General features: G+C 49.7%; 193 protein-coding genes, 1 tRNA gene, 2 pseudogenes and 1 riboswitch (2 of these 197 only partly in view). Of the genes and pseudogenes, 91 read left to right on the top strand and 105 right to left on the bottom strand.

What is annotated here, in order from left to right; genetic code table 11:
• Nucleotides 1-607: the 3' portion of a pyridoxamine 5'-phosphate oxidase family protein gene (locus P6574_RS03840; protein ID WP_310619067.1), read on the top strand. 146 nt of this gene lie to the left of the window's left edge; 607 of the gene's 753 nt are visible here — the last part of the coding sequence; the start codon falls outside the window, past its left edge; its stop codon occupies nt 605-607.
• Between the two features lie 252 nt (nt 608-859).
• Here P6574_RS03840 and P6574_RS03835 read toward each other — a convergent pair whose 3' ends face one another.
• From P6574_RS03835 to P6574_RS03825, 3 genes are all read right to left on the bottom strand, one after another.
• Nucleotides 860-1,345: a lytic transglycosylase domain-containing protein gene (locus P6574_RS03835; RefSeq protein ID WP_310619066.1), complete on the bottom strand. Its 486-nt coding sequence runs from the start codon at nt 1,343-1,345 to the stop codon at nt 860-862.
• A gap of 251 nt (nt 1,346-1,596) precedes the next feature.
• Nucleotides 1,597-2,361 carry a peptidoglycan recognition protein family protein gene (locus P6574_RS03830; RefSeq protein ID WP_310619065.1) on the bottom strand — a complete coding sequence of 255 codons (765 nt, stop codon included), beginning with the start codon at nt 2,359-2,361 and terminating at the stop codon, nt 1,597-1,599.
• Nucleotides 2,358-3,053 carry a DnaJ family molecular chaperone gene (locus P6574_RS03825; protein ID WP_310619064.1) on the bottom strand — a complete coding sequence of 232 codons (696 nt, stop codon included), beginning with the start codon at nt 3,051-3,053 and terminating at the stop codon, nt 2,358-2,360. The genes P6574_RS03830 and P6574_RS03825 overlap by 4 nt, the downstream gene beginning before the upstream one ends.
• A gap of 211 nt (nt 3,054-3,264) precedes the next feature.
• On the opposite strand from P6574_RS03825, the gene P6574_RS03820 reads away from it, so the two are divergent.
• Nucleotides 3,265-5,352 carry a putative bifunctional diguanylate cyclase/phosphodiesterase gene (locus tag P6574_RS03820; protein ID WP_310619063.1) on the top strand — a complete coding sequence of 696 codons (2,088 nt, stop codon included), beginning with the start codon at nt 3,265-3,267 and terminating at the stop codon, nt 5,350-5,352.
• Nucleotides 5,353-5,367: 15 nt separating this feature from the next.
• Here the strand turns inward: P6574_RS03820 and P6574_RS03815 are convergent, their stop codons facing one another.
• Nucleotides 5,368-5,826: a winged helix DNA-binding protein gene (locus P6574_RS03815; protein WP_310622100.1), complete on the bottom strand. Its 459-nt coding sequence runs from the start codon at nt 5,824-5,826 to the stop codon at nt 5,368-5,370.
• Between the two features lie 120 nt (nt 5,827-5,946).
• Nucleotides 5,947-6,696: an aspartate/glutamate racemase family protein gene (locus P6574_RS03810; protein WP_310619062.1), complete on the bottom strand. Its 750-nt coding sequence runs from the start codon at nt 6,694-6,696 to the stop codon at nt 5,947-5,949.
• 499 nt (nt 6,697-7,195) lie between these two features.
• Here P6574_RS03810 and P6574_RS03805 point away from each other — a divergent pair, with 499 nt between their 5' ends.
• The gene (locus P6574_RS03805) at nt 7,196-10,789 is read left to right on the top strand and encodes a hydantoinase B/oxoprolinase family protein (RefSeq protein WP_310619061.1); all 3,594 of its coding nucleotides are present in this window, start codon (nt 7,196-7,198) and stop codon (nt 10,787-10,789) included.
• Nucleotides 10,790-10,859: 70 nt separating this feature from the next.
• Here P6574_RS03805 and P6574_RS03800 read toward each other — a convergent pair whose 3' ends face one another.
• Both P6574_RS03800 and P6574_RS03795 read right to left on the bottom strand, forming a co-directional pair.
• Nucleotides 10,860-11,441 (bottom strand): MOSC domain-containing protein, encoded by a 582-nt coding sequence (locus P6574_RS03800; RefSeq protein ID WP_310619060.1) that lies wholly within the window; start codon nt 11,439-11,441, stop codon nt 10,860-10,862.
• A gap of 80 nt (nt 11,442-11,521) precedes the next feature.
• The gene (locus tag P6574_RS03795; protein ID WP_310619059.1) at nt 11,522-12,811 is read right to left on the bottom strand and encodes an MFS transporter; all 1,290 of its coding nucleotides are present in this window, start codon (nt 12,809-12,811) and stop codon (nt 11,522-11,524) included.
• Between the two features lie 143 nt (nt 12,812-12,954).
• Between P6574_RS03795 and P6574_RS03790 the strand changes: the two genes are divergently transcribed.
• On the top strand, nt 12,955-13,797 hold the full coding sequence (locus P6574_RS03790) for an alpha/beta fold hydrolase (RefSeq protein ID WP_310619058.1): 843 nt from the start codon (nt 12,955-12,957) through the stop codon (nt 13,795-13,797).
• A gap of 285 nt (nt 13,798-14,082) precedes the next feature.
• Here P6574_RS03790 and P6574_RS03785 read toward each other — a convergent pair whose 3' ends face one another.
• The 4 genes from P6574_RS03785 to P6574_RS03770 all read right to left on the bottom strand — a co-directional run bounded on the left by P6574_RS03785 (nt 14,083) and on the right by P6574_RS03770 (nt 17,765).
• A complete protein-coding gene (locus P6574_RS03785) occupies nt 14,083-15,027 on the bottom strand; it encodes a hypothetical protein (RefSeq protein ID WP_310619057.1) in 945 nt (314 codons plus the stop codon).
• A 92-nt stretch (nt 15,028-15,119) separates the two neighbouring features.
• The gene (locus tag P6574_RS03780) at nt 15,120-16,439 is read right to left on the bottom strand and encodes a class I SAM-dependent methyltransferase (protein WP_310619056.1); all 1,320 of its coding nucleotides are present in this window, start codon (nt 16,437-16,439) and stop codon (nt 15,120-15,122) included.
• Between the two features lie 179 nt (nt 16,440-16,618).
• Complete coding sequence (locus P6574_RS03775) at nt 16,619-16,957, bottom strand: hypothetical protein (protein WP_310619055.1); 339 nt, start codon at nt 16,955-16,957, stop codon at nt 16,619-16,621.
• 34 nt (nt 16,958-16,991) lie between these two features.
• On the bottom strand, nt 16,992-17,765 hold the full coding sequence (locus tag P6574_RS03770) for a sulfite exporter TauE/SafE family protein (protein WP_310622099.1): 774 nt from the start codon (nt 17,763-17,765) through the stop codon (nt 16,992-16,994).
• Between the two features lie 131 nt (nt 17,766-17,896).
• Between P6574_RS03770 and P6574_RS03765 the strand changes: the two genes are divergently transcribed.
• Nucleotides 17,897-18,505, top strand: a complete 609-nt coding sequence (locus P6574_RS03765; RefSeq protein WP_310619054.1) for a thioesterase family protein — start codon at nt 17,897-17,899, stop codon at nt 18,503-18,505.
• The gene (locus P6574_RS03760; protein WP_310619053.1) at nt 18,498-19,157 is read left to right on the top strand and encodes a glutathione S-transferase; all 660 of its coding nucleotides are present in this window, start codon (nt 18,498-18,500) and stop codon (nt 19,155-19,157) included. Before P6574_RS03765 ends, P6574_RS03760 begins: the two co-directional genes overlap by 8 nt.
• A 215-nt stretch (nt 19,158-19,372) precedes the next feature.
• Here the strand turns inward: P6574_RS03760 and P6574_RS03755 are convergent, their stop codons facing one another.
• Nucleotides 19,373-19,942 (bottom strand): DJ-1/PfpI family protein, encoded by a 570-nt coding sequence (locus tag P6574_RS03755; protein WP_310619052.1) that lies wholly within the window; start codon nt 19,940-19,942, stop codon nt 19,373-19,375.
• A 217-nt stretch (nt 19,943-20,159) separates the two neighbouring features.
• Between P6574_RS03755 and P6574_RS03750 the strand changes: the two genes are divergently transcribed.
• Nucleotides 20,160-21,050, top strand: coding sequence for a DMT family transporter (locus tag P6574_RS03750; RefSeq protein ID WP_310619051.1), 891 nt, complete (start codon nt 20,160-20,162; stop codon nt 21,048-21,050).
• Between the two features lie 124 nt (nt 21,051-21,174).
• Here P6574_RS03750 and P6574_RS03745 read toward each other — a convergent pair whose 3' ends face one another.
• Nucleotides 21,175-21,930 (bottom strand): HugZ family pyridoxamine 5'-phosphate oxidase, encoded by a 756-nt coding sequence (locus P6574_RS03745; RefSeq protein ID WP_310619050.1) that lies wholly within the window; start codon nt 21,928-21,930, stop codon nt 21,175-21,177.
• 270 nt (nt 21,931-22,200) lie between these two features.
• Between P6574_RS03745 and P6574_RS03740 the strand changes: the two genes are divergently transcribed.
• On the top strand, nt 22,201-22,461 hold the full coding sequence (locus tag P6574_RS03740) for a hypothetical protein (RefSeq protein ID WP_310619049.1): 261 nt from the start codon (nt 22,201-22,203) through the stop codon (nt 22,459-22,461).
• Nucleotides 22,462-22,781: 320 nt separating this feature from the next.
• Nucleotides 22,782-23,240, top strand: coding sequence for a BA14K family protein (locus P6574_RS03735; RefSeq protein ID WP_310619048.1), 459 nt, complete (start codon nt 22,782-22,784; stop codon nt 23,238-23,240).
• Nucleotides 23,241-24,042: 802 nt separating this feature from the next.
• On the opposite strand, the pseudogene P6574_RS03730 reads toward P6574_RS03735, so the two are convergent.
• The 5 genes and pseudogenes from P6574_RS03730 to P6574_RS03710 all read right to left on the bottom strand — a co-directional run.
• Nucleotides 24,043-24,297 (bottom strand): annotated as a pseudogene (locus tag P6574_RS03730) (transposase); the annotation flags it as partial.
• 13 nt (nt 24,298-24,310) lie between these two features.
• Nucleotides 24,311-25,374, bottom strand: a protein-coding gene (locus P6574_RS03725; protein ID WP_310619047.1) for an IS630 family transposase whose coding sequence is annotated in 2 segments (ribosomal slippage) — nt 24,311-24,891 and nt 24,891-25,374 — 1,065 coding nt in all. Because the reading frame shifts where the segments join, the coding sequence is not laid out codon by codon here.
• Nucleotides 25,375-25,436: 62 nt separating this feature from the next.
• Nucleotides 25,437-25,736, bottom strand: a complete 300-nt coding sequence (locus P6574_RS03720; RefSeq protein WP_310619046.1) for a transposase — start codon at nt 25,734-25,736, stop codon at nt 25,437-25,439.
• The gene (locus tag P6574_RS03715) at nt 25,736-26,164 is read right to left on the bottom strand and encodes a helix-turn-helix domain-containing protein (RefSeq protein WP_310619045.1); all 429 of its coding nucleotides are present in this window, start codon (nt 26,162-26,164) and stop codon (nt 25,736-25,738) included. Before P6574_RS03715 ends, P6574_RS03720 begins: the two co-directional genes overlap by 1 nt.
• 74 nt (nt 26,165-26,238) lie before the next feature.
• Nucleotides 26,239-27,174 (bottom strand): tetratricopeptide repeat protein, encoded by a 936-nt coding sequence (locus tag P6574_RS03710; RefSeq protein WP_310619044.1) that lies wholly within the window; start codon nt 27,172-27,174, stop codon nt 26,239-26,241.
• Between the two features lie 93 nt (nt 27,175-27,267).
• Between P6574_RS03710 and P6574_RS03705 the strand changes: the two genes are divergently transcribed.
• Nucleotides 27,268-28,004 (top strand): IS5 family transposase gene (locus P6574_RS03705; protein ID WP_310619043.1). Its coding sequence is split into 2 segments (ribosomal slippage): nt 27,268-27,577 and nt 27,577-28,004, totalling 738 coding nucleotides; the frame shifts between segments, so codons are not numbered across the junction.
• Here P6574_RS03705 and P6574_RS03700 read toward each other — a convergent pair.
• The 6 genes from P6574_RS03700 to P6574_RS03675 form a co-directional block, all read right to left on the bottom strand.
• A complete protein-coding gene (locus P6574_RS03700) occupies nt 27,968-28,411 on the bottom strand; it encodes a tetratricopeptide repeat protein (RefSeq protein ID WP_310619042.1) in 444 nt (147 codons plus the stop codon). The two genes, P6574_RS03705 and P6574_RS03700, sit on opposite strands and share 37 nt — an antisense overlap.
• 337 nt (nt 28,412-28,748) lie before the next feature.
• Nucleotides 28,749-32,504, bottom strand: a complete 3,756-nt coding sequence (metH, locus tag P6574_RS03695) for a methionine synthase (protein ID WP_310619041.1) — start codon at nt 32,502-32,504, stop codon at nt 28,749-28,751.
• A gap of 42 nt (nt 32,505-32,546) precedes the next feature.
• On the bottom strand, nt 32,547-33,473 hold the full coding sequence (gene metF / locus P6574_RS03690) for a methylenetetrahydrofolate reductase [NAD(P)H] (protein WP_310619040.1): 927 nt from the start codon (nt 33,471-33,473) through the stop codon (nt 32,547-32,549).
• Between the two features lie 3 nt (nt 33,474-33,476).
• Entirely contained in the window at nt 33,477-34,472 is a 996-nt protein-coding gene (locus P6574_RS03685) for an ArsR/SmtB family transcription factor (RefSeq protein WP_310619039.1), read from the bottom strand.
• 167 nt (nt 34,473-34,639) lie between these two features.
• Complete coding sequence (locus P6574_RS03680) at nt 34,640-35,656, bottom strand: DMT family transporter (RefSeq protein WP_310619038.1); 1,017 nt, start codon at nt 35,654-35,656, stop codon at nt 34,640-34,642.
• Nucleotides 35,657-35,946: 290 nt separating this feature from the next.
• A complete protein-coding gene (locus tag P6574_RS03675; RefSeq protein ID WP_310619037.1) occupies nt 35,947-38,208 on the bottom strand; it encodes a mechanosensitive ion channel family protein in 2,262 nt (753 codons plus the stop codon).
• Nucleotides 38,209-38,722: 514 nt separating this feature from the next.
• On the opposite strand from P6574_RS03675, the gene P6574_RS03670 reads away from it, so the two are divergent.
• The 4 genes from P6574_RS03670 to msrP all read left to right on the top strand — a co-directional run bounded on the left by P6574_RS03670 (nt 38,723) and on the right by msrP (nt 43,609).
• The gene (locus tag P6574_RS03670) at nt 38,723-39,226 is read left to right on the top strand and encodes a DUF992 domain-containing protein (protein ID WP_310619036.1); all 504 of its coding nucleotides are present in this window, start codon (nt 38,723-38,725) and stop codon (nt 39,224-39,226) included.
• Nucleotides 39,227-39,429: 203 nt separating this feature from the next.
• Nucleotides 39,430-41,493: an elongation factor G gene (locus P6574_RS03665; protein WP_310619035.1), complete on the top strand. Its 2,064-nt coding sequence runs from the start codon at nt 39,430-39,432 to the stop codon at nt 41,491-41,493.
• A 254-nt stretch (nt 41,494-41,747) separates the two neighbouring features.
• The gene (locus tag P6574_RS03660) at nt 41,748-42,398 is read left to right on the top strand and encodes an OmpW/AlkL family protein (RefSeq protein ID WP_310622098.1); all 651 of its coding nucleotides are present in this window, start codon (nt 41,748-41,750) and stop codon (nt 42,396-42,398) included.
• Between the two features lie 239 nt (nt 42,399-42,637).
• Nucleotides 42,638-43,609 (top strand): protein-methionine-sulfoxide reductase catalytic subunit MsrP, encoded by a 972-nt coding sequence (gene msrP, locus P6574_RS03655; RefSeq protein WP_310619034.1) that lies wholly within the window; start codon nt 42,638-42,640, stop codon nt 43,607-43,609.
• 707 nt (nt 43,610-44,316) lie between these two features.
• Here the strand turns inward: msrP and rpoD are convergent.
• The 3 genes from rpoD to P6574_RS03640 form a co-directional block, all read right to left on the bottom strand.
• The gene (rpoD, locus tag P6574_RS03650; protein WP_310619033.1) at nt 44,317-46,425 is read right to left on the bottom strand and encodes an RNA polymerase sigma factor RpoD; all 2,109 of its coding nucleotides are present in this window, start codon (nt 46,423-46,425) and stop codon (nt 44,317-44,319) included.
• A 491-nt stretch (nt 46,426-46,916) separates the two neighbouring features.
• Nucleotides 46,917-48,878, bottom strand: coding sequence for a DNA primase (gene dnaG / locus P6574_RS03645; RefSeq protein ID WP_310619032.1), 1,962 nt, complete (start codon nt 48,876-48,878; stop codon nt 46,917-46,919).
• A 113-nt stretch (nt 48,879-48,991) separates the two neighbouring features.
• A complete protein-coding gene (locus P6574_RS03640) occupies nt 48,992-49,444 on the bottom strand; it encodes a GatB/YqeY domain-containing protein (protein ID WP_310619031.1) in 453 nt (150 codons plus the stop codon).
• A 246-nt stretch (nt 49,445-49,690) separates the two neighbouring features.
• Between P6574_RS03640 and carA the strand changes: the two genes are divergently transcribed.
• The gene (gene carA / locus P6574_RS03635; RefSeq protein WP_310619030.1) at nt 49,691-50,884 is read left to right on the top strand and encodes a glutamine-hydrolyzing carbamoyl-phosphate synthase small subunit; all 1,194 of its coding nucleotides are present in this window, start codon (nt 49,691-49,693) and stop codon (nt 50,882-50,884) included.
• A gap of 70 nt (nt 50,885-50,954) precedes the next feature.
• On the opposite strand, the gene P6574_RS03630 is transcribed toward carA, so the two are convergent.
• Nucleotides 50,955-51,398, bottom strand: coding sequence for a MerR family transcriptional regulator (locus tag P6574_RS03630; protein WP_310619029.1), 444 nt, complete (start codon nt 51,396-51,398; stop codon nt 50,955-50,957).
• A 690-nt stretch (nt 51,399-52,088) separates the two neighbouring features.
• Here P6574_RS03630 and P6574_RS03625 point away from each other — a divergent pair.
• The 4 genes from P6574_RS03625 (at nt 52,089) to P6574_RS03610 (ending at nt 57,904) form a co-directional block, all read left to right on the top strand.
• Complete coding sequence (locus P6574_RS03625) at nt 52,089-52,337, top strand: helix-turn-helix domain-containing protein (RefSeq protein ID WP_310619028.1); 249 nt, start codon at nt 52,089-52,091, stop codon at nt 52,335-52,337.
• A 163-nt stretch (nt 52,338-52,500) separates the two neighbouring features.
• Nucleotides 52,501-55,860, top strand: a complete 3,360-nt coding sequence (gene carB, locus P6574_RS03620) for a carbamoyl-phosphate synthase large subunit (protein ID WP_310619027.1) — start codon at nt 52,501-52,503, stop codon at nt 55,858-55,860.
• Between the two features lie 99 nt (nt 55,861-55,959).
• A complete protein-coding gene (gene greA / locus P6574_RS03615) occupies nt 55,960-56,433 on the top strand; it encodes a transcription elongation factor GreA (protein ID WP_310619026.1) in 474 nt (157 codons plus the stop codon).
• 130 nt (nt 56,434-56,563) lie between these two features.
• Nucleotides 56,564-57,904, top strand: a complete 1,341-nt coding sequence (locus P6574_RS03610) for a globin-coupled sensor protein (RefSeq protein WP_310619025.1) — start codon at nt 56,564-56,566, stop codon at nt 57,902-57,904.
• A 46-nt stretch (nt 57,905-57,950) separates the two neighbouring features.
• On the opposite strand, the gene P6574_RS03605 is transcribed toward P6574_RS03610, so the two are convergent.
• The gene (locus tag P6574_RS03605; protein ID WP_310619024.1) at nt 57,951-58,433 is read right to left on the bottom strand and encodes an Lrp/AsnC family transcriptional regulator; all 483 of its coding nucleotides are present in this window, start codon (nt 58,431-58,433) and stop codon (nt 57,951-57,953) included.
• Nucleotides 58,434-58,592: 159 nt separating this feature from the next.
• On the opposite strand from P6574_RS03605, the gene P6574_RS03600 reads away from it, so the two are divergent.
• The 4 genes from P6574_RS03600 to P6574_RS03585 all read left to right on the top strand — a co-directional run bounded on the left by P6574_RS03600 (nt 58,593) and on the right by P6574_RS03585 (nt 62,621).
• On the top strand, nt 58,593-59,546 hold the full coding sequence (locus tag P6574_RS03600) for a mitochondrial fission ELM1 family protein (RefSeq protein ID WP_310619023.1): 954 nt from the start codon (nt 58,593-58,595) through the stop codon (nt 59,544-59,546).
• 50 nt (nt 59,547-59,596) lie between these two features.
• Nucleotides 59,597-60,559, top strand: a complete 963-nt coding sequence (gene trxB / locus P6574_RS03595) for a thioredoxin-disulfide reductase (protein WP_310619022.1) — start codon at nt 59,597-59,599, stop codon at nt 60,557-60,559.
• Nucleotides 60,560-60,585: 26 nt separating this feature from the next.
• Nucleotides 60,586-61,497 (top strand): LysR family transcriptional regulator, encoded by a 912-nt coding sequence (locus tag P6574_RS03590; RefSeq protein ID WP_310619021.1) that lies wholly within the window; start codon nt 60,586-60,588, stop codon nt 61,495-61,497.
• Between the two features lie 165 nt (nt 61,498-61,662).
• Nucleotides 61,663-62,621 (top strand): IS630 family transposase gene (locus tag P6574_RS03585; RefSeq protein ID WP_310619020.1). Its coding sequence is split into 2 segments (ribosomal slippage): nt 61,663-62,004 and nt 62,007-62,621, totalling 957 coding nucleotides; the frame shifts between segments, so codons are not numbered across the junction.
• A 728-nt stretch (nt 62,622-63,349) separates the two neighbouring features.
• Here P6574_RS03585 and P6574_RS03580 read toward each other — a convergent pair.
• Nucleotides 63,350-64,549 (bottom strand): pyridoxal phosphate-dependent aminotransferase, encoded by a 1,200-nt coding sequence (locus tag P6574_RS03580; protein WP_310619019.1) that lies wholly within the window; start codon nt 64,547-64,549, stop codon nt 63,350-63,352.
• A gap of 606 nt (nt 64,550-65,155) precedes the next feature.
• On the opposite strand from P6574_RS03580, the gene P6574_RS03575 reads away from it, so the two are divergent.
• Nucleotides 65,156-65,566, top strand: a complete 411-nt coding sequence (locus P6574_RS03575; RefSeq protein WP_310619018.1) for a DUF3775 domain-containing protein — start codon at nt 65,156-65,158, stop codon at nt 65,564-65,566.
• 263 nt (nt 65,567-65,829) lie between these two features.
• On the top strand, nt 65,830-66,738 hold the full coding sequence (locus P6574_RS03570) for a DMT family transporter (protein ID WP_310619017.1): 909 nt from the start codon (nt 65,830-65,832) through the stop codon (nt 66,736-66,738).
• A gap of 50 nt (nt 66,739-66,788) precedes the next feature.
• Here P6574_RS03570 and uvrB read toward each other — a convergent pair whose 3' ends face one another.
• The 3 genes from uvrB to P6574_RS03555 all read right to left on the bottom strand — a co-directional run bounded on the left by uvrB (nt 66,789) and on the right by P6574_RS03555 (nt 72,886).
• Nucleotides 66,789-69,545: an excinuclease ABC subunit UvrB gene (gene uvrB, locus P6574_RS03565; RefSeq protein WP_310619016.1), complete on the bottom strand. Its 2,757-nt coding sequence runs from the start codon at nt 69,543-69,545 to the stop codon at nt 66,789-66,791.
• Between the two features lie 254 nt (nt 69,546-69,799).
• Nucleotides 69,800-71,017: an OmpP1/FadL family transporter gene (locus tag P6574_RS03560; protein ID WP_310619015.1), complete on the bottom strand. Its 1,218-nt coding sequence runs from the start codon at nt 71,015-71,017 to the stop codon at nt 69,800-69,802.
• 576 nt (nt 71,018-71,593) lie between these two features.
• Entirely contained in the window at nt 71,594-72,886 is a 1,293-nt protein-coding gene (locus tag P6574_RS03555; RefSeq protein WP_310619014.1) for an OmpP1/FadL family transporter, read from the bottom strand.
• A gap of 646 nt (nt 72,887-73,532) precedes the next feature.
• On the opposite strand from P6574_RS03555, the gene P6574_RS03550 reads away from it, so the two are divergent.
• Nucleotides 73,533-74,663, top strand: a complete 1,131-nt coding sequence (locus tag P6574_RS03550) for a DUF1217 domain-containing protein (RefSeq protein ID WP_310619013.1) — start codon at nt 73,533-73,535, stop codon at nt 74,661-74,663.
• Nucleotides 74,664-75,316: 653 nt separating this feature from the next.
• On the opposite strand, the gene P6574_RS03545 is transcribed toward P6574_RS03550, so the two are convergent.
• Nucleotides 75,317-76,603 (bottom strand): OmpP1/FadL family transporter, encoded by a 1,287-nt coding sequence (locus P6574_RS03545; protein ID WP_310619012.1) that lies wholly within the window; start codon nt 76,601-76,603, stop codon nt 75,317-75,319.
• 528 nt (nt 76,604-77,131) lie between these two features.
• Nucleotides 77,132-78,133, bottom strand: a complete 1,002-nt coding sequence (locus tag P6574_RS03540; protein ID WP_310619011.1) for a DUF1624 domain-containing protein — start codon at nt 78,131-78,133, stop codon at nt 77,132-77,134.
• Between the two features lie 175 nt (nt 78,134-78,308).
• On the opposite strand from P6574_RS03540, the gene P6574_RS03535 reads away from it, so the two are divergent.
• Together P6574_RS03535 and P6574_RS03530 are read left to right on the top strand one after the other, a co-directional pair.
• A complete protein-coding gene (locus P6574_RS03535) occupies nt 78,309-78,674 on the top strand; it encodes a septal ring lytic transglycosylase RlpA family protein (protein ID WP_310622097.1) in 366 nt (121 codons plus the stop codon).
• A 306-nt stretch (nt 78,675-78,980) separates the two neighbouring features.
• Nucleotides 78,981-79,949 carry a DUF1402 family protein gene (locus P6574_RS03530; protein WP_310622096.1) on the top strand — a complete coding sequence of 323 codons (969 nt, stop codon included), beginning with the start codon at nt 78,981-78,983 and terminating at the stop codon, nt 79,947-79,949.
• 112 nt (nt 79,950-80,061) lie between these two features.
• Here the strand turns inward: P6574_RS03530 and P6574_RS03525 are convergent, their stop codons facing one another.
• Nucleotides 80,062-80,721: an MBL fold metallo-hydrolase gene (locus P6574_RS03525; RefSeq protein WP_310619010.1), complete on the bottom strand. Its 660-nt coding sequence runs from the start codon at nt 80,719-80,721 to the stop codon at nt 80,062-80,064.
• A gap of 610 nt (nt 80,722-81,331) precedes the next feature.
• Between P6574_RS03525 and P6574_RS03520 the strand changes: the two genes are divergently transcribed.
• The 5 genes from P6574_RS03520 (at nt 81,332) to P6574_RS03500 (ending at nt 84,961) form a co-directional block, all read left to right on the top strand.
• Complete coding sequence (locus P6574_RS03520; protein ID WP_310619009.1) at nt 81,332-81,796, top strand: cold-shock protein; 465 nt, start codon at nt 81,332-81,334, stop codon at nt 81,794-81,796.
• Nucleotides 81,797-82,074: 278 nt separating this feature from the next.
• Entirely contained in the window at nt 82,075-82,923 is an 849-nt protein-coding gene (locus P6574_RS03515) for a 23S rRNA (adenine(2030)-N(6))-methyltransferase RlmJ (protein WP_310619008.1), read from the top strand.
• Between the two features lie 85 nt (nt 82,924-83,008).
• Nucleotides 83,009-83,584, top strand: a complete 576-nt coding sequence (locus P6574_RS03510) for a hypothetical protein (protein WP_310619007.1) — start codon at nt 83,009-83,011, stop codon at nt 83,582-83,584.
• Between the two features lie 95 nt (nt 83,585-83,679).
• A complete protein-coding gene (gene hemG, locus P6574_RS03505) occupies nt 83,680-84,213 on the top strand; it encodes a menaquinone-dependent protoporphyrinogen IX dehydrogenase (protein WP_310619006.1) in 534 nt (177 codons plus the stop codon).
• 136 nt (nt 84,214-84,349) lie between these two features.
• Entirely contained in the window at nt 84,350-84,961 is a 612-nt protein-coding gene (locus tag P6574_RS03500) for a glutathione S-transferase family protein (RefSeq protein ID WP_310619005.1), read from the top strand.
• 174 nt (nt 84,962-85,135) lie between these two features.
• Here P6574_RS03500 and P6574_RS03495 read toward each other — a convergent pair whose 3' ends face one another.
• Nucleotides 85,136-85,783: an outer membrane protein gene (locus tag P6574_RS03495; protein ID WP_310619004.1), complete on the bottom strand. Its 648-nt coding sequence runs from the start codon at nt 85,781-85,783 to the stop codon at nt 85,136-85,138.
• A 404-nt stretch (nt 85,784-86,187) separates the two neighbouring features.
• Between P6574_RS03495 and P6574_RS03490 the strand changes: the two genes are divergently transcribed.
• The 3 genes from P6574_RS03490 (at nt 86,188) to P6574_RS03480 (ending at nt 91,375) form a co-directional block, all read left to right on the top strand.
• Nucleotides 86,188-87,174, top strand: coding sequence for a calcium/sodium antiporter (locus tag P6574_RS03490; protein ID WP_310619003.1), 987 nt, complete (start codon nt 86,188-86,190; stop codon nt 87,172-87,174).
• 75 nt (nt 87,175-87,249) lie between these two features.
• Nucleotides 87,250-89,286: an excinuclease ABC subunit UvrC gene (gene uvrC, locus P6574_RS03485; RefSeq protein ID WP_405048071.1), complete on the top strand. Its 2,037-nt coding sequence runs from the start codon at nt 87,250-87,252 to the stop codon at nt 89,284-89,286.
• A 322-nt stretch (nt 89,287-89,608) separates the two neighbouring features.
• Nucleotides 89,609-91,375 (top strand): hypothetical protein, encoded by a 1,767-nt coding sequence (locus P6574_RS03480; protein WP_310619002.1) that lies wholly within the window; start codon nt 89,609-89,611, stop codon nt 91,373-91,375.
• A gap of 346 nt (nt 91,376-91,721) precedes the next feature.
• On the opposite strand, the gene P6574_RS03475 is transcribed toward P6574_RS03480, so the two are convergent.
• Nucleotides 91,722-92,723: an IS30 family transposase gene (locus tag P6574_RS03475; RefSeq protein WP_310619001.1), complete on the bottom strand. Its 1,002-nt coding sequence runs from the start codon at nt 92,721-92,723 to the stop codon at nt 91,722-91,724.
• A 216-nt stretch (nt 92,724-92,939) separates the two neighbouring features.
• On the opposite strand from P6574_RS03475, the gene P6574_RS03470 reads away from it, so the two are divergent.
• Nucleotides 92,940-93,608: a DUF6058 family natural product biosynthesis protein gene (locus tag P6574_RS03470; protein WP_310619000.1), complete on the top strand. Its 669-nt coding sequence runs from the start codon at nt 92,940-92,942 to the stop codon at nt 93,606-93,608.
• Nucleotides 93,609-93,813: 205 nt separating this feature from the next.
• Nucleotides 93,814-94,233, top strand: a complete 420-nt coding sequence (locus P6574_RS03465; protein ID WP_310618999.1) for a PaaI family thioesterase — start codon at nt 93,814-93,816, stop codon at nt 94,231-94,233.
• A 118-nt stretch (nt 94,234-94,351) separates the two neighbouring features.
• Here P6574_RS03465 and P6574_RS03460 read toward each other — a convergent pair whose 3' ends face one another.
• Entirely contained in the window at nt 94,352-95,284 is a 933-nt protein-coding gene (locus P6574_RS03460) for a DMT family transporter (protein WP_310618998.1), read from the bottom strand.
• A gap of 115 nt (nt 95,285-95,399) precedes the next feature.
• Between P6574_RS03460 and P6574_RS03455 the strand changes: the two genes are divergently transcribed.
• On the top strand, nt 95,400-95,612 hold the full coding sequence (locus tag P6574_RS03455; RefSeq protein ID WP_310618997.1) for a hypothetical protein: 213 nt from the start codon (nt 95,400-95,402) through the stop codon (nt 95,610-95,612).
• A gap of 9 nt (nt 95,613-95,621) precedes the next feature.
• Here the strand turns inward: P6574_RS03455 and P6574_RS03450 are convergent, their stop codons facing one another.
• Nucleotides 95,622-95,996 (bottom strand): winged helix-turn-helix transcriptional regulator, encoded by a 375-nt coding sequence (locus P6574_RS03450; RefSeq protein ID WP_310618996.1) that lies wholly within the window; start codon nt 95,994-95,996, stop codon nt 95,622-95,624.
• A 206-nt stretch (nt 95,997-96,202) separates the two neighbouring features.
• Here P6574_RS03450 and P6574_RS03445 point away from each other — a divergent pair, with 206 nt between their 5' ends.
• The 7 genes from P6574_RS03445 (at nt 96,203) to P6574_RS03415 (ending at nt 101,096) form a co-directional block, all read left to right on the top strand.
• Nucleotides 96,203-96,931 (top strand): glutathione S-transferase family protein, encoded by a 729-nt coding sequence (locus P6574_RS03445; RefSeq protein WP_310618995.1) that lies wholly within the window; start codon nt 96,203-96,205, stop codon nt 96,929-96,931.
• A 240-nt stretch (nt 96,932-97,171) separates the two neighbouring features.
• The gene (locus P6574_RS03440) at nt 97,172-97,801 is read left to right on the top strand and encodes a thymidine kinase (RefSeq protein ID WP_310618994.1); all 630 of its coding nucleotides are present in this window, start codon (nt 97,172-97,174) and stop codon (nt 97,799-97,801) included.
• A 71-nt stretch (nt 97,802-97,872) separates the two neighbouring features.
• Nucleotides 97,873-98,172 carry an HlyU family transcriptional regulator gene (locus P6574_RS03435; protein ID WP_310618993.1) on the top strand — a complete coding sequence of 100 codons (300 nt, stop codon included), beginning with the start codon at nt 97,873-97,875 and terminating at the stop codon, nt 98,170-98,172.
• Between the two features lie 148 nt (nt 98,173-98,320).
• On the top strand, nt 98,321-98,893 hold the full coding sequence (gene pgsA, locus P6574_RS03430) for a CDP-diacylglycerol--glycerol-3-phosphate 3-phosphatidyltransferase (protein WP_310618992.1): 573 nt from the start codon (nt 98,321-98,323) through the stop codon (nt 98,891-98,893).
• Between the two features lie 35 nt (nt 98,894-98,928).
• The gene (gene moaD, locus P6574_RS03425) at nt 98,929-99,189 is read left to right on the top strand and encodes a molybdopterin converting factor subunit 1 (protein WP_310618991.1); all 261 of its coding nucleotides are present in this window, start codon (nt 98,929-98,931) and stop codon (nt 99,187-99,189) included.
• Nucleotides 99,190-99,195: 6 nt separating this feature from the next.
• Nucleotides 99,196-99,663, top strand: a complete 468-nt coding sequence (locus P6574_RS03420; protein ID WP_310618990.1) for a molybdenum cofactor biosynthesis protein MoaE — start codon at nt 99,196-99,198, stop codon at nt 99,661-99,663.
• Between the two features lie 182 nt (nt 99,664-99,845).
• Entirely contained in the window at nt 99,846-101,096 is a 1,251-nt protein-coding gene (locus P6574_RS03415) for a multidrug effflux MFS transporter (protein WP_310618989.1), read from the top strand.
• Nucleotides 101,097-101,261: 165 nt separating this feature from the next.
• Here the strand turns inward: P6574_RS03415 and P6574_RS03410 are convergent, their stop codons facing one another.
• Entirely contained in the window at nt 101,262-101,996 is a 735-nt protein-coding gene (locus tag P6574_RS03410; RefSeq protein ID WP_310618988.1) for an SDR family oxidoreductase, read from the bottom strand.
• A gap of 115 nt (nt 101,997-102,111) precedes the next feature.
• On the opposite strand from P6574_RS03410, the gene P6574_RS03405 reads away from it, so the two are divergent.
• Together P6574_RS03405 and P6574_RS03400 are read left to right on the top strand one after the other, a co-directional pair.
• Complete coding sequence (locus P6574_RS03405) at nt 102,112-102,735, top strand: TetR/AcrR family transcriptional regulator (protein ID WP_310618987.1); 624 nt, start codon at nt 102,112-102,114, stop codon at nt 102,733-102,735.
• Nucleotides 102,736-102,847: 112 nt separating this feature from the next.
• On the top strand, nt 102,848-103,639 hold the full coding sequence (locus tag P6574_RS03400) for a nucleotidyltransferase domain-containing protein (RefSeq protein WP_310618986.1): 792 nt from the start codon (nt 102,848-102,850) through the stop codon (nt 103,637-103,639).
• Nucleotides 103,640-103,677: 38 nt separating this feature from the next.
• Here P6574_RS03400 and P6574_RS03395 read toward each other — a convergent pair whose 3' ends face one another.
• Nucleotides 103,678-104,580, bottom strand: coding sequence for a branched-chain amino acid aminotransferase (locus P6574_RS03395; RefSeq protein ID WP_310618985.1), 903 nt, complete (start codon nt 104,578-104,580; stop codon nt 103,678-103,680).
• A gap of 320 nt (nt 104,581-104,900) precedes the next feature.
• Here P6574_RS03395 and P6574_RS03390 point away from each other — a divergent pair, with 320 nt between their 5' ends.
• The 4 genes from P6574_RS03390 (at nt 104,901) to P6574_RS03375 (ending at nt 108,888) form a co-directional block, all read left to right on the top strand.
• Complete coding sequence (locus tag P6574_RS03390) at nt 104,901-105,371, top strand: MarR family winged helix-turn-helix transcriptional regulator (RefSeq protein WP_310618984.1); 471 nt, start codon at nt 104,901-104,903, stop codon at nt 105,369-105,371.
• Nucleotides 105,372-105,374: 3 nt separating this feature from the next.
• Nucleotides 105,375-106,079, top strand: coding sequence for a response regulator transcription factor (locus tag P6574_RS03385; protein ID WP_310618983.1), 705 nt, complete (start codon nt 105,375-105,377; stop codon nt 106,077-106,079).
• Nucleotides 106,080-106,122: 43 nt separating this feature from the next.
• A complete protein-coding gene (locus P6574_RS03380; protein ID WP_310618982.1) occupies nt 106,123-107,505 on the top strand; it encodes an ATP-binding protein in 1,383 nt (460 codons plus the stop codon).
• A 129-nt stretch (nt 107,506-107,634) separates the two neighbouring features.
• The gene (locus P6574_RS03375) at nt 107,635-108,888 is read left to right on the top strand and encodes an MFS transporter (protein WP_310618981.1); all 1,254 of its coding nucleotides are present in this window, start codon (nt 107,635-107,637) and stop codon (nt 108,886-108,888) included.
• 224 nt (nt 108,889-109,112) lie between these two features.
• Here the strand turns inward: P6574_RS03375 and P6574_RS03370 are convergent, their stop codons facing one another.
• Together P6574_RS03370 and P6574_RS03365 are read right to left on the bottom strand one after the other, a co-directional pair.
• A complete protein-coding gene (locus P6574_RS03370; RefSeq protein WP_310618980.1) occupies nt 109,113-110,102 on the bottom strand; it encodes an IS481 family transposase in 990 nt (329 codons plus the stop codon).
• 166 nt (nt 110,103-110,268) lie between these two features.
• A complete protein-coding gene (locus P6574_RS03365; protein ID WP_310618979.1) occupies nt 110,269-110,625 on the bottom strand; it encodes a tRNA-binding protein in 357 nt (118 codons plus the stop codon).
• 550 nt (nt 110,626-111,175) lie between these two features.
• Here P6574_RS03365 and P6574_RS03360 point away from each other — a divergent pair.
• Nucleotides 111,176-112,111, top strand: coding sequence for an IS110 family RNA-guided transposase (locus P6574_RS03360; protein ID WP_310618894.1), 936 nt, complete (start codon nt 111,176-111,178; stop codon nt 112,109-112,111).
• A gap of 14 nt (nt 112,112-112,125) precedes the next feature.
• On the opposite strand, the gene P6574_RS03355 is transcribed toward P6574_RS03360, so the two are convergent.
• The 4 genes from P6574_RS03355 to P6574_RS03340 all read right to left on the bottom strand — a co-directional run bounded on the left by P6574_RS03355 (nt 112,126) and on the right by P6574_RS03340 (nt 114,761).
• Nucleotides 112,126-112,803 (bottom strand): TetR/AcrR family transcriptional regulator, encoded by a 678-nt coding sequence (locus tag P6574_RS03355; protein ID WP_310618978.1) that lies wholly within the window; start codon nt 112,801-112,803, stop codon nt 112,126-112,128.
• Between the two features lie 91 nt (nt 112,804-112,894).
• Nucleotides 112,895-113,713: a pyrroline-5-carboxylate reductase gene (proC, locus tag P6574_RS03350; RefSeq protein ID WP_310618977.1), complete on the bottom strand. Its 819-nt coding sequence runs from the start codon at nt 113,711-113,713 to the stop codon at nt 112,895-112,897.
• Nucleotides 113,710-114,210, bottom strand: a complete 501-nt coding sequence (locus P6574_RS03345; protein WP_310618976.1) for a type III secretion system chaperone family protein — start codon at nt 114,208-114,210, stop codon at nt 113,710-113,712. Before P6574_RS03345 ends, proC begins: the two co-directional genes overlap by 4 nt.
• A gap of 275 nt (nt 114,211-114,485) precedes the next feature.
• Nucleotides 114,486-114,761, bottom strand: a complete 276-nt coding sequence (locus tag P6574_RS03340) for an accessory factor UbiK family protein (RefSeq protein ID WP_310618975.1) — start codon at nt 114,759-114,761, stop codon at nt 114,486-114,488.
• A gap of 204 nt (nt 114,762-114,965) precedes the next feature.
• On the opposite strand from P6574_RS03340, the gene lgt reads away from it, so the two are divergent.
• The 6 genes from lgt to P6574_RS03310 all read left to right on the top strand — a co-directional run bounded on the left by lgt (nt 114,966) and on the right by P6574_RS03310 (nt 120,596).
• Nucleotides 114,966-115,799, top strand: a complete 834-nt coding sequence (gene lgt / locus P6574_RS03335; protein WP_310622094.1) for a prolipoprotein diacylglyceryl transferase — start codon at nt 114,966-114,968, stop codon at nt 115,797-115,799.
• Nucleotides 115,796-116,878, top strand: a complete 1,083-nt coding sequence (locus P6574_RS03330) for a class I SAM-dependent methyltransferase (protein WP_310618974.1) — start codon at nt 115,796-115,798, stop codon at nt 116,876-116,878. The genes lgt and P6574_RS03330 overlap by 4 nt, the downstream gene beginning before the upstream one ends.
• Nucleotides 116,879-116,895: 17 nt before the next feature.
• Nucleotides 116,896-117,663: a peptidoglycan editing factor PgeF gene (gene pgeF, locus P6574_RS03325; RefSeq protein WP_310618973.1), complete on the top strand. Its 768-nt coding sequence runs from the start codon at nt 116,896-116,898 to the stop codon at nt 117,661-117,663.
• Between the two features lie 19 nt (nt 117,664-117,682).
• A complete protein-coding gene (locus tag P6574_RS03320; RefSeq protein WP_310618972.1) occupies nt 117,683-118,843 on the top strand; it encodes a M24 family metallopeptidase in 1,161 nt (386 codons plus the stop codon).
• Nucleotides 118,844-118,929: 86 nt separating this feature from the next.
• Nucleotides 118,930-119,436, top strand: a complete 507-nt coding sequence (locus P6574_RS03315; protein WP_310618971.1) for a hypothetical protein — start codon at nt 118,930-118,932, stop codon at nt 119,434-119,436.
• A 227-nt stretch (nt 119,437-119,663) separates the two neighbouring features.
• Nucleotides 119,664-120,596: a ribose-phosphate pyrophosphokinase gene (locus tag P6574_RS03310; RefSeq protein ID WP_310618970.1), complete on the top strand. Its 933-nt coding sequence runs from the start codon at nt 119,664-119,666 to the stop codon at nt 120,594-120,596.
• 55 nt (nt 120,597-120,651) lie between these two features.
• On the opposite strand, the gene P6574_RS03305 is transcribed toward P6574_RS03310, so the two are convergent.
• Nucleotides 120,652-121,476 carry a sulfite exporter TauE/SafE family protein gene (locus P6574_RS03305; RefSeq protein WP_310618969.1) on the bottom strand — a complete coding sequence of 275 codons (825 nt, stop codon included), beginning with the start codon at nt 121,474-121,476 and terminating at the stop codon, nt 120,652-120,654.
• 280 nt (nt 121,477-121,756) lie between these two features.
• Here P6574_RS03305 and P6574_RS03300 point away from each other — a divergent pair, with 280 nt between their 5' ends.
• The 4 genes from P6574_RS03300 to P6574_RS03285 all read left to right on the top strand — a co-directional run bounded on the left by P6574_RS03300 (nt 121,757) and on the right by P6574_RS03285 (nt 125,418).
• Nucleotides 121,757-122,377, top strand: coding sequence for a 50S ribosomal protein L25/general stress protein Ctc (locus P6574_RS03300; protein ID WP_310618968.1), 621 nt, complete (start codon nt 121,757-121,759; stop codon nt 122,375-122,377).
• Nucleotides 122,378-122,407: 30 nt separating this feature from the next.
• Nucleotides 122,408-123,169 carry an aminoacyl-tRNA hydrolase gene (pth, locus tag P6574_RS03295; protein WP_310618967.1) on the top strand — a complete coding sequence of 254 codons (762 nt, stop codon included), beginning with the start codon at nt 122,408-122,410 and terminating at the stop codon, nt 123,167-123,169.
• A complete protein-coding gene (gene ychF / locus P6574_RS03290; protein ID WP_310618966.1) occupies nt 123,170-124,270 on the top strand; it encodes a redox-regulated ATPase YchF in 1,101 nt (366 codons plus the stop codon).
• Nucleotides 124,271-124,704: 434 nt separating this feature from the next.
• Nucleotides 124,705-125,418, top strand: coding sequence for an alpha/beta fold hydrolase (locus P6574_RS03285; RefSeq protein WP_310618965.1), 714 nt, complete (start codon nt 124,705-124,707; stop codon nt 125,416-125,418).
• Between the two features lie 59 nt (nt 125,419-125,477).
• On the opposite strand, the gene P6574_RS03280 is transcribed toward P6574_RS03285, so the two are convergent.
• The 8 genes from P6574_RS03280 to P6574_RS03245 form a co-directional block, all read right to left on the bottom strand.
• Nucleotides 125,478-126,209, bottom strand: coding sequence for a gamma-glutamylcyclotransferase (locus P6574_RS03280; protein ID WP_310618964.1), 732 nt, complete (start codon nt 126,207-126,209; stop codon nt 125,478-125,480).
• Between the two features lie 406 nt (nt 126,210-126,615).
• Complete coding sequence (locus P6574_RS03275) at nt 126,616-127,605, bottom strand: IS481 family transposase (RefSeq protein WP_310618963.1); 990 nt, start codon at nt 127,603-127,605, stop codon at nt 126,616-126,618.
• A gap of 108 nt (nt 127,606-127,713) precedes the next feature.
• Complete coding sequence (locus P6574_RS03270; RefSeq protein WP_310618962.1) at nt 127,714-128,646, bottom strand: hypothetical protein; 933 nt, start codon at nt 128,644-128,646, stop codon at nt 127,714-127,716.
• Nucleotides 128,643-129,374, bottom strand: a complete 732-nt coding sequence (locus P6574_RS03265) for an SDR family oxidoreductase (RefSeq protein ID WP_310618961.1) — start codon at nt 129,372-129,374, stop codon at nt 128,643-128,645. The genes P6574_RS03270 and P6574_RS03265 overlap by 4 nt, the downstream gene beginning before the upstream one ends.
• Nucleotides 129,371-129,796, bottom strand: coding sequence for a MaoC/PaaZ C-terminal domain-containing protein (locus tag P6574_RS03260; RefSeq protein ID WP_310618960.1), 426 nt, complete (start codon nt 129,794-129,796; stop codon nt 129,371-129,373). Before P6574_RS03260 ends, P6574_RS03265 begins: the two co-directional genes overlap by 4 nt.
• 22 nt (nt 129,797-129,818) lie before the next feature.
• Nucleotides 129,819-130,067, bottom strand: coding sequence for an acyl carrier protein (locus P6574_RS03255; protein WP_310618959.1), 249 nt, complete (start codon nt 130,065-130,067; stop codon nt 129,819-129,821).
• Nucleotides 130,068-130,088: 21 nt separating this feature from the next.
• Nucleotides 130,089-131,897, bottom strand: a complete 1,809-nt coding sequence (locus P6574_RS03250; protein WP_310618958.1) for an HAD-IIIC family phosphatase — start codon at nt 131,895-131,897, stop codon at nt 130,089-130,091.
• 34 nt (nt 131,898-131,931) lie between these two features.
• Nucleotides 131,932-132,954 carry a polysaccharide deacetylase family protein gene (locus P6574_RS03245; protein ID WP_310618957.1) on the bottom strand — a complete coding sequence of 341 codons (1,023 nt, stop codon included), beginning with the start codon at nt 132,952-132,954 and terminating at the stop codon, nt 131,932-131,934.
• Between the two features lie 617 nt (nt 132,955-133,571).
• Between P6574_RS03245 and P6574_RS03240 the strand changes: the two genes are divergently transcribed.
• The 3 genes from P6574_RS03240 to P6574_RS03230 all read left to right on the top strand — a co-directional run bounded on the left by P6574_RS03240 (nt 133,572) and on the right by P6574_RS03230 (nt 136,220).
• Nucleotides 133,572-134,396 carry a hypothetical protein gene (locus P6574_RS03240; protein WP_310618956.1) on the top strand — a complete coding sequence of 275 codons (825 nt, stop codon included), beginning with the start codon at nt 133,572-133,574 and terminating at the stop codon, nt 134,394-134,396.
• A gap of 17 nt (nt 134,397-134,413) precedes the next feature.
• The gene (locus P6574_RS03235) at nt 134,414-134,896 is read left to right on the top strand and encodes a hypothetical protein (protein ID WP_310618955.1); all 483 of its coding nucleotides are present in this window, start codon (nt 134,414-134,416) and stop codon (nt 134,894-134,896) included.
• Nucleotides 134,897-135,062: 166 nt separating this feature from the next.
• Nucleotides 135,063-136,220 (top strand): OpgC family protein, encoded by a 1,158-nt coding sequence (locus tag P6574_RS03230; RefSeq protein ID WP_310618954.1) that lies wholly within the window; start codon nt 135,063-135,065, stop codon nt 136,218-136,220.
• On the opposite strand, the gene P6574_RS03225 is transcribed toward P6574_RS03230, so the two are convergent.
• Entirely contained in the window at nt 136,217-136,495 is a 279-nt protein-coding gene (locus tag P6574_RS03225) for a hypothetical protein (protein WP_310618953.1), read from the bottom strand. The genes P6574_RS03230 and P6574_RS03225 overlap by 4 nt on opposite strands.
• A 313-nt stretch (nt 136,496-136,808) precedes the next feature.
• Complete coding sequence (locus P6574_RS03220; RefSeq protein WP_310618952.1) at nt 136,809-136,994, bottom strand: hypothetical protein; 186 nt, start codon at nt 136,992-136,994, stop codon at nt 136,809-136,811.
• Between the two features lie 501 nt (nt 136,995-137,495).
• Between P6574_RS03220 and P6574_RS03215 the strand changes: the two genes are divergently transcribed.
• The 3 genes from P6574_RS03215 (at nt 137,496) to P6574_RS03205 (ending at nt 139,488) form a co-directional block, all read left to right on the top strand.
• On the top strand, nt 137,496-137,960 hold the full coding sequence (locus P6574_RS03215; protein WP_310618951.1) for an AraC family transcriptional regulator: 465 nt from the start codon (nt 137,496-137,498) through the stop codon (nt 137,958-137,960).
• 51 nt (nt 137,961-138,011) lie between these two features.
• Nucleotides 138,012-138,455, top strand: a complete 444-nt coding sequence (locus tag P6574_RS03210; protein WP_310618950.1) for a VOC family protein — start codon at nt 138,012-138,014, stop codon at nt 138,453-138,455.
• Between the two features lie 205 nt (nt 138,456-138,660).
• On the top strand, nt 138,661-139,488 hold the full coding sequence (locus P6574_RS03205) for a formate/nitrite transporter family protein (RefSeq protein ID WP_310618949.1): 828 nt from the start codon (nt 138,661-138,663) through the stop codon (nt 139,486-139,488).
• A 40-nt stretch (nt 139,489-139,528) separates the two neighbouring features.
• Here the strand turns inward: P6574_RS03205 and P6574_RS03200 are convergent, their stop codons facing one another.
• From P6574_RS03200 to P6574_RS03170, 7 genes are read right to left on the bottom strand one after another with little or no spacing between them, the layout of a single operon-like run.
• On the bottom strand, nt 139,529-140,272 hold the full coding sequence (locus tag P6574_RS03200; RefSeq protein WP_310618948.1) for a formyltransferase family protein: 744 nt from the start codon (nt 140,270-140,272) through the stop codon (nt 139,529-139,531).
• Between the two features lie 25 nt (nt 140,273-140,297).
• Nucleotides 140,298-141,578, bottom strand: a complete 1,281-nt coding sequence (locus tag P6574_RS03195) for a capsular biosynthesis protein (RefSeq protein ID WP_310618947.1) — start codon at nt 141,576-141,578, stop codon at nt 140,298-140,300.
• Complete coding sequence (locus P6574_RS03190; RefSeq protein ID WP_310618946.1) at nt 141,578-142,888, bottom strand: capsule biosynthesis protein; 1,311 nt, start codon at nt 142,886-142,888, stop codon at nt 141,578-141,580. The genes P6574_RS03195 and P6574_RS03190 overlap by 1 nt, the downstream gene beginning before the upstream one ends.
• An 11-nt stretch (nt 142,889-142,899) precedes the next feature.
• Nucleotides 142,900-143,556: an ABC transporter ATP-binding protein gene (locus P6574_RS03185; protein WP_310618945.1), complete on the bottom strand. Its 657-nt coding sequence runs from the start codon at nt 143,554-143,556 to the stop codon at nt 142,900-142,902.
• A gap of 3 nt (nt 143,557-143,559) precedes the next feature.
• Complete coding sequence (locus tag P6574_RS03180) at nt 143,560-144,330, bottom strand: ABC transporter permease (RefSeq protein WP_310618944.1); 771 nt, start codon at nt 144,328-144,330, stop codon at nt 143,560-143,562.
• 9 nt (nt 144,331-144,339) lie between these two features.
• On the bottom strand, nt 144,340-145,821 hold the full coding sequence (locus tag P6574_RS03175) for a lipopolysaccharide biosynthesis protein (RefSeq protein WP_310618943.1): 1,482 nt from the start codon (nt 145,819-145,821) through the stop codon (nt 144,340-144,342).
• 38 nt (nt 145,822-145,859) lie between these two features.
• A complete protein-coding gene (locus P6574_RS03170) occupies nt 145,860-147,032 on the bottom strand; it encodes a polysaccharide biosynthesis/export family protein (RefSeq protein ID WP_310618942.1) in 1,173 nt (390 codons plus the stop codon).
• Between the two features lie 119 nt (nt 147,033-147,151).
• Between P6574_RS03170 and P6574_RS03165 the strand changes: the two genes are divergently transcribed.
• Complete coding sequence (locus tag P6574_RS03165) at nt 147,152-148,033, top strand: SDR family NAD(P)-dependent oxidoreductase (protein ID WP_310618941.1); 882 nt, start codon at nt 147,152-147,154, stop codon at nt 148,031-148,033.
• A 240-nt stretch (nt 148,034-148,273) separates the two neighbouring features.
• Here P6574_RS03165 and P6574_RS03160 read toward each other — a convergent pair whose 3' ends face one another.
• Both P6574_RS03160 and P6574_RS03155 read right to left on the bottom strand, forming a co-directional pair.
• The gene (locus tag P6574_RS03160) at nt 148,274-149,617 is read right to left on the bottom strand and encodes an aminotransferase class I/II-fold pyridoxal phosphate-dependent enzyme (protein WP_310618940.1); all 1,344 of its coding nucleotides are present in this window, start codon (nt 149,615-149,617) and stop codon (nt 148,274-148,276) included.
• A gap of 20 nt (nt 149,618-149,637) precedes the next feature.
• Nucleotides 149,638-157,173, bottom strand: coding sequence for an SDR family NAD(P)-dependent oxidoreductase (locus P6574_RS03155; protein WP_310618939.1), 7,536 nt, complete (start codon nt 157,171-157,173; stop codon nt 149,638-149,640).
• Nucleotides 157,174-157,632: 459 nt separating this feature from the next.
• On the opposite strand from P6574_RS03155, the gene P6574_RS03150 reads away from it, so the two are divergent.
• Together P6574_RS03150 and P6574_RS03145 are read left to right on the top strand one after the other, a co-directional pair.
• A protein-coding gene (locus P6574_RS03150; RefSeq protein WP_310618938.1) for an IS630 family transposase occupies nt 157,633-158,591 on the top strand; the annotation gives its coding sequence in 2 pieces (ribosomal slippage) (nt 157,633-157,977 and nt 157,980-158,591; 957 coding nt in all).
• A 157-nt stretch (nt 158,592-158,748) separates the two neighbouring features.
• Nucleotides 158,749-158,877 (top strand): annotated as a pseudogene (locus P6574_RS03145) (integrase core domain-containing protein); the annotation flags it as partial.
• A 219-nt stretch (nt 158,878-159,096) separates the two neighbouring features.
• On the opposite strand, the gene P6574_RS03140 reads toward P6574_RS03145, so the two are convergent.
• Genes P6574_RS03140 through P6574_RS03125 form a run of 4 tightly spaced genes read right to left on the bottom strand, consistent with a single transcriptional unit; the run spans nt 159,097 to nt 164,611 of the window.
• Entirely contained in the window at nt 159,097-161,208 is a 2,112-nt protein-coding gene (locus P6574_RS03140; protein WP_310618937.1) for a DUF6395 domain-containing protein, read from the bottom strand.
• 54 nt (nt 161,209-161,262) lie between these two features.
• Nucleotides 161,263-162,498, bottom strand: a complete 1,236-nt coding sequence (locus P6574_RS03135) for a glycosyltransferase family 2 protein (protein WP_310618936.1) — start codon at nt 162,496-162,498, stop codon at nt 161,263-161,265.
• A gap of 5 nt (nt 162,499-162,503) precedes the next feature.
• Nucleotides 162,504-163,481, bottom strand: a complete 978-nt coding sequence (locus P6574_RS03130; protein WP_310618935.1) for a glycosyltransferase family 2 protein — start codon at nt 163,479-163,481, stop codon at nt 162,504-162,506.
• A gap of 14 nt (nt 163,482-163,495) precedes the next feature.
• On the bottom strand, nt 163,496-164,611 hold the full coding sequence (locus tag P6574_RS03125) for a UDP-galactopyranose/dTDP-fucopyranose mutase family protein (protein ID WP_310618934.1): 1,116 nt from the start codon (nt 164,609-164,611) through the stop codon (nt 163,496-163,498).
• A 378-nt stretch (nt 164,612-164,989) separates the two neighbouring features.
• Here P6574_RS03125 and P6574_RS03120 point away from each other — a divergent pair, with 378 nt between their 5' ends.
• The gene (locus P6574_RS03120; RefSeq protein ID WP_310618933.1) at nt 164,990-165,313 is read left to right on the top strand and encodes a hypothetical protein; all 324 of its coding nucleotides are present in this window, start codon (nt 164,990-164,992) and stop codon (nt 165,311-165,313) included.
• 33 nt (nt 165,314-165,346) lie between these two features.
• Here P6574_RS03120 and P6574_RS03115 read toward each other — a convergent pair whose 3' ends face one another.
• Nucleotides 165,347-165,649, bottom strand: coding sequence for a DUF2293 domain-containing protein (locus tag P6574_RS03115; RefSeq protein WP_310618932.1), 303 nt, complete (start codon nt 165,647-165,649; stop codon nt 165,347-165,349).
• A 160-nt stretch (nt 165,650-165,809) separates the two neighbouring features.
• Between P6574_RS03115 and P6574_RS03110 the strand changes: the two genes are divergently transcribed.
• Nucleotides 165,810-166,457 (top strand): helix-turn-helix transcriptional regulator, encoded by a 648-nt coding sequence (locus tag P6574_RS03110; RefSeq protein WP_310618931.1) that lies wholly within the window; start codon nt 165,810-165,812, stop codon nt 166,455-166,457.
• Here P6574_RS03110 and P6574_RS03105 read toward each other — a convergent pair.
• Nucleotides 166,441-166,986: a helix-turn-helix transcriptional regulator gene (locus P6574_RS03105; protein ID WP_310618930.1), complete on the bottom strand. Its 546-nt coding sequence runs from the start codon at nt 166,984-166,986 to the stop codon at nt 166,441-166,443. The genes P6574_RS03110 and P6574_RS03105 overlap by 17 nt on opposite strands.
• 396 nt (nt 166,987-167,382) lie before the next feature.
• On the opposite strand from P6574_RS03105, the gene P6574_RS03100 reads away from it, so the two are divergent.
• Nucleotides 167,383-168,333, top strand: a complete 951-nt coding sequence (locus P6574_RS03100) for a glycosyl hydrolase family 18 protein (protein WP_310618929.1) — start codon at nt 167,383-167,385, stop codon at nt 168,331-168,333.
• Between the two features lie 62 nt (nt 168,334-168,395).
• Here the strand turns inward: P6574_RS03100 and ettA are convergent, their stop codons facing one another.
• The 6 genes from ettA to P6574_RS03070 form a co-directional block, all read right to left on the bottom strand.
• On the bottom strand, nt 168,396-170,045 hold the full coding sequence (gene ettA, locus P6574_RS03095; protein WP_310618928.1) for an energy-dependent translational throttle protein EttA: 1,650 nt from the start codon (nt 170,043-170,045) through the stop codon (nt 168,396-168,398).
• A gap of 346 nt (nt 170,046-170,391) precedes the next feature.
• Nucleotides 170,392-171,057 carry an energy-coupling factor ABC transporter permease gene (locus P6574_RS03090; RefSeq protein ID WP_310618927.1) on the bottom strand — a complete coding sequence of 222 codons (666 nt, stop codon included), beginning with the start codon at nt 171,055-171,057 and terminating at the stop codon, nt 170,392-170,394.
• A gap of 47 nt (nt 171,058-171,104) precedes the next feature.
• Nucleotides 171,105-171,316, bottom strand: a riboswitch (cobalamin riboswitch).
• Nucleotides 171,317-171,627: 311 nt separating this feature from the next.
• Complete coding sequence (locus P6574_RS03085) at nt 171,628-172,476, bottom strand: HAD family hydrolase (protein ID WP_310618926.1); 849 nt, start codon at nt 172,474-172,476, stop codon at nt 171,628-171,630.
• A gap of 198 nt (nt 172,477-172,674) precedes the next feature.
• Nucleotides 172,675-176,436, bottom strand: a complete 3,762-nt coding sequence (locus P6574_RS03080) for an SbcC/MukB-like Walker B domain-containing protein (RefSeq protein ID WP_310618925.1) — start codon at nt 176,434-176,436, stop codon at nt 172,675-172,677.
• Entirely contained in the window at nt 176,436-177,677 is a 1,242-nt protein-coding gene (locus P6574_RS03075) for an exonuclease SbcCD subunit D (RefSeq protein ID WP_310618924.1), read from the bottom strand. The genes P6574_RS03080 and P6574_RS03075 overlap by 1 nt, the downstream gene beginning before the upstream one ends.
• A gap of 231 nt (nt 177,678-177,908) precedes the next feature.
• The gene (locus P6574_RS03070) at nt 177,909-178,265 is read right to left on the bottom strand and encodes a cupin domain-containing protein (protein ID WP_310618923.1); all 357 of its coding nucleotides are present in this window, start codon (nt 178,263-178,265) and stop codon (nt 177,909-177,911) included.
• A gap of 20 nt (nt 178,266-178,285) precedes the next feature.
• On the opposite strand from P6574_RS03070, the gene P6574_RS03065 reads away from it, so the two are divergent.
• Nucleotides 178,286-179,197, top strand: a complete 912-nt coding sequence (locus tag P6574_RS03065) for an AraC family transcriptional regulator (RefSeq protein ID WP_310618922.1) — start codon at nt 178,286-178,288, stop codon at nt 179,195-179,197.
• 132 nt (nt 179,198-179,329) lie between these two features.
• Here P6574_RS03065 and P6574_RS03060 read toward each other — a convergent pair whose 3' ends face one another.
• The 3 genes from P6574_RS03060 to P6574_RS03050 all read right to left on the bottom strand — a co-directional run bounded on the left by P6574_RS03060 (nt 179,330) and on the right by P6574_RS03050 (nt 182,587).
• On the bottom strand, nt 179,330-179,800 hold the full coding sequence (locus P6574_RS03060; RefSeq protein ID WP_310618921.1) for a DUF1203 domain-containing protein: 471 nt from the start codon (nt 179,798-179,800) through the stop codon (nt 179,330-179,332).
• A gap of 106 nt (nt 179,801-179,906) precedes the next feature.
• Nucleotides 179,907-181,214 carry an NAD-dependent dihydropyrimidine dehydrogenase subunit PreA gene (gene preA, locus P6574_RS03055; protein WP_310618920.1) on the bottom strand — a complete coding sequence of 436 codons (1,308 nt, stop codon included), beginning with the start codon at nt 181,212-181,214 and terminating at the stop codon, nt 179,907-179,909.
• Nucleotides 181,215-181,237: 23 nt separating this feature from the next.
• Nucleotides 181,238-182,587 carry an NAD(P)-dependent oxidoreductase gene (locus P6574_RS03050; RefSeq protein ID WP_310618919.1) on the bottom strand — a complete coding sequence of 450 codons (1,350 nt, stop codon included), beginning with the start codon at nt 182,585-182,587 and terminating at the stop codon, nt 181,238-181,240.
• Between the two features lie 370 nt (nt 182,588-182,957).
• Between P6574_RS03050 and P6574_RS03045 the strand changes: the two genes are divergently transcribed.
• From P6574_RS03045 to P6574_RS03025, 5 genes are all read left to right on the top strand, one after another.
• Entirely contained in the window at nt 182,958-184,127 is a 1,170-nt protein-coding gene (locus P6574_RS03045) for an MGDG synthase family glycosyltransferase (protein WP_310618918.1), read from the top strand.
• Nucleotides 184,128-184,273: 146 nt separating this feature from the next.
• A complete protein-coding gene (gene arsC / locus P6574_RS03040) occupies nt 184,274-184,675 on the top strand; it encodes an arsenate reductase (glutaredoxin) (RefSeq protein ID WP_310618917.1) in 402 nt (133 codons plus the stop codon).
• A gap of 15 nt (nt 184,676-184,690) precedes the next feature.
• A complete protein-coding gene (locus P6574_RS03035; RefSeq protein WP_310618916.1) occupies nt 184,691-185,560 on the top strand; it encodes a BadF/BadG/BcrA/BcrD ATPase family protein in 870 nt (289 codons plus the stop codon).
• Nucleotides 185,561-185,627: 67 nt separating this feature from the next.
• Complete coding sequence (locus tag P6574_RS03030; RefSeq protein ID WP_310618915.1) at nt 185,628-186,461, top strand: helix-turn-helix domain-containing protein; 834 nt, start codon at nt 185,628-185,630, stop codon at nt 186,459-186,461.
• 115 nt (nt 186,462-186,576) lie between these two features.
• Nucleotides 186,577-187,014, top strand: a complete 438-nt coding sequence (locus P6574_RS03025; RefSeq protein ID WP_310618914.1) for a GNAT family N-acetyltransferase — start codon at nt 186,577-186,579, stop codon at nt 187,012-187,014.
• A 68-nt stretch (nt 187,015-187,082) separates the two neighbouring features.
• On the opposite strand, the gene P6574_RS03020 is transcribed toward P6574_RS03025, so the two are convergent.
• On the bottom strand, nt 187,083-188,969 hold the full coding sequence (locus P6574_RS03020) for a PhoX family protein (RefSeq protein WP_310618913.1): 1,887 nt from the start codon (nt 188,967-188,969) through the stop codon (nt 187,083-187,085).
• A gap of 359 nt (nt 188,970-189,328) precedes the next feature.
• On the opposite strand from P6574_RS03020, the gene P6574_RS03015 reads away from it, so the two are divergent.
• On the top strand, nt 189,329-190,816 hold the full coding sequence (locus tag P6574_RS03015) for an MFS transporter (RefSeq protein WP_310618912.1): 1,488 nt from the start codon (nt 189,329-189,331) through the stop codon (nt 190,814-190,816).
• Between the two features lie 97 nt (nt 190,817-190,913).
• Here P6574_RS03015 and P6574_RS03010 read toward each other — a convergent pair whose 3' ends face one another.
• The 4 genes from P6574_RS03010 to xdhA all read right to left on the bottom strand — a co-directional run bounded on the left by P6574_RS03010 (nt 190,914) and on the right by xdhA (nt 197,238).
• Nucleotides 190,914-192,494, bottom strand: a complete 1,581-nt coding sequence (locus P6574_RS03010) for a xanthine/uracil/vitamin C permease (protein WP_310618911.1) — start codon at nt 192,492-192,494, stop codon at nt 190,914-190,916.
• A 114-nt stretch (nt 192,495-192,608) separates the two neighbouring features.
• Entirely contained in the window at nt 192,609-193,415 is an 807-nt protein-coding gene (gene xdhC / locus P6574_RS03005; RefSeq protein ID WP_310618910.1) for a xanthine dehydrogenase accessory protein XdhC, read from the bottom strand.
• A complete protein-coding gene (gene xdhB / locus P6574_RS03000; RefSeq protein WP_310618909.1) occupies nt 193,415-195,760 on the bottom strand; it encodes a xanthine dehydrogenase molybdopterin binding subunit in 2,346 nt (781 codons plus the stop codon). The genes xdhC and xdhB overlap by 1 nt, the downstream gene beginning before the upstream one ends.
• Before the next feature lie 14 nt (nt 195,761-195,774).
• Entirely contained in the window at nt 195,775-197,238 is a 1,464-nt protein-coding gene (xdhA, locus tag P6574_RS02995) for a xanthine dehydrogenase small subunit (protein WP_310618908.1), read from the bottom strand.
• A gap of 199 nt (nt 197,239-197,437) precedes the next feature.
• On the opposite strand from xdhA, the gene P6574_RS02990 reads away from it, so the two are divergent.
• Nucleotides 197,438-198,343 carry a LysR family transcriptional regulator gene (locus P6574_RS02990; RefSeq protein WP_310618907.1) on the top strand — a complete coding sequence of 302 codons (906 nt, stop codon included), beginning with the start codon at nt 197,438-197,440 and terminating at the stop codon, nt 198,341-198,343.
• A gap of 106 nt (nt 198,344-198,449) precedes the next feature.
• Here P6574_RS02990 and P6574_RS02985 read toward each other — a convergent pair whose 3' ends face one another.
• The gene (locus P6574_RS02985) at nt 198,450-199,709 is read right to left on the bottom strand and encodes a urate hydroxylase PuuD (protein WP_310618906.1); all 1,260 of its coding nucleotides are present in this window, start codon (nt 199,707-199,709) and stop codon (nt 198,450-198,452) included.
• A gap of 106 nt (nt 199,710-199,815) precedes the next feature.
• On the opposite strand from P6574_RS02985, the gene P6574_RS02980 reads away from it, so the two are divergent.
• Nucleotides 199,816-200,733, top strand: coding sequence for a LysR family transcriptional regulator (locus P6574_RS02980; RefSeq protein ID WP_310618905.1), 918 nt, complete (start codon nt 199,816-199,818; stop codon nt 200,731-200,733).
• A gap of 52 nt (nt 200,734-200,785) precedes the next feature.
• Here the strand turns inward: P6574_RS02980 and uraH are convergent, their stop codons facing one another.
• Nucleotides 200,786-201,139 (bottom strand): hydroxyisourate hydrolase, encoded by a 354-nt coding sequence (uraH, locus tag P6574_RS02975; RefSeq protein WP_310618904.1) that lies wholly within the window; start codon nt 201,137-201,139, stop codon nt 200,786-200,788.
• A 172-nt stretch (nt 201,140-201,311) separates the two neighbouring features.
• Between uraH and puuE the strand changes: the two genes are divergently transcribed.
• Entirely contained in the window at nt 201,312-202,706 is a 1,395-nt protein-coding gene (gene puuE, locus P6574_RS02970; protein WP_310622093.1) for an allantoinase PuuE, read from the top strand.
• Nucleotides 202,707-202,916: 210 nt separating this feature from the next.
• Here puuE and bhcA read toward each other — a convergent pair whose 3' ends face one another.
• From bhcA to P6574_RS02950, 4 genes are all read right to left on the bottom strand, one after another.
• Nucleotides 202,917-204,080 (bottom strand): L-aspartate--glyoxylate aminotransferase BhcA, encoded by a 1,164-nt coding sequence (gene bhcA / locus P6574_RS02965; protein ID WP_310618903.1) that lies wholly within the window; start codon nt 204,078-204,080, stop codon nt 202,917-202,919.
• Nucleotides 204,081-204,149: 69 nt separating this feature from the next.
• Nucleotides 204,150-204,656 carry an ureidoglycolate lyase gene (locus tag P6574_RS02960; protein WP_310618902.1) on the bottom strand — a complete coding sequence of 169 codons (507 nt, stop codon included), beginning with the start codon at nt 204,654-204,656 and terminating at the stop codon, nt 204,150-204,152.
• Between the two features lie 6 nt (nt 204,657-204,662).
• A complete protein-coding gene (locus P6574_RS02955) occupies nt 204,663-205,511 on the bottom strand; it encodes a bifunctional allantoicase/(S)-ureidoglycine aminohydrolase (protein WP_310618901.1) in 849 nt (282 codons plus the stop codon).
• A 415-nt stretch (nt 205,512-205,926) separates the two neighbouring features.
• Nucleotides 205,927-206,003 (bottom strand) — tRNA-Ile (locus tag P6574_RS02950).
• 219 nt (nt 206,004-206,222) lie between these two features.
• Here P6574_RS02950 and P6574_RS02945 point away from each other — a divergent pair.
• From P6574_RS02945 to P6574_RS02935, 3 genes are all read left to right on the top strand, one after another.
• Nucleotides 206,223-207,293: an AI-2E family transporter gene (locus P6574_RS02945; RefSeq protein WP_310618900.1), complete on the top strand. Its 1,071-nt coding sequence runs from the start codon at nt 206,223-206,225 to the stop codon at nt 207,291-207,293.
• 98 nt (nt 207,294-207,391) lie between these two features.
• Nucleotides 207,392-208,117 carry an SIMPL domain-containing protein gene (locus tag P6574_RS02940; RefSeq protein WP_310618899.1) on the top strand — a complete coding sequence of 242 codons (726 nt, stop codon included), beginning with the start codon at nt 207,392-207,394 and terminating at the stop codon, nt 208,115-208,117.
• 321 nt (nt 208,118-208,438) lie between these two features.
• Nucleotides 208,439-209,776, top strand: coding sequence for a globin-coupled sensor protein (locus tag P6574_RS02935; protein ID WP_310618898.1), 1,338 nt, complete (start codon nt 208,439-208,441; stop codon nt 209,774-209,776).
• Between the two features lie 51 nt (nt 209,777-209,827).
• Here the strand turns inward: P6574_RS02935 and P6574_RS02930 are convergent, their stop codons facing one another.
• On the bottom strand, nt 209,828-210,232 hold the full coding sequence (locus P6574_RS02930; RefSeq protein ID WP_310618897.1) for a hypothetical protein: 405 nt from the start codon (nt 210,230-210,232) through the stop codon (nt 209,828-209,830).
• A 747-nt stretch (nt 210,233-210,979) separates the two neighbouring features.
• On the opposite strand from P6574_RS02930, the gene P6574_RS02925 reads away from it, so the two are divergent.
• From P6574_RS02925 to P6574_RS02915, 3 genes are all read left to right on the top strand, one after another.
• Nucleotides 210,980-216,463, top strand: a complete 5,484-nt coding sequence (locus P6574_RS02925) for a glutamate synthase-related protein (protein WP_310618896.1) — start codon at nt 210,980-210,982, stop codon at nt 216,461-216,463.
• Nucleotides 216,464-216,517: 54 nt separating this feature from the next.
• Nucleotides 216,518-218,269 carry a diflavin oxidoreductase gene (locus P6574_RS02920; protein WP_310618895.1) on the top strand — a complete coding sequence of 584 codons (1,752 nt, stop codon included), beginning with the start codon at nt 216,518-216,520 and terminating at the stop codon, nt 218,267-218,269.
• Between the two features lie 385 nt (nt 218,270-218,654).
• Nucleotides 218,655-219,590: an IS110 family RNA-guided transposase gene (locus P6574_RS02915; RefSeq protein ID WP_310618894.1), complete on the top strand. Its 936-nt coding sequence runs from the start codon at nt 218,655-218,657 to the stop codon at nt 219,588-219,590.
• 169 nt (nt 219,591-219,759) lie between these two features.
• Here P6574_RS02915 and P6574_RS02910 read toward each other — a convergent pair whose 3' ends face one another.
• From P6574_RS02910 to tolQ, 10 genes are all read right to left on the bottom strand, one after another.
• Nucleotides 219,760-220,545 (bottom strand): outer membrane protein, encoded by a 786-nt coding sequence (locus P6574_RS02910; protein WP_310618893.1) that lies wholly within the window; start codon nt 220,543-220,545, stop codon nt 219,760-219,762.
• Nucleotides 220,546-220,719: 174 nt separating this feature from the next.
• Complete coding sequence (glmM, locus tag P6574_RS02905) at nt 220,720-222,069, bottom strand: phosphoglucosamine mutase (RefSeq protein ID WP_310618892.1); 1,350 nt, start codon at nt 222,067-222,069, stop codon at nt 220,720-220,722.
• Nucleotides 222,070-222,328: 259 nt separating this feature from the next.
• On the bottom strand, nt 222,329-224,245 hold the full coding sequence (gene ftsH / locus P6574_RS02900; protein WP_310618891.1) for an ATP-dependent zinc metalloprotease FtsH: 1,917 nt from the start codon (nt 224,243-224,245) through the stop codon (nt 222,329-222,331).
• A 264-nt stretch (nt 224,246-224,509) separates the two neighbouring features.
• Nucleotides 224,510-225,832 carry a tRNA lysidine(34) synthetase TilS gene (tilS, locus tag P6574_RS02895; protein WP_310618890.1) on the bottom strand — a complete coding sequence of 441 codons (1,323 nt, stop codon included), beginning with the start codon at nt 225,830-225,832 and terminating at the stop codon, nt 224,510-224,512.
• On the bottom strand, nt 225,804-226,634 hold the full coding sequence (gene ybgF, locus P6574_RS02890) for a tol-pal system protein YbgF (protein ID WP_310618889.1): 831 nt from the start codon (nt 226,632-226,634) through the stop codon (nt 225,804-225,806). The genes tilS and ybgF overlap by 29 nt, the downstream gene beginning before the upstream one ends.
• Before the next feature lie 218 nt (nt 226,635-226,852).
• Nucleotides 226,853-227,338 (bottom strand): peptidoglycan-associated lipoprotein Pal, encoded by a 486-nt coding sequence (gene pal, locus P6574_RS02885; protein WP_310618888.1) that lies wholly within the window; start codon nt 227,336-227,338, stop codon nt 226,853-226,855.
• 139 nt (nt 227,339-227,477) lie between these two features.
• Nucleotides 227,478-228,755, bottom strand: a complete 1,278-nt coding sequence (gene tolB / locus P6574_RS02880) for a Tol-Pal system beta propeller repeat protein TolB (RefSeq protein ID WP_310622092.1) — start codon at nt 228,753-228,755, stop codon at nt 227,478-227,480.
• A gap of 113 nt (nt 228,756-228,868) precedes the next feature.
• Nucleotides 228,869-229,801, bottom strand: a complete 933-nt coding sequence (locus tag P6574_RS02875) for a cell envelope integrity protein TolA (protein WP_310618887.1) — start codon at nt 229,799-229,801, stop codon at nt 228,869-228,871.
• A gap of 6 nt (nt 229,802-229,807) precedes the next feature.
• On the bottom strand, nt 229,808-230,269 hold the full coding sequence (tolR, locus tag P6574_RS02870) for a protein TolR (protein WP_310618886.1): 462 nt from the start codon (nt 230,267-230,269) through the stop codon (nt 229,808-229,810).
• 3 nt (nt 230,270-230,272) lie between these two features.
• Nucleotides 230,273-230,686: the 3' portion of a protein TolQ gene (gene tolQ / locus P6574_RS02865; protein WP_310618885.1), read on the bottom strand. 300 nt of this gene lie beyond the right edge of the window; 414 of the gene's 714 nt are visible here — the last part of the coding sequence; its start codon lies beyond the right edge, outside the window; the stop codon is at nt 230,273-230,275.

Below are 230,686 nucleotides of genomic sequence, written 5' to 3'. Positions count from 1 at the left end.
CGCAGATTATGACTGGGATACGATCCAGCCAATTCTGGCAAGTTCACTGGTGGCTCACATCGGCTTTGTGAACGAAGACAGGCCCATGGTTATTCCAATGGCCTTCGCAATTCACGAGCGCACGCTTTACCTGCACGGGGCAAAAGCCACGCGCATTATCAAAGGCGTTGCAAACGACACATGGCTATGCGCCACATTCACCCATGTGGATGGCATTGTTATCGCCCGCTCGGCATTCCATCACAGCTGTAACTATAGAAGCGCCGTTCTACAGGGCAGAGCAAGGCTGGTGAACGACTTTGACGAGCACACATTCGCCTTGAAGGCAATCACCGAGCACCTTTTACCGGGCCGCTGGGACGAAGCGCGTCCCATGAACGAGAAGGAGCAAAAAGCCACCGGAGTTCTGGCTCTGGATATCGAATATGCCAGCGCGAAAATCCGTCAAGGCGGTCCAATTGATGACGCAGAAGATTATGGCGGCGACGTCTGGGCCGGTGTCCTACCGACAACGCTTGCTATGGGCCAGCCACTGGATGATGGAAAGCTACCCAAAGGCACTGCCATTCCTCAATCCACTTTTGCCGCTAGGCGAAAGTTTCTCTAGTCAAACTTCAGGAAAACACCCAAAAGTGATTTGGTTTTAGCCCATTTCCCGCACGTACCTTAATCGGAAAGCCAGCATCAATTTTTCGGAGATACGCTGTAAAAGAGTGGCGGATGGTTGGTATATTTTGCCCAAACCAACCATCCGGCGTCCTTGCAGACACTCTGACCCTGAGGGTCAGACATTTGCTAAACTCGTTTTAGTGGGATGCCCGTATCCTCGTGTGCGCCTGCCAAGGCGCTTGCAGCCAAATTAGCTGTTCAGTATGCCTTTCACGCGCTGACAGTAACGTGCGCTGATTTTGTTCATGCGTTTGGCACCATGGCCAGCGTTGTAGCGAAGAATTGTGCCGCACAAGTTGCCGCCCGCTTTCTTGTGTGCACCAGCAAGGTACTTCATGCCCCATTCAAGGTTTGTCTCTGGTGCGTACAGCGCTTTTGTGGAGCCCTTGTAGCCCATGCCCCGCGCGGTAGCCGGTTTAATCTGCATCAAGCCAACTTCACCAGCCAAGCCCCGTGCTTTGGCGTTGAAGTTGCTTTCCACCTGCACAACAGCCCGGGCAAGGTCATGGGGAACGCCATGCTTCTTTGCTTTTTGCTTGATCAGCTTGTCATAGGAACTTGTTTTCGGTGCCGCCTCGGCATCTGTAACAACCGGAAGTACACCACCCACACCAGCAAGCAAAAGACCCGTAGCAACAAAAGAATGAATAGTAAATTTTTTAATGGAAGTGATCATATAGTTAATTCCTGACACGTTTTGTTTTGAGCGGGGCGGTTTATCGCCGCCAGATGTGACAGGATTCTGATTTGTCTGATCACGAAGTATTTCAGAATCTATGGAATTACTAAGGCAAACCTATATGAATATGGCTCAATTACGGCCTAATATGGTCAACTTGGACTCATATCAGACCGTACTCGCACCTCTTTAAGACCTTCCGTTACGTAATGATCCTCACGAGGATGTTACCGTATTTTACTGATGCCCTAACGTTCACCCAGCTTTGGAAGGGCCGCCAATAGGGCATGAAGGGTGGCAATTGTCTGAGCATCGGCAATCCCGTCCACCACTTTTGGTCTATAATGGCGCTGAAACGCGGTAACCGCATCAAAAGTCGCCGTGTCATAAACGCCTGTGGGCATGACATCGTATCCATACAGGCCAAGAAGAGACTGGATGGCCTCCACAGGCTGCCCCTCATCACCCAGCTGAAAGAAAGAGGAACTGTTAATTTCCACTGGCTTTATATAGTGGCCGATGTTGGCAGCTGCCAGCTGGTCCCACGGAAAGTGCTCGCCCGGATCCTCTTTGCGTGAAGGTGCCACATCGGAGTGCCCCAGCACCCGCTCCGGTGCAATGGCATGACGCGCTCCAATGTCTTTCACCAGTGCGATCACCGCATCAACTTGCACCTGCGGATAGTCAGGAACGCCCCGCGCATGCCCCGCATTTACCACCTCGATACCAATACTGCGCTCATTAATATTGGTCTGACCCTTCCAGCTCGCTTTTCCAGCATGCCAGGCCCGCCTGCTTTCCGGTACCATTTGCAAAATACCGCCATCTTCATGGATCAGATAATGACAGGAGACTTCTGCCCGCGGATCACACAATCTGGATATAGCCAGTTCTGCCGTATCCATACCGGTATAATGAAGAATGATCATATCAATGGCAGCCTCCCCCCGCTCGTTATGGTTCGGGGATGGGTGCAAGCGTGCTGGCACAGTACATTCTACTTTTTTATTCATAGTCCACGTTCCGCGCAGATCTGCTCATAGGCAGTGTTGAGGGAAGCAAGGCGATCACTTGCAATTTTAACAAACTCTTCCGGCACGCCGCGCCCTATAAGTTGATCAGGGTGGGTTTGCCGGACTTCCTGCCGGTAGTGCCTACGGATTTCATCATCGCTGGCATCGGCAGATATACCCAATATTAAATAGGGGTCACTTCCAGAAGACCGGATATGGCGGGCCTTGATTCTGGAATAGGCCACTGGGTCGATCTGAAAAATCTCGGCAATACGTGCCAGATAGGCATCCTCGCACCTGTGCAAAATACCATCGGCCTTGGCGATGTGGAACAACCCATCAAGGATATCAATCCGCGTTGCCTCATCTTCAGAAAACAGCTCAAACAGCTTGGTCGCATAGGCTTCAAAGCCCGCTACATCCTGCTGGGCAAGGTTGAACAAGCGCGCCACATTGCGCTCTTCTTTTTCCGGAATATCGAACAAATCGCGAAACGCCAGCACTTCGTCAGTCGTCACCACCCCGTCCGCCTTGGCCATTTTAGCGGAAAGGGCAATCATGGCCACGGTAAACGCCAAGGAGCGACGCTCCTCCTCAGCCGCTCGAATCATAGATTGCAAGAGCTCGAGAACGTGGCTGCTGCCCTGCTGCAGCAAACCGACAATATTAGAAAGACGGGTCCATATACTCATAGATTGACCATATCCCAAACACAGAGAATCCGCGAGATATCATAGGCGTCACCCCCAGTTATTGAGCCAAGCTATTGACCTGAGATAAAAATGACACCTACAATCATAGGTAGATTCACAAACAAAACACTATTTGAAAAACCAACCCTATTAGAAGCTCTTTTTCGTATTGGCCTTTGGCACAATGCATTTCATCGGAGACGGACATACGATGGAACCCATGCCACCGTTCAGAACCGCCGTTTATGCCTCGGTAGCCCTCACCGCGTTAATGCTACTTGCCGCCTCCTTCTATGCTATTGATCAAGTCGCCATATATACTTTGTATAAAAGTGAAACAGAGCGCCAACTGGAAACGGCCAGCGTCGTTATTTTCCATCACCGTGCACGCAAAGGGTTCACCGGCCCAAACCCGGCTGCTGCTCTAGAGGACCTCCAAAGGCCCCCTTTGGTGGCCAGTACTCCTTTAAAACTGCGCGGCCTCAGCAAGGTTCCCTCACAGCCGGACAACCAGATCACACAGGATGACCTGAAAGAGATCACTCAGCAGCTGGCCCAAACCTTTCCTCATTTTCACATCACTGCATATGATCGGAATAAAAATGAAATCGGCCAATCAACCTTTCCTCCAGATTCAGGTATCCATCACCATGAACTGACAGATTCTCCCAAATCCCCCTATTATTGGCAGCAAGCCTTGGAGACGGGCGTACCCCAGTTTTTCTCAGATTTCAGCCCCTTCAAAGTTCGGGCACCCGTTTTCACTTCCATTATTCCCTATGGCAACATGAGGGGGGAAAACCTGCAAGTTCTTGGCGGGTTCCTTTTTTGTGCCAAGCCCGTTATTTCAAACAGTTCCTTTATTCGCTCTCTTTCCCTCACATCCAGCGCAGGCTTCGGTGTTGTTCTTCTTCTGGCTCTGGTATCCATAGGCTTCATATGGAAGCACATGCGCGACCGGTGGAAGACGTCGAAAACCATCCGGTTTCTGGCACACCACGACCCCCTCACCCGCCTGCCCAACCGCGCAGTCTTTTCCGATCAATTGAAAGCTTCCCTGCGCAAAGCCCACAGCACCGCTTCCGATCTATTTCTGGTATCCATTGATGTGGACAAATTCAAAGCGGTGAATGACACCTACGGCCATGCGGCGGGAGACATTTTCCTGCAAGTGATCGCGGATCGCCTGCGCATGGTTTTCGGCAACTACCTTGTGGCACGCCTTGCGGGAGATGAATTTGCGGTTCTCATTGAAGGCGTTTCCAAACGGGAAGACGTGAGCGCATTGATAAAGCGTATGCAAGCCGTCGCAGGTCCCCCTTGCATCATCAATGGAAAGCGGTTGAACATCTCCCTTTCAATGGGCGTGGCCATGGCAACAGATGCCACATGGAAACCTTCACGCCTGCTCCATTGCGCTGATCTGGCTTTATATAAGTCCAAGGCCCAAGGGCGTTCCACCGCCACATGGTATAACACGACCATGGATGAGGATCTGGAACGGCGGCGGGAGATTGAAGAAGACCTTCGCAAAGCCCTGAAAACCAGCGAGCTCACTGTTGAGTATCAGCCACAGGTGAATTTACGCAGCAAACGGCTGGAAGGTTTTGAAGCGCTTATACGGTGGGAACACCCCACAAGAGGCTGGATCGAGCCAGATGAGTTCATTCCCATTGCCGAAGAATCTGTCCTTATTGAAGAGCTTGGCGAATATGTCCTCCAGCAGGCCTGTTATGATGCGGCCCTTTGGCAGGACCCGACTTTAAAAGTCTCCGTTAACTTTTCACCTGCGCAATTCAAATTTGGCAAGACAGAAAAGAATGTAACCCGCTCGCTCGCCCTTAGCGGCCTGCCACCAGAACGGCTGGAAATTGAAATAACCGAAAACCTACTGATTTCAGATACGGAAAGCGTCATCGAATCTTTAAATATCATTCGTGAAATTGGTGTTTCCGTTGCCATGGATGACTTTGGAACCGGATACTCCAGCTTGAGTTACCTCTCCCGCTTTCCATTCGACAAAATCAAGATTGACCGAAGCTTTATCACCAATATCGGGCAGGAAAATCATGCAGATGCAATCATCCTTGCCATTGTGGGCCTTGGCCAGTCTCTAGATGTGATCATTACCGCCGAGGGCGTGGAAAATGAACGGCAAGCAGCCATATTAAAAGACAGTGGGTGCCATCAGGTGCAGGGCTTTTACTTCGGACGGCCTGGTCCGGTTGATCCGCTGGACCCCGCCGCCAATGTACGGTGTGTAAAACCCCACACCCATGTGACAGCCTTAAGTGCCTGATCCGGCCCCACCGGTTTACATGGCAGCCGCTGCACGCGCCGCTTGGTCATAGTGGCCCGAGACACTGCGCAAGGTTGCAGCCAAGCGGGAAAGCTCCCCCTCATCCAGCCCCAGCTCTTTCAAGGGAGAGATAAGTAAAGCTTCTCGCAGCTCTTTATAATGCATACAGAGCGCTTCCCCGTCAGGGGTTATCTGAACCGTTTTCTCTTTTCCGCGCTTGCCAGCAGAAACCAGTCCTGCTTTTTGTAGCTTCTTAAGGGCATAGGAAACCGTGTGTGTGTCTTCTATATTCAAAATCAGGCAAAGGTCCGCCTGTGTTTTTGGCTTACCCCGATGGTTGATGGAATGAAGGACAAGGGTTTCCAGTGGCGAAAGTCCCTCTTGCCCCACCGCCGCCATGCAGCGCACCATCCAGCGGTGATAGGCGTTCACCATCATGGTTACGGCAAATTCAATTTCAGAAAGGGCGGGCATTTTTCCATCGGCCAGATGGGCGGCAGAGACAACCGGACCAAAACCGGTTCGCTCGTTTTCTGGTCTGTTTGCACCAGCATCAGACTTGGCACTCAAAGCAGCGTCCTTGTGCTGTGGGATCTAGTTTTCTGTATAAACTTTAGCTTGTAAGCTACAATAGAACCAGCGCACCAGTGTGTCGAAGGAATAAACAGGAATATCAACGGCCGCTTGTATGGCAGGGGCAAACGGCACCATGGAGGAGCACTCCAGAACAATGGCCCCCATATTGGGGTAGCCCGCTTGAAGGGCCAAAGCGGCATCAATCAGGTCCATCTCCGCCTGATCCCAATTCACGCGGCGGGTATTACCCAAAAATACACTGGCAAACTCACCCAGAGGATCCACACCGCCCACCGGCAAGCTTCCATGACATCCAGCGGACTGAAAGTGGCGGGGCGTCAAATCGTCGGCGCTCACTGTAAGCACACCAACACACTGATCATCGGGCAAGATTGCCTGAATGGATGGGATTTGTAAAAGCGAAGATGTGGCGACAGGAACAGGAAGGGCTTTGGAGATTTCGCGCTGGAACAGGCTCAAAAAGCCGCAGGAAGTCACAAGGCCCGCCGCACCGCGTTCAACCAAACGCCGCCCGGCTTCAACAAACGATTCCACCAAAGACGGATCTGCTTCCACAATCACACGGGAAGCACTGGCACCTCTCACCACCTCGTGCAGAACCGGAAACTCGAAATATTCAGGATTCGCGATGTCACCGGGGATCATCGGAATTCTCGTCTCCAATGTAAGAACGCCAAGCTTGGCAGGCTGTCTTAGAACAAAGTTACGCACGGAGCCAGCGCCATACCCTGTCATCGTTCTCATCATCTTAATTTCCTTAGAGCCGTTCCAAAGAGCCTTTCAAGTGCCGCCCCTTGCGCCCATTCCAATAATTACCATCACATTATCGATAATGACAATTTAGATACATTTTTTTGCATTCTTCAAGAACAATAGGTAAAAACCTGTAAATCAATGTGATTAAAAGAGCTTTCTCAAAAGTTACCAATGAAATTTCACTAATAGATAACGTTATTTAGCCACATTTTTCTTTGTTTGACCTAAAAACAAGCAGTTTCATTTTTCGCAGTGAGAAAGCAAATGAAATATAATTTTATTTCGAATCGCTTTCTTCTTGCAACAACTCCAGACCAGAAACTCTTTTAGAAATACCCACTCAATTACTCTTTGGTCCTAAACCAGACTTTAAAAGACACGGTGGTATAGAAGCTTGAAGCCAGTCCACTCAACGGAAATTACATTGACAAATTATCGATATTTTATAGGTATTATTCAACTAATCTAATAATTCAGGTGGGGCGAAACAATGACAGCACAAAAGTGGGATTTCTGGATTGATCGGGGCGGCACATTTACAGACATCGTCGCCCGCACCCCAAGCGGAGAAATCCACGCCCACAAAGTGCTCTCAGAAAACCCCGAAGCCTACAAAGATGCCGCCCTTCAGGGCATTCGGGACTTGCTTGGCATCTCTCGAAAAGATCGTATTCCTTCTGAAAAAATAGCCAATATCAAAATGGGCACCACCGTTGCCACCAATGCCCTTCTGGAGCGTAAGGGCGAGCGGACGGCACTTCTCATAACAAAGGGATTCCACGACGCCTTGGCAATCGGCTATCAGGCCCGCCCCGACATTTTTGCCAAGGAAATCATCAAGCCAGATTTGCTCTATGATCATGTGATAGAGGTGGACGAGCGGGTCCGTGCCGATGGGGCGGTGGAAGAAACACCGGATCTGGAAACAGTCCAGCGCCATTTGCAGTTCGCCCATAGCAAGGGCTACCGCTCGCTTGCCATTGTTCTCATGCATGCCTACGCCTATCCAGAGCACGAAAAGCGCATCAAAGCGGTGGCAAAAAAAATCGGTTTCCCGCAAATTTCCGTTTCCCATGAAGTTTCTTCGCTCATCAAGCTGGTGGGACGCGGTGACACCACGGTGGTGGATGCATACCTCTCGCCTATCCTGCGCCGCTACGTGGAGCAGGTCTCCAAAGAGCTGGACCTTGAAAACTCCGGCTGCCGCCTGTCATTCATGCAATCCTCGGGCGGTCTCACCGACGCGCGGCTGTTTCAGGGAAAAGACGCGATCCTTTCCGGCCCCGCTGGCGGCGTTGTGGGTGCTGTCGAAACCTCCAAAATGGCCGGATTTGACAGGATCATCGGTTTCGATATGGGCGGCACCTCCACCGATGTTTCCCACTTCGAAGGGGAATTCGAGCGCGCCTTTGAAACAGAGGTTGCAGGTGTGCGCATGCGCGCGCCCATGATGATGATCCACACGGTTGCCGCAGGCGGCGGGTCAATCCTTCATTACAAGGAAGGGCGTTTTCAGGTGGGCCCTGATTCAGCTGGTGCCAACCCCGGCCCCATGTGCTACCGGCGCGGCGGCCCCCTCACGGTGACAGATGCCAACTTGATGACTGGCAAGCTGAACACAGATCACTTCCCGAAAATCTTTGGTCCCAATCAAGACCAGTCACTGGACACTCAAAGCGTTCGCGGTGCCTTTGAAGAACTTGCAATCCAAGTAGGTTCCACATCTGAAGAAGTTGCCGAGGGTTTCCAGAAAATCGCCGTTGAAAATATGGCCAACGCCATAAAAAAAATCTCTGTCCAACGCGGCTATGACGTAACCCAGTACGCACTCACCTGTTTTGGCGGTGCGGGCGGGCAAAGCGCGTGCATGGTGGCCGATAGCCTTGGCATGACCAACGTAATTGTCCACCCCCTCTCCGGCATTCTGTCCGCCTATGGCATGGGCCTTGCCAACATTCGTGCAACCCGCCAGAAGGCAATCATCAAGCCGCTGATCCGCTCCGTTCTGGGTGAGCTGCTGGCACTCAAAACCGAACTGCGCAAAGATGCGGTCAAGGAAGTGAGATCTCAAGGCGTACCGGATGAGGGCATTCAAATCATCGCCAAAGCGCACCTGCGCTATGATGGCACCGATACCCCCATCCCCGTGGATCTGGACGCGTTCAATACTGTCCCCATGATCGACGCCTTTACCAAAGCCCATAAAAAACAATTCGGCTTTGCCTATGAGGACAAAACCATTGTAGTGGAGGCGGTCGAGATCGAAGCCGTGGGTGGTGGAGCATCCTTGAGCGAGCCCCGCTCTCCCATTGTCGAACAGCAAGCGGCATCTCAGGAAACCACGCGCATTTTCGAAGGTGGCCAGTGGCGTATGGCAAACATATACGCCCGCGAGAACCTCACACCGGGCATGTACCTCTCCGGCCCGGCCCTCATCATGGAACCCCATGCAACTATCGTTGTGGAAGCAGGCTGGAGCGCCAGAGTAAACAGCCGCAACCATGTGATTTTGAAGCGTACCGAACTTTTGGAGCGCACCAAAGCTGTTGGCACCGAGGCTGACCCGATCATGCTGGAGGTGTTTAATAACCTGTTCATGTCCATTGCCGAGCAAATGGGCGTGACCTTGCAAAACACCGCCTATTCGGTGAACATCAAGGAACGGCTGGATTTCTCCTGCGCCATTTTTGACAGGCAAGGTGCCCTTGTTGCCAACGCCCCGCACATGCCCGTGCACCTTGGTTCCATGGACCGCTCGGTAGAGACAATCATCAATCTCAACAAAGGCAAGATCAAACCGGGGGACGTGTTCGCCCTCAACGCCCCCTATAACGGCGGCACTCACCTGCCTGATATAACGGTGGTCTCGCCGGTTTTTGATGATGAGGACAAGGAAATCCTGTTCTGGGCTGCCTCTCGCGGCCACCATGCGGATGTGGGCGGCTCGGCCCCCGGCTCCATGACGCCCCTTGCCACCACGGTGGAAGAGGAAGGCGTACTCATCGACAATTTCAAACTGGTCAGCCGTGGGAGATTTCAGGAAAAGAAGCTGGTGGACCTTCTCACCAAGCACCCCTACCCCGTGCGCAATGTGACGCAAAACATTGCCGACCTGAAAGCTCAAATCGCCGCCAACGAGAAAGGTGTGCGAGAGCTGCGCAAGATGATCGACCAGTTCGGGCTGGAAACAGTAGAGGCCTATATGGGTCATGTGCAGGACAATGCCGAGGAAAGCGTACGCCGGGTAATCGAGGCCCTCACAGACAGCCACTACGAATACCCCACGGATCAAGGGGCGCTTATCAAAGTTAAAATCCGCGTGGACAAGGCAAAGCGTGAGGCAACCGTAGACTTCACCGGCACCAGCCCCATGCAGCCCAACAACTTCAACGCTCCCGAACCGGTGACCCGTGCCGCTGTTCTTTATTGTTTCCGCGTAATGGTGGAAGACAACATCCCCATGAATGCCGGATGCCTGCGCCCCATCAACATTGTGGTGCCCGAAGGGTGCATGCTGCGCCCTCACTACCCTGCCGCAGTTGTTGCAGGAAATGTAGAGACCTCCCAGCATGTAACCAACGCCCTGTTTGCCGCCCTAGGAGCCATGGCAAATTCGCAAGGCTCCATGAACAATCTCACCTTCGGCAACGAACGCTACCAGTACTATGAGACCTTATGTTCCGGTGCCCCCGCCGGCCCCGGTTTTAACGGGGCAGATGCAGTCCACGTACACATGACCAACTCAAGGCTCACGGATCCCGAAATTCTGGAGTACCGCTACCCTGTGGTGCTGGAAGACTTCCACATAAGGGAGAAGTCCGGCGGCAGGGGTGAATGGCACGCTGGCAACGGCACCCAAAGAACGATCCGCTTTCTGGAGGAAATGGACTGCGCCATCCTCTCTTCCCATCGAACCTTGCACCCCAAGGGTTTAGCGGGCGGTGGCGATGGTCAGCTCGGCAAAACCACCGTGCGCAGAAAAAACGGCAAGGTGCAAACCCTTCTCGGGTGTGACCACACGGTTCTGGAAGCTGGAGAAGCTGTTACCGTCACCACCCCCACAAGCGGTGGCTGGGGGGAGTAGCGTGAGGACCTTAAGCACTTAATAAAATGCCCCCTGAGTTTTTCTTAGGGGGCATTTTATATCTATTGAGTCACGTTTTAGGCCATACCGGTTGTTTAGGTGTCCAGACCTCCACGCTATCTCCAAGTTTAACATCACCTGCCCGCTCTACCCAGCCGCAAACACCTCTTTTGTGTTTCGCCGCTTTTACAAATGGCACTTGGAAGCTGTCGGTATACTGGGACATAACCCACTCCGGTTGCGGGCACGGGGTGTTTTCCAAGTCTATGACCATTGTCATTCCACTTTCAAAAACCAGCCGCGTGGATGGAGGCAGCAAAGACAGAGAGGGTATGCTCGAAATACAGATATTCGCGCCCAGCCAAACAGGGTCTATGGCAGCAATTTTCATCTCGTTCGCTATTGCCTGCAACTCTTCTGTACTTACCGCTGATAGCTGCCGGGCATTTTTCAAAGGCGTTCCAACTGGATAAAGCGGCATCATGCGTACACAAGACGCGCGCTCAATTCCATTGTGGCTGTCTCCCACCATCCCGCCCAGATCAAAGCTGGCCAAATCCACTTCAGTCGTTTCCAAAGTGTCTTTGCGGTTTACTTGGCTGCCAATATACTGAACCTGACCTAGGCAGGTCTCTTTCTTTAAAGTTGCCATAATCACCTCCATAACCCTGAGGTAGAAGCTCCGACCTGATTTGCAAGGCTCTATTCAAGTTAAATTTACGCCTTTCCTGATCAAGTCTGCTCCACCCGCACTCTTTCCGCTTGAATTGAGCGATTGATATGCATAGGGACGCGCCAGATGACCAAAAGGGCGATCACGGATGTGGTGAGTACATAATAGGTCGGTATGTAAATATCTCCGCTCTGCCGGATCAGGTAGGTGATCACCATAGGGGTCGTCCCGCCAAACACCGCCATGCAAATATTGTAGGCAATAGCGACTGTACTACAACGAAGATGCGCTGGTGCCATTAGCGTCAACACGGACACAGAAAGTGCATAAAGCGGGGCATTTATGATGGCCAGAGCAAATTGGCCAATGAAGACCAAGCCCAAATCCGGCCTGTGCATCAGCCACCAGCTTGGAACAATGATAATTATCATTACAACACTAGAGAAAATAAGAACGGGCCGAATGCCTACCTTGTCCGTAATATGCCCAATGACAGGAATGGATATGGCAAGGACAATCAGGTTAAGCGTGGAGATATCCAGCGCTTGCGAGGTGGTAAAATATTGCTCACTCCCCATTGAGGAGATCGCAAAAACAAAGGTTACAAAATAAAGGACAGCGGATGGCGAGAGAAGCACAATCATCTCAACAAGAAGCATAGGGTGCTTCATCAATGTCTGCAGCGCGGGGCTTTGACCGTCTTCCTCCAGTTCCGGGCGGCTCTCGGTGAGCGAGCGGCGTAAAAGCATACTGAGGAAGGCAACACCGCCCCCAAGAAAAAAGGGAATGCGCCACCCCCAGCTCACCAGCTGGCTTTCACTTAAGAACCAACTGACAACTGTGGGAACAGCCGCCCCAAGTACGCACCCAATTATCATTGCGCAGGCCACCCAGGACCCTGCCAGAACCTTTTGTCCCTCTGCCGCCTGCTCTACCAGCAAAACACCCGAGGCCGTGTACTCTCCGGCAACCGAAATACCTTGCACAACTCGGATGATTACAAGCAAAACAGCTGCGGCGACGCCAATCTGCTCATGGGTCGGCAGCAATGCAATGCTGACCGAGCTTCCCCCCATAATAACAACCGAGAGGATCAGGACCGGCTTTCGCCCCCACCGGTCCCCAAGGTGTCCAAATATTACACTGCCAACTGGCCTTGCCGCATACCCTACTGCAAGAACCGCAAAGGCCGACAGGAGCGAGGCTGTATGATCGTTTGAAGGAAAGAACTGTGAGGCCAGCGTTGGGGCCAAGAAGCTGTAGACTGTAAAATCATACCATTCAAGAATGTTACCACAGGCTGCAGCAAAGACAGAACGGAATCTTAACTTCCTAGGAGATTTTGCCATTTTTCCGGCCTTCGGTAAGCTTGTTTTTTCTCATGAAACACTTCACAAACTAAAAGTCTCATGGGAAGCGCCTACACTCTTCTCTTATACCCTTCCAACCCTTATCTATTAGACACTCGTGTTCTCTTGAATTGGACATGCATATGTCGAAGAAAACGATTACCGAACAGATAAAAGCAGTAGCCCCTGCAACGCCCATTGAAGAGCGTTGGCTGAGTATTCCAAGGGCCTCCAATATGCCACAGGCGGCAGCCAGCGGAACACTTACAATTAATGGCATCAAAATGTACCATGCGATCTATGGGGACGCGGAGGGGCCTCCCATTCTCCTCATTCATGGCGGATTGGCGCACGCAGACATTTGGTCGGAACAAGTCAAAAACCTGATGGAAAACTACCGAGTTATTGTAGCCGATTCACGGGGGCATGGGCGCACTAATAACGATGGGAGTGTGTACACCTATCCCTTGTTGGCCAAGGATTACATCGCTCTTCTCGATCATCTTTCCATCGACAAGGTTCACCTTGTGGGCTGGTCGGATGGCGCATGTATTGGCTATATCATTTCGCAGAGCAATCCAGAACGTCTGGCGAGCCATTTTGCCCATGCAGGTCATATTGCACACGAAGGCGTGGACCCTTCTACTTTAGAGAACCCCGTTTTTGCCAGTTATATAGATATGATGGCAGCTGACTACGCTGCAATGTCCCCCACCCCCAACGGGTTTGAGAATTTCTCAGCGTCTCTTACCGCCATGTGGGATACCCCGAAGCCGGTGAATGCCGAAGGGTTAAAAACTGTGACAGTGCCCACGCTCGTCGTGCAAAGTAAGTATGAAGAAGCAATATTGCTGGACCATGCCAAAATGATTGCAAACCTCATTCCCAATTCAAGCTTTCTCACCCTGCCCCGTGTCAGCCACTTCGCTCTTTTTCAAGCGCCGGGGGAATACGCTGCCGCCATACGCCAGTTTATCGAACAGTAGTTCGGCCCCATACACACCTTCCCAAGACTGAGAAAACACCCCTTTGTACAAACTTTAATATTCTATTCCTGAACCCGTGAGTGGAGGCCTGCACAGGCTCAACATTAACCTACCCATGTTCGTTCCGTGTATGATGGCGGGGATTTTTCTCTCCAACACTCTGCCACGCATTTTCAAGAATATTTCATGACCTGCCAAACCCCCTTCCATGGCCCTTGTTTCAAAGTTCAGCCTCTTGGTTTTTCTGGCGGTATGCTCATGAGCATACAGTTCTGGACTTTCTCCTCAAACGTTGGAATTCTGGCTGTCACAGTCACTTATGTTGATCTGAAACTTTTCCCACTCTACCGCTTTTGAAGAAATAAACTGGCTTTCAATCACAGCGCCATATTTCAGGAATTTCCTATAAATAGGCATCTCGCAGTAATACTCGGCATAAGCCCCCTGCTCCAAGGCATCCATTTTTTCTCTTGCCTCAGCAGTATTGTAGGTCAGCTTCAGCTTCTTTCCGTAGGCAACAGCCGCAACCAGCAAAACGCCTTCTTCCTTGCGAACAGGAAGCTCAACCTCTTTGGTAAACTTGTAAAGGGCAGATCCCAGACCAGTTTCGTCGAACATTGGAGACGCATAGTTTTTGATTGGGTCCCGTTTGGGAGTGCTGACCGGCTGCTCTTGCTTGGAAGCAGGTTCATCCAGCTTTTTAATAAAGCTCTCCATTCTGCCACTGGCATCCTCTACCATTCCATTGGCGGTGAACAGCATAAACAAGCTTACGATAACACCTGCCCAGTTGACGATCCAAGGGCGACGGATAGAATCTCGAAGTTCCTTGCGTGGACGCTGAAGCCATAGAACGAAAGTTAAAATGGGGACCAAACCGAAGAGGGCCATCCTCCGCCGTCCTGTGGCATTGATTGCACGCGCTCTGGAGAGCAGCCCAAATATGAACGTATCAACAACCACAATCAGCGCAAAGACGAAAAAGAAACCATCAAAATTTCTCAGTCCTAGCAAACTGGCTGCGTACTGGGGATAATTGTAGATGGGGATGGCAAGACCCAGCGCACATGTCGACGAAAGAAAAATATAAGGAACTCTGAATAAGCCCACTTTGATACGAAGTGGAATTAGCAGTGCTGCAACAAAGGAAAAAACAAGGACCACGACGAGAAGCAGCCAGAAATATACAAGGCCAAACCCTTGATGAATTTGAACGAAATTTTCAATCATGCCCAAGATTATCCATTAAATTAAAAGTTTAAGGATACACAACTACCGGTAGTTATCACAGGTAGACGAAGGTTCAAGGCATGAGCCAGTCTTCAAGCCTTCTCTGGCAAGGTCTTCATTTCATGCCTGTAAAGCTCGTCCCGTGTCAAAGGCAAGGCGCTTGTTCCTTTGGTTTTGCGTGTTGCAACTGTTTGGAAGATCTGGGCTGCCCCCCGCTCAAAAGCAAGGGAAACACCGCATAGATAGAGCTCCCACATGCGGTAGGTTTGCGGGCCAACCAACACGCTCGCCTCGTTTTTACGCTCCATAAGCCGCTCGGCCCAGTGGCGGGTCGTCAAGGCATAGTGGCGGCGCCAGCCTTCCACGTCATGCACTTCAAAGCCGGTTGCTTCCAGATTACGCAAGGACATGCCGATATGGTCCAGCTCGCCGCCGGGGAAAATGTAGCGGATCAGGGCTTTATACTCTGCAGGCTTTTTGTTGAAGGCCTTGTCTGTCAGTTTGCCCGGTCTGGTGATGGCGTGATGAAGGTAGATACCTCCCGGTTCCAGCAGGTTCTTGACGGCCTTGAAATAAGTCCTGTGGTTTCTCAGTCCCACATGCTCGAACATGCCAATACTGGAAATTTTGGTGTAACTCCCTTTCAGCTTGGAAAAATCTTGCAGGGTAATCCGCACCCGTTCATCCAGACCATGTGCCGCAATGCGTTCGCGCCCCAGCTTGACCTGTTCTTCGGAAAGGGTAACCCCGTGGGCGACCACCCCGTAATTTTGAGCGGCAAAGCAAATCAGCGCACCCCAGCCGCAGCCGATATCCAGAAGCCGGTCTCCCTTTTGCAAGCGCAGTTTACAGCAGATCATATCCAGCTTGTCCAGCTGCGCCTGATTTAAAGCCTTCTGCTCATCCGTGAAATATCCGCAGGTGTAGACCATCCGCTCATCAAGAAATAACCGATAGAACTCGTTGGAAACATCATAGTGATGCGAGATGTTGCGCTTGTTGGAAGCTTCGCTCCCGTCCCGGCGGCCTTCACCGTCAACTCTGGCGGAAGGGCGCAGTGAAGAACTCGAGAAAAGAAATGGTAAAGCCGCTTTTAACAGCAAGCGCTTTTTCAGATTTCTTCTCAAACCTCTTGTTTTCCCCGAAGGGCGCAGGCTTGCCAAATCAAACAGGGAGCCGCCTATAAGATCAATACGCCCTTGGACCCAAGCATCAATCAAGGTTTCCAGTTTGGGGCGTCGCAGCAAGGTGGAAATCACACCCTCATCATTAATGGTCACCAGAACGGGCAAGCCAGCCGCGGGAATTGTAGAGCCGTCCCACAGACGAAACCCGAACCCCGGCTGAATGACAGTGTGAATATGTTCCAGTGCCGCCCGGGCAGCTTTTAGTTTGCTCTCCGATGAAGCCATAGAACTCCCCCATATTCTAGCAAGGAGCGTACCCCTTCCACCTCCAGACAACCACTATGATAATTGAGGGGTAGCTAGAGTTCGCGCAGCACCAGCCCCAACCCCTAAAAATCAGAAGAACAAGAATACTCAGGCGTAACACTTCCTCAGACATACGCCCGCGCACCATGCCGCACAGTTCACCCCCTGCACAGTCTCAGCGGCCCCGCATCAATCGAAAGTAGGTAGGGCATGATCGGCACGATTTGCGAACCGCTCAGTCCATTGATCGTGCCTGTCGTAAAACCGTTCAAAAGCCTCAAAGGTCGCTCCCATGCTGTCCTTATTCGGTAGGACGTGCTGGAAAAGGCAAAGGCTGTATAAGCAATGAGAACGATTCCAAGCGTCATATTTGCGTAGATAACCGGAACTGTCGCCAGCAGCCAAAGCCCCAAGACCACCCCGGCAACCTTACTGTAAACATGGGCCAGTATGGCGCCCCGCTCCGCAGGAGTAAAAGAGAAATAGGTTTGGCTCACACTCTCTCATTTTAAATAGAGCAGCTAGAACCTCTTAAAAAATCAAGCTGGCTCCGAGCACAAACAGAAAAACATGGACGAAGCTGGTGAAAACACTGTCGGGCAGCATATTGCGCACCCTGCCCCCGAGCTTTGTTCCAATGTAAACAAGAGGCAGTGACAAAATAGTAATGCTGGCAGCTCCCACTTCCAGAAGGCCAATCTTGTAAAGCCCTATGGCCATGACAATCGTTGACAGTGAAAACGAGCAGTTTATGGCCTGTAGGTATTCATTTCGGTTGAGGTTCAAGGATAGAAGATAGGGCAGTACCGGCATCACTTGTGACCCTGTAAGCCCGTTCAAGACGCCGGTCATCAAGCCGCTCACAGGAGCCAGAATTGATTCCACTTTTGCGGGCAAGCGAAAGTTTGGAGTGAAGAACCCGAAAATGGCATAGGCACTCAACACGCCCCCAAGGCATGTGGTCGCAACAATAACCGGCACAAGATTAAGAAGCCATAGCCCAATAATCACCCCCCCAACCGTTGCAAGGAGCATGGGCCAGAAGCGGACAAGAACCTCGCGAAAGTGTCCTGCATCTTTCATGATAAAGAAGTTGCTGGCCAGCGATGGCAATAAAATCAGCGGCATCCCCCTTTTCAGCCCCACAGCATAAACCAAGAACGGCAGACAGGTTGTCGAAAATCCCATTCCTGTAACGCCCTTTACGAAGGCTGCAAACAAGAAAATCAGGGCGATCAGAACCAGCTCTGAAGGGGAGTAACTTATAAATGAGAGGATATTTCTGCCCTTCCAGCGCTTGAGCAAAGTTAAGACCAAAGATAACGCTAGCAGAACTCACATAAGAGTCCAGTTCACCTGTTGAACGACTGGACAAATAATTTATAGCCCCTAAAAGGATAGGGAAAAATCCCCCGAAGAGCTTTTAGGAATACCCCATGCGTTTATGGTTTCGACTGCTGCTGTACATATTCAAGCTTCCCTTCTACAAGGCCTTCACCCACGCCGACGAAGTCTCACGGCTGAATTTTCGGGTTCTGCCGTCCGATCTGGATACCAACTTCCATCTCAACAACGGCCAGTATCTGGTGATGATGGATTACGGGCGTCTGGATCTGACTGTTCGCTCCGGCCTTTGGAAAGTTATCTGGAAGAACAAGTGGACCCCTGTTGTGTCCGGCGCGTCCATCCGTTTCCGGCGGGAGCTGCGTTTGTGGGAGCCGTTTGTTATGGAAACCAAACTGGCCTATTGGGATGGACCAACCGCAGTCATGGAGCAGCGTCTGCGTTTTCGCAAAGGCCAGAAAAAAGGGGCAATTGCCTCCACCGCTTTGTTTAAGGTGGGCATTTATGACCGCGCCAACCGCACGTTTGTTCCGTTTCAAGACATTGTGAAAATGAGCGGCCATACTCTGCCACAACCCGAGCTTAAAGATCACATCCGTGATTTTCTGGCGACAAACGAGAGCTTTCAACAGTATGACCGGCAGGACTCGACCGCACTAAAGCCAGCAGACCAAAAAGAGCCCTCCAACTCCCATGAATAAGAAACACCAGCTTCCGGTTCTATATTCTTTTCGGCGCTGCCCCTATGCCATGCGCGCCCGCCTTGGTCTGGTGTCCAGCCAGACCATGGTAGAACTGCGCGAGATAGTTCTGCGGGCCAAGCCTGCCCACATGCTGGCAATATCCCCTAAAGGCACTGTGCCCGTTTTGCTGCTGCCAGATGGCACTGTGGTGGATGAGAGCCTTGATATCATGCTGTGGGCCTTGGGGAATAACGACCCGCAGCAGCTCCTCACCCCGCAACAGGGCTCGCGTGAAGACATGCTGGACCTTATTGGCGCAATGGATGGCGACTTCAAGCACCACCTTGACCGCTTCAAATACGCCACCCGCTATGAAGACGCCGCCCCACAAGTGCACTACACCAAGGCCATTGCGGAACTGGGGAAACTGGACGAACGTCTCAAAAAAACGCCCTACCTGTTTGGACAGCGCCTCTCCCTTGCAGATCAAGCCCTGTTTCCCTTTGTCAGGCAGTTTGCCAACGCAGACAAGCAAGCCTTCGCCACCCATGCTCCCCAGCGGGTACAAGACTGGCTGAGCCAGCGTCTGGAAAGCACCGCCTTCAAAACCGTCTTCGGACAGAAGTGGGCACTATGGGAACCTGAAAGCGAACCGGTTCACTTTCCTTGAGCAGGGTTCGGTAAGAAATCACCATGTAATACTAATCAGTATTAAGAGGAGCCTACTGGATCATTTGTGGTGGCCGGTATGACCTCGTAAAGGATCAAGGATGTCGCCCCGGTTTTGATCCGGGGTCCAGTGTCATCAGAATTGGAAAGAGATTTCCTATAGGTTTCAAATAATACAGCTTGGTATTAGGACCTCTTTATTAAACAACAAACACGCTACCCGTGTTCGGCAGCAAGCCTTTGCTTGAGTTCATTCACATTTTCAACGCTGACCCCAGCACTTGTAAGAGCGGCGCAGGCAAAGGTGACAGGGGCAGTTCCAGCTGCTGTGATAATACGGTCCTGTGAAACGACCGCTGGCGTTTCATTATAATACTTGGAGCCTACATACCCTTTTGCGTTCTGGGCAAGAAAATCAACGCTGTTGGAGGTGTGGGCAACACTGTCCAGCAGTCCGGCGCGGGCCAGCGCAAGAGTACCCCCGCAAATACCGCCAATGGTGGCACCATTTTCATAGCAGGCCACCAGAACCTTGCTAATATCCGGTGCCCGTTCCGTATCCCAAATGCTACCCCCCACAACCACAACGGTCTCCGGCAGCCATTCAAGCAATGCCTCAAGATCATTCGGAACAACGGTTTTCAGCCCGCCAAAGGAAGTCACCTCCCCAGCCTGCGGGGTAAAAAAGCGGATCTCAATCCCATAGTAAGGTCCACCTGTTCCTGCAATCAGGGCATATTCCCAATCGGCAAACCCTTCTGTCACGATCAAAGCAAGTTTCGACATTTTCACGACCCCCAATAACTTAAAGAACAAGCAACACCGTAGCTTCTGATGTAGCTCCAGCCTTAACATCCAACCTATCAACTTAATGCCACGACTTCCCAAGCCCAAAGCAATTCCCCAGCCTTTCCCACAGGGTAATTCCAACGCTTGTTTTTACCTCTATTGTCAAAATTACGGGGCCCTTATATCCCTGTAACCTTTGGGATCAGTGAGTACCATGTCTATCTATGAGATAGCCGCCCTGACGACAGCGGTATGCTGGGCTTTGAGCAGTACAATCTCTGCCCGCCCTGCCCGCCATCTTGGAGCAATTGGCTTTAACCGCGCCAGAATGTGGATTGTGGCCCTTGTTCTGGGAGCCTATATTTTCATTGGCGGTCAATGGCAGTCCGTTGGGTCCTCGCATCTCCTGCCCATATTCCTCTCCGGTTTCATTGGAATTTTGTCGGGTGATACGCTTCTTTATCTGGCACTTAACAGAGTAGGCCCACGGCGCACCGCTGTGCTTTACTCCGCCAATGCCCCCTTTACCACCATCATGGGCTGGACTATTTTGGGAGAAGAGCTTTCCCTGGAGGTACTCACGGGAATTGCACTCGTTTTCCTCGGTGTCGTACTGGCAATCGTTTTTGGCAAGCGGCGCTCACAGCTGCATGAGTGGGAACAGGTGAAGGGGCCGCTATGGGTCGGTGTGTCGCTGGCTTTGCTTGCTGCCCTGTGTCAGGCAACGGGGTCAATTATCATTCGCCCCGTTATGGAAGCGGAAGTGCCCCCTGTAGCCGTCGCAGCTGGCCGCTGCTTCGTCGCTGCCATTGGTCTTTCCGTATTGATGCTGCTGCCCAACCCACGCTTCAAGCTTCAAAACCCCATGACACTCCCAATTTTTGGAAGAGCCGCCGCTTCGGCTCTGCTGGCAATGGGCCTTGGCATGACCTTGCTGCTGTTTGCGCTGGAAGGCGAAGATGTGGGCATCGTGTCATCACTCACCGCCACAACTCCGGTTCTCCTTCTGCCAATATTGTGGATCACAACGCGGGAGCGACCTGCCATCGGTGCTTGGATCGGCGCGCTTCTGGTTGTCGTTGGCTGTGTCCTGATGTTCTCATAGACGCATAGCTGGCAAACCTGTCAAAGGTGAGAGCACTGGGCAGCTTTCAAGAAGCAATTCAGTGCTCTCACCTATTGTTTAGGCGTGTATCATTACCCGAAAACCGGCATCCACTTTTCAAAAGCTAGTCTTGACCCCGCGCTTCGCGCAGCAGGCCAATCAAAGTTGACTTGATCTCGTCCGCCTCAATAGGCTTATCAAAACGGCAACGCACAATCGTTTCCTTGGCGATAAAATCAATGCCATTGCGGTCAATTCCGGCAATGCTCCAGTCCGCCGCTTCCGCCTTACAAAAATACTGCGCGATCAAGGCGTTGGCATCCCTATGGTCGTCATTCATATGATCAGTGGCATTGCGCTGTGCGAGAGCGAAATCCTCAACGTGCTCAAATGTGTCCAGAAGCTCATCCGCCTTCAGCACAAATGCCTTGCCAAACCCGCCATTCAAATGTCCACGTTCCACCTTCATCCGGTAAAAACAGAAATCACCAAAGTCCACATAAAGCTTGGCTTTGGGGTGGCGCGAGAGATAATTGGCCTTGAGGCATTTGTGTTTGGGGCTATCCCGTTCCACTTTTTCAAAGTTGCCCATAATTGTCAGCCGTGGATGAGCCAATGGATCGCCTTTTCCGGTAGAGCCCACCAGAATCGAAGCATTCGGGTTGGCCTTCAGGCAAGCTGTATGAACAGAAAGCTCGGAGATTAGCAGGAACGGCGCTCCGTCCACATCCACGCTCAAGCCGACCATAGTTACAAACGGAGCACCCGTTTCATTATGCTGAACAGCCAGCGAGCACGTGCGGGCCGTATGCACCAGATCTACAGCCAACCGCCGTGCCTCGTCATCCGTTGGACGAATAATGTCCTGCTTCTTATTCATAGTGCTCAATTACTCCACAAAAATCAGATGGCTTACCGCGATAAATTATTTTATCCCGAAAGTACATAAGCGCCCCAACTCTACAATTTATATGAGTGAAATGCAGCCTACAAGAGCACCCTGCGCGGTTTGATATAAACCCTTAAAGCGCGTTCCCGTTAAAGTTTATCTCCTACAAAAGCAGCCGGATTACCCTATGGGTTATGCGCATTGACAGCTTGTAACCGTCCTGCAAGTAGGTGTCTTTAAACGAGAATAAGTAGAGAGAATATGAAACATGCCAATTTGCTGGTCATCGCTATTGCGCTGACCTTGTCTGCCTGTGCAACCGTAAAAAACAACCCGAACATCTTCAAGGCAGAAAAGAAAGAGGGCGTTATTTACGGGACATATAACCCCAAGGGATATACCTCTGCCGAAGCTAAACAGTACGCTCGACTTACTCTTTGCTCTGGTCGGCAATTAACGAATGTTAAAGAAACAGAAGAAGATGGCGTCGTACACTTGCAAGCAGAGTGTAAACCGCGCTGATCTAAGATAGGGTTATAATGCCCTTAGGAAAAACATAGCGATAAATTCTGGGCAAGTAATGTTCAGTTTATATCAAAGAGAGCGCCACTCCGAATACATCGCGCTCTCTATTCTCAAATCTAACGATTAGAAATGACAGATATTATCAAATTTTAAAACAACTCCATAGTGGCTCAGAAAAATATATTTCTATATTTCAGCGCCTTATGAGCACAGTTCCCAACATGAACGGAATATGAATAGGCCTCTCACACTTGGTTAAGCCCCGCTTTGGTTAATTAGCTGCAACAGACGAATTCTACACAAACGGAGTTGCAAAAATGGCTATTAAACAGAAAGTACTTTCCGTTGCTCTTGCAGGCATAATTCTGGTTCCATCCGTTGCAACAGCAAATGCGGGACCAAAAAGAAACACCTACATCACCAACAACTACACCACAGTGACACAAGTGACCAAGGTGAACAAAAAACACCACCATAAGCACCGCAAGCACCGTAGAAATGGCATCAGTCCTGCAGGTGCCGCAGCAATTGGAATTTTAGGTGTTGCCACAGGGGCACTGCTCGCCTCCAATGCGCAGGCCCGCTACTACCAGCCAGCCCCGCCCCCTGCCTACACACCGCAGCCTGTGGCCGTAGTTGCTCCCCCACCCGTTTACCAGCAGCTTCAGCCCTGGTCTTCCCAGTGGTACAGCTACTGCGCCTCCAAATACCGCAGCTTCAACGCAAGCACCGGCACATATACCACCTACTCCGGCGTTCAAAAGTTCTGCCAGTAAAATACTTATGGAGTGAACGGACAGGTTTCAAAAACACAAACGGTGCGCTTCCATGCATTCGTGTACCGTTTGTTAATATAAGGGCTCAACGCTGCCAAGAAAACTGGCGAGGCAAACCCACTCAAGCACCTAAATTTCTTTGAAAAATACTTTTAAAAATATATTAATTTTAATAGAATCAAACTATATCCAAATATATTACAAACCAGCATCAATATATAGGAAGTAAAACAAATTATATAGAAATTGATCGAAATCAAGGTGAACCATAACACCCAATAGATTCAACCCAATACAACAAGTAAATCTGAAAATAATATAATTCTAAAAAAATAGTTCCCAGTAGATTATTATCACATTTTAGGGGGAGCTACTTTTATACTTTCCTTGGTTGAAATTTTCCCCTAAACTCCCACCTATAAGAGAGCTAAGGGAGTAGAGAACAATGATCGTATCTCGCAGCATTAACGCATTTGCCATTATGCTCGCTTTTTCCTTTCTGGGAGCAGTTGTACTGGGTCTTCTCTAGGCAAGCACAAGGGCAATCAAGACTTAATAGAACATAAAATTTCCCCATACCCCAAGCCAGCGCAAACCGCTGGCTTTCTGGTATCAAAGGCCAGAACCAGCCTCTCCACCCAATTGACTAGTTTGCCTGAGTTTCTCCCATCCTCCCAAAAAGAACTTTAACTTCGTCTTGAGCCCCCGCTAACTCTTCAGGTGTTAAGACCGAAGCCGTGAACAATTCTTTCGCCGCCATAGCATCTTCATCTCCACTAAGGGCAGCTATAGTCTTGAGCCTTTATACTGAAACATATCCAGCTGCCTTGAAGTAATTCCAACACTCTTGGGGTGTGAACAGATCGCATATGTCACCCAGAGCCTTTATCAAGGTCTCAAAGGTTCTGGCTTTCATTCTGCGTAGGTGTGCTTTGAGCTTGGAAAACGCCATTTCGATAGGATTGAGATCAGGAGAATAGGGCGGCAGAAAAAGGAACCAACACCCGCTTTGTCTGAGGGCCCTTGCGGCTTCTGGAACTTTGTGTGTGGACAGGTTATACCAACGGCACTTATAATTGACCTGTATGCGCCCAATTTCGTCTACCGATTGATGTGATTGTGTGGGGTTGTTGAATAAGCTTATTCCAAGCGGAACAGGCGGCATCGACAATTTCCTGGTAGTCTTGAAAGGTTCGGTTAGAGAGCCAGTTTTGCCGTAAGTACTGCCAAACATTTTCAACCGGGTTGAGCTCCGGAGAACGGGGTGGGAGCAGCAAGATGGTTATATTATCAGGCAACTTCAGTTTTGCCGTTGTATGCCAACCCGCTTGATCCATCAGGACCACTGCGTGCGCCCCTTTGGCGACGGTTCGGCTGATTTCTTTAAGGTGAAGCTGCATGGAATTGGTATTGGCTTTGGGCAAAACAAGTGCTGCCCCTTTGCCGTGGGCGGGGCAGATGGCCCCGAATACATAAGTTGATTGATAGCGCCCGTCGCTGGGAGCCCGTGGTCTCGTTCCTTTTTTTGCCCACCTTCTGGTGAGCCCATTTTTTTGACCAATGCGGGCTTCGTCCTGCCACCAGATTTCCATGGATGTTTGTGAGGGCAAGCGCGCTTTTATTTCTTTAAGCCGGGCATGGAAGTTTTTTTATATGTCTCCATAACTTGCTCGTCCTGTGCCGGGTGCTGTGGCCGAACGCTGACCCGAGAAAATCCCAGAACTCTGAGGAGGCTTGAAATAGCCCTTTCGCTATAGCTGACCCCAAACTTCTGCTCGATCACACCTTGCAGATCCCGCCGACGCCAGCGAATTACGCCGTGTTGTTGTAAATCAGGCCCGGCCTCAACCAGATCTGCAAATTCAGCCATTTGCTCTTTATTTAACCACCGGACACGGCCCGGGCTCTTACGATTGTACAGGCCGTGCGGCCCTTCTGCGTTAAACCGATGCACCCAGTCTCGCAGTGTTTGGCGGTCCATGCCGCCCATGCGTGCCGCCTCCAAGCGCGACAACCCATCATAAACAGCAGCAAGAGCAAGAAGGCGGCGGCTCTGCCTGACATCCTTACTTTGACAAGCAAGAGTTCGTAACGAAGAAGCATCATAGTCTCGGCGCAATGGGATCGCTGACATTGGGAATCTCCTTTCCCAATGTTGAATCACAATTCAAGTGATTTGGGAATCCTCATCCCGAGTCAAAAACAGGTGCCGTTGGTATTATCCAGAATGACCACCGTTTTAGGGTGCAAGCATGGAGCCAGTTGTGTCGTGATATAAGTGGTGAATGCCTTGCCATTCATGGCCCCGTCCAGAACCCAGGGCGCAATGAGTCCCTCGTGGGTCAAACCGGCGATAAAGGTCTGGTTCTGCCAGCGTCCAAACGGCGCTGTGTCAAGGGCTCGTTCCCCTTTAAAGGCTCGGCCTCGCAGCCGGGTTAAATTCGTTTTAACACTGGTTTCATCGAGAAACACCAGTCTCTCAGGCAGATCACGCATTATAGGCTGACGGGTGTGGCGCCATTCATCTCTGGCATTTTGTACATGGAGTTTGCCACGCTCGGTTGCCACCAACGATTTTTTTTATAGGTGTAGCCAAGACGGCGCAAAGCCTTGGAGACGGAAGTATGGTGAACCCTCACTCCCTCAGCCATGAAAAGTGCATCACATAACTCCATCAACGTGATATCTCCGTCTTGATTGACCAGCTCGCGCAAGAAGGAGAGGTAGGGCTCCAATTTTCCGCCTCCCTTTGGGCGCCCTGTCCTGACCGGGATTAAACTCTGCCCCTCCCGAACTTTACGGGCCAAGCGAGATCCTGATGCTGGAGAGATCAGCAGGCGGCGTGCTGCTTCACGCCCGCTCATCCCGGATAAAATGAGCCTTTTAAAGCGAAGGCGTAAATCAAGTGAAAGTGGCCGGCCCATGTGATCTCCTCCCTAAAAGGAGTGAATCACAAATCAACCTGATTGGGAATCCCCAATCGATTCAGCGTTGCGCCTCATTGCTTTAAACTAAACCAGATATAGGCTTGTCGATCACTTTTTAGCACCCCTTTACCCTCATGGTATCTCCACCCAAGTTTCAGCTGAGCCATAGCAATGCCCTGCTTTGCAGATCTTTCATACCAATATGCGATAGTCTCTTGGCTCCATGTTTGCTCCCTATCAATTTCATAAAGGAAACCCAACACATACTGAGACAGCGCATCCCCGGCTCTTGCAGACTTCTCTATCCAAATAATGGCTTCTGCGTTATTCTTAGGAGTGCCTTCCCCATTGAAATGCATCCAACCAAGCCGAAACTGAGCATCTGCGTCTCCCTGCTCTGCCGCCTTCTGGAACCAGTATAAAGCAAGTTTGTAATCTGCAGTCGTTCCCTCGCCATCTTGATACATTGCACCGAGAAATCTCTGGGCAAAAGCTTCTCCTTGCTCAGCTGCTAGGCTAATCCAGTAGAAGGCTTTCTTGAAATTCTGTTCAACTCCCTCTCCTTTATGGAACATTAGTCCCAAATTATGCTGTGCCATTGCAAATCCCAGAGTGGCCGATTTATGATACCAGTCCAGCGCCTGCTCATAGCTTTGTGGAACGCCTTCCCCTTCATAATACATCCACCCAATACTATATTGAGATTCAGCATCTCCTTGATGGGCGGCTTTTTTGTACCATTCCAGTGCCCTATCATAGTCCCGAGCAACACCGCGACCTTTACTATACATAAGAGCGACAGTGTATTGAGAACCGGCGCCTCCCTGCTCAGCCGCTTTTAAGTACCAATAAAAAGCTTGCTCATAGTTTTGTGACACTCCATTTCCATTGTAGTAATGCCCACCAAGATTATGTTGAGATTTTACATTCCCTTGTTCCGCTGCTGCGTGATGCCAATACACGGCTTTTTTATAGTCCTGCGGAACACCCTCGCCATCCTCGTACATCCAACCTAGGACCTGTTTACAAATAGGATTCACAAATCCATCAGTTTGTGATTCAAGGTATCTTTTTGAGAGGTTACCTAGGCACGGCACTTGATGAGTGATGATGAATGGGCGTTTTTTGAGCAGTTTGTCGCTGCCATACGGGGACGAGGTGGTCGTAAACCAAAGGATCACCGCCGTGTTCTTGATGGGATCTTTTGGATTGCCAGAACTGGTGCACAGTGGCGCGATTTGCCCGAAGAGTTTGGGAAATGGATCAGTGTGTACCAACAATTCCGCCGATGGAGCCAAGCAGGGCTGTGGGAATTGATCCTGTCCGTGTTGAATGACAGTACTTCACTCCCTTCCAGTGTTCATATGATTGATAGCGCTGTCATCCGTGCCCACCAGCAGGCGGCGGGCGCAAAAGGGGGACTCAAAAACAGGGTTTTGGCCGCTCAAAAGGTGGCTTTACGACGAAAGTCCACCTGATCGCCAATATTATGGGACTCCCGATACGTCTTGAAATTTCTGGTGGCGAAGTCTCCGATTATAAAGGATATGACATCCTTTATGACGCAGGTGGACCTACCGCCAAGGTTTTGATCGCGGATCGAGGTTATGACGGGGATCGTATTCGTGAGCATTGCCAAGCCAATGGCGGCACAGCCGTAATACCCGGACGACGAAGTCGTAAGGAGCCCATAGAAATAGACCATTTCATCTACGTTTTGCGAAATCAAGTTGAACGCTGCTTCAACAAACTTAAAACAGCCCGAAGGGTTGCCACCCGCTATGACAAAACAGCTTGCAGTTACTTAGGCTTCCTACACATAGCTGCTGTTAGGTAATGGTTTCGCAGTATGTAAACAGGTCCTAGATAAAACTGTGCAGGTGCATGGCCCTGTTTTGCTGATTTCGTTACCCAGTGAACGGCCTTTTCATGATTTACAGCGGTCCCTTCACCAATATGATACATTTTACCAAGGGAGAGCTGAGCGCGTGCATGCTCTTGTTCAGCAGCTTTGCTGTACCAGTAGAACGCCTGTATGGGCTTCTTGGGGGTGCCTTGGCCTAAAGCATACTTTTTTGCAAGTTCTAACTGTGCTTCTGTATCTCCACTCTCAGCCTTCACATAAAGCGCATCAATCTCATCATAGGACACTCGCGCTTCATCGCCTGCCTGCGCTGGTATGGATGCCCCCACTCCCCCGACCAACAATAGCGCCAAGAGTACTAACCGTGTTTTATATCGCATCTTTTCCCCATTACCCAAGCGCCATGACTGCACATTTTTTCAGCTTTATATGAGAACATTCTTGAAGCTTTTTACCAAATTAAAAACAACACCACCATAGGTAGTTGATGTTCCTTTCACCAAGCGAGCAGCAACGCAAAATACATATCATTCAAGTTTACTGGCTTCCGGCTCGGTGGCCGGAATGACTGTGGGTGCCTTTGGGGCTTACGGTCCAAAAGACGTCTTCCCGGACAAGCGAAGCGCTGATCCGGGACCCAGATTACTCGCTCACAACAAAAAAGGCCCCGAAAATCATCCGGAGCCTTCGTTATTGGTACTGTATGCCACTGCGCCCCTACTCAGCAGCTTCCCTCTGGTTTGGGTCGTAGTTGAGGATCGGGGCGAGCCAGCGTTCAGCCGTGGCTTGGTCCCAGCCTTTGCGGCGGGCGTAGTCGGCCACTTGGTCCTGCCCGATTTTTCCGATGCCGAAGTAGTGGCTATCAGGGTGGGAAAGGTAGAGGCCGGAGACTGCCGAGCCCGGCCACATGGCAAAGCTCTCGGTCAGTTTGATACCGGCTCTGTTTTCCGCATCCAGCAGCTTCCACAGGGTGTCTTTTTCCGTGTGGTCCGGCTGGGCGGGGTAACCGGGGGCCGGACGAATGCCCTTATAGACTTCCGCAATCAGGTCTTCGTTTGAAAGGCGTTCTTCATGGGCATAGCCCCAGTAGTCCACGCGCACCAGCTCATGCATTTTTTCCGCAAAGGCTTCGGCCAGCCGGTCAGCAACAGCTTGAGAGAGGATCTTGTTATAATCATCCTCTTGGTCCGCATAGTGCTGGGCCAGCGCTTCCTCACCAATACCGGAGGTGACCGCAAAGCCACCCACATAGTCGGGAATACCCGTCTCAATTGGCGCGATGAAGTCTGAAAGGGCCATGTTGGCGCGAACTGTGGAGGCGCGTGAGCGGTCCATTTGCTGGCGCAATGTGTGCAGGCGTGTCAGTTCCTCTTTGCGGGTGTCATCGGTGTAAAGGACGATATCATCCCCATCCGCACCACACGGCCAGAAACCGATCACCCCGTTGGCCTGAAGCAACTTCTTCTCGACGATTTCCTTGAGCATCGCCTGCGCATCTTCATAGAGCGCCGTTGCGGCAACGCCGTAGCGGTCATCACTCAGCACCGAGGGGTATGTGCCCTTGATCTCCCAAGCCAGAAAGAACGGCGTCCAGTCGATGTAAGGAACAATCTCTTCCAAAGGAAAATCAGTGATAGACTTCACACCAAGGAAGGAGGGTTTAACCGGCGTATTGGCCCCGTCATATGAGTAGGAAGGGCCGCTGGCGCGGGCATCTTCAATAGCCACCCGAACTTTCTTGCCACGAGAGCGGGCATGGCCTTCCGCCACCTTCACGTATTCCTCTTTAACCTCCGAGTAAAACCCTTCCCGCTGCCCTTCGGACATCAGGCGGGAAACCACACCCACAGCACGGCCCGCATCAGTCACATAAATGGCCTGCCCCTTGGCGTAGTTGGGATGGATTTTCACAGCCGTATGCACTTTGGAAGTCGTCGCCCCGCCAATAAGCAGCGGAATATCCAGCCCCTCGCGTTCCATTTCCGCAGCCACATGGCACATTTCATCGAGTGATGGGGTAATCAGGCCCGAAAGGCCGATAATGTCCACGTTATGCTCTTTGGCCTGACGGATGATTTCGGCAGCAGGCACCATTACCCCAAGGTCGATCACCTCGAAGTTGTTACACTGAAGCACAACACCAACGATATTCTTGCCGATGTCGTGCACATCGCCCTTCACCGTCGCCATGAGAATTTTACCGTTGGAAGAGTACCCTTCAAGGCCCTGCTCTTCCTTCTCCTTCTCCATAAACGGCATCAGGTAGGCCACAGCCGCCTTCATCACACGGGCGGATTTCACCACCTGCGGCAAGAACATTTTACCCGCGCCAAACAAGTCCCCCACCACGTTCATGCCATCCATGAGCGGGCCTTCAATCACATGCAGCGGGCGGTCAAAGCTCTGGCGGGCTTCTTCGGTATCTTCTACGATAAAGTCGGTAATGCCGTGAACCAGTGCAAACTCAAGACGCTTGCCAACAGTGTTTTCACGCCATGACAGGTCCACCTCACGCTTTTTGCCGCCCGCGCCTTTAAATTTGTCGGCAGCATCCAGAAGGCGATCAGTAGCATCATCCCTACGGTTTAAAACAACGTCTTCGCACAGCTCGCGCAGCTCCGCAGGCAGATCATCGTAGAGCGCCAACTGCCCCGCATTCACGATACCCATATCCATACCAACCTTGATGGCATGATAAAGGAATACGGAGTGCATGGCTTCACGCACAGGCTCGTTGCCACGGAAGGAGAACGACAGGTTGGAAATACCGCCGGAAATATGGGCGTGCGGCAGGTTTTCCGCAATCCACTTTGTAGCCTCAATAAAGTCTACGCCGTAGTTGTTGTGCTCTTCAATACCTGTGGCAACCGCAAATACGTTGGGGTCGAAGATGATATCTTCAGGCGGGAAGCCCACTTCATTCACCAGAATGTCGTAGGAACGTTTACAGATTTCCGTTTTGCGCTCGAAGCTGTCCGCCTGTCCGGTTTCATCAAAGGCCATCACTACAACGGCTGCCCCATAACGGCGCACCAGCTTGGCCTGCTCTTTAAACGGCTCCACCCCTTCCTTCATGGAGATGGAGTTCACCACGGCCTTACCTTGAACGCATTTCAAACCCGCTTCGATGACAGACCACTTGGAACTGTCGATCATGATCGGCACACGGGCGATATCCGGCTCCGCAGCAATCAGGTTCAAGAAGGTGACCATGACTTCTTCACTGTCCAGAAGCCCTTCATCCATGTTGATGTCGATGATCTGGGCGCCGTTCTCCACTTGGGAGCGGGCCACTTCCAGCGCCGTGTCGAACTCGTCGTTTTTAATGAGCTTGCGGAAACGGGCTGAACCCGTCACATTGGTGCGCTCGCCCACGTTGACAAAGTTCACTTCCTTGGTCAGCGTAAACGGCTCCAAGCCGGAAAGACGCATAAGCCGTGGAATCTCAGGGATATTGCGGGGCGTAACACCCTCCACCACATCGGCAATGGCTTTAATGTGGTCCGGCGTGGTGCCGCAGCACCCGCCCACAATGTTCACAAGGCCGGACTTGGCAAACTCTTCCAAAAGCCCCGCCATAAATTCAGGGCTCTCGTCGTACTCACCAAACTCGTTGGGCAGGCCAGCGTTTGGATAAGCACACACCAGCGTATCGGCAATGCGCGACAGCTCGTCCACGTGCGCCCGCATTTCCTTGGCGCCCAGCGCACAGTTGAGGCCAACTGACAGCGGGTTTGTGTGGCGAACGGAGTTCCAGAAAGCTTCGGGTGTCTGGCCAGAAAGCGTGCGGCCGGAAAGGTCGGTAATCGTGCCGGAAATCATCACCGGCAGCTCGATCCCGTGCTCGTCAAACACCTCTTCAATGGCAAACAGCGCAGCCTTGGCGTTCAAGGTATCAAAGATGGTTTCCACCAGAAGCAGGTCCGCCCCGCCATCCAGCAGGCCCCGCACAGCTTCTGCATAGGCGTCTTTCAGCTCGTCAAAGCTGGTGGCGCGAAAACCCGGGTTGTTCACATCCGGAGAAATGGAGGCTGTGCGGTTGGTGGGGCCAAGGCCACCTGCCACAAAACGGCGGCGGCTCGGGTCTTCGGCCTCAATTCTCTGGCAAGCCTCTTTTGCAAGGCGTGCGCCTTCCTTGTTCAGCTCATAAGCCAGACTTTCCATTGCATAGTCGGCCTGCGCAATGGTGGTGGAGGAGAAAGTGTTGGTCTCAACAATATCGGCACCGGCCTGCAGATACTCATAGTGTATCTGGCGGATGGCATCCGGCTGGGTCAGGATCAACAGGTCGTTGTTGCCCTGAACCGGCTGGTTCCAACTCTTAAAGCGCTCTCCACGATAACCGGCTTCGTCCAGTTTCAGTTTCTGGATCATGGTACCCATGGCACCATCAAGAATGAGGATACGTTCCTTGGCAGCCGCTTGCAGGGCAGCAAAAATTTCTAAACCGGATGTCTTGGTATGGGCGCTCATATTGGCAATCTTTAGTTCAAGAGATATGGGGTTGGTTGCCGCTTAAGCTGCGGCAACAATCGGCTCAAGCTCTGGCTGGGCGGGGCGCAGGCCCAGCATGTGGCAAGTTGCGTAAACAAGGTCGGCCTTGTTCATGGTGTAAAAGTGAAAGTCATCAATGCCTTCATCAACAAGGCCCATCACCTGCTCGGCAGCAACAGCAGCAGCCACCAACTCGCGGGTTTTGGGATCGTCATCGAGCCCTTCAAAGCGGTGTGCCAACCACTGAGGAACAGAGGCACCGGTTTTCTTGGCAAAACCCGAAATGCCCTTGAAGCTGGTAACCGGCACTATGCCCGGAATAATCGGAATATTGATACCAGCAGCGCGCACCCGCTCCACATAACGCAGATAGTGCACGTTATCGAAAAAGAACTGGGTTATGGCACGGGTTGCCCCTGCATCCACCTTGGCTTTCAAGACATCCAGTTCCACTTCCCAGCTGGGGCTTTGCGGGTGTCGCTCAGGGTAAGCTGAAACGGAAACTTCAAAATCGCCAATCTCACGAATGCTGGCCACTAGGTCGCACGTATTCTGGTACCCTTCGGGATGTGGATGATAAGGGGCACCAAGGCCAGCGGCCGGATCTCCACGCAGAGCCACAATGTGGCGCACGCCTGCATCCCAATAAGAGCGGATCACCTCGTTTACAGAGTCTTTTGTCGCGTCCACACACGTCAGGTGAGCAGCTGGCTTCAAATCTGTTTCCTGCACAATCCGCTGAACTGTGGCGTGGGTACGCTCACGGGTAGACCCGCCTGCGCCGTAAGTCACGGAGACAAAGCTGGGGTGCAGCGGGGCCAGACGGGTGATGGATTGCCACAGAATCTGGTCCATTTTCTCCGTTTTAGGCGGAAAAAACTCGAATGATACGGAAATATCGGAGGCACCATTGAGTTGGAAGCGGCGGTCAATAGCATGTTCAGACATGTTTTAGGCAAGCTCCTGTGTCTGGTTCAAAATGGGAGCGTCAGTCGCAATTCTGCGATCCTGAGCCAACCACACTGTGACAGTTAATTGGTTCTTAATAGTGTCATCAGGAACAAGGTCCTGAATTTTTATGGTTTCAAGTCCGGCAGTCTCCAGCCAGCGGCCAATCTGCTCATGAGAGAAGCCAAGGCGGCGGTGCGCGTGTTTTTCCCGAAGGAATTCAAGATCGTGCGGTGCAAAGTCCACAACCAGCAAACGCCCGCCTGGGCGCAGCGCCCGTGCAGCCTCTGCAATAGCGCGGGCAGGCTCTTCCAAAAAGTGAAGCACTTGATGGATCGCCGCCACATTGGCGGAGCGAGCTGCGATAGGCAGCGCGTAAATATCCCCCTGCCGCACCTGCGCATGGGAAATCTGTGCTTTTTCAAGGTTGGCTCGCGCAACCGAGAGCATGTTCTGGCTGGCATCAATGCCAATGCCTTGGGCGTATTGCCCCTTGAACAGCTCCAGCAAGCGACCTGTGCCTGTGCCAAGGTCCAAAAAGCTGTCAAACTGCTGGGTGCCCAAAGCCTCCAGCATTGCCTTTTCGACTGCCTCTTCAGGCACATGCAGCGTGCGCTCCTTGTCCCAGTTGTCGGCGCGCGAGGCAAAAAAAGCGGCTGCTTCCTCGGCCTTCTGGCGGCGAATGGTATCAAGGCGCTCCCTGTCAGCAGCCAGAATGGGGTCTTGCTGGTCTACAGAATGCAGCACGGCACGGGCAACGGCCGCAGGCCCCACTTCGCCCAAACGGTAATAAACCCAAGCCCCTTCGGGGAACCGCTGAATGATGCCCGCTTCACACAAAAGCTTGAGATGACGGGAAATGCGCGGCTGGCTCTGGCCTAAAATTGTGGTTACGTCCTTAACCGTCAATTCCCCCTCAGCCAGCAGCGCAAGCAGACGCACTCTGGTCTCCTCTCCACTGGCTCGCAAACAATTTACAAGCTCATCAACTGACAGCATTTCAATCTCAGGGGTTTTAACGACTTGGATCAAAGGTTCACACTCACGAAAATATATTGGCAGCATGATATAAAGATATCTTTATGTCTACAAGGAAATATTTTCTATTCATTGAACTTTCTAGGCAAAACTGCTGTGGTTAAGACAACTGACTGACAAGGAGGGAACTAGAAAGGCGGGCGCCGCGATCCCTGCTCTGCTTTAACAGCCTTGGAAAAAGCTCTTGAATCTGTAGGGCTGGAATAGGGAAATTTCGCACCTGCGCCGGTCGACCCACGTCCTGACCCATTGAATTTCTCGGACACAAAAATACCGAGCAAAATCAAACTCAATCCAATCACATCATAAACCTGCAATACTTCTCCAAGCAAAACTATGGCAAAGATACAGCTGAAGACAGGAGTTAGGTTAAAGAATGGGCCAACACGTTCAGGGCCCATCAAACTGATCCCGCGCATGAATAGAAGCTGCCCCATAACGCCCGGAATAAGGGCCATGTAAACAACCACTCCCAAGCCTTGCAGGTTGGGAATAACAACCCCTCTGGCGGCAATTTCCATAACAATGAGGGGAATTGCGCCAATTGCCGCAAAAGCACTCGCAATAGTCAGATAAACAGGCAGTGGAACGCGTGGGCGTACTTTGAGCATCAACGTATAAAGGGCCGTGCAAAACGCCATCAGCAGAACGAGGACATCCCCCAAGCTGTAATCTGTAGAAAACACCCCTGTAAGGTCTCCCTCACTCCCAACGTATATCACGCCGACAACGGTCAGAATTACTCCTCCCACCTGTAAAAGTGTGAGTGAGGATCGAAACATCAGCCAACCGCCAAGCAGAACAAACAAAGGGGTCACACCCTGCAATATACCCAAATTGATCGCATTGATATCATGGCCAGACTTGTAAAAGAGGCCATAGGAAAGCGTGAGCCCAAAGAAGGGAATAATGATAAAGAACCCCAGATTCTTTTTCACACAGCCAAAGTGTTCTCGCAACTGTTCCCTATAGACAAAAGCAAGCGCTGCACTTGCTAAAACCATTTGCAGGAAAACCGCCGTAAACGCTCCGATATCTCCCACAGCCATCACAACAACAGAAGAGTTAATCCCCCATAGCATCATTGTTATTACAAGCAATAGGACAGGCTGGTTGTAGATCTGGTTCAGTATCGTGCGAAGCATTTGAAACAGCTCTTTATTATTATTGCTGATAAATTTAGTGAAAAATATCACAAATACTTACGCACCGTCATCACGGTTGAGACATGATGGTTAACCTATTGTTTATAATATAGTAAGTGAAATTAATTTCGTCCAAAAAACCAACCGGATCCGGTCATGTACGTTTCCAGTTCACGGTTCTGTGAACATATCAGCCAAAGAACATCCCCAGCCGGTACATGGCAAAAGTGCCCCTCAAACAATGCTGAGTATCCCTTTAACAGGCACGCGCTCAGGACAGAGTTTATAAGTCACATTGCATCTTTTTTAACTGGCTGCCCCTCCTGCTGCTCGGCCTCGATAACCGGCAGAACCGCCCCTGCAACCGCCTGTTTTTCCTCCTCACTGAGTTTGCGTGTCTCGTCATTTTCCGAAAGCCTCACCTTTACTTCCTTATGGGCAAATTGAATGCCCTCGCGGGTAAAGATATCGCGAATGCCCGTGTAGACTACTTTACGCAGCTCGAACTGATCCCCCGGCTTGGTCATAAACTTTACGCGCACAATCATGGCGGAATCTTCCATGGAGGTCACACCCTGCGACTTAACCGGCTGCAAGAACTTTGATCCATAATCAGGGTGGGTTAGAAGCTCCTGCCCGAATTTCTTGATCAGTTTGCGCACCCGTTCCACATCCGTGTCATAGGTCACCCGAAAGGTCAGCTTCATCATGGCCCAGTCGCGAGAGAAGTTCTTTACAAATTTGACTTCCCCGAATGGCACCGTGTTCAAGGGGCCATTGTGGTGGCGTAGCTGCATGGAGCGGATGGAGATCCGTTCCACCGTCCCCTTCACATCCCCGATATCAATGTATTCCCCTTTGCGAAACGCGTCATCAATCAAGAAGAAAGCGCCGGAAAAGATATCGCGGATCAAGGTCTGAGCGCCAAAACCCACAGCAAGCCCCACAACGCCTGCTCCTGCAAACAAAGGCGCAATGTTGACGCCCAACTGGGACAGCACCACCATGGAGCAGATCACCGCGATGGAGATCAGTAGAAAGTTACGTAAAATAGGCAAAAGCGTCGCAATGCGGCTTTCTCCCTGTCCGCCCATGTCATGGTGCTCGGCTTCCTCCTCTTCCACCTCCGGTTTTTCCTGCTCCATTTTCCTGTCAATCGCCAGCGCAACAGCCTGATAGGCCATATACCCAAAGAAGGAAATCATGGAGACTTCAAAGAGGTTCCCAAGGACACTCTCCGAGCTGATGATAGGAAACCCCCAATCCACAATCAGATAGCCCAGCGCCATCAAGAAAGTCAGGATTTGTGCGCCGTGATCCAGAAGCCCGCGAAACGGTTCACGCGCCTCCTCCCGCTCCATTGCTTCAGCGCCCGCCTGCGAGAGAGACAGTTCCTCATCCGTGTGATGCCCGCTATATCCCTCCCGTTTCATAATCTGCTTTGCCAGCAAGCGCAGGTTGGCAGGCGTATCAAGGCGGGGTAGCAAAAACCGGTCCACCACCAACAACAAGAGGCCATAGAACACAAAGGCCAGTAAGAGTATTTTAATTGGAGCAATCACAAGGCCTGTTGAGGAGGGCAGTTCCAGAACAGTGCGGTGAACAGTGACTAAAAACGCCAGCCAGAAATAGGCAATTGCCAGAACATGCCAAAACGATGCCAGAAGACCACGCCCTGAAGTGTCTCCTTTTTCCAGCTCACCGCCCTTGATGGCCTTGGCTACAGTTTCCCGGTGAAGCAGTACAACGCCGGAAAATAAAGAACTGGCAATAAACGACAAAAGAACCTGAAGCAGGACAAGTGTATTGCGGGCAACACCAAGATCCCCCATCCATAAGAAAAAGCCCAGCACAACAGCGCATAAGCTGGCTACAACCATCAAGGTTTTAAAAAGGGATTTAGCTTCACTTTCCCCAATGTAGAGCAGACGGCATTCGGGGGTGTAGGGCACAAGCAGGTTCTGAATAAGAATACGCAGGGATTTATAAATAAGGAACATCATCAGGATAAGCATGGCAGTCATTCGTGCGGGCGGCTGCCCCACCAGCATAATCAAAATAGAACAGCCAGCCACAAAGCCGGTTATGGCAAGCGCAATAAACATCACAATGGCCCGCGCCATCACAAAGGAAATCTTGCCTGAGCGATGCTGCAAGCTGCCTTGGAACAGGGAGAAAAAGCGGCGGTTGGACCACCCTTGCATTTGCACACTGGCAAACTGCCCCAGTAAAATGGAAAGTCCGGAGGCTACAACGGCCCAGATCACCCAGTTGGGATCACCAATTGCACTGGCACCGGTAATGGCTTGCTGCATTGCCTGAAGTGCATTGGGTACATCCGCGACAACAGCCTGCCCGGCCTCGGCAAAACGATAGGCTTCTTGAAGAGATGGAACATTGGTCCCGCTACTTTGGTCTGGCATAGTTGGCTGAGGTTGCAGCGGTGATTGCCCTCCCTCCTCATTCTGGCTCACACTCTTCATCAACATTACAGGGTTTTGAGCCTGAACCTCCTGCGGCAAGCACAAGGCTAGAACCAACAGTAAACCCATAAAGCATTGTAGAACAAAAGAACCAAAACAACTGTGCTCTGTTTTACCACTAGGCATTGAACTTCTCTGCATCAAGTTAAGGAGTGTGACCCCTCCATCACGGAGCTTGAATGAGCCTAGCTGCAAAACCTCCAAGGTTGGGTTTATGCCTTGCCGTTTCAGCTCCCTCGTTTTCGAGCTTGGTAAAAGCCGGATGAATATTTGTGAAAGATCCGCCCCTTGCCCACCTGCCAAATACTATCTTTGGTAAACACGCACTTTACGGCGGCGCCGCTATTCATAACAGCTTGATAATATTTATGAAAATTTACACTAGGGATTTCGCAAGCCTACTACATCGTCAATTTTCCCTAGTTGCTTATTGGATTTTAGTACCCTCATATTAAGTGAAACAAACAATCACCCGTATAAGCATTTTCTTTTGATTGACTCTAGTTGTCTCCACGTTTTGACAAGCGCTCAGGTTTTTGTTGGTTTTCCTTAGGCACTGTGAAAACTGACAGGGAGATCAACCATGAAGCGTACCGCAGCCCTCGCAACTTGTCTCACATTACTTCTCATAGGAGGGGCAGCACACGCCCAGACAGACAAGGCCTCTACCGAGAGCACAAAGAAAGCAGGCGTCAAGGCAGGCAGCCTGTCCTGCAAGATTGAAGGGGGCTCGAACTTCATAGTTGGGTCCAGTCATACCCTTGCTTGCCACTTCAAAGGCGGAGACGGAAAAACCGAACGCTATTCTGGGTCCATAAACAGCTATGGTCTGGATGTGGGTACTATAAAATCAGGAACACTGGTCTGGGGAGTTCTGGCACCATCCAGAAATGTTCAACCCGGAGCACTGGCCGGTTCCTACTCTGGAGTTTCAGCGGGAGCAACTGCCGGTGTTGGTGGTCAAGCCAATATCTTGGTCGGCGGCTTAGGCAAAGCCATTTCACTTCAACCCCTTAGTATTCAGGGGCAAAAAGGGGTCAACCTCACACTTGGCGTCACCAACCTGACCCTGAAAGCCGCTCCGTAAATAACTCGGTATGGTTGTACAATTGCGGCGGAGTGTCACGTAAATCTCTGCCGTGGTTTTTCTTCTTGCCATCTACACGTTTTTCTTGCGACCATGCACCTGTTCCGAAAAGGATAGAGGAAGGTGCGTTGTCAAATCACGCCCTTTAACCATACAGCGTGATGCCACGTATCGACCTCCGAAAACAAATTGGAGATTCGATTATGGGAGAGAAAAACGTTGGAGACGCCGGAGGCAGGGTAAGCCCCCGTTGTATTGCCATTGTGGGCCCTTTTGCCAGTGGCAAGACAACAGTGCTGGAAGCGTTACTGGCTCGAGCGGGGGCATTGCTCAGACAAGGAAATGTCACCGCAGGTTCCACTGTGGGCGATAGCTCAAGAGAGGCGAGAGATCACGCCATGAGCGTGGAAGCCAATATCGCACACTGCCAGTACAAGGGGGACACTTTTCATTTCATAGACACACCGGGCTCCATCGAATTTCTCAATGAACAAAATAACGTCCTCGACGGGGTCGACATGGCCATTGTCGTTGCCGAACCGGACGAAAAAAAAATTCCGGCCCTTCAGGTTATTCTCAAAACAATTGAAGACAAAGGTATTCCAAGAGCGCTGTTCCTGAATAAGATTGACCGAACCAACAAAAGAATCCGCGAAACCCTTCACGCTCTGCAGCCGGCCTCTTCTGTCCCGCTGGTTCTCAGGCAAATTCCCATCTGGAAAAACGGTATCGCCACAGGGTTTATTGATCTGGCGCTGGAAAGAGCTTTTGTCTATCAAGAGGGCAAACCCAGCAAGACAATCCAGATCCCTGATGGAGAAAGCAGCAGGGAAGTCAGCGCACGATACTCCATGCTGGAGCACTTGGCAGACCATGATGATATCCTCATGGAGCAGCTTCTGGAAGACATTGCGCCCAATGATGAACTGGTCTTCGACGATCTGGTCCACGAGATGCAAAAGGGAGAAATCTGCCCTGTATTTATTGGCAGCGCGGAAAAAGGAAATGGCATCAGGCGGCTCTGGAAAGCCCTGCGCCATGAAGCGCCGCAATATTCCGCAACTTGTGAGCGGCTTGCAATGGACTATGACTTATGCGGAACCCTCCAGATTCTAAAAACCTACCATACCGAGCACGGCGGCAAGCTTTCCATCGGCAGGGTTCTGTCCGGAGTGCTCAAAGAAGGAGACATGTTGTGCAGTGCCGATGGAACCGAACACCGGCCCGCTTCGCTCTCCTTCTTGCAAGGCAGCAAGCAAAAGAAAATAACTCAGGCCGTGGTTGGTGATCTGGTAGCCCTTGGAAAACTGGAGGATGTGAGCACGGGTACAACACTGGGTATTGGTACCAAGCCTAAAAAGCAAATTCCGCTGGCAAAAATACCCTACCCTGTCCTGATCACCGGCTTGAAAACCGTGCATCAGAAGGACGATGTTCGTTTGTCCAATGCACTGAACAAGCTGAGCGAGGAAGACCCTTCCCTTCAGATTATCAACCTGCAAGAATCCGGAGAGACACTGCTTGGCGGACAAGGTGAAATGCATCTGCGGGTCGCTTTGGAGAAGTTGCAAAGTAAATATGGTCTGGATGTAACACGCTTCACGCCGGAAGTGGCGTACAAGGAGACCATCCGCTCCTCCACCGAACAGCGCTCCCGCCACCGTAAACAAAGCGGCGGACACGGCCAGTTCGGTGATGTGGTGCTTGATATCAAGCCCATGCCACGGGGAGAAGGTAATCTGTTCAATGACACGATCAGCGGCGGGGTCGTTCCCAAACAGTATATCCCCTCTGTTGGCGAAGGCGTCAAAGAAGCCTTGCAAAAAGGCCCCTTGGGCTTTCCCGTTGTAGATGTTGCTGTGACATTGACAGATGGCTCCTACCACTCTGTGGACAGCTCCGATCAGGCCTTCCGCATGGCCGCCATTTTGGGGATGCGCGATGGGCTGAGCCAATGTTCACCCGTACTGTTGGAACCCATCTCCAAGATTGCCGTTCAATGTCCATCAGACACCACGGCGCGGATTAACGGCATTCTTTCCGGAAGGCGCGGGCAAATTCTGGGCTTTGATGCACGCGAGGGCTGGGAAGGCTGGGATGAGGTGGAAGCCTTTATCCCTGATGGCGAACTGAACAACCTGATTGTGGAGCTGCGCTCCGCCACTGCAGGTGTTGCAACGTTCACCCTCAAGTTTGATCACCTCTCCGAGTTATCCGGAAAGGCGGCGGACCAAGTGGTCGAAAGCAAGCGCAGTCAAGCAGCCTAAAGCGAGCTCCGTTTGATTGGGTCCAAAAATTAGAGCACGAGGCGCGAGTTTAAATGAACGCAGCGTGCTCTAAACCTCACGTCCCCGCCTCCCTTAACAATCAGGGAGGTGGGTTCACAAACCCATTGCAGAAACCGAGTACTCTTCTCGACCGCAAAATTACCCCGTCCTTTTGCTCCAATTTCCCTTCCCGCTGATCATGGTAATTGTAGCTTACCTATTTTCTCCTGAAGGTGGAGGTGAGCTTGAAATGGATGATGGGCCTTATGGCCACCACAACAATCTTGGTCCCGCTTCATCATACAGTGGCTGCTGACTTATCTCAGGAGGTGGTTGAGCAACCGGCTTATAGCCCATGGCAAATCCGTGTGCGCGCCCTCGGGGTTGTTCTGGAAAACAGCGGCCATGTGAATGCGATCAGCGGCTCGGACCTGTCCTTTTCAGATACAGTAATCCCTGAATTAGATATCACCTACTACTTCACCGAGAATATTGCCGCCGAGCTTATTTTGGGCACAACAAAAGCCAAGGTTTACGGCAGAGGAACCATTCGGGCACTGGACGAAATCGGCAGTGCGTGGGTCCTGCCGCCAACGCTTACCTTACAATATCACTTAACAAATTTTGGTGATTTCAAGCCCTATGTGGGGGCTGGGGTAAATTACACCATCTTTTACAGCCAATCCGGCGATAGCGCGGATAGTCTGGACATCGACAACACGTTTGGCGGTGCTTTGCAGGTCGGTTTTGATTATATGATTGAAGACCACTGGGGCATAAATCTGGATGTTAAAAAGCTGTTTCTGGAGCCGGACTTTCATGTGGTCGTTGCTGGCGACAGGCTCAAAGGCAGAGCCGACCTCAACCCTTGGCTCATCGGCGCTGGATTAACCTACCGCTTCTAACACCTCCCTAAAACCTCCGGATTCAGCACCCTTCCCTTGTATTGGCAAGATATCAGGTCCGTCACGCTCATCAGCATTCACGCATCACGCACCAACTTCTTTATTTTGAATGAATTCGTTCCGTTTGATTGAATTCAACCAAACGGAACACGCTCTAGTTTTACGTTCACTCATGGTTGATTTGCAATTTATCAAAGACTCCCTGTAAAAAAAATGAACGGGATATCAGGGAGGACATAATGAATCAAATACATCCAAGAAGCTGGGAACTTCCCGAGCGAGAAGTTACACCGGAAGATGTATTTATGAACCGCCGTGGTATTTTAAAATCCCTCGGGTTTCTTGGAGCTGCAACACTGATAGCCAATGCTGCACCAACCATAGCACTGGCGGCAACAACTGATCAGCTGGGACAATCCTTGTATCCAGCCAAAAGAAACACTGACTTCACAGTCAAGCGGCCCATGACGCCGGAATCTGTTTCGTCTATTTACAATAATTTCTACGAGTTCGGCTCGCACAAACAAATCTACAAAGCCGCCCAAGCTCTGCAAACAACCCCTTGGTCCATCAAGCTGGATGGGGAAGTGGAAAACCCTCAGGTTCTCGAGTTCGACGACCTTCTCAAGAAGGTACAGCTGGAAGAGCGTATCTACCGCCACCGCTGCGTTGAGGCATGGGCCATGACAGTTCCGTGGACCGGCTTCCCCCTCTCCCAGCTGGTTGCACTGGCCTCCCCTTTATCCTCAGCGAAATACGTACGGTTCCAGACGTTTGAAGATCCCAAAATTGCTTCCGGCCAGCGCCAGTTCTGGTATCCATGGCCCTATACGGAAGGCTTGACATTGGCTGAGGCAACCAACGATCTGGCCTTCATAGCAACCGGTATATATGGAAAACCTCTTCTCAAACAGTTCGGTGCACCCCTTCGCCTTGCCATTCCATGGAAGTATGGTTTCAAATCCATCAAATCCATCGTACGCATCAGCTTCACAAGCGAACAGCCCAAGACATTCTGGAATGATGTGGCTCCAGGTGAATACGGTTTTTGGGCCAACGTAAACCCGGATGTCCCTCACCCCAGATGGTCCCAGAAAACCGAGCGACTATTGGGTTCGGATGAACGCGTCCCGACCAGAATTTTTAATGGCTATGGAGAGCAGGTGGCTGGACTTTACAGGAACATGACGGGCGTCGAATTGTACCGATAAATGTAAATCCACAATACATGCGGGCGAACCTGAACCCACATATTCTACAGCGTATCGCCGAAATATGGGGACCTGTTTTCGGATTGAGACCTGCGAAAAACAACAGCTCACATCAGTGAAGTGTTTCAATGAAACATCTCACTGCTGTAGCAGCATGTTCCGTTTGTTTAGTTTCAATCAAAAGACAAGAACTCACTCAAAATAAATAGGTTAGAGAGCGAAGCAAGGATACAATTGAACGCGAGCGTGCTCAATCCATTACCGAGATAACCACATCCGGCTGTAAAGCCGTTCCTATACTTTTGCTGCCACCCGTAACTGCAAACGAGATTTCCCCGTATAGTGCCAATAATGCACACGCTCCCAGAATCAATGCCGCCCTCTTTACTTCAAACATGCCAAACTCCAGGCTAAGAGGAAGATTGCCCAATTATATCTCGGCGTGAAACGGGTGTAATGACCTACCAATTAACTAGAGATTTTTGATTGCTAAACATACTCGGGTTGCGCAATGGGGAATCACTTGAACTGTTGCAACTGAACACAAGTTTCACACAGAAACGGACAGTCAGAGCACAAATAGCGGCATTTTGCGAACACCTGAACAAGTGTACATTTTATTTATTTTATCTCATAAATTCAGTGACTTAAAGCAAAAAGGCCAGTCCTTTTCAGAACCGGCCTTTTCTCGTTATCAAAGGGGATAACTAGCTGTCCAAGAACGAACGAAGCTTACGTGATCTGGACGGATGCTTCAGCTTACGCAGAGCTTTCGCCTCGATCTGGCGGATACGTTCACGGGTCACGGAGAACTGCTGACCAACCTCTTCCAAGGTGTGGTCGGTGTTCATGCCGATACCAAAGCGCATACGCAAAACCCTTTCTTCACGAGGGGTTAGCGATGCCAGCACCCGTGTAGTGGTTTCGCGCAGGTTCGCCTGAATAGCTGCATCAATTGGCAGAATCGCGTTTTTATCCTCGATGAAGTCCCCAAGGTGACTGTCTTCCTCGTCACCAATCGGTGTTTCAAGGGAGATAGGTTCCTTGGCAATTTTCAAGACCTTACGCACTTTCTCAAGCGGCATCTGCAGCTTTTCAGAAAGCTCTTCCGGAGTTGGCTCGCGACCAATTTCATGGAGCATCTGACGAGATGTACGTACGATTTTATTAATTGTTTCAATCATATGCACTGGAATACGGATGGTACGGGCCTGATCCGCTATGGAGCGGGTAATCGCCTGCCTGATCCACCATGTTGCATAGGTCGAGAACTTGTAACCGCGGCGATATTCAAACTTATCAACGGCCTTCATCAAGCCGATGTTGCCTTCCTGAATAAGGTCAAGGAACTGCAAGCCACGGTTTGTGTATTTCTTGGCAATGGAGATAACGAGACGCAGGTTCGCTTCCACCATTTCCTTTTTCGCGATACGCGCTTCACGCTCGCCTTTCTGAACCATGGAAACAAGCTGGCGGAATTCGGAGATCTCCAAGCCTGTTTCTGTGGCAAGTGTTTGAATTTCATGACGAAGTTCACGGATCATATCTCCGTCATTCGTCACGAATTTTTTCCAACCACGACCAGAAAGGTTGGCAATTTTACGAATCCAGTTCGGATCTAGCTCATTGCCCTGATAATGCTTGATGAAGTCAGCGCGGTTCACGCCATGACTGTCGGCCAAACGCAACAAGCGTCCTTCATATCCCATCAAACGCTTATTGATATCGTAGAGCTGGTGTACCAGCGCTTCAATACGATTAGCATTCAATGACAAGGACTTAACTTCAAGAATAATATCTTCTTTAAGTTTCTTGTAGCGCCGCTCCTGCGAAGGAGAAAGCGTCTTGTTGGCCAGCTTGTTTTCAACTAGCTGGTCCTGAAGCTTGCGCAGCTTCTTATAGTCTTCCGCAATCCGATCAAAGGTTTCAACGACCTTAGGCTTCAGCTCAAACTCCATTACGGAGAGAGAGACATTTGCCTCGTATTCGTCATCGTCGTCGTCTTCAACAGGAGCTTCACCAACAGCCGTATCACCGGCCGCAGCGCCTGCCGCAGAAGGTGCAGCAGCAGCAGCTCCGCCTTCCTTAGCCTTTTCAGCCTCGGCCTTTGTCTTGCGCTCTTCTTTTTCGCGTTCGCGAACAGAATCAGGGACTTCGCCCTCACCGGCCTCTTCCTGCTCTGCCAATTCATCGGCAGTCGGACCTGCTTTGCCATCAGGGCCAGCATAGGTCGCATCAAGGTCGATAATATCGCGCAGAAGCACGCGTCCTTCATTCAGCTCTTCACGCCAAATGATGATCGCCTGAAAGGTCAAGGGGCTTTCACAAAGCCCAGAGATCATGGCCTCACGGCCGGCCTCAATGCGCTTTGCAATCGCAATCTCGCCTTCACGGGAAAGAAGTTCAACTGAACCCATTTCGCGAAGGTACATGCGCACAGGGTCATCTGTACGGTCTGTAGGCTCTTTGGCGGTTGTCGTTTTTGTAACTGCTGTGCTGCTAGCTGCTACGAGTTCACCGCCAACCTCTTCAGGCTTGCCTTCTTCTTCTTCTTTAGCTTCCTCGGCCTCTTCGGCCTCCACCACGTTAATACCCATCTCCGATAGAAGGGACATGGTGTCTTCAATTTGCTCAGAACTCACCTGTTCTGGCGGAAGCACTTCATTTAGCTCGTCATAAGTCACATAACCGCGTTTTTTCGCAGTTTTGATCATCTTTTTGACGGCGGCGACCGACAAATCCAGCAGAGGACCATCTTGCCCGTCTGCGCCTGCCGGTTCCTGCGTATCTTCAGCTTGAGTCGCCTTCGTCGCCATATTTTGCTCCAAAGTCGCCAGCCAGTCTTTGCCGGCGGCATTACGTTACAGTAGGGATATAAAAGAAGGCCTCCCCTCTTTTAAACCACAACTTTTCCTGACCTTGAGAGTTACTGCAAAGTCTCTTAATCCTCACTTAACCCTAATGTTTTTCCAGCAGTTTTTTTAGGCCAAGACAATAAAGCGCCCTACATCAGGACGCAAAAGTGGGGTTAGGCCTGAAGACCTTTGGTTTTAGGGTATCAACAGCTACATTCTCTAAAATCTGATATCGCCTCTTTATGGCAGCGTGTGCCGACGGGCGCCCATATGAGCTGTTCGATTTAGTGTATGTAGCCCTATCTGCTCGATTCGCAAGAGCGAACATGAAAATCCCATCAAAAATCAATTGTTTTTTCCCGAAAACTGGGGGGAAAACACATGAAGGACCCAATTATGCACTTATTAGTAACCTATCAGAAACCGAAGCAGATCAAATTCCCTTGTTTCAATTAATGGGACGCCACCTTATTCAATCGCATTTTGCGCCCACGTTCCGCCAGACTTTGCTCTTCCCTTGTACATTCTTCACGTCTGCGAGATAGATCCTTTGTCATTGCCTGAATACGTTGCCAACCCGCCTCATCCAGACTTTCATCGGCATTTTCCAACTCATTGTTCAGCTCTTGCTCAAGGCCTTGCAGTTCAAGAATATCTAGAAAATGGAGGAAGATACTTTCTATAAAGTCCTCTGGAGGATCGAACTGCAAAAGTGGCAAGCGGTGTTTCAACTCCGCCCAGCGCTGAACTCCAGAAGCCGTAGATTGCGAGTCACTTCCCTTTTCCAACGACAGCACTTCGTTGAGAATTCTAAAGAATCTCTCATCCAAACTGCCAAAGAAACTGGTCACAGAAACTTCCGCAAGGTCTGTTGAAATCCGGCATAATTCACCAATGAAGCCCCGGTGCAATTCGTTGGTAAACTTTAGGCGGGAGACACGTTCAAAGTTGCGATCAAACAAATCAGGGTAAGCAAGACACAGAGCACAAAAGGTCCGTTCAGTACCAAAAAGCCTCGTTTCAGGCGCATCCACTCGATTGGAAGCAATAGCAAATACGTCATCGCCACCTTTATCATTAAACCCGCGTTTTTGCCCGGCTCCGTATTGCTTGCGAGCTCTTCGAGTTTCCTCAAAAAACAAGTTGGAGAGGCGAACCCGTAGATCCCGTTGATAGACTTTTCGAATACGCTCGTCGCGAATCGTTCCAACTAAATCATCAATAGCCTTCTCTAGAGCCGCTTTACGCTCCGGCGTATCGATTCTTGCCTGCCGTGTTTCCCTCTCCCAAACCATTGAAGACAAAGGGAGGGCTTTCTCCAATACAGTTTTGAACCCCTGAACACCGCTTTGATGGATTAAATCATCGGGGTCCTTGCCATCCGGCAGTAAAGCAAACTGAAATGACTTCCCGTTTGCCAAAACTGGCAGGACACGGTCAACGGCGCGATAAGCTGCAGACAAACCAGCAGCATCTCCATCAAAACAGACAATGGGCTCGTCTGAGAACTTCCACATGTGCAAGATCTGGTCTTCTGTAAATGCGGTTCCAAGGCTGGCAACAACCCCCTTAACTCCCGCCTGCCAGACCATTATCGCATCCATGTAGCCTTCAACAACAACCGCTTGTCGCGATTCAAATGCAGGTTGCCTTGCCCTGTGCGCATTAAAGAGCATCGTTCCTTTATGGAACACAGGCGTTTCAGGAGAGTTCAGATACTTAGGCTGCCCCTCTGGGTCCATAATGCGCCCACCAAATGCAACGGTGCGTCCACGGGAATCATGGATCGGTATCATCAACCGGTTGCGAAACCGGTCATAGGACGGACGCCCGTTGTCAGGCTTAATCAAAAGACCAGCCTCAACCATATCACTTTCGGAAATCCCTCTGCCAGCAAGGGCCTGTTTCAGGGTATCTCTACCTGCAGGCGCAAAACCGAACTGAAATTCCTTAAGGGTTTCAGGTTTAAGCCCACGCTTTAAAGCGTACTCACGAGCCGCACGGCCCAGTTCTCCATTGAAGTGACTTTGAAAAAACTGGGAGGCCAATTCGCAAATATCCCCCAGACTTGCCCTCTTCTCCTGCTTCCGTGCAGCTTGTGGATCTGGAGCTGGTAGCGACACACCCGCCATTCCGGCCAATTGCTCAACAGATTCAGGAAAGGAAAGCCCCTCTGTCTCGGAAAGAAACTTGAAATGATCACCAGATTCTCCACACCCGAAGCACTTATATCGGTTGCGCCGATCATCCACGTGAAAACTAGGGCTTTTTTCCTGATGAAAGGGGCAGCAAGCCCAATAATCTCCCTTACCAGGCTGAGACTTACGGCGATCCCAAGTCACCCGTTGAGCAACAACGTCCGATAAAGGCAAGCGATTTCGAATATCGTCAAGCAGTTGAGGGCTGAAACGCATAAATCTCTCTTAAGCTCTAGAACCCAAGCCAATAACCAACCACGGCAATCTGCGCTTAGTTTAAAGCAATTATTAGTTTTAGGGGATATCTTTACAAGAAGGAAAAAATAGCTCTAGAGGGATGCGGATTGTAGCAGATCTTTGACGACGCAGCTTGCTTTGGCAAAATCCATCTGCCCAGGGTAGCGCTGCTTTAACTCGTTCATGCATCGCCCCATGTCCCGCAACCCTTTCGCCTGCACCGACTCAACAACATTGCTGCACACAAGTCTCATCTCATAATCGTTCAGCTGCGCTGGCATAAACTCGCGGATCATTTTCATCTCTTCGCGTTCTTGTGCCGCCAGAGTTTCCTCACAATTCTGGCACTCAAGATCACGTTGATCCAGCATAGTGCGTAGCAAATCCAGAACTTCCTCTTCCAGAATTCCGTCTCGCCCTTGCTCGCGAGCAGACGCCTCACGATCCATAATTGCAGTGCAAATTAACCGCAAAGTGGCTGCGCGTTTCTTATCACCCTTACTGAGTGCATCTTTCAATGCTTCTGAGAGCTTTTCACGTACCATTAGCGAGGGACCCTCGTCCGAATTTACCATCTATTCTTATACCATCGCTCCAGCAAAGGAGCTTCAAAAATCTTATTTGTAGTTATTGAGCCGAAAAGCCAATGTATTTATGCACTGATGATATTGACCAGATAGGTCCCTTCTCCTAGATTGCCAGCCTTGATGCGACTGCTACGCGGTAAAGTCAACCCCTAGAGTGTAGTGGATAGGCGCATGATGTCATCAACCGTATCAAGAAAGTAAGACATGACAAGTGCAGATGCATGGGCACAATCCCCCGCCACCGCCCTTCTCGTACTAGCTGACGGAACTACCATTGAAGGTATGGGAATCGGAGCAACAGGCTCCACCCCAGGAGAAGTGTGCTTTAACACAGCAGTCACGGGATATGAGGAAATCTTAACAGACCCCTCTTATGCTGGGCAAATTATCACCTTTACGTTCCCTCACATAGGCAATGTTGGTGCGAACGACGAAGACATTGAAACAGTAAGTGAAAAATCGTCCTCCGGTGCCTGTGGCACAGTCTTACGAGCAGATATTACTCAGCCCTCAAACTACCGATCCAGGGTTCACTTGGACACTTGGCTGAAAAGCAGAAATATCATCGGAATAACTGGCATCGACACGAGAGCATTAACTGCCTTAATCCGAGAAAAAGGTATGCCTAACGGGGTTATATGCCATGACCCTGAAGGTAACTTTGATATTGAAGCCCTTAAAAAACAAGCAAAGAGCTTGGTGGGTTTAGAAGGTACTGATCTAGCGAAGAATGTGACCACTAATCAGCCCTATAGTTGGGATGAGAAAACTTGGGAATGGGATAAAGGCTATCACAAGCAGGAGGCTGCTGAGTACCATGTCGTCGCATTAGACTTCGGCATAAAGAAAAACATATTACGCCTGCTAGCTGATGCAGGTTGCCGTGTCACAATCGTGCCTGCTCACACAACATCTGAAGATATCCTCTCCCTTAAACCTGATGGAATTTTTCTTTCTAATGGCCCAGGAGACCCTGCGGCTACTGGAGAGTATGCAGTACCAACGATACAAAAGCTCCTAGAACAAAATATCCCAATTTTTGGAATTTGTTTGGGACATCAAATGCTCGCTCTGGCTATGGGAGCAAATACTGTAAAGATGCACCAAGGGCACCACGGTGCAAACCACCCTGTTCGGGACTTCACTACGGATAAAGTCGAAATCACATCAATGAACCACGGCTTCGCAGTCGATTCCAAATCCCTGCCGGAAACCGTCGAAGAGACGCATATCTCCTTATTTGATAATTCGAACTGTGGATTGAAAGTGAAAAACAAACCTGCATTTTCAGTTCAATACCATCCCGAATCTTCTCCAGGACCAAGAGATAGTCACTATCTTTTCAAGCGTTTTATTGATCTCATCAAAGAGCAAAAATCCGCAGTGGCAACTGCTTAGCGTTTTCTATCGGGCAAACGAAAATAACCCACCAAACAAGGTGGGTTATTTTAATTGGATTCAAGAAAACCTAAGCCGCAGAGTGCAGTTCTCGCAAAGCAGTTGCAACGTTTCTAACTTCACTAATTTGTTCTTGTATCGCCTGTTCCTGCTCTTTCAACAACTGTTCCTGAGCATCGCAAATTACGCTTAATTCTTTAAGCTGTTCGCCGCGAGGAGTTTCCCCTTCAACAAGCTTTATAATCCGCCGAACCTCTACCAGTGTAAGGCCAATCTTTTTTGCTTGCAGAATTACACGCATTCTGCCGATATCTCTTTCCCTATAGTAGCGCCGCGCGCCTTTTCTTACAGGATTTAAAAGGCCCTTCTCCTCATAGAACCGCAATGTTCTCAAAGTTACGCCAAATAACTCCGACATCTCAGAAATCGTCAGAAGTTGCCCTTCTGTTTCGTTGTCACTTATTGGACCCGCAATATCTGGTGTCAGACTTAACTCTCTAGAAATATTATTCATTTCCACTTTGCCCGGTGGTTTACCCATCCCACATAAGAAAGCTCTTGATTTGTTGATGCAGTTCCCCACCCGAACAGCCCAAACACATCCCCCGAAACGAACTCAAGTCTTTCCCAAATGGTCGAAGTTTCTTCTTTTCTACTCCGCCTTACTTCCCCACTCGCCTTCTCCAACATTAATTGCATGGCTAGGAAGGCATTAATTAAGTTCAGCTAAGAGCTATTATGAAACGGTGACTTCAACAAAAACGAAATCACGCTTCGAAACTATTAGATGCCACAAAATGAAAGAAAAGAATAGACTTACGAAAAAGATCAAAACTAATGTTGTAAATTATCGTTCAATATCAGCAAATAGATCTCACTATGGAAAGTTAAAATTTCCAGTTAGATAAATGCACAAAATTAAAACAAAATAATACTTTCAAGCCTTTAAAAAACGAAGCACGAGAAACCCTTAGGTTTAAACTCTACCACTGTTTCCCACAGCTTTTCTTCTATCTTCAACTCACTAAAACAATTTTAAAATACTCCAACTAAGGAATATAAATATTCAACATTTCAAAAGAAAAATCACTCCGAGAGTATATCGTCATCTTGGGTTACTCTGCTAGCTTCACCTCAATACAATTGTTATACCTCGCACATTATATAAGTTTTTTGCAAAACCCTGTCAGATTTGGAGGTTACAGTGACACCTAAACAATTCAAAGCTTGGCGGCGTGCTCATAGCCTTAAACAAAAAGAAGCCGCTGAAGCTCTAGGCCTCAAGAAACGTATGATTCAGTACTATGAAAAGGGTGAGAAAAATAAAAAACCAATTGAAATACCGAAGGCAGTCCGACTTGCATGCTTTGCTATTTCTTTAGGAATTGACGATTTTAATGGAGAAAAAATCACAAAACTAGTTCAAAATCCTGACAAAATAGCATCTGAATAAATTAAAGTGCTTCAATATTCTAAAAACACCCTTATCTCCCCTTTCCCCGCGCTAAATAATTGAATATAAAACGCGCTCAGCAAAAACAGTTTTATATGAATTCCGACCTTGCATCTTTTTTGGGTGCAAGACCGTTATGGACGACTAGCACCTGCGAGCCACTATGCCAAAACGCAACGACATCCAATCTATTCTTATCATCGGGGCTGGCCCCATTGTGATTGGCCAAGCCTGTGAATTTGATTATTCAGGAACACAGGCCTGCAAAGCGCTGCGAGAAGAGGGCTTCCGAATAATCTTGGTGAACTCCAATCCGGCAACTATCATGACTGACCCGGATCTAGCGGACGCGACATACATCGAGCCAATTGAGCCTGATATTGTCGAAAAAATTATCGCTAAGGAGCGTCCGGATGCGATACTTCCAACCATGGGTGGGCAAACTGCATTGAACTGTGCCCTTGCTCTGGAAGAACGCGGTACACTGTCAAAGTACAATGTGGAAATGATTGGTGCTCGAGCGGACGTCATTGATAAAGCTGAAGACCGGGAAAAGTTCCGCGCAGCTATGGATAAAATCGGATTGGAGAATCCGAGAGCCGCTATAGCAAGCTCTCCTGCGATTTACGATGAGAATGGTAAAATCACAGGATACGACCGTATTACCGGTGTAGCTTCAGCAATGAAAAAGGTTGATGAAATCGGCCTTCCGGCGATTATTAGACCAGCCTTTACCTTAGGCGGCACAGGCGGTGGCGTAGCCTATAACCGCGAAGAGTACGAACAAATCGTTCGCTCAGGCATTGATGCATCTCCAAACGGTCAAGTTCTCATTGACGAGAGTCTTCTCGGCTGGAAAGAGTACGAAATGGAAGTCGTTCGTGATACAGCGGACAACTGCATTATCATTTGCTCCATCGAAAATATTGATCCAATGGGTGTCCATACAGGAGACTCTATAACTGTTGCTCCGGCTCTAACTCTTACAGATAAAGAGTATCAAATCATGAGGGACGCTTCCATTGCAGTCCTTCGTGAGATCGGAGTAGAAACTGGCGGGTCAAACGTTCAGTTTGCAGTAAACCCTGACACTGGGCGTCTTGTGGTTATTGAAATGAACCCGCGTGTCTCTCGCTCATCCGCTCTTGCTTCAAAAGCTACAGGCTTCCCTATCGCTAAAATCGCTGCGAAATTGGCGATAGGCTATACGCTAGATGAGCTGGAAAATGACATTACAGGTGGAGCAACCCCTGCTTCCTTTGAGCCAACAATTGACTACGTGGTCACGAAGATCCCACGTTTTGCTTTCGAAAAATTTCCCGGATCTCAGCCAAATCTAACAACCGCAATGAAGTCTGTCGGTGAAGTCATGGCCATTGGCCGTACCTTTGCCGAGAGTTTACAAAAAGCCCTTCGCGGGCTGGAAACTGGATTATCAGGACTTGATCCAGTGGAGATTGATGGCTTGGGCCAAGGAGATGACCACAACGCTATTCGTAAAGCGCTGGCCATTCCAACACCTACCCGGCTGCTAAATGTGGCCCAAACACTTCGCTTAGGCACCTCACCGGAAGAAATCCATTCAATTTGTAAAATTGACCCCTGGTTCCTTGAACAGTTGCAATCGATAATCCAAATGGAGGAGAAGCTTACCAAGCATGGCCTCCCCACCAATACAAAAGCACTTCGTCATGTAAAATCACTTGGGTTTTCCGATCGTAGAATTGCTACCCTAACAGGCATGTCCGAAGAGGCTGTTACCAAAGAGCGCAACGAGCTTGGCGTAAAACCAGTTTACAAGCGCATTGATACATGCGCTGCTGAGTTTTCTTCTCCAACTGCCTATATGTACTCAACCTATGAAACGCCAATCGCAGACCTAGATAATTGTGAAGCCAAACCAAGCGAAAAAGACAAAATCGTCATTCTTGGGGGTGGGCCCAACCGGATTGGTCAAGGTATCGAGTTTGATTACTGCTGCTGTCACGCGGCTTTCGCACTGAATGATGCCGGCTATGAAACCATCATGGTCAACTGCAACCCAGAAACAGTTTCTACAGACTATGATACATCCGATAGGCTGTATTTCGAACCTCTTACCAATGAAGACGTTCTAGAAATTTTGAAACTAGAGCAATCCAAAGGCAACTTGAAAGGTGTTATTGTTCAATTTGGTGGGCAGACCCCTCTTAGCCTAGCGCAAGCACTTGTAGATGCGGGTATTCCTATACTTGGCACATCACCTGATATGATTGACCTTGCAGAAGATCGGGACAGGTTCCAGCGTCTTCTACACAAAGTTGACCTTACTCAACCAGAAAATGGCATTGCCTATTCCGTGGAACAAGGGAGGCTTATTGCAAATCAGTTGGGCTTGCCACTCGTTGTACGTCCCTCTTATGTTCTTGGTGGCCGTGCTATGCAGATCATTAGAGATGAAGAATCTCTCAACTCGTACCTGCTTGGCACTCTACCGGAGTTGGTACCTCACGAAATTCGCATAAAGTACCCTAACGACAAAACAGGGCAAATTAATACTCTGCTAGGCACAAACCCTCTCCTATTTGACCGGTACCTAGATGGAGCAACCGAGGTTGATGTGGATGCCCTGTGCGATGGAGAAGAGGTCTATATCGCAGGGATTATGGAGCATATTGAAGAAGCAGGTATTCACTCTGGTGACAGCGCTTGTACTTTGCCAGCCTACTCCCTTCCTGAAAAGACAATTGAAGAGCTTGAAAGCCAAGCCAAAAAGCTTGCCTTGGCTTTGAATGTTGTTGGCCTAATGAATGTTCAGTTCGCGATAAAAGACGACCGTATTTATGTCTTGGAGGTCAACCCGCGCGCTTCACGGACTGTCCCGTTTGTTGCCAAAACAATCGGCCAGCCTATCGCAAAAATTGCTTCTCGCATTATGGCTGGAGAGAAACTATCCAGCTTTAACTTAAAGAAGGTTGAAAGCTCTCACATCGCAGTAAAGGAAGCAGTATTTCCATTTGCCCGCTTCCCCGGCGTTGATACCATACTAGGTCCGGAAATGCGCTCTACCGGTGAAGTCATGGGACTGGATACTGACTTTGCACTGGCATTCGCCAAGTCCCAACTTTCAGCTGGAACTAGAATACCGGTGGCAGGCACCGCTTTTGTCTCTGTAAAAGATGCCGATAAAGAAAAGGTGGTTTCGTCAGTTAAACATCTCATCGCATCAGGCTTTAATATTATTGGTACATCTGGAACTCAAAGATATTTGGAAAACTTAGGGATTGCCTGTTCAAAGGTAAACAAGGTCCTTGAAGGTCGCCCGCATATCGTTGATGTTATCAAGAATGGTGAAGTGCATTTGGTAATAAACACAACTGAAGGCGCTCAGGCCTTGTCCGACAGTCGCTCACTCCGCCAAGCAGCTTTGATGAATAAAGTTCCCTATTACACGACTTTAGCGGGAGCTGCCGCTGTAGCCAGAGCGATTGCGGCTTATAAGGCTGGTGATCTTGAAGTAAGACCTCTACAGTCTTATTTCTAATTATTATTTTTGATGTCCGGGTGAGAAAACTCACCCGGTCGATTTTTTGTTGCGCAGACAAAATAAATATTCTCGCAACACAGGAAAGGTGTAGGTGTCATGGAAAAGGTACCAATGACGACAGAAGGATACGCGATGCTCACGGAAGAGCTGAAGAATCGTACCTCCGTCGAACGTCCGCGTATCATTGCTGCCATCTCTGAAGCCCGTGCCCATGGCGATCTTTCAGAGAACGCCGAGTATCATGCGGCAAAAGAACAGCAGAGCCATAATGAGGGGCGCATTAGTGAGCTTGAAGACAAGCTCGGCCGCGCTGAGGTCATTGACCTTTCAAAACTTGATGGTGACACAATTAAGTTTGGTGCCACGGTAACAATGATTGATGAGGATACTGAGGAAGAGAAGACCTACAAAATCGTTGGCGATGTTGAAGCTGACGTCAGTAAGGGTAAAATATCCATTTCCTCTCCAATTGCCCGAGCTCTAATTGGTAAATCTATAGGAGATAGTGTCGAGGTAACAACTCCTGGCGGCACCCATGCCTATGAAGTGATCAAAGTTCAATTCATATAAAGTATAATTTTAAAAAATAAAATGCCGTTTAAAGGCGGCATTTTAAAATCTTAAAAACCTTCCGTTAACTTTCTTTCCCGATACAGGTCTCAAGATATGTTTCCCCAATATGTATCAAGAGGTAGTAAGCGTGAGCGTTGGAAAAGCAGAGAATATTGATGAAATATTACATTACTATCAAATAGATATTAATGTAAAAAAAGAAATTTATGCACTTTGGCCGACTGTGAAAAGTGCCCTTCCCAAAATTCTTGATGATTTCTACGATTACATCGAAATTACACCCAAACTTGCCACTGCTGTACAAGGTGTAACGGACAGATTGAAGTCTGCACAGTCCAAGCACTGGGAATTGCTATTCTCCGGAGAGTTTGGACGAGACTACCTACAAAATATTGAAAGAATTGGCCGTGCACATGTTCAAATCGGCCTATCTCCAGACTGGTATGTTGGTGGATACAACTTCATACTAAATAAAATAACTACAGTTATTATTAAAAAACACAGATGGTCTTCTAGCAGGCTTACTTCTGCATTAGTTGCCATTCAGAAAGTTATATTACTTGATGCCGCATTCGCTGTGGGTGCTTATGAAGCAGTCTTTCTTGAAGAGCGGGAACAGCGAATTAGAAATCGAGAAGAGGCAATTTCCAACTTTGAGGATCGTATTCTAAAATGTCTTCAAAATTCTCATGCCCTTAATGGAAGTCTCGAAACAAACACTACCAGCTTGAAAAGTGCTTCGCAGAACAATAAAACCTCGGCACAGTCAGCAAATAAATCCGCCGAAGAAACTGCATTAAACGTGCAAAGTGGAGCTGCCTCAGTAGAACAAATGTCCGTAAGTGTTGCTGAGATTGGAGTGCAAATTCATCGTTCAGCAGACACTGTCAAGCAAGTTTCCAAGGATGCAGAAAAAGCAAACAGCACGGTAATAAACCTCCAAGAAGCTGCTAATGAGATTGGTGCTGTTACAGAACTGATCAGCGCGATTGCAGAACAAACCAACTTACTTGCCCTCAACGCAACAATTGAAGCGGCTCGAGCAGGGGATGCTGGCAAAGGTTTCGCAGTGGTCGCAACTGAGGTTAAGGAACTGGCCAGCCAAACAGGAAAAGCAACGGACGAAATTGCTTCAAAGATCACCGCAATTCAGCAGGAAACAGAAAAATGCGTTAGAGAGATCTCTTCCATTGGCTCCAAAATAGCTGATGTCAGCGAAAACGCATCCTCTATAGCTGGCGCGATTGAAGAGCAAGAGGCAGCAACAAATGAGATCTCAAATAGTATTCAAAGTGCTTCGCAAAATGCTTCAGGAACAACCTTTGAAATTGCTGAGATATTAAGACACACTCAGTCAGCAAATAATGCAGTAGATGCAACAGTCTGTGACACCGAGAAATTAATCGAGCAGATGAAAGTCATACAAAAAGAAATCGAACAATTTTTCAATCTCATACGCGCTGCGTAAAATCCGAGCCGGCGCGAAGACTAAGCGCCGGCACCCTTAAGGCTGATCAGGCGATATTCTGATCAGCGATAGCTACCGTCGGCTCATCCTTGCACCTTCGAATGGATAATGCTGTCCGGACAGTGTCCACATTAGGTGTAGATGTCACGTCTTTAATAATGAAATTCTGAAACGTTTCCAGATCAGGTGAAATGCACTTCAATATAAAGTCTACCTCTCCAGAGAGAATATAACTCTCTCTAACGAGTTTCCATTGCATCACTTGCGCTTCAAAAGCTAATAGATCGGCTTCGGTCTGGTTATGTAACCCCACCATCACAAAGCCAGTGACCTCATAGCCGAGCTGTTTTTCATCGAGTAGGGTGCGATAACCGCGAATGAGACCGGCTTCTTCCAGCGCGCGCACTCTCCTTAAACACGGCGGAGCAGATATACCTACTCGCCGGGCAAGTTCAACATTTGTAATTCGGCCATCCTGCTGGAGTTCTTTCAGGATATGCCAGTCAATTGAATCCAGACGCGCTTTCAAGCTCGTCTCCTTCTATAGCTTGGGATATTATGGACAAAATTCAGAGAATTCTGTTTTGTTGCACAGTTTGAGCAATTCATTGCTTTATTGCTCCTCTTAGAGTGATTATACCAAAAAAACTTAGGCTATTTGAAATATCGATGCAGGCGGCGGGACAAAATGGCTCAATATCTGTGGGTAATAACAGACGGAAAAGCTGGAGACGAGTATCCATGCATCGCAGTTGCCCAAGCACTCGGAATACCCTTTGAGATTCGGCGAGTAAATCCTCGTTCCATATTCGCATGGGCTATGCCGCACGGTCCCATTGACCCAAAGGACAAACCTACAGCTGCAACCAGTCCCATAAAACCTCCCTATCCAGACATTGCAATTGCGTCAGGGCGACGCTCTATAGCTTATTTGAGAAAAGTTAAACAACTCTCGGGGGGGAAAACTTTCACAGTAATACTAAAGGATCCGCGAAACGGAGTGGGTGCCGCAGATCTTATTTGGGTTTGTGAACATGATAAGCTCAGAGGCGATAACGTTATAACCACACTAACATCGCCCCACCGGTTCTCCCAAACTGCTCAGACCGAAGCCAGAGGGAAGCCTCTTCCAGAGATTGTCGCCTTAAACAAACCAAGACTTGCTGTATTAGTTGGTGGCAATGGTAGGCATGCGAATTTTACAGATCGCAATATTAGCGATCTCATGCAGGCCCTTAAACTGCAAGGTGAAACACATAGTCTTATGATCACCACATCTCGTCGAACCCCTGAAAGCCTCTCAAAGCAATTGCAATGCCTAGCGAACAGTGGGAAACATCTACTATGGGATGGGACCGGCTTGAATCCCCTGCTGCAATATCTTGCAAATGCTGACGCAGTTATTGTGACGACGGATTCCAGTAATATGGTTGGGGAAGCAGCCTCTACAGGCAAACCAATCTATGGCTTTAAGCCTGATGGTGGACACCAAAAGTTCGATTATTTCCTGAACGAACTTACTAAAATGGGCGTCCTGCATCCTTTCCCAGGTCCCATGAACGGGGCCCCTTACACTCCGATTGATGCTACTCCCCAAATTGTTCATGCAATTCAAACCGCCTACGAACAGGCAATAGCCTAACGTGAAAGAATTTTCCCAAAGTTTCTTCTCGAGGAATTGAAAGTACATCTATGACAAGTAAACACAGTAAGCTCCTAATCATTGGTTCCGGTCCAGCCGGATACACAGCTGCAATTTACGGCGCCCGCGCCATGATGTCTCCGACACTTGTAACTGGTGTGCAGGCAGGCGGACAGCTAACAATCACGACCGATGTTGAAAACTACCCTGGCTTTGCAGATCCTATTCAAGGCCCATGGCTCATGGCGGAGATGCGAAAACAAGCCGAAAATGTTGGTACAACAATTATTTATGATACAATTGTTGATGTAGATCTTTCCAAGCGCCCATTTACTGCGAAAGGCGATAGTGGCACTAACTACACTTGCGATTCATTGGTTATCGCCACGGGAGCTCAAGCAAAATGGCTAGGCCTGCCTTCCGAAGAAAAATACCAAGCTGGCGGTGTCTCAGCTTGTGCAACATGTGATGGGTTTTTCTATAGAGGCAAAGAGGTTGTCGTCGTTGGTGGTGGTAACACTGCTGTAGAAGAAGCTCTCTATCTCGCAAACCTTGCTTCTAAAGTTACACTTATTCATAGACGCGATAGCTTGCGAGCAGAGAAAATTCTACAGGACCGCTTATTCTCGCATGAGAAAATTGAAGTTCTTTGGAACACAAAAATTGACGAGATAGTTGGCACTGAAGCCCCTGCTGTAGTCACAGGCGTACGCTTGACAGATACACAAACAGGAGAATCAAAAACTCTTAATACAGACGGTGTCTTTGTTGCCATTGGTCATGCTCCTGCAGTTTCCCTCTTTAAAGACCAACTGGAAATGAAATCTTCCGGTTACATCTGGACGGAGGCAGACTCGACAAAAACATCTGTAGAAGGTGTATTTGCTGCTGGTGATGTAACTGATGAGCAGTATAGACAAGCTGTAACAGCTGCGGGTATGGGATGTATGGCAGCTTTGGAAGCTGAACGATTTCTTGCGGCACAAGAAGTAACTGAAAAAGCGGCTCAATAAGCCATCAATAAGGGAACACCAAAAAAATGAGCGGGCGATCATTGGACTGGGATAAGCTACGCATTTTTCATGCAGCAGCTCAGGCTGGCAGTTTTACCCATGCCGGAGAAGCCTTGAATATGAGCCAGTCAGCAGTAAGCAGGCAGGTTAGCGCTCTTGAAACCGACCTTGGTGTTCCCCTCTTTCATCGTCACGCCCGCGGCCTCATCCCGACAGAGCAAGGTGACATGCTGTTTCGGACAGCTCGGGAGGTCCTGCAAAAACTTGAAGCAGCACAAAGCCGCCTCACGGATAGTAAGGAAAAACCGACAGGTACTCTTCGTGTAACCACAACCGTCGGATTGGGGTCCACATGGCTCACTGAACGTATAAATGAGTTCGTTGACCTTTACCCAGACATGAGGTTGGAAGTCATCTGCATGGATGATGAACTTGATTTAAGCATGCGCGAAGCAGATGTCGCAATACGTCTTCGACAACCAACACAGCCGGATTTAATTCAGCGAAAACTCTTTGCCGTTCACTTCCATGTTTATGCCTCACCGAAGTATCTGGAACGCTATGGCACTCCCAAAACACTTGAAGACCTTTGCCACCACAGAATTGTGACGATTGGCGATAATATCCCTTCATATCTGCGCATTATGAACTGGCTCGAAACTGCGGGACTACCGGCAGGTGAGGTTCGCGATGTTGCTGTGAAAGTCAACAATCTATCAGGCATCAAAAAAGCGGTTCAAAGGGGAATTGGAATTGCAATTCTTCCAGATTACATGGTGGAACCGGATGCGGGAATTGTGCGGGCGATGCCAGTCGAATCAGATGACCTACCCAGCTTTGACACCTATTTCGTCTACCCCTCTGAGCTGAGGAATACTGCACGTGTTACGGCTTTCAGAGATTTTCTGATATCCTATGCAGAAAGATGGACACACTGAGAAAGCTATAGGGCCAAGTGTTTTGTCTTCGCCCCTGAAGGCAAAACTTACATCTCTGGAAAAGTACTCAGTCTCAGCTTTAAAGCAATGAGGCGCAACGCTGAATCGATTGGGGATTCCCAATCAGGTTGATTTGTGATTCACTCCTTTTAGGGAGGAGATCACATGGGCCGGCCACTTTCACTTGATTTACGCCTTCGCTTTAAAAGGCTCATTTTATCCGGGATGAGCGGGCGTGAAGCAGCACGCCGCCTGCTGATCTCTCCAGCATCAGGATCTCGCTTGGCCCGTAAAGTTCGGGAGGGGCAGAGTTTAATCCCGGTCAGGACAGGGCGCCCAAAGGGAGGCGGAAAATTGGAGCCCTACCTCTCCTTCTTGCGCGAGCTGGTCAATCAAGACGGAGATATCACGTTGATGGAGTTATGTGATGCACTTTTCATGGCTGAGGGAGTGAGGGTTCACCATACTTCCGTCTCCAAGGCTTTGCGCCGTCTTGGCTACACCTATAAAAAAAATCGTTGGTGGCAACCGAGCGTGGCAAACTCCATGTACAAAATGCCAGAGATGAATGGCGCCACACCCGTCAGCCTATAATGCGTGATCTGCCTGAGAGACTGGTGTTTCTCGATGAAACCAGTGTTAAAACGAATTTAACCCGGCTGCGAGGCCGAGCCTTTAAAGGGGAACGAGCCCTTGACACAGCGCCGTTTGGACGCTGGCAGAACCAGACCTTTATCGCCGGTTTGACCCACGAGGGACTCATTGCGCCCTGGGTTCTGGACGGGGCCATGAATGGCAAGGCATTCACCACTTATATCACGACACAACTGGCTCCATGCTTGCACCCTAAAACGGTGGTCATTCTGGATAACCTGTCCACACACAAAGTTCCAGAAGCCGCAAGGGCCCTCAGACAAAGCGGGTGTTGGTTCCTTTTTCTGCCGCCCTATTCTCCTGATCTCAATCCTATCGAAATGGCGTTTTCCAAGCTCAAAGCACACCTACGCAGAATGAAAGCCAGAACCTTTGAGACCTTGATAAAGGCTCTGGGTGACATATGCGATCTGTTCACACCCCAAGAGTGTTGGAATTACTTCAAGGCAGCTGGATATGTTTCAGTATAAAGGCTCAAGACTATAATGCACAGTAATTTTCTGACGGAACTTATAATACCTTGAGTGCTTAAATCTTTGGGAGAGTAATATTCTGTCCTTACTTCAAGTAGTTTCATTCTTTTCGTACCTAAGGCACATCACCGAGCAACGATATTTCACAAAGACAATACAGGAAGCACTTTTGTGCTTTCAGACATATAAAATTAACCAGACATTCGCCAAACGCATAGCAGAATTGCAATCATTGCCTATTGCATAGGCAGCATTTGCCCATCATATAGACATTAACTTTTGATCATAAAGGCGCTACTACTCTCCTCCCCGTAGCTCTTTTGCATAGGTCAACAGTTCCCCTCTGGAAGGTGATTGCATCTAATATGGTGTTTAATCAGTTTTTTACTTACCGGACCTTCCCCTAGGTCCGGTTTTTTCTTTTTCACTTCAGTACAAGTTAATCGCCAAACTCTGCATATAATCCAAACCAACAAGACCTTGGCGGTCTTCGCGACCTATTTTCGTTTATTTCAAATTGAGACTTAGGTTAGTGGACTGTTGAGGCTCTTGAGACAAGAAAGATATAGCCTCTAAAAGCACAACGACTGGGAGGGGTAAGCTCTACTTCAGAGCTCCCTTTATTTTATAGAGAGAGGAAGTCAACTGACAAAGGTATTTCGGCCTCCGTCAGTGACTGACTTTATCTGGACATTAATTGTGCGGGAACATTGAAAATAATGTAATTAACGAAGGTTACCGCAGAAACGTTGAATACGCGTACACGCTTCTTCCAGTGCCTCTGTAGAGGTTGCATAGGAGACACGGAAGTTTGGACCAAGACCAAACGCTGACCCTGGTACGACTGCGACACCCTCTTCCTCAAGCAATTCAGCACAGAAGTCGAGATCTGTTTCAATCGTCTTTCCTGAGGACGACGTTTTGCCGATTGTGCCTGCACAAGACGGAAACGCATAGAAAGCTCCTTCAGGTACAGGGCATTCAAGACCAGTTGCCTGATTGAGCATAGAAACAACCAAATCACGTCGCCCTTTGAAGATCTCATTATTTTCCGGAATGAAATCCTGTGTTCCGTTCAAAGCTTCCACAGCAGCCCACTGGGAGATCGAGCTCGGGTTAGAAGTTGATTGCGACTGAACCTTCGCCATCGCCTTAATCAAGTGCTGGGGGCCGGCCGCATAGCCAATTCTCCAGCCTGTCATAGAATAAGCCTTGGAAACACCGTTTACTGTCAGTGTACGTTCATAGAGAGAGGGCTCGATTTGGGCGGGCGTGGTAAATTCAAAATTATCATAGACCAGATGTTCATACATATCGTCCGTCATAACCCAAACATGCGGGTGACGAACCAAAACGTCCGTGAGCGCCTTCAACTCCGCCTTTGTATATGCCGCTCCAGACGGGTTTGAAGGTGAGTTAAAGATAAGCCATTTTGTTTTGGGAGTGATGGCAGCTTCAAGAGCCTGTGGCGTAATCTTGAATGTTTTTTTATCCGCTTCAACGATAACGGGCTCTCCCCCCGCCAGCAGAACCATGTCCGGGTAGGACACCCAGTAAGGTGTTGGGATCAACACTTCATCACCAGGATTAATGGTCGCAATCAAAGCATTGTAAAGAACCTGCTTGCCACCGGTTCCAACGGTTATCTGACTTGGCTCGTATTTCAGGCCATTGTCACGTTCGAACTTGGCACAGATTGCCTGCTTTAACTCTGGAATACCATCAACTGCTGTATATTTCGTTTTGCCTTCATTGATGGCGTTGATTGCAGCAGCTTTGATGTTCTCAGGTGTATCGAAGTCTGGCTCACCAGCGCCCAAGCCAATAACGTCTCGCCCTGCGGCTTTCAGCTCGCGAGCCTTATTCGTTACAGCTATTGTCGCAGATGGTTTCACTCGTGATAGCGCGTCGGCGATAAAACCCATAGTGCCCTCCATGAACGCGGCGTGTAATGCGCAAAGATTTGCGGCCCGGACCGTAAAACCCAAAGTACATTAAGGCAAGATAAAACAACACACTTTCTCTAAAGTATCACCATTCACTCATTTATAGTTTATTCTATATGCTTAGAATTATTCCCAAACAGGAACTCCGAATATTTTGAACTGGAAAGCAAGGGAGAAGCTCTATTGAGAAAGAACTTCTAAAAACTGCGCCACTTTGAGTAAGGAGTTGTCGGTAAACACGGTCACCATGTTCACCGACAACACTCAGGCCCGCCGCATCAAAGTCTAAATCATTAAAGGAATCGTACCGTTCAATCTGAAGAAGAATAGTTAGCTTGCTACTGAAAAAACAAGCCGAGCGTATTGGTTTTATCAGCTTTTTAGATATAGAGTTTTAATTAGTGATAATAACGGGGAAACATGCGAATAAAGATAGTAAGTGTTTATTGGCCTTCGGGAAGGAAATTCGTTTCTTTAGTGTCTCCTAACTGCGTCAATAAATACAGGTTTACCTGTACCTTACCCTCTTGCGAGAATTCTTAGTTCGGTAGATAAATAACCAAACGACACGAATCGAGTTTAGCTATGGCCGTTGAATTAAATCTCTCCGTCGCAACTATCCGGATGATCGTTGAAAAAGTTCGCGCGACCATAACCAGCGTGAATGATACCTATGAAGACGGGCACGATGGCGAAGTAGCATTTGACCCCGTAAAAATGCAGAAGATTCATGCACATGATGGCCTGAATGAAGAAGAACATGCGGACATGCGTGAAGAGGAGATTCGTGAGTTACTTGATGACTTGAACGTAGATGAAGCTGCTGAACTTGTTACTATTACCTGGATTGGCCGAGGGGACTTTGACGCCGGCGATTATGAGCTTGCCTTAGCAGAGGCAAAAGAAAGAGCAACGGGCTCAACATCAGAGTATCTTCTTGGGCTTCCGCACTTGCCAGATCACCTTGAGAACGGCCTGGATTCTCTGGACTTGTAGTCCATTCGTCTACTTAGACTGAGGAGTTGCCTACAAAGGCATACGTTTTTGAGATACACCCACAATCAATATCGCCTCACTCATAAAGAGAAATAGATCTCAGCTTCTCTTCCCTACTAAATTTCTCAATAACTTCCGTCGCACCACTATTATTTTTGCTTCACGCTTTCCCAAATAGTTGACAATGTATTCCCTTTAAAACTAGTAGGGATTTCTAGTTATAATTCGGAATGCGCCTCGCTGCGCGAGATCGGGGATCCACTATGCCACGCGCAGTTGCAAACCTGCTTCTTTTACTTGCTGGCGCTATTTGGGGCGCAGCTTTTGTAAGCCAGTCGACGGCTATGGAGAGTATTGGCCCCTATCAGTTTGTGGGGTTCCGCTTTCTACTCGCTGGCTTTGTTGTTCTTCCACTTGCACTTTTTGAGCGCTCCCGAAAGCCAACTAAGCGCCTGACTCGGCAGAATATTCCTTTAGTTCTGGCTGTTTCCCTAAGTTTTCTTGCAGGGTCTTTATTGCAGCAGGTTGGCATTTTGTTCACATCAGTAACCAATGCGGGCTTTCTCACTGCAATTTATGTGGTGCTCACCCCCATTTTTGTGATCCTTCTGTTCAAGGGAAAGCCGGAATGGGTTATCTGGCCAGCTTCTCTAATCACTCTCTTGGGAATATTCTTCCTAAGTGGGGGGAACCTCTCAGGATTGAACAAAGGCGATGCTCTCATGGTTATCTGTGCGGCCTTTTGGGCGTTGCAGGTCATTTTCATTGGCCGCCTGTCCATGTCGACGGGTCGCCCCATCACCATTGCAGCGATCCAGTTTCTGATCACCGGTGCCATAGCTAGCGTTCTCGGGCTTTTTATAGAACCACTTTCATGGGCTGCCATAGAAAACGCCGCCTTCGAACTCTTTTTTGCCGGAGCCATTTCCGGCGGAATAGCCTTCACCTTGCAAGCGGTTGCCCAGCAATGGACACGCCCTGCGGACGCAGCCATATTCATATCCACGGAAGCTCTATTTGCCGCTCTATTCGGGATTATTTTCCTTGGTGAGCGCATCCCCCTAATCGGAATTGCGGGGTGCCTCCTCATTTTCACCGCTATCCTTATGACGGAGCTGGTTCCAATGTACTTCAGCCGCAAAACGCGCTTGGCAGCGAAAACAAGCCACTAGAACAAAACAGGCGGGGAACACAGACTTTCCCCGCTTAACCGTCGATGGTTCTAGTTTTTGCGATAGGTGCGCGTTCCCGGGCGCCCGCCAGTGCTGCGCCCTTTTGTCCTCGTTGCCCCAGCAGGCTTGGCCAGATCAGTCCCCGGTCCCATCTCATCCAGAGAAGGCCGGTGCACTTTCGTTCCTTTTGGAAGGTTCGCGGCAGCACCATATTTCTTCTCTCCTGCATATCCGCCTGACTTTTCTTCAACAGCTCTTTGACGGGTCATTGGATCGTCTGAAATCGCCAGCTCGGTTTCCTGAAGCCTTTTTATTTCATCGCGCAAGCGGGCTGCGTTTTCAAAGTCCAGATCAGCAGCAGCATCCCGCATCTGCTTCTCAAGATCTTCAATGTGGCCTTTAAGGTTATGACCAATGGTCGCGCCTTCTTCGGCGAAGCCTGAGTCGACCGTCACATGGTCCTGCTCGTAGACGCTCTCAAGAATGTCTCCAATAGACCGCTTTACACTTTCAGGCGTAATGCCATGCTCAACGTTATAAGCCTCCTGCTTTTCACGTCGCCTATTCGTCTCTTTGATGGCGCGGTCCATTGAGCCGGTAATTTTGTCGGCATACAGGATCACGCGGCCATCCACATTACGCGCTGCCCTACCGATTGTTTGGACCAGAGACGTTTCAGAGCGCAGGAAGCCTTCCTTGTCCGCATCCAAAATCGTCACCAAACCACATTCAGGAATGTCCAAGCCTTCCCTGAGCAGGTTGATACCAATGAGCACATCAAAAGCGCCCAATCTCAAATCACGAATGATTTCAATACGCTCCAGTGTATCAATATCCGAGTGCATGTAGCGGACACGCACACCGTTTTCATGTAAGTATTCGGTAAGATCCTCTGCCATACGTTTGGTGAGCGTGGTGACAAGTGTACGATATCCCTTTGCAGCCACCTCACGCACTTCACCCAACAAATCATCCACCTGTGTTTTGGCGGGACGAATGTCTATATCAGGGTCTGTTAGGCCGGTTGGGCGAATGACCTGCTCAGCAAACACGCCGCCACTTTCATCCATTTCCCAGCTTCCAGGAGTAGCGGAAACTGCAATGGTCTGCGGGCGCATGGCATCCCACTCTTCAAACCGTAAGGGCCGGTTGTCCATACAGGACGGCAGGCGGAAACCATATTCCGCAAGTGTTGCCTTCCGGCGAAAGTCTCCCCGATACATGGCACCGATTTGCGGGATCGTAACATGGCTTTCGTCTGCAAAAACAAGAGCGTTATCAGGTAGATACTCAAAGAGTGTCGGGGGTGGCTCACCCGGTGCCCGACCTGTCAGGTAACGGGAATAGTTTTCAATACCGGCGCACGCGCCCGTTGCTTCCATCATCTCAATATCAAAAGTACAGCGCTGCTCCAGCCGCTGCGCTTCCAGCAACCGCCCATGATTGTTCAGCTCTTCAAGGCGATGTTTCAGCTCGCTCTTGATTGACTTAATCGCCTGATTCAATGTGGGTTTTGGGGTGACATAATGTGAGTTTGCATAGAACTTGACCGATTCCAGATCTGCAGTTTTCTTGCCTGTGAGCGGGTCAAACTCAACAATACCTTCCACCTCATCCCCAAACATGGACAGACGCCATGCCCGATCCTCCAAGTGCGCTGGAAAGACTTCGATGGTGTCACCGCGCACGCGGAACGTTCCACGCTGGAAGGCCGCATCATTGCGCTTGTATTGCAGGGCCACCAGATCAGCCAGCAGCTGGCGCTGGTCAATGCGCTCTCCCACTTCCAGACCAAATGTCATGGCCGTATATGTTTCAACGGAACCAATACCATAGATACAAGAGACCGATGCCACGATGATCACGTCATCGCGCTCCAGCAGGGCACGCGTTGCCGAATGGCGCATTCGGTCAATCTGCTCGTTTATGGAGCTCTCCTTCTCGATAAACGTATCGGTGCGAGGCACATAGGCTTCCGGCTGATAGTAGTCATAGTAGGAAACGAAATACTCAACGGCGTTTTCTGGAAAGAACCCTTTGAACTCTCCATAGAGCTGGGCAGCCAAAGTTTTGTTTGGAGCCAAAATCAAAGCTGGGCGCTGGCTTTTTGCAATTATCTGCGCCATTGTATAGGTCTTACCGGAACCGGTAACACCAAGCAAAACCTGCGTTTTTTCGTCTCCACCCAGCCCTTCCATAAGGTCTGCGATAGCTGTGGGCTGGTCCCCTTTGGGCTCATATTCCGAGACCAGTTTGATGGGAACCCCACCCTCAGACTTTTGCGGGCGAGTGGGGCGGTGCGGAACCCATTCTCCCTGCTCATCATCCGCCCTTCCCTGCTCTATGAGCTTGGCGAGCGCCTGCACCGTTGCGGTTGCATCGGCAAAAGCTTCGTCCTTGGCTTTCTTCTTTTTCTTCTTGTTGTCCTTAACGTGTTTGCCCAGAAGCTTTTCAGCATCTTCCAGCGACATATCAAGACCGGCAATCGGATTCAGGCCACCTTTTGCCCGCTCCCTCGGTGTTTTGGCTGTCCCAATCGAAGTACCTCGCGCCGATTTAGCCGAACCATCTTTTTTAGCTGGTTTCGATTTTTGAGTGCTCTTTACAGACTTCGGTTTTTCGGGCTGGGCTTTTGCTTTCAGCGCCGCGATATCTTCCTCCTCTACATCAGCAAACCACTGCGAAATGCTGGCGGAGGTTGGAGCCCCTTCCAAAGCGGGTTGAGGTGCTTCTCCAAACCCTTCAGGGGGGGATAAATCAGGATTGGAAGAAGAATGTGAGTCGGGGGTATCTTTTTTCGTCGCCATATTCGGCACTATGAGCGGAAAGGGGATAAAAATAAAGTAGTGTTCTTGCTTCGTTCCAAAGGTTTCCTCTGGTGGAGTATTTGGGACACGGCAAGCCTATGAGTTAACGAGGTAAATTCCCACAAATGGTCATTTACGCAGAAATCTTGCAAGCTGTACTCAAACTGTACGCCCTGTGACCGATTTTGTACTCACAATAGAAAACCGGAGACGCAAGGCCCCCGGCTCTCAAAATTCTCTCAGAGAATTCGCAGTTAGAAAGAAAATGTCAAACGTGATGTCGCGATGAAGTTCCAAGAGGAATCGTAATCATAGGACGCGTAATTCTCGGTATCAGCGGATCCTGTTGTCGAGTCCTCACTCACATAGTTTCCATCACCTGACGTTTTGTAGATTGCACGACCACCTAAGGCGAACTGAACATGCTCGGTAATATCATAGGCGCCTCCAAGTGCAACTTGGTATGTATCGGAATACATATGCCCTATACCTGAGTCCCAGATAACGGCAGCTCCCATTGCGAACTGCTCATTGAACCTATGGCTTACTCCAGCCTGTACGGACCAACCATCATCATAGTTCAGCATGCGTTTTGTTTGCGACGGAAGGAGTGGATTCAGCCGATCGGAAAAACTGACATCAAGAGTGTCTAAAGAACTCCAATCCATCCATTTGGCCTTCAAAGAGACTTTCCAGTCTGGGGCTACACCAGTTTCAATCCCGAACTCAATTGACTGAGGAAGGTCTATCATCCCTGAGGTTAACGCATATTGCGTTCCGCCAATTGTGAAGTTTCCATCCAAGTCCATTTCAACGGCTGAATTATAGACTGCATAGGCCCGTAATGCTATATCAGGACGCTCAAATGCGACCCCTGCACGCCACCCAAAACCATAGTCATCCGATGACATGTCAATAGTAGCCTTTTGATCCACACCAGTAAAATAGGCTCGTGACTGCTGGAAATCCATTTGGGAGATATTGCCACCACCAATAAGCCGCAGCTTATATTTATCCCCTATATCGAACTTATAGGAACAGGTTCCGTCAAAACTGATCACACTGGCATCTGTCTTCCCGGACTGGTAACGACCTTCCCACTCAAACCCAGGCTCCTCATAGATAATGAAAGGTGTGTGAAGAGCACCCATACAATCAATGGGCTCAATGATATTCACCTTTGCGGCGAGTGAATAAAACTGTAAATCTGGAATGACATTATCACTCTCTCCCCCAGATATAGATTGGCCGGAGCCCGTTCTAAAAAGATCTTGCTTCGCCTCAACATTTTTGTAGTCCACATTGCGGTCTACATAATTAGTTTTGCCTTCCAAGACGACCTTTTTCGGACTAAACAGGAGATCGTAGCGACCCAAGCCGGTGGTATCCCAACCGGATGCCAGAGCTGTAGTTGGTGCTGCCAGAATACCCAGCGCTGCTCCCATCTGTAGACCGCGAATTATTTTATGCATTCCCCCTCCTTGGATCGATCGCATGTGTTCATGGATCTCTCCTCTTCCCAAATGCCGTTTGACTTTCCGGTATCAGGCGCTCCCTCCCTTGAAGCGATGAAGCCATTTCACATGACAGCTTTACCCAAATACGGACCCGTAAGTATTAACACGCTTATTTTGGTGGGATGATTTCACACTGGTCAAGTACTGCAGGGTTGAGGGTAAGCCGTAAGTGGCATCCATTTTTGATGAAAGAGGAGATCAAAAGTGGGAAACTGGGTCAGTAAACAATCAAAACCAGACCTTCCAGCTCTATTTTCTAATAGATTTATAAGAGGACGTGCATTTCGGGCTTAGTTTTTAAATTCGAGAAAAACTACATAAATAGTGCTGTTTTTTCCGATAGGGGCTCCCCAATGGGCGCTAAAAAGCTATTTTACCCAGCGAAACAATATTCTGCATATCAGAATTGATAAAATGATTCGTATGATTCGCATTAGTATTTTTGCCAAAAATAAAGAAACCGGAGGCCAATGGCTCCGGTTTCTTTTCTTCTCTGCTCACAAAGAAGCGAGAGTGGCCTCTCAGTCTTTTTTAAAATTCAAAGGTCAAACGGGATGAGACTGCAAAGTTCCAGGAGTCACCGTATTCATAGTGGCCCGTGGCTGCAGAATCCTCAGACTGGTAAAGCCCTTCCCCCGCAGTTTTATAGATTGCGCGTCCGCCAAGGGAGACCTTGGAGTGCTCGGAAATCTGGTAGGATCCGCCAAGGCCGAATTGATAGGTATCCGAGTAGATTTCACCAACCCCCTGATCCCACTTCAACGACGCTGCCACAATCAGGTCTTCATTGACCATATGAGCCACCGTACCTTCAACCGCCCATCCATCGGAATAGCCCAGGATACGCTTTGTTTTATCGCCGTTATTGAGCTTTCCAGTTATATCCTCGACCTTATCAAAGCTTACGACTAGATCTTCCATGATACTCCAGTCAGTCCATTTGGCACCAATGGATACGAGCCAGTTTGGCGCAATTCCTGAACGGATGCCAAATTCAATTGATTGAGGAAGAGTAACCGTTGTTGTTGCACGTGCTTTAGCTCCAACGGTGTTGGTGGGGTCCAATTGATGATTGAATGCAGAATCGTGCGATAGAAGAAAGTCCCCCTCGAGATCTCCTTCAACTTCCGCATTATAGATGGCGTAGGCCCGAAGTGCGATGCTTGGCATCTCATAGCCTACCCCTGCACGCCACCCAAAGCCATACCCATCCTCAGTCATACTAACTTCGGTTTTTGCATCTAAATAAGAAGGTGGAACCGCTGGTGGATTACCTAATATTGGAATAATCTGCATGCTAGAGGTATAGAAGTCCACGGTACTCACACCAAACCCACCAATCAGGCGAAGACTGCTATTCTCATTAATGTTGAACTTGTAGGAGCAGGTAGCATCAAAGGTGGTCGTTGACGCATCCGTCTCAGCAACAGCATAGCGGCCGCCCCAAGTTTCGCCAGGGCTCTCATGGGTGCTGATTGGTGTATGTAACTGCCCCAAACAATCAATAGAATTCCCTAATCTCACTTTTGCGGCTAAAGAATAAAGGTCCACATCAGGAATAGCTCCGCTAGAACCTTGTGTGGTCTTTGCGCCAAAATACTGATCCCTAGCGGCCCCCGCTTGGCTTGTCCCCTTCACATTCTTATAATCAACATTCACATTCACATAGGTCGCCTGACCTTCAACAACCACTTTCTTTGGCGAAAACAGCAAGTCATAACTACCGATTCCAGTTGTGTCCCAGCCGGTTGCTAGAGCTGATACTGGTGCTAAAGCCGTTCCAAGAATGGCTGCAAATTGAATACTACTATTAAACTTATGCATTTCCCCTCCATATCGACAGCGCACACGCGTATTTCCGCTGCCGTTACTCCCCGCAGTGAAAGCTGACCAAGGTCCCCTGCCCCATTGCCCAACGAGCAAAAGCAGTCCGCTTCCACAATCATTAAGGGTGTCACCTTCAACATTGTAGGTATTACCACTTGTATTTTGGGTAGTTTTTTAAAGGAGGTCAAATCAAGTAAGGTATTTTTCAATAACCAACAAACAAAACTAGGTAGAAAAATATAGGCACTGTCAAATTTTGCGATCAAATCAACAAAACTACGTGATATAGACATTTTTTTTAAAAAATTACGGAGAGGCAATGCTCATTCAAGCAATATATATACTTTTTAGAGTCACAAACTAAAATGTAACTTGCATATAATTATTTAAAATAAACCACATAAGAAATGTAGAATCACCAAAGCACTAATGACCTGCTCTCGCCCCCCTATGATGGCTTGAGACACAACTTGCATATATTGATGAATTCAAATGAAGGGCAAGTCTTGTTAAAGACCTTCGCCGAACCACGGTACTTACCAAGTATAATTGACGGACTCAGCAAAAACTAAGTATCGAACAGGTTCAGGCAAGACAACTGAGTCACTATGACTCTGAGTATTTTTCAATCGGGTGCAATTCAATGGATACAACTCTTCGCTATTCTCTGCTTGTTCATGACTTACCTGCAGCAAGGGAACAGACAGCCAAGGCCCCAGATATTGCCCCCGAAATCGAGTATTTCGAAGAGAATTTCGACAACGTCAAGACTGTTGATGACCTGCTGGATGACCATCGCCTCTACACTTTCATGATGAAAAGCATGGGACTGGAGGACATGATCTATGCAAAAGGCTTGATTCGAGAAGTTCTGGTTCAGGGCACTGACTCTGATGAAGCTCTCGCCAATACGATGAATGACGGCCGTTACTATGAACTTGCAAGCACTTTTCAGTTTGAAGAAGACGGATCCCTCCCCGGTGGCTTTAGCGACTGGAAGGCGAAAAATGAAAATGGCGACTATGCGGTCAATCAAAAGTATCTTCGCAAGGCAACTCCTCCAGGAGGAGAAATTGACGACCTTGACCGCCTGACGCGCTACTATGAAGAAAGAATGCTCCCCATCAATAACAGGGAAGAAATTCTCTTCACCACCGAGCTTCTCACAGACCCAGCACTCTATACAATTATCGCCGTCGCCTATGATGTCCCACAGGAAATTATCAACGGCCCGAGCGATGACCGCGTAGAGTGGTTTCAGGAGAACCTCGATGTTGAGGAGATGAAGGACCCGGAAGCAGTTCAAGAGGCAATCAATAAATACAGGGCACCCATAGAACAACGCCAGATTGACCTTAAAGAAAGTGTCATTGACCAATATATTCAGGTAACCTTTGAAGAGGAAGAGGGTGAAAAAGACGAAGGCGTAAGGCTTGCCCTGAACTTTCAAAGGACCGCGGGAGATATTACGGACGCCTACCAAATTCTGTCTTCACCCGCTCTTTATGAAGTGGTCAGAACAGTTCTTGGTATACCCGATAATCTAGTCGGGACTGACATAGATGGCCAAGCTGCACTTATTAATCGTAAATACGATATTGAAAAGCTTCAGGACCCAGATGAAGTCGAGAAATTCGTCGAGAAATTCGTAAATTTGTACGACGCACAACAAGCAACAACTAGCCCGACTGTTCAGCTATTTGCCGGTGGCGCTGCCTCTGGGATTTCACCTGACCTACTTACGTCCATTAACTCTTTGAAGCTTGGGGGCTAGGACAAATCAAAAACTCTACTTACTCCTGATATTTTAAAGGTAGTGCACCCAGATTTTGGTCGGTTTCCGCTTTAACCGTTTTTTTAAATATTGCAGTTACGAGAAAACCCGAGTGCAGCGGCATTTGGGTTTTTATTTAGACTCCCACCAGATTAGAACGAAAATGCCAGACGGGAGAAGGCGATGAAATTCCAAGAGGGATAGTACTCGCGCTCACCTATCGCCAGAGGCTATTCTGTTTCATAGATGCCGTCACCGGAAGACTTGTAAACAGCTCGGCCGCCGAGAGGCTCTTTCACATAATCCGTGATGACTTAGGCATTGCCAAGACAGAACTGGTGAATGTCGGAGTAAACGTGACCGTTGCCTTTATCCCACTTGGCTGCACCGCTCCTATCGAATTTCTCGTTGAACCAGTGCACGGCAGTTGCGGCAGCAGGCCTGCTTAGCAGTCAACTCTTCGCAACTCGTGCTATTACTGGAATTTCATCAGCTTACAGACACACACTCGCTCCTTGAAGCTTTGGGCTAGTGTTTTTTGAGTAACCCCCAATACACAAGATCAAATACCTTCATTGGGGGTGGCATATATAGAAAAGACCCGGAGGCAGATGCCACCGGGTCTTTAATTTTAAATCTGCGTTGTGATCAGATTAGAACGAGAACGTCAGGCGGGAGGACGCGATGAAGTTCCAAGAGTCGTCGTAGTCGTAGTCAGCCTTAGCGTATGACTCTTCAGTCTGATAAGTACCGTTACCGTCAGTCTTGTAAACTGCACGGCCACCGAGAGAGAGCTTCACGTGCTCAGTGATGTCGTAGGCACCGCCAAGACCGAACTGGTAGGTATCGGAGTAGATGTCACCAATACCTTCATCCCATTTCACTGTGGCCCCAACATACAAGCGCTCATTGAAACGGTGCGCCAATGTGGCTTCTACAGACCAAGCGTCAGAGTAGTTCAGAACGCGGGTTGTAGCGTCTGGCACGCTGCTTAAGCTCTGGTCGGAGAATGTCACCCCGATTGCATCCATTACGCTCCAGTCCATCCACTTGGCAGAGATACCAAGGAGCCAGTTAGGTGCAATACCGGACTGAATACCGAACTCAACAGATTGAGGCAGGACAATTGAAGCATTTGCATTAGCTGTAGCGAAGTCCCCCACTATTGGGTTACTGAGCAGGAAGCTTCCCTCCAGATCAACGTCAATTTCGGAGTTATAGATGACGTAAGCACGTAGTGCGATGTCAGGACGCTCATAGGCCGCTCCAGCCCGCCAACCGAAGCTTAAACCATCAGACTCAAGGTCAACTTCTGTTTTATAGTCCCCTACCATACCCGAATGGATGCTATCATCCACTGTTGTAAGTGGGTTGTCAGGCAGGAAGAACATTGATCTGGTGTAGTAAGTTGTATCGGTTGCACCTACACCACCGATCAAACGAAACTTGCTCTTTTCATTGATGTTAAAGCTGTAGGAACAGGTCAAATCACCAGAGAGAGTTCTGGCATCAGTTTCTGCAAGCGCATAACGACCACCCCAGTTATCACCCGGATTTTCAGCAATAATCATAGGCGTGTGCAGCTGTGCCAGACAGTCGACTGGGTCAACTAGATTCACTTTGGCAGATAGAGTGTAGAGATCTAGGTTTGGAATGGCCCCATTTGAAGAGCCTTCAACAGATGTGAGGTAAGATTGGTCAACAAGAGCACCACTGCTATCAAGGTGGACGCCACCGTTACTGGAGCCCTCAACATTCTTAAAGTCAACATTACGGTCAACGTAAGTGGCTTGGCCTTCAACGACGACCTTCTTTGGAGAGAACAGTAGGTCGTAGCCGCCGATGCGGGTGGTGTCCCAGCCGGATGCCAGAACGGATGTTGGTGCAGCCAGAATTCCAAGTGCGGTACTCATGAGCGCAATGCGCTTAAACTTTTGCATAACCCCTCCAATTAAGCGGCCCGCGATGCAAACGCTGTGGCCGCTTCTATTTCGCTGGCAGGGGAGATTTGAGTGCAAACTCCCTCCCCGGGCGCAGAACCCCCGACGCCCGCCTGCCGAAACGGAAAAACCGAAAAAACAGATACTTAATGACTAAGCATTGAATGATGGGGGGATATTGTCCAATGATTAATGGGTGGTCAATAGCAAGGGGAACAGGAAAAGGGCACAAAAAGGCCGGAAAAACGCCTAAAAAAATACACGCATCCTAAAACATCTCAAATTCATCGTAAAAAACGCCATTTTTGCCGTAAGTTATCGCAGTTGTATGACGCATAACTGCAAAAACCCATAAAATTTGATGTTTCTAGCCCGAGGAAAATATTCATCGGAAATACATATGTATTTTAGCGAATGTTGCAATAGAACCACACTCAATTGCTACGGATGGTTAAAATAGAGGCAAAACGGGGGAATTCCGCCGAATCTGACTACTAGACTCAAGCGGGAGAATCCGGAGAAAGTGGCCTAAGGGGAAGTTTCAGAGCCCTTTTCACAATAGCGGTACGAGTGCTGAACTTTGGCTGTCACACTCGGATTCACCGGATTTTCTTTAAAAGCAGACCACAGGCCGCTGCCCTTCATATCTTCCAGCGTGCAACGGCATATACTCTCACATAGGTTCGCCTCACTCTGCCCAGAGCAGGCTTGCACGCAACTTTTTTGAAACTGCTTTTCCGGCGGGTCCGTTATCAGCCCCAGTTGCAGCAGAGCCCACACACTTCCATAGAGAACCGGTTGATGCAGAAGATATATAGGCAGGGAATGGCGACCGGACCACGCAGCAACGCGTGTGAGGGCAGATGGCTGACCTCTCCCTTTGAACAGCCTCATGAGGTTAAACCGCTCAAGGATGCGCGCAACGAGCACGCCCGCGAACACCACAGTGCCCCACGGCAACAAGGGAACAAAGTCTACGGAGGGTCGACCTACTCCTCCAATTCCAATCCAATAAAACCAAGGGGAAGGTTCCAGCCCCATAACATATAGGGAAAGACAAGCCGCTCCCACCACACCGGCCCCACACACCCATAGCGGTACTGTGACCAGAAAGACTGCCAGCAGGCTGGTGAGTGCAATATTATGCAAGATGCCGAAGCGCACCATGTGTTCGCCAAAAGCAAAATAGGTGACGATGGACACCAGAACCGCCGCCGCCACAATTTTCACTTCCCGCTTAAAGAAAGGGCGCCACCTTATTGCGTTTGCATGGGCCAGTGTGAGGGAGAATCCGACCAAAAAAAGGAAACTGGAGGCAATGAGCCGCGCAAACAGCCGCCACCCCTCCCCTGTGGAAACATTCCATGGCACCACCTGGAACCATGAAAGATCCCAACTCAGGTGATAGATAGCCATAGCCAACAGGGCCAAACCGCGCAGCACGTCTATATATATGTATTTTCTAGGTTTACTGGCTGAACTGCCCACGTTCACTGCTCCCAAATTGCCCACTGCCCTACGTAACTTCACCTGTTATTTCCATAGTGTACACACCCCCTAAAGACAAACGGTTTAAAGCACCCGCTTCCCTTGGCGACATTTTCTTGCCGTGTTTGAGTGGAGGATACGCCCGACTTTGAATCAATAACGGGCATTCATTATGACAACTGCAACTGCACGCGCGGGCCGCGGCTTTGGCCATGCCATGTCTTTCGCCTTATTGCTGGGCGGACTTCTTTTCACAGTGGTTTTGGGCAGCATACTAACAGCGCAAGACGCGCAGGCGGCTTCTACTCAAAAAGGGCGGGCGTCGTGGTATGCTTTGACATCCATCACCGCCAGCGGCGAGCGTATGAACCCCAATGCACTTACAGCCGCTCACCGCTCCCTGCCCTTTGGCACCAAAGTTAAAGTGACAAACCGCAGTAATGGAAAATCGGTTACCGTACGCATTAACGATCGCGGCCCTTTCATAAAGGGAAGAATTATTGACCTGAGTAAAGCAGCAGCAAAAGAAATTGGTATCATCTCTGCGGGTGTTGGAAGCGTAGAACTGGCAATTCTGGAATAGCACCTACGTAATATAGGCAGTAACCAGCTGACTATGCTTAAATATTTAGTAAAAACTATGGATCCTTGTAAAATCGAAGCATTATTCACTTTAAACTACTCACTTCACTAAGAAATTTTATTTGCCTGTTGAGCAATTTTATTTTCATTAATTTCTCACTTGCGCCTCAGGTGACGTCTGCGTTATTTACCTCCTGTTAATTTTTGCCCCAACGTGAGCTGGGGTTTCGGCGGCACTGGTATTCTATTTTAAGTTTTGAGTGGTACGGTATACACCGTGGGACATCTTTCTATTAGTTTTAACAGCATGATCACATTTGCACCGCAGCGGGTTATCCTCAATACGCTTCTGGCCCTCTTGCTCATAGCCGGAGCCAGTGTTGCGGCGCAGGCTATGGTTTCTGTTCCAAGTGGCAACAGAAATGCAGTCCAGCCCCGTATTCCGCAAGCCTCAGCAAGCCGCACACGGGCCAGCCACTCCAGCTACGACAGGAAATTCAACAAGATTCTCGGGGTTTTACGCCGCGATAAACGGCTGATGAAAAACATCCGCAATGTTTCAAAGCTCTATGGCATTGATCCGGTTCACATACTGGGTGCTATTATCGGTGAGCATACCTATAATTATGACAGTCTGGATTCTGCTCAAAGCTACTATATGAAGGCCGTTGAATATTCCGGCATTCGGGTGAAATTTGCCTATGACGGGGAGCTGGTCAGCCGCTTTGTGAAACGGCCCCGCTTTGCCCGCTGCACCGCAAAACAAAGCAGCAGCGACTTGTGGCGGTGCTATGAGACCGTGTGGAATACCCAGTATCTGGGACGGCCAGTGGATGGCACCAGCTATCCAAACAAGCTGTTCCATCAGGTGTTCTTCCGGCCGCTATTTGCGGGTCAGAGTTTCGGCATCGGTCAGTTGACACCGCTTACAGCTTTGAAGATGAGTGATCTGGTTCATAAAGTCAGTGGCTTTCCCAAGCTTTCGCCGGACAACCCCATGGCTGTCTACAAAACAGTCATGGACCCTTCCAAGTCCCTGCACTACACCGCCGCTGTTCTGGTTGATGCCATCAATGCCTATAAACGTGTTGCAGGTGTTGATATTTCCTCCAACCCGGGAATTACATCAACGCTTTATAATCTAGGAAATCCTTGGGAGCGGGCCCATAGCTACAAGGCTAGAAAAAGATCTTCCCCGAGGCTGTGGCCTTCGGAGAATTATTATGGCTGGCTGATCAATGACCGTCTGGACCAGATCAGGGCGCTTATAAAATAAGCCCCCTCCCTTAAAGTACGTTCTGTTTGATTGAACGACAGGAATTCGCTCAGAATATAAAAGTTAGAGTGCGCGGCGTGAGTGCAAATGAACGCGACGTACTCTAAAGCAACTATTTCAGGAACGGATTGGTGAGGCGCTCCTGCCCCAAGGTGGATGCTCCGCCATGGCCGGGTAAGAAGGTAACATTATCGCCCAAAGGCAACAGCTTTTCCTTGATGGACTTGATCAAGGTTTCATGATTGCCACCTGGTAGGTCGGTGCGGCCCACGGAGCCCGCAAACAAAACATCTCCAGATACAGCAAAGCGCATTGCCGCATTGTAGAACACCACATGGCCGGGAGAGTGGCCGGGGCAATGCAGCACCTGAAAACTCATGCCAGCAACGTCAACGGTATCCCCTTCGTTCAACCAGCGATCGGGCTCAAAGCTCTTCACCGCAGCAATGCCGAACTGTGCGGCTTGCTCTTCTACGCGGGCAATCAGGTCCCTGTCATCTTTATGGGGACCTTCAATTTTAACGGACAGCTCCTCGGCAAGGTCTTTTGCACCGCCCACGTGATCGATATGCCCATGGGTGATCAGGATGCGTTCGATTGTCAGCCCGTGCTCTTGAATCGCTTTCAAGATGCGGTCCTTGTCTCCGCCCGGATCAACCACAACACCCAGCTTGCTTTCGGGGTTGTAAAGAATACTGCAATTTTGCTGAAACGGTGTAACCGGTACGACGGAAACTTGAAGTTGGGCTTGTTGTTCTGATGCGTTGGTCATTATTTGGGGTGCCTGCAAAATTCATGAAACAGCGTGACGCTCATATATGTTGCTATAACAAATTCGAAAAAGATGAAATGCCAAGAAGGTCGAACATTCACCGCTGAGATAAAACGGTGAAATTACAGGACGTAGGGTTAGCCAGTTAAGTTTTACTAATTCTCAGCCATTATCAAGAATCATAACCACCATATCCAAGGAGCTCCTTGAGCTGAACAATAATTAATCATTATAGAAGAGACAATTACTATTTCTCAGCCTGATAGGTAAGACGATTGCAAATATATAATCAATAATTACCATATACATTTGAATAGGTATTTGCTTTAAACCATCAATTTACAGGAGTTCATACCATAGATAACCATAATTGCCTTGCATCTCTTACCAATTAAACTTTATGATGCGCTATACCCCCAAACAGTTAAGGGTTGCATGATCATTGGGTGTACATGTGGCTCGTTAACCAGCGTCTATTATAATGGGGGGACATAAATTTATGGGAGACGTTGTTTCGATAATAACTTTAGTCATTGGATTTTATAGTCAAATGACATTTCTTTGGTTTCTGGCGTAGGTGGATGGATGCCAGAAAGAAAGGCGATTGGTAATGTATAATGGGAATTCGGGCCGCCGCCAACGCGGCAGACGTGGTGGTAAACGCGAATTTGGGGATTCGCAAGGTTTCGGCTCAGACTTTAGCGCACCGGACTTTCTCATGCCTAATCAAGGCTACTCAAAACCAGCAGGTGGAGAAGGGGAGACCGAGAGCTTTAAGGGTGGCGGCGACTACAACAACCGCTTTCAGCAAAGTGAAAGCAAGCCTGTAGAACGCGGACCACGCCAACATGGAACTGTTAAGTTTTTCAAGGAAGACAAGGGCTTTGGCTTTATCACTCCAGATGGCAGTGAAACTGATGTTTTTGTTCACATTTCAGCAGTTGAACGCTCCGGATTGGGAGATCTGAGCAGCGGGCAGCGCATTTCCTTTGAAACGGAACCAGACCGCAGAGGTAAAGGCCCGAAAGCTGTTGAGCTTCGCCTTGAAGAGGAAAACACCTCTGAAGCCTCTTAGGTAATCAAGTATGGGTACTGGTAGTTTTAGCGGGTTGACCCAAGGACGGAACCTTCTCAAAAGACCTCAGGGCTAAAACATGGGCGTGCAATCGAGGGCATCCATCTTCGCACAGCCTATGAGCCCTTAGTATCCATAGGTTTTAAAGAAAGGCAGCTCCTGTAGCTGCCTTTTCTTGTTGCGGGCATACGGCTCACCGCCTAAACCATGCCTCAAGTGAATTTTGAGGTTCTTGCAGCCTCACGCCCATCAAGCCTCCAACAAGAAACGACAGCCCAATGAATTATCGCCACATCTATCACGCAGGAAACATTGGAGATGTGCTCAAGCACACAGTGCTTGCCTCGATAATTGCATACCTTCAAAAGAAAGAGGCTGCATTTAGGGTTCTTGACACGCACGCAGGACCCGGCCTTTACGACCTCACCTCAGAAAAAGCCCAGAAGACAGGTGAGTGGCAAAACGGGATCGGCAAAATTATTGATGCAGAAATTCCTGCGGACGTGGCAGCAGTCCTTGAGCCGTGGCTCTCTGTGGTGCGGGAGCTTAACCCGCAAAAAGGCGTGAATCTTTACCCCGGATCACCAGAGATTGCCCGCACATTGCTGCGTAAACAGGACCGTTTGACACTCACCGAATTGCACCGGGAAGACTTTGAAGAGTTGCAGGAAAACTTTGGCGGCGACAAGAAGGTCAAGGTTATTGATCTGGATGCATGGCTCGCCCTAGGCAGCTTCGTGCCGCCCAAAGAGCGCCGTGGCCTTGTGCTGGTTGACCCCGCATTCGAAGTGGAAGACGAGTTTGAACGGTTGGCTGACGGCGCTATTCGCGGCTGGAAACGCTGGAACACTGGCATCTACGCCCTGTGGTATCCGGTAAAGCACTATAGAAACCCGCTGGATCTCGCTGCAACTTTGGAAAGCGCCGGTATCCGCAACGTGGTTTCACTGGAGCTTGGCGCCGGACACATATCTCCAGATGCTCCCATGCGGGCCAGCGGAATGATGATTATTAATCCACCTTGGACCCTTTTGAAGGACATGGAAACCGCCCTGCCGTGGATCTGTAAGACATTGAAACAGGGGCCTCAGGCCCACTGGTCTGCAAAACAGGCTATTGCGGAATAGACTCCCCCCGATTCAGCGAATTGATCCCTTGGAGCGCACTCAGCATTATGTCATTTGATGCGTTATGTTGCTCTAAGGGAAACCCATGACTGTTGGCCTGCACAGGAACTTCTGGCTTATTGCACTCCTATCAGTTGCTGTGACGAGCATTGCGCTCGCACCCACCTCATTTGCCATGACAACGCGCGGAGACAGGGTCTATGACACCCCCTACCCACAAAACCCGCCTCACCTATATGGACACCACGGCCAGTCACGCCATCAGGCGGAAGATACACTGTTGGACAACAAAGTTTACTTCTCGTTGGGCGGAGAAAACCGCCTGCCCAGCTGCGACTCCATGTGGACCATGTATTTTGTCAAATCCGCCATTGGCAATGCTGTTTACCCCTACTACGGCGGGTTACGCGTTCGAGGTGTAGAACACATAAAGGAAACGGGATACCGGCTGGGAAATCCAAGCCCCGTGGCCAGACGCTATTGCGCCGGTACTGCAAATCTCTCCAATGGAACCCAGAGAGCTATTTACTACAAGATTATTGAGCATGACGGTTTTCTCGGCCTGCTTTGGGGTGTGGAAGCCTGCCTTCTCGGTCTGGATAAATTTCGCGTCTACGATGGCAAGTGCCGCACGGTGAGAATTGAGTATTTTTATGAGTAGGTTTTTCCTGCGACAATTTCCCTAGAATCTTCGATAGGTTTTCTGGAGAAACCTGCGGGTTATTGGTGTAGCCTACCCTCAAAAAGGGCAGGAACGTGCACTATTCCGCTATTTTCGCCAGTCGAGACGGGCAAACACAAAAAATTACGGAGAAAATTACCAGTACTTTGGAGAGTCTGGGGCATTCGACCACGCTTATTCCCTTGGGCAGCCAGTCTCTCCCGTTTCCCGAAGATCTGCGGCCTCAAAGAATTATTCTAGCCTGCCCCATTCGTTACGGGCACCATTTGAGAGAATTCCGCGATTTTGTGAGCCTCCACTGTGAGCGATTGAACACAGCAGAAACGGCGTTTATCTCCGTGAATCTGACCGCCAGAAAGCCCGAGAAGTCCACACCGGAAACAAATAGTTATCTTTGTAAATTTCTTGAGCGCTCCAGATTTTCCCCGAAAGTGTGCGGGGTGTTTGCCGGCGCACTGCACTATCCGAATTACCAGTGGCACGACCGCTTAATGATCCAGCTCATTATGAAAATGACAGGCGGGCCAACAAATACCAAAAACTCCTATGAATTCACAGACTGGGAGCACGTGGAAGCCTTTGCCCGCAAACTGTCCGACTGGACTTAACAGACCTTATTGGACCAACTCCCACTGTGTGGCACCTGTTTATGGCGGCAGCTCGCGGTACATCTCCCAAAGGTTGTAATTTTCTCAAAAATCGGCAAGCTTGGCACGCTTTGACAATTTAATGGGATACCTACCAATGTTAATACTACGATCTTCCCCCGCTTCACCTTTTGGCCGAAAAATCAAGATTGCGGCCTCTGTTCTGGGGCTTGAGGAAAATCTCAGTATAGAATTAGCAGATACAAACTCTCCCACAGACTCCCTGCGCCAGCAGAACCCCCTTGGCAAAATTCCGGCGATGATCACCGAGGATGACACAGTCCTTTACGATAGCCGGGTTATTACCGAGTATCTGGATTTCATCTCCGAGCACAAAAAAATTCTTCCCTCAGATGCAAGCCGTTTTGAGCTGCTGACAAAGCAGGCTTTGGCAGATGGTATTTGTGATGCGGCTATTCTTCTGGTGGTTGAAAAACGGGTGCGGCCACAGGAAAAGTGGTTTGATGGCTGGCTGAACTATCAGCAGGAAAAAATTGACCGTGCCTTGACCACCTTTGAAAACGGGCCGCTGCACTTTGTAGCTCATAACTCACCGGACGCGGCCCAGATCGCCCTTGCCTGCGCTCTGGGATACCTTGATTTGCGATTTGAAGGAAAATGGCGCGAATCCTATCCCAATCTATTGAAATGGCTCAATGACTTCGAAGCAGCTGTACCGTCATTTGAAGCCACAAGAATGCAACCCTAACTTTAAAGAGATTAGGGCGTGCCTTTGAAAAAGTAGATACCAGTTTTCTAGTAAAGACACGTGGCTAAACAATAGGTTAAAGCAGTGAGCTGTTTCAATAAAACGCCTCACTGCTCTAGATATATATAATAGAAAGTGCCAGATCAGGTCCGGCACTTTCCTTTTAGAACCGGTTTAGAAGTTTACGCTTACGCCTGCACGTACGAGATGGTCATCGAGGGAAACCTTCTGGGTTTCGCCGTCCAGATCAAACTTCTCTGTACCAAAATCTTGGTAGTTATATTCAATACGAGCATTCACGCGATCTGTGAGTGCCTGCTCGACGCCTGCACCGACCACATAACCCACGGCAATGGTATCGTCTTTATCGCTGGAGCTTTTCGCCTCGAAATCAGCCAGAGCAAGACCACCTGTACCGTAGACAAGGGTGCGGTCCATCACGTAACCGGCGCGTCCACGCAAGCTACCATTCCAGTCAGATTTCAGCTCGGTGCCGCTAACGGACTTGTCATAGTCGTTGAAGGAAATATCTGCTTCTGTGCCCAGAAGAATGTTCGGGGAGGCCATGAAGTTATAACCACCAAACACACCCAGATTTACTCCATCTGTATCTGTGTCAAGCGCGCCGGAAGCTCCAGACTTGCCGTCGGCTCCCAAGAAGCCCCAGCCAGCAGATGCACCTGCATAAGCTCCGTTCCAATCATAGCCCTGCACAGTGACCGGCTCTTCGTAAGCAACCGGTGTCTCTTGGGGCAGATCTGCAGCAAATGCAGAAGTAGCAAGTACGGCCAGCAAGGCTGAGCCGGATGCAATACGCAACATGATCTTTTCTCCAATTTTTAAAGGGCAAATTATTTTTGAGTTTGTCGTGCCCGAACACATGCAAAAGCCTCTGCCCTGCACGCGTCAAAATGGTATGGAGAGAAATTGGGGGTGGAAAATTGCGGAAAAATGGAGAATTTGAGGCAAATCTAGGTCTAAATGAGGCGGCAAGCGCAACCCATTCATGCCGCAGCGTCATTTTAAAAAACATAAATAATTTTAACCACTTAATATTTTTTAATGGAGCCTGTGGACTCCGCCTTCTTTTAGTTTCACCATTAATTTCGCTCAAAGGGTTCAAGAAGCACCGGGAAACGATTATATACCCCTGAGCTATCCCCTTGATAGATTTTTCAGTAACTTCGCAGATGCTGCGGGAACCCTAACGCGGACTTAATGATCCTATGCTCTTTGCTTACATAAGCCTCATCGGTGGTTTGGCTGCCCTCGTTTTTGCCGGAGATCTTCTCGTGCGCGGATCTGTTGGCGCAGCCACCAAGCTGGGCATTCCCTCCCTTGTTATTGGCCTGACAATTGTTGCCTTTGGCACCTCCGCTCCAGAACTTGTTATTTCACTAAAGTCCGCGCTTGAGGGTGCTGGCGGAATAGCAATCGGGAATGTGGTTGGCTCCAACATTGCCAATGTTCTGCTTGTGCTGGGCTTGCCCGCCTTGATTGCCGCCACCCCCTGCAGCGAAAAAGGGGCCACACGCAATGCGGTTTTTGCAGTCGTTATCTCCCTTGTATTTATCGCCTTGTGTTTTTACGGCCCGCTCTCTTATCTCTCGGGCATTTTGCTGCTTGCGCTGCTTGCACTGTTCCTTGGCTACTCCGCATACCACGCCATGCAGCATCGCAAGGCGGAAAAGGCCCAGAAAAATGCCTGTAGCAGCGATAACCCGATGGACGAGATCGACCCCGACAGTGTACCCGATGATTTGTGGAAGATCCTGGTTTACGTTGTCATTGGCCTGATTGGTCTGCCTGTTGGCGCACACTTCACCATTGAAGGAGCCGTGGAAATTGCCCGCAGTTGGGGCGTGACCGATGCTGCCATTGGCTTGACCGTGGTTGCTCTTGGCACCTCGCTGCCAGAACTGGCAACGACCCTCATGGCCGCAATTCGCAAGCAGTCCGGTGTTGCACTGGGCAACGTCATTGGCTCCAACATCTTCAACATTCTGGCAATTTTGGGGATCACGACGATCATCATACCGGTGCCCGTGCCCGAGCAGTTGCTGAGCTTTGACCTGTGGGTGATGCTGGCCTGTGCGGTGTTGCTGATGTATTTCGCTATGAGAAAAGTTTGCCTTGGCAAAGTGGGCGGTGCTCTCATGACCCTTGGCTACATTGCCTATATCTACATGGTTCTTATGTTGGGATCTGCCTAAAACTCCAAGAGGGCGAGCGTTCAACCCACAACAAACGCTCGCCCTTTTTTCTGCCTCTACGCTATACTCAACCGCATGACGAGCACACCAGACATGGATAAACCGGAACAGGCAGAACAAACCCTTCCCGAGGGAGGGAGCGAGCCCGCAATTACCTTTGAAAGCGGCTCGGCCTCTCAGGTGCCGGAAGGTGCGAAGGGCGTTGAGGTGATTGCCCACTTTGTGAAGCGTCTGCCGTTTAGCCCCGGTGTATACCGCATGTTCGATGAAGCGGGAGATGTACTTTATGTGGGCAAGGCGCGTTCGCTCAAGAAAAGGGTGAGCAGCTACACCCGTCTGCAGGGCCAGTCCAACCGCATCATGCGCATGATCATGGCCACCCGCTCCATGGAGTTTGTGGAGACAAAAACAGAGGCGGAAGCTCTGCTGCTGGAAGCCAACCTCATCAAGCGCCTGAGCCCGCGCTTTAACGTGCTGCTGCGCGATGACAAGTCGTTTCCCTATATCCTCATCAGCGGCAACCACGAGGCCCCTGCCCTTATCAAGCACCGCGGGGCGCGCAGCAGACAAGGTAAGTTTTTCGGGCCCTTTGCCAATGCAGGCGCGGTGAATGAAACCATCAACGCCTTGCAAAAAGCGTTCTTGCTGCGCAACTGCACCGACAGCTACTACGCCAACCGCTCCCGCCCCTGCCTGCTTTACCAAATCAAGCGCTGTGCGGGGCCATGTACGGGAGAGATCTCGAAAGAGGATTATCAGGGGCTGGTGAACGAGGCCAGCGCTTTCCTCTCAGGCCGCTCGCAAGCCATCAAGAAAGAGCTGGCGAGCGCGATGGAAAAAGCTTCGCAAAATCTGGATTTCGAGCGCGCCGCCGTTTACCGCGACAGGATCGCAGCGCTTTCCCATGTGCAGAGCCATCAGGGCATCAACCCGCAAAACACCGAGGAAGCGGATGTGTTCGCCGTGCATCAGGAGGGCGGGCAGACCTGCGTACAGGTGTTCTTTTTCCGCACCGGCCAGAACTGGGGCAACAGGGCCTATTTCCCCAAAGCGGACAAGAGCTTTACCGAGGAAGAAATCCTGCAGAGCTTTCTCACCCAGTTTTACGACAACAAGCCCGCGCCGCGCCTTGTTCTGCTTTCCCACGATCTTGAGGAGATGGAGCTGCTCTCGCAAGCGCTTTCCGCCCGTTCCTCCCACAAGGTGGAGATCACCGTTCCAAAGCGCGGTGAGAAAAAGGAACTGCTGGACCATGCTCTTGCCAACGCCAAGGGCGCACTGGGCCGCAGGCTGGCGGAAACCTCCAGCCAGCAACGCCTTCTTAAAGGTGTAGCCAAGGCCTTCAAGCTGGACCGCACCCCGCGCCGCATTGATGTCTATGACAACTCCCACATTCAGGGAACCAATGCCGTGGGCGGTATGATCGTGGCGGGGCCGGAAGGCTTTGCAAAGGGGCAATACCGCAAGTTCAATATCAAGTCCGAGGATATTGAGCCGGGTGATGATTACGGCATGATGCGCGAAGTGCTGCAACGCCGCTTCACCCGCTTGCAAAAAGAATGCCCCGAGGGCGAAGCGCAAACCGCCAAGTTCGTTACGGCTGCCAGCACTTTGGAAGAAAAAGAGGCTGGCGAGGATAATGCGCTCACCAGCGCGGATGTGCCCGAGTGGCCGGACCTTGTGCTCATTGATGGCGGCATGGGCCAGCTGAGCACGGTGCGTGATACATTGAAAGAAATGGGCATCACGGGTGTTCCGCTAGTGGGCATTGCCAAGGGGCCGGACAGGGACGCGGGGCGGGAGAAATTCTTCATCACCGGCCAACAAAGCTTCATGTTGCCAGAGCGTGATCCGGTGCTTTACTTCGTGCAGCGCCTGCGCGATGAAGCCCACCGCTTTGCCATTGGCACCCACCGCGCCAAACGCTCCAAGGCCATTGTTGCCAACCCGCTTGACGAAATCGCCGGAATCGGCCCCACCCGCAAACGCACCCTCCTGCGCCACTTCGGCACCGCCAAAGCTGTGTCTAAAGCGGGCGTAGAGGATCTTGCTAAGGTAGAGGGCATTTCACGGAGCATCGCCAAGGTGATTTATGATCATTTTCATGAGTGAGGGGTGGTGGGGAAAATTACACTGTGCTTCCTTCGTTTGTATGCTGCTTGAAAAGTCCCTGCTGGTATAAGGCCACCGCTGCCATTCATTTGAGCGCAAACATGTGGCTGTGCCGCATTAACTAAGTGCATACTTAAAATTACAGCAATTGATTAATGCAATTTATTGCTGCAAATAATTAGTGAGACTATCTTGTTTCGGTGAGAACCCCATCTTTAGCAATAGCCTGAATGTCTATGTTTTAGCCTTGATCACCTAGCTAAAAGATCCGGTTCTTGTGATGATTTTGCACTCTGAAAGTACGGATGGAGCCTATTGATATATGGACCAAGACTGGATTCTTCATAGAAAAGAAACACGCCGTTTCTTCTCCAAAGCAACTTGGATTCCTTTACGAGAATCCATATGTGACGAGAAGGTGGGAATTAAAGAGATAGGCTACATTAAAGAATATAAGGGATGCGGATCAGTTGCATTTCCTCCGGGGCACCGCGAATTAGCCGAAAAACTTAGCTGGAGAGACATTGGTATCAGTTGCAATACTGGACCTTATGCATACGACGATGGTGACTACTCGCCTGTTGAGCAGTATGAATATAACAACAAGGAACCGATTGGTTTTCACCTTGTTTTTGAGTACGTCCAGCCAGTTGTGGGTAGAAGGCAATGGATCCTAAATCCAGATCTAGTTATTGCACTCGGTTTGATAAAAGAGGGTACAAACTGGGTAAGACCAGAAGAGAATTTTATCGTTGTGGCCCGAGAAGTTCTTAATGAGAGTGGGGATCATTGCCTTATTGAAATAAAGCGAGAGTTTTTGATCGACTACCTAGCAGCTCGAAACCTCTCGCTTCGCCTTTCCTACTACCGTGAAAGAGTAGAAAATGTTGCCTCCCTTGAAGGTAGCCCATACGCGAACCTAGAAAGTATTAGTGAACAACGAAATAACGGTCGATTTGAACTCCGAGTAAACCAGCTTGAAAGTATTTTTGGTAGAAGTTTTGCTTTATTTAGGGCTTGGCGTACTGACGTCGATGAAGAGGACGACGCGCCTGTGATGGGGCCGGAAAACGATAATAACACCGACTATGAGAGCTCAAAGGGTTATCGAGGAGGTTATGAAGGTATGCGGGTTGAAGGTGGGTACTGGCGTGACGAGTGGATTGAACATCAAGAGCAAAGCACACGCGTCCGTGGTGATGCCGATAAATCTCTACCACAGTTCATTACCGAAACCGACGGAACACGAATGGCTTCTTCAGAGCTAGACAACGACGAAAGTGGTCGATGGTTGTGGTTTCGATCCAGTGTAGTTAACGAGCTTTTAAGCCTCAGAGGTTTTTCTCTTAGATGGTGTACGTTGGAAACAGGAGTAATTTGCTCAACTTCGAGCTACGAGACACATTTTGGTATCAACCAATCTGACTTAATAACAGTGTATGCCGCTGATATCGCGCGCCTTGCAAGTTGGGAGCAGCACATTTGGGCAGCTCATAATGTCGTCCCTGATGGGAAGGTCTCATTAGAGTTGCTAGACGCACAAGTTAAGATACAGCCTGCCTCCACCGAAGCTGTCGAAGTTCTCTTTTTCGAGGGCATGGAGCAGCTAGAGATGGAATTTGATCAGGTGTTCAACATTTCTCTTTTCTCCCGCGACGTAGATAAAGTGGTAAGCCTTAGACATATTTCCCGCTTTGAAAGTAAAGATCAGGCGTCGTTGCTGAGACTAGCGAAAGAGCTTGTTCGTGTTTTTTCGGAGAGACTTAACGTTAGTGAACTTCGTAAAATATCTACACATTCTGATAAAAATAAATTTGGTTCCAATAAGCTTCTTCAGGATATTCTGGCCCAAAATGTTGGTGCGGATATAGCTAGGTCGGTCTTCGGTCCAATCGTCGGAGCATACGACATGAGAGTAGGTGATGCACACCCAACCAGCTCAAAGATTGGTGAAGCTCTAAAATTAGCTGGTGTTGATGAAGGCCGGTCGTATATGAGACAAGGGGAACAGCTTATTTCAAATGTTGGAGAGGCTATTTGGAATATTGGCAAATTGATTCACGAAAGCCGTATTGAGGGCGGACGTTGAGTAACTGAAGAAGGCATTTTAAGGTGTACTGCGAAAGTGATCTATGATCATTTTCATGAGTGAAGGGCTGGGTGTACCCGTCATTTAATCTCATTATTTATCCTTTTTGTATGGATCCCGGCTCGGGGGCCGGGATGACTGGGTGGCTTGTGGCTTCACTGAAGTCCCCACTCTTGCTAGCTCTCAGTTTGATTTCAGTATTCTCCCTTTGTCATACCGGACAAGCAAAGCGCCGATCCGGTATCCAGCAGTATCAAGTCATTCGTTTAGGTGATGACGGCAGAGTGGTGTGAGGGCTCGGTTACAAGCACCAGTGTCACCCCGGACTTGATCCGGGGTTGGAGACTCACGAGCGAAGTGCAACGGTTAAGGCATTTTCGAACACTTGTTTTGGCGTTCGAAATTGAAGGCACTTTCTTGGTGTAGAATTATACTTGTGAACGATCTCATCAAGTTCCTTTTTTGAAAGAGAGGTAATATTGGTGGATCGAGGCAGCCACCGTCGTAAGCGAAGAATTGCATTTTCGACGCCTCCTTTCTGCCATGGTGATCTAGGATCACAAAAGTAGCTCATCATCCCAAGCCTCTTTGCAAGCAGCATGTGACTGGCAAACTCGGTTCCATTATCAAAAACAATAGTTTGTCTGAGAGTATGGGGCAGACCGTGCATATGCCTACAAAGGGTGTTCATCAATGGCTTTGAGGTCTTGGTTTTGTGAAATGTGACAAGAGTTAAGCGTGAGTAACGTTCATGTGCAATCAACAAAACAGGTCCGGTTATTGAAAAGCACATCAAATCTGCCTCCCAATGCCCCGCAATTTGACGGTCTTTGGCACTGACGCAACGTTTACTCACGCCATGACGGTGTTTGATAACATCCAGTGCTCCCTTACGTCGGCGCTTATGTCCTCGCCGATAACGACGCAATGGCAATAACTTATGCCAATGATCGCGATAAAGATGGTTGCGATGATAGATGTAACGATAGATGGATTCATGACTAATCTGCAGGGGATTACGTGTCAGGGCCAACCAACCGGAAATCTGCTCGGGAGACCATCCCCCCGCAAGTTTAGTGCGAACCAGTTCGCGTAGGTTTGGATGCAGCGCCAACTTGAAACATCGCCGCATACGCCGACGCATCCACCCGCGATGGTTTGCTTTAACAGGATTATATGGACCGTCACGCCCGCGGCGGTCCCCGCAATTGCGCCCCAGTTCTCTACTGATCGTTGACGCAGAACGACCTATCTCCCGGCCAATTCCACGAAGAGACATACCGCCGCAACGCAAGCGATAAATCTCAATACGTTCTTCAAGGCTTAAATGTGAATAAACTTGTCCCATAACAACACGACACTAGCTGTGTTGCACTTCAAACGTGAATCCATCAGTTTAATGCTGCAATAGGGTTTGCTCGCGATATGTTCTTAACGCGCGCCCCCTCTCCGTTCGCCTTGTGTGGACCTATTCAGACATTCTTGTTTTCATAGTTCGCCCAGTAACGAACCTTCAAAAGATGGATCCCTCTATAATCTCGGGGATGATAATTGGAGTGGACCCATGCTTTTCGACTACCTCAATAATAACTTTCTGAGCGAGCCCCGCTTGCTTGCGCAAACGGGGGGAAATTCACAACGCCTACACGACCTTATTGAGGCGCAAGTGGTCCCCGCACCATCCTACCGCCTTGATATGAGCTGCAAGTCTCATTCGTTTTTCGGGGAGCATCAGGAGAGGCAAGACCTTCGTTTTTATTCAAAAGGACAAGTGGATTGGATCAAGGCCATCAAGTCCATGGGGATTGAAGGGGAGCCGCAAGCCAAAGCTTATTTTCTCGTCCGGTTCGAAGCAGCTCAACAAGCATTTTTTGCCGGTACACTTGGGCAAGCACTGGATGAGCTCATGCCAGACCTACGCAACAGCATAAGTCCGGCCCAGTTTGAGGAGACGTGGGGGTATTTTCTGGATGGGACTTACGGTGTGTGTACTCGCGACAACCTGCCGGAAACAATATTTCTTAAGCAGACCGGTGTTCGGTTTATCAAGTACTTGACCGCTATCACCCCTGAGGAAATGGCAGACCGCACCAAGGAGGTTTTACGGCAAACGGTTGACCTGCTGGACAGCGTGGAAGCTGATTTTGCCCCCCATGAAGTGAGCAGATCCTCACGTCAGCGCTGCATTCTTGACGTCAGGCAGCGTTACTTTGAAGCCGGTTTGCCTACATAACGAATGGCTTTTCAAGTTTCTGTTCCGGGGAAACCTAGCCGGTGCAGGAGGGCGTGCTTGTGGCTACTGCTTGACGAAAGTTAAACGGGGTTGTCTACTCAAGTTATGCCTCCCCATAGGAACCTCGAAAAAGTGCGGAGCAAAAGGTGTAATCTGCAAAATACTATGGGAGTCAGGGGACTGTTTCTTATTAGGGGAGATGAGTATGGGGCGGGGCATATTTCAAAAAATGCTGGATGGAGAAATTGCGCAGCCAAAGGCTGCACAAACGCTAGGGGCTCGCATTTTAGAAGTTGATTCAAAGGCTGGAACCATCACTGTTGAATTTGATGGGAAAGAAGAGTTTACCAATCCTATCGGGAATATTCAGGGTGGTTTTCTAGCTGCCATGCTGGATGACACAATGGGACCGGCGCTAACGGCAACTCTGGGCGAAAACGAGTTTGCCCCCACACTGGAATTGAAAACAAACTTTATTGCGCCCGCGCTGGTTGGCAAGCTGACAGGTCATGGCCGCGTTATCTCCAAGGGGCGGTCGGTCTGCGTGGTGGAGGGGGAACTCATGCAACATGGAAAGTTGATAGCCCGCTCCTCTGCAACTGCCTTGATCAGAAGAATAAGCTAAAATAATAGCGTAGTTTTATAAGTGAGCACGCAATGCAGCATACCGGACCTACGTTTCACGTGTCCGATATGCCAATATCTATTGGTTAAGGTGTGAGCCCTTTCTCCTTGGTCAGCCCTTACTGAGATCCGGTGTCCATAAGACTCTGCTGCGCCCCCCGCTTTTTAATAGCCTCGCGGTGCAGCATGTAGGCAGCGGAACCGACAATGAGAGCCGCGCCGAGGATGGTATAGAGGTCTGGAATTTCAGCGAACAGGATGAACCCCAGAAGGGCCACATAGATCAGCTTGGTGTATTCAATAGAGCCAAGAATGCTAGCCTCCCCTTCGCGCAGGGCCTGAATGCCCGACCACTGGCCAACAGTTGCAAGGATGCTTAGGACGAGTAGGAACAGCAGCCCTTCAAGGTCCGGTGTCTTCCAGAACCAGAACATGGGAACAGCCGCCAGACCACCCACAAACAGCGCTTGAAAAAGCAGCATGGTGGCGGTGCTTTCGGTTTGTGAGAGGCGGCGGGCAGTGGTCACCGCGACAGCCGCGCCTGCGGCGCCCAAAAGCGGTATCAACGTGGAGAGTTCAAACAGCCCTTCCGTACCCGGTTTCATGGCAATGACCACCCCCAAGAACCCAAGAACCACCGCAGAAATGCGGTGCATTCCAACAACTTCCCCTAGAAATAAAATAGAAAGAACGGTGATGAAAAACACCTTGGAAAAGCCTAGTGTTATAGCTGTTGTCAAAGGAAGCTCGGTCACCGCCCAGATACCACAGGCAAGAGCCACAAAGGACCCCACCAAGCGTAATCCATGAAGCAAAGGATACTGGGTTTTCAGGCTATGGGGAAACGAGCGGGCAATGGAGGGAAGCGAGGAGAGGGTGACAACCACCTGCCGAATGAACAGGATTTGCAGCACGTGATATTCCAGAGCTGCCATCTTCGCCATTGCCGCTACGATTGAAAACAGTAAAGTCGCCAGTAACGCCCAAAATACTCCCGCCAGATGTTCGGGCGGATTCTTGATGGAATTGAGGGCTGTACTGGCTCTTAACATAGGCAATTACTCCGTATTGCTCGCCATTTGGTACCGTGGCACCACAGTGACGACTAGAAGACACTGAGATCACAATGACCCCAGATAGAAAAAGATAGAACGCGTTCAAACAGGCGTGCGCTTGGAAAAGCGGGTTTTGAAGGTACTAAAGGCTGTGGCAGCAGAAAAAGAGGTAGGTCTGGGAGACCTGATAGGAGGTATAGTGCTACACAGCTTTGAAGGCAAGGCCCCCTTTGGTAAGGAAACCATCCAGTTTATCGAGAAGATGAAAGCGGCCTATAGCCTTGATCTAAAAGCAAGAGATAGCCACAAGCTGCTGGAGAAGTAAGGCGCCAGCCTATTTCTTTGCCGGCACTTCGCTTTCTTCAAATGTTGGTGCCCATGTGTATTTGGCCCACATACCCAGTGGTTCCATCATGTTAAAAAGTTCCGCGCCCTGCGAGGTCAGCGCATAGCCACTTTCCCCCTGCTCAATCAGGTTTGCCAGCTTCAGCTCTTTCAAGCGGGTGTTGAGAACCCCCGGTGAAATGCCGGTGCACTTGGCTTGCAGGGCATTGAATGTACACGGCGCATTCTCCGCCAATACCCACAGAACCCCAAGCGCCCAGCGCCGACCCAAAAGGTCCAGCAGCGCCATAACCGGCGCACCCGTTTTCGATCCACGAACTGGCTGACCGGGTTGGGGAATGGAAATTTTGGGCGTTGCCGTCATAAACCTCTACCTTTTCAAAGCGGTTAAGCCTCATGCTTAAGCCAATGATGCAATACCCCATAAAAAAGCGAAAGAGCAATGGCTTCAGTGATTGTTTCCTATCCTGCAATTTCATCTGCGGGTGACCGTATTTTCATGAGGTCATTGCCATGCGCACTCCGAATCGCTATTATTTTAATAGTTATCAATTCTGGAGATGGAAACAAGTGAAAAGCCTCAGATTTTATTGCGGCACTTATAATGCGTCTAGTTGGGCAATGCGGGCATGGCTTTCTTTGAAGGCGGCGGACCTGATCTTTGAAGAGATCATGGTTGATATCAAACGCCCCCAACGATTTGCCAATCTGGACCATATGGCCAGCCTTTCACCCTCGGCAACAGTCCCTGCCTTGGTGGTGGACGGGCTGACCATTTTCGACAGCCTCGCCATTATGGAATTCGCCAATGATACGTGCGAGGGCCGCCTGCTGCCGGTGGACCTTGTAAAACGGGCGCAAGCGCGCTCACTTGTGGCGTGGCAACATGCGGGGCTTTCCAGCATCTGCGCCCGCATTTCCTTTGAAAGCGCGTTTTATCCTTATAAGCGCGCCCTGACAGAAGGTGAGCAAAAGGACGCTGAGCGCTTATGCGCTGCGATTGAACCGATTTTGGAAAAGAGCGGCGGGCCTTATTTATTTGGTGCAGCCTCCCTTGCAGATCATTCTCTCACACCAGCGGCGATCCGGCTGCTTAGGCACACCCCAGACCTTTCACGCTGGCCGCTTTCCAAAAGCTGGATGGAAACCATCTGCGCCGATCCGCTGGTGGACGAGTGGATGAGAAAAGCCGATCAGCTGCCACACATCTGGTTTGATGACTACCTCATTACCGGTGAAAAACCTGCACTGGAGCGGGATGAGCTGGGTGCGCCTTTGGAGTATGTTCTGCATACATAGTTCCGATGCCCCCATCGGGAAAAGAGATCAGGGCAATCGTGGCTTTGCCCTCCAGTATCTGCCCTGCTCTCTTTTTAGCGGCCCATCTTACGACCTCCTCTAGAAGAAATTGCAGTGCCCTCTTTAAAAGAGCGTTGAGAACTTCCAGAAGTTTTTGGAAAAAATAGAAAGCTCCATCCCCGCGCCCAGAAATCCTGTATGAGTTAGACAAGCAAGACACACAGACAATTTCAGCGGACCATGGCAAAGCTCTATTTCAACTACTCTACAATGAACGCAGGCAAGTCTACTCTCCTGCTCCAAGCCTCCTATAACTATCAAGAGCGCGGTATGCACGCCTTGCTGTTTACGGCAGCACTTGACGACAGGACCAAGGTGGGAGAAATCGCCTCCCGTATCGGGCTGAAAGCCGATGCGGAAATTTTTGATGGCGAACTGGACCTGTTTGCACGCGTGAGTGAGTTTATCGCAGGTAACAAACTGGATGCGGTGTTTATTGATGAATCCCAGTTTCTGAATGAAACACAGGTGTGGCAGCTGGCGAAAGTGGCGGACACCCTCGGCATTCCTGTTATGTGTTATGGCCTTCGCACCGATTTTCAAGGAAAACTGTTTCCCGGAAGCGCAGCCCTTCTGGCGCTGGCCGATGTGCTGCGCGAAGTGCGCACAATTTGCTGGTGTGGACGCAAGGCTACAATGGTTGCCCGCCTGAACAGTCTTGGTGAAATCGTCGACGAAGGGGACCAAGTGGTTATTGGGGGTGAGGAATCCTATGTTTCCCTGTGCCGCTCCCATTGGTTGGCAAAGCAATTGCAACCCGATACTATGCGCCAGCCAGACAAGCAGAGCTTTGCTTGTAGCGCTGCTTAAAATATAACGGGAAGCACCACACCGGACTGGGCGTTATCCCTTGTACCTGCATATTCCCAATGGAGTTGACTATGTCTTTTTTATCCCGCCTGTTTAAAGGACCGGACAAACAAGAGACCCAAAAACCGAAGGAGGCCACGCCGCCCCTTGACTATAACGGGTATCAGATTACTGCTGACCCCATTGATGAATCAGGCCAATGGCGTCTTTCCGGCACAATCTTGAAAACCGTGGACGGCGAAACCAGAGAACATAGTTTTATTCGTGCAGATACCTTTCCAAGTGAAAACGAATGCAGGGAATTTACATTACGCAAAGGCAAGCAACTTGTTGACCAGATGGGAGACAGCCTGTTTGGAGAAATTTCCTAACTAGGGTAAATCCGCTTCTCTTGCTTAAACTTAGCTGCTAAGTTCCCTCACACACTAGGGTAACAATGTTCATGCTCAAGTTTTGTATAGGCCACCCACACAGCTTGTGTGGGAATGGCCTTAATATTAGGATTAAAAGAAGGCGCTAATGTCCAGCAAAGTTGTGTTTTCTCTGCCCAACCTTCTCACATACGGTAGAATTCTTGCCGTTCCGGCTCTGGTCGCGTGCTTTTATTTCCCTGGAACCACCGCACGCTGGGTTGCTCTTGTCATTTTTATCACCGCCGCGATTACAGACTTTCTAGACGGCTATCTGGCCCGTGCATGGGAACAACAGTCCAAACTTGGCCGGATGCTCGATCCCATTGCCGATAAACTTCTTGTCTCGGTGAGCCTGTTGGTGCTGGCCCATGAGGGAACAATCGGCGAATGGTCGCTCATTGCCGCCATCATTATCTTGTGCCGTGAAATTCTTGTTTCCGGCCTGCGCGAGTTTCTGGCAGAGCTTCAGGTGAGTGTTCCCGTTACCCAGCTTGCCAAGTGGAAAACCACCGTTCAGCTCATTGCCCTCGCCTTTTTGATTGTGGGTCCAGCTGGAGACAAATGGTTTGCCTACACAACCCAGTTCGGCACAGCCCTTTTGTGGATTGCCGCGGTTTTGACCCTTTATACCGGCTATGATTATTTCAGAGCTGGCATAGGACACCTTATCGACGACTGAGTGCAGCCTGCTGCACCGCATTTGGAATATCGCACATGAGCACCCTCAAAATTGTCTATTTCGCCTGGATCCGCGAGAGAACCGGAACCGACGAGGAAACGCTGGACCTGCCCGAGCAGGTTGTCACTCCCAAGGGCTTGATGGAGTGGTTGATCCAGAAGGACGAGCGTTACGCCTATGCGTTTGAAGATTGTGATAATGTGCGGGTAGCGTTAGATCAAGAGCATGTGGAGCATGACCAGCCGCTGGCTGGTGCAAGCGAAATTGCCTTCTTCCCACCCATGACAGGGGGCTAGGCCACGATGACGAGCGATCTTTTAACCCTCCGCGTCCAGCATGAGGACTTTAATCAAGAGCTTGAAACTCGCGCTCTTTGTAAAGGCCGCAAGGATGTTGGCGCTGTGGTGGCCTTTACCGGCCTTTGCCGCGATGAAGGGGGCAAACTGGACGCCCTTGTGCTGGAGCACTACCCCGGCATGGCAGAGGCGGAACTGACGCGCATTGCAAACAAGGCACTGGAAAAGTGGTCTTTGACCGGCCTTACCGTTATTCACCGGTACGGAGAAATTCCTCCGGGGGAGAACATTGTGCTGGTTATCGCGGCAAGCAGCCACCGCCGGGATGCCTTTGAAGCTGCAGACTTTATGATGGACTTTTTAAAGACCAATGCCCCTTTCTGGAAAAAGGAAATTCCAAAGGGCGGCGGCAAGGGAAGCTGGGTAGAGGCCAAGGCCAGCGATCAAGCTGACACCAAACGCTGGACTCAATGAACTTGACATCAATCAGAACCGGCCCTACTAATTCCCTCCTTCGTTCTTTTGGCATTTCATAGCCATTTTTATGATCGGGCCGGCTTGACGCCTCCTATAACCATTTGATTTTTCAAATAAATCTAAAAGTCGCCTACATTGGTGTGGCAATCAATTCTGCGCGCTTTTATTAAGGATCCGGAATGTCTTCATCTACAGTTGATCATGCAGCCGCATCTCCCCATAGCGGAATTGGTTTTCTGGAGTTCATTGCACTGCTTGCAGCTTTAATGGCGCTGAATGCCCTTTCCATTGATATCATGCTACCTGCCCTGCCCTTGATCGGGGAGGACCTTGCTGTTTATGACCCCAACAACAGGCAGCTTCTCATTACAGCCTACTTGACCGGCCTTGCAGTTGCCTCCCTTGTCTTCGGGCCGCTTTCAGACTGGCTCGGGCGCAAGAAGGTTCTACTCTTCGGACTTGCCCTGTTTACGGTGGGAACGGTTTTTTCCGCCACTGCAGAGACTTTCGAGACCATGCTGATTGCACGGGTGATACAGGGTGTGGGCGCGGCCTCGCCGCGGGTGATGAGCATTTCCATGGTGCGGGACTGGTATTCAGGCCGACAAATGGGCCGCGTCATGTCTCTTGCCATGACAGTGTTCATGATTGCCCCTATTGTGGCACCAAGCATCGGGCAAAGCGTTCTGCTGGTGGGGCCGTGGCGTTGGGTCTTTTTCCTGCTCACCGTCGTTGGTACCGTAATTTTGCTTTGGTCCGCCCTGCGCCTGCCGGAGAGCCTGCCCCCAGAGAACCGTCGGAAGATCGGCTTCAGGTCGGTGCTGAGTGCCTATAAATCCACACTCACTATTCGTCTCACTTTCGGGTACATGCTCGCCGCCTCTCTGGTCATGGGCTGTCTGTTCGGCTTTATCAACTCATCCCAGCAGATTTTTATGGATGTCTTCAAGCTGGAAGAGAGCTTCCCGCTCATCTTCGGGTTTATCGCACTGTCTCTGGCAGCCTCATCCTTCATCAACGCCCAATTGGTGGAACGCTGGGGCCTGCGCAAACTCTCCCATGCGGCGGTCCTGTGCTTCACACTCGTCAATATCATCAATGCAATCATTGGATATACAGAGCATGCAAGCCTTTGGAACTTCGTCCTCCTCCAGTTTGTCGCCATGTTCTTCTTTGGCTTTATCGGCGCAAACTTCAATACCATGGCTATGGAGCCGTTAGGCAAGATTGCGGGAACCGGCTCAGCAATGCTTGGATTCTTCACCACCATGGTCGGGGCACTTCTTGGAGCAGGCATTGGCCACTTCTTTGATCACTCCACCCTGCCCTACACCCTCAGCTGTGCAATTCTGGGCCTTGCTGCAACCCTTGTGGTGTTCATCACAGAAAAAGGGCGGCTGTTTAACCCGCACTATGAGAGCAACCTTTAGAACGTATCGCTGAAAACTGGATACCGGATTTCGATTAAAGATACGCACCTAAACAATAGGCCAAGTCAGTGAGCCGCAGATAGTATTCAAATAAAAAGCTCCGGGTGAGTTTAAAACGCACCCGGAGCATCAAATTGCTCATCAAAATATGTCGACCGGGATCTTTTAGGCCAGCTCAGCCTCTACAATGCTCTTTGCAAAACTATCGTAGGCGCCTTCAAAGTTCTTGGCCACGGCATCGGGGAACAGGTGGAACTCACCGTTTGCCAGTGACGTGACGATGCCTTGGGCAACTTCACTTGTGGAGCCCATTTCACCCAGCTCAAGATCCTTGGTCAAATCGGTTTCAATCGGGCCCGGATGAACGCTGAGAACCTGAACATTATCGCCAACCAGCATATCTCGGAACGCCTGTGTCAACGAATACGACGCGGCTTTTGAAACAGAGTAAGTCGCAATTCCTGCAAATGACTTGATCGATGCAACGGAGTTCAGCTGAACAAGCGCCGTATCCTCATTTTCTTTCAAAGCGGGCAGGAAGGCACGAACCAAACGCAGCAAACCAAATACGTTTACATCCAGCTCGCGGCGGAACTCGTTTTCAGCCTCACCGCTTACAATATCGTTGGCAGCAACAATACCCGCATTGGCAACAAGGATCTGAACATCCTTCGCGGCTTCCGCTGCAGCCTTCACGGTTTCATCATCTGATACATCAACGCGGATAGGAGAAACCCTATCACCATAAGCCTCAACCAAATCGGCAACGTTATTTACATCCCGAACGGCCAGATAGACCTTTTTTGCGCCCTCAGTGAGAAAAGCTTCGACAATAGACTTGCCGATACCACGGTTTGCACCTGTCACCAGTGCGACTTTGTCTTTGACTAAAACACCCATGCTCAATCTCCTAGATTGGTATATGTTGGCTCGATTATTATGTACCGATCGGTAAAGTTGATTTTTATGTACCAATCGGTATATTGAGAGTCAAGATTTTTTTAGGAAACAATCCATGGCCAGCGGGCGTAAACCCAAATTTGACAGGAACGACGTTCTGGACGCCGCGATGCGCGTGTTCTGGAAAAAAGGCTTTGCAGGAACGTCCATGAGCGATCTCACCGACGCGACAGGCCTGAATAAACCCAGCCTTTACGGGGCATTTGGAAACAAGGAAGCGCTCTTTCTCGCGGGGTTAGAGCGGTACATGGAGCACTATATACAGCCACGCTTCGCGTTACTGAGCGAGGAAGGAACCCCGTTACGCACGCGCCTGAAAAATTATCTGATCGCGGTTATGAGGCTTCAATCTGAAACACAAGCCCCCTATGGCTGTTACATGTCCCAGTGCATTTCGGATGCAGCAAGCGACATCTTGAGCGAACCAAGCACCAAAACAATTCTGGAGACAAACAGTGCAAACGTGGAAACCATAACAGCCCTGCTGTGCAATGACAGCGAAGCAAAATCGTTAAAGCTGGACAAAAACGCAGAAGATCTTGCCCTGTTTCTCATTACCATAATGCACGGAACAGCCGCCTTGGCCCGCTCCGGCGTCACTACCGAAAAACTGGAACGGGTGGCAGACAGAGCAATAACCGCGCTGGGTTTGCCTGAAGAAGAACCAGCAGTTACCTGATTTTTCGAACGGCTCAATTATAAATAGTTGTACATTGAAAGATAGAACCTGTTTTGCAGTAAGGGGATGGCAGTAACAGGATCTGGGCAACCTTTTAGAGGGCTTGGGCATCATGGAAACTATTGCAAGGAAAACGCAGATTTTGCGTCCAGTTGGTATACTTGTCTCAGCCAATAGTGAGGCTGCTTTATCACCTATTGGTCAAGCGCCATCAGGTCCCCTACTGAATATACTGGAAACCTATTCCAAGCTTCTCAAGAAGGAACTTGGGCAACACTACTATGGCCTAGTTGTCCGCGGTTCCGCATCCCGAGGGACCTTTGTTAGGGGATTCTCAGATCTCGACCTAGTTATTTTATCCACTTCACGGAAGAACGAAGAGCTGCTCACTACACTTGATGAGCTCATAGACACGACCTTCTTGGATCTGGAATGGATTGCCCCAAATTCACTCCAGACGTCCCCCAAATATAAGTGGTTGCGATTTTCAATCGCTTTTTCTAGCTATGGGATTGATGCGGATGGAGTTTTGGAAGCCTTACCGGCCCCTACCCTTGGGGGCCATGCTATTGCACATTTTAATGCGGTGGAAAAATGGGCAAGCAGATGGCCTGTATATTTTGCAGAAGCAGAAACCGAAGCTGAGCGGCAGCGCGTTTGCAGCTGGATAATGAAGCGAATTGTTCGCGCGCTATTTGAGGCCAAGATGCTGGAACACAACGCCTACTCCAGAGACATCTACCCTTGTGCACTTCAAGCTTGTAAAGACTTCCCTCATCTCACTTCTACAATCTGGGAAGCGGCTGAACTGGCGGTTGCACCGGTTGGAAATTTCGAAGTCATTTCCAACCTCACCGATACTCTCATACCTTTCCTGATCAGCTTACAAGACAATCAGCAATAAAGCCTCTCGCTTTTAGCCAGCGAGAGGCGGTAGGTAACTCAAGAAGCCTTCTTCAGGCGGACGTCGCCCTTGGGCTGTACTTCTGCTGTGTAGTCGTCAATCAAGGTTTTGGTCATCTCGCCAACTTCAAAGTTGTAGGATGCAATTTGAGAGACCGGTGTCACTTCCGCAGCTGTTCCTGTCAGGAAACACTGTTCAAAGCTTGCCAGCTCGTCGGGCATGATGACCCGCTCGACAACTTCGATACCGCGCTTCTTCGCCAGATCAATAACGGTGCGGCGGGTGATACCGTCCAAAAAGCAGTCAGGCTTTGGCGTGTGAATGGCACCGTCTTTCACAAAAAACACGTTGGCCCCTGTCGCCTCCGCCACCTGTCCGCGCCAGTCCAGCATCAAGGCATCTGTGTAGCCTTTGGCCTCGGCCTCATGTTTGGAGAGTGTGCAGATCATATAAAGACCGGCAGCTTTGGCCGCAAACGGAGCGGTTTCAGGCGCAGGGCGGCGGTACTTGGCAATATCCAGACGCAGGCCCTTCAAGCGCTCTTCCCTCGTGAAGTAGCTCGGCCACGCCCAAGCGGCAATGGCAACATGAATGGATGTTTGCTGCGCAGAAATTGCCATCATCTCACTGCCGCGCCATGCGAAGGGGCGCAGGTAAGCATCGCTCAGGTTCATGCGCTCCAGCAGCTCATAACAGGTGTCGTTGATGACTTCATCGCTGTAAGGAAGATCAAAGCCGAGGATTTTACCGGATTCACGCAGGCGGCGTGTGTGCTCGTCCAGCTTGTAAATTTCTCCACCATAGGCGCGCTGACCTTCAAAAACACAGCTGGCATAGTGCAGGCCGTGGTTCAGCACGTGCACCTTTGCATCCGCCCAATCCACGAATTTACCATTATACCAAATAGTGCCTTCTAGCTGATCAAACGGAACACCCGCCATTGCTCTAACTCCTTGTGCAGGGCCTTCACCTCTCATGGGAAGGTAGCCTTGCCTATTCTTTTAATTGGCCATTTCAACGATTGCGCCACATTGCCTTTGCAAAAAAGCGAAAGTGTGATCAACAAGAATCACAGGCAAGAACGCAACTTTGAAACTATATTACAAACTGACATGAAAATTTATTTGAATAAAACCCCGTCAGCATTGCATTTGTAACTATGATGAATTTATAAGTCAACAGTGCTGACGTATTTTCCGTTAGATTGTGTTTATGGGTAAGCGAGGGTAGGTTGCACCACGATTTTGTTATGGGCGAGCTGATGGAAAAGCCTAGATTTGATATTATAGAACTTCTCTTTTTTGCCTATCGGGACTTTACCGGAGACCCTGACGAGCAGTTGAACAAGATCGGTTTTGGCCGCGCCCATCACCGTGTTTTATATTTCGTGCACCGGAATCCCGGCATTTCCGTGTCTGAACTGCTGGATATTTTAAAAATTACCAAGCAGAGCCTTGCCCGTGTTCTCAAGCAGTTGGTTGATGAAGACTATATCCGGCAAGAGCCGGGACCGCAGGACCGCCGCCAACGCCTTCTATACACAACTAATAGAGGCGAAAATATCTGTCAGCAACTTGCGCGACTGCAAACAAAAAGAATAAATGAAGCCGTCTCCCGTTTGCCTGAGGGCAGCGATGAAACAATCAAACAATTCTTCTACCTGATGATTGACGAGGACCAGCGAGACCATGTCACCGATCTTATTGGTAGAACTGACAGGCAAGAGGATTAGAACGTGACGCCCCGCCCCCCTGTTCCACAGGACAACGCCTCCCATATTCTTGTCATAGATGATGACAGCCGCATTCGCGATTTGCTCAAACGTTTTCTTGCCGACCACGGTTTCCGTGTCACCGTTGCCAAGGATGCTCTGGAAGCACGTGCCCGTATGGGCGGCCTTGAGTTTGACCTGCTTATTCTGGATGTGATGATGCCGGGGGAAAGCGGACTGGAGCTTGCCCGCGATTTGCGAAAGAAAAGCCAGATCCCCATCCTCATGCTCACCGCCCGCGCCGAGATTGATGACAGGATCAAAGGGCTGGAAGTGGGCGTGGATGATTATCTGGCCAAACCTTTTGAACCGCGCGAACTCTTGCTGCGCCTGTCCGCCATATTACGCCGCGGGGGGCCAAAACCTGCGCCGCGCCCCGAAAAAATTCGCTTTGGCCCGTTCACCTATAACCCTGAGCGGGGGGAGCTGCGCAAAGACGATGACTTCGTACGCCTGACTGACCGCGAGAAGCACATTCTCAACCTGTTTGCCGAAAGCTCCGACCAGACGGTTGCCCGCCTTGACCTGATTGGCGAAGATGGCAAGTTGGGAGAGCGCACCGTGGATGTCCAGATCAACCGCTTGCGCCGAAAACTGGAAGCGGACCCGGGCAACCCGCACTATCTGCAAACAGTGCGCGGTGTTGGCTACCGGCTGATAACAGATTAAGCGCAAAAGCGCATAAACAATTAAAAACAGGTGACAGGGCTACATGCGGCTTTTTAATAACTGGAAGCTCCCAAACTGGCTGGAGCCGCTTTTCATTCCCTATGAGGCTCTGTCAAGCTGGCTCTACCGGCGTTTGCCAAAAGGGCTCTACTTTCGGGCGATGCTGATCATCCTCACGCCCATTGTGCTGCTGCAATCTGTTCTCACCTTTGTTTTTATGGACCGTCACTATGATCTGGTAACCCGGCGACTGTCTGAATCGGTGGTCCGGCAAATGGCTGCTGTTGTGGAGATGGTGGATACCTACCCCAACACCGATAATTACGCCAACTTGAAACGGATCGCGGCCTCCACCATGCGCCTGTCGGTGAATGTGCTGCCAGCCGAACCCCTGCCCCCCTTGCGCCCGAGGCCGCTGTTTGACCTTCCCGACAAATATATGAGTCAGGAAATTGCCAAGGAAATCGGTCGCCCGTTCTGGATTGATACCTTTGGCGACAACCGGTTTATAGAGGTCAGAATCCAGCTTCCCGACAAAACCCTGCGCATCATCACCCGCAGAAATTTGACCTACGCGTCCAACTCCCACATCTTCATTGTGTGGATGGTGGTGACCTCGTTTGTTCTCATTAGCATTTCACTCCTGTTCCTGCGCAACCAGATCCGGCCCATTGAGCAGCTGGCAAAAGCTGCGGAAGATTTTGGGCGCGGAAGGGATGTCGCCTATTTCAAACCCAAAGGCGCGCGGGAGGTGAGACGGGCCGCCCATACCTTCCTTGATATGCGCCGACGCATCGAGCGGCAGGTGGAGCAGCGCACCACCATGCTGGCCGGAGTGAGCCATGACCTGCGAACCATTTTAACCCGCTTCCGCCTGCAGCTCGCCGTGATGGGAGACACGCCGGAGCTGGGAGCTCTGCGTCGGGACGTAGACGAAATGAGCATCATGCTGGAGGATTACCTCAGCTTCAGCAAAGGCTACGGAGACGAGCAGGCCCATGAAGTGGATGTGGCGCTACTTATTGAGGATCTGGAAGTGGAAGCGGAAGTGGTGGGCGCGGACATCTCCTCGGAGTTTGACGGTGACCCCAATGTGATTGTGAAGGAACGTGCCTTCCGCCGGTTCCTGCTCAACATCATTTCCAATGCGGCTCGCTATGGCAAAACCATTCGCATTAAAGCCAACCGCACCCCGGACTGGCTGATTATCACATTTGATGACGATGGGCCCGGCATTCCCGAGGACGAGCGCGAGGCCGTTTTCCGCCCGTTTTACCGGCTGGATTCAGCCCGTAATCAAGACAGCGGCGGCTCTGGCCTTGGCCTTGCCATCGCCCGCGATATCATCCGTAGCCACGGCGGCGAAATCTTCCTGCGCCAGTCGCCCATGGGCGGGCTAAGGGTTCGGGCTCGTATACCCATTTAGAGTGCGAGATGTGAATGCAAATGAATGCGGCGGGCTTTAACGGTCGTAGCTCCCAAGGGGTCTGTTAAGACCCTCCTCCTATAATCCTTTGGCATGAGCATGAAAGACGCGGTGCCAAAGGACAGTCCCATGACCTCTCGGGTAGCAGGACAGCGATCAGTAATCATCCTGCTTTTCGTGATTACCATTATCAACTATCTGGATCGCTCTTCGATTTCCTATGCCATGCCCCTTATCAAAAACCTATTTGGTCTTTCAACAGGGCAGACGGGGCTTATTCTGGGGGCTTTTGGCATTGGCTATATTCTCACCTCTCTCATAGGCGGTTTTTTTGTAGACCTGTTCGGAGCTAAACGCTCGTTTCTGGTCATCGTCCTTCTCTGGTCGTTGGCAATCGGCTGGACAGGGGCATCCATTGGCTTTGCCATGATGTTTGCCTCAAGAATTTTGCTGGGCCTCGCGGAGGGGCCAAGCTTTCCTGCAATCACAAACGCCATTGGACACCAGACAGGATCGCTTACCAGTGCCTCCCGCTTAAGCGGCGCCCTTGTCGCTGTGCCGCTTTCCCTTGCACTGGGTGGACCGCTGGTTTCGCTCATTCTAGTATATTTTGACTGGCGGCTGATCTTCTTTCTTCTGGCGCTGACAACCCTTCTCTGGCTCCCTCTGTGGCTTTTTGTGCTCCAACGCACCAAGGCCGACCTGCCCCCCATGGAGGCCGCTCATCTGTTTTCCGGCAAGATGGTCAAAACGGTACTGACCAACAAAACCCTTGTTGCCAACTACTGCGCTTATTTCCTGTTCGGATACCTTCTGTTTTTCTATATGACGTGGCTACCCACCTATCTGCAAAGCACCTACCACATCAAAATCGAAAGTGTGGGGCTGTTGACAGTGCTGCCATGGCTGGTGGCAGCTGGTGCCATGGTGCTGGTGGGGCTCTGGTCGGATGCAATCATAAAAAAGACCCAAAGCTTCCGGCAGGCGCGGACCTACTTGATTGTTGGTAGTCAGTTTATTTCTGCGGTTTCTATACTGCCCATTCTCTACTTTGAGAGCCTCGCAGTTGCCCTCACCTGCATCACAATCTCTGTTGCTGCAATTATCTCTGCCAATTCCGTTTACTACGCAGTTGTCACGGACATTGCCCCCCAGTACCCCGGAACCGCTATGGGCATGATGACCCTTGTGTTTGCTGTGGCAGGCTTCATCGCCCCGTCTATTACGGGGGAGATCGTACAAAAAACCGGAAGCTTCTCTTCAGCCTTCCTGCTCATGTCTGGGCTCACAGCTCTTTCCATTATAATCATGCTGGCGCTGCATCATCCCGATAGGGACAGGCCGGAAGGAGCGGCTTCATCTGACAGCCGGACAAACCAGTAATTACAAGGGAGCAAAAGCGCTCCTGCCAGACTTACCAGATGATAAGGTTCGGATCGAAGATCGCGAATATGATCTTAAGAGGATCAGAAAAACCGATATAGATCAGGATATTGAAGTCTGTATTCCTTTAGAGCGTATCGCTATGCGATACGCCGATGCCAGACATATTCAAATCGGAAATCTCTATTGCTGCAACCGAAATAGTCTGATTATGAGTCCTGTGCCTAGATGTTTAGTCCCACGATGAGATGGTGTGGTTGTTTCATAAATCTGTCCGGCTCTTTTGTCCATTGCTTGGTGATGTACTCAAAGGGCGTTTGTCCTTTGAGAGCCTTGAGGCGCTTGGCAAAGTTATAAGCCTGTATGAACGTTTCCAGATGAGTGCGTAGTTCGCTGTGTGTCTGATAATAATAGCGCCGGACAGTGGCCTCTTTGAGGGTGCGGTTCATGCGTTCGACTTGGCCATTCGTCCAGGGGTGAGCTGGTTTTGTGAGCCGGTGATCGATATGGTTTTGGGCGCAAGCCAGAACAAAGCCATGGCAGCGAAATGGCTGGCCAGTAGCGAGCATATGCGTAATGTCCTTAGCGTTCCAGCTGTCGCCTTTGGGATCGGTGAAATGGGTGCCGTTGTCTGTTAGAACGGTGTGGATTTTATAGGGAACCACCTTGATGAGGCTACGTAGAAAGTCGCCAGCAATCCTTCTGGTCGCTTTTTCATGCAGCTGCATAAAGGTAAATTTAGATGTGCGATCAATGGCCACAAACAGATACAGTTTGCCTTCTGCAGTTCGGACTTCCGCGATATCTATGTGAAAATAGCCGATCGGATAAGCTTTGAAACGTTTCTTCACCTTGTCCTTATCTGGAGCTGGAAGACGCGAGATTCCGTGACGCTGGAACAAGCGGTGAAGGGAGGACCGGCTCAGATGCGGGATTTCATCCTGCAGAGCATAAAGGCAGTCATCAAGCGGTAACAAAGAGTGCTTGCGAAAAGCGACACACGCAGCCTCTTCAGCCAGAGTGAGGACTGTAGAGCGCGGATTTTCCCGTCCCATGGGTTGATCTTCTACGCTGGTCCGTTTCTTCCATTTCATCACCGTTTTAGGGTTGATGTTATAACGGATGCTTAATTCCTTGATTGTCGCATCCGATTTTTGGATGGCCGATCGAACCGCGTGAGTAGTCGTGGCGCTGCCGTGCAATACCTGTCCCATAGCCCCTCCTTACAAGATGGCGTCAATAATAAACTGATTCCATCTCCTTGCGGGACTATACACCTAGAGCACATCGCGTTCATTCGCATTCACGCTGTGCACTCTAACTTATTTATTTTGAGCGAATTCTTGTCGTTTGATTGAACCCAATCAAACGGAACGCGCTCTAGTATAACCGCCCACCCAACGGGGCGTCTTTGTCGGGGGTGAGAAGGATGACTTCACCGTTGCCGTCAGGCACGCCAAGTGTGAGAACCTCGGACATAAACTTGCCTATCTGGCGGGGCTTGAAGTTGATCACCGCCATGATCCGTTTGCCCACCAGATCCTCAAGCGAGTAGTGCGCGGTGATCTGGGCGGAGGACTTTTTGATGCCGATTTCAGAGCCGAAATCTATTTTCAGTTTATAGGCGGGTTTGCGGGCCTCGGGGTAGTCGGTGGCCTCTACAATCTGGCCAACACGAATATCAACTTTCATAAAATCATCAAAACTTGCAATGTCAGCAAGACCTTCAACAGTCATGGAACCACCTTGAGAACATGAGAGCGTACGAATCTATTTATGGGCGAAACATTAGCAACTGCACGCGCTTGTGACCATTGAATTTTCACGGCCAAAGCTTGTGTTATCCAGGTCACTGTGAAGAGAGTTTTCTGGATCCCCGCTCAAAGGCCGGGGTGTCCCCCTACAAACAATGAGTGCGACATCACACTTGATCGGGGTTCTGTTTCAGCCCAGTTAGAAAACGGTTTTCCAATTGTGCAGGGCCTAGAGCACATCACGTTCATTCGCATTCACGCTGTGCACTCTAACTTATTTATTTTGAGCGCGTTCCGTTTGATTGAACCCAATCAAACGGAACGCGCTTGTCTTATGCTTTTTAGTGTCTTCTGCGAATATAGGCCAATGGCCACCGTATTGAGTCGGGAGGGCAGTGGCGGTGGTCGGATCGGGACGCGCTAGGTCACAAGGGACCGTTTTAGAGTATGATCGGCCACCGTCTTCGCAACAGGCCTGAACGGATACGCAGCAGCCCAAAGCTCTGCACGACAAGCATAGGATACTTGCGAAGATGTCTGAGGTTACCATTGGTGTCGATATTTCGAAAGACCATCTTGATGTGTACTGCCTGCCGGATGAGCAGAGCAAGCAGTTTACCAATACAGCTGCAGGGTACAGACAGTTAAAAAGCTGGCTGAAAGGCCTGCCTGTCGCTCGAATTATTTTTGAACCCACAGGTTCTTATCACGGCGCTTTTGAGTTGGCATTGTCGGGTTCCTATCCTCTGAGCAAAGTTAACCCATGGCAAGCACGCCGGTTTGCACAGGCCAAAGGCAAGAGGGCGAAGACGGACCGGATTGATGCGCGCCTGCTGGCCCAAATGGGGCAGGATTTCCAGTTGGAACCAGACAAGCCAGTCGATGCAAGCCTATGTCATCTCAAAGAGATACGCGTTGCACGTCAAGCTCTTGTAAAAGAAGCCACGCAACTGGAGAACCGGTTGAAAACACAACGGGTGAACCTGGTTCGCAAACAGACACAGCAACGCCTGAAACTCGTGCGAAAGCAATTGGAGGCCCTTAACGCCGAAACTCAAAAGCAAATTGAGCAGAGCCCTCAAAGGGCGCGGGCAGCAAAGATTTTACACTCTATTCCCGGGCTGGGACAGGTCGCCGTCGCGGCGCTGGTGATTGAAATGCCAGAGCTTGGACAATTATCCCGTAAACAGGCCGCTGCTCTGGCGGGGCTGGCCCCCATGACCCGCCAGTCAGGACGCTGGCGGGGCGCTGCTTTTATTCAAGCAGGGCGCAAGCCGGTACGCGATGCACTCTACATGCCTGCCGTTGTTGCCAGCCGTTATAATCCAGACCTGAAAGCCAAATACAACCAGATGCGAGCGGCTGGTAAGCCTCCCAAAATCGCCATAATAGCTCTCATGCGTAAGCTAATCGAACTGGCAAACGCTCTCATAAAAGCGGACCGGCAATGGCAACCAAAAACGGCTTGACCAAGACGGATACTCTAGTCCGCAGGAACAGGGGTCTCGTCTTTAGGCTCGTGGTGGTGATGGCGTGTGTGGGGGCGGTGCGGTCTTTTGAAACCTTTTTTTAGGGGACGTAGGGCAAATTCCAGCTTATCGACTTTTTTCATCCAGAATTCGCCACGACTCAGCATCTCTTCCATGGCTTTCAAGGTCTTGGGTCTGCCCTCTTCTTCATCTTCCAGCCAAACACGTAAAACACGGCCAAACCCCAGAGCAAGGGCGCGCGACATAGCCCTGCGGCGAAGGCCGGTTGTTTCAATATTGGCAGCTGTCAACATCCAGCTCATGGCTGTGGTTGAGATACGGTTCAAAGGCACAACAAGGCTGGGCGCCGCGTTGAGGGAAGTATTTAAATTTCTCATGGCACCACGATGATTTTCCAAAAAATCAATACGCAACATGAGCACATCGAAAAGCCGGTCCTTGGGCGGTTCACTTAAGGTATCCTCATCCCGCTCGCTCAATACCTTTTGATCAATGCCACTGCTAAACTCTTTCAAAATTGCCAAACGCCCATCAAAACTGGCACGCAATACATCAAGACCCACACCCGCTTTTTCCGAGAGATCGGCAAAGCTGACTTCCTGCAGTGTTTTTTCCTCTAGCAGGGACATAAAGGAAGTTACAATTTTCTGGCGGGTCTTTTCTGTTGGCATCTCTGTCTCCTCAAGGTTTCCCCTTGGGGAGACAGGCTATCATTAAATCTTTAGTTGTCTAGTAACAAATACCCGAGGTATAGGCCATTTGTCAGGCCAGCTCCTTGGCGCGTTGCGCCGCCGCAGCAACAGCTTGTTCCATCAATGTCTGAAGGCGTTTTTCATCCATGAGCACATGCAGCGCCGCAGCTGTCGTGCCACCTGGGGATGTTACGTTTTCACGCAGACGTGAAGCACTTTCAGGAGACTGATGCAACAGCTCCCCTGCCCCGCTAACCGTATGTCGGGCCAGCTTTTCTGCCACTTCTGCCGAAAGCCCCAGTGCTTTTCCGGCCTCGGCCAGACACTCAGTCATATGAAACAGGTAGGCTGGACCGGAGCCGCTGACTGCTGTCACAAAATCAATTTGCTCTTCACTGTCCACCCAGACAAATTCACCAACGGCCTGTAAAAGCTCGTTAACCATATCCTGCTGTTTTTGCGAAATAGCGCCCGATGCATAGCCGCCAGTAATGCCACGGCCCACCTGAGCAGGCGTATTGGGCATACAGCGCACAACCACCGTTTCTTGTCCCAGATGCCGATGGAACGTTTCAACGCTGGTGCCTGCGGCCATGGAAAGAACCACGGTGCTCTGCGCCACCAGAGTAACGATGGCTGGCAGGACCTTCTCCATGAGCTGAGGTTTCACGGCAACAATCAAAGCCTGAGCAACAGGCACCCCTTGCGTTGTTGCTTCCCAGCGAATGCCCTTTTCATCCAAAAACGCCAGCATTTCGCTGGAGGGGCCGGGGTCAACCACAACAACTGCGTCAGGGTGAACACCATTTGCAATCCATCCGGCGAGCAATGCGCCGCCCATTTTGCCTGCGCCAACGAGGACGAGAGGACTTTCCTTGGTAAAACTCATGCTTCTCCTGCAGTCTCGAACAACGCTGTCTCGATAGCGTCCGAGGCCGTTTTACCAGCCCAAACAACAAACTGGAATGCCTGATAATATCTTTCGCAGGACTCTAGAGCATTGGTCAAAAGCACTTCAAGCTGCTGGGGGGTGGCTTCAGCTCCGCCCGCTAGAAGCAATGTCTGGCGGAAGATAACAACACCTTCTTGCGACCATAGATCAAAATGGCCAATCCACATTTGCTCATTTGCAAGGGCAAGAAGTTTTGTGACTTCGACTCGGCGTATTTCGGGAACCTTGAGGTCAAATGCGCTGGCCAGATGCAGCGCTTCCAAATCTTCCATCCAGGAGAAGGAAATATGATAGTCTGCCCAATTACCCTTGACTGAGATGGAGATCTCGTCTTCACCCACCCGTTCAAAAGTCCAGTCATTTACGGTGGCAAGCTGCTCAATCGCATCTACTGGGTTACTGGAACGTTCTACTTCGATTTCTACGAGGCTCATAGACAGGTCCCCCCAATTGGAGTTGCAGGTAACGACACAGCTTTCTTTTTTAGGATACGAAAAAGAGTAGATAGCCGAATATTGAAAAACAACTGTAATCAGATAGCTACGGTTTCCGGCACAAAACACTGATTTCGAATCTTTTCTTGCTTCCACTATACAGACAGTTTTATGAAAAACGATATACAGGGGGGAACAAGGTGCTCACGAACTTGTGGACGACAGGCTGCCGCCCACAGAATATTCACATGTAATTTTAACCAAAATTAGGAGGATTACTCGGTTTTTTCGCTGGTCTCTTTTTCAGCGTCTTCGCCTTCCAAAGCGGCAATCCGCTCTTCTAGAGCCTCCACACGATCCAAAGCGCGAATTGCCATATCTCTTACGGCATCAAATTCTTCTCGCGAAACTATATCCATGTCGGAAAGAAAGCGTTCGGCCTGCGCCTTGAATGCCGTTTGAACTTCGCGCTGTGCGCCCTGCGCCACGCCTGCGGCATCGGTCATCAGCTTCGCAAGTTCATCGAATAAACGGTTTGGTGTCTGGCTCATAGTGCTCTCCGCTAATAGACTTTCTAAAAATACCTATTGTCCCTTTGAGCGAACTTCAAGCCGGACAAGTGGCCAACACCTGTTTTATTGGTATTGCACACCGGAATTGTCCGCTGGTGCTTGGGACACTGGATGATTTGCTATAAAAACAGTTGGAAGTTAACACAGTTTCATTCTTTTGACCCGAATCCGAGATTTTTGATGATGTCCTTGTTCGCGCTGCCCTTTCCCAGCATTGACCCTGTTTTACTGGAGCTGGGGCCCTTGCAAATTCGCTGGTATGCGCTGGCCTATATCGCAGGCATTTTGCTTGCATGGTATTATATGAAACGCCTGACCCGCCTTGCCCCGTTTGCAAAAGGCGCGCCGGTCCCCTCGGCAAAAGACATTGACGACTTCGTTACGTGGGCGGCCCTTGGCATCGTTTTGGGCGGGCGTCTGGGCTACGTCCTTTTCTATAACCTGCCCTACTACTTGCAAAACCCTTCGGAAATTCTTGCCGTGTGGCACGGGGGCATGTCGTTCCATGGCGGCCTTCTGGGGCTGTCGCTTGCGATCATCTTATATGCGCGCTCCCGCAAGCTCTCCACACTGGGCTTTTTTGATCTGATTGCCTGTGTCGCCCCCATCGGTCTGTTCTTTGGCAGGCTTGCCAATTTTATTAATAGCGAGTTGTGGGGACGGGTTACTGATGTGCCGTGGGCCTTTGTGTTTCCAACCGGCGGTCCCTTGCCGCGCCATCCGAGCCAGCTTTATGAGGCGGCACTGGAAGGCATTTTGCTGTTCTTCGTGATGAGAGTTCTGGTCTACAAATACAAATTCCTGCAAAAACCGGGGGCGGCTGCCGGTGCTTTTGCTATTGGATATGGCCTCTCTCGCATCTTCGTGGAGTTTTTCCGCGTGCCGGACGCGCAAATCGGCTATTTTGCGGGGTTCATAACCATGGGCATGGTGCTGAGCCTTCCAATGGTACTGGCGGGCGCGGGCCTCGTTTTCTGGGCATTTAATAAAGCTAATAAAGAAGGTGCTACCAAATGAGCGCATCGTCGCTTCTGGATATCATAAGGCTGAGAATCGAAAATCTGGGGCCTTTGTCTATTGCGGACTATATGTCCATGTGCCTTTCCGACCCCAAACATGGGTATTACGCCACCGGAAACCCTTTTGGCAAAGACGGTGACTTTATCACGGCCCCAGAAGTTTCCCAGCTTTTCGGTGAAATCATCGGGGCGTGGCTGGTGCACCAGTGGGTGCAGGATGGCAAGCCTGCAAATGCCCGACTGGTGGAACTTGGACCGGGCCGCGGCACCTTGATGAAAGATATCATGCGTGTTGCCAAGGCTCTTCCCGAGTTTGAACAGGCTGTGACCCTTCACATGGTGGAGACCAGCCCCAAGCTGCAAAACGAGCAGCAAAAAACACTGCATGGCACCCGCGCCCACTGGCACGAAAGCTTTGCGGATGTGCCGGAAGGACCGGTCTACCTTATTGCAAACGAGTTGTTTGATGCCCTCCCCGTGCATCAGTTTGTAAAGACTCCCAACGGCTGGCATGAGCGCTGTGTGGGACTTGATGAGACCGGAGAACTGAGCTTTGGCTTAGGGGTGTCGGCACTGGATACGGCAGCCCTGCCCAAACAGGCGCAGAGCGCAGTTGAGGGAAGTGTGCTGGAAGTCTCTCCCCTTGCCAGCGCCTTGATGGAGCAAATTGCCCAGCGCATAACGAAAAACGGCGGCGCAGCTTTGGTTATAGACTACGGTTACACCAAGGCCTCAGTGGGTGAAACTTTCCAAGCCATCCGGAACCATGAATTCACCTCCCCGCTGGCCACACCGGGACAAGCGGATTTAACCGCTCATGTGAATTTCCCCGCCCTCATTGCGGCGACCCGAAAAGGGGGCGCAGTGGCGTATGGCCCTATCTCCCAAGCGGACTTTCTGTTGCAGCTGGGGCTACTGGAGCGTGCCGGACAACTGGGTGCAGGAAAATCTCAGGCCGAGCAGGATGAAATCCGAAAGGCTGTTGAGCGTCTGGCCGCCGACAACCAAATGGGCACGCTGTTTAAGGTACTTGCAATAGGTCAGTCCTCCTCCTCTCCTCTGCCATTTCCGGCCTAATCCCAAAAGGAGCCCCCATGATTACAGCGCCAGCTCTGGAAGAACTCAGCGGAATAAAGCACGGCTTTTTCACCCGGAAAAATGGCCTTTCCACCGGCCTTTACAAAAGCCTGAACGTGGGGCTCGGCTCTGATGACGAGCGTGAAACGGTTCTTAAAAACAGAGCACTTGTGGCGCAAAGGATGGGAGTTAGCTCTGAAAATCTGGTTACAGCCTATCAGGTACACTCCAGCCGGGTATTGAGCGTGAAGGCTCCGCTGTCAGATGAACAGGACCGCAAGGCTGATGCCCTTGTAACCAACACACCAGAGCTTGCCATTGGTGTGTTGACCGCCGACTGCGGGCCTGTTTTGTTTGCTGATCCCAAAAATCGAGTCATTGGGGCTACTCACGCGGGTTGGAAAGGAGCCTTCTCGGGCATTTTACAGAACACTGTAGAGGCAATGGAGGCGCTGGGAGCTGAGCGGGGGGCGATTATTGCTGTCATTGGTCCCCTAATTTCCCAAAGGAATTACGAGGTTGGTCCAGAATTTCACGGTACATTTATAGAGGCCGACGAGAGTCACCACTCATTTTTTTCCCCATCCTCCAAGGGGGGGCACTTCCTGTTCAACCTGCCAGAATTCATAGGTATGCAACTAAAACAAACGAAAATCGCAAGTATCATTGACATAAACTGTTGCACCTATGCTCAAGAACAGCAATTCTTTTCCTACCGACGAGCAACGCATCGAAGTGAACCTGATTATGGACGGCAAATCTCCGCTATTTCTTTGAGCGCGTAACAAAAGGACGAGAGACGCAATGGCCCTGCACTTTACCACTGAGGAGTTTGCCAGACGCCGCCAAGCTCTCGAGGCGGCAATGAAAGCCAGAAAGCTGGATTGCCTGATCCTGTTTGCGCAGGAAAGCCATTACTGGCTCACCGGCTTTGACAGCTTTGGCTATTGCTTCTTTCAGTGCATGGTCATCCGGCCGGATGAAGAGCCTACGCTTCTGGTTCGCTCAACGGACCTGAGGCAGGCCCAGCACACCTCTACCTTGAAAGACATTCGCCTCTGGATTGACAGGGGCGGAAAATCGCCCGTGAGCCAGCTCAAGGACCTGCTCTATGAGTTTAACATGCTTGGGTCCCGCATCGGTATCGAATACAACACCCACGGACTAACAGCCGCCAACGGACGCGAAGTGGATGAACTGCTAAAATCCTTTGCAGATCTGGAAGATGCATCTGATGTGGTTGCGGAACTACGCCTGATCAAATCTCCGGAAGAACTGGTGTATGTGCGTGAAGCCGCGAAACTGGCTGATAAGGCCTTTGAGGCCGGGTTGGAAAAAGCCGTTCCGGGAGCGAATGAAGGGGCGATTCTCTCCGCCATGCAGTCCGCCGTTTTTGATGGTGGCGGCGATTATCCTGCAAATGATTTCATTATCGGCTCCGGCCGGGACGCTCTTTTATGCCGCTATAAAAGCGGGCGCAGAAACCTTTCTCACAATGACCAGCTGACGCTAGAATTTGCCGGTGTCTACCGCCATTACCACGCGGCGCTCATGCGTACCGTCATTATTGGCAGGCCCAGACCACGACACATTGAGCTGCACCGGATCGCCTTGGCTGCCTTGAACGCGGTTGAAGAGGTCATGCAGGTGGGCAACACCTTCGGTGACCTCTTTTCTGCCCATGCAAATATTATGGACAGCCACGACCTATTGCCCCACCGCTTAAATGCCTGCGGTTATTCGCTGGGCGCCCGCTTTTCCCCAAGCTGGATGGACGCACCTTACATGGCCTACAAGGACAATCCCCACAAAATTGAGGAGAATATGGTCCTGTTTATGCATATGATTATTATGGATTCAGACAGTGAAACCGCAATGACACTGGGCCAGAGCTATATTACGGGGGCAAACGGCCCGGAGAGTTTATCCAAGCTTTCCCTCGACCTTCCAATAAAGTCAGGCTAAAGCTATTTTAGATTGACAAAATATTGTATGCACTTGCCGAATCTCTATATAGGCTTGGCATGTTTCGGGGATTATTAGGGACTACAATGTTCAAACGACAACAACTTGGGCTGTTTGCAAGCCTTGCCTTTCTTACGCTTTTGGTGGCTTGTGGATCAAACAATGTTCCCCCCGGTGATCTGGCAAGTTCGGCGCCAAGTGCTGGCAATATTGCTCCCGCTGTCTCCCCTGCAAAAGCAACATTTGCTTTCGAGCGCATTTCAGGTGCCCCCGGCAATGTGGCCGACAGTCTTTCCGAGTACATTGCAAAAGTTGCTGTAAAAAAGAATCTGAAGCTTGTCCGCCGTGTGGGAGCTCCCGCCAGTTATCGAGTAAAAGGATACCTGTCCGCTGCCGGTGACCAGTACAACTCTACAGTGTTTTATGTTTTTGATGTGGTTGATGTGAAGGGCAATCGCGTGCACCGCATTGAAGGACAAGAACCATCTGACGGTGACAGCAGTGATCCATGGGCAAGTATCTCCAGTGATTCTCTTGAGCAGATTGCGACACGGTCGGTAACGGCTCTTCAAGCGTGGCTTCACTCCCGATAAACAGGCTAATCCACGTTGGAACTCCTTGAAAAATTTACCTGAGCAAAAAAACTGACCAGATCATGCATGTGACCTATTGTCGGCTTGTTTTGAGATTGCTACAAGGCGCCGAACGATCACGCATGCCGTGAGAGAAGAATGGGTCTGTATGCTGCGGGCCCCAACATATCCCTTTCGAAGTGCCACTTTGGTACACGAAGGCAAAATCCCAGAAGGACTTGCGGGTCATGAAAATCGTCGCGGGTAACTCAAATCGCGCGTTGGCTGAAGAAGTCTCAAAGTATCTTGATGTACCACTGGCAAAATGTCAGGTACGCCGCTTTGCAGATCAGGAAATTTACGTAGAAATACAGGAAAACGTTCGCGGTGAAGACGTTTTCATTGTGCAATCCACCAGTTATCCGGCAAACGACCACCTGATGGAACTGCTGATCATCATTGATGCATTGCGCCGTTCTTCTGCAAAGCGCATCACGGCAGTGATCCCTTACTTCGGTTATGCCAGACAGGACCGTAAGGCGGGGCCAAGAACACCCATCTCGGCAAAGCTTGTGGCCAATCTTGTCACCCATGCTGGTGCGGACCGCGTTCTGACACTGGACCTGCATGCAGGTCAAATTCAGGGCTTCTTCGATATCCCAACAGATAACCTTTATGCTGCACCGGTTATGACACGTGATATCAAAGAGCGTTACGCAACCGACAATGTGATGGTGGTCTCCCCTGATGTTGGCGGTGTTGTTCGGGCACGGGCCATCGCAAAACGCATTGACGCGCCGTTGTCCATCGTTGACAAGCGCCGCGACAAGCCCGGGGAATCAGAGGTCATGAACATCATCGGCGATGTTGAAGGCTATGACTGTATCCTTGTGGATGACATTGTGGATTCCGGTGGCACTTTATGCAATGCGGCTGATGCCCTTCTGGCGAAGGGGGCAAAATCCGTGACGGCCTACATCACCCACGGTGTTCTTTCGGGCGGTGCAGTTGCCCGCGTTTCAGCTTCCAAGCTGAAAGAGCTGGTGATCACAAGCTCCATTGAACCGACAGCGGCAGTAGAGGCGGCTCCAAACATCCGCACAATCTCCATCGCGCCGCTCATGGGCGAGGCGATTAACCGGACTGCGCAGGAAAAGTCTGTTTCCAGCCTCTTCGACTGAGCTTGAGAGATTTTCTTAAAAAGGCAGGCTTAAACGGCCTGCCTTTTTTGTTGCCTCATAAGACATCCGAAAGCATCTTCAAGCCGGTTATCAGCAGGAAGAGCGCAAACAGGCGGTCAAGCAATTGGGGCTTGATGGTGTGGGCTAACTTTGCACCAACCGGTGCAAGCAGAACCGAGGCTGGTATAATCAGCAAAAAGCCAATCACATTTACATAGCCCAATGAATACGGCGGCCTTCCAGCCTCCCCCCAGCCGAAGTAAATGGCAGCCAATGTTCCCGGAACCGCAATGATCAGGCCAATGACGGCGGATGTACCGACGGCACGGCGAATGGGGTAGTTGAAAAGGGTCAGGGTTGGTACGCCCAGTGTGCCGCCGCCAATACCCATCATCACCGAGAACCCACCGATAAAGAAACCGATAATCTGCCGCCACGGCGTTCCCGGCAACTGGTCGGCAAGGGATGAGCGTTTGTTTTTGAAGGCCATATTTACCGCAACAACAAGCACGATGACGCCAAACACCCCGATCAAGACTTGCCCGCTGACAAGCCCCGCGAGGACAGAGCCCGATAAAACCCCGATAACAATGGGCAGCCCCCACTGGCGCAGTAGCGGGCCATCCACCCCGCCCCGCTTGACGTGGGAATACGAAGAGGACGTACCTGTTGCAAGAATAGTCGCCAAGGACGTCCCCACTGCGCAGTGCATATTGACATTCGGTGCAACACCGATCAGGTCAAACATAAAATAGAGGACTGGCACAATAACAATGCCGCCCCCAACTCCCAGCAATCCGGCGACCAGCCCGGCAATAACGCCTGTTGTCAGCAGCGCAGCAGCCAACGTAAACAGATCCCAATAGCCTACATGGGCCATAATTCCCCCTCAGTTCACCATTTGAGTTGTAGAGTAATCCAACTCGCTTAAAATTTGGAACAAATCGTTCCTCTAGTTTTTAACAAAGGGGTTTTGCAGCTCTCCCGTAATCCCGCCCTTTATAGAAAATGAGTTTCTCTTGCGCTTTCAAGTGCTATCAGCTATAGCAATCCGGCTGCGTCGACACCCTTGGAGGAGGCGCACATCGCTGGCCGTTGTAGAGTTAGGTTTTCCTTTGCTCCTGCGGCCTCTTTTATAGTTTTATTAAGGAGAAACCACCATGGCAAACAGCTATGAGCTGAAAGCAACGGTGCGTGAACGTGTTGGCAAGGGGGCCGCGCGTGCATCTCGTCGTGCAGGTCTTGTTCCTGCAGTCATCTACGGCGACAAAAAAGCAGCAGTTTCCATCGATCTGCCAGTGAAAGAAACAACCATGACCCTGCATAAGGGCGGTTTCCTTTCCCACACTGGTACAGTTGATCTGGACGGCGACAAGATCTCCGTAATCGCGAAAGACTTCCAGCTGCATCCTGTTAAAGACACCGTGATGCACATCGATTTCCTGCGCATTTCTGCGGACGCAACTTTGACAGTAGATATTCCTGTGAAGTTCATCAACGAAGAAACTTCTCCGGGCCTCAAGCGCGGCGGTGTTGTGAACGTTGTACGTCACACTGTTGAAATGACTGTTCCTGCGAACGCAATTCCAGAAGCTCTGATCATCGATCTTGGCGAAGCAAACCTTGGTTCTTCCCAGCACATTTCTGCTGTTGAGCTGCCAAAGGGCTGTGCGCCAACAATCACTGACCGTGACTTCACAATCTCCACCATTGCAGCTCCTGCCGGCCTGAAAGAAGCCGACGCAGACGCTGAAGGTGAAGGCGAAGCAAGCGCTGAGTAATTTTCTCTTTTAAGGGTTGGGGTTTCAACTATGAAGCTGTTCATCGGCCTTGGAAATCCGGGCCCAAAATATGAGAGAAACAGACACAATATCGGCTTTATGGCGGCAGATGAAATTCATCGCCGCCATGGCTCCTTTTCTCCATGGCGTTCGCGCTTTCAGGCATTGACTTCCGAAGGAACGCTGGATGGCGAGAAAATCCTTCTTATGAAGCCAACGACTTTTATGAATGAGTCGGGCCGGGCTGCTGGCGAAGCCATGCGGTTTTATAAAATCTCCCCCGAAGATGTGGTTGTTTTGTACGACGAGCTGGACCTGCCTGCCGGACGGTTCCGTATGAAAACCGGTGGCGGACACGGTGGCCATAACGGGCTTCGCTCTCTCACGGCTCACATTTCGGAAAACTACCGGCGCGTTCGTCTTGGCATCAGTCATCCTGGCCATAAGGACCGCGTGCACCAGTGGGTGCTTGGGGATTTTCCAAAAGTTGACCACGAGTGGCTTGAGCCGCTTCTGGAAGCGGTTGCAGATAACGCTGCCCTGCTTGCCAAGGGACACGACAACCAGTTTGCCAACAAGGTGACACTGGCAACGCGCCCCCAAACACAAAGCAAGCCCTACAAAAAAGAATCATCTCGCAAAGCCGCAGACGAAAAGACGGCTGTGAAACAAAAAGATGCCAGCGCGGCTCCCACTAAGAAACAGAGTGCGCCAGCTCTCCAACCAGAGACTAAAAAAGGACCGCTCGCCTCAGGGCTGGAGCGACTGTTCGGATCAAAAGGACAAGACTAAATGGGTTTCCAGTGTGGTATCGTTGGCCTTCCCAACGTTGGCAAATCAACCCTGTTCAACGCGCTGACCAAAACAGCGGCAGCACAAGCGGCGAACTATCCGTTCTGCACCATTGAGCCCAACACCGGCGAAGTGGCTGTTCCAGATCCGCGGCAGGTAGAATTAGCAAAAATTGCAGGTTCCAAGGAAATCATCCCGACACGGTTGACCTTCGTGGACATTGCCGGCCTTGTGCGCGGCGCGTCCAAAGGCGAAGGCCTTGGCAACCAGTTCCTTGCAAACATTCGCGAAGTGGATGCGATTGCACATGTTCTGCGTTGTTTTGAAGACGACGACATCACCCACGTTGAAGGCACGATCGACCCCATCGCCGATGCGGACACGGTAGAAACCGAGCTGATGGTCTCCGATATGGAGAGCCTTGAAAAGCGTATTTCGCCGCTGGAAAAGAAAGCCCGCTCTGGCGACAAGGAAGCTAAAGCCCAGCTGCCAATCATGGAAGCGGCTCTCAAAGCTCTGCAAGAGGGCAAGCCTGCCCGCACAGTGGAACTGGCTGATGCGGACGAAGAGCGTCAGATGCGTTCTCTCAACCTGCTGACCTCTAAGCCTGTTCTTTACGTTTGTAACGTGGAAGAAGAGTCTGTTGCGGAAGGCAACTCGCTTTCTGCAAAAGTTGTCGAGAAGGCAAAGGCGGAAGGTGCTGCCGTTGTCATCATTTCCGCAGCCATTGAAGCGGAAATTGCACAGCTGGACGATGAGGAAGCTGCGGAATACATGGACAGCATGGGGCTGGAAGAGCCCGGCCTCGATCGTTTGATCCGTGCTGGCTATAACCTGCTTGGCCTGATCACCTACTTCACTGCCGGCCCGAAAGAAACCCGTGCCTGGACTATTGAAAAAGGCACCAAGGCGCCACAGGCTGCCGGTGTCATTCATACGGATTTCGAGCGTGGCTTCATCCGCGCCCAGACCATTGCCTATGAAGACTACGTCACCCTTGGCGGCGAAGTTCCTGCCAAAGAGCAAGGCAAGGCCCGCGATGAAGGCAAGGAATACGTTGTTCAGGACGGCGACGTGCTGATGTTCAAGTTCAACACCTGATCTCCAACCCTACCCTATCAGTTCTAATCCCCGCCTTGTGCGGGGATTTTTTATAAGAAAAACACACCTTCACCTTCGGTGGAGGCTTTGGACTTGGCCGAGCACTATATAAAAAGCGATGATGTCTGCACCTCCTATCATTGCGCTTGGCACAGTCTTTCTACTCTTACCAACGGCTAGTCCTGCTCACAAACAAGGATGCATGACCGTTTGGGGAGGTGCATCCCTTGTATCTTTGAGTTTATTTGACCCGGCTAAGTTTTAGCCTGTGTCCCCTCTAGTATATCGATAAAGGAAAAATTAAGCGCTATCATGCTTCGGCGTACAGATAGGCACACCAAAGTAAGAACTCTGTAGGTTGCTTCGTCCTATAACAGAGGTGCTCGGATACTGAGATTAAAAGATCAAAGCCGCAATAACGATGCACTCCAACTATGAAGTTGCCTATTGATATGCAGGATAATCTAGTCTTTCTTCCCGGATTGCTGTGTGATGCAAGAGTTTTTTCGCCGCAGGTAAAAGCATTGGAAGACCGGGCGCAGATCACGGTTCCTGATCTAACGCCGTACCACAGCATTGAGGAAATGGCGCGGGGCGTTCTTGATCAAGCTCCTCCAAAATTTAGTCTCTGCGGTTTTTCAATGGGAGGTCAGGCTGCAATGGAGATTGCATTGCAAGCTCCAGAGCGGGTTGAACGGCTTGCCCTTATTGAAACAACAGGCCTGCGTATTCCCGCGGGGATCCGCGAGCGCTGGAAGGTTGGTATAGACAGGATAAACCGCGGTAATTTTCTGGGTTATGTGAAAGGTGCCTTTGCAATCTACTTTAAAGCGGAGCCAACCATAGACCCTGCTATCAAACAAACCTACATGGATATGGCGCTTGAGATAGGCCCCTTGATAGCAATCCGGCACATGAAAGCGCTGATGAATTATCAAAGAAATGGCGAAAAACTGGCAAATATCAAGTGCCCGACAACCATTATCGGCGGTGATGACAGTATGGTGTTTTCTCTGGAGGTTCACAGGAGGATGGCAACTGCATTTCCGCATGCAACTCTGGTGATCATCAACAATACGGGGCATTTCGTTCCCCTTGAGCAGCCCGAAGCAACAACAACAGCACTGGAACACTGGCTGGACACGTAGAAGGTCAACGGCACCTGTACCCACCTCTTCAATGGCACTGTTTTATATCAAGGTCCGCCTTACCCTTGCAGAAGTTCATCTACCTTACTTCTAACCCCCTCCAGATGCTCGTCATGGAGCCCTAAACTGCTCAAACTTGAGAAGGTATTTTCAAAGTACTCCAGACAACTTCCAAGCGGTCCATGAGCGTTGACGATACGCTTGGCAACCTCTTCCTCGCTTATATCTCCCAGATACCTGCCGTGCTCTTGATTAACGACAAAGGCCAGAGCTTTTGTATCTTCCCCATCGACTTCAAGAGGTAACCAGCACGGCTTGTAGGCACCGACAATCATTTCCCGCTGCCATAGTATCTTAAGTTCTTCTTCGATTTGTCGGGCATCAATTCGAAACACCACCCCTTTGCAGCTGCCTCCCTTATCCAGCCCCAGAATAACACCGGGGTTATCAGAGGCTCCACGTCCAAATGTGGAGAGGCAGAAAGACCGGTGCCAGTTCTGCAAAACAGCAACTTTTCGAGCGGTAAATTTAAAGGACGGATTCCAGATTAGGGAGCCGTAGCCAAAAACCCAGATATCTTGTTGCTTTGGAATTTTCGAGATTACTTTCTGGAAGGAGGCCAGAAGTTCCTCATCTGTTGCCAAGGGAAACTTCTGACCGGTCAGCGCACGTGCTGCCTTCAAAAGAGAACCGTCTTTCAAACCTTCCCGGGTAATACGGTTAATATCTTGAGGCGGGCTTCCGGTTGTCCCTTTTCCAACCGGCTTTCCACCCTCACTTTTTTTCGGCAAAACACCTGCCTCCATGTATTAAGGAGTGCTTCCAAGAAACGAAACTCTCATCAAATTTCATTCCCGTTTAAATGAACGCAATGAACACCAACACCGTGCCAATTTTTGAAATAATACCAGTAAAACCCAATAGTTTGTGATCTGGATACCGGATCGGCGCTTCGCTTGCACAGCATAACCCAAGAGGGGTTACCAGACTTCGCCAAACTTTCCGCCATCATCGCGACCAATGAGCCCGGATCCAAACATACCAACAGGTTTGCAATACTGCCGGTTGGTATAATACCTTTCGAAAAGTGGCTATTTCATTACAGCGTATCTCCGCAAAGTGGATACCGGTTTTCGGAGATACGCGTAAAACAAAGATTTAGAGCAACGATGTGTTTCAATAAAAAGTCTCGTTGCTTTAGGTGTTTAGTCCCACGATGAGATGGTGTGGTTGTTTCATAAATCTGTCCGGCTCTTTTGTCCATTGCTTGGTGATGTACTCAAAGGGCGTTTGTCCTTTGAGAGCCTTGAGGCGCTTGGCAAAGTTATAAGCCTGTATGAACGTTTCCAGATGAGTGCGTAGTTCGCTGTGTGTCTGATAATAATAGCGCCGGACAGTGGCCTCTTTGAGGGTGCGGTTCATGCGTTCGACCTGGCCATTCGTCCAGGGGTGAGCTGGTTTTGTGAGCCGGTGATCGATATGGTTTTGGGCGCAAGCCAGAACAAAGCCATGGCAGCGAAATGGCTGGCCAGTAGCGAGCATATGCGTAATGTCCTTAGCGTTCCAGCTGTCGCCTTTGGGATCGGTGAAATGGGTGCCGTTGTCTGTCAGAACGGTGTGGATTTTATAGGGAACCACCTTGATGAGGCTACGTAGAAAGTCGCCAGCAATCCTTCTGGTCGCTTTTTCATGCAGCTGCATAAAGGTAAATTTAGATGTGCGATCAATGGCCACAAACAGATACAGTTTGCCTTCTGCAGTTCGGACTTCCGCGATATCGATGTGAAAATAGCCGATCGGATAAGCTTTGAAACGTTTCTTCACCTTGTCCTTATCTGGAGCTGGAAGACGCGAGATTCCGTGACGCTGGAACAAGCGGTGAAGGGAGGACCGGCTCAGATGCGGGATTTCATCCTGCAGAGCATAAAGGCAGTCATCAAGCGGTAACAAAGAGTGCTTGCGAAAAGCGACACACGCAGCCTCTTCAGCCAGAGTGAGGACTGTAGAGCGCGGATTTTCCCGTCCCATGGGTTGATCTTCTACGCTGGTCCGTTTCTTCCATTTCATCACCGTTTTAGGGTTGATGTTATAACGGATGCTTAATTCCTTGATTGTCGCATCCGATTTTTGGATGGCCGATCGAACCGCGTGAGTAGTCGTGGCGCTGCCGTGCAATACCTGTCCCATAGCCCCTCCTTACAAGATGGCGTCAATAATAAACTGATTCCATCTCCTTGCGGGACTATACATTTAGCGCATGCTGCATTCATTGGTATGCGCGCCCGTTGGTTTTCTTCAATGTATGGTTTCGGCTGTTTGCTTGCTTGCCCAGTTTAGCAAATCATCCCGAGGCCAAACCATTAAGTAGTTGGTTGGCTCATATTTGCCTTGCTCAAATAGCTGGAGCCGCCTCTTGTTTTTCAAGGCCACATGATCGGGATCATTGCACTCACCTAGCTTGAAGAAAAGAGCTCCCCCCTCTTCTGGAAGGCACCTTAGATAGGTTATTCTTGGGGACTGTTGCATCACAAAGGGATCCCAGAACCATCCTTGGGCAAATATTCCAGATATTTGAGGTTCGTATTTCAACCGCTCTGCCATGTCCAGATAAAACCGCCGCCATCCCGGCTCAAGAAAGTCAGGCGTGGTCCGGCGATCTTCCATATGCAGCTCATACATATTCTTATAATTGAAGCGAAGAGCTCCCCCGATCATTTTAAGCCCCTCCACAAGCTGCCTGCCCCCGTTTGTGAGCAAAAAACTCCGCGGGAGAGCACGTTGCTCATAATGACAAATAGTATTGCTGGGCCACATGTTCAGGGCACAGATGGAGATATCCTTTTTAAAAAGGTCCCCTTCCACATCCAGTGGATATGTCCCTTCTGCAATTTGCTCGGACAAGAAACAAAACCATTGGTCGACTGCCTCCATAACAGAAGGAGGAAGTGTGTCATCACGGGAGGCATTGAGTAGTTTATCAAGGCTTTTGCACATCAAGGTGATCATTGCTATTTCATGGATCACCTGAAAGGCTTCGCCTTCATATTGATTTTCCAGCTCCTCAAACCAATCCGACATGATTCCCGGAAACTCGAAGTATGGCCTCTCCGCCATATCATGCTGCATACAATAGGTGTATTTTTGGACAGCAGGTTGCAACTCTGTGATGTCGCCGAAGCCACCTTCCAAGACGCCAAGTGCCTGTTGTAATTTGTTCTTAGCCTTCACACGCAGACTCCCCCGGTTATGGGAATATTGACACCGTTCATATATGTTGCCTGACTGGAAAGAAGCAGGCGAACCACAGGCGCAATTTCCTGCGGCAAAGCATTGCGGCCAAGCGGGTGACCTGCTGCATTTTGTGTAACCATGTTATCAGGCAGAGCATTCAGATAGGGCGTGTCCACCATGGACGGAGAGACAGCGTTGATACGTAGTCCCTTTGGTCCGTACTCCGAAGCTAGAGAACGAACCAGTCCCAATTGCGCGTACTTGGCAATTGTATAATCGGCCATCGCCGCTGGGGGCAGGCCCAAAGTGACACTGGATATTATGAAGACAACGCGCCCACTGCCGCGTCTGGCCATTGCAGGCAGAAACGCGCGGGCAATTTCAACGCTACTGAGCAGCTGGACTTGTAAGTGTTCTTGGACCTGCTCCAGTTTCAGGCTTTTAAAACGGGTCAGCCGCAATGGCGGAGCCTGCGCAAAAATAATTGCGTCGGGGACACCGCAGATTGCACTTGCTTGGGAAATCAGGGAATATGCTCCCTCTGGACTGGCAAGGTCGGCCTGAAGGGGCACCACTTCACTATTTTCCAGCCCGTTATCCTTGTGCAACGCCTCCACATTGGAATGGGCATGGGCAATGAACTGCATGCTCTGGCAATCCAGCTCCTGCATAATCTGCCGGGCGATGAGAGAGCTTGCACCAATAATCAGGCATGAGCGGTTCATATCTGTATTTCTCCCACACCTGAATAAATGCGTGCTTTGGACACCACATTTCCATGCTGGTTACGAATGGAGGCTTTCAGTTCCACGCGCCTCAAAAGGCGGTGAACATCCATCACTTCCCCGCTGACGGTCAATTCATCCTGCAGATAAACGGGCCGCGTGAACTTGGTCTGCACCTCTTGCAGCAACGCCCATTTTCCCGGCAAATAGACGCCTACAAGGGTGGAATAAAGAGAGGCTGTGAGCATTCCATAAACAACCACATCCGGATGACCGCAGGCACGTGCATGGTCCGCATTTGTGTGCAAAGGGTTCACATCGCCGCTCACCAGCAAGAAAGCCTTGAGCTTTTCCTCACTCACCTTTGAAGTGAACTGGTGGTTCAAGCCCACGTCCATTGTGTCTATGGTATAGCTGTTCATCGCACCTGCCAGTTCATCAGTCCTAGTGAGCAGAGATTTTTCTGGAAATCAGATCGACAGTGTTTCCCACGTTGCTGGAGGCGTTGAGCTGCTCGATCTCCTGAAGGCTGAATTTGATTTTCAGCTCCTTTTCTAGCGCATCGATAATCTGGATCTGGGCAAGAGAGTCCCAATCCTCGGCATCATCGGCAACCGTCTCTTTGGTGACTATGAGATCATCCTCATCGAGCACATCCACAATTATTTGAGAAACCACATTAAATACATCCATGAAGCCCAGACCTGCCTTTTCCTAGTTTAGAAGAGTGATTGGTATATCGCGCGGCTCATCGGCCTGCGACAGCGGATATTCCCAAGTGCTTTTGCCCTGATCATTTTCTTCAACACAGGAAAACCCGAGCGCCTGATAGTGCATGCTGACCAAGCCGTTTTTTTTGCTGGGAATGTAATGGCCCACCAGTTTCGTTACCGGCCACTGCCGCGCCTCTTCTTTCAAACACAAGAACATGGCCTGTTCCATATCCCGCTTGAACACACGGCAACTCATGAGCCACAGGTGCAGGTGCAGCTCCTCGCCCTCCTGCTCGCCCAGAACAACCGAGACGATACCATTGTCACCAAACTTGTCTTTTAAGCGCCCGTAAAGGGTGAGGTGTTTGTCGGAGTGCATAAAGCTCTCCATTTCCTGAAATCCGTACCTTTGGGTCGTGAGATTAAACTGGTTGGTTTTATTGGTAAGCTGGGTAATGCGGGGAAGGGAAATCTGATCGAACGGTTTGATCAAGGCTTCCATATGAAGGGATTTTAAAAACTCTCCGTAATCTGCAAACTGGGTTTCGAGTTTGCTGCGCTGAATATTGTGCTCATACATCTTGGAGCGCTTCATGTCCTCCGGATTTAGGGAGACAAGCTCAAACAACCCTGCCCTATCCAGAGTACTCAAGTAGTTTGTCACATCAGAGCCAATATCCGGCACACACACCATGGGAAGCCGCTCGCGCACCAATGCCCGCTCACTTGGGTTATCATCCAGAAAGACAAGGGCATCCAAGCCGATATTCAAGGTCTTCGCGATCTGTTCTATGTTACCGTCCTTATTGTTCCAGTTGGCCTCGAACACGGCAAAATCAGCAAGCGACAGCGTGCTGTCTGGATGGGAGAAACCTTGTTTTGCGTTTTCCGGTTCATTTTTGCTACATACGGCCAGAAGAACGCCGCGCTCGTGCAGGTTTTTCAAATACCTTTGGAAATGAGAATAGGCTTCGCCCTCACTGTTCCCTTCTCCGATCTTGATACCTTCAACCCCATCATCACCGATCACCCCGCCCCAAAGGGTGTTGTCCAGATCGCAAATAACAGCCTTTTTACCAAGGCCCAGTGTGGCTTTGACCTGTGCGGCCACACTATGGGCGATATCGGGAAAAGCATCGCTGTTCATTGCGTATTTGTAGGCATACCACTGGGCTTGATCGTACCAGTGCTGCAACCCGACCTGTGAGGAGAGGTAATTCAAGTCATGCACGATGAGGTTTGAGTGTTCGCTGACACACTCCGCAAACCGTTCATTGAGGCTACGGACAAAGCGGGTGCGCCCGCATGCGGCAGTCCCATCCAGATTGCCAAGGGGACGAGCAAAGGGAAGCTCAAAATTATTTTGAATAATCGTTGCACGGTACTTGCTGGAAAGAGACATCCAGATGCTCTTGAAGTGCTCAAGGGTCTGCTCCAGCCTCTCATTTACCTGCACTTGTGTATCGTCCAGCTTTGGCCATTGGGGGATATTTATGCAGCTGGTATGCAAGTAGATGATTGAGGGGTTGAACTCATTGAGCTTGGAATTTTCAAAGACAGCCTCCCCATAAAACTGATTGTAGTCGGACTCGTAGATCTCGACATTAATGCCTTCATGCAAAAGAAATATTTCGAGAAACTGGGCAAGCTCATGGGTGGTTGACCCGCCAAGTATGGCCAGATGCAGCGGCGGCTTTGTCATGTTCTGTTTCAACGTACGCCGAATTTTTTTTCGGTAACGCTGCAAATACGCCCGATCAAAAGGGGGATCCAGCTCTGTGTAGACAGTCTCGACCATAATGCGACCCATTGAACTTGTTCATTAGAGTTCTAGAAGAAATGGCCTAATTTGCCCTTTTCAATTTCCTTAAACTGCGGCGCATTACTTCTAAAATACCGGAGATGGTTACAATAAAGTGAGGCAGGCTGCGGCTATCCATGACCAGATTTCTTTTGAGCTTGAGAGGATGCTGGCTCGTCGCATTCAACCCTTCATCCAGTGTCGTGGCTGTAGCCATCCCCATTTCCTCCAGATGTGGAATGTGTTTGGGAGACCAGATACCACTGGGGTAACACAGGTGTTCCAAACTGTTTACGGGCGAAAGACGTCGCTTCAAAAGCCTTTTGTTGGTCGCCACTTCCCTATCCATCGAGGCCTCATCAAATGGCAGTTTGTGCGTATGGGTATGCAGTTGCACGTCCACCAAGGGGGAAATTAAAACCTGCTCCAGCTCTTCATAGGTTGCATTGTGGAACCGGCGCGAATCTATGGCCTCATCACTCACTCCAATCTTGCGGGCGAAACACCGAAGAAACGCAACTTTTCGCTGGTCTCCCATCCCCTCCATAGCCTGCTCCACCGCCTTGACCACATCTTGCGGCTCCCCCGAAAAGCAATGGGTTTCACCTTCAAACTCAATAGAAATGTTTTGGGTAGGCTTTTGCCAAAGCCAATATTGCAGCAGCACATTCACTACGGGGATCTGATGATCGCAATAATAGGTGGTGACATAGAGGGTACATGGGAAATTATAGGAGGAAATAACCGGAATTAACTCGCTGACACTAGAGAACCAGCCATCGTCAATAGTGATGACCAATGGGTTGTCATAGGTGACCTCGCCTTTAAGAAAACGCTCGGCTTCCTGAAGGCTAATAACTGAATAATGTGAGGTCTTGAGGTAGTCGAGCAATTCAATCAGTTTTGGCTGGGATATGAAAACGCCTGGCCAGAACTGGTTCTCATCTTTTAGAGAAATGCTATGAAAACACAGGATCGCCAGCCTATCGCGGTGAAAGTACGAGATCACCCTTGCAAGGCCACTATGTACACAAAAAGAATAAGCGACCTCCCTCAACTTGTTCATTCGCGGCTCCCTAATTCGACCCTCTTATTAAACAGCCATTACATACCAGTTTCCGAAGGTTTCCATGCCATTTTGCTTACAAAGTAAAAGAAACTTTAAAAGTTACATTCCAATAAAATCAAAATAAAAAATATAAATACATGTATTATTATAGTAATAATAAACAAAACCACCAATTAACCAACCATCATATAAAATATAGTCATTTAATATAGAATACAACATTATTGAACCTCAAGTATACCATGGAGAGACCTCTATGATGAGATCAATAAGATATCTATTAGTTGCGATAGCGCCTCTGTTGTATTTTATGGCCATGTCTGGCCCTGCCCAAGCAAAAATTGAGTGCGCAAACCCCAACTATTCAGACCATCCCGACTGCCTTGGAGGTGGGCCCGGTGGATTTCCCGGTGACGCCCCAACGCCTGCAGTTGCGGCCGGTCTTATTGGAGGGGTAATTGTTATCGCAGGGCTCGGCTACGCTTATTATCGAAGGAAAAAAAGTAGGTAGATCTTAAAAAGTTTCCTGCATACTTCGCTGAGCAGCATCGGAAAAATTGCGTTTGGCGCAGCCGCCAAAGCATGAACTTAATGAACCAAAGACTGGTTGATCAATGTTTGCGTCCGCCTTGCAGAATAAAGAGCGCCTCGTTCTGGCTGCATTGATTGCCACACTGGCAATCAACGGCTTCACCCATGACGCAGTCATGAAGTTGACGCGTGAGAATGCCGATGTATTGCTTTCCCCTGTCTACCCGCTTGTGCTGTGTATAGCGCTCTATCAGATCATTCATGATAAGAGCAGTCTTTCCCATGTCTGGCTGGGCACATTTGCGGTTATTTCTCTTTCAGTCGCGCTGGTACCCAGCTCGCTGATTGCGTGGTCAGTCCTGCTTGTTCTGTGCGTTGCAAGCTACATTGTTGATAGGGGGTCCCGCCGTTCCTACCTCATTATAATGGGCCTGTGTTTTGTCGTCATCTGGCGGGCTATTGGTCTTAAAGTTGCGGGAACAACGCTCTATGAAATTGAGGCTTGGGTTATTGCCAAGATATACTCCACTTTTATTGGCAGCGCTGAATCTATAGGTACCCTTATTCTTGCAGAAGGTGGCCAACCGCTTGTAATGCGCCGAGATTGCAGTGCTTTTTCTCAAATGGGAACGGTTATTATAGGCTTTGCAGCCTTTTACACGCTGGCAAACGGCAATCGTCCTTTCTTTGCCTGGTGGCTCCCCACACTCGTTACATCTATCGTCCTGCTCAACCTCGGGCGCCTTCTTCTGATGGCCCATTCCCCTGAAACCTATGAGTTCGCACACGGTCCGGACGGGGGAATGATATATGACGGGTTGCTTAGCCTTCTTATTGTAATGGGGGCTTTTTGGCCTTCTGCTGACACGGTTGACACTGAAAACAGTAAAGTTGGTAGCAATAATTGACCCTTACGCGCCCAAAAATGTTTCTCATCTTCTTTGTGGTGGCACTCATTCTAGCCGTATCTCTCAGCCTGAAAATACGGCGCTACACCCTCCCCCAAGTCGATGACTACCGCGAAGCCATTGAGCCAATGGTTATTAAATCGCTGGAGGAGCAGGGATGGAGCCCATTGTCCTCTGTGGACCTTACAACCGAAGGATCCACACGCTCCCTACGTTTCAGCTACCCCCAATGCAACTCGATCGCTTTTGTAACCATCTTGTCGCCAGATGCCAGCGGCGCGGAACTTCTGCCCAGTTACCTGAACAGGGAAACACAGACATATCTGGGCAACGAGAAGGTAAATGAGTTCCTGACATTGCGCTTTCAAATAGCGAATTTTGTGCAATTGCTGAGCCATGCTGTGCGTGGTGAAACCGCTCAGTTCATCCCCATGTTCAGCGTCTACTTTCCAAAAGCGGAAGGTTGCCCTCAACCGAAGACCATCTGGCGGGCCAAGTAAAGCTCCGGCAACCTGTTTCCTTGCCAATTTGTCTTCACGCTACCGAATTGCATTAGAGGATTGGAAAGTCAGGAAAGCTAAAGTGAATGGAACCGTTTTCTGCTACGGCCAGCCCCCGCGGTAGGGTTTCAGGAAACATCGGTAATTTGAACGAGGTGGAAGCTGTATGACCAAGCGCGATCCACGTATGGATTTCTTCCGTGGCATTGCAATCTTCGTGATCTTTATCTCCCATTTGCCGGATAACAGCTGGGAATTGTGGACCCCTGCCCGCTGGGGATTTTCTGATTCCGCCGAGATTTTCGTATTCTGCTCCGGTCTGGCATCGGGACTGGCTTTTGGTAGTATTTTTGCGCACTGCGGACAGTTTATTGGGTCTGCCCGTGTTCTTTACAGAGCCTGGCAAATTTACTGGGCTCACATTTGTCTTTTCTTTGCAACGGTGGGAACTGTTACCCTCATACAATTGAGTGGCTGGGTATCTAATGACTATATTGAAAGACTTAACCTCTGGCCGTTTTTTCAAGACCCTCTTTTTTCCCTTCCTGCTCTTTTGACCTTGACCTATGTGCCCAACCTCTTTGATATTTTACCCCTCTATGTCGTCCTGATCGCACTCATAGCGCCCATGATGCTGGTTCACAGTCTGATAGGCCGTTTGGGCGTTTTTTTGCTGGTTTTTTACCTCTGGATCATTGCCAATCTGGGGTTCTTAAACTTGCCCGCCGAACCATGGTCCGATCGCCCGTGGTTTTTCAATCCCTTTGCATGGCAACTTTTATTCTTTACCGGATTTGCTTTTATGCGAGGGTGGCTTTCCGCGCCACCAAGGTCTAATTCTCTGATATTACTTAGTATTCTTATTTTGTTTATGAGTATCCCCTTTGCCAGTTTCCGCTTTACTCTGGCCTACCCGGCACTTGCCTACAGCGCTGAGCTCATAGAGCCATTAACCTCGAAAACCGATATGGGATTGCTACGCCTCCTGCACTTTCTAGCCCTTGCCTATCTGGCGTGGAGAGCTGTTGGCGAGGGTGGAAAGCGTTTGCTGATGGGTGGCTTGGGCGGGAAGCTGGTTGCCATGATCCGCAAAGTGGGCGAGCAATCTCTGGCAACGTTTCTGGCCTCTATCTATCTGGGCCAGCTCATCGCAATTGGCCGGGATAGTTTTTTCAACCTTGATCAGGAAATGTTGCTTACCACAGGGCTGGAAACTGAGGCATGGGAGACTATAATCTCCAACCTAATCGGCTTTATTGCTTTAATTGCAGTGGCTTATCTAGCAGGATGGTTTAAGGCAAAGCCCTGGAAAAAACCCTCTTAGTAACGAGATGATTGTTTTATATCTTCAAGCAACTGTACGTTTTTTCGCAGGTAGGTGATGATTTGTGCAAGGGCTACAAAGATCATTCCTGTCACGATGCCCCCACCGGCCGCAAAGGCCACATATAAGGCCAGCGTACCAAACATGTACGCCGGAGCCCCGAGTGCAGCTACAATACCAAGAAAGAACCCCAAGACCGCCACCACAATGACTGTGATTCCGACGGCGTGAAAAGCCCTAATAGCCAATTCCGGTTTTTCATCAATGAAGTACATTCTGAAACCCTTGGAGATAATTTTAACTAAATTAGTGTATTATGATTAATCTGAGTCTGTCTATTACTCAGTTTAAAATTTTAGGTTTTATTTTATTGAAAGGTTATCTTGGAGTTTTTCTATGCTCCGACTAGATACTCTGAGCAATACTATATGGTGCAGTTTTGTGAAAGCACCATCTCACACCAAGTGAAGGAAACTGCAAGAACCAACGGGTTTGAAATTTTCGTTATTTCTTATGCCAACCCACTATTTGCGCATTATTTTATTCAACAAGGGCCTAGGTTCCCCTGCAAGATATAGCAGCACCTAATTATTCAGATCTAATCAATCTGGGGTTTATGGGAAGGTCGCTTTGTTCACGGTGGCTCATGCGTTGAATGTCTGGATGAGAGAACGGATCACGGGCGACTTCCTCTGCCAGAGAACTTGCATTTGGATTATATCGTTGTCTGGAAAGTCCCATTGCACTTGCAAATCTACTAAGTGAAATCGCCATTTTCTTCTTCCTGTCTGATCTAAACGAAGTGCCATATAGTTTATTTCCTTTAAGGCACTTTCCCTCTACTGGGATGGTTTAGGAGTAACCAAGAATTTCTTTGCCATCAAATAACAAGCTCACCTGATTTTCTCACAGGGATGTTACCTGCTGAAGAAAAACTAATAGGAACGTTAAATTTTTACGTTAAATTCAAAAGACTTAATCATCGTTTGAAGATAACTTATTTCTATACCTACCCAAAATTTACCATTGAAGCTTAACTATTATTTAAGTTGCCTTATTACAAAGCACTTCTTGATGATAGAAACGTTTAAATAGATTGTAATATTTGCCCGAAACTTTAAGGCCTAGAACCCATAGATTCCCCACTAGGCAAAAACTACCTGACAGGCACCCTAATATTCTCTCGGGTTCCCCTCCCCTCTATTGCTGACTAGAGTAAGACAGGCGCCATACCATATTGGTATCTTTGTAGAACTCTTAGAAGCGAGGAACGCGATGTATGAAGTCAAGGTTCAACAGGAACCGGAGCGGCAGTTGGTGGGCGTTCCACACCGTGGAAGCTACAACCAGATTGATGGTGCTTTCAGAACTCTTTTTGATAAGCTCATTTACCGAGGGTTAATGCCCAAGACCAAAGAAACTATAGGTATTTACTTTACCGATCCACGAGCGGTTCCCGAAGATGAAATGCTGTGCTGTGCGGCAACCTCCATCAAAGATGACTTCCCAAAACAAGAAGACCTGAGACACTTTCGCATCCAAGGTGGTGAATATGCTGTTTTAACCCACCAAGGGCCCTATGATGGTCTTGGAAAGGCTCACAACTACTTACAGGAGGAGTGGTTGCCCCAGTCTGGCCGGGAGGCCCGCGCCGCACCGCCATTTGAAGTTTACGTCAACTCCCCTTTCAATGCAGAACCTGACGACTTGGTTACCGAGATCTACTTGCCTCTGAAATGACTGTTGCCCTACAATAAGGGGAAATCAGTTTTTTGGGGCAAGGTTTTAATTATGGAAATGCCAGAGCACGGTAAGGACCGACCGGATCCAAAGGCCTATGGCAATTCCCATCCCGATGGGATGGGGGTGAACCTGCTGGTGGAAGACGTGCAGACAAGCGCTAAATTCCATAAATTTGTATTTGGCAGTACCATCAGATATTGGGAGGAGCACTTTGCCATTATGGAGAGTCAGGGCCACACTTGGCTCCTGCACTCAGACTGGTCCTACAGAAACCACGAGATGATGAGTGCTGTTCAAGGACTGACAGCACGTGGCGGTGGGTTGGAGCTGCGCCTTTATGGGATAAATCCTGATGAAGCAGAGGAAAAAGCACGCCAACTGGATGCAACCGTCCTCTCTGGTTCCATCAATCAGGCCCACGGTATGCGTGAGGCTCACATTCTTGATCCTGATGGCTATGTATGGGTACCTTCACAATCCCTGTCAGAATAAAAGCCGCAAGCTCAAACAATCTACTCAATCATGCCAAGTTGGAACCTTCCCTTCAATGATATCCGATTAAACAAATAATGAGGACTAGACACTAAGGTCAATATTGCGCATCCGGGCCAACGTGTCTGAACAGACTCTGCCCTGATCCATATAAGCTCCAAGTTATAACCACCGGGGTTATGCTGGCCTCAACATCGGGTATTCAGTGACCAAAGAAGACGATCTCACCGCTAGAATTGAAGAGTGGGAAAGTATCAGGCAGGCCTCCCGCCTGTCTGCACGCCTTGTTTATGAAGTGATCCGGCGTGATGGGGAGGAAGAGTTAAACCGCCCGACATCCTCGCTCGTCTGGTCCGGCGTTGCTGGCGGGGTCGTCATCAGCTTCTCTGTTTTGGTTATGAGCATTTTTCAAAGTTACCTCCCCGATGCCAAATGGCGGCCCATGATTGAGTCCTTTGGATATAGCTTTGGCTTCCTACTGGTTATTTTGGGTCGGCTCCAACTCTTTACAGAAAATACGATTACGACGGTGATTCCGCTTTATACGGGTTTTTCTCTCTCCAAACTGCGCCAGGTGACCAGACTATGGATCATAGTGTTCCTTGCCAATCTAGTGGGTGCAGCCATTGCAGCACACTTTCTATCGTTTTCCGGAGCTATCGCCGAGCCCGTCCAAGCTGCAATTCTCGATATATCCTTACACCTTATCCAATTTACTCAGATTGAAATTCTGGTTAAGGGTATTCCTGCGGGAATTTTGATTGCAGCCCTCGTATGGATTCTACCATCAGTTAAAAGCCCTCTGTTCGCCATCATCGTCATCACCTATGTGATATCATTAGGAAAATTCACGCATGTTGTCGCCGGAAGTGTTGAAGTTGCCTACTTAGTGGCAGAAAACCAGATCACGCTCTGGCATGCCGTCTGGGGCATTATTCTGCCCTCCTTTGTTGGCAATGTTATTGGAGGAACAGCGGTCTTCACCCTCATGGCATGGGGACAGGTGAGAAAAGAGCACTATAAGAAGTCCTAGAATCCCCCTAGAGCACGTCACGTTCATTCGCATTTACGCCCTAAAGTCGAAAGCCCTTCAGCAGGAATCTTTGAACTTCCGCGGGTTTTGGCCAGCTCTGGTAGGGGGGAAGAGGTTCAGAGTGAAGACGTGTAACGCCTTCGCCCCTCACAAACATATCGAACAAGGCACCGCTTTGTTGAAATAGTTTCAGGTTGGTGCGAAACAACGTTTTCCGCTTCGGTGTCACCACCGTTTCCGCGAGCACCTCACCTCTGTCAATTTGCTCTGAAATACGGTGTAAAGACATTGTGAAGTTCCGCTCGCCCGCATTTATGGCATGAAAGACCGGATCAGGACCGCGAAACTGGGGCAATTTCCCCGGATGCAGGTTGATCAACTTGTCACGGAAACGCTCAATTATTGGCAGCTTGTAGATTTGGTTAAAGTGCGCAGAGACAATATAGTCGGGCTTCAACTCTTCCATCCAAGCAATTTCTCTAGCCCCATTCACATTGGGTGTCTCCACATACTCCGCCCCGTGTTTTTGCGCCCATGAACTCATGTTGGACCACTTGGGAACATGCGGCAACCGCAGGATCGGATTTGTTACCACCGCCAGATATCCCGCATAAAACACGCCGGACCTTCTAACCATACCAGCACATGATCTGAGCGAAGTTGGACCGCCCAGAACAGATGTTGAGCGCAACAGGCCGACCACTTCCCCTTCCACCGAGCGAGAAAAGGAGTGAAGCAGGGCGTCCGTATACGCGCTGGAATGAGAGCAAAGGATAATACGCATAAAAAATGAGAGCTAAAAAGCGCCCCTAATAATAATGTTGATAGGAAACACCTAGCTGAGCAGCACGCGCAAGACGGGGTGGATGAGAATAAGCTGGGTTTAAATTGCCCTGAGTAATTTTGTTTGCAACAGCCCGTGCCGCAGCTTTTCTGCCAGCACGGTTATAAATCGTACCGCGTACAAGAACGCTTTGGCACAGCAGGCGGCGAAACGCGTCGAACAGCGCCAGATCCGGTTTTTGAGGGGAAGCCCAGAAGTGATCAAGCTCTCCTTGATGCGTTAAGCCTTCAACATCATAAATAGTCGGCATAATGCAGCAGGTTGGAACACCTTCTTCGATCGATTCCAGACCGGCAGAGCTGTTCACGGTCACTAGCCCAAGAGAGTCTCGGGACAGATCTTGAATGTTAGAGCCATCCAGAAGGAAGAGCCGCTCTTCCAGCCCGTGCTCCCGCTCTGCTTTTTCAATAGCTTCGCGAAGTTCTGCATGCCTGTACTCTAAAGGATGGCACTTCAGCACAAGGTTCGTGCCCGCAGGTGCATGAAGGGCGAAAGATCCGGCCACGTGGTCAATGGCTTTATAAATGGAACCGAACGGCGAATGGTCCCTGATCTGGAAGTCCCCGTTCAATTGTAAGGCGAAAACGTAGTAGGGTTGTCCTGTCACTTTATGAAGCGTTCTAGCTGCTTCCAGCTCCCGTTTTTTGCTCAGCAAGCGCGCTTTGAGCCAGCCGCCATATACCGTGAGACGGCTTTCCTGACGGTGGTTTTCATACTTTGGAAAAGCCCAGTGAAACAGGAGGTTGTCTACAGTGAACTTGAGTTCCTGAAAGACCAGCTGGCTGTAGCTGTTTTGATAAAGCCTGTCACCTGCAAGCGGTGATGCATTTTTTGCCATCTCCCTGATCTCTTGAGGGTCTTTCGGGAAATGAGAAAGCGCATTGCATCCTCCAACCTCAACAGTCATCCAGTCCGGACGCAAATACCCCAGCTCCGTTGCCACAATTTTGAGGCCACGCTTTTTGGCAAGAGCAATAGCCGCTTGGTGATAGACGCGCCGATCTCCATGCAAAAGCACAATATCAAAGCTATGTTTTTCCAAGAGGCCCGCTAAGAATTCCGGCCAATTTGAAAGAGAGCCCCGATAATTAATAGCTCCACCCGCGTGCCAGTTCATGCGGTCACTGCCGCAAAAGTTTACACGAAGGACATAAGCGCCCGATTGGCGAAGTTCATCACCAATTTCAGAATAAAATTTTGAAAGAGGACCTTGCAATATGAGAACCCGTGGCGGCTGCGTGCCCATCAAGCAGCCTCCGACCAGTAGCAGTTTTCAGGTATTTGAATGCCCACATCCCGCGCCTTCTGTAGCCTTGGCGGGATAGGCTTATATGCGCCAAACCCGTTCACTGTCCCACCTAGAACCCGACCTACGAACTCTTTTACGGCGACTTCCCGTCCTTCTTTATTATAAAAGCTTCCTCTGATCTGGATGGAGGCAGCCAAGAGCTTTTTGAGGTCTGCAAACAGCCCTTGATCAGGAACTTGAGGCAACTGCCAGAAAGAATCCAAAGGCCGCTGGTCCGTCAAGCCCTCGATATCGTAGAGCGCAATCCCCAGCACTTTTGTCGGAACATTTGCCTCCAATGCAGCAAGACCCGTGGTGCTGTTGATGAGAACACATCCCTTTGTGGTTCGCAGCATCAACTCAAGATCACCGCCATCAATGCACTTCACACGTTCAGAAAGGCCGTGTTTTTTTGCAATCTGCTCAACCCTATAGGGCCACTTTTCGATGTTGTTATCGAACGGATGGAGCTTGAAAACCAACTGATCTGCCGCATCTGCATGTTTTGCGAATGAGCCAATCACTTCCTCAATCATCTCAGAAATATGGGTATAGGGCGAGTGGTGGCGAATTTGATAATCGCTTTGCATCTGCAACGGGACCAGAAAAAATGGCGTTTCACTCGCCACCAAGTCTTCAACCAACTGCTGTGCTTGGGTGTTTACCCGTTTTTGCCGCAGTAATCTCGGAATATAGCTGAGGTAATCCCGCAGAGGATGGTAATAGCGATCCCGATTATAAAACGGGAAACAGTAGGGAAAGAACACTGGCCCCAAATTACAAAGCACTTCACTCAAGGCTTCCTGCGTGAACGGATGCGGGTAGGACATCTCACGAAGGTCCTCATCTGGTAGGTTCGCCGCGAGCTCTCGAATTTCCCTAGGGTCATTGGGGAAGTGGGAATAAACACCCATTCCGCCTGTTTCCAGCGTAATCCAATGCGGCCGCAGATAACCAAACTCATAGGCGAACACATTCAGGCCCAGCTCCATGGCAACGGAATGGGCAACGCGGTGGTAAGGACGCCGGTCTGCATAATAGACAATATCTGTGATGCCGTGTTTCTTGACAAAGCGCTCCAGATAGCCGCGCCAAGATTTGAGGCGCCCCCAATAATTGTGTGTTGATTGGCCTACCCTGAAAAACCAATCGGACAAGGAAAGGTTGATGATATGACAATCCGCTCCCTCACTCCGAAATTCGTCTGCAAGACGAGAGCCAAAGCCCGACGGGTGGGATTGCAGAAATAAAACACTACGTTTACTCATAGCCATTCACCTCACGCCATCTGGTGAATGCGGTGCTGTTTCAAAGCACCATCGAGATTGTCATACATAGTCACATGACCATTATGGAGCAGGCACCCCACGTCACACAGTTTCTTCAAGGCCCCTTCAGAGTGCGAGATCATGATGATATTGGCGGTCTGCAGCTTCTCTTGGAAAACCTGATCGCATTTCTTTTTGAAGCGGGCGTCCCCCACTGCCGTGATCTCATCAATGAGGTAGTAGTTAAAATCTATCGCCATGCTAACGCCAAATGCCAGACGGGCCTTCATACCAGAAGAATAGGTCTTGATAGGTAGTCGCATTGAAGCGCCCAGCTCGGAGAATTCCTCCACGTAAGCAATCATACGTTCTGTGTCTTCTCCGTACATACGAGAAACAAACCGGACATTTTCGATGCCTGTCATATTGCCGGAAAATCCTCCAGCAAACCCCAGAGGCCAGGACACTTTTACCCGCCGCTTGATGCTACCCTCATCAGGCCGCTCGGCACCAGCTATCAGCCGCATCAAAGTGGATTTACCAGCACCGTTATGCCCGATGATCCCCACATTCTTCCCCTTTGGAAAGGACATGGTCAAATTTTTCAGGATTACCTTCTCAACCCCTTTTAGCCGATAGGTTTTCCGAACATTTGAAAACTCAATCATGGCTTAGACTTTCTTCTGGTAAAGACGATCGCCAGCAAAGCCAACCAGAAGCAGGATGAGCGTGCAGACAAGGAGGTACGGTTTATCCAGAACAGCACTCTCGTAGTATCCGTAATAGCCCTCTCTCATCCATTCTATGCAGTGCAAAACAGGATTCCAAGAAAGCCAATAAGTCACTGCCGGAGGGAAGTCAGTGGGAAGAAAGAAAATACCAGAGATAAAGAACATAGGGCGAGAAATGATCGATTCCACCTGTTTCCACGTGGGCCAAAGCCTGAAAATTACGGCGTTGACTTGGCCTGCACCCAGCCCCAATAAGGCAGTGCACATTAATGCCGTTGTGACCACTTCAAAACGTTTGGGGAACATCCCCTCCCCAACTCCAATAAGTGCGCCGAAAAACACAAACATAATCAGCACATAGGTCATCGCAATAAAAATAAATTTCGCAATGACCAAATCGGATTCATTTACAAGTGGGTATGTCAGCAGGCCCCTGCTTTGCGGAACTGCTGTCATGATTGACTGGGAGAGTTTTTGATAGAACTGGAAGGTAAACACTCCGGTTCCAAAAAACAGCGCAAAACTTTCGCCAAGAGGCGGCATCCGCCCTATGACGGAAAAAATTGCCACCAAGGCAAGCGTACCAACCGCAGGCTGGAATACAGCCCAGAAATATCCCAGCTGACTATCCCCGAATGCCGTCCGGGTTTCCCGCAAAATCAATGCGCCGATCACTCTGCCTTGCGTTGTGAGGACACCTTCCGTACTCATATTCCTGTCCTACCGCAGATGGTCGCGAACGGAGTAGGTTAACAACGTGCCCAGTGACCACAGAGCGAGCAGAACCCCGAGCAGCAAAAGACTATTGGTAAACCGGCGCGGGTAGAGCGCGTTCTCAGGTTCTGATGGCTGTTGGAAGACAGCAAGATAACGTTGTTGGCGATCGGCTTCACTTCGGGAACGTTCCAGACTTGCAAGGGACGCCGTATAGGCTTGTTCTGCAAATTCGCGTTCAATCACCAGCTCTTCGTAGTCAGCAAGAAGTGATGAAAGTGATGAAAATTTGCCCTCAGAGTTTTCTCCGGTGGCACTTGAGCGTCCCTGACCTTGAACACCACCGATTTCGGACTGCTTCAGACCAATCTGCTCCAGTAACGCCGATTCTTGCTTGCGCAATTGACGAACAGTTGGCGAGCTTTCATCAATGGTTCCCACAAGGCGCGATAAACGTGAACGCGTATCAATGAGCTGTTTCTCCAGCTCGGCAACCAGCTGTATCTGAACTTCCGCATTTTTCGTAGGATCGAGAGAGTTTTCCGTGGATCGGAACTCCCTGAGACGTGCGCGAATCATGCGCAAACGCAGTTCCGCCCTTGAGACCTCTTCCTCGGCATATTTCACCGCATCCTTGCGGGCACTTTCCGAAAGGTTGTTGACCAGCTGTGCACTGTAGGAAAGGACCAGATCTGCCAGCCTTTTGGTATCCTGCGCAGTGAAAGCCTGTACCTCGACATTAATAATGGAGGACGTGCTGTCAAAGCTCGTGTCGATCATCCAGTCCCAGTAATTCACGAAATCTTCTATGGGCAGTTCCGGGTCCAACCGGTAAATGAAGTCCACATCTTCGGAGCTATAAAGCTGCTTTAACCCCATATCTGCACTCAGGCGTTCCACAACTTCCCGGCTTTTGAGGTAATCCATCAAAATATAGGAATCAGTTGTGGTCGATCCTGTGCTGGCAAGGCCCGTCAGGGACCCTAAAAAGTCTCCTCCTGCAGCGCCTCCATCCATTCCGCGAACAGAGAACCCTAATGTAGAGGAATAACGGTCGGACGCCAAAAAGAGGAAATAGAAACTACCCAGTACTGCAGGCAAGGCAACGCATAGGGCGAACGAAACGGCCAGCATACGCCTGCGGAACTGCTGGGGGCGCAAACCTTTGCCTCGCAGGTGATCCCATAGGGTTTGCGGAACCTCTTGCAATTCTCTTGCTTTGACCGGCAGCGGAACAATAGAGGCCACCGCTTTTTGGGCCGGAGAGAGCTTCTTAGCAGGAACTACGGAATTTTTTGCCTGCTCTTCGGGCTTTTTTGCGCCCTGAGCAGGCGGAGCTTTTTGTGGCTGCGCGTTTTTCTGATCCTTGGCAGGGACAGGCTTTTGCGCCCCTTGATTTTTAGCGGGCACAGGCTTTGCTGCCTGAGCCGCGGCCCTCGGCTGCGCCGCTACGGGATCAACTTTTTTTTGTGCGCTTTGCTTGTCCATTATACCCTCAATACCCCGAACTCCTGAGGCCGCTTAACTTAGAAACTCAAAGAAGACGTAGATCTTGCAACACCAACAGTTCGCCCGATGATGCCCAGGAATTTTCCAAGTTCTGCTGTATAGGAATTGGCGACGTATAGAACGTCTTTGTCTTTGATATTAAACTGCTGCCCTTTGAAGTAGGACTGAGCCTGCCGCATGTTGACCCTGTAGATGACAGGTACCTGATGGTCAAACTCGGAAACACCCTCAATGCCAAGTGCCCTCAGAACCTTCGCATCCTCATAGCGGAACACAAACAGGCCCTTTGTATCGGCACGATTGTCGCTCAAGCCTCCAATGCGGCCCAAAGCTTCAACGAGTGACACTTCGCCCACTTGAAGCGGATACTCTCCAACTTTGGAAACTGCACCAAATGCCGTAAACGTTTGCGGATCGTGGCTCACATAAACACGGTCTCCTGGACGCACATAAACGTTTTCACTGCCATCTTCAAAAACGGTTTTCAGCAGCTGTTTTCCGCGGGCGTTTTGCCGATCCAGCGTCACGAAGGTTTCGCTGGCTTTCGTGGCATTACCACCTGCTTTTGCAACCACATCCAGAAGTCGTTCACCTTGGAGTGAGAGTGGATACTGTCCCGGAGAGCGCACATCACCATTTACGACCACAAGGCTGCTCTGGTTGTCTTTGAGAGTGACGATCACCTGTGGGTCAGTGGCCTGTCCCTCAAGAGCTGCCTGAATAGCATCTTGAAGACGGTCCAAAGACTGACCTGCTGCATTCACCCGCCCGATATACGGAACAGTGATCGTGCCTTTCTGGCTCACCATGAACGGTCCAAGCTCGGTACGACTGCCCGTTGCGTTGCTGAACAGACGGTCCGCGCCTTGCTCCCACACGACAACCGAGACGACATCCCCGACTCCAACCATATGGCGCGGTGCAAATCGTTTTGCGCTAAACCTTTTCCCAAGGCCTATAGGGCTATAGGCATGCAGCGCCGCAATAACATCGCTATTTACATCAATAAGCGTGTAATCGAATGTGTCTTCCCGAACCTCTGACGACTGGTGTACTATTTCCGAGGAAATTGGCCCCGACGCCGGCATGATCTGACAGCTGCCCAGCAACAAAGCACTGGCCACAAGAGTTAGGCCGGCCTTGAACGAGCCAGACCTATTAAAAAACGTAGGGCAAAGGGTGCGCAGCATCTAAATAATATCCAGAACTTCAGAAAAATATAGAAATATAGGTAACCACCAATTTCAACTTGTAATTATTAACTACTAAACCCTTAGGGAAAAATCAACTCGGCCAACCACGGTTTAGGGTGGCAGACCCAAAGACCAAGAGCATTCTTTTTCACAGTTGCACTGTGGATACAGCTCCTCAAGCCGCTTCCTTTCAACTTCAAAACGCGTATCTGTTTTCCATGACTTCTAAAAAGACCATTTTGATTACAGGGGCCAGTTCGGGCCTGGGGCGGGCTCTTGCCAAGGCTTACGCATCGCCCGAAACGCACCTTTTCCTAACCGCTAGAAACCGTGTGCGCCTAGAAGAATCCGCTGATATTGCGAGAAAATTTGGAGCTGAAGTTTCGACTGATTCGCTGGATATTCGTGATCATCAGGCTGTGCAGCAATGGGTCACCCATGCCAGCCGATTCGGCCCCATTCACACCGCGCTTTCGAATGCTGGTATTACCGGCTCTCATAGTGCAGACGGTTCCATCGAAACTGCAGAGACCGCTCAATCACAGATTGAAACAAATCTTTGCGGCAGCATTAATCTGGTTACAGCGGTGACGCCGTTTATGCAAAAACAAGGGTTTGGGCAAATTGGGTTGATAAGTTCACTTGCCGGACTACAGCCGATTTCAGATGGCCCTGCCTATGGAGCATCCAAAGCTGGAATCATTGCCTATGGGGAGGCCATTCGAGACCATCTCTACTCTTCAGGCATTTCTGTCAGTGTGCTATGCCCCGGCTACATCAGGACGCCAATGGCAGATCAATTCAAAAGTTGGAGACCTTTGGAATACTCTGCGGACCAAGCAGCCTTGAAGATCAAGAGAGCCGTAGAAAAACGCAGGGCGCTCTATGCTTTTCCGACGGCTCTTGCAATCAGTATTGCTTTAGGCAAACTTCTTCCTTGGAAATTACGCCGCCTTGCGCAGCAGCGCTTTAATTATGACCGAAGTGGCGAGAGCTAGCACGAGCGCGATCACCACATTATACCAATCTGATTCATGCAAAAACTGAGGAAGGTTGTTTTCTATCTCGGTTGAAATTGGTCCCCGGATCAAGTCCGGGGCCGACATCCCGAATTCTTTACGAGGTCATACCGGCCATCGAGCCGGTATCCATAGATGATCCTATAGGTTCCTCTTAATACCGATTGGTCTTAGAGGTTTAATTCACCCAATGATCAGCCTTGTTATCAGCGGCCCGCTTTAGCGTTTTGCCAGTTGAGCTATGGTAACAGGGTTGGCTTCCAAATCTGCCATAGCGTCTTTAACCGCCTCAACTGCCTGTTCCAGTTGCTGTTTACTGTGCTGTGAAGTGATAAAGAACCTGAGCCTTGCTGATTTTTCCGGCACTGCAGGAAAAATAATTGGTAAAGCATTCACACCACGATCCAGCAGGCGAGATGATAGAACCGTTGCCTTCAAAGAATCGCCAACCATAATGGGCACAACTGCATAGCCTTGGCTTTCACCTGTATCGAAGCCAGCTTTTTGACAAAGCTCTTTGAAATAAAGACAATTGGCCTGTGCTTTTTGAACCCGCTCCGGTTCTTGTATCATGATCTGAGCTGCACGGTGGCACGCCGCAGCAATGGGAGGGGCAAGGCCAACACTAAACACAAAGCCCGAAACACTGAACTTAAGATATTCCACCAGATCTTGAGAGCCGGCGATATACCCACCACAGCCTGCTAGTGTTTTGGAGAAAGTACCCATCCAGATATCGACTTCGCGAGGGTCAATGCCAAAGTGCTCAGCAAGCCCCCTGCCCGTCTTTCCTAAAATACCTAATGAATGAGCCTCATCCACCATAAGCCAGGCATTGTACTTCCTCTTGATTTCAAGAAGCCTTGGCAGGTCGGGGAAGTCCCCGTCCATGGAATAAATGCCTTCTACTACAATCAATACTCTTTTATGGCGATGGGCACGGTTCTCCAAAATGCGCTCCAGTGCCTCATAGTCATTGTGAGCGAAGGACTGGCGGACCGCACCGGACAACTTAGCCCCTGTGACAATACTATTATGAATATAGCTGTCGTGGAGAATCAGGCCTTCTTGCTCCATAAGCTGGCCTATGACTGTCACATTCGTGGCATGCCCACTCACAAAGGCTACAGCACTTTCCACCCCGTAAAGCTTGGCAAGCTGCTCTTCCAATGCGCGGTGAATTGGACGTTCCCCAGCCACCACACGGCTGGCTCCTGCGGAAATACCATAGTGGTCTGCTGCGGCTTTCGCCGCTTCAATTACTTCCGGATGCCCATTCAACCCCAGATAATCATAGGATGCGAAGTTCAGGTAGGCTTTACCATCAATATGCGTCGTATCAGAGGCACGCCCATCATGGGCCCGAAAGAAAGGGTTATCCACCTTCAGCAGATCCGCCGCTGCGCGTTGGATCTTCATTTCCTTAAACCCGGGAAGATCCGAGAACTTCTGCTTGGGGCGGCTGGGCCGACGTTGTGCAATACCCGCACCGCCTCGCCCCGCTTTGCGTAAGTTATTGATGAGCGAATCCCGCTCATCTTTACCTAGTGTTTTTTTATTCATTCCCGAAAAATACCCGCAAGCTATCCAACCAGAGAGCCAACGTTGGCCTGCCGCTCCGACAAGGCTTTTTGAACAGCGGCCTGATCGGAATCACTCATATCAACGCCCACATGCCGGTTGGCCAGATCATCCAAGGCAGTCTGGTTATCATCTTCGGCTGCTGCTGTCGAACGAATAGACTTCTGTAAAATCTGGGAGGCAAAATCATTCAGGGTGGTTCCGCCGGACAAGGATACCAGTGGCACCTCGAAGGCGAAGCGGCGCTGAATAGCTATACGCAGCTCCAGACCCATAAGTGAATCCATACCAAATTCTGCCAGAGGACGTGTATACCCGATATCCTCTAGAGGAAGGCGCAGAATTTTTGCAATCTCAACCGCAAGCAATCCAGCAACAATGCTGGTTGCCTCTTCCTCGGTCTTGCCATTTACCAGCTGAACAATATCAACGCTCTGCTCCGCATCACCAGCCTGTGCTTGAGCACTGATAATCCTGCCAAACATGGGGCGGCTTAGCAGAGGCAGGGATTGATGCGCCTGCGCCCAGTCAAAGCGGCCAATATGAAGAACTCCAGAGGTGGATTGTTGATCATCCTGCCCCATAGCCAAAAGGAGAGCATCCAGACCTTCCCGCGCTGTGATCATAGCAGCGCCCAAGTGACGGGAAATCTTATCGGAAACTTCCAGATTTCGCGCCAAAAAGCCCACATCTGAAATAGCGCCCCATCCCACAGCAATGCCCGGTTTTCCGGCCAGACGACGTTCACGCACTAACCCTTCAAGGTAACCGTTGGCCGCAACATAGCTTGCCTGCCCCGGGTTTCCGATGAGAGTTGTGGCAGAGGAAAACAGAATAAACTGGTCCAAGTCGTCATTCTCAGTCAACTGATCAAGCAGTGTTGCTCCAGTAATTTTAGGGGCAAGGACTTTCTCAATTCGCTCTGATGTAAGCTGCTGGATAATGCCATCATCCAAAACCATTGCCGCATGAATGACAGACTTGATTGGTGCGCGTTTACGCAGCTTATCCAACAAGCTCTCCAGATCCGCTTTATTCGTTACATCACAGGACCGCGCAAGGACTTTGACGCCGCGCTTTTCAAGTTCACGCACAACCAAGCTATGCTCTTGCGAAAGCTTACCACTGCGACTGGTCAGGACTATATTGCGCGCCCCGTTATCCGCAAGCCACACTGCAATCTGGCTTCCAAAGCCACCAAGGCCTCCAACGACCAGATGGTACCCATTCCCATCAAAACTTGGGGAGGATACCTTTGGCGAGACTTCAACTTGCTGCGGCTTGGGTGGAGCCACAAGTATTTTACCAATGTGGCCGGAACGTTGCATCAAACGGAATGCATCTTGTACGGATGCCCCTTGGAAGACACGGTGTGGAAGTGCAGTAAACGCCCCTTCCCTGACCTGCTCGAACACCTCTTCAATAAGTTCGCGTGCAAACGTTTTATCGTGAAGCAGGATCTGATCCAGATCGATGCCAAAGTAAGAAACGTTGCGGCGGAACGGACGCAAACCGATTTTGGTATTTGCGTAAAAATCGCGTTTGCCCAGCTCGAGGAACCGGCCGAATGGGCGCACCACATTGATACTGCGCTCCATGGCTTCGCCAGCCAACGAGTTAAGCACCGCATGAACACCGGCCCCTTCCGTTATGTCCATAACTTCATCGGCAAACCGAAGGCTGCGCGAGTCCAGAGTTACGTCTGTACCAAGTGTCGACAGAAGTTCCCGTTTTTCCGGTGTTCCAGCTGTAGCGATGACATTTGCACCGACCCATTTTGCAATCTGAAGAGCTGCAAGGCCAACGCCGCCAGCTCCTCCATGCAGCAAGACCCAGTGATCTTTCTTGATCTGACCTAGATGGACCAGTGCATAATAAGCTGTGATATACGCAACGGGAATAGTTGCTGCCGCGACAAGATCCTGCTCTTCACCAATTGGTGCAACTGCAAAGCCAGGCACAACGGCATAAGAGGAGAAGCCGCCAGAAGTAAAGGCAACAACTCTGTCTCCAACGCTCAAGCCTTCCACACCTGCCCCGATCCGGCTAACGGTTCCGGAAATCTCAAGGCCGAGGTTTGGACCTCCATATCCGTCTTCCAATGCCTCTTCAGGCAACATGCCCAAAGACCACATAACATCTCTGAAGTTCAAGCCTGTAGCAGCAACTTCAATTTCCACATGACCTTCTTTAGGGGCAACTCTTTCAACTTGCTGCCAATGCAGGTTATCCAGCGAGCCGGACCTCTCAAAGCCGAGCTGAAGGTTATCGCTAGCTTTTGCCCCAACCTTTTTCAAGCCTTTGACCGCACGAGAACGCGCCAGCCGATCCGGCTGTGTATTCATCTCAGCTTCACTTTGCGCACTGGAAATACTCTCCAGCAAGTCTTCACAGATGCGAACAGGGCTTGCAGTAAGGTCCAGATCAACAGCCAGAGGGTTGAGAATGGGAACCTCGTTCCCCAGCACACGCAGGAATGTCCAAAGGGCGCTATGAACGCTCCCGCCCTCACTGCTTGGTGCAGACAGACCGGAACCGCTCGGCGCGGGTAGAACCAAACGATAGTTTCCATCTTGAGCAGCTTTTGCCAACCCGATGCAGGAGGATACGCGCCGCAAAACTTGTTTTGCAGGCTCCCCTTCACGCAGGAATAAACCATCAAGATGCACAATAAGTGTGCCCGCTCCCTCTTCCTCTCTTACATTTGCAAGAACTTCCTGCCAGCCGGTGAAATCATCTGCATTGTAAAGGCCACTTTGTGCCTCGATCACACGGACTTCAGTGCCAGCTGCTATAAGCTTCTCTTCCAGTTTTTGAGCAATTTCACGCTCACCAGAGTGGGCCCCAACAAACAGGAGAGCTTGCTGGTAACCCAGCTCTTCATCCTCTTGCACGCGCCGACTTTCTGGAAGTGCCCCGGCAGTGAACAGCGATACGGAGGCTCCGCTGACAACAGACTCCGTTGAACTTGCCCAAACGGAACCTGCTACACTGAACTGATCTGCCCATTGAGATGCCGTCCTCAATGCCCCGACAGGGAATTGAGTGGGTGCATCTTCACCGAACCACTTTTCATAGAGACCAAAAACAACATCCATGTAAAAGTCCGGTTGGCGTTCCAGAGCAAGGAACAGTCCACTTGGAGCAAGAAGCTGCAGCAGCGCTTCAAAATCAAAACGGCCCTCCATGGCGAAGCTGTGCAAGGATCCGCAGGAGATTATTGCATCATATGCAGTTTTTTCTTCAAGCTCTGGCCAGCCATCACTGCCATCAAATACCGTTGCGCCAACACTATCTGCAAGAGCAATCGAAGCCCTAGCAGCACCTTTGCTATCCTTGGAAAACAGATCCACGCGCAAGGTTCCGCGCTCTCTGGCTCCCATCAAGTCACGGGCAAGGTCAACTGTATCATCGCCAAGCAGAAGCAGTGATACGGGTGTACTTTCGCCACGCTCTTCCATAAGCCTTGCGAGCACTAGCCCCAGACCATTTCTACGGGCGAGCGCATCGGGAGAGGCATGCCAAAAATGTTCCAATGTGGCAGAAGAGTTTACGGCGCGAAGGTCAATTTCACTTTGCCCTTCTAACGCTGACAAAACCGAACGCCGAACGTTGGCCAGCAAAGTCGCAGCGGAACTTTCCTTCGGATATTCATGCACAATGGTTGAAAGCAAAATATCGAATTCAGGAAGCTGAGCTCCATCATTTATTGCAATGGTTCCGTTATCGTTGCGGATAACCAGCTCACTTGCGACCAGAATATCTTCAAGCCGAGCAAAATAAGCACCAAACTCGCTAATGATTTCACTGCCAGAAACACTCTGCTCCTTTGCCTGAAGCATATCCAGCGATGCCCGCTGTGCCGCAGCAGATAATAAAAGCAGGCCTTCCCGCTCGCCCTCGGCTTCATCTGTGACATCCATCAAGGACAAAACCTGCTCGGCGTCTTGAACCCATTCAGCGCAGCTCACCGCCTGCTCTCGGCAGTTTGCGACATATTCAGGTTCGATCCTGAAGAACAGATCTTCAGGCCTGTCTCTCAGGCCAAGCTCAGCTGCCTTGAACCGGCCACCGCGAATTTCAACAATCAAGCCACCTTTGGCATCAAAAATCAGGAAATCCGCGAGAATAGACTGGCTGGAACTCCTGCGAATTGAAATTTCGACCTGAGCGGGCCGAACAGCAGATTCCGTCAGCATGATTTTGCCAAAGTGAATTGGCACATAAGCTTTGGAACGCCCTCCATGCTGCACAACAATATCAAAAAGCGCAAGCAGACCATGGAAACAACCATCCAGCTCTGCAGGGTGTACACAGTAGGGACTATTGTCACGAAGGTGCTCCGGCAACTCCTGAAGAGTTACACGTAAACGCCGTTCCCCAATTTTTTCAATAGTCTGTGCTCTTTGGAACGCATCACCGAACTGCAGGCCATGACGCCTTGCCCTTGCATAAATCGGATCAGAAGACGCAAAAACCGGCTCTCCTCGGCTGTTATCCGCTAAAGGGGAGTGATCTTTCTTTACGGCTTCGAACACACGGCCTGTTGCGTGTAGCGTCCAGTCATCTCCACTGAGACGTTGACGGCTTCTTATCTCTACGCTTCCAGTTTCCGGCGACAAAGTTGTCTGCACTTCGGTGAGGTAATCCACACTCAGCATAAGAGCCTGCAAAATATCAAGTGTTTGCAGCTCTATATGATCATGACCAAAATGTTCCCGCGCTGCAGCCAGCGCGATTTCAACAAAACCGGTTCCTGGGAAAATTTCCTGCCCGTTCACCACATGGTCTGCAAGGAACGGCACGACAGCGCTATCAATATGGGAATGCCAGACAGTGTAAGCACTGTTTGGTCGCCACCCTAAAAGCCTGTGATTACTTCCTCGGAATAGCCCCCCTGCTGTTTCGGGAGAACTTTCGAAACGAAATGGTTTATTTTGCCATGGGTAACCGGGAAGCGAGATCGAGCCAGACGGATCGGGGCCAAAGACCGCATCTGTATCTGCCTCTACCCCCAGTGCTACCAAACGCGCAACGACACTCAACACCGGGTCCACACCTTCATGAGAGACGTTCTCAAGGCTTCCCACAAGTTGACAGGATTTTGATGACGCATCTACAGTTTGACGAAGGTAACTGCGAAGAATGGCCTTTGGACCAATTTCGATAAGTGTTGTTGCCCCTTTTTCAAGCGCAACAGTCGCCGCATCAGCAAAACGTACAGGGTCACGAAGGTTTCGCCACCAGTAGTCGGTTGTAAGTTCAGTACCCCGAACTTCCTGCGCATTCACACTAGAAACCATTGGTATTTGCGCATCACAGACCACCAAGTCCGTCAGCACCTGCTTGAAACGCGGCCCCACAGAGTCAATGAGCTTACTATGGAAAGGATAGTTCAGCTTAATTGCTTTACACGGATAATGCTTTGAACGTGCAAAGCGCTGGAACGCCTTAATATCCTCATAGGATCCAGAAAGACTAACAGATTTAGGGCTGTTTATGGCAGCCAACTCAACGGTCTCCAAACCGCTTTCTTCAACAGCCTTTAACGCGTCCAGTTCCGGCAGAACAAGAGCCGCCATTGTACCACTATTTGCCACCGCCTCTTGTTGCAAGGAGCGATGAAATACAAGTTTCAAGGCGTTTTCAAGATCAAGAGCTCCGCAGATATGCGCAGCAGCAACTTCTCCAATACTATGGCCAAAGACCATATCCGGCTTGATGCCATAGCCTTCTAAGGCACGGCAAAGAGCCACTTGAACGGCAAACAGCAATGGCTGGGCGATACTAGTTTTCTCAATTTCTTCTTGAAGCGTGTCCGACCGCATTTTTTCAAGCAAGGACCAGCCAGCAAGTTTTTCAAAACTATAGTCGATTTTCTCGATAGCCGCCCGGAACCCCGCATTCTTGTCCAGAGCATCCAGCCCCATGCCTGCCCATTGAGCACCATTGCCAGAAAATGCATAGGCCAATTTACCTGCTTCAGCACGTTCTGAACTATAAGCCCCAGCAGCCCCCGGCGCGTCATTGGCAAAGTCGTCCAGCGCATGTGCGAGCACTTCCTTGCTCCGGCCTTGCAACACAAGCGTTTCACCAAATCTGGCTTTCCTGTGGAAGCTTGCAGCTTTGATTTTTGAAAGCTCGTCAGAAGACGCCAAGATGTAATCTTTATAAGCGGCGGCCATATCCTGCAGCGCCGGTTTACTTTGGGCAGATAACATCAATAGCGAATCATCTGCACCTGACGGTCCGCTATCAGCTTTTGGCTGATCAGGATCACTCAAGATAACATGGGCATTAGTTCCACCAAAGCCAAAAGAGTTAACACCAGCATACCGGCGTTTTTCACCGCGCTCCAGCTTCACTCCGTTTTTTGCGACCTCAAGGTTCAAGCCTTTAAAGTCAATATCCGGATTTGGAGTTTCAAAATGCAACGAGGCCGGAAGATAGTTCTTCTCCAATGCCAGCATGGCTTTAGCCAGACCAACTAAACCGGAGGCGGGCTCAAGATGCCCAACATTTGTCTTTACAGACCCGATAGGCAGCGGTGTTTTACGGGCCTTCGCCAGGACACTCCCAATGGAGCCCGCTTCGCTCGGATCCCCAACCCGCGTTCCCGTCCCATGCGCTTCCACAAAAGCCAGCTGATCCAGATCAATACTGTTTTGCTGATAAACTCGCGACAGAAGTGACGCCTGATATTCTTCTGAAGGCAAAGACATGCCCACAGTCCGGCCATCAGAATTCACATCAACAGCAACAATATCGGCGCAAGAACGCTGCCCTTTCCAGCGTTTTGCATCTTTTCTGCGCAGCACAAGCGCCACACCGCCTTCAGCTCTCACATATCCATTACCCGCCGCATCAAAAGCCCGACACAGGCCTTCAGGGGACAGCATTGTCGCTTGCGCAAATCCGACAAAAGGAAACGGACTGGCCAAAATATTTACGCCAGCAACAACTGCAGTATCAATACGCCCTTCGCTCAATGCGCGATACGCCTCATGCAACGCAACCAAAGACGAAGAACACGCAGTATCAACAGTAAAGCTCGGACCCTTAAGATCAAAAATATAGGATAAGCGGTTGGAAATAATTGAAAGTGTATTCCCTGTCATAAAATGACCCGTAGCAATACTAGGGTCAAGCAAGCTTTCGCTACCGTAATCTAGAGCAGACGCCCCCACATACACACCGATATTTTCGCCAGAAATATGGGATGGCGACACTCCTGAGTCTTCAACAGCCTCCCATACCAGCTGTAAAAGAAGGCGCTGCTGAGGGTCCATCTGCTCGGCTTCACGGGGAGACACCCCAAAAACAGATGGATCAAAACCCCATGGGTCTTCCAGAACACCCGCAGCGAAACTGTAGGTTTTCCCTGCTTCCTTTAACCTAGGATGCAAATATCTAAAATGGTGCCAGCGGTCCTCCGGAATCTCGGAAACGCTACACCGCTCCCCTTTCAGGAGAGACCAGAATTCTTTTTTATTTTTTGCGCCAGGAACGCGAAGCGCCCAACCTACAACTTCTAGCAAGAAACTTTTCCAGATTTACAATTTGGGTAAACACATTGAGTGATATTGAAGTCAGGTATAAATCGTTCAACAGAAAAGACAATGACCGATAATCGGTACTTGAGCTTTAGTGGGAAGAATATCGTGCACAAAAGATCATATTTGAATAAGCAAATATATCGAGAGACCTTCGATAACGCGCAATGATTGTACGTTATCCAAAACGATACATGAACATGAAGCCACTCTTCGAAAACATCGAGAGTCAAACCAGAGCCATTGCTTGAAAACAAAAAGTGCGAAAGATATTTGACACTACCGCACAAATTTTCCGTGCCAGACGCGAAGCTGTTGCAGGGGAGATCATCAGCCGGCGGGCTGCTCCCCGCCCGTTTTAAAGCACTGAGGCGCAACGCTGAATCGATTGGAGATTCCCAAACAGGTTGATTTGTGTTTCACTCCTTTTAGGGAGGAGATCACATGGGCCGACCACTTTCACTTGATTTACGCCTTCGCTTTCAAAGGCTCATTTTATCCGGGATGAGCGGGCGTGAAGCAGCGCGCCGCCTGCTGATCTCTCCAGCATCAGGATCTCGCTTGGCCCGTAAAGTTCGGGAGGGGCAGAGTTTAATCCCGGCCAGGACAGGGCGCCCAAAGGGAGGCGGGAAATTGGAGCCCTACCTCTCCTTTTTGCGCGAGCTGGTCAATCAAGACGGAGATATCACGTTGATGGAGTTATGTGATGCGCTTTTCATGGCTGAGGGAGTGAGGGTTCACCATACTTCCGTCTCCAAGGCTTTGCGCCGTCTTGGCTACACCTATAATAAAAATCGTTGGTGGCAACCGAGCGCGGCAAACTCCATGTGCAAAATGCCAGAGATGAATGGCGCCACACCCGTCAGCCTATAATGCGTGATCTGCCTGAGAGACTGGTGTTTCTCGATGAAACCAGTGTTAAAACGAATTTAATTCGGCTGCGAGGCCGAGCCTTTAAAGGGGAACGAGCCCTTGACGCAGCGCCGTTTGGACGCTGGCAGAACCAGACCTTTATCGCCGGTTTGACCCATGAGGTACTCATTGCGCCCTGGGTTCTGGACGGGGCCATGAATGGCAAGGCATTCACCACTTATATCACGACACAACTGGCTCCATGCTTGCACCCTAAAACGGTGGTCATTCTGGATAACCTGTCCACACACAAAGCTCCAGAAGCCGCAAGGGCCCTCAGACAAAGCGGGTGTTGGTTTCTTTTTCTGCCGCCCTATTCTCCTGATCTCAATCCTATCGAAATGGCGCTTTCCAAGCTCAAAGCACACCTATGCAGAATGAAAGCCAGAACCTTTGAGACCTTGATAAAGGCTCTGGGTGACATATGCGATCTGTTCACACCCCAAGAGTGTTGGAAATACTTCAAGGCAGCTGAATATGTTTCAATATAAAGGCTCAAGACTATAGCCGGCTTTTATGAGTTATCGAAAACGAGCATGGATGTCACGGGAAAGGGGAGCTGGCATGTAGGGTCTTCCAAAAAAATGGAGTGAATCACAAACCAGCCAGACTGGTAATCCCTTAAAATTCAACATTATGGGGAATTGCTTTAATGGGCGTATGCGTGATTAATTACTGAACGGAGAAGTCTTCTACTCGTTACAAGAAGCCCAAGTAATCATAGAAAGCTGGAGTAAGCACTATAATACCAAACGACCACACAGTGCTCTGGTTTAGCGTCAGCTGGTTCCGGGAGTCATTATTCCAATGGAGCAAAGGCCAACTATGCACTAACCTTCAAAGTGGACCACTCAACTGGAGCTACTCAAATGCGTCCTCCCCGCGAAGTCCTTCTGTTACAAATTTGATAAAGGCCCCTCCACTTTTTCCGAACCATTCCGTTCGAGTCAGGCTCCAATTACAGCTACAGGCAACATGAATTAATTCCAACTGCAGTCAATTCACAAACGGCTTGGAGAGCGCATATTCTAGCTCCCCTCTCTCCATCAGTTTCCGCCTAAAGGACACACCGTTGTCAATTTTTTCAAAAGGAGATAAGATTGCATCTTGGCGATTAAATTTTGCATTAGGCAATTGATTTGGTAACAGACACTTAACACCATGACTGGCCAAAAGAAGCCGTTGCTGTTCTATTAAGTTTTCCTTCTCTGTATTTATCTGGCTTTCGTATGAAAAAATAATTGGCTGGATACCTGCCAACCGAGCAGTTTGAAAACACCTTGAATACCATTTATCAACTTCATCTGCCCAAGACAAGAAATCATCAACATCCAGATCTATCCTAATATTTTCAGTCGATTTATTTTTCCAAACACTTGTTTTTCTGGCTTTTTTATAGGAGATATAAACATCTAATCTATTACGGATAATGAAGACACACAGCGGCCTACGCTTATTCATAATATTTTCAATTTCACTATGATCTAGCTGCTTCGGGAATAGCTTATAAGAAAAGAAACTTAAGTCATTCTTTTCACAAAACGAAGCAAACTCCTCAAGAGCATAAAGTGGCCTGTATCGAAATAGCCTTATAAGATCTGGATCACTCCCATCTTCAAAATTCTTGCTTTGAGACTGACTAAGCGCTTGAAGGAAACTCGGTGCTTTTTTTATACCAAACACACCTTCATCATTAAAAATTTCAAATAAACTTATACCACCTACAAGATTATCCAAAGTATCACAAAAATAATTCGTACCACTCCTAGGTGATGAAATTATCATAATTTCTTTGATATTACTTTCATATTTACATCGAACACCTTTATTTTTGCTCCCCCTTAAATCCAAGGCCTCAATATTCAAAACATCTTTCCTTGACACTTTCTGACAATAATTAGATGTCAGACGTCTCAGAATACTCCCATCAGCAACTTGTTTAGGCTTGTTATAGAATTCAGTATAGACCCTTGTTATCCAGCTTGGATCTCCAGAATAGGACCTCCTGACCGCTTTCCGTATCCGTTTCACAGGACCTTCCGGCAAATTTTCATAGGGAGACAAAAGGAATTTGAGCGTGACTGTAAAAGGAATTGGGAATTTATGTGATAGTACTTCTAAGCGCTTAGAATGATTAAAGCGTTCGAGCTCTTCTTTACTTAAAGGTTTGTTGGCCAAATATGCTTTAATAAGTGATTTCCGAAAGCACTTTGCACATTGCATACACGGCTGCTCAAAGGAACCAAAATTACATGTAAAAGTACGCTCGGACCTCTCATTCAACAGGCATATTTTTTCACTAATCACCTCCGAGCATCCAGCAAGAGGTTGCACGGAATTGAGTCCAACAGCACCAAATAAAAGTTCATGGTGACGTGATAAATTCGTTAGGTTTTTGAATTTACTCTCATTTCCTAAAAAAAAACCAAGGGTGTTACCTTGAGAAATAAATCCAATACTCAGATGGTCAGCCAAAAGGAATATTGGAACTGAATGCCAAGCCTCATCCGCCATAACAATACACTTATCATCTGACCTTACTGAAGTGTAAGGAAAGTCTGTCTCAATCGCAATCTTATTAAATGTCGCAGGCATATCCTGTAGGACACCTGAAACATCATCCTGCTTGCTCCCCTTTTCGCCCCCTCCGACATCTGGGTGTAATTTCCTTATTAAGGATATTAACGAAACGTCTTTATCAAGCAAAAATGCAGCAGCGGTACTATCAGCCCCACCTGAGAACGCCAGCCCGTATCTTTTGTAATTCTTGGAGCGGGGTTGTATATTCTTACTAAAGTTAACTTTTTTTATATTCTTGTACCAAGCCTTAACAGTATCAGCGAACTCTTTAGATACTGAACGGTCGAACTTGACCATACTACCGACATATGGAGAGATAATTTTTAATGCAGCAAGCGCGCACAGATCTGGATGAGGTAGTGAAATTTTAAAAGGAAAGAAGAAACTACAATTATTGGTTCGGAGTTTTATTTTCTCACGTCTAGAGTTAAATGAATTTGCCTCAGTTAGGTCTCCTGCATCCAACTCGAAAGTATATTCAATAACAGACCCAATAGAACCTTCCTTCAGTTCGCAATATACCCTCATTGAAAACCCTCAAACAGAGCCAAATAGGAAAAATAATAAGGTGACATAGGCAAATCACCGATCAACCTTCCGCTCCAAAATCGTAATGCCGATTTTAATTTCATCCAAATCTGCTGACAATTTTTCTAACAACTTCGGATCAACGGTTACAGGTTGCACTTTGGAAAATTTCGGTAACCGTAAAGGCACTGATAAAACCTTATTTTTCACAAGCTCCTTCCCTTCTTTGAGGACATACTTAGCTCCGAACATTCGAAATCTATAGTAAGCTTCCTGAAGTATATTGAATTTCGCTGTACCAAGAAGAAGAGAGCTAAAACGTTTACGATTGCCATCTTGCAATGCCACGGCAAGATAACACCCATGTTCACCTATCTTGTACTCTAGTATAGTCTTACGAAGGCTATTGTGGCTATAAAGCCTCACATTTACCGAAGCGGCGTCAAAGAGTTCATCTATGAGATCTGGAGGGCATTTTCGGGAAATCCACTGAACTTGGGCCAATAACCAGCCCAACAAAGCTTCGGCATAGCGATCCACAAGTCCTTGTTTCAGGAGCCATTCATAAATTGTTCTATGGTGCTCGAACATCTTGAATAGTCGAGCATCAACTGTTGCCATTGTTTGCCCAACTCTATTAACCCTATGCCGACATAGTTTCTCGGAAACACAAGCGATACTGTTTGCTTTAACGACTGTGAACCAATGAAAAGGATTGTCTTCGTAAAAATAATCTCCCACAGGAAATCGAAGACTATTTTCATCTAACAGCTCTTTACGATAAATCTTCCTCCAAGGAACAGATATAAAGCGTAATATATTTTTTGTACCCTCAAGGTTTAGTTCAATGTAGTCTTTACTTTTCAGACCTTTCCAGCGTTTTTCATCAGCTGGTTCGGTTAGTTTCCCAGTCTTATCATTAAGCACATAATAATCACAGATAGCCAAGTCACTATCGTGCTTAACCGCTGCCTTGAGAAGCTTGCTGAACATCTGTTTATCGTAGCGATCATCGCCATCAGCAAAAGCAATATACTCGCCTATTGCTTTATCAAGCCCAACATTTGCAGCTGTTGCCACCCCGCCTATGCTGTTTTCCGTCAGAAAAACAGGCCTTACAAAACTATACCGGTCAGCATATTCTTGGATCGTTGACTGTGTCCCATCTGTAGAGCCATCATCAACAGCAATTACTTCATAATCTTGCACATCCTGCTGTACAAGATCACCAAGGCAATCACGAATATAGGGAGCAACATTATAACTTGTAACAATTATAGATAGTTTCATAGTAGTTAAGCCGCAAATTTTGGATGTTTACCAAGCATGATAGCCCTGACGTCTTTAGCAACCCCCGGCATTCTTTCCTTAACCATTAAGTAGTCAGAAAATCCCATCGAAAAGAAGCTAGCACTATTCAGTCTATGAAATTCACTCAAATGCTCTTTAGGTATCCGATCTCGCGCCCATCTCGCCATCATAAGTTTGAAGTTCACGAAGTGGTGGTAGAACCGAGTTCTCAACTGCGGGTAATCTTGAAACAAATTCTCAACATCATCAAGCGCCTCAAAGATTGTTAACCGCCTCCTATCCATTGTATTGGTAATATTCTTTCCCCCCTCCGGCACGATATGAAGACATATGGGTTCATTTACTAAAAGGATCGATTTAGCAAAAAGCAAACACTGCCAATGGGCATGGATGTCATTGTTTACAGCGGTCTCACTAAAATAGAGACCTTCCGCCTTGGCAAAGGCTGTTCGCAGCACCTTATTCCATGGGTAATTAGTGAAGGTTAGCAAGGACCCATGCTCCATCAGGCTAATGTGTCTTGTAGAGTCCCCTTTCAAAATAGCATTCCACATCCGCCCGTCTTTGCTATGCATACCACTACGAGCACCAGTCCGCCCTCGGGCATATTCATAGGAAGTCATGGCCAGATCTACGTCTGACGTCTTCATCTCTTCAACTATTCGGTCAACCACTCCTTCATACAGGATATCATCCGCATCAAAAAAAAGAACAAACTCACCGGAAACTGCCGCAAGGCCCGTATTTCTAGCCGCGCCCGCCCCACGATTTTCAGAGTGTTGAATAGCTTTCACAAAGGGATAGGTTGAAGCTAGCCTATCAATAATTTCCGGCGTCTCATCTGTTGAGGCATCATCAACTAAAATAACTTCTTTTTCCATCGAGATTGAGGACAGAACCAAACCAAAGGTTTCATCCAAAGTCTCTTGCGCATTATAAACGGGGATCACGACAGATATCATGTGTGCTCTCACTATTAAGAGGGTCTGTTTTCAATGAATCGGGATGCTACATCGAGTGCCTTTCCAATTGTGACGTCCATATCCAAATACTGATAGGTTCCAAGTCGGCCTACAAAGGTCACGCCAATCTCAGCCCTGGCTCTCTCCTCATAAGCCTGCAAAAGGACTTTATCGTCGAGAGACCTAATCGGGTAATAGGGTGTATCTCCGGGTTCACAAAAGCGACTATATTCACGAAAAGCAATTGTTCTTTCAAACTGTTCGGCTTCCCAAGGGGCGAAGTGTTTGTGCTCCGAGATACGGGTATAGGGGACGTCTGGGTCAGGATGGTTCATAACCGCAGTACCCAGCATATCGCCAGTACCTCTCACTTCTTCAAAATCCAAAGTACGATACCGCAGGCGGCCTATATCGTGTCTGAAATAGCGATCTAGTGGACCCGAGTAGAAAACATGCGCGAAGTCTTCTTCCAGTTCCTCAAAGGCACACCCAAGGCACACTTCAATACTTTCATGATCCAAAATATTTTCGACAATGGCTGTATACCCATCTCTGGGCATACCCTGATGAGGGTGATTGAAGTAGTTATCGTCATAGGAAAAGCGTAACGGGAGCCGCTTTAAAATGGAGGCTGGCAGAGTACTTGGCTCAACCCCCCATTGCTTGCGTGTATACCCATCAAAAAAGGATTGATAAAGCTCCTCTCCCACAAAGCGAAGTCCTTGCTCCTCAAACGTTTTCGGGGTCTCAATATCAGTTCTGGCTTGGCTCTCTATGAAGTTTCTAGCCTCTGCGGGCGAGAAAGCCTTCCCGAAGAACTGGTTGATAGTATGCAGGTTAATCGGCAGGGAATAGACTTTCCCACGAACGGTTGCCTTCACCCGATTAACATAGGGCATCATCTCGCCAAAGCGGTTGATATACGACCAGACTTTCTCATCCGCCGTATGAAAGATATGTGGGCCATAGCGGTGCACCATAACACCGCTTTCTGCATCCCGTTCGGTATGGCAATTTCCGGCCAGATGAGAACGCTCATCAACAACAAGAACTTTAAACCCGGCCTCTGCCAATTCGCGCGCAATTACAGCACCACTGAACCCCGCACCAACTGCACAAATTCTACCCACCTAATTCACCCCTGCAGCCAATTATTTACATTTCAAGCAGTTCAAACGCCAACAAGTAAAACCAATGGTAATAACTAGATATAATTTCACATCAGCAATAAATTTTCTTAATAATAAAATAACCATCTAAATATATCAGGGTACCTAATGTAATGTTTATCATCAAAGAAGATAAACTCACATCAAAATTATGCCGATAGGACTAGCACGCACGCTTTCTGAGACAAACCCCTCAAAAGCAAAGGCCTATAGTTCAATTCTTCTTCGCCTAAAATAAATTCAAAGCAATGCTAGAAACATAAATAGGTATTAATACCTATTTACATTCTTTTGGATTCAAAGTTGATGTAGATCAAATTCCCCAATTTGAGTGAAACTATGAGCGCCCCAACAAAAACGAACGACGACATTCTTCCGGTCCGTATTCTGATGGCAATCCCCGTGCTTAACTGGCTCTGGAAAGACACTCTTTCTCGCAAGGACGACATTTTTCTGGTCCGAATTCTAATGCTAATCCCTTTATTTGGTTGGCTTTTAACGGACGCTATTCATGGCAAGGATGACGCAAAATATTTCTTCGTAGTGAACGTGGGTGTCACCTGGTTTCTTGCCATAGCTTTTTTCGGTTATCCCGCCATCATAATCCCTGCCCTGTGCCTTGTGGCCTCTGCATTTATATGGATTTTATCGGTTTGCCGGTAAGTCAGTTCTTTGTTGGCGGCTATACTTTATAGTTTAGCCGCTGTTTATTATGGTTTCCACGTCGAGCCGGTATCCCCATTCAGCAAGCTTTTCCGCTGTATCATACAAGGTAAAATAACGGGCTGCATCTCTGTCATACCCTTCATTTAAAAGCCTATCGTAGTCTGTGTATGTATGGCGAACGTAACTGGTTGCCGCCAGTTTAACAGCTACCTCGACTGGCAAGTGTTTTAGGTGGCTTTCTCTGGCTTTTCCAAATACCCTTTGGAAGTCCAGATATGGAAGAAACGGCATTGAGTTTCTCATCACTTCTCTAATCTGCGTTTTTCTACGCATCACCGCCTTTTCCCAATCCTAGCTTACACTGTAGCCCTTGGAGCGGACCTTCGGGTATAGCTTGTGCCAAACCCCTTACTAAGGTCAAGAACCCCTGTTCTGGCGTACATAAAAAAAGCAAACTATTTTGAAACTAGGTACTATGTGCTACAGGTGATCCATGCTGGATAAAACGAGAAAACGACTTCTGTACTCTTTGAAGTCTCGCGGACCCCAAACAGCTTCACAGCTGGCCAAAGAACACAGTATTACGAGTGTTGGCGCACGCCAGCACCTTGACGGCCTGCTGAACGAGGACCTGGTTACGTTTGAAGACCAAAAGGGAAATGTGGGCCGGCCACGCCGCATATGGGCACTTAGTGACAAGGGGAACAAACAATTCCCAGATAACCACAGTGGCTTGCTTATTGACATGCTTAACAGCATTCGCGAAGTGTATGGTCAAGAAGGTATAGATAAGCTTATTGAAAAACGTGAACGCGATTCCTTCAAAACTTACAGTGAACAAGTTCTAGCCTCTTTCTCATTCAAAGAGCGCGTGGAAGCTCTAAGAGAACAACGTTCTGCCGAAGGCTACATGGCAGAAGTGGAGGAGATGGAAGATGGGAGCCTCCTGTTTATAGAAAATCACTGTTCCATATGTGCCGCGGCGACCGCCTGTCAGAACTTTTGCCGCTCAGAGCTAAAACTCTTTCGCGATATTCTTGGCAAAGATTGCCGCGTGGAACGTCTGGAGCATATCGTTTCAGGAGCGAGGCGTTGCACCTATAAAATTCAAGAACTAGGAAAAACTAACTCAGCTCCCTAAGTAAAATAGCAAGTTCCATGCGGCTGCTGACATTGAGTTTGGCGTAGATATTCTTACGATGACTTTTCAACGTGTTCATGGATATACCCAGCGTATCAGCCAGATCCTGCTCGCTGTGCTTACCCGATAGTTTCTCTAGGACTATCGCCTCCCTGTCGGTTAACGGGAACCGCTTCTTCAGCTTGGCCAGCTTCGCCGCCCATTCGGTTTCCACTTCTTTGAACAGCAGAAGAATATCATTTGCACACTCCCCAGACCTTGCCGCAAAAACCTCTATTGTTATGGGAGAAAGGGCGGCGCTGTCACGGTGAATTAGTATCTGACACGCGTCAGCATCTGGCTCTTCTTCGCCTGCCGCTTCCATAGCCCGCCGCAAACTCTGCCTGACCGTGGCATCGCTGATGGAAAGTCGCCCGCCATTAACACCAAAAATATTGGCCTCCTCCAGCAACCTGCGCCCCTCAGGGTTGCTGCCCTTATAGCAGAGTTTCTCACAGGTGATGATGACCCCGCACTGAAGCCGCGTCATAACGTTCAGGAGTAAATGATGCTCTCCCTGATAATTAGAATGTAGTTTATTGCAATTCATCAAAAAATATAAATGCCTTCAGCGCAGGAAGCAGCCTGCCTTTTAAAATAGCCGTAATCTGGGGCATTATTCAATCAAATCGTTAACAACACGAATACAAACATTAATTAATTCAAACATATAAATGATTATTCACGTTAAGGTAGCAACCATAAATCCACCCACGAAAAGTGGATAGTTATGGTGCTTAACCTTCAGGAAGGTGACACCCGCTCGCGAAAACCTCAGCGAGTTAAATTTATTAATTTTCATTACTGCTTACAAAGCACATTTGGCAGAAATTTTTAGAAACTCTCACAATACGGCAGTCGGGAAGTCTATCTTGCGCAGGCAAGTATGCCTGAGAAGAAAAAGGCAGGACCCATGACATCTCGAGAAATCGTAGGCTATATTCTCTCAAGTTCGCCAGATTTTGCAAAGGAGCTGGCTCAAAGTGATTATACCACCGCTATTTTATGTTTCATCGTGCCGGGCAGCAGTGGAGAGCTGGAACTCAGCTCCGAACTTTCAGGACTCTTAGGGACCAAAGATCAATACGGCGTTGTTTCCAGCTTGAAAAGCGCAGGCAAGCGCGTTCTTGTCTCCCTTGGTGGAGAAACCTTTTCAACGCAGGGCTGGGCAGACTGCGCCAATAACCTTGACCAGACGGTCAACTCCATCAAACAGATTGTCACAGATAACGGCTTTGACGGTGTCGATATTGATTGGGAAGATACAAACTATACAGGCTATGATCCTATAACCTTCCTTACCGATCTCTCCAGTAGTCTCAAGTCACAGCTTCCCAACAACCAGAACTTCATCACCCACGCCCCCCAATGCCCCTACTTTTATGGAGGGACAGGTTATTTGCAGGTCTATGTGGATGTCGCTCAAAATGCAGGTAATAACATCGATCTCTATAACATCCAGTACTACAACAATGACTGGTATGTGGGTGACACCGCTCAGGACGAAACCGGCAAAGTGGCAGGGACAGAGCTTGTCAGTGGCTCCACTTTCCCCTCAAGTATTGTCGGAATAGTCGCACAAGGTGTTCCGGTAGAAAAACTCCTCGTCGGCAAACCAACCACGACAGACAACGCAGGCTCCGGCTACTTGAACACGCAGGATATCATCACCTACCTGATTAACCCGCTTATATCGAAATATGACGATGATTTTGCTGGCGTCATGGGCTGGCAATATGACACGCAGTACGGTGCATCAACCAACACGGATGACTGGGCCAGTGCTTTGGCTAGCGCTATGAGCACCAGCACAGCAGGCTCGCAAGCTGCTGAGTAAACCTTCAAATCAAAAATGGCGGAGCAAATGCCCCGCCATTTTTATTGGAGATACAAAACTGCTTAGCGTGTCAGCGGCTTGTATTTGATGCGGCTTGGGTCTGCTGCGTGGGCGCCCAGACGGCGGACCTTGTCTTTTTCGTAGTCTTCGAAGTTACCTTCAAACCATTCCACATGACTATCGCCTTCAAAGGCCAGCATGTGTGTTGCAAGACGGTCAAGGAACATACGATCATGCGAGATCACCACAGCGCAACCGGCGTAGTTTTCAAGCGCATCTTCCAGTGCTGCCAGCGTTTCTGTATCCAGATCGTTGGTTGGCTCATCGAGCAGAAGCACGTTCGCGCCAGACTTGAGAACCTTCGCCAGATGCACACGGTTGCGCTGACCACCGGAAAGGTCGCCAACTTTAGCCTGCTGTCCTGCACCCTTGAAGTTGAAGGATGAGCAGTAAGCGCGAGAGTTGATCTCTTTCTTATCGAGGTAGATCACTTCAGCGCCTTCGGAGATTTCTTCCCAAACGGTTTTGCTGTCATCCAGCTTATCACGGGACTGATCCACATAACCAAGCTGAACCCGGTCACTGACAACAATTTCACCGCTATCCGGCTTTTCCTGACCTGACAGCATCTTGAAGAGCGTGGATTTACCGGCACCGTTAGGACCGATGATGCCGACAATACCACCACGAGGCAGCTTGAAGGACAAATCATCAATCAACAGGCGATCACCAAAGCCCTTGGATACACCCTGAACATCGATAACGTTGTTACCAAGACGCTCACCAACAGGGATCAGGATCTGCTCGATAGATGGCATACGCTCTTCTTGCGCTGTCAACAGAGCATCATAGGCATTGATACGAGCCTTTGATTTGGTCTGACGGCCCTTCGGCGTCATCCCCATCCATTCCTGCTCACGCTTGATTGCGCGTGAACGAGCCATGTTCTCACGGCCTTCCTGCTCCATACGCTTGGTTTTTTGGCCAAGGTAGGTGGAGTAGTTGCCTTCATAAGGGATACCCTGACCGCGGTCGAGTTCCAAAATCCAGCCAGTAACGTTATCGAGGAAGTAGCGATCATGGGTAATGATCAATACGGAACCTTTGAACTCGCGCAGGTGCCGCTCCAGCCAATGCACTGTTTCAGCGTCAAGGTGGTTGGTCGGCTCATCGAGCAGCATCAGGTCAGGCTCAGAAAGAAGGAGCTGACACAAAGCAATACGGCGGCGTTCACCACCGGACAGGTTGGTTACCGGCGAGTCGGATGGAGGGCAGCGAAGCGCTTCCATTGCCATCTCGACCTGACTTTCCAGATTCCACAGATCCTGCGCATCAATGATGTCCTGAAGCTGAGCGCCTTCATCGGCAGTCTCGTCAGAATAGTTCATCATCAGTTCGTTGTAGCGGTCTACAAGAGCCTGTTTGTGAGCAACGCCTTCCATGACGTTTTCGAGAACTGTCTTATCCTCATCCAGCTTAGGCTCCTGTGGCAGATAGCCAACTTTGGCCCCTGCTGCGGCCCATGCTTCACCAGTGTATTCCTTATCAAGACCGGCCATGATCTTGAGAAGGGTGGATTTACCAGCACCGTTCGGGCCCAGAATACCGATTTTTGCATCCGGGTAGAACGACAGGTGAACATTGTCGAGGACTTTTTTAGCACCGTAAGCCTTTGAGACTCCGTGCATATGATAGATGAACTGGCGCGCCATGGACTGCCCACATCTCCTAATAGAATGATGAACTAGAAATCTTTGGCAGCACTCTTAACCCATGCCACCCTTTGGGGCAATCCATATCAGGAAAGCTGCATAGAAAGAAGAGAGAAAAAACAGGCCTCTTCTCTTTTATCCAGTAGCTACCAATTTAGGAAAAACAAGCTCTGGATCACGTCCGGAGTGACATCCGTTTTGAAGAGCGGAGGAATCCGGCTTCTGCCATCATATCGGACACGCAAAACGCAGTTCTTACATCAAGTCCATCAACACGTCCTTGTGTTGGGCTCAATAAAAATGGCGGCACATTGGCCGCCATCATAAACTCTGTTTTGTTTAAGCCTTAAGCAAGCTTGAGCTGGGGCACGACTGTGAGGTTCTTAACCAAGGTGTTGCCTTCAACGGCTTTCAGGCCTTTCACAGCAAGGTAAGTTACAACTGGTTCCAGAACCACAATTGCCAAATATGAGGCTGCGAACTGGGCCCATGCAGTGAATGGTGTTGCAACGTCGCCGATCATCAGCCAGAAACCGACCATGCCGGTGACACCTGTGTAGTATATGGCATCCAGCTTCAGTATCTGGGTGTAGGAAACGCGTTTGGACAGTTTCTGGTCAAACAGCTTCTTACCAGAAAGGTAGTGAACGGACACCAAAGGCAGCATCAAGGAGAGGCTGTTCACACCAAGGTGGTACATGTCTTGCGGGTCAAACGCGAATGCCTGAAACAAAAGACCAATGGCAAAGCCTAGAAGAACGGGTGTGAAGCCCAGTGTGAGATACATGGCCATTGCGCCAATGAAGTGCAGCTCGGAAGCGCCTACACTTGTGTGGTAGGACTGCATGAAGAGCGAGAAAAACGCTGCCGCCAAAATCGTTTTGGCCGGAACAAGAGGGTTCTTCAAAAACTCTGAGGCTTGCTGCTTTGCGCCCCATAAAAAGACGCCAACAGCGCCAACATTGGCAGCTACAACTTTTGCAGCAGACACATAGCCCGGTTCAATATGCATAATTTCATCTCCTTATCGCACCCTCCGTGCGAGCGCTATGCAAAGCGCAGTTATCCTATGTGTGGGCAGGTCTCCTGGCTCATAGCTCCTTGTTTGCCTCGCCTTCCCGAAGCAGTGCGCTTCAGTGGCCCTTGAGACAAACCAGCTATTCACAGTTGCGGGGGCAGCTGCGGATCAGGCCCTTATTTGGTCATCCCTTCCGCATTCCCTTTTACATCCACGCCAGCTTTGCCGGGGTGGAACCCAATGGGGAGAACTATTGCCGCTTTAAAAGAACTTTGCAACTGCTAGGATAAGCAACCTTAGTCGCAGTCCCGTTAAATATTCTCATCGATTGGCAGCAAAGGCATCGCCTGCCGGAGCTGTCCAAAAATAATACTTAAGTACAGAAAGAAACGAAGCACAACATTATCATTAAGAGACAAAAAAAAGGGCGTACTCAAGAACTAAGTACGCCCAGTGGTTGATACTCCCCCATATGAGCATCAGCCGTAGCAAGAAGAACCTACAACGTAGACTTGTTCATTACTTTGATCTCAATCAAAATAATTGGACTTACCTAAATTTCCTCTAAGGATTTTTCTGCCATTGATAGAGGTGGGACCAATCTTCCTCGGGATTTATCCTATACGCGCTTGTGGAATTGGTCTGGGGGCTCCCGTTTATTTCAGAGTTTTCACCTCCCTTTGTGGAGATCTCCATCGTCACAGTGAGATATCGGCGGTCCCAGTTTTCTGATAGTTTTCGAATATCCTCCACCAGCCTTGCATCAGCAATGGTCAACAGAGGCCCGCGTCCCAATATGTGGTAAATCCGCTCGCTATCTGTGGGAATCGGCGAAACGCTTGCGGGGCCACGTCCCTGCTCCTCAAAGACCTTCACTTGAGCCACTTGTGAGCGTAAAGGCGCGCCAATAACCTGCTCCGGCGGTATTTTAAAGGTCTGGGTAAGGACACCGCGCACAACTTCCACGTTAGATTCTGAAAGCACCCAAACGCGATAATCATGATCCTGCAGGTAATCAATCAGCTCTTTCATGGGCTGATAGACAAGATCAACATACGGCTGGTTATATTCCTCTTCCCGTACCGTTTGCACCCAGGTTTCCACATACCTTCGAATTGTATAGGAATTTAGGAGGCTGGGAGGGGGCATCTCCTTGCTGCTTCGGCTTATATAGGCCTCCACAGGACTAAATGGCCCGGCGCTCCAAAGAACGCCAGCATCGCGTAAAAGGGCAATCCTCTCGGATTTTTCTACATAGTCGGGGCTGGCTTCTCGCGTGGTCCGCTCTACAAACTCCACGATTTCATGGCGGACAGGAGTATGATTCCATGCGGGAAGAATTTCAACACTTTGGTAGCCTGTTGGCCGCAGCACAGACATAGCCCCCGCCGCAAATAATGCAGTCCATTTCATTGGTCTTCAGCCGATGTTTATGGTCACCCGGAAGTGGCTTCCCCACTCTTCTTCCCCACCATGAAACACGAGAAGCATTGCATTAGATTTAAAATTCCCCTTTTTGAAGCAAGCGCCTTACCTAGGGAAAACAGAGTTGTAGAAATTCATTTAAAGTTGAAGGGAAGCCGGTGATGTCATCGCAAATTCTTCCCCTTGTTACCAGCTGGCTGGAGACGTCAACTCGATGCGGCTCCGCCCTGCGCCTTGCCGCACGACCCGAACCTGCACCGGTATACGGTCTTTCATTGCTTCCACATGACTGATAACGCCAACTTTGCGCCCCTGCCCCTGCAGCATTTCCAGCGCATCGATGGCCACATCCAGTGTATCCCCATCCAGTGAGCCAAACCCCTCGTCAATAAACAAGGTATCAACAAAGGACTGTCGCCCTTCCAGACCCGAAAGCGCCAGGGCGAGGGAAAGAGAAATAAGAAACCGTTCGCCGCCGCTGAGTGAGCGGGCAGAGCGGGGAGAACTTCCCATATCAAGATCTTCCACTAAAAGCCCAAGGCCACCTGTTGCGCGAAGCAGTCGATAGCGGGGTTTAAGGGCTTTAAGCTGTTTGTTCGCCAGCTCCACCAAAAGATCCAGTGTCACAGCCTGTGCCAGTTTCTGGAACTTATCGCCCTCGGCTGAGCCGATAACCCTGTTCACAGCCCCCCACGCATTAAAGTGTTCTTGCGCCTGCTCAATATCTGCCATTATTGCGGCAGCCCGCTCCCTTGCCTGTTCGTCAGCCCGCTGCTGCTCACGCAGCGAACCCAGAGTTACGAGAAGAGCATCTTGCTCACTTTGTTTTGTGGCGATGATTTCCTGCAGGTCTTTAAGGGACTGCTGGGGAAGGTCTTTGCGGTTCAACTCTTCAAGGTCTTCGGAACGAAGGCGAACCTGCTCCTTTGCACTCTCAAGCTCCTGATCAACCGCTTTTAGACCGTGCTCCAGCTGCTCCAGCTCTTGATCAGCTTTTGCTCTGAGCTGGGAGAACTCTTCTCTCGAGAGGGACAGTGGCTCAATGGCATTCGCAAGTTCTGTTGTCACAACCGACAGTTCTTTTTCTTCTGCTGCCAAAGCGTTTTGGCAGTTGTCCAGATTGATTCGCGCGATAGCCTGTTTCTGCGTTGCCTCATTGAAGGCGTCCTTCGCGTTTTGATAGGCAGTTTGCAGTTGTTCAAACTTCTCCTTCCACGTCCTCTTATGATCCAAGGTTTTTGCACCATCCAAAAGAGTTGACCGTTTTTGAAAGGTATCCTTGAGCTTTTCCGAAAGCTCTCCGAGAAGCTGCTGTTTTTGCTTCACCTGTGTTTCAAGGCCCAGCACTCTTTCCCTCAACCCAGCGGTTTCCGGCTCCAGTTGTTGAACTTGTGCCTTAGCAAGGTCATAGTGTTTTAGGCAGGTCTCCCATTCAAGCGCTTTGTCCCGAACGTGTTTTTTAAGCTCTTCAAAATCTGTGTTCGGGTCAGCAAAATCAATTTCGGCTTTTTCCAAAAGACTGGACAGGCGACTGCGAATATCAGCGGTACCCGACAGGAGTACAGAGTTTTTTCCGTCCAGTTCAGTCCTCGTGCGAATTACTGACTGCAGGCTCGCATCTTTCTGTTTAACCTTTTTGTCGCCTTCACTCAGCTTGCCTTGCAGCTCGTTCAAAGAGCCGGAAAGCGTGTTTACTGTTTTTTGCTGCTCTCTGACGCTTGCAAGCTGCGTATTCACCCGCTCACATGCTTGCTCAACGACGGAAACGAATTCTGCCCAGCGAGAGGTTTTCGCAAGCACGTCATCAGCCGACAGAGAGCCCTCCAGTTTAGCCCTACCGGAAAATTTACAGATATCTGAGAGCTGCTCAGCCAGTTCTTCAAGCTGGCGCGCCAGATCAACCGAGCGCTGTGCCTGTTCTTTTTGCAGCTGTTCAAGTCTGGTTTTCTTCTCAAAAAGCTCCTGCCGCTGCGAAGACAGCTCCTCTTGAACCAAAACCCGCACTCGTTCGGCATCTTCGCGCTGCGCCAATAGCTTGGCAACCAGCGTAGACATTTCGGGGCTGCTGTCTTCGGTGAAGGGATGGTCCTTGGAGCCGCACACTGGACAAGGTTGCTCCTCCACAAGGGTCAGGCGCAAGCGCTCTGCCACTTCTTCTTTTGCAGCATTTGCCCAGCTTGCCCGCTCTCCAGCCTCAGCTTCCAGCTTCAGGCACTCTTCTAGTTTGCGCTCGCTTGCCCGTATCTTATCAGCAAGAGATATTTGGGAGTGATTGAGTCCCTCTATCTGTTGACCCAGCTCCTGAAGAAGCCTTTTATTTTCGACAGGAAACCGGCTGTCCCGTTCGGCAGCCGAAACGAGACCCTCCAATCTATCCAGATTTTGCTTTTCTTCCAGCAGCGCATCTTGGTCATTTTCTTCAAGACGCGTTCTTGCCGCTTCCAGCTCCTTTGAGCTTTCGCTCCTCTGCCGGACAAGGCCCTCCAGCTCTTCTTCCAGTTGGGACTTTAATTCGGCCAGCTCCGCCTGCTTTTCTTCGTAGGAACTTGTTTCAAGGCGGAGGTTTTCAAGTGTTGCCTCATTGGCCTCAAGGCGATCCAAATCCGAGAGAATGTCGCCAGCTCGGTCATGCAGAATTTGCGCGGGCTTCAGGCGTTCAAGCTGTTCTTTCAGCTTCTGCCGTTGCTCCGTTTGCTCTTTCAGTTGTACCTGCTTTGTCGAGAGCTGCCCTTGATACGTTTGATGTTGACTGGAGAGCTCCTGATGGTCACTGCGAGCTTCAGCCACGCGCTCATCACGGACACGAATTTCATCATCAAGCTGCTGAGCCGTTTCCCAAACTGGCTCAAAGCTCTTGACTTGCGCTTCCAATTCTTCAAAAGCAGTTTTTTCCTGACCATGGCGCTGTTCCGCCGCGGTTTGGCTTTCTGCCGCTAGAGACAGGTTTTGCCGCGCTTGTTCCAGAGCTTTGAGGGCGCCGTCACGGCGCGCACTGCTCACGTCTTCGCGTTTGGCCAGCGGTTCCAAGGATTGAACGGTTTTCAATTGCCCATGCAGGGCCCGTTGCGGCTCCTGTGCATCATGGGATTTTTGCGCATTTACAAACTGATCTTGCGCCTGTGAGAGGAGTTCTTTGGACTTTTGGATGCGCTCAAGCGTCTGTGCGCCTACTTTTAAAGATGCAAGAGCCGCTTCCCTTTGTTTGCGCAGGGCTTCATTTTCCAAAATATTGTTGCCAAGGGCTTCACGCTCGTCCGGCTCCATCAAGCCCACTGCATCACATTGGTTTTGCAGCTGCTTTAAAGCGGTTTCCGCTTCGTTGGTATTCAGGTGCACGCGTTTGGAAATACTACGGTAGATATCAGTGCCCGTGACTTTTTCAAGCAGACCAGCCCGTTCCTTGTCTCCTGCCTTGAGGAACGCATCAAAATCTCCCTGAGCCAGCAGAACCGTGCGGCGAAACTGTTCATAGGTGAGCCCCAGTTTCTCCTCAACCATGGCATCGACTTTCTTGATACCACTTTCAATCACCTGTTCATCACGCTGACGGGTAAGCGTGCGCTCCACGTTTTGCAGGCGGCCGGACGCCTTGCCCCGCGCCCGGCGCACAGTCCAGCGGCTGACATAATTCTCCCCATCAGCGCCCACGAACTCAACTTCAGCATATCCATTTGCAGCCCCGCGGGTCAGGACTGATTTCGGATCTTTTTCCCGATGAACACTGCCAGACACATCTGGAACAGATTCATCGCCCCCTTCCGCTGTTAAGCGTGGGCACTTCCCAAAAAGTGCAAGACACATGGCATCCAAAAGGGTGGACTTACCAGAGCCTGTTTCACCTGTGATGGCGAACAGCCCCGCCCCCTTTAAAGGCTCTTGTTCCAGATTGACTTCAAAAGGAGCCGCAAGGCTTGCGAGATTCTCGCCCCGAACGGATAGAATACGCATTACTCAACCTCTACTAGGGCTTTGTGAAACAAATCTAAATGAACAGACTGAGGCTTTTCGCCATGCTCGTCTTCAAAGGCAGATAGAAACAGGTCCTCAGGTTTCAAATCCTCCAACCGGCGCAAACTTTCCACCTCTTGATTCAAGGCTTTGCTTTTTCGCTCCTGCGCCACAATGGAAACACCCGTTCCACGCACTGGATAAGTGGAGAGAATTTGATCCACCTCTGCCCGCAGCCCTTGCGCACTGGTTTGCTGCTTCAAGTCCACATGAACAAAGGGGCGCTGGCGCACTGGCAAGGCTTCATCCAGTTGCAAGCCATCCAAAGCGGGCACTACCTCTTCCAGCAAAAGGCCATTTTTGCCGGACAGCCTGTGAAACAGAACGGGCCGGTCCAGCGGAAGGCGGTGCAGTTCCAGTTGTCCCCCCTCAAACTCCAGCAGGTTCACCCCGTGCTGATACCCCGCCTCACTCACAGATAACGGGAAGGGAGAGCCTGAGTAGCGTATGGTTTCGCGCCCAATTTTTTGCGGTTTGTGCAAATGGCCCAGAGCCACATAGGCAAGGCTCTCCTCAAAGACGTGAAAAGGGACGGCGTGCTCGCCGCCAATCAAAATCCGCCGTTCGGCCCCTTCAGATTCATCGGCTCCCGATACATGCAGATGCCCCGTTACGATCAGCGGTAGATCTCCAACAGCACCTTTCGCTTGGCAAACTGCCTCCTCATAGAGACTTGCAACGGCTTTCACGACCGGCGAGCCCTCACCGTCCGTGACACTGGCCAGACCCGGCAGATCACTGGCTCGTGGAAAGGGAATGGCAAGGCAATAGGCAAGCGCGTTACCTTGGCGATCTTTCAGGGGGAGCAAATGGTGGGACAGGTCAATTCCGCCCTCCCCGCGCCACATCATCCCCACCGCATGAACGCCGACTTCCTTAAAAAGAACCTTTGGAGCCTCCAACCGACCAGCAGGGTCATGGTTGCCAGCGGTTAAAATGGTGGTCAAATGGGGCTGGCGCCGTTTGAAGCCTGCCAATACCTCATAAAGCAAACGAGTGCTTTCCGCCGAGGGGTTCTGGTTGTCGTAGACATCACCAGCCATAACCAGCGCATCCACGTCATGCTCTTCAATCAGGTCTCCAAGCTGGGCAAAAAACGCTTCATGCTCGAAGCTGCGCTCCCATCCATTGATGGTTTGCCCAATGTGCCAATCCGCACTGTGAAGAACACGAAATACCATGTGACGTTTACCCGAACCCCTAAAAGCCAGTGTACCTAAAACACCATAGTCCCGCTTTAGCAGATCATGCGCCTTGAGCTTGAACTATCCAGAACTTTCAGGAGTTTTCCCAAGGGAACTGCACAGATAAATATTACTGGTTAGTACCCAAGGTATTTTACTTGATTACATGCCGTATACCAGTTTTACCGGAACTCGCATGAGAGGGTACATCATGGCTCCAGCAAGCCATCAGATGTACGGCTTTAAAGATGGAGCGCGATCGGAAGCACCGGAGTTTGGCTCTCCTTTAGGTTCGATCAACAGAACTTTGACTTCCTTCTCAGCTCGCGGGCGGTGCGTAACTCCTTTAGGCACGATAAACAATTCACCAGCTTTAACAGTACGCGGCGGTTCCCCTTCTATGTCCATCGTCATTTCCCCTTCTAAAACGTAGAAAAAATCATCCGTATTCTCATGTTTGTGGAACGGATACTCCCCGACAAACTTGACGACCATCACTTCATTTTCATTGTACTTTGCAATCACATGGGGATCCCAGTGGCTGGAAAATTGACTCAGTTTATCAGTGATATTGACTGCTTTCATCTGTATATTCCTGTTCGATTTTGTTTTCGCTTGGAAGGCTACGAAGGAGATACCTGATTTTCACTGATCCAAGACTTGAAAATGGTAAAACACAAAATCCGACACCGGGTCTTGAACGTTCGTGCGCGCACGACTGGGTGCGAACGGCTCCTTGGCAGTCCGGCTTTCAGCGTATTGAAGCTTTTTTCTCTGGCGCAGCCTACGCGCCTCACCGCCACGACACCTATTCTATCGGTTACACAATCAAGGGAGTACAGAGCTTTGATTACCGCGGAGGGCGCTCTGATAGCACCGCCGGAAAAATAATTGTTCTGCATCCCGATGAAGTTCACGACGGAGAAGCTGGTGCGGAAGAAGGCTTTCACTACCGGATGCTCTATATCGAGCCGTCCATGGTAAGAGAGGCTTTGGGCCACTTCGCAAGCGCTCTTCCTTTTTCAAAAGAGGCTGTTTTTAGCGATCCAAAACTGCTTGGGGTCATACACGCGGCTTTTGCCCATATGGATAGACTGCTGGAACCTGTTGCTCTGGACGAATTAATCACATTATTGGCAGAAGGGTTACTAACAAAAGATCCTTCTGCAAACACTCAAAAACGACTACTGATCGACCTGAAGGCAACTCGCCTTGCTCGCGAATACCTTGACGCTAACCTTGATCGTACAGTTGCCTCAGATGAGCTGGAGGCAATAACAGGGCAAAGCCGCTACACGCTTGCCCGCCAATTCCGCAAAGCCTATGGCACAAGCCCCTACCGCTACCTGATCATGCGCCGCCTTGACCAAGCCCGTGCAGAAATAGCTGTTGGAGTTGGCCTAGCCGGTGCAGCCGCTAACGCAGGTTTTAGCGATCAACCCCATATGACGCGCCAGTTTAAAACCAGCTACGGCATTTCACCGGGTCACTGGCAACGCCTTAATAGCGGGCGGTAAGCACAAGAGGAGCCTATAGGGTAACTTCCGGGTCCAGTTCCATCTGAATTAGAAACTGGGGCTAAGCGGTGACGTAAGAACTATCATGCGCAGCGCATAAAGCCCCAAAAAAACTGTTCAAGGGCTTTACCATCAACTGCGCGTTACTTTTGCCTGATAGCAGTTGTTGGTAGCGGAGCGCATGTGAACGGATGTCACCTTTGGGTTTTTAAAAATCTTTGCCAACCCTTGTTCCAACTCCACCATTGGCACAACGGCACCTGTACCATAAACAATGCGCTCTTCCTCGCAGTAACCGCGAATGAGAATACGCTCGACCCCTTGGAATATTTCGGGCAGGTCCGTTGTTTCCTCGGAACGCTCACAGGCGTCTTCACACAGGAAAATAGGACCGGTTTCGGCGAAAGCCTGAATGTTCTTGAAGGGGCGATAAGCGGCAATCAAGATGCCCTGCCCTTCAGGAATATTCTTGAGGCAATGGCGGCAGGGGTTCCCCTCTCCATCAGAGATAATTTTTTCCGGCAACTGCCCGTTTGCATCATATCCGCCCGATTGCAGTTCGCGAACATTCTTTGTTGGCAGAGCATTGAAAATAAATGGCATAAAAACCTCCTCGAATAAAATGTCGTGGAGGTGTTTCTAGGGGAGCACAGAACTGCTAACCACCCGAAAAGCGAGCGATCCCAAAACCCGCTCGCTTTTTTATGAGTTATTCCGCTGGTTTAGCACTCGGATTGTTGGGGTGTGTTGTCCAATTGGCATAATTTGCAGAGACAGTTTCGCCCGTGCGCTTATCCAGCATTCCTGCAGGCACTTCTTCCATGGTGATACAATCTTCCACGGGACAAACACTCACACACAAATTGCAGCCCACACACTCTTCCTCGATCACCTCGAACTTACGTGCACCATCCACCAAATGAGTGATGGCCTGATGGGAGGTATCCTCACAAGCGATATGACAACGGCCACATTTGATGCAGGTATCCTGATCAATCTTGGCTTTTGCAATATAGTTGAGATCCAGATACTGCCAGTCGGTCACATTGGGAACGGCCCTGCCGATGATCTGCTCAATGCTGGTGTAACCAGTCTCGATCATCCAGTTTTGCAGGCCAGAAATCATTTCCTGAACCACCTTGAAACCATAGGTCATGGCAGCCGTACACACCTGCACATTTCCGGCGCCCAGCGCCATAAACTCCGCCGCATCGCGCCATGTGGTCACGCCGCCAATACCGGAAATCGGCAGGGCTTGAGTAACGGGGTCCCGCGCAATTTCAGAGACCATATTGAGCGCTATTGGCTTAACCGCTGGACCACAATACCCACCGTGAGTTCCTTTTCCGCCAACAGTCGGGTTTGGTGCCATAGCATCCAGATCAACACTCACAATGGAATTGATTGTGTTGATGAGAGAGACGGCATCCGCTCCGCCGCGATGAGCCGCTTGAGCGGGTTGACGTACATCCGTGATATTGGGCGTCAACTTCACAATCACCGGCATGCGGGTGTGCTTCTTTACCCAGCGGGTGACCATTTCAATATATTCAGGAACCTGCCCGACAGCTGAGCCCATTCCCCTCTCGGACATGCCATGGGGACAGCCGAAGTTCAGCTCCACGCCATCGGCTTCGGTCTCTTCGACCCGCTTCAAAATGTGCGCCCAGCTTTCCTCTTCGCACGGAACCATCAAGGACACCACAAGTGCTCTGTCCTTCCAGTCCCGCTTGACCTGTTTAATCTCGCGAAGATTGGTTTCCAAAGGACGGTCTGTGATTAACTCGATATTGTTTAGTCCAAGCAACTGCCGGTCTTTACCGTGAACGGCACCATAACGAGGCCCATTCACATTCACCACATGAGGATCTTCCCCCAGCGTCTTCCATACAACACCGCCCCAGCCTGCCTCGAAGGCGCGAACAACATTGTAAGCTTTGTCGGTTGGGGGAGCGGATGCCAGCCAAAAAGGATTAGGGGACTTGATGCCAACAAAATCGGCGCGTAGATCTACCATTGTTATCTCCAATACCTTTAAGTTCAAGCGCTTATGGTTGTGTGAATAGCTTCTGCAGCCTGCTTACCATCTTCAACAGCGCTTACTGTCAGGTCGTCACTTACCCCAACACAGTCTCCACCGGCCCAGACTTTGTTTATGGAGGTCGCATAGGTTTCATCCACTTTTATGCGTCCAGCTTCAAGCTCGATAGCCCCTTCAAGCTCACCGGGTACAAAGTGCTGACCGACTGCCCGAAACAAGACATCTGCTGCAATAGCTTCAACTTCGCCTGTTCCCTCCAGTTCACCATTCTCATTCAACCGGGTTGTTTCCAGATCGACCGATTTCAGATGCTCTCCATGTCCTTGAAAGGCGATAGGTTTGGACCAGAAGCGAATGGCAACTCCATTGAGCAGCGCAAGGTCCTGTTCGTATTTGCTGGCTCCAATATGCTCCGGCCCCCGCCTGTAAACCATGGTCACATTTTGAGCGCCTAAAAGCTTGGACTGAACGGCAATATCAACGGCTGTCATCCCCCCGCCAATCACAACAACATTTCCACCAACCGGCAACTTGGAAAGGTCTTCGCTCTGCCGCAGATCATGAATATAACTCACAGCATTATGGAGATTTTTCAATTCTTCCCCAGCAGCCTTAACTGCATTTACACCGCTATGGCCAACGGCCAGAAATACGGCATCATAATCCTCAACCAGTGTCTCCAGAGAAAAGTCTGTCCCTAACCTGCAACCATTTTCAAAGGTGATACCACCAATACTCAAGAGCCATTCCACCTCTTTTTGAGCAAAGTTATTGGTCGCCTTGTAGGCCGCGATGCCATATTCATTCAGTCCCCCCGCCTTGGACTTGGCATCATACAAAGTGATATCATGGCCATAGGTGGCCAGGCGATGGGCGCAAGAAAGGCCTGCAGGCCCCGCCCCCACTATTGCCACTCTCTTTCCCGTCTCAGGTGCGCGCGTGAAAGAAGTTCCTTCCCGGGTTTCCATAAAGTGATCTGTGGCACTGCGTTGCAGCAAACCAATTTTAACCGGTTTTCCTTCGGATTCTTCCCTCACACATGCCTGCTCACACAAGGTTTCCGTTGGGCATACACGGGCGCACATACCACCCAAAATATTTTGAGAATAGATGGTGGCGGCGGCTCCATTTGGATTACCGGTTGAGATTTCTCGTATAAACTGCGGAATATCAATGGATGTAGGGCATGCCGTTACGCACGGTGCGTCATAGCAAAAATAACAACGCTCGGCTTCGATTATCGCTTCTCGATCCCCGAGAGGTGGGTGTATATCCCTAAAATTTTCCAGATACTGTTCTCCGGTCAATCGACCGACTTTGACATCTGGCGCTTTGCCATACTCACTCATTTGTCCCTATCCCCTAGAAAATTCAGAGGTTCAGGCAAAGTTTCTAAAACTCACCTAATACACTCCAGTAGTTATATTTTTTGACTAAATATTCAGAAATTTCAAGAAATATAAAACCTGACAAACATAATCATATTTCATAGGCACAAATATAAATAATACCTATTCAAGATTTACCATAGGTAATTGAAATATAAATACGTAGGTATCGTTTATTTTAGAACTTTTTAAGCTCAAAGCTCCATATGGAAGTCGTTATTTCCACACTCATATCTTAGCATTATTTTTAAAGGTTAAATCTATAAATGGCGGAACAGCCGTATACTACAATCTGCGCCTGATAACCAATGAACGATAAGATAACCTAACCATGAAGACGCTGGTGTTTACCATTGATGCTGGAAGTGGTCATAAAGCAACTGCTGAAGGGATCATACAGTGCGCCCCAAAGGAAATGAAAGAGGGCATTGTGCTGGTAAACCCCTACAGGCAGGTAGTTAGCCCTTTTTCAAAGTATGCTAAGAAAAAACAATTCGTACTCTCTGGGTTATTTTCTTTTATCACGGTACGCTTTGGTGAGAACTTCTATAACTTCACCCTCTCGCGCATGCGCTTCAATGGTCTAATACAGAGGATTCTCGATTTTTCTGCGAAAACACTGCAGACTACACAGTCTAACTATATGGATAAGGTTTTTCGCGAATACCTTTCCTTTGAAAGACCGGATCTGGTGATTTGCGTGACGCCGGCCATCAGCGTGAACCTGAGTAAACAGGCAACGCTCTTGGGAATCCCGATCCTTGTTGTGATGACTGATCTTGATGAAATTTACCCTGATTTCTGGATTCCCCGAACTGCAGACTACTTTTGTACATTTGGCCAGAACGCCTACAAGACTTCGTTGGGACGAGACATAAAACAGTCATTTTTGCTCAGTGGACCAGTCCTCAGACCTATGTTTTTTCAAAGAGATGAACCCTACTCTGAAAGGCTCGCCAAAAAACTAAAACTAAGCCCTGACAAAACCACAATTATCGTCTTTTTCGGAGGCTTTGGATCTCCGAAAATGCTTGATATCGCTCAACTTCTCAATGCTGTACAAAGACCCGTTCAGGCTATCTTTCTATGCGGGCATACAAGTCATGTGCAAGATAAAATTAACAAAATTAATACGTCCTACCCCAAGCTGGTTTTCGGGTTCATCAAACACGTTGACCGGCTTATGGAGCTTGGAGCAATTATGATTGGAAAGCCCGGCCCGGGGGCAGTCCTTGAGGCCATAGCAAAGGGAAATGATGTACTGCTGGAATTAAACCGCTCAACAATGTCCCAAGAAGTTCCAATTGTTGAATACGCAACTGCTCTTGGAAGGGGGGAAAGTTATGCCAATAATAGCGAGCTTTTGACCCTATTGAACAGAAAACTCGAAACTTTGCCATCGACCAGACATAGACGGCAATCCCCTTTCAGAAGTGATCTGGAAATCACGGCAATACTGAAGAAGATTGAGAAAGAGATTAAACCTAGACAGCGGAACTAGCCCACCTTCCACCGTAGAATGAGGCACTCGATACCTCCAGACTTGAACAAGTGAGTAAAATGTACACATTGTTCAACAATTAGGTTGCACTTCTTTCCATGGCAATGCACCTAGATTGCAAAGGATCGGCTGGAGAGCGTTTGAAAATGAGTATAACCATCTATCACAATCCCAAATGCGGCACCTCCCGCAACACCTTGCGTATGATCCGCGAAAGCGGCAGCGAACCGCAGGTAATCGAATACTTGAAAACTCCTCCAACTCGCGAAACACTGGTAAAGCTCATCGCTGACATGGGTGTTGGCGTCCGTCCAATTTTGCGCAAGCGTGGCACGCCCTATGACGAGTTTGAACTGGACAGTGACCGGTTCAGTGATGATGAACTGATAGATTTCATCATTGAGCATCCAATTTTGATGAACCGCCCCATCGTGGTGTCTCCTAAAGGCACCAAGTTGTGCCGTCCCTGTGAGGAAGCATTTCCGTTATTGGAAAATGAAGAATTCGTTACATTTACAAAAGAAGATGGAACGATTGTTCACCGCTAGGACTTGAGGCTGGCTATGGAATTTCTGCTCGGTATTGATGGCGGCGGCACTTCTTGCCGGGCTCTTCTATCCTCTCTTGGTGGGCAGGAGATTGCACGGGGGCAAGCTGGCAGCGCCAACGTTAATACGGACCAGACAGGGACATGCCACTCCATACAGCAGGCCATAAAAAACGCCTTTGACACGTCAGGGTGGCCCTACGATTTGTCCTGCATAAAAAGCGCATGTATCGGACTTGCCGGTGTGAATGTACTGGGGGAACAGGAAAAGGCTGGATTTCTGGACAGGCTTGGAATTGATGCTGTACGGCTGACCACAGACACACATATTGCATTAGAAGGTGCGCATGAAGGGCGAGACGGTATTATTGCCATTCTTGGAACGGGGTCGGCCCTCCTAAAACGGGAGGGCGATGTGTTTACCTCCCTTGGTGGCTGGGGCTTCCAACTGGGAGATCAGGCTGGTGGCGCCTTTATGGGACGCGAAGCACTCCGGCGCACGCTTCTTGCCCATGACGGCATACTTGAGGAGAGCAGCTTTACCCGAAGTCTGCTTGCACATTTTTCATTCAAACCCGAGAATATTGTCGAGTTTTCAGGAGCAGCCAAGCCTCAGGACTATGCGGCCTTCATGCCGCTTCTTCTGGAGCACTGGACGCAGAATGATCCGGTGGCAACACTCATTTTGGAAGAAAGTGCCGCTTATATCAAAGACGCGTTCAAGCGACTGAATGAAAATCGAAGCCTGCCTATTGCCCTTCTGGGCGGCATCTCCAGCCCGTTCTATGGCATTTTAGAAAAAGCCCTTTCTCCTTGCCTGCAAAGGCCCAAGGGCGATGCCTTGCAGGGCGCGGTTTTATTGGCTAGGCAGCGGGAGCACTCGTAGGATTTTCAACATCAGTTTGAACCCCTATAGGAAACCATCACGCAAGTCCCGCGCAACAGGCTAAAAAATGATAATCTGGAGACATGTGCCTCAAAATCCCACGGTCGCAGGGCTTGTGGACACCTATTGGTTTTTGGAGAAAGAAAAAACAGAGTCTGTAACACCCTACCCCCGCCTCAATCCAGATCCCGCTGCACACCTACTGCTCACACCAGATAATCAAAACTATCACTACCAGCGGGACGATTGCACACTGGAGGGGGAAGGTAGTCATTGGCTGTTTCCCCATAGCTGCACCTACAGGATGGACCATCGGCAACCCCTTAAAATTTTGGGCGTAAAATTCCACATAGGTGCGTTGTATCTGTTTCCCTTTCGCACCGCTCAGCCGCAAATAAATCATGTGCTGGATCTGGAGCTTTCAAGCAGCTTTAGCAGTTTAGGGCACTGCACCAACGACCTTCTCAAAACAGCACAGTCTCAACCAGAAAGTTGTCTTCGGGCTTTAGACGATATTATGCTGCCCATCCTAAAGACCATGGTGAGAGACAGGCACTACACACTCACTGTTGGTGCCTTGCCCCTATTGCGGACCTCTCCCCTTTCCAATCTAGAAAAAGAGTTGGACTGTTCGCGACGAACATTGGAACGCAGTTTTCGAAAGGTCACCGGCTTTACCTTGAAGCAGCACCAATCCATGCTGCGGTTGGAAGCTCTTCTTGAACACCTTTATCTCATGGCAGACAAAGAGATAGACTGGGCAGATGTGGCTTATGCCTTTGACTTTAGCGATCAACCCCACCTGATCCGGTATCTCAAAAAACAGATTGGCAACACACCAACTGACTATGCCAAGCTTCGCGATCTCACGATTGATATTTATGGCGGCGTTGAAATTTGAAGCAGAACTGTCGCAATTGTTCAATCCGTTCCGCCCGCCAGCACCTACGTGTTGTTTCCAGATTTAAGCACAGCTCATTGCGAGCGCTAAATTGCTCAAAGAGGAAACAAAAACTATGAACGTAGAAATTCGTCCTTTTCATCAATCAGATTTGGAGGACCTTCTTGATATCTGGGAGACAGCCTCAAAGTATGCACACCCATTTTTGAGTGATGATTTTTTAAAGAAAGAGCGAGAGAATATACCCAATCTATACCTCCCCAATGCCGATACATGGGTTGCGACAGTAGAGGATAAAGTGATTGGATTTATTGCTCTTTTAGGCAATGAAATCGGTGCTCTTTTTGTCGACCCTGCCCACCATGGCCAAGGTCATGGCACTGCCTTATGTAACAAGGCCAAAACACTTCATGAAGAACTGTTCGTCAGTGTCTTTAAGGAAAACCGGAGTGGCCGAAGGTTTTATGATCGCTACGGCTTCAAGTTTGTCAAAGAGTGCATTTTTGAACAAACCGGAGACATGCTGCTAAAGCTGCACATACAATCTGCTTAGCAGCAACTGTTTAAAGCCATGAGAGAAGCCCCACAACCGTGGGGTTCTCTCTTCAGGTGGGCTTAGTATCACCCCATCACACCGCCATCATCGCGGGTTATGGCGATGACAGTTGAGCGTGGCAGGCTTTCGCCGCCCTCTGGGAAATGACTACCGCCTTTTTCACCGGGGTGCTGAATGCCTACGAACATGGTCTTCTTGTCAGCAGACCAAGTGGCACCAGTCACCTCGCAGCCCACGGGCCCAACGAGGAAGCGGGAAATATCTCCGGTTTTGGTATCCCCCACAAGCATTTGGTTATTCCCCATCCCCGCAAAGTCCCCAATATTGGAGTAACTGCCATCAGTCTGTATCCAGAGGAAGCCACGACTATCAAAGCTGAGGCCATCTGGAGAGTTGAAAATATTGTCGGCTGTGATGTTCTCAGACCCCGCCCCGCTATCAATATGAACAGTTGGGTTGCCCGCCAACACAAACAGGTTCCATTTGAAGCCCTCGGCTGTGTGATCATCGCCATCAGGCATCCAACGCACGATCTGGCCGTACATGTTGGCTTGGCGCGGATTGGGACCACCAACGGGCGTTTCATCCCCACCCGCATTTGTCAGGATACCCCGATTTTTATTGTTGGTGAGGGCGCAGTAAACCTCAGCCCGTTCGGGATGTGCAGCAACCCACTCGGGGCGATCCATAGTTGTTGCGCCAACGCTTGAAGCAGCCTGACGGGTGCGGATACAGATTTCCGCATCAGACGACATCCCCGTCGCTTCCGGCGTCAGTGCCAGCCATTGACCTGAAAGGTCATCGTTGAACTTGGCCACATAAAGCTGGCCCTTTTCCAGCAGTTCCGAATTGTCACCGGATGGATCATACTTGCCATCGGAGACAAAACGATAAACGAACTCACCGCGCTCATCATCTCCAAGGTAAACAACAACGTGGCCACTACTTGCCACAACAAGCTCGGCATTTTCGTGCTTGAAACGACCCAAAGCTGAAAGCTTTTTCGGGGTGCTGTGCGGGACAGATGGGTCTATTTCAACAACATAGCCAGCCCGGTTTGGCTCATTGGGGTGCTTTATAACATCAAAGCGCTCATCAATTTTCGCCCAGCCGTAACCCCAGTCTTTCGCAGAAATACCATAGCGTCTCATATCTTCGCTTGGCACGAAACCTTCTTCAGAAGCGGAGAAGTAGCCATTGAAATTCTCCTCACAGGCAAGATACGTGCCCCAAGGAGTTTTGCCATTTCCGCAGTTATTCCAAGTCCCAAGACTTTGAATACCTTTTGGGTCAGCTGCAGTTTTCATCAAGTCATGGCCACGGGCCGGCCCAGTCAGTTCCATCGGTGTATCTGGTGTAATACGGCGGTTGAACGGGGAATCCTTCACGATGGACCATTTGCCACCCTTTTGCGCCAGCTCCGCGATAGTGACCCCATGGGCATTCTTACCCTTCAAAATGGCGTCATCATTGGCGGGCACGCCCCCCTCCCACATAAGAGTGCGGTTGGTATACTCATTATTTAAGGCGAAGACTGTCTTTCCTTCAATCTGGAAGAGATGCATGCCATCATTGTTGTCCCCCACAGCGCGGGCTTGTGTCTCGGCGCTACCACGGGTCACCCCGTCAAACTCGGACGCATCGGAAAACAGAGGATCACCCCAAGATACAACAGAATGCCAGCTATACCCCTCAGGGAGAGTAATTGTATCGGTTGTACCAGCTTGAATTGGTGAAAAATCAAAACTGTTTGAAGCAGCAGCGGCTTTTCGGACCACCAGATCACTGGTTCCAAGTAGGAAACTGGCCGTACTCATGGCTACAACACCACCCAGAAAGCCACGACGTGAAATAGCCTGTTCCACGACCTCATCAAATTCTATTGTCGTATCTTCACCGCGAGTAAGATCGTCATATTCATCAAAAGAAAGGTCTGTTTTTCTACCATTCATCGTCAGCACTCCAGCAACTTTTACCTATAGAAACCTTCTGGGCTACCCCTAGTTTTCAGCGGTACGCTATCAATGGCTCATAACAAATCTATGACCCTTCCGTAAAAAGCACCAACATGTATGTATAATTGATAGTTGTGCTCTCCCCTGAGCAAGGTTTCAATACCTCCTCTGTTTCCAGATTTGGTCCCCGAGTAAAACAATAAGTGCCTTGACGAGTTCTCGTAGCCGCTTTTTTACGATTCAGTAATTACATTTCGTGCCGCAAGACATTTCAGTATTTTAAAATAAAATAAGCATTTACTTATTTAAATGTGATCTATATATAAAAAGTAATTACTTTCTTAAAGGGTATTTCAATGAAAAACGGAAAATTCAATGGAGCTACGACCGCGTCCTCCCCCTTAAGTGTTCCCTTAGCTGCAGGGGTTATTCCTCAAGACTCCAGCTTATTTTCAGGGCCCCAATTAATTGCAACCCTTCTTCTAAGCCTTGGTGTTGGGTCTCATGCGGTCAACGGCCTAATTTCGAATGCTGTTTTACCAAGCCTCATTCGTGATTTAGGCGGGCAAGAACGTGCTTTCTGGGTCTTCAGTCTGTTCCAAATCGCCTCAATTCTATCAAGTACAACGGCTGGAATATTAAAATCTCACTGGGGAGCAAAGTATCTATTTATTGCTGGCGCAATCCTACTTGCATTAGGCTCGATTTTCGCGGGAACCGCTGACAATTTGGGGCAAGTTTTGCTAGGTCGAACCCTCCAAGGACTGGGGGAAGGCTTTATCGTGGCCATGTGCTACGCGGTTATTCCTGATTTATTCCCTAAAGAACTCGTCGCCAAAGTCTTTGCACTGTTGGCGGGAATTTGGGCTATTGCCGCTGCCGTTGCGCCCGTGAGTGCGGGTTTGCTCACTCAGTTCTGGAGCTGGAGAGCAGCGTATATCTTTAACCTGCCCTTGACCGGATTGCTGTTGCTCATGGCGGTGTTTGTTATGCCCAATACCAAAGTCATTGGAGAATTGAACGGAAAGCGTAAAGGGTTGATCATGCTTCCCCGCCTCTTCATGCTTGCCTTCGCCGTACTTCTGATCACCAGCGTTGGAGAGGCACGCAGCACGACCCAAGGGTTCATTTTGCTTGCGCTTGGATTGTTTACTCTGGCCGCTACACGGATTTGGGACAGAAACTCTGAAAATTCTTTCATTCCCAAAGAGGCTTTCAGCTTCAACACTCCGGTGGGCCTTGCCATGTGGGTGATCCTTATTGCAAGCCTTTCCGGCTCCGCCCGCGTTCTGTTTGCCAATTCCATTATCCAGTCTACTTGGGGGCTGAATGTCCTGAGCGCCAGCTATCTTGTGGCTACATTGGCTTTCTCATGGTCATTCATGGCGTGGCTCACTTCCAAGGTCCAAAGCCCGAAACACCAGTACTCTCTGATTGTCCTTGGGAAAACTCTAAACACCTTGGGCATTGGTATGCTAGCTGCTGCGCTTTGGATGAACAGCCTCGCAATCCTCACGGCAGGCCTGATTATCTCCGGCTTGGGATACGGAATGAGCAATCACTTCCTGTCAAAACAAATGATGTTTGCAAGCAGTGAGAAAGAGCGCGATAAAGCCTCCGGCTTCATTCCGACCATGATGTCCTCGGGTATTGCAATAGGCGGGGCTCTGTCTTCCCTTCTCGCTCTTGCAACAGGCATGCTCTCCAATGAGACCTCCGAGCTGATTACTAAAGAGGCTGCACTTGAGCAAGGCCCAACGCTTTTCCTAATAATGGCTGGTATCGCAGTTATTTCGGTTCTGTTTGCCGGAAAGCTTGCAGTTTTGGGAAGGCGTTCTGCTTAAAGCCTCTTTGTATCAACCAATACCAAGAGGCTTTAAAGTAAGTCAGCTCCCAGACCTCAATGGGAGTAGAGGTCTGGGGCATTAAGGTAGCAGCAGATTACTCTGCAGCTACCGGAGCTTTATTTGCTGTGACGGCACTGCTCGCACTCTCATCTTCCTTATGGAAGATTGGATAGATGAACAGGAAAGCAGCAGAAATAAGGTAACCCAAACTTGGGCCGCTAAACACAGGCCAGTGAAGGCTAGGTGAATGGATGATACCCACTGCAGCCAGCGCAAAACCAGTTAAGGTGAACCAAGCAGCAACCCTAAAGCGCCCGTCAATAATTGAAGCGACGATAGCGCCCCAAATCAAGCCGGTGATAATCGCCCCCTGAGAAAGCGCGAGGTGCCCCTGATAGTGGGCGCCCTGTTGCAGCAGTGCGCTGGTCAACGCCGCATCGCCAAGGTTTGGCATATTTTCAGCCCCTGCAGATTGCAGCGCGCCAATGAGAGAGCCCCACTTTGTTACAAGGAAGCTGGAAACATGCGGCAGCATCGCAACGGCAACAGCTGCCATGTGCTCTGTGCGAACAGAATGGGCTGTATTGGCAATGAGGCTAACAGAGACAAACACAAGGATTGGAGCTGTCGCCGCGACCGGGATCAGATTGTTCAAAAACGCAATCAGTCCAAGGAATGCGGAGAGTGGAACTACAATACCTACGCCGATAATATAGCCAGAGTGAGCGCCCATACCTTTATAGGCAGGGTGGCCGATATAAGCGGTTGTCGGGAATGGAGATCCAAATACCGCACCGATCATGGTGCCCAGACCATCTGTTATCTGACAAGTGGCAACCGGATAATGGTCGCCAGCAGCTTCAGCGCTCTCCACGTTGTTCATCGTTTCGATGAAGTTGTAGATCTGAACCGGTATCAGAACCAGAAACAGTTCAGGGTTTGCGAAAAGGTGCTCGATACCTGCAACCAGATCACCGATATAAGGCACTGGTAGATTGAGGCCAACACCCTCTGCGCTCACAGTAGATTGCCCGGTCATAACCGCAACAACCGTACCCACAATCAAAGCCAGCAAACCTGCGGGGATATTCCACGGCAGGCGGAACTGACCAACCAAGCCCCACAGGATGATGATGAGGGAAGCAAATCCAATGAACGGGTTTTCGAAGATTGTTGCCAAAGGCACCGAGCCGATGAACACCAGTGCGATACCGCACAAGGTTCCCAGCATACCGGCGCGCGGCGTCACTTTTTTAAGCCATGGGCCAATGATGGCACCAAGACCGGCAACAATACCGCCCATAAAGCCGGCACCAATACCAACCTGCCAAGCCAGAACAGGGTCATTGGTGGACCAGTAGATCGGGCCGATAACACCAAAGAGGTAGACAAACATTACTGGCGTCGAAATACCATAGGGTATGGCAGTCACATCCCGTCCAGATGCCTGCGCTGCCCGCTTTGCCAGATAAACGTAAACAAGGATACCAGCCACAATCGCAATTGCTGCTCCGGGAATAATCCGGCCAAAGACGATTTCTGCTGGCATCTGAAATACGAACTGACAGATACCCGCCAGAACCATGAGGTTTACAAGGTTATCTGTAAACAACGCCCAAAAAGCACTGAAATCACCACGTGAAAACAGGCTGTAGTTATACCTCCCAACAGGCATGCCGGGCTCCTTTTCTACTCGTATTTTAACGTTGCCATATCTCCCGAAAGCAACGCCCCCCTTGCTAAATCGAGGTGCTCAGTACTTCACTTGGTCCTCTTTTGCAATCTTTTGCTACGTAGTTACCGTCAATTTGGTCATAACTTCTGCAACTACAAATGCCGCTATGACTTCTGGCCGCTTGTCCTTACTCCCTTGTGAACCAATCGGGCACACCAGTTGGTCAACTGGCAGATCATCACAGTTGGACTTGCTATATTGATGAAATTTTGCCCGTTTTGTCGCTGAACCAATCAGCCCAACATAGGAAGCTGTTCCTGTTTCCAAGGCCGCTGCGCTTAAAAGGAAATCCAGTGCGTGGTCATGAGTAAGAACAACAAAGGCGCTGCCAGCTGGCGCGCTCTTAATATCACTCTCCGGGATTGCGCTAAGGCGCTTTTCTACGTCTGCTGAACATAGCGCCAGCTCCTCCTCACGTGTATCTATGATGACACAGTGAACAGGCATATGTTGCATCAAGTTGGCAATTGCCCGCCCCACATGACCAGCGCCCATGATGTAGACCCAAGGCAGCGCATCATCTTCCTTTTGCATCCCCATAAGGATGCTATCTTTATCCCGCCCGGACATCTGACTTAGAGAGACTTCCACGCGACCACCGCAACATTGACCAATTTCCGGCCCCAAGGGCACATCCAGCGTGTCATTGAGCACATTTCCCTCAAGCATCCTGCGGGCTTTTGAGATAATGATATGCTCCAGCTGCCCTCCGCCAACGGTTCCCCACAAACCATTGGCGGTGACAAACATTTGCGTTCCCGTATCTCGGGGAGCAGATCCGCGTACGCGCGTCAACGATACATGGACTACTGACGCGTTATACTGGAAAAACTCCTTGATACTCAGGAGGCCTGAGACCATTACGCCGCCTTACGCTTCAAGCGTTCAACGGCCATCAAAACACGCTCAGGCGTGGCAGGTGCGTCGAGCCGTGGGCATTCACGGTAGTCCGCAACACTGGCAACAGCCATGGACAGCGCCTCAAACACCGAAATACCAAGCATGAATGGAGGCTCACCAACAGCCTTGGAACGCTTAATGGTAAGTTCCTTATTTGACGACCAATCAGCAAGGTTCACATTGAATGTAGCAGGACGGTCAGAGGCCAGCGGAATTTTATAGGTTGATGGCGCGTGCGTACGTAGCCGCCCCGCATCATCCCACCACAGTTCCTCTGTTGTGAGCCAGCCCATACCTTGAATAAAGGCGCCTTCCACCTGACCCTTATCCAAAATCGGGTTCAAGGACTTGCCAACATCATGCAGAATATCGGTACGGTCCACGGTGTACTCACCGGTAAGCGTATCCACTGTTACCTCAGAGCAAGAGGCCCCATAGGCATAGTAGTAGAATGGCCGTCCCTTACCCGCATCACGATCCCAGTGGATCTTCGGCGTTTTATAAAAACCGGCAGCGGACAAGTGCACACGTGCAAAATAAGCCTTGCGAACCAGCTCCTTAAACGGAATGCGCTCTTTGCCAATTTGCACAGAGTTAGCGTAGAAAATAATTTCATCCGCTTCAACATTCCAATGCTCAGCCGCAAATTCAATCAACCGGTTCTTGATCTGCCTTGCCGCATCCAGAGCCGCCATACCATTCAGATCAGTTCCAGAAGAGGCTGCAGTTGCAGAGGTATTTGGAACCTTATCGGTTGTGGCCTTGGTGATTTTGATTTGCTCAAAATCAACTTGGAAAGTGTCGGCAACGATTTGGGCAATTTTGGTGTTGAGCCCCTGCCCCATCTCAATGCCGCCATGGTTCAATTGGATGGATCCATCATTGTAGATATGGATCAAGGCACCCGCCTGATTGTACCAAGTCGCGGTGAAGGAAATACCGAACTTCACTGGAGTGATTGCAATGCCCTTGCGGAGAATTTTGGAGGTTTTGTTGAACTCCAAAATCTCCTGACGACGCTTTTGATAGTCGCAGGACGCCTCAATCTCTTCAATCAGGCGCGGCATGACGTTGTCTTCAACTTCCTGATGGTAAGGCGTCAGATTGCGTCCATCCTCCCGACCGCCATAGAAGTTGGCCTTGCGCACCTCAAGAGTGTCTTTGCCCAGCGCATATGCAATTTCTTCAATCATGCGCTCGGCTGCAACAACCCCTTGCGGGCCACCGAAACCGCGAAATGCTGTGTTTGACACAGTATTGGTTTTCATTGGACGGCTGGCAAGACGCACATGCGGGTAGTAGTAGGCGTTATCCGCATGGAAGAGTGCTCGGTCGGTCACAGGACCAGACAGGTCAGCGGCATAACCGCAGCGCGCTGCAAACGTGCTGTCTACTGCTTGAATGCGGCCTTCCGCATCAAATGCCAAATCATAATCCACCACGAAATCGTGACGTTTACCTGTAGCCGTCATATCCTGATCGCGATCAGGGCGGATTTTCACCGGACGATTCCACTTCTTCGCAGCTATTGCAGCCACTACACAGAAGAGGTTCATCTGGCTTTCTTTACCGCCAAAACCACCACCCATACGGCGTACACTCACGTTAACCGCGTTGGAGGCAACTCCAAGAGCATGGGCAACCATATGCTGTGCTTCACTCGGGTGCTGTGTGGAGCAGGTAATGTTCACATCTTCGTCTTCACCCGGCACTGCAAAAGCAATTTGCCCTTCCAGATACATATGGTCCTGACCGCCAATGGCCATACGCCCGCTCAAGCGATGCTCAGCATCTTCAAAACCTTGTGCAATGTCACCACGCTCCAGCTTCAAAGGAGCTGCAACATGCGGGTACCCTGCATCTTGCGCGCTGACCGGATCCAATGCGTGAGGCAGAACATCGTACTCAACCTTCGCCAGTTCAGCAGCTTTTCGCGCAGCTTCGCGAGTTTCCGCAATCACCGCAAACAGAGGCTGACCATGGAACTGGACTTTGTCGGTCGGAAAGATTGGCTCGTCTTTTGTGCCGGTCGGGCTGATGTCGTTAACACCAGGAATATCATCGGCACCCAAGATCCCAACAACGCCCGGCGCAGCGAGAACGGCGGACAGGTCCATGCTCTTGATGTTTGCGTGCGTCACGTTGGACACACCAAGGTAAGCATGGAGCGTGCCTTGCGGCTCGGCAATATCATCGCAGTATTCGGCGCGGCCTGTGACGTGCTTTTCTGCACTGTCGTGACGACGATTTGTGTGAACACCGCCGCGAATACTCAAACTACTATCAAATGTAACTTCGTGTCTCATTTATCAGTTTCCTGTCAGGCACTCGCCAGCTCAACTGGTTCCACTGTGGTCTCGTCAAAGCTCAGGAAGAACCTGGTCAAGAGATTGCGGGCGGAGATCATGCGGTATTCCGCAGATGCACGCCAGTCAGAAAGTGGAGTGAAGTCATCAGACAGAACATTTGCAGCAGCTTCAAAAGAAGCAAGTTCCCAACGCTTACCTTTTAGCGCAGCTTCTGCACTCGATGCCCGCTTAGGTGTTGCCGCCATACCGCCGAATGCCATGCGACAATCGACAATGGTTCCGTTTTCGACAGTTACACTGATGCCAGCTGCAACCGATGAGATATCCTCATCGCGGCGCTTGGAAATTTTGTAGGCCGCATCCATTTGACCCTCAGCAGGAAGAGGAATGCTGATCGTTTCAACAAATTCTTCAGGAGCGCGGTCCTGTTTTCCATAGTCGATGAAGAAGTCCTGCAACGGCATTGTGCGGCGTTCACCGCCTTTGCGCAGCGTTACACTAGCATCAAGAGCAATGAGAACAGGTGGTGTATCACCAATGGGCGAGCCATTAGCAATGTTTCCACCAATGGTTCCCATATTGCGGACCTGTTGCCCAGCAATACGATCCCAGTAAGGAGCAAGGTGCGGGAAAGCCTTTTCAATTGCAGAAAGGCTCTCTGTGTAGGTGACACCAGCACCGATTTCCAACGCATCTTTCGTCAGCTTGATCGACTTCAACTCGTCAAGATGACCAATAAAGACAGCTGGTCCGATATTACGCAGGAACTTGGTAACCCATAGGCCTACATCTGTAGATCCAGCAACAATCGTGGCTTTTGGCCAAGAGATCAAAACTTCCGCAAGATCATCTGTATTTGCCGGAATAATCGCTAGATTATCTTCGGGACCAGTTACAATACGCCGACCGTCTTTCAGGTTCTGCAAGCGCTGTATGATAGACAATCGCTCGGTGTTCAGATAATCAGCCGCAGGTGAGCCATAGGCTCCCAGTGCCATTGCAGCTTTTATGATCGGTTCATAGCCCGTGCACCGGCATAGATTGCCCTGAAGGGCAGTCTCGACTTGCTTTACACTCGGCTCTGAGTTTTCCATCCAAAGCCCATAAAGCGACATGATAAAGCCGGGCGTACAGAACCCGCACTGGCTTCCATGATAGTCAACCATTGCCTGCTGGATAGGGTGCAACCCGCCATCCTGACCACGAAGGTGTTCAATCGTAACCACATGACACGCATCCAATGACGCCATAAAGCGGATGCAAGCATTCACGGATTCGTACTTAAGTAAGCCATTATGGAGACGGCCAACAAGAACAGTACATGCGCCGCAATCTCCCTCGGCGCACCCTTCTTTACTACCGGTCAGGCGACGTTCTAATCGCAAATAGTCCAGCAATGTCTGGCTCGCAGCCACATCCTGGATTACTACATCGGTTCCGTTTAATACGAACCGGATTTCGCTACGTTCGCCCATTTTCTCCCTCAAGAAAACGCTCATAATAATTTTCCGTAGGGTACATTTTGTCGCAGGCAGGAAAAAGGCGGTAAAATCCGAAACATTTTCAACGAAACGTTGAAAATAGCATGCCGATTTGCTTTGGTTTATGATACTCAATATCTCAGAAATGAAAATACTATATAAAACAACGTAGAAACACCGTAAGTGCTATGAAATGTCCTATCTAGAAAGCCTTCGCGTATTCGCACGCATTGTAGAACTGGGAAGTATTACGGCAGGAGGACGCGACCTTCGTCTAACTCCCGCAGTGGCCAGCAAGCGCATTAAGGAGCTGGAAAAGCACCTTGGGGTGAGGCTTTTTAACCGGACAACCCGCTCTTTACAGCCAACGGAGGTGGGAAAAGTATTCTATGAATACGCCGTTAAGACCATCACCTCAGTTGATGATGCGGAGGCAGCTGTCGCTCTTTTCTCAGGCTCTCCCAGAGGGGTCTTGCGCGTTGCAGCTCCTCTTGGAGTGGGACGGCGCGTCATTTCTCCCCTAATTCCTCTATTTGTAGAAGAAAACCCTGCGATTGAAGTGCGCATGCGTTTGACCGACAGAAAAATCGACGTTCTGGCTGATGGGCTAGACCTCTCTTTCTTTATTGGTAGTCCTTCAGATTCCAACCTAAAGCTACGTAAAATAAGCGATTGCGACCGTGTACTTTGTGCTTCGCCTGATTATCTTGACAGATACGGAGTACCTGAAAACACTAATGACCTTATAGGCGAAAATCACAATTGTCTTCTGCTTCGCTTTCCTCACTCTCCAGAGTACTTTTGGGCATTACAAACGGTTCAGGGACTACAAAAGCTACATGTTTCAGGCAAGTACGATGCAGATGACAGCGGCGTATTAACCGAATGGGCTGTAGCCGGGCATGGGATTGTTAACCGACCTAGATTTGAGGTGGCGGAGTATTTGCGGGATGGAAGATTAGTGGAAGTTCTGCCCAATGCGCGTCCTGAGCCGACCATATTCGGGTGCCTCTACCCGCACCGGCGGCTTCAGGACCCTAAAATCCGGCGTTTTGTGGACTTTGTCGTCGAGAATGCAGATTTGACCGACTTCGACTAAAACCCACCAACGTTAATGAGCCCTCACCTCCCATCATGAGATAACAGGCAAGGGATCACAGCGCATCCTCCCAATAGTGCGGCCTGCATATTGGAAAGTGCGCTATTTATTTAGCTGCGAGAGAGAATGGCATTTGCTCTTTCGCATTGCGATACCATTTTGCAATAGCCGCTCTTTCACTGTCTTCCATGTAAGAGACATTTGCCGGAGGCATTGCCGTTGTCACGCCAGCTTGCAGAAAGATCTGGTTTGCAGCGCGCGCCACATCTGCTTCTGTTTCAAGAAAGATGCCCTTTGGGGCCCAGTGAATGCCCTCATAAAAGGGCTCACGGGCGTGGCACATGGAGCAACGACCAGGAACAATGTTCATCACATCTTCAAAACCTGCTGCACTTGCAAACACCTGCTCATTTTTCGTGAGAGGACGTACCTCAGATTCCTCATAGGTTTCCTGAGAAAGCGGGGCCATGCTGATCACGATGATGGCAATGAACAGAGCTGCAGTGACTGCCCAAGTCCAGTAAGGAGGCTTAGCGCCTGTGTGTTTTGTGTTGAAGAACAAGCGGATCGTTACGCCCATCAGGAATACAAGCGCAGCAATGACCCAGTTATACTCACTCGCGAACGCCAGCGGGTAGTGGTTGCTAAGCATCAGGAAAACAACAGGCAGTGTCAGGTAGTTGTTGTGGGTTGAACGCAGCTTGGCGATCTTACCGTACTTGGCATCCGGTGTGCGGCCAGCTTTCAAGTCGGCAACAACGATCTTCTGGTTCGGAATAATGATAAAGAACACGTTGGCTGTCATGATGGTTGCAGTGAACGCACCAAGGTGCAGCATTGTTGCGCGGCCCGTGAACACTTCATTGTAGCCCCAGCCCATGGCAACCAGCAGCACGAACAGCAGCAGCATGAGAAGAGTTGGCTTTTCACCCAAGCCAGACTTACATAGGAAGTCATAGACCAACCAACCAACTGTCAAGGATGCAGCTGAGATTGCAATACCCTGCCACAGAGCCAGATCAGCTTTTGCAGGATCAACCAGATAAAGCTCTCCACCCACCCAGTAAACAATCATCAGCAAGCTGGCGCCGGACAGCCAAGTTGCATAGCTTTCCCACTTAAACCACACGAGGTGATCAGGCATATTTTCAGGCGCAACAAGGTACTTTTGAATGTGGTAGAAACCACCCCCATGGACCTGCCATTCTTCACCATGGGCTCCCACTGGCAAGTGCGGCACCTTTTTCAAACCCAGATCAAGGGCAACGAAATAGAACGATGACCCAATCCAGGCAATCGCGGTGATGACGTGTAACCATCGGACGGCGAAGGCAAGCCAGTCCCATATTATGGCTAGGTCTAACATGATTATTCTCTCCAAGATATTTTGGTGCCAAGCTAGAGGAAGCCAGTATTATCTGGTATATCGCGATAATGCCTAACTGTTTCAAAAATTTCAGGATAATGCCAGCATGGCCTATCTAGAAAATATTCGCACTTTTCTTCGTGTTTATGAATTGGGAAATATGTCAGCGGCAGCCCGCGATCTGCGCATCTCTGCAGCCGTTGCCTCTGCCAGAATATCCCAATTGGAAGAGTACCTTAACGTACGTCTTTTTCAACGTACAACGCGCGCTTTGAGCCCTACAGAGCAAGGGAATCTCTTCTATGAGAGTGCGACAAAAATTGTGGAAGCCGTTGAAGAAGCGGAGGCAGAAATTAACAATGTCACGCAATCCCCGCGTGGCACACTGTTTGTAGCTGCACCTATCGGTTTAGGACAAAGCTATATCGCGCCTGCAATCCCCAAATTCAAAGAGCAGCACCCGCAAGTGAATGTGCGCCTGCGCCTTTCTGATCGCAAATTGGACCTGACCAGCGAGGGATTAAACGCTGCCTTTTTCCTCGGAGTTCCACAGGACTCCTCCTTGAAAATTAGAAAGATCGCCGATTGTCGCCGTGTGCTGTGTGCCTCTCCTGATTATATCGAACGTAGAGGCGCACCGCAAACCAGTGAGGAACTGATTTCAGGGAAGCATGATTGTTTGAACATGCGTTACCCCGGTGTGCCGGAGTTTCAATGGCCATTACAGACGGAGGCTGGTGTTAAACGCTTTGCCGTTACTGGCCCTTTTGAGGCGGACCACGGCGATGTTCTCACCCAATGGGCGCTGGATGGCTATGGCATTATCATAAAGCCGGTTTTCGAGATTTCTGCTCATCTGGCCAGCGGCAGGCTCATTCCTATTTTACAGCAGGAACCACCTGTTTCCATTCAACTGGCCTGTCTTTATGCCCACCGGCGCAGACAAGACCCAAAAACCCGACTGTTTATTGACTTCATCGTCAAGCACATTCAGGCGTCTTTCGCACTTTTGCCAAACCTGTAGGCTCGGGCTTCTAGGGCATGGAACACATGCCCTAGGACTAACAGCTGATGTGTTAGCTACCGCGGTATGTGGAGTAGCCAAATGGGGAAACCAACAGCGGCACATGGTAGTGACTAGCTTCGGACATGCCAAAACGGATTGGAATGATGTTGAGGAAGCGAGGATCTTCTGCGGGAGTGCCGTTGGCGTCCAGATAAGCGCCCACGTGGAATTCCAGCTCATACGTGCCAGTCTCGAATTCGCTTGCAGGCAAAATCTGCTCGTCTGTGCGGCCATCGTCGTTAGTGACAAGAGTGCGGATATGGCTGCGCACATCTCCATCTAGTTTATAAAGCTCAATCTTGATGCCCTGCGCGGGTACGCCGCGTGCTGTATCAAGAACGTGTGTGGTCAGATATCCCGCCATAATCACTTCCCTATTGAAAAATTTATTGTGTCACATAATGTCCCAGTCCTTTCCTATATGACAGAGGGGCATGAGAGGAAGCACTTTCAAATTTGTCACGAAAGACTATTCGATTTTCTTATTTTATAAGAAGAAAAACAGGAGTTCCGGTTTGACACGTTATTCTCGTAATATGCGCGGGTATGGCCCGTTTCCACCTAACCCGCAGTGGCCCAATTCTGCAAAGGTCGCTGTCCAGTTCGTTTTGAACTATGAAGAAGGCGGCGAAAACTGCGTCCTTCATGGAGATGCTGCCTCAGAAGCATTCCTTTCTGACATTCCAGGTGCTGCCCAGTGGCAAGGAAAACGCCACTGGAACATGGAATCCATCTATGAATATGGTGCCCGCGCCGGTTTCTGGCGCCTTCACCGCCTGTTCACCCAACATGAAATTCCGCTCACCATCTACGGTGTAGCAACTGCACTTGCACGCAATCCTGAGCAAGTGGAAGCCATGAAGGCGGCTGATTGGGAAATCGCCAGCCACGGCCTCAAGTGGGTTGAGCATAAGGACATGTCGCCGGAAGACGAGCGTGTTGCTATTGCCGAAGCTATTCGCCTGCACACCGAAGTTGTTGGCGAGCGCCCACGGGGTTGGTACACGGGCCGCTGCTCCGAAAATACTGTACGTCTTGTGGCGGAAGAAGGTGGCTTTGACTACGTCTCCGACACCTATGACGACGACTTGCCTTACTGGTTGCAAGTTGGCGAACGCGATCAGCTGATTATTCCTTACACACTGGAAGCCAACGACATGCGTTTTGCCACTGCGCCGGGCTGGACCAGTGGTGAGGACTTTTACGACTACCTGAAGAACTCTTTCGACGCCCTTTATGAAGAAGGCAGCGAAGGCGCACCCAAGATGATGTCCATCGGCCTCCATTGCCGTCTCATTGGACGTCCGGGCAAAGTTGCCGCCCTAAAGAAGTTCATCAAATACATTCAAGGGTTTGAAGGTGTGTGGTGCCCGCGCCGCATCGACATTGCCAAGCACTGGGCTGACACCCACCCAGCGCAACACTTTGAGCGCCCGAGCCAGATGACCAAAGAGCGATTTGTCGACCTCTATGGCAGCATTTTCGAACACTCCCCTTGGATTGCAGAGCGTGCGTTTGACCTTGAGCTTGGACCTGCCCATGACTGTGCAGCTGGTATCCAGAACGCCCTGTGCCGCATGTTCCGCTCTGCTAGCGAGGAAGAACGTCTTGGTGTTCTCAATGCTCACCCGGACCTTGCCGGAAAGCTGGCCCAAGCGGGCCGCCTCACACAGGAAAGCACCTCAGAACAAGCCAGCGCCGGTCTTGACTACCTGACTGATGAAGAGCGCGATACTTTCACCCGCCTCAATATCGAGTACGTTGAAAAGCACGGTTTCCCGTTCATCATCGCGGTACGCGACCACAACAAAGATTCCATCATGGCAGCGTTCAATCGCCGGATTAACAATGCACGCGCGGTAGAATTTGCCGAAGCCTGCCGCCAAGTGGAACGCATCGCCCACTACCGCCTGAAGGACATCCTGCCCTAAGGCTTGTTACCTAGTATTCACAAACTCGCAATGAAGCCTTTGCCAACGTATAAAGTGGCAAAGGCTTTTTTTAGAACACAAAAAGACCGGCCCAGCCTCAATGGTTGGTCCGGCCAAACGACAGCCCAAGTAAACTGGCGAGCAGCTCAGTGCCTTTGAAAAAGTGGTTGGTTTAAGTATTTCTGATCCAACCACTTTCAAGGAAAGCCGTTATTTAGTGCGGTAGTATTCCTGAGCGGCGGCGACGCCTGAGCCCAGTTTGATGTTAAGACCAAGGTCCACCATCGCCATTTCAGCAGTCGCGATACCGGACAGGGTCATAACGTCGGTCAAGCTGCCCAGATGGCCGATGCGGAAGACTTTTCCGGCAACATCTCCAAGGCCAACACCAAAGGCAACGCCGTATTTCTCTGCGGCAACTGTCACAATGTCTGTGGCGTTAAAGCCTTCCGGTGTGCACACAGCGGTCACACTGTCAGAGTAAAGGTCTGGAGACTGGGCACACATAGGCAAGCCCCAAGCTTTAACAGCTGCCCGTACACCCTCAGCAATACGGTGATGACGGGCGAACACGTTTTCCAGCCCTTCGGCAAGCAGCATTTCGCAGCTTGTTTTCAAGCCATTCAGAAGGCCCACAGCCGGTGTATAGGGATAACCGTTTGCAGCATTGGTTTTGCCCATATCGCGCACGTCGAAGAAGGTGCGTGGCAGCGTAGCGTTTTCAATCGCTGCCATTGCCTTTGGAGAGAACGCGGTAATCGCCAGACCGGCTGTCAGCATGAAGCCTTTTTGAGACCCTGCCACAGCAATGTCCACACCCCATTCATCCATGCGGAAATCCATGGAACCGATGGAGCTGACCCCATCCACATAAAGCAGCGCCGGATGGCCAGCGGAATCCAGTGCCTTGCGGACCGCAGCAATATCGGAGCGAACGCCGGTCGCCGTCTCGTTGTGAGTGGCTAGAACCGCTTTAATTTCATGGTTTTTGTCGGCTGTTAGAATTTCTTCATAACGATCCGCTGGAATGCCTGCACCCCAAGGCGTTTCAACAATTTGAACGTCCAGCCCATGACGCTGGCACATGTCAATCCAGCGATGGCTGAACATGCCGTTGCGTGCTGCCAGAATTTTATCGCCAGCTGAAAGAGTGTTGGTGATGGCAGTTTCCCAACCACCCGTACCAGTGGACGGGAAAACGAAGACCTCTGCAGTTTCCGTTTTCAAGACTTTTTTAACGCCGTTCAAAGCTGGATGCAGAATCTCGGCAAATGCCGAGGAACGGTGATCCAGCGTTGGCATATCACAGGCTTTGCGCAGGACTTCCGGAATGTTGGTTGGTCCAGGAATAAAAACGGGGTTCTGGGTGCTCATGGGTGCTTCCTTTGAAATTTTCTTAGTGCGAGGCCAAGCCAGCCCGCAGATTTAACGCGTTTTGTAATTTCACTTCACTATAAAATACGGTTCATCAAGCCGATACTCTTCGAGGTTATTCCCCACGCCAATTCTGTCGATCACCGCAAACAGGCCAGTCCCTTTGAGCGGTGTCAGAACACCGTGCCATGTGTTTCGCCTGAAATTGATGGACTGGCTGTTGCTTACCAAAAACGCCCTTGGCTTTGCTGGACGCCCCCCATCATCTTCCGCAACGATGACCATGTATTCAGAATCGTTCATAGGCACAAAGCACTGGGAACCGAGCGGGTGACGCTCTAACAACGAAAGTTTATAGGGAATCTCGCGGATATCAGCGTGGAACAGACTAACCCCTGCCCGCCCCTCGCCAAGATATTCCATTTCTGCAAGGTCGGAATAGCGAAGGCACCGTTTCTCGTTAATCAGGACTGGATCAACCGTTCCCACCTCAACAACGTCACCAAACTTCTGGAAAGCTTCCGCGCTCAGCTCTTCCAGCCGGACAATACGATCCTCGGAGATTTCATCACTCATTGGGGATTACCTTTGAAAAGAGCCCAGCGGTGCGTGGCGGTTTACATCTTTATAAAGCAGGTAGCGGAAACGGGTCGGCCCGCCCGCGTAGCACGCTTGCGGACAAAACGCCCGAAGCCACATAAAGTCACCGGCTTCCACTTCCACCCAGTCCTGATTAAGGCGATAAACCGCTTTACCTTCCAAAACATAAAGGCCGTGCTCCATCACATGGGTCTCGGCAAACGGAATGCAGCCACCGGGCTCGAATGTCACGATATTCACATGCATATCATGGCGCAGGTCAGCAGGGTCTACAAAGCGAGTAGTTTTCCACGCGCCGTTGGTATCCGGCATTTCTGCAACAGTCGCATTTTTCTCATGCGTGAAGAAAGCCTCAGGCTGTTCAATTCCCTCAACCACATCATACTGCTTGCGAACCCAATGGAAGACGGCAGTCTCATTCCCGTTGTTGCGAACTTCATATTTTGCACCTGCTGGAAGGTAGGCATATCCCCCTTCAGGCAAGACGTGCTCTTCATTGTTATAGGTCACGGTGATTTCACCTTGAACAACGAAGAAGACCCCTTGCGCTGCCGTATCCGGCTCAGGCTGAGCTGAGCCTCCCTCAGGTTGCAGTTCCATGATGTACTGCGCAAATGTTTCAGCAAAGCCTGAAAGGGGCCGCGCGATAACCCATGCCCGGGTTTTATCCCAAAATGGCAGGTTGGAAGTTACAATATCCTGCATGACGCCTTTTGGAATAACCGCATAGGCTTCAGTAAAGACAGCTCGGTCCGTCATGATCTGCGTCTGTCCTGACAGGCCGCCCTGAGGAGCAAAAAGCGTAGATGGCGGTAAGTTGTGCGTCGTCATAGGTGACAAAATCCTCAAAATCGGGCGGAAGCATCCGCTTCACAATAAACGGCTTTCTGGTCTTACAGCGCTCACCCAACTTAGGGAAGAAGCCCCAAAAACTGCAAAGTCTGGGAAACACTATTAAAGGCCTATCTGCAGAACTTATCTCTACAAACACACGCTTTAAATGAAGACGACAGAGCATTTCTCATTTTAACGAAATAAAATGGAACTATTATCAAAAATAAACTGAAAGTATTTCGGTGAGATTGAACGCTATCTAAAAAGCCAGCGCATCAACTTGGAAAATTGTAGTAAATGAAAACCTCAGCTCACATATGTAATTTAAGGACTAACGGCCAACCCATAAGGTATCATCTCCCACTTTGTTACAAGTGAGACCACTACAAAATATAATGTCAAAGAAGGAAGGTGGTAGGCCCGGAGGGACTTGAACCCCCAACCAGTCCGTTATGAGCGGACGGCTCTAACCAGTTGAGCTACAGGCCCTTACCAAGGACATTTCCTATACCAACCCTAGGTGTCGAGTAAATACTGAAATCACTTCTATAAACATCCAATTTACTGGAAACTGGACAAACTGCTTCAAATAAACTCTCTAAACGCATACTAAGGAGAAATTTGATAGTTTTCTTTGATGATCAACCTGCACCTTCAAGTTGCCATTTCGGCTCTTGATTATTAACATGGGAATAGAGATTCCGTCGTATGCGATCACCCCTTTTTCAGTTCACAATATCTCTGGCCCTTTTGTGTATCATCGGCTGGCTTTTCGTCATTGGGCGCTCGCTGTTGGTTCCGTTTATCATCGCCCTCATTCTCTGGTATATTATAAACTCTCTTTCAGAAGCGCTGCGCAGTACCCCATACCTTGGTCGTTACCTTCCCAAGTACCTTACGATTTTTCTAGCTCTTTGCTTGATTTTCTATGGACTGACATGGGTTTTCAGTATCGTGACGGCTAATTTGCAGCAGCTGGCTCAAGATGCTCCGACCTACCAAATGCGGCTGGATCAGGTACTTGGGGAAATTTCAGAACACCTGAAACTAAACCAGAGGTTAGCACTCACTGATATCCTTCCAAACTTTTCTATTAGTGGAGCGCTTTCATTAGGAGCAGGTCTATTGACCAGCCTAGCAGGCTCCAGCACGCTTGTGTTTATTTACGTTCTCTTCATGATACTGGAGGCCAACACCTTCGATAAAAAGGTTGAGGCTTTTTTTGATGATGCAAAGAATGCCAAATTGGCAACAGCAATCCGCTCGGAAATCGCCCGCCGTATGCGCCACTATATCGGGATAAAAACGGCAATTAGTATCACGACAGGCTTTGCTACATATTTCTGGCTGACATTTGTGGGGTTGGAATACGCCGCCTTATTCGGGTTCCTTGCCTTCTTATTAAACTATATCCCGACGATTGGCTCGCTCATTGCTGTCGTATTTCCAAGCTTACTGGCTCTGGTTTTCTTTGAAGACCTCGCCAAATTTCTACTTGTCTCTGTGGGACTGGGCGGTATTCAGTTTACACTTGGGAGTATTATCGACCCCCGCCTTATGGGAACCAGATTGAACATTTCTCCTCTCGTCATCATGCTCTCCTTAAGCTTTTGGGGATCCATATGGGGGGTTATCGGCATGGTCCTTTGTATTCCTCTTATGGTGCTGGTCATTATTATTTGCGCCCAGTTCCCTCAATCACGGTGGATTGCGATTCTGCTGTCTGGAAATGGTGAAGTGGGAGAGCCAATCCTGAAAAGAGGGCAAAGCGATACATGATTTCTGGCAAATATTCCCATACGGTCAGATATCCGCCTTATTTATCGGCAAATACAATCCTAGATAATACCTAGTTGAACATTAAAGCGGAGAATTGCATGAGACAGATCGTTAAGGGTTTGAGGTCAACAGCACGAGGACTATGTCTGTCGACATTCGTAATTGTTGCAGCGCCTGCTTTGGCTCAGGAAACTCCCACGATTACAGTTGTAGGTTCCGGCAGTGTTGCTGTGGTACCAGACAAACTCATTGTGACCTCGCGCGTCATTACGCAGGATAAAAGTGCGGAAACCGCGCTTGAAGAGAATTCCCGAAAACTCGAGTTAGTGATCCAAAATATTAAGGATGCAGGTATCAAGGACAATCAAATCCAGACACGTGGATTTGGCATACGCCCTATCTATGAGAATTTGCGTAACCAGAAAAATACCAATCAAGCTCCCTCCATCATTTCTTATCGCGTAACAAACGGGGTGGAAATTACGATTGATAGTGTTGAAAAGCTGGGCTCGCTGCTTCCGAATATGGTTAAAAGCGGTGCTAATAACGTAAGTGATATCCGTTTTATCGTGTCCGATCAAAGTAATAAGCTGGATGAAGCCCGCTCAAAGGCCGTCGCCGACGCTATGCGGAAAGCAACTCTATATGCACAGGCTGTCGGTGGAACTCTTGGCTCGGTCCTGTCTATTGACGAGCAAGGAAACCCTTATCGTCCCGGACCGCGCACCTATGAAATGTCTAAGGCCGTTAGCTCCGCGCCAATGGCAGCAGGCGAAGAGACCTTGTCGACTACAGTCACCCTCAAGGTTCTTTTAGAACAGTAATTAAAAACTCCTGCAGCACAGGCACTTCTAGCCCTGTGCTGCAGGAGTTTGACGAATGCTAAAACTCTTTTAAATTGCTCCACTGCCCCCAAACGTTACAACTTCACCTCGCGCAGTCGACTCAATTCCTCAAAACTCCTACAGATAGACAATTAAATTTTGAGAAGAAATTGCCACAAATTGATTCACATCAATGAGGTAAATTTCCCTAACGTCTTTCTACTTACTTCTATCATATTGGGACAGGTTGAAGCGCCTGAAAGATTCGATGCGAGCTGTAAGGTTGAGAAGCTTTTCAAATCGTTATTTAGGGGGGACATCGTGAGTTTCGCAACCGAAGACAGGCTAAATAGCCTTTTAGAATTCTACGAGATAGACCAGAATACTCTACATGAAGCGGCTGCACTTTGGCCATTCATCTCACAATCACTGCCCAAAATTCTCAATGCATTTTATGTGCATCTTTCAAGAACACCTCAGTTACAAGAGTGTGTGGAAGGCAAAGTAGAGAACCTCAAATCAGTCCAGTCACTTCATTGGAAAATGCTCTTCACCAAGCCCTTTAGTGAGGAATATATGTATAGCATTGCCAAAATCGGCAAGGCACATGTGAAGATTGGCCTCTCACCAGACTGGTATATGGGGGGGTACAACTTTATTCTTAGTCGCATTTCAAACAGTTTGAGAACCAAATTTCGTTGGTCATCGCTCAAACTGAGTAGAGCCATATCAGTCATCCAAAAAATAATATTGCTCGACATGGCATTCGCCATTGAGGCTTATCAGAGCATTTTGATGGATGAAGCTGAAAAAAGGCAAAGGAAAGAAACTGCCCTCAAGGCTTTTGAGAGCCGTATTGCGCAACTATTAAGCCAGACTGAGCAGTTGGGCCATAAGTTGGAAACCAGTTCCGATAGCTTAAAGGTGACAGGGACAGAAAATCTACGTTATGCGAAGATCGCCAGTGACTCAGCCGATGAAGCTGCAATGAATGTTCAAAGCGGAGCAGCCTCTGTTGAGCAAATGTCTGTTAGCGTGGCCGAGATCGGGACCCAAATTCAGCGTTCAGCCCTGACAGCAAAGCATGTTGCACAGGATGCGGAAAAGGCCCATAAAACTGTTCTGGGGCTTAAGAGTGCGGCAGAAGAAATCAATGCCGTCACCACTCTTATTCGCGATATTGCAGAGCAAACAAACCTTTTGGCTCTTAATGCAACGATCGAGGCAGCTCGGGCTGGCGAAGCGGGAAAAGGGTTTGCCGTGGTCGCAACGGAAGTAAAGGAACTCGCCAGCCAAACGGGTAAAGCCACAGGAGAAATTTCCAGCAAAATTGAAGCAATCCAGCACGAAACTCAGCACTGCGTTCAAGAAATTTCTTCAATCACCGACAAAATCGAAGACGTCAGCTCAACAGCAACCTCAATTGCAGCGGCCATTGAGCAGCAAGAGGCCGCTACCAACGAAATATCGAGGAGTATTCAACTCGCCTCTGAAAATGCTGGAACAACAACGCAGCGCATATCTGAAATTGTTCAATATGCTAATGACGCCGATCAGACTATTGAAACATCGACCGGCACTGCAAACGAGCTTATTTTTCAAGTGAAAGAAGTGCACAATGAACTTTCTCATTTTTTTGATGAAATGAGAAAGATATAAAGAGAAACATAAAAGGCGCAAAAAGCGCCTTTTATGTACATGAGGCAACAGCTATTTAACCTTAACTTTGAAGGTGTTCGTCACATAACGACGCGTGGATCCATTAGTAAACTTGGGAAAGCTGTACTGGACCGTAAACTTGTCATCCCCCCGATAATTTTTATTGGGCTTGTAAATTACCTGACGTGCTTTGGTTTTCTTACCTTTACACATTGGCCATTTTTTCTCACTTACTGGCACAACCACTGTACGCAAGATGACCTTACCGTGTTTTGGCTCTTTCTTAACCTTAATATCTGGGATAACCTGAGGGCGACAGGTGCGACTGTAGACATAATGATTACCCAGTCCGACAGCCCGGTTTGCTTTGGTTTCCACATCATAAGTACCAGCATTTGCGGGCACGGATGCAACAACGAGAGCGGCGAATAAGAGTTTCGCGAACAATTTGTTCATATTACACCTTAAATTAAAATTTATTTATATACCCAACTTTTATCTAACTGCATTGCCTCTGGGTATTAAAAAGTAGTCTTAATTCACACTATCCTAATAACTAGACAGATCTACGGCTACAAAAGACCGCAGGATCCGTACAGAAGATTGCATTGCGGCATATTCCCGCACCTCTCCTTTGATCTCTTAACAATCAATCAACAAAAAGGTCGGGCAGTATTTGAAGATACCATCATCTACTCACTTAGACACAAAAAGCCGACTTAAGGCCAATTCGAAAACATCAACTTAAAAATGAAAACAGAATTACGTATCTTCCCTAAGATCCATCTTAGGTAAGCTTTACGTTGAACTTTTCAAAATCCCAAAGATGAAACAAAATTTCTAAATTACCCAACAATATTGCCACTTAATACCAAATTTTTACTTAGAAGCAAGGGAAGTAAAACTATTTATCTTCCTGTATATATTATCAATAAGCATCATGCCCCCTGTTAAAAAAAACACAGATGAAGCATGTTGAAGTTTTTTCAATACACCCATAGTAGAGTTAAACTAACACATACTTGACTAAAGAGTTCAATTTTATTAGTCAGAGCTACATACTACTTGGTTATAAATGGGGCCAATAAAAAAAACGGAATTCCTGTTTCGTTAAGACGGTAACCCCGCACGATGGAAAGTCCCTTTCCCTCCTCCAAATACCAAAGTGGAAGACAAGTCTATTAACGATCATGGAGTCGCGGATTGGAACAGCTACATAAGCACTACGGGTTGTACGACCATAATCAGGATAAAAGCAGCTGCGGCGTTGGTTTTATTACACGCAAAACCGGCGAACAGACCCATGAGGTTCTCACTCTTGGCCACGAGGCTCTGTGTACAGTTCCCCACCGTGGCGGCATGAGCGCCGAAGGCGTTGGTGATGGTGCAGGTGTTAATGTAGATATTTCGATTGATTTTTTCCGCAAGATTACAGGCAACACTACTCTTGATGCTGGAAACTTCGGAGTGGGTAACTTCTTTTTGCCGGAAAAAGGCGAGTTTTCCAAAGAAGCTATCGGACTGGTAAAAGGTGTACTGGCAGATTTTAATCTTAGCCTGATTGTTGATCGCACGGTACCGGTTGATAACAATGTTATCCGCCCTGCCGCGCTCCAATATATGTTACCGATCCACCAGTTCGTGTTTACGCGCCCTCACGGACAGGAAGCCAAGGCGTTTGAAAAGACGATCCACCGCGCCATGTTGGCAATTGAAAAACAGGCCTATAACCGTGACGAGCTGACAGGGCTTTACCCGATTTCCATGTCTTCTCGCACACAGGTATACAAAGGGCGTTTGAATTCGGACGAAGTTATTCCGTACTTCAAAGACTTGTGGGACGAGGACCACAAGGTCCACTCAATGTTCTTCCACACGCGGTTTTCTACCAATACCGAGCCGCGTTCCATGATGGCGCAGCCGTTCCACTTGATGGCGCACAATGGTGAACTGAACACAGATAAAAAGAACCGTTTGTCTGAAGCAGCTATTGCGCAGATGAACAAGAACGAGATTTACGCACCGAAAGGACAGTCGGATTCTGCTCGCCTTGACCAGACGCTTGAGCGCCGCCTGTTTGATGATGACCTTGATCTGATTACCGCAGTTGTGGCTATGATGCCACCAGCGTGGGAGAACGATAGCCGCATCTCTGATGAGGTGCGTATCATGCTGGAATACTTCTCCTTGTATGAAGAAAAAAACGATGGTCCAGCAGCACTTATCTTTGGCGATGGCTCTGTCGTTGGTGCCCGCCTTGACCGTTTGGGCCTGCGTCCTCTGCGTTCCGTTGAAACAGAAGATTATCTCTGTGTGATGTCAGAAGCTGGGCAGATCGACTTTGACCCGCAGACAGTAACTGCACGTGGACGTATCGAAGCAGGCGGCATGCTTTACTTCGATCATGAGACCAAACGCTCCTACAACAACATTGACGCACTGGAGATGCTTGCCAAGAAGCGGGACTATAAAGCCCTTCTGGAAGAAGCCCGCATCAATCTGGCCGATCTGGACCACAATTCAGCCGAGCTGAATACCTCTGAGAATTTTACAAACGCACAACGTTCTGTCGCCTACTCGCTCAATCAGGAAAGCTACAAATTCCTGATGGACCCGATGATCCAGAACGGGGCGGAGAAAATCTCCGCTATGGGTTATGGCCTTGCCATCAACGCGCTGACCGATCAAGAAGGCGGCATGGCGAAGTACTTCTCCCAACGCTTTGCGCAGGTGACGAACCCGCCGCTGGATAGTATCCGCGAAGCTGACGGCATGACACTTCGTGTCGCGTTGGGGGCAAAACCGCACTTCAATCAGGAAACAACACGTCAGATCGTGATTCCTACACCTGTTCTTTGCGTACGTGAACTGAACGCTATCCGTGCACAAGATACAGTGGCTGTAAGTGAAGTTTCCTCACTTTATTCATTGGATCACGACGCCAGTGATGAAGTGCTTACACAGAACCTCATTGATGCCGTTGAAGCCACCTGTGACCAGATCGAAGTAGCTGCACGTGAAAAAGGCGGGATTATTATCCTGTCCGACGTGAAGGTGGACGAAACTCATGCGCCACTGCCACACCTGCTGATTGTGAGCGCTGCCAACCAACGCTTGATCGACAAAGGCTTGCGCTTCCGCGCTTCCATCATTCTGGAAAGCGGTCAGCTTGCGTCTGCCCACCACATTGCAACTGCTCTTGGTTTTGGTGCTTCTGCCGTGATGCCTGTGTGTGCAGAAGATCGTTCCGCTGTTTTAGCTGGCGGTGATGCTGAAAAGACAGCTGAAAACATGGCAAAGTTCATCAAGGCGGCAAGTAAGTCCCTAATGAAAACCATGGGTAAAGTTGGCCTTTGTACCGCAGAGAGTTACATTGGTGGGGAATTCTTCGAGCCGAACTTCTTTGATACCAATGACAGCGTATTGAAGAAATATTTCCCCAACATGATCTCTACTGTTGGTGGTGTGGACTTTAAAGCAATCACCCGCAGCTCAGCCGACTGGCACAAACGCGCCTGCGAAATCTCTGAGGATCAGGATATTCCACTGCTCGGCCTCTTTAAAGAGCGCTCTGAAGGTGCAGGACACTCCTACGGCACAACAGCTGTGCGTGGCTTCGTGGAAATGACTGAAGAGAAGCTGCATTTTGAAGAAAAGGTCAAACACGAGGACGACATTGACGAGGAGAACCTGCGTCTTCTCCCAGTCTCCCGTCTGGATGATGCCTTTGGCACAGGTGCAGAAGCTTACCGTACGACCAGCTTTGAGCGCCGCACTCCAGAACAGATTGACGAAGCCTGCGTTACAGAAAGCTATCGCAAATTCTCCCATGATGTGGAGCAGGAGCGCGCGAAACGCCCCGCTGCCCTTCGTGATGTGCTTGGGTTCCCAGCCAATGTGAACTGGACTTTGAGTACACAAGAATTTGAAGAAGAGCTGTTCGCTCATGATCTGGTAGGGAACTCCAGCTTCCTCGTTCAAGGACTAAACTGCGAGAAAAAAGAGGACGGTGGATTTAAGCTCTCCCTTTGCAAAAAGTCCAAGATCGACCGTACAGATGCTCTGGCAGAAGCATTGGCAGGTAAGTTTGGCGATGAAATCAAGCTGGATAAGAGCGTACAGGGCGAACTAATCGTATATGCTCAAGGGCAAGCCAAGTACTACTTCGACAACCTAAAGCCAATTTCCAGCGGTGTGGACCTGAACGAAGTTCAGCCTGCAAGCGAGATTACATCTACTCTTGCTTCCGGTGCTATGTCCCACGGTGCGCTGGTATCACCTGCCCACGAGGCTGTTGCACACGGCACCAATATGGTTGGTGGTTTCTCCAACTCAGGTGAAGGCGGCGAACACTACACCCGTTACGGCACCATTCGTTCCAGCCGTATCAAGCAGATCGCCTCTGGCCGCTTTGGCGTGTGGACTGGATACCTTGCCGATCCGACGCTGGAAGAGCTGGAAATTAAAATCGCACAGGGTGCAAAGCCCGGTGAAGGTGGCCAGCTGCCAGCTGCAAAGGTAAACGTGGAAATTGCTGCCGCCCGCGGTGGTACACCGGGTGTGGAGCTGGTTAGCCCTCCGCCGCACCACGACACATACTCCATTGAGGACCTTGCACAGCTTATCCACGATGCAAAAGCTGCTCGTGTTCGCGTTATCGTAAAACTTGTGTCCTCTGAAGGTATTGGCACTATCGCCGTTGGTGTGGCCAAAGCTGGCGCGGATGTTATCAACATTGCCGGTAACACAGGCGGCACGGGCGCCGCGGCTGTAACCAGCTTGAAGAACACTGGCCGCGCCGCAGAAATCGGCCTTGCAGAAGTGCACCAAGCACTTTGCGTTAACGGTCTTCGTGACAAAGTCATCCTGCGCTGTTCCGGTGCACACCAGACAGCAACTGATGTTATAAAATCTGCGCTTCTGGGTGGTGACAGCTTCGAGTTTGGTACAACCGCGCTTATGATGCTGAAGTGCGTTATGGCGAAAAACTGTAACGTAAAATGTCCTGCTGGTCTGACCACAAACGCTGAAGTGTTTGATGGTGACCCGCGTGCATTGGCCCAATACCTCATCAACATTGCCCATGAAGTCCGAGAGATCCTTGGCCGCCTAGGCTTAAAGTCTTTGCGCGAAGCCCGTGGCCGTTCTGATTACCTGCATCTGATTGACCATGAACGGACAATCGGTCAGCTGGATCTACGCCAGATGCTCACCTATGTTGAAGAAGTGACAGTAGATAAACCAGTCTATCTGGAAGCTAATTTCGAGCATGATGATAGGCTGCTTGCTAAATTCCGTCAGCTCGTATTGCAGCGCCAGCAAGAAAAGGCTGTTCTGTGTAAAGACATTAAGCTGAACAACCGCAATAAGACTGTAGGTGGTCAGCTGGCAATCGATATTGAGCGCACGCTGCAGTACGAACTTTCGGAAAAACAGGTCGCTTGCCTGCCGATGGTTTACACTGATGACCGCGGTCGCCGTTTAATGCGCCCTGAATCCCTTACTATCAACACAAGCGGCTCTGCAGGCCAGAGTTATGCAGCGTTCTCCAACTCCGGTATGGTATTCCACCACACAGGGACCTGTAATGACGGTGTTGGTAAGAGTGCATCCGGTGGTAACATTGCTATCCATTCTCCAGGTGGTGGTAAGACGGAAAACGTATTGATCGGCAACTTTGCCCTATTCGGAGCAACTGGCTCCAGCCTCTATGTTGAAGGCGGTGCGGGTGATCGTTTCGCGGTTCGTAACTCTGGAGCGAGCGCTATTGTTGAAGGCGTGGGTGACTTCTGCTGTGAGTATATGACCAACGGCGCTGTACTGAACCTTGGAGTATTCGGTAAGGGCTTTGGTAACGGCATGTCCGGCGGAGTTGCCTACCAGTATGATCCAGAGCGTAAACTGCAGAGCCTCTACAGTGCAGATTCTGTAAAGCTGAATGATCTTGATGCGGATACGGAGCGTGCTGCGATCCACCGTCTTGCAGTAAAGGCTCTGTTGGAGCGTCACCTGCGGTTCACTGGTTCCAAGAAGGCGCAAGCCATTTTGGATAACTGGGGTGATGAGATCAAGAACTTCCGCTTCCTCACACCTCTGGCTCTGGAAACCTACCAGAACTACGAGGCAATTTTGAAAAGCTCCACTCGCAAGGAGCTTTTGGAAGAACTGGCAGGTGCACTGGTTGCCCACCAGACACGTAAGTTCAAGGTGGCTTATCGTGATGGCAAGCCAATCGCGGGTGGAGCTGTGCCTGTCGCAGGTGAAACCGACAGCGGGTTGATGTACACACTCATCAACAACTACGCGGTTTTGCAAACAGCAGAGCAGGTTGTACGATCACGCTACAAGAATGACCCCACTCTTTCCGCGGAAAAGCTCAACGACGGTGTGCGCAAGCTTATCCTCACTGAAGATTTCTCCTTGAACCAGAAGCTTTCTGGAGTTGCCCGCAAGGCGTTGGAAACCTTCTCTGACCACGATCTCGCAGTGATGATTTCCGACAAGCGAATGAAGGACTACAAGACAGCCCTTGCAAACCGGAATGTTCGCCTGATGGATAACATCGGCACGCATGGTTGGATCATCCTTCAAGATCGCCTCAATACCAAGGCTATGGGCGAGATACCGGACTTCGAAGAGTTGTTCGCACGCGCCAGCAGTCTGGAGATGGTGAAACTGGCCTCGTAACGGGGCCACCTTTCACCTCAACAACTGGATGGACGCAGCAAACGGATCAACACTATGAACATTTCTTTTATGCCTGAAAATGCCCCGTTCTCGACTGAGCAAAAACACTGGCTCAGTGGGTTTTACGCCGGCCTTCGTACTCAGATCGCCCAAAGCGCCAATGCCACTGAGGGTGAAGCGCTTATGCCTGTGCACGTGTTTTACGGCACACAGACAGGTAACTCCGAAGCCGTGGCCGAAGACCTATGTGCAAGCCTTAGCGAAATTGGCGTTTCACCTCAACTTGGTTCCCTCGATGACATCGAATTGGAAGATTTTGCCAAGCTGGAGCAGGTTTTGATTGTCATCTCTACCTACGGGGAAGGGGAGATGCCTGATAATGCTCAGATCTTCTGGGAGGCACTGGCCTCTAGCAGCACACCGCGTATGGAACAGATGCGCTTTGCCGTTCTGGCGCTGGGTGACACGGGCTATGATGGTTTTTGTGAAGCAGGAAAACAGCTGGACCTGCGTCTTGAGCAGCTAGGAGCAAAACGCCTGCACTCACGCAAGGACTGTGATGTAGACTATGAGGACGCTGCCGAAGAATGGACTTCTGGCGTTCTGGAAAAAGTAGGAGAGCTGAAAGGTTCCAGCACATCTACCGTCGCAGCTTCTGGCGCTAAGCCCACAAAAAAGGCTGAGAAATCCAAATGGAACCGGAAGAATCCGTTTAACGCTCCTGTAAGTGTAAACCGCCTTCTTTCCGGTGACGGTTCCCAGAAGGAAATCCGCCACTACGAGTTTGATCTATCTAAAGATGGACCAAAGTACGAAGCCGGTGATGCACTGGGTGTTATTCCTATAAACGATCCCGCTCTGGTTGGAGCATGGGCGGGCCGCCTTGGTGTTTCCTTGGAAGCCGAAGTCCCCGGTTACGATGCTGCATTGGGTGATGTGCTTTTGAAGCAGCTGGAAATTTCTACCCCTTCAAGCGACTTGGTGAAGTATGTTGCGGCACGGGCGGATGATGAGCATCTGACACACATTGTGGAACACGGCGACAAAGATGCAATGGAAGCGTTTTTGTGGTCCAAAGATGCGCTTGATCTGTTTAATCTTTATCCGCAGATCACTCCAAGCCTTGAAGACATGATGAAGTTGTTCAAGCCACTTCAGCACCGCGCATACTCCATCTCGTCAAGCTCCAAAATGCATCAAGACAGCGTGCACCTGACAATTGCCACTGTGCGCTATGACAGCCATGGGCGCAAGCATGGCGGTGTGGCCTCCAGCTTCCTTGCTGATCGTATCGCAGCTGATGGTACATCCAAGGTATTCGTCTCTCCGAATAAGGCCTTCCGGGTTCCAACGGACAATGATGTGCCAATGATCATGGTTGGCCCGGGTACAGGTATCGCACCATTCCGCGCTTTCCTGCAGGAACGTGAAGCCATTGGTGCAAAAGGTCAGAACTGGCTTCTCTTTGGTGACCAGCATGCGGCTTGCGATTACATCTACAAAGATGAAATTGAAGCCATGCAATCCTCTGGTATTCTAAACTGTCTGGATCTGGCTTTCTCCCGCGATCAGGCAGAGAAGATCTACGTTCAGACCCGCATGCTGGAGCAGAGTAAGGGCCTTTACGCTGCTCTGGAGGAAGGTGGCCACTTCTACGTATGTGGTGATGCAAGCCGCATGGCAAAAGACGTAGATCGTGCCCTGCATGAAGTGATCGCCCAAGAAGGTGGAATGAACAGCGAAGCGGCAAACGCATATGTAACCCGCCTGAAAAAAGAAAAGCGCTATCTGCGCGATGTCTATTAAGGCTCGTTACCCCGCCTAAAACGACAACCGGCAAAGAGAACTGAGTTTTACTCGATTCCTTTGCCGACTTTACTCTCAGCTCTAGAGTACATCGCGTTCATTCGCATTCACGCTGTGCACTCTAACTTATTTATTTTGAGCGCGTTCCGTTTGATTGAACCCAATCAAACGGAACGCGCTTGTCTTATGCTTTTTAGTGTCTTCTGCGAATATAGGCCAATGGCCACCGTATTGAGTCGGGAGGGCAGTGGCGGTGGTCGGATCGGGACGCGCTAGGTCACAAGGGACCGTTTTAGAGTATGATCGGCCACCGTCTTCGCAACAGGCCTGAACGGATACGCAGCAGCCCAAAGCTCTGCACGACAAGCATAGGATACTTGCGAAGATGTCTGAGGTTACCATTGGTGTCGATATTTCGAAAGACCATCTTGATGTGTACTGCCTGCCGGATGAGCAGAGCAAGCAGTTTACCAATACAGCTGCAGGGTACAGACAGTTAAAAAGCTGGCTGAAAGGCCTGCCTGTCGCTCGAATTATTTTTGAACCCACAGGTTCTTATCACGGCGCTTTTGAGTTGGCATTGTCGGGTTCCTATCCTCTGAGCAAAGTTAACCCATGGCAAGCACGCCGGTTTGCACAGGCCAAAGGCAAGAGGGCGAAGACGGACCGGATTGATGCGCGCCTGCTGGCCCAAATGGGGCAGGATTTCCAGTTGGAACCAGACAAGCCAGTCGATGCAAGCCTATGTCATCTCAAAGAGATACGCGTTGCACGTCAAGCTCTTGTAAAAGAAGCCACGCAACTGGAGAACCGGTTGAAAACACAACGGGTGAACCTGGTTCGCAAACAGACACAGCAACGCCTGAAACTCGTGCGAAAGCAATTGGAGGCCCTTAACGCCGAAACTCAAAAGCAAATTGAGCAGAGCCCTCAAAGGGCGCGGGCAGCAAAGATTTTACACTCTATTCCCGGGCTGGGACAGGTCGCCGTCGCGGCGCTGGTGATTGAAATGCCAGAGCTTGGACAATTATCCCGTAAACAGGCCGCTGCTCTGGCGGGGCTGGCCCCCATGACCCGCCAGTCAGGACGCTGGCGGGGCGCTGCTTTTATTCAAGCAGGGCGCAAGCCGGTACGCGATGCACTCTACATGCCTGCCGTTGTTGCCAGCCGTTATAATCCAGACCTGAAAGCCAAATACAACCAGATGCGAGCGGCTGGTAAGCCTCCCAAAATCGCCATAATAGCTCTCATGCGTAAGCTAATCGAACTGGCAAACGCTCTCATAAAAGCGGACCGGCAATGGCAACCAAAAACGGCTTGACCAAGACGGATACTCTAAAGCGCACGTCGTCTGATTGGCGCAAATCAAACGACAAACAATCGCTAAATAGAGTAGTTAGAGCGCGGAGTGTGAATGTTAATGAGCGCGAGGTGATCTGGGCACATTATTGAGGATCCAGACTTCGGCCAAACTTCAACCAGATACAGTTCTAGTATGTCGTTACTAAAGGCTGCGATGCATAGTTTTGGGAAGTCTCATTAAAGCTATAGCGTAAGCCAACCCGAAACTCATGGGCCTGTAAATCCTTGTATTCGATCCGAGCGGTCTCACCCGCAGTAATCTTTTTGGTACGCCCATCACCGATATTTAGGTAGCGATAGCCCGCATCTAATGTCCATTTAGGCGAAAGTTCATAACCTGCACCTGCCATCAGAGCCCAAGATAGATTCCACTTTCCTGCCCCTTTGTAGTGCCCTCTGTTCCCGTCTGCATTCACATACCGAACACCTCTTGAACGCACATAAGACCCCCCTACACCTGCCCCGACATAAGGCGTGAGACCGTTAAAATTGCCGAGCTCTGCATAAGCATTCCACAGAACAGTCCATACATCCAGCTTAGCGGTTTCAACAGAGCTTCCACCTACGCAAGGAAGAAAGCACTCTGCCTCTCCTGAGAACCTGGAGGGCCACTCATAGTCCAATGTTATATCAGTTCGAAAATTCTCATTGAAGCGATATCCGAGACCAACGCCGTTGAAACCTGTTGGGTCTTGCTCTTCCTTAAAAAAAGCACGTTGACCAAAAGAGGCCCTTGGAGCTTTATAGATTTTGTATCCAACATCTCCCCTAAGGTACCAGCCCGAGACCTTGGCAGGCTCGATAACCGGTGTTGGCAGTGGAGACATAGTCTCCGGAAGGTCCGCAGCAAGAGCACTATTGTGCATGAGCCCTATTATCGAAATTGATGCAAATAAACCCACCAGTAATTTCATAGTTATTTCCTCAATAACCACCTAAACTACCTATGGATATTTCAGTGTAATTGTTACTTAGATGTTAATTATAGATAAATATTTACTAATATCGATCTCTAGGGAAAGAAAGAAGGGAAATACACCAAGCCTAACAGGCTTATACCTAAGGCTATTTCCCTTCAGGGAAGTCTCTTAAGACTGCGCTGCTGTATTTATTGCGTCAACGATATCGTTCACCACCTGATGCAGTTTTGCTTCATTATCGGCTTCACCCATTACGCGAATCAACGGTTCTGTACCAGATTTTCGAATAACCAAACGACCCGACCCCTGCAATGATTGCTCGCCCGCTTCAATCGCTGCTTTAACATGATTGCTCTCTAAAGGAGCTCCTCCATTGAAGCGAATATTCTTAAGGATTTGAGGGACAGGATCAAATTTCCGGCAGACTTCAGAAACCGGCTTATTGTGCTTTTTCACACACGCAAGAAGTTGGAGAGCTGCGACAAGACCATCTCCTGTTGTCGCGTAATCAGACAAGACAATATGTCCGGATTGCTCACCACCCAAGTTGATCCCATGTTGGCGCATATGTTCAACAACATATCTGTCACCAACTTTAGTCCGTGCTAAGGAGAGGCCCAAGCCCTCCATATGCCGCTCAAGCCCAAGGTTCGACATTACCGTTGCAACTATCCCCGGAGCAGATAGACGGCCATCCTCATGCCAAGACTGGGCTATAACAGCCATCAACTGATCGCCATCAACAACCTGACCATTTTCATCTACAATGATGACCCGGTCAGCATCTCCATCCAAAGCGATACCGATATCTGCTCTGACTTCGTGTACTTTTCGTTTCAACGCGTCCGGTGCTGTAGAGCCAACACCCTTATTAATATTGAAGCCATTAGGCTCTACACCAATTGGAAAGACTTCGGCTCCCATTTCCCAAAGGACTTCAGGGGCAACCTTATAGGCAGCACCATTTGCGCAATCGATAGCAACACGAAAACCCTCAAGAGAGATATTGCGCGGCAGCGTTCTTTTCGCAAATTCCATATACCGGTCACGCATACCATCAATCCGTTTTGCCCTGCCAAGTTCATTGGCTGAAGACAAAAGAGGACCAAGGTCACTATCTACGAGACGTTCAATTTCAAGCTCGACTTCATCGGATAACTTAAACCCATCAGGACCAAAAAACTTAATCCCGTTGTCTTCAAACGGGTTATGTGAAGCGGAGATCATTACACCAAGGTCAGCCCGCAGAGACCGTGTCAACATAGCAACGGCTGGGGTTGGCATAGGACCGAGTACAAATACATCAAGTCCAACAGCCGTAAACCCCGCAACAAGCGCATTCTCGATCATGTAACCAGACAACCGAGTATCTTTACCTATAACGACGCGGTGACGGTACTTGCCGCGCCGAAAAACCACCCCTGCAGCCATTCCAACTTTAAGGGCGATCTCAGGCGTAATTGGCCACTGGTTCGCAGTACCACGGATTCCATCGGTACCAAAGTAAGTGCGCGACATGAATGCTCCTTATTATTTCGTTTAGCGCCTTTCGCCAGACTTTCGATTCAAAGCGAAGCACACATCCTTACCTACCAACTCAATGGACAATCATATCTCTATATTGCTGGAGAGGTTCTTTAAAACCTGAAATGTGATTGAAAAAGGCGTAAAACGTTCACTTATTATTTCTTTATTTAACGAGAACCCAAGACCAGAAAAGAGAACGCCCAAGCTTATGCTCGGGCGTTCTCCAATTACCATCCCTTCAGGTTAAAGCTTACCCTTGGGGTTGCGGTGTCATTGAGCCATCGGTTTCACCACCTCGTTTGGCCCCGGCGGTCGGAATGCCGGAACCACGGCTTGGAGGCAGATCATCACCGGTATCTCGAACTGGTGGTTCCCCTTCAAGGAGCTTACTGATCTCATCACCCGACAAGGTTTCATACTCCAGAAGACCTTGTGCAATGGTGTGAAGCTGGTCTTCGTGTTCTTTGAGAACGGAAACCGCAGTCTCATATCCTTGATTGACGAAAGTCTTGACTTCCGCATCCACTGTTCGTTGGGTTTCGTCGGACACATTCTGGTTTTTAGCGACCGAATGGCCAAGGAAGACTTCCTCCTGATTTTCACCATATAGGAGTGGGCCCAGCTCGTCGGACATACCGTATTGTGTCGCCATTGCACGAGCGAGCTTAGTTGCCATCTGGATATCTCCGGATGCACCAGAAGTCACCTTCTCGTAGCCAAAAATCATTTCCTCAGCTACACGCCCGCCCATTGCCACGGCCAGATCTGCCTTACATTTTGCTCTTGTCAAAGAGACTTGGTCTTTCTCCGGCAACCGCATGACCATACCCAACGCACGGCCGCGTGGGATAATCGTGGCTTTGTGGATAGGGTCGGAAGCTGGCATATGAAGAGCGACTAAAGCATGACCAGCTTCATGATAGGCTGTCAGCTTCTTTTCCTCTTCAGTCATAACCAGAGTACGCCGTTCAGCACCCATCATCACCTTGTCTTTGGCGTCCTCAAACTCACCCATTGTGACCAAGCGTTTGGAGCGACGAGCTGCAAGAAGAGCCGCCTCGTTCACAAGGTTCATCAAATCGGCCCCAGAAAATCCGGGTGTACCACGGGCCAGAGTGCGAACGTCTACATCCGGGGCAAGAGGCACTTTACGCATATGCACCTTCAAGATCTTCTCGCGGCCAGTTACATCTGGGTTTGGAACAACAATCTGACGGTCAAAGCGTCCAGGACGGAGTAGTGCAGGATCAAGCACATCAGGACGGTTGGTCGCGGCGATAATAATCACGCCTTCGTTTGCCTCAAACCCGTCCATTTCAACCAGCAGCTGGTTCAAAGTCTGCTCACGCTCGTCATTACCACCACCAAGGCCCGCACCTCTGTGACGTCCGACGGCATCAATTTCATCGATAAAGATGATACAAGGTGAGTTCTTCTTAGCTTGCTCAAACATGTCACGGACACGTGAAGCACCAACACCCACGAACATTTCAACAAAATCAGAGCCTGAAATTGTAAAAAACGGAACATTGGCTTCTCCAGCAACCGCACGAGCCGTCAAGGTTTTACCCGTACCTGGAGGACCAACCAACAGAACGCCACGTGGAATACGACCACCTAAACGCTGGAATTTTTGTGGGTCTCGCAGAAACTCCACGATTTCCTGAAGATCTTCCTTCGCCTCATCAATGCCTGCCACATCTTCAAATGTGACTTTGCCTTGCGTCTCGCTCAAAAGCTTTGCTTTGGACTTACCAAAGCCCATAGCCTTACCGCCAGACCCCTGCATCTGTCGCATGACAAATATCCAGATACCCAAAATGAGTAGCATCGGGAACCAAGAGATCAAAGCACCAATCAATGAAAAGTTCTCAGAGGGAGGCTCTGCATTGATAAGAACGCCCTTTGAGCGTAGCAACTCAATATATTGAGCATTATCAGGAGCGTAGGTTTGGAACGATCCGCCACTAGAATATTTCCCTGAAATATCCTGCTGCTGAATTGTCACTTGACTAACATCACCCTGCTCAGCTTGATTCAGAAACTGAGAAAACGGAATCTCGTTACTAATCGTTCTTGAAGTCGGATTCTGGAAGAGTTGGAACAGCGCTATCAGCAATAGGCCAATGATCACCCAGAGGGCGAAGTTCCGGAAATTTGCGTTCATTTCGATCCCTTTACCGCGTCGGTGCGGCGATCTTCGCGTTTATGCCATTATTAACAAACATCATAGGCGTTTTTGCCCGTTTTGCCAAGGTCAAGTCAAGATTGGCACAGTTCGCTCTATTTTTCCTTAAACTGATACTTTAGGGAAATGACTAAAGAGTCATTTCCTAAATATCTGGCAGGGTCTATTCGCATTATAGACGAGCTCGCCTCACTCAAAACTGTTTAACATGCTGAAGAGCCAAGTTCATTCGAAGAAGGAATATTATAGTTTATCCCGAAGCAATCGAAGCTGCACCGCAGTTTCATGATGATTGCCTCCCTCCTCGTCGGCCGGTTCAGTTTTTCTCATTGTTGGCATGTAGGACCCCCCATCTGGAAAAACAATAAGAGGCGCTGTAAGAAAAACTGCTTTTGGCCAATTTTCAGGAGGCTCAAAACTAAAGTGCTTAAAGCCCCCCTCCCCTAAAGGCCTAAGAACCGCGCCCTCCGCATCATTCTTAGTTTTATATTCGAAACGATTGTCCCAAATGCCAGTCTCACTTCCGTTCAACTCAATCGGGGCAATACCTTTGCGACCGAATTCTCGAAATAAATAAAGGGAGCTTCCATGCTGAAAAAGGACAGTATCTGAGACCGTTGTAGACTTCCTGCCTTCTAAAATTGATTGATAACTGCCTTCCAAGCTACTTAAACGCGCCGTGTATTCTGCCCCACTTACAAACCTGATGGAGCGGGCCAGAAGCCTCAATACCACCTCACAAGGCAAGTCCTCGAAAACACATAGATTTAGCCGGACCACCCCTAAGGGGTGAACCTTTCCCTGACTTTTAAATGCCCGTTCAACCCACTCATCCAAAGCATTTGCTGCTCTTTCCATCGAACGGGCCGTTTCTGCAATCCGTTCCGCAGTTAGTCCAACCTTTGTGAGCTCAGGCAGAAGCTTGCGAGCCTTAATGCGTGTAAATGCTTCATTTTCATTACTAGGGTCGTCAAACCACTCGATTCCATGTTCTCTCAAGCTGGCAATAAGCCGGGATTTTGGGGTGGTAAGCAAAGGCCTTTCAACGGGAATTATCGTATCTAAGCGCCGACTGCGTATGGCAGCAAGGCCATAGACCCCGCTGCCTCTGGATAGACGCGTGAGAAAGGTTTCAGCCTGATCGTCCAGATGATGAGCCAGAGCTAATGCGTCACAATTGAGTTCATGCGCTCTGGAAAGGAGGAGTTGGAACCGGGCTGCTCTGGCTTGTGCTTGCAAGTTGGAGGGACTTTTCTTACCTATCCAATGAAGTGTCTCGTGATAGAGATCCCAATCGGCGCATAGCGCTGCAACACCTTCGGCTTCTTTTACTGCTTCCGCCCTTAAACCATGATCAACAGTGAACACAAACAGCTTGGGAGCGTTCTCTACAAGTTGTGTCCAACGGTGTAGAGCCCACATGAGGCACAAAGAATCCCCTCCACCAGAAACACCTAGAGCCAACCTGCGCATTGTAGAAAAGGCGGAAAAGAGCTTTACCAGTTCAATGTCTGATAGCGGACAATGGGGCTCAAAACTAGTTACACCGCGCACTAGCTTGCTCAATTTTCACATCTTTCAAGAGATCTTTTGGGGCATTCGGGAATTTTGTAAGGAGCTCTGAGAACGTGGCACATGCGGCCCCACTTTCACCTAGACCTTTCAATGAGATACCAAGCTTAAGTAAACTCTCCGCAGCGAACTCGCCACGAGGATAGTCCGTATAACTTTTCAGGAATGCATCTGCGGCAGAGCGGTATTGACGCTGACCATAAAGGCTTTCCCCATACCAAAACTGTGCATTTTGCGAGAGCTTATGATCTGGATACATGCCTAGGAAAGTATCAAAACCCTCCTGCGCAACCGGATAATTTCCGCTCTCCAGAACCTCATAGATCATGTTATAGTCGGCTACTGGCTCGCCTACCAACGAACTTTGGATATTACCGTTAAAATGAGCAACCGGAGCTGTTGAAGCGATAGTAGATGAGGCTCCGCTGCTCTTTGCTTGAGGGCGCTGAGCAGAAAGATCCAATGGTCCAGCGCCACTAGCCTGCTGTGAGCGATTGGCACTCGCCACTTGTTGCTGGCGCGAGGTTCTTTGACTGGAAGTCGGCGGCTTGGATGCACTGCTCTGTTTTTTCCCAGCTCCAGTTCCTTCCAGTTGCTGCAAACGATATTCAGTATCTTCTTGAGACCGGCGTAGAGTATCTTCCAAGGATCTAACTTGAAAGCTGAGCTCTTCCAGCTGACCTGTCAAAATGCGAATTTGCTCCTCTAACTGACTGATCCGTACAGCGTTATTGGAGGCTGTCTGCTTCTCACTGCCAAACAATTGCGCTGAGGCAGCGCCTGACATTAGGGCCATTAGACATACAAATCCAATTAGCCTTTTCAGTATCGCCCTTTGCGTCATCAACTTCTCCTGAACATGGAAGGCCAACCTAATATGGTTTTAGTTTAATGCTAATCAGATACTGGCGAAAGTTTGACATTCAATAGAGTTCTTCAGAGGTTTAACGAACCAAGCTCCACGAATAAAAAAGGCCCCTCACATATGAGGGGCCTTTCAATCACTAAAAAGCCCTAGCGCGCGTTGTTTACCACTGTAACGGCGCGGCGATTCTGGCTCCAGCAAGAATCATTGTCACACACCGCAATTGGACGCTCCTTGCCGTAGGAAAGTGTTTTTATGCGCGAGGTACTAACTCCTCTGGCCACCAGATAGTCACGAACAGCGGAGGCTCTACGAGCGCCAAGGGCAATGTTATATTGGCGTGTACCACGCTCGTCCGCATGCCCTTCGATTGTGACAGTGTATTTGGAATATGCTTTCAGCCACTGCGCCTGCTTATCCAGCGTTGTTCTAGCTGTTGGACTAAGGGTCGACTGGTTATTCAGAAAATACACCCTGTCCCCCACGTTAACGACAAAGTCCTGCGCGCTTCCTGCTACTACAGACCCTGCGCCCCCAGGAGCCTGCGTCCGGTTCTGTGCACACGCCGCAGCGACCATGCACACCGCAATAACGCCCATGACACGCGCCGCACGCGCAAACACTGACCTATTCATTTAAAACTCCTGATCCCTTAATCCCGAAGGGCCCACATTCAAACTATCAAAAGTAGAAACTTTATTTAGTATGGTTAAAGAAAAGTTGAAGCTTCCACAACTGGTAAACACTACAATGGAAGCTTTTCCTAGCTGCTTATCAATTCATTACCGGGGACCAAGCCGGATCCGAAGCAAAGTTTGGTGTATTAACGATCTGCTCATTATACCCTGTCAGATCAACAGTCCAAACCTGCGGACCACCTTGTCCACCCGGAGTGTCCCTGAAGAACGTCAGAACACGCCCGTTCGGAGACCATGCAGGCCCCTCGTTATGGTAACCTTCTGTTAAAATACGCTCACCTTTTCCATCGGGGCGAAGAACGCCAATCATGAAACGGCCCTGATGCACTTTTGTAAATGCAATCAAGTCACCACGCGGGGACCAGACGGGGGTGGAGTAGCTGCCTGGCCCAAAGCTGATTCTCTGCGCATTTGTACCATTTGCATTCATGACATATAGCTGTTGAGAGCCGCCACGGTCACTTTCAAAGACAATTTGGCGACCATCTGGGGAGAAGGACGGACTTGTATCAATTGCTGCGATATTTGTAAGCCGTGTTGTTTCCCTGCTGAGCAGGTCCATCACAAAAATGTTTGCATTGCTGCCCTGTTGCAAACTCATGGCCACCTTCTGACCATCAGGGGAAAAGCGGGGAGCAAAAGTCATACCGGGGTAATCCCCCAAAATCTCACGTTGCCCTGTTTCGATGTTAAACAAGTAAACCTGAGGGCTTCCCCCCACGTAGGACATATAGGTAATTTCTTGATTAACCGGAGAAAATCTCGGCGTTAGAACAAGGTTATTCCCTCTTGTCAGGTAGCGAATATTCGCCCCGTCCTGATCCATTATTGCAAGCCGCTTGCGCCGCGCATCTTTTGGACCGCTTTCATCTATGAAAACAATACGGGTGTCAAAATACCCCTTTTCACCCGTCAGGCGTTCATAAATGGCATCAGAAATTATATGGGCCAGACGACGCCAGTTATCGGGCGATGTGAAAAACTGCTGCCCAATGAGCTGCTGTCCTGCGTAGACATCCCATAGGCGAAACTCAGCTTTCAACCGCCCGTCCGGCTCCTGATAGAGGGACCCCGTTACAAGAGCCTGCGATCCAATTGTGCGCCAATCACCGAAGCGCGGCTGGGTGTTCACATTCATGCTCTGTTGGATAAATGCAGCCGGGTCAATGGGCTGGAACAGACCGGAGCGGCGCAAGTCAGCCTGAATAATTTCAGTTATATTCTTTGCAAGCTCGCTTTCCACACCCGTCCCACCAAAATCCGGCAGGGCGATGGGCATAGGTTCAACCTGTCCCTGTGTAATATCAATTTCCACAAGAGCAGCGGCAGGCTGTGCTGCAAACACAGCTCCCATTGCCAAGCCTAAAGACACCAAAGAACAGCGAACCCATTGGCCAAATCGATGTAATGGTAGATGGTCGCGTGTCAATACCTCACACATGGACCTTTGCTCCTTTGAAACTCTCATCAATACCCAAGCATTAAACGGGGATCAAAATTTAGAATGACAGTTTTCCATGCCTCATATTTTGAGGCTGGTAATGAATAGGGACTGCACCGGTAAACGGCACGAATTGCGCTTTGACTTGCAGCTCCAAATGCCGGATTGCTGTTGGAGTTCAAAATACGGGGAAGGCCTTCAACTTCCCCAGAACGCCCCATATTGAATTGCAGTTTTACAACCAGTTGTTCGGCCCCGGGCGCACCTACAGGTGGGTTCCAGCATTGAGCTACCTGAGAACGCAGAGCATCCAACTCTGATTGAGACATGTGCACATTCGTCTGACCTTGAGCAGAACCAAGAGAGGCTACTTTCTGCGATTTTTGGGCACCAGCAGCCGTGGGTGTCGTTTTATTCAGCAAAGCTGCAATATCATTGGGGTTGAACTTCGGTTTTTCCTGTTGCTTCTTGGGCCTGATGCGCACCTTTGGTTTCGTACGGGGGCGCACGCTCACCACTTGTTGAATTTCCTCAGCCTTTTCAACGTCCGGCCCAAGTTCTGCTTGAGGTGTTGGTACCGTCTCAACACTCGCAGTATATTCCGGTTCCAAGGCTGGCTCGGGCTCAGGAGGAGGTGTTTGCTCGGTTATAGATGCAGTTTGAGCCGGCTTTTCCCCCTCAACCGGCTTGGGGGCCTCAACGTTTGTCTCACCTGTTGCCTGTTCCACTTCAGGCTCGTCCACAGCAGGCTTTTTAGTTGGTGGGGCTGCGGCCTCTTTAATTTCCTTTGCGGCCTTAGAACCCAATTGGAGTTTCGTGATTTCTGATTGAGGGATAAGTTCAACAGGTAAAGAATCCACAGGCGGGGCCACCAAGCCCTCCACAGAAGGCAGGGCTACAACCCCCGCAATCAAAACCCCAAGGTGCAGGGCTGTTGAAACAACAAGTGCACTGCGCATGCCCGATTAACTACCTTTTTCATCCAGTGTTACAAGCCCCAAACGCTTATAACCTGCAGCATTAATCCGCCCCATAACATTCATAATAACCCCGTAATCGGCGTCCCGATCTCCCCGAACGTAAATGCGCTCATCATAGCCATTTTGAGCAATAGCCTCTAATTTAGCCACAAGCTCATCGACTGCGATTTTCGTATCCTGAATGTAAACTTCCCCATCAGCCTTAATTGATATAGCGATGGGCTCCGTCTCCCCTTCCATGGGCTTTGCTCGTGTTTCAGGCAGATCGATAGGAACTCCGACAGTCAGCAAAGGGGCAGAAACCATAAAGATAATGAGCAGCACCAACATCACATCGACCATCGGCGTCACATTAATTTCACTCATAGCCGCGTGGGACCGGCGACGACGCCCGCGTCTACCGCTACTACGCCCCTGAGTTTGATTGCCTCCTGCATTCATACCCATGTTTTATACCCGCTCATCAATTCGGCGGGACAAAATGGCAGAAAATTCGTCGGCAAACCCTTCCATACGCGCGCTGAGTTTTCCAGCATCTGCCTGTAGTTTATTGTAGGCAATAACAGCGGGAATAGCTGCCACCAGCCCCAAACCTGTTGCAAACAAAGCTTCTGCAATACCCGGCGCAACAACTGCGAGGCTGGTATTTTTAGAAGCGGCAATTGATGCAAAGGAGTTCATAATTCCCCAAACTGTCCCGAATAAGCCAATAAACGGGGCTGCTGTTCCAACTGTTGCAAGGAACATCAGCCGCTTCTCAAAACGCTCCACTTCTCTGGCAATCGTCAGATCCATCGTGCGATCAATCCGCTGTTGCAGGCTGGCAATTGCCGGACGGTCTCCCTCATGCGAGCGTTTCCACTC

It is taken from the genome of Pseudovibrio sp. M1P-2-3, assembly GCF_031501865.1.
In the GTDB taxonomy this organism is placed as follows: domain Bacteria; phylum Pseudomonadota; class Alphaproteobacteria; order Rhizobiales; family Stappiaceae; genus Pseudovibrio; species Pseudovibrio corallicola.
This window is presented reverse-complemented; position numbering and strand designations above follow the sequence as displayed.

Bases quoted from the DNA above. Each gene is read 5' to 3' on its own strand.
- P6574_RS03135 (WP_310618936.1), bottom strand. From the start codon at position 162,498: ATGAAACTATCTATAATTGTTACAAGTTATAATGTTGCTCCCTATATT.
- P6574_RS03630 (WP_310619029.1), bottom strand. From the start codon at position 51,398: ATGAATAATATTTCTAGAGAGTTAAGTCTGACACCAGATATTGCGGGT.
- P6574_RS03220 (WP_310618952.1), bottom strand. From the start codon at position 136,994: ATGGCGATTTCACTTAGTAGATTTGCAAGTGCAATGGGACTTTCCAGA.
- P6574_RS03795 (WP_310619059.1), bottom strand. From the start codon at position 12,811: ATGGCAAAATCTCCTAGGAAGTTAAGATTCCGTTCTGTCTTTGCTGCA.
- dnaG (WP_310619032.1), bottom strand. From the start codon at position 48,878: ATGCGTTTCAGCCCTCAACTGCTTGACGATATTCGAAATCGCTTGCCT.
- P6574_RS03415 (WP_310618989.1), top strand. From the start codon at position 99,846: ATGTCTTCATCTACAGTTGATCATGCAGCCGCATCTCCCCATAGCGGA.
- P6574_RS03305 (WP_310618969.1), bottom strand. From the start codon at position 121,476: ATGGCCCATGTAGGCTATTGGGATCTGTTTACGTTGGCTGCTGCGCTG.
- P6574_RS03715 (WP_310619045.1), bottom strand. From the start codon at position 26,164: ATGGGCCGGCCACTTTCACTTGATTTACGCCTTCGCTTTAAAAGGCTC.
- P6574_RS03200 (WP_310618948.1), bottom strand. From the start codon at position 140,272: ATGCGTATTATCCTTTGCTCTCATTCCAGCGCGTATACGGACGCCCTG.
- P6574_RS03530 (WP_310622096.1), top strand. From the start codon at position 78,981: ATGATCACATTTGCACCGCAGCGGGTTATCCTCAATACGCTTCTGGCC.
- P6574_RS03010 (WP_310618911.1), bottom strand. From the start codon at position 192,494: ATGCCTGTTGGGAGGTATAACTACAGCCTGTTTTCACGTGGTGATTTC.
- P6574_RS03170 (WP_310618942.1), bottom strand. From the start codon at position 147,032: ATGCTGCGCACCCTTTGCCCTACGTTTTTTAATAGGTCTGGCTCGTTC.
- P6574_RS03240 (WP_310618956.1), top strand. From the start codon at position 133,572: ATGTTTGCGTCCGCCTTGCAGAATAAAGAGCGCCTCGTTCTGGCTGCA.
- P6574_RS03085 (WP_310618926.1), bottom strand. From the start codon at position 172,476: ATGAAATGGACTGCATTATTTGCGGCGGGGGCTATGTCTGTGCTGCGG.
- P6574_RS03120 (WP_310618933.1), top strand. From the start codon at position 164,990: ATGAGCGCCCCAACAAAAACGAACGACGACATTCTTCCGGTCCGTATT.
- P6574_RS03360 (WP_310618894.1), top strand. From the start codon at position 111,176: ATGTCTGAGGTTACCATTGGTGTCGATATTTCGAAAGACCATCTTGAT.
- P6574_RS03665 (WP_310619035.1), top strand. From the start codon at position 39,430: ATGGGAGAGAAAAACGTTGGAGACGCCGGAGGCAGGGTAAGCCCCCGT.
- P6574_RS03020 (WP_310618913.1), bottom strand. From the start codon at position 188,969: ATGAATGGTAGAAAAACAGACCTTTCTTTTGATGAATATGACGATCTT.
- P6574_RS03140 (WP_310618937.1), bottom strand. From the start codon at position 161,208: ATGAGGGTATATTGCGAACTGAAGGAAGGTTCTATTGGGTCTGTTATT.
- P6574_RS03390 (WP_310618984.1), top strand. From the start codon at position 104,901: ATGGAAAAGCCTAGATTTGATATTATAGAACTTCTCTTTTTTGCCTAT.
- P6574_RS03755 (WP_310619052.1), bottom strand. From the start codon at position 19,942: ATGTCGAAACTTGCTTTGATCGTGACAGAAGGGTTTGCCGATTGGGAA.
- P6574_RS03765 (WP_310619054.1), top strand. From the start codon at position 17,897: ATGCGTTTATGGTTTCGACTGCTGCTGTACATATTCAAGCTTCCCTTC.
- P6574_RS03080 (WP_310618925.1), bottom strand. From the start codon at position 176,436: ATGCGTATTCTATCCGTTCGGGGCGAGAATCTCGCAAGCCTTGCGGCT.
- proC (WP_310618977.1), bottom strand. From the start codon at position 113,713: ATGAGTTTTACCAAGGAAAGTCCTCTCGTCCTCGTTGGCGCAGGCAAA.
- P6574_RS03810 (WP_310619062.1), bottom strand. From the start codon at position 6,696: ATGATGAGAACGATGACAGGGTATGGCGCTGGCTCCGTGCGTAACTTT.
- P6574_RS03800 (WP_310619060.1), bottom strand. From the start codon at position 11,441: ATGGCAACTTTAAAGAAAGAGACCTGCCTAGGTCAGGTTCAGTATATT.
- msrP (WP_310619034.1), top strand. From the start codon at position 42,638: ATGAATCAAATACATCCAAGAAGCTGGGAACTTCCCGAGCGAGAAGTT.
- P6574_RS03245 (WP_310618957.1), bottom strand. From the start codon at position 132,954: ATGAACAAGTTGAGGGAGGTCGCTTATTCTTTTTGTGTACATAGTGGC.
- P6574_RS03320 (WP_310618972.1), top strand. From the start codon at position 117,683: ATGGCCCTGCACTTTACCACTGAGGAGTTTGCCAGACGCCGCCAAGCT.
- P6574_RS03420 (WP_310618990.1), top strand. From the start codon at position 99,196: ATGACGAGCGATCTTTTAACCCTCCGCGTCCAGCATGAGGACTTTAAT.
- P6574_RS03515 (WP_310619008.1), top strand. From the start codon at position 82,075: ATGAATTATCGCCACATCTATCACGCAGGAAACATTGGAGATGTGCTC.
- P6574_RS03315 (WP_310618971.1), top strand. From the start codon at position 118,930: ATGTTCAAACGACAACAACTTGGGCTGTTTGCAAGCCTTGCCTTTCTT.
- uraH (WP_310618904.1), bottom strand. From the start codon at position 201,139: ATGGCGGGATATCTGACCACACACGTTCTTGATACAGCACGCGGCGTA.
- rpoD (WP_310619033.1), bottom strand. From the start codon at position 46,425: ATGGCGACGAAGGCGACTCAAGCTGAAGATACGCAGGAACCGGCAGGC.
- P6574_RS03090 (WP_310618927.1), bottom strand. From the start codon at position 171,057: ATGCATATTGAACCGGGCTATGTGTCTGCTGCAAAAGTTGTAGCTGCC.
- P6574_RS03685 (WP_310619039.1), bottom strand. From the start codon at position 34,472: ATGCTGTCAGTTGATGAGCTTGTAAATTGTTTGCGAGCCAGTGGAGAG.
- P6574_RS03475 (WP_310619001.1), bottom strand. From the start codon at position 92,723: ATGGGACAAGTTTATTCACATTTAAGCCTTGAAGAACGTATTGAGATT.
- metH (WP_310619041.1), bottom strand. From the start codon at position 32,504: ATGAGCGCCCATACCAAGACATCCGGTTTAGAAATTTTTGCTGCCCTG.
- P6574_RS03210 (WP_310618950.1), top strand. From the start codon at position 138,012: ATGGAAATGCCAGAGCACGGTAAGGACCGACCGGATCCAAAGGCCTAT.
- P6574_RS03215 (WP_310618951.1), top strand. From the start codon at position 137,496: ATGTATGAAGTCAAGGTTCAACAGGAACCGGAGCGGCAGTTGGTGGGC.
- P6574_RS03030 (WP_310618915.1), top strand. From the start codon at position 185,628: ATGATAATCTGGAGACATGTGCCTCAAAATCCCACGGTCGCAGGGCTT.
- P6574_RS03435 (WP_310618993.1), top strand. From the start codon at position 97,873: ATGTCTTTTTTATCCCGCCTGTTTAAAGGACCGGACAAACAAGAGACC.
- P6574_RS03700 (WP_310619042.1), bottom strand. From the start codon at position 28,411: ATGCGATATAAAACACGGTTAGTACTCTTGGCGCTATTGTTGGTCGGG.
- P6574_RS02990 (WP_310618907.1), top strand. From the start codon at position 197,438: ATGTCCTATCTAGAAAGCCTTCGCGTATTCGCACGCATTGTAGAACTG.
- P6574_RS03835 (WP_310619066.1), bottom strand. From the start codon at position 1,345: ATGATCACTTCCATTAAAAAATTTACTATTCATTCTTTTGTTGCTACG.
- P6574_RS03370 (WP_310618980.1), bottom strand. From the start codon at position 110,102: ATGGGACAGGTATTGCACGGCAGCGCCACGACTACTCACGCGGTTCGA.
- P6574_RS03075 (WP_310618924.1), bottom strand. From the start codon at position 177,677: ATGGTATTTCGTGTTCTTCACAGTGCGGATTGGCACATTGGGCAAACC.
- P6574_RS03490 (WP_310619003.1), top strand. From the start codon at position 86,188: ATGCTCTTTGCTTACATAAGCCTCATCGGTGGTTTGGCTGCCCTCGTT.
- P6574_RS03410 (WP_310618988.1), bottom strand. From the start codon at position 101,996: ATGGGTGTTTTAGTCAAAGACAAAGTCGCACTGGTGACAGGTGCAAAC.
- P6574_RS03745 (WP_310619050.1), bottom strand. From the start codon at position 21,930: ATGAATAAGAAGCAGGACATTATTCGTCCAACGGATGACGAGGCACGG.
- P6574_RS03105 (WP_310618930.1), bottom strand. From the start codon at position 166,986: ATGACGCGGCTTCAGTGCGGGGTCATCATCACCTGTGAGAAACTCTGC.
- P6574_RS03395 (WP_310618985.1), bottom strand. From the start codon at position 104,580: ATGGCGGGTGTTCCGTTTGATCAGCTAGAAGGCACTATTTGGTATAAT.
- uvrB (WP_310619016.1), bottom strand. From the start codon at position 69,545: ATGGCGACGAAAAAAGATACCCCCGACTCACATTCTTCTTCCAATCCT.
- P6574_RS03400 (WP_310618986.1), top strand. From the start codon at position 102,848: ATGGAAACTATTGCAAGGAAAACGCAGATTTTGCGTCCAGTTGGTATA.
- P6574_RS03330 (WP_310618974.1), top strand. From the start codon at position 115,796: ATGAGCGCATCGTCGCTTCTGGATATCATAAGGCTGAGAATCGAAAAT.
- P6574_RS03830 (WP_310619065.1), bottom strand. From the start codon at position 2,361: ATGAATAAAAAAGTAGAATGTACTGTGCCAGCACGCTTGCACCCATCC.
- pal (WP_310618888.1), bottom strand. From the start codon at position 227,338: ATGAATAGGTCAGTGTTTGCGCGTGCGGCGCGTGTCATGGGCGTTATT.
- P6574_RS03355 (WP_310618978.1), bottom strand. From the start codon at position 112,803: ATGCCAACAGAAAAGACCCGCCAGAAAATTGTAACTTCCTTTATGTCC.
- uvrC (WP_405048071.1), top strand. From the start codon at position 87,250: ATGACGAGCACACCAGACATGGATAAACCGGAACAGGCAGAACAAACC.
- P6574_RS03340 (WP_310618975.1), bottom strand. From the start codon at position 114,761: ATGAGCCAGACACCAAACCGTTTATTCGATGAACTTGCGAAGCTGATG.
- P6574_RS03175 (WP_310618943.1), bottom strand. From the start codon at position 145,821: ATGGACAAGCAAAGCGCACAAAAAAAAGTTGATCCCGTAGCGGCGCAG.
- P6574_RS03495 (WP_310619004.1), bottom strand. From the start codon at position 85,783: ATGTTGCGTATTGCATCCGGCTCAGCCTTGCTGGCCGTACTTGCTACT.
- ettA (WP_310618928.1), bottom strand. From the start codon at position 170,045: ATGGCGCGCCAGTTCATCTATCATATGCACGGAGTCTCAAAGGCTTAC.
- P6574_RS03555 (WP_310619014.1), bottom strand. From the start codon at position 72,886: ATGCATAAGTTTAATAGTAGTATTCAATTTGCAGCCATTCTTGGAACG.
- P6574_RS03805 (WP_310619061.1), top strand. From the start codon at position 7,196: ATGACAGCACAAAAGTGGGATTTCTGGATTGATCGGGGCGGCACATTT.
- P6574_RS02910 (WP_310618893.1), bottom strand. From the start codon at position 220,545: ATGAAATTACTGGTGGGTTTATTTGCATCAATTTCGATAATAGGGCTC.
- tolR (WP_310618886.1), bottom strand. From the start codon at position 230,269: ATGGGTATGAATGCAGGAGGCAATCAAACTCAGGGGCGTAGTAGCGGT.
- P6574_RS03380 (WP_310618982.1), top strand. From the start codon at position 106,123: ATGCGGCTTTTTAATAACTGGAAGCTCCCAAACTGGCTGGAGCCGCTT.
- P6574_RS03735 (WP_310619048.1), top strand. From the start codon at position 22,782: ATGGCTATTAAACAGAAAGTACTTTCCGTTGCTCTTGCAGGCATAATT.
- P6574_RS03025 (WP_310618914.1), top strand. From the start codon at position 186,577: ATGAACGTAGAAATTCGTCCTTTTCATCAATCAGATTTGGAGGACCTT.
- P6574_RS03190 (WP_310618946.1), bottom strand. From the start codon at position 142,888: ATGAGTAAACGTAGTGTTTTATTTCTGCAATCCCACCCGTCGGGCTTT.
- P6574_RS03015 (WP_310618912.1), top strand. From the start codon at position 189,329: ATGAAAAACGGAAAATTCAATGGAGCTACGACCGCGTCCTCCCCCTTA.
- carB (WP_310619027.1), top strand. From the start codon at position 52,501: ATGCCAAAACGCAACGACATCCAATCTATTCTTATCATCGGGGCTGGC.
- P6574_RS03590 (WP_310619021.1), top strand. From the start codon at position 60,586: ATGAGCGGGCGATCATTGGACTGGGATAAGCTACGCATTTTTCATGCA.
- xdhB (WP_310618909.1), bottom strand. From the start codon at position 195,760: ATGAGACACGAAGTTACATTTGATAGTAGTTTGAGTATTCGCGGCGGT.
- P6574_RS03520 (WP_310619009.1), top strand. From the start codon at position 81,332: ATGTATAATGGGAATTCGGGCCGCCGCCAACGCGGCAGACGTGGTGGT.
- moaD (WP_310618991.1), top strand. From the start codon at position 98,929: ATGAGCACCCTCAAAATTGTCTATTTCGCCTGGATCCGCGAGAGAACC.
- P6574_RS03180 (WP_310618944.1), bottom strand. From the start codon at position 144,330: ATGAGTACGGAAGGTGTCCTCACAACGCAAGGCAGAGTGATCGGCGCA.
- lgt (WP_310622094.1), top strand. From the start codon at position 114,966: ATGTCCTTGTTCGCGCTGCCCTTTCCCAGCATTGACCCTGTTTTACTG.
- carA (WP_310619030.1), top strand. From the start codon at position 49,691: ATGACAAGTGCAGATGCATGGGCACAATCCCCCGCCACCGCCCTTCTC.
- P6574_RS03160 (WP_310618940.1), bottom strand. From the start codon at position 149,617: ATGAATAAAAAAACACTAGGTAAAGATGAGCGGGATTCGCTCATCAAT.
- P6574_RS03750 (WP_310619051.1), top strand. From the start codon at position 20,160: ATGTCTATCTATGAGATAGCCGCCCTGACGACAGCGGTATGCTGGGCT.
- P6574_RS02960 (WP_310618902.1), bottom strand. From the start codon at position 204,656: ATGAGTGATGAAATCTCCGAGGATCGTATTGTCCGGCTGGAAGAGCTG.
- P6574_RS03045 (WP_310618918.1), top strand. From the start codon at position 182,958: ATGAAGACGCTGGTGTTTACCATTGATGCTGGAAGTGGTCATAAAGCA.
- P6574_RS03235 (WP_310618955.1), top strand. From the start codon at position 134,414: ATGTTTCTCATCTTCTTTGTGGTGGCACTCATTCTAGCCGTATCTCTC.
- P6574_RS03230 (WP_310618954.1), top strand. From the start codon at position 135,063: ATGACCAAGCGCGATCCACGTATGGATTTCTTCCGTGGCATTGCAATC.
- P6574_RS03285 (WP_310618965.1), top strand. From the start codon at position 124,705: ATGAAGTTGCCTATTGATATGCAGGATAATCTAGTCTTTCTTCCCGGA.
- P6574_RS03720 (WP_310619046.1), bottom strand. From the start codon at position 25,736: ATGCGTGATCTGCCTGAGAGACTGGTGTTTCTCGATGAAACCAGTGTT.
- P6574_RS03450 (WP_310618996.1), bottom strand. From the start codon at position 95,996: ATGACGGCAACGCCCAAAATTTCCATTCCCCAACCCGGTCAGCCAGTT.
- pth (WP_310618967.1), top strand. From the start codon at position 122,408: ATGAAGCTGTTCATCGGCCTTGGAAATCCGGGCCCAAAATATGAGAGA.
- P6574_RS03480 (WP_310619002.1), top strand. From the start codon at position 89,609: ATGGACCAAGACTGGATTCTTCATAGAAAAGAAACACGCCGTTTCTTC.
- P6574_RS03300 (WP_310618968.1), top strand. From the start codon at position 121,757: ATGGCAAACAGCTATGAGCTGAAAGCAACGGTGCGTGAACGTGTTGGC.
- P6574_RS03060 (WP_310618921.1), bottom strand. From the start codon at position 179,800: ATGCCATTTATTTTCAATGCTCTGCCAACAAAGAATGTTCGCGAACTG.
- P6574_RS03815 (WP_310622100.1), bottom strand. From the start codon at position 5,826: ATGCCCGCCCTTTCTGAAATTGAATTTGCCGTAACCATGATGGTGAAC.
- trxB (WP_310619022.1), top strand. From the start codon at position 59,597: ATGACAAGTAAACACAGTAAGCTCCTAATCATTGGTTCCGGTCCAGCC.
- P6574_RS03130 (WP_310618935.1), bottom strand. From the start codon at position 163,481: ATGATATCTGTCGTGATCCCCGTTTATAATGCGCAAGAGACTTTGGAT.
- P6574_RS03545 (WP_310619012.1), bottom strand. From the start codon at position 76,603: ATGCAAAAGTTTAAGCGCATTGCGCTCATGAGTACCGCACTTGGAATT.
- P6574_RS02955 (WP_310618901.1), bottom strand. From the start codon at position 205,511: ATGACGACGCACAACTTACCGCCATCTACGCTTTTTGCTCCTCAGGGC.
- P6574_RS03785 (WP_310619057.1), bottom strand. From the start codon at position 15,027: ATGATTGAAAATTTCGTTCAAATTCATCAAGGGTTTGGCCTTGTATAT.
- P6574_RS03115 (WP_310618932.1), bottom strand. From the start codon at position 165,649: ATGCGTAGAAAAACGCAGATTAGAGAAGTGATGAGAAACTCAATGCCG.
- P6574_RS03375 (WP_310618981.1), top strand. From the start codon at position 107,635: ATGACCTCTCGGGTAGCAGGACAGCGATCAGTAATCATCCTGCTTTTC.
- tolB (WP_310622092.1), bottom strand. From the start codon at position 228,755: ATGGGAGCTGTGTTTGCAGCACAGCCTGCCGCTGCTCTTGTGGAAATT.
- P6574_RS03100 (WP_310618929.1), top strand. From the start codon at position 167,383: ATGCCTGAGAAGAAAAAGGCAGGACCCATGACATCTCGAGAAATCGTA.
- arsC (WP_310618917.1), top strand. From the start codon at position 184,274: ATGAGTATAACCATCTATCACAATCCCAAATGCGGCACCTCCCGCAAC.
- P6574_RS03825 (WP_310619064.1), bottom strand. From the start codon at position 3,053: ATGAGTATATGGACCCGTCTTTCTAATATTGTCGGTTTGCTGCAGCAG.
- P6574_RS03255 (WP_310618959.1), bottom strand. From the start codon at position 130,067: ATGGATGTATTTAATGTGGTTTCTCAAATAATTGTGGATGTGCTCGAT.
- P6574_RS03265 (WP_310618961.1), bottom strand. From the start codon at position 129,374: ATGAACCGCTCATGCCTGATTATTGGTGCAAGCTCTCTCATCGCCCGG.
- P6574_RS03070 (WP_310618923.1), bottom strand. From the start codon at position 178,265: ATGAAAGCAGTCAATATCACTGATAAACTGAGTCAATTTTCCAGCCAC.
- P6574_RS03260 (WP_310618960.1), bottom strand. From the start codon at position 129,796: ATGAACAGCTATACCATAGACACAATGGACGTGGGCTTGAACCACCAG.
- P6574_RS03670 (WP_310619036.1), top strand. From the start codon at position 38,723: ATGAAGCGTACCGCAGCCCTCGCAACTTGTCTCACATTACTTCTCATA.
- glmM (WP_310618892.1), bottom strand. From the start codon at position 222,069: ATGTCGCGCACTTACTTTGGTACCGATGGAATCCGTGGTACTGCGAAC.
- P6574_RS03790 (WP_310619058.1), top strand. From the start codon at position 12,955: ATGTCGAAGAAAACGATTACCGAACAGATAAAAGCAGTAGCCCCTGCA.
- P6574_RS03500 (WP_310619005.1), top strand. From the start codon at position 84,350: ATGTTAATACTACGATCTTCCCCCGCTTCACCTTTTGGCCGAAAAATC.
- P6574_RS03185 (WP_310618945.1), bottom strand. From the start codon at position 143,556: ATGATTGAGTTTTCAAATGTTCGGAAAACCTATCGGCTAAAAGGGGTT.
- P6574_RS02915 (WP_310618894.1), top strand. From the start codon at position 218,655: ATGTCTGAGGTTACCATTGGTGTCGATATTTCGAAAGACCATCTTGAT.
- P6574_RS03310 (WP_310618970.1), top strand. From the start codon at position 119,664: ATGAAAATCGTCGCGGGTAACTCAAATCGCGCGTTGGCTGAAGAAGTC.
- P6574_RS03675 (WP_310619037.1), bottom strand. From the start codon at position 38,208: ATGGGTTTACTGTTGGTTCTAGCCTTGTGCTTGCCGCAGGAGGTTCAG.
- P6574_RS03195 (WP_310618947.1), bottom strand. From the start codon at position 141,578: ATGGGCACGCAGCCGCCACGGGTTCTCATATTGCAAGGTCCTCTTTCA.
- P6574_RS03710 (WP_310619044.1), bottom strand. From the start codon at position 27,174: ATGTACGAGGATGGCGAGGGTGTTCCGCAGGACTATAAAAAAGCCGTG.
- P6574_RS03820 (WP_310619063.1), top strand. From the start codon at position 3,265: ATGGAACCCATGCCACCGTTCAGAACCGCCGTTTATGCCTCGGTAGCC.
- P6574_RS03600 (WP_310619023.1), top strand. From the start codon at position 58,593: ATGGCTCAATATCTGTGGGTAATAACAGACGGAAAAGCTGGAGACGAG.
- P6574_RS03660 (WP_310622098.1), top strand. From the start codon at position 41,748: ATGATGGGCCTTATGGCCACCACAACAATCTTGGTCCCGCTTCATCAT.
- xdhA (WP_310618908.1), bottom strand. From the start codon at position 197,238: ATGGGCGAACGTAGCGAAATCCGGTTCGTATTAAACGGAACCGATGTA.
- P6574_RS03535 (WP_310622097.1), top strand. From the start codon at position 78,309: ATGTCTTTCGCCTTATTGCTGGGCGGACTTCTTTTCACAGTGGTTTTG.
- P6574_RS03550 (WP_310619013.1), top strand. From the start codon at position 73,533: ATGGATACAACTCTTCGCTATTCTCTGCTTGTTCATGACTTACCTGCA.
- ftsH (WP_310618891.1), bottom strand. From the start codon at position 224,245: ATGAACGCAAATTTCCGGAACTTCGCCCTCTGGGTGATCATTGGCCTA.
- xdhC (WP_310618910.1), bottom strand. From the start codon at position 193,415: ATGGTCTCAGGCCTCCTGAGTATCAAGGAGTTTTTCCAGTATAACGCG.
- preA (WP_310618920.1), bottom strand. From the start codon at position 181,214: ATGGTAGATCTACGCGCCGATTTTGTTGGCATCAAGTCCCCTAATCCT.
- P6574_RS03780 (WP_310619056.1), bottom strand. From the start codon at position 16,439: ATGGCTTCATCGGAGAGCAAACTAAAAGCTGCCCGGGCGGCACTGGAA.
- metF (WP_310619040.1), bottom strand. From the start codon at position 33,473: ATGTCTGAACATGCTATTGACCGCCGCTTCCAACTCAATGGTGCCTCC.
- P6574_RS02940 (WP_310618899.1), top strand. From the start codon at position 207,392: ATGAGACAGATCGTTAAGGGTTTGAGGTCAACAGCACGAGGACTATGT.
- P6574_RS02985 (WP_310618906.1), bottom strand. From the start codon at position 199,709: ATGTTAGACCTAGCCATAATATGGGACTGGCTTGCCTTCGCCGTCCGA.
- P6574_RS03365 (WP_310618979.1), bottom strand. From the start codon at position 110,625: ATGACTGTTGAAGGTCTTGCTGACATTGCAAGTTTTGATGATTTTATG.
- P6574_RS03035 (WP_310618916.1), top strand. From the start codon at position 184,691: ATGGAATTTCTGCTCGGTATTGATGGCGGCGGCACTTCTTGCCGGGCT.
- P6574_RS03470 (WP_310619000.1), top strand. From the start codon at position 92,940: ATGCTTTTCGACTACCTCAATAATAACTTTCTGAGCGAGCCCCGCTTG.
- P6574_RS03440 (WP_310618994.1), top strand. From the start codon at position 97,172: ATGGCAAAGCTCTATTTCAACTACTCTACAATGAACGCAGGCAAGTCT.
- P6574_RS03510 (WP_310619007.1), top strand. From the start codon at position 83,009: ATGACTGTTGGCCTGCACAGGAACTTCTGGCTTATTGCACTCCTATCA.
- P6574_RS02980 (WP_310618905.1), top strand. From the start codon at position 199,816: ATGGCCTATCTAGAAAATATTCGCACTTTTCTTCGTGTTTATGAATTG.
- P6574_RS03575 (WP_310619018.1), top strand. From the start codon at position 65,156: ATGGCCGTTGAATTAAATCTCTCCGTCGCAACTATCCGGATGATCGTT.
- P6574_RS03740 (WP_310619049.1), top strand. From the start codon at position 22,201: ATGAAACATGCCAATTTGCTGGTCATCGCTATTGCGCTGACCTTGTCT.
- P6574_RS03250 (WP_310618958.1), bottom strand. From the start codon at position 131,897: ATGGGTCGCATTATGGTCGAGACTGTCTACACAGAGCTGGATCCCCCT.
- P6574_RS03570 (WP_310619017.1), top strand. From the start codon at position 65,830: ATGCCACGCGCAGTTGCAAACCTGCTTCTTTTACTTGCTGGCGCTATT.
- P6574_RS02930 (WP_310618897.1), bottom strand. From the start codon at position 210,232: ATGAACAAATTGTTCGCGAAACTCTTATTCGCCGCTCTCGTTGTTGCA.
- ychF (WP_310618966.1), top strand. From the start codon at position 123,170: ATGGGTTTCCAGTGTGGTATCGTTGGCCTTCCCAACGTTGGCAAATCA.
- P6574_RS03640 (WP_310619031.1), bottom strand. From the start codon at position 49,444: ATGGTACGTGAAAAGCTCTCAGAAGCATTGAAAGATGCACTCAGTAAG.
- P6574_RS03110 (WP_310618931.1), top strand. From the start codon at position 165,810: ATGCTGGATAAAACGAGAAAACGACTTCTGTACTCTTTGAAGTCTCGC.
- P6574_RS03580 (WP_310619019.1), bottom strand. From the start codon at position 64,549: ATGGGTTTTATCGCCGACGCGCTATCACGAGTGAAACCATCTGCGACA.
- bhcA (WP_310618903.1), bottom strand. From the start codon at position 204,080: ATGAGCACCCAGAACCCCGTTTTTATTCCTGGACCAACCAACATTCCG.
- pgeF (WP_310618973.1), top strand. From the start codon at position 116,896: ATGATTACAGCGCCAGCTCTGGAAGAACTCAGCGGAATAAAGCACGGC.
- greA (WP_310619026.1), top strand. From the start codon at position 55,960: ATGGAAAAGGTACCAATGACGACAGAAGGATACGCGATGCTCACGGAA.
- P6574_RS03345 (WP_310618976.1), bottom strand. From the start codon at position 114,210: ATGAGCCTCGTAGAAATCGAAGTAGAACGTTCCAGTAACCCAGTAGAT.
- puuE (WP_310622093.1), top strand. From the start codon at position 201,312: ATGCGCGGGTATGGCCCGTTTCCACCTAACCCGCAGTGGCCCAATTCT.
- P6574_RS03465 (WP_310618999.1), top strand. From the start codon at position 93,814: ATGGGGCGGGGCATATTTCAAAAAATGCTGGATGGAGAAATTGCGCAG.
- P6574_RS03050 (WP_310618919.1), bottom strand. From the start codon at position 182,587: ATGAGTGAGTATGGCAAAGCGCCAGATGTCAAAGTCGGTCGATTGACC.
- P6574_RS03560 (WP_310619015.1), bottom strand. From the start codon at position 71,017: ATGCATAAAATAATTCGCGGTCTACAGATGGGAGCAGCGCTGGGTATT.
- P6574_RS02875 (WP_310618887.1), bottom strand. From the start codon at position 229,801: ATGCGCAGTGCACTTGTTGTTTCAACAGCCCTGCACCTTGGGGTTTTG.
- P6574_RS03680 (WP_310619038.1), bottom strand. From the start codon at position 35,656: ATGCTTCGCACGATACTGAACCAGATCTACAACCAGCCTGTCCTATTG.
- P6574_RS03525 (WP_310619010.1), bottom strand. From the start codon at position 80,721: ATGACCAACGCATCAGAACAACAAGCCCAACTTCAAGTTTCCGTCGTA.
- P6574_RS02945 (WP_310618900.1), top strand. From the start codon at position 206,223: ATGCGATCACCCCTTTTTCAGTTCACAATATCTCTGGCCCTTTTGTGT.
- P6574_RS03275 (WP_310618963.1), bottom strand. From the start codon at position 127,605: ATGGGACAGGTATTGCACGGCAGCGCCACGACTACTCACGCGGTTCGA.
- P6574_RS03225 (WP_310618953.1), bottom strand. From the start codon at position 136,495: ATGTACTTCATTGATGAAAAACCGGAATTGGCTATTAGGGCTTTTCAC.
- P6574_RS03405 (WP_310618987.1), top strand. From the start codon at position 102,112: ATGGCCAGCGGGCGTAAACCCAAATTTGACAGGAACGACGTTCTGGAC.
- P6574_RS03460 (WP_310618998.1), bottom strand. From the start codon at position 95,284: ATGTTAAGAGCCAGTACAGCCCTCAATTCCATCAAGAATCCGCCCGAA.
- pgsA (WP_310618992.1), top strand. From the start codon at position 98,321: ATGTCCAGCAAAGTTGTGTTTTCTCTGCCCAACCTTCTCACATACGGT.
- P6574_RS02920 (WP_310618895.1), top strand. From the start codon at position 216,518: ATGAACATTTCTTTTATGCCTGAAAATGCCCCGTTCTCGACTGAGCAA.
- P6574_RS03760 (WP_310619053.1), top strand. From the start codon at position 18,498: ATGAATAAGAAACACCAGCTTCCGGTTCTATATTCTTTTCGGCGCTGC.
- ybgF (WP_310618889.1), bottom strand. From the start codon at position 226,634: ATGGCCCTAATGTCAGGCGCTGCCTCAGCGCAATTGTTTGGCAGTGAG.